At 37.8% G+C, this 215,571-nt stretch carries 201 protein-coding genes, 1 other RNA gene, 3 pseudogenes and 1 riboswitch (1 of these 206 cut by a window edge); of the genes and pseudogenes, 103 read left to right on the top strand and 102 right to left on the bottom strand.

Annotated features, from left to right (window positions below; genetic code table 11):
- A protein-coding gene (gene cydC, locus HMPREF2813_RS03545) for a heme ABC transporter ATP-binding protein/permease CydC (protein ID WP_014550924.1) crosses the window boundary here: on the top strand, positions 1-147 show its end. It extends 1,584 nt beyond the left edge of the window; 147 of the gene's 1,731 nt are visible here — the last part of the coding sequence; its start codon lies off the left edge, out of view; it ends in the stop codon at positions 145-147.
- Between the two features lie 20 nt (positions 148-167).
- Here cydC and ffs read toward each other — a convergent pair.
- Positions 168-266, bottom strand: an RNA gene (gene ffs, locus HMPREF2813_RS03550) — signal recognition particle sRNA small type.
- A gap of 128 nt (positions 267-394) precedes the next feature.
- Between ffs and nrdG the strand changes: the two genes are divergently transcribed.
- The gene (gene nrdG / locus HMPREF2813_RS03555) at positions 395-862 is read left to right on the top strand and encodes an anaerobic ribonucleoside-triphosphate reductase-activating protein (RefSeq protein ID WP_005661333.1); all 468 of its coding nucleotides are present in this window, start codon (positions 395-397) and stop codon (positions 860-862) included.
- Between the two features lie 99 nt (positions 863-961).
- Here nrdG and HMPREF2813_RS03560 read toward each other — a convergent pair whose 3' ends face one another.
- The 4 genes from HMPREF2813_RS03560 to pmbA form a co-directional block, all read right to left on the bottom strand.
- Entirely contained in the window at positions 962-2,284 is a 1,323-nt protein-coding gene (locus HMPREF2813_RS03560) for an L-cystine transporter (RefSeq protein WP_048946876.1), read from the bottom strand.
- Positions 2,285-2,378: 94 nt separating this feature from the next.
- Positions 2,379-2,588: a LysE family translocator gene (locus HMPREF2813_RS03565; protein ID WP_015702086.1), complete on the bottom strand. Its 210-nt coding sequence runs from the start codon at positions 2,586-2,588 to the stop codon at positions 2,379-2,381.
- 1 nt (position 2,589) lies between these two features.
- Positions 2,590-3,129 carry a hypoxanthine phosphoribosyltransferase gene (gene hpt / locus HMPREF2813_RS03570; protein WP_042602022.1) on the bottom strand — a complete coding sequence of 180 codons (540 nt, stop codon included), beginning with the start codon at positions 3,127-3,129 and terminating at the stop codon, positions 2,590-2,592.
- A 210-nt stretch (positions 3,130-3,339) separates the two neighbouring features.
- Positions 3,340-4,695 carry a metalloprotease PmbA gene (pmbA, locus tag HMPREF2813_RS03575; protein WP_005667486.1) on the bottom strand — a complete coding sequence of 452 codons (1,356 nt, stop codon included), beginning with the start codon at positions 4,693-4,695 and terminating at the stop codon, positions 3,340-3,342.
- An 88-nt stretch (positions 4,696-4,783) separates the two neighbouring features.
- Between pmbA and yjgA the strand changes: the two genes are divergently transcribed.
- Genes yjgA through rapZ form a run of 6 tightly spaced genes read left to right on the top strand, consistent with a single transcriptional unit; the run spans position 4,784 to position 8,585 of the window.
- On the top strand, positions 4,784-5,320 hold the full coding sequence (gene yjgA, locus HMPREF2813_RS03580) for a ribosome biogenesis factor YjgA (RefSeq protein ID WP_005651852.1): 537 nt from the start codon (positions 4,784-4,786) through the stop codon (positions 5,318-5,320).
- A 50-nt stretch (positions 5,321-5,370) separates the two neighbouring features.
- On the top strand, positions 5,371-5,985 hold the full coding sequence (gene lptC / locus HMPREF2813_RS03585; RefSeq protein WP_005647563.1) for an LPS export ABC transporter periplasmic protein LptC: 615 nt from the start codon (positions 5,371-5,373) through the stop codon (positions 5,983-5,985).
- On the top strand, positions 5,966-6,484 hold the full coding sequence (gene lptA / locus HMPREF2813_RS03590; RefSeq protein ID WP_005693464.1) for a lipopolysaccharide transport periplasmic protein LptA: 519 nt from the start codon (positions 5,966-5,968) through the stop codon (positions 6,482-6,484). The genes lptC and lptA overlap by 20 nt, the downstream gene beginning before the upstream one ends.
- A 3-nt stretch (positions 6,485-6,487) precedes the next feature.
- Positions 6,488-7,213, top strand: a complete 726-nt coding sequence (gene lptB, locus HMPREF2813_RS03595; protein ID WP_005647567.1) for an LPS export ABC transporter ATP-binding protein — start codon at positions 6,488-6,490, stop codon at positions 7,211-7,213.
- A gap of 2 nt (positions 7,214-7,215) precedes the next feature.
- A complete protein-coding gene (gene ptsN, locus HMPREF2813_RS03600) occupies positions 7,216-7,710 on the top strand; it encodes a PTS IIA-like nitrogen regulatory protein PtsN (RefSeq protein ID WP_005647568.1) in 495 nt (164 codons plus the stop codon).
- Positions 7,711-7,727: 17 nt separating this feature from the next.
- Positions 7,728-8,585: an RNase adapter RapZ gene (gene rapZ / locus HMPREF2813_RS03605; RefSeq protein ID WP_042600811.1), complete on the top strand. Its 858-nt coding sequence runs from the start codon at positions 7,728-7,730 to the stop codon at positions 8,583-8,585.
- Between the two features lie 44 nt (positions 8,586-8,629).
- Here the strand turns inward: rapZ and pheA are convergent, their stop codons facing one another.
- The 18 genes from pheA to HMPREF2813_RS03695 all read right to left on the bottom strand — a co-directional run bounded on the left by pheA (position 8,630) and on the right by HMPREF2813_RS03695 (position 29,881).
- Positions 8,630-9,787, bottom strand: a complete 1,158-nt coding sequence (pheA, locus tag HMPREF2813_RS03610) for a prephenate dehydratase (RefSeq protein ID WP_005647570.1) — start codon at positions 9,785-9,787, stop codon at positions 8,630-8,632.
- Positions 9,788-9,913: 126 nt separating this feature from the next.
- Positions 9,914-10,831 (bottom strand): UDP-3-O-acyl-N-acetylglucosamine deacetylase, encoded by a 918-nt coding sequence (lpxC, locus tag HMPREF2813_RS03615; RefSeq protein ID WP_042602017.1) that lies wholly within the window; start codon positions 10,829-10,831, stop codon positions 9,914-9,916.
- A 38-nt stretch (positions 10,832-10,869) separates the two neighbouring features.
- Positions 10,870-12,135, bottom strand: a complete 1,266-nt coding sequence (gene ftsZ / locus HMPREF2813_RS03620) for a cell division protein FtsZ (RefSeq protein WP_005647572.1) — start codon at positions 12,133-12,135, stop codon at positions 10,870-10,872.
- An 83-nt stretch (positions 12,136-12,218) separates the two neighbouring features.
- Complete coding sequence (gene ftsA / locus HMPREF2813_RS03625) at positions 12,219-13,496, bottom strand: cell division protein FtsA (RefSeq protein WP_042602015.1); 1,278 nt, start codon at positions 13,494-13,496, stop codon at positions 12,219-12,221.
- Between the two features lie 18 nt (positions 13,497-13,514).
- Positions 13,515-14,279: a cell division protein FtsQ/DivIB gene (locus HMPREF2813_RS03630; protein WP_005693455.1), complete on the bottom strand. Its 765-nt coding sequence runs from the start codon at positions 14,277-14,279 to the stop codon at positions 13,515-13,517.
- Positions 14,279-15,199, bottom strand: a complete 921-nt coding sequence (locus HMPREF2813_RS03635; RefSeq protein WP_020910127.1) for a D-alanine--D-alanine ligase — start codon at positions 15,197-15,199, stop codon at positions 14,279-14,281. Before HMPREF2813_RS03635 ends, HMPREF2813_RS03630 begins: the two co-directional genes overlap by 1 nt.
- Positions 15,200-15,270: 71 nt before the next feature.
- Entirely contained in the window at positions 15,271-16,698 is a 1,428-nt protein-coding gene (gene murC, locus HMPREF2813_RS03640; RefSeq protein WP_042602013.1) for a UDP-N-acetylmuramate--L-alanine ligase, read from the bottom strand.
- A 136-nt stretch (positions 16,699-16,834) separates the two neighbouring features.
- Positions 16,835-17,890 (bottom strand): undecaprenyldiphospho-muramoylpentapeptide beta-N-acetylglucosaminyltransferase, encoded by a 1,056-nt coding sequence (gene murG, locus HMPREF2813_RS03645; protein ID WP_038440024.1) that lies wholly within the window; start codon positions 17,888-17,890, stop codon positions 16,835-16,837.
- Between the two features lie 11 nt (positions 17,891-17,901).
- Complete coding sequence (ftsW, locus tag HMPREF2813_RS03650) at positions 17,902-19,086, bottom strand: putative lipid II flippase FtsW (protein WP_005651826.1); 1,185 nt, start codon at positions 19,084-19,086, stop codon at positions 17,902-17,904.
- 21 nt (positions 19,087-19,107) lie between these two features.
- Positions 19,108-20,421 (bottom strand): UDP-N-acetylmuramoyl-L-alanine--D-glutamate ligase, encoded by a 1,314-nt coding sequence (murD, locus tag HMPREF2813_RS03655; protein ID WP_042602010.1) that lies wholly within the window; start codon positions 20,419-20,421, stop codon positions 19,108-19,110.
- Positions 20,422-20,532: 111 nt separating this feature from the next.
- Complete coding sequence (gene mraY / locus HMPREF2813_RS03660; RefSeq protein WP_005661304.1) at positions 20,533-21,615, bottom strand: phospho-N-acetylmuramoyl-pentapeptide-transferase; 1,083 nt, start codon at positions 21,613-21,615, stop codon at positions 20,533-20,535.
- Complete coding sequence (gene murF / locus HMPREF2813_RS03665; protein WP_042602008.1) at positions 21,609-22,982, bottom strand: UDP-N-acetylmuramoyl-tripeptide--D-alanyl-D-alanine ligase; 1,374 nt, start codon at positions 22,980-22,982, stop codon at positions 21,609-21,611. The genes mraY and murF overlap by 7 nt, the downstream gene beginning before the upstream one ends.
- Before the next feature lie 13 nt (positions 22,983-22,995).
- Positions 22,996-24,462 carry a UDP-N-acetylmuramoyl-L-alanyl-D-glutamate--2,6-diaminopimelate ligase gene (gene murE, locus HMPREF2813_RS03670; RefSeq protein WP_048946875.1) on the bottom strand — a complete coding sequence of 489 codons (1,467 nt, stop codon included), beginning with the start codon at positions 24,460-24,462 and terminating at the stop codon, positions 22,996-22,998.
- Positions 24,463-24,471: 9 nt separating this feature from the next.
- Positions 24,472-26,304 carry a penicillin-binding transpeptidase domain-containing protein gene (locus HMPREF2813_RS03675; protein WP_048946874.1) on the bottom strand — a complete coding sequence of 611 codons (1,833 nt, stop codon included), beginning with the start codon at positions 26,302-26,304 and terminating at the stop codon, positions 24,472-24,474.
- A gap of 11 nt (positions 26,305-26,315) precedes the next feature.
- Positions 26,316-26,639, bottom strand: coding sequence for a cell division protein FtsL (ftsL, locus tag HMPREF2813_RS03680; RefSeq protein WP_005647600.1), 324 nt, complete (start codon positions 26,637-26,639; stop codon positions 26,316-26,318).
- 2 nt (positions 26,640-26,641) lie between these two features.
- On the bottom strand, positions 26,642-27,607 hold the full coding sequence (gene rsmH, locus HMPREF2813_RS03685) for a 16S rRNA (cytosine(1402)-N(4))-methyltransferase RsmH (protein ID WP_048946873.1): 966 nt from the start codon (positions 27,605-27,607) through the stop codon (positions 26,642-26,644).
- Between the two features lie 30 nt (positions 27,608-27,637).
- Positions 27,638-28,093: a division/cell wall cluster transcriptional repressor MraZ gene (gene mraZ, locus HMPREF2813_RS03690; RefSeq protein ID WP_014550931.1), complete on the bottom strand. Its 456-nt coding sequence runs from the start codon at positions 28,091-28,093 to the stop codon at positions 27,638-27,640.
- A 201-nt stretch (positions 28,094-28,294) separates the two neighbouring features.
- Complete coding sequence (locus tag HMPREF2813_RS03695) at positions 28,295-29,881, bottom strand: carbon starvation CstA family protein (protein ID WP_048946872.1); 1,587 nt, start codon at positions 29,879-29,881, stop codon at positions 28,295-28,297.
- A gap of 196 nt (positions 29,882-30,077) precedes the next feature.
- On the opposite strand from HMPREF2813_RS03695, the gene HMPREF2813_RS09535 reads away from it, so the two are divergent.
- A complete protein-coding gene (locus HMPREF2813_RS09535; RefSeq protein WP_005663910.1) occupies positions 30,078-30,308 on the top strand; it encodes a zinc ribbon domain-containing protein in 231 nt (76 codons plus the stop codon).
- Positions 30,309-30,956: 648 nt separating this feature from the next.
- Here the strand turns inward: HMPREF2813_RS09535 and tal are convergent.
- A complete protein-coding gene (gene tal, locus HMPREF2813_RS03700) occupies positions 30,957-31,910 on the bottom strand; it encodes a transaldolase (protein ID WP_005690695.1) in 954 nt (317 codons plus the stop codon).
- A gap of 294 nt (positions 31,911-32,204) precedes the next feature.
- Between tal and HMPREF2813_RS03705 the strand changes: the two genes are divergently transcribed.
- The 5 genes from HMPREF2813_RS03705 to oppF all read left to right on the top strand — a co-directional run bounded on the left by HMPREF2813_RS03705 (position 32,205) and on the right by oppF (position 37,752).
- A complete protein-coding gene (locus tag HMPREF2813_RS03705) occupies positions 32,205-33,830 on the top strand; it encodes an ABC transporter substrate-binding protein (RefSeq protein ID WP_042602000.1) in 1,626 nt (541 codons plus the stop codon).
- 80 nt (positions 33,831-33,910) lie between these two features.
- Complete coding sequence (oppB, locus tag HMPREF2813_RS03710) at positions 33,911-34,831, top strand: oligopeptide ABC transporter permease OppB (RefSeq protein ID WP_048946871.1); 921 nt, start codon at positions 33,911-33,913, stop codon at positions 34,829-34,831.
- 9 nt (positions 34,832-34,840) lie between these two features.
- Complete coding sequence (gene oppC / locus HMPREF2813_RS03715; RefSeq protein WP_048946870.1) at positions 34,841-35,776, top strand: oligopeptide ABC transporter permease OppC; 936 nt, start codon at positions 34,841-34,843, stop codon at positions 35,774-35,776.
- A 9-nt stretch (positions 35,777-35,785) separates the two neighbouring features.
- Positions 35,786-36,757 (top strand): ABC transporter ATP-binding protein, encoded by a 972-nt coding sequence (locus HMPREF2813_RS03720; protein ID WP_005647625.1) that lies wholly within the window; start codon positions 35,786-35,788, stop codon positions 36,755-36,757.
- Entirely contained in the window at positions 36,754-37,752 is a 999-nt protein-coding gene (oppF, locus tag HMPREF2813_RS03725; protein ID WP_005657282.1) for a murein tripeptide/oligopeptide ABC transporter ATP binding protein OppF, read from the top strand. The genes HMPREF2813_RS03720 and oppF overlap by 4 nt, the downstream gene beginning before the upstream one ends.
- Positions 37,753-37,791: 39 nt before the next feature.
- On the opposite strand, the gene HMPREF2813_RS03730 is transcribed toward oppF, so the two are convergent.
- Entirely contained in the window at positions 37,792-38,658 is an 867-nt protein-coding gene (locus HMPREF2813_RS03730) for a VirK/YbjX family protein (RefSeq protein WP_005667527.1), read from the bottom strand.
- 104 nt (positions 38,659-38,762) lie between these two features.
- On the opposite strand from HMPREF2813_RS03730, the gene yihA reads away from it, so the two are divergent.
- Both yihA and HMPREF2813_RS03740 read left to right on the top strand, forming a co-directional pair.
- Complete coding sequence (gene yihA, locus HMPREF2813_RS03735; RefSeq protein ID WP_005667528.1) at positions 38,763-39,380, top strand: ribosome biogenesis GTP-binding protein YihA/YsxC; 618 nt, start codon at positions 38,763-38,765, stop codon at positions 39,378-39,380.
- Positions 39,381-39,494: 114 nt separating this feature from the next.
- Positions 39,495-41,024, top strand: a complete 1,530-nt coding sequence (locus HMPREF2813_RS03740) for a YifB family Mg chelatase-like AAA ATPase (RefSeq protein ID WP_005647634.1) — start codon at positions 39,495-39,497, stop codon at positions 41,022-41,024.
- 33 nt (positions 41,025-41,057) lie between these two features.
- Here HMPREF2813_RS03740 and deoC read toward each other — a convergent pair whose 3' ends face one another.
- A complete protein-coding gene (gene deoC, locus HMPREF2813_RS03745) occupies positions 41,058-41,729 on the bottom strand; it encodes a deoxyribose-phosphate aldolase (protein WP_005690707.1) in 672 nt (223 codons plus the stop codon).
- 110 nt (positions 41,730-41,839) lie between these two features.
- Here deoC and HMPREF2813_RS03750 point away from each other — a divergent pair, with 110 nt between their 5' ends.
- Together HMPREF2813_RS03750 and rfaD are read left to right on the top strand one after the other, a co-directional pair.
- A complete protein-coding gene (locus HMPREF2813_RS03750) occupies positions 41,840-42,343 on the top strand; it encodes a protein disulfide oxidoreductase (protein WP_005686413.1) in 504 nt (167 codons plus the stop codon).
- A 52-nt stretch (positions 42,344-42,395) separates the two neighbouring features.
- Entirely contained in the window at positions 42,396-43,322 is a 927-nt protein-coding gene (rfaD, locus tag HMPREF2813_RS03755; protein ID WP_005690709.1) for an ADP-glyceromanno-heptose 6-epimerase, read from the top strand.
- Positions 43,323-43,372: 50 nt separating this feature from the next.
- Here rfaD and xylB read toward each other — a convergent pair whose 3' ends face one another.
- Positions 43,373-44,854: a xylulokinase gene (gene xylB, locus HMPREF2813_RS03760; protein WP_032826718.1), complete on the bottom strand. Its 1,482-nt coding sequence runs from the start codon at positions 44,852-44,854 to the stop codon at positions 43,373-43,375.
- 56 nt (positions 44,855-44,910) lie between these two features.
- Complete coding sequence (gene xylA / locus HMPREF2813_RS03765; protein WP_005690713.1) at positions 44,911-46,230, bottom strand: xylose isomerase; 1,320 nt, start codon at positions 46,228-46,230, stop codon at positions 44,911-44,913.
- 212 nt (positions 46,231-46,442) lie between these two features.
- Between xylA and HMPREF2813_RS03770 the strand changes: the two genes are divergently transcribed.
- The 4 genes from HMPREF2813_RS03770 to waaF all read left to right on the top strand — a co-directional run bounded on the left by HMPREF2813_RS03770 (position 46,443) and on the right by waaF (position 51,414).
- Positions 46,443-47,615, top strand: a complete 1,173-nt coding sequence (locus HMPREF2813_RS03770) for a MalY/PatB family protein (RefSeq protein WP_011272389.1) — start codon at positions 46,443-46,445, stop codon at positions 47,613-47,615.
- A 1-nt stretch (position 47,616) separates the two neighbouring features.
- Positions 47,617-49,023, top strand: coding sequence for a Na+/H+ antiporter NhaC (gene nhaC / locus HMPREF2813_RS03775; protein WP_048946869.1), 1,407 nt, complete (start codon positions 47,617-47,619; stop codon positions 49,021-49,023).
- A gap of 111 nt (positions 49,024-49,134) precedes the next feature.
- Positions 49,135-50,298 carry a XylR family transcriptional regulator gene (locus HMPREF2813_RS03780; RefSeq protein ID WP_011272388.1) on the top strand — a complete coding sequence of 388 codons (1,164 nt, stop codon included), beginning with the start codon at positions 49,135-49,137 and terminating at the stop codon, positions 50,296-50,298.
- A 75-nt stretch (positions 50,299-50,373) separates the two neighbouring features.
- Positions 50,374-51,414, top strand: coding sequence for a lipopolysaccharide heptosyltransferase II (gene waaF / locus HMPREF2813_RS03785; protein ID WP_011272387.1), 1,041 nt, complete (start codon positions 50,374-50,376; stop codon positions 51,412-51,414).
- 108 nt (positions 51,415-51,522) lie between these two features.
- On the opposite strand, the gene HMPREF2813_RS03790 is transcribed toward waaF, so the two are convergent.
- From HMPREF2813_RS03790 to cysZ, 3 genes are all read right to left on the bottom strand, one after another.
- Positions 51,523-52,746, bottom strand: coding sequence for an MFS transporter (locus tag HMPREF2813_RS03790; RefSeq protein WP_005632805.1), 1,224 nt, complete (start codon positions 52,744-52,746; stop codon positions 51,523-51,525).
- A 247-nt stretch (positions 52,747-52,993) separates the two neighbouring features.
- Entirely contained in the window at positions 52,994-53,944 is a 951-nt protein-coding gene (cysK, locus tag HMPREF2813_RS03795; RefSeq protein ID WP_005690723.1) for a cysteine synthase A, read from the bottom strand.
- Positions 53,945-54,042: 98 nt separating this feature from the next.
- Positions 54,043-54,861: a sulfate transporter CysZ gene (gene cysZ / locus HMPREF2813_RS03800; protein ID WP_005690724.1), complete on the bottom strand. Its 819-nt coding sequence runs from the start codon at positions 54,859-54,861 to the stop codon at positions 54,043-54,045.
- A 152-nt stretch (positions 54,862-55,013) separates the two neighbouring features.
- Here cysZ and zipA point away from each other — a divergent pair, with 152 nt between their 5' ends.
- Entirely contained in the window at positions 55,014-56,000 is a 987-nt protein-coding gene (gene zipA / locus HMPREF2813_RS03805; protein ID WP_005690727.1) for a cell division protein ZipA, read from the top strand.
- A 111-nt stretch (positions 56,001-56,111) separates the two neighbouring features.
- Positions 56,112-58,124, top strand: a complete 2,013-nt coding sequence (gene ligA, locus HMPREF2813_RS03810; RefSeq protein ID WP_011272385.1) for an NAD-dependent DNA ligase LigA — start codon at positions 56,112-56,114, stop codon at positions 58,122-58,124.
- Between the two features lie 4 nt (positions 58,125-58,128).
- Here ligA and HMPREF2813_RS03815 read toward each other — a convergent pair whose 3' ends face one another.
- The 11 genes from HMPREF2813_RS03815 to ccmA all read right to left on the bottom strand — a co-directional run bounded on the left by HMPREF2813_RS03815 (position 58,129) and on the right by ccmA (position 65,928).
- Complete coding sequence (locus HMPREF2813_RS03815; protein ID WP_005647674.1) at positions 58,129-58,428, bottom strand: hypothetical protein; 300 nt, start codon at positions 58,426-58,428, stop codon at positions 58,129-58,131.
- 10 nt (positions 58,429-58,438) lie between these two features.
- Positions 58,439-58,930, bottom strand: a complete 492-nt coding sequence (locus HMPREF2813_RS03820; RefSeq protein ID WP_011272384.1) for a DUF8095 domain-containing protein — start codon at positions 58,928-58,930, stop codon at positions 58,439-58,441.
- A 120-nt stretch (positions 58,931-59,050) separates the two neighbouring features.
- Positions 59,051-59,968: a c-type cytochrome biogenesis protein CcmI gene (gene ccmI, locus HMPREF2813_RS03825; protein ID WP_005665888.1), complete on the bottom strand. Its 918-nt coding sequence runs from the start codon at positions 59,966-59,968 to the stop codon at positions 59,051-59,053.
- Positions 59,969-60,430 (bottom strand): cytochrome c-type biogenesis protein, encoded by a 462-nt coding sequence (locus HMPREF2813_RS03830; RefSeq protein WP_005647681.1) that lies wholly within the window; start codon positions 60,428-60,430, stop codon positions 59,969-59,971.
- Positions 60,430-60,975, bottom strand: coding sequence for a DsbE family thiol:disulfide interchange protein (locus HMPREF2813_RS03835; protein ID WP_005657352.1), 546 nt, complete (start codon positions 60,973-60,975; stop codon positions 60,430-60,432). The genes HMPREF2813_RS03830 and HMPREF2813_RS03835 overlap by 1 nt, the downstream gene beginning before the upstream one ends.
- A gap of 140 nt (positions 60,976-61,115) precedes the next feature.
- A complete protein-coding gene (locus tag HMPREF2813_RS03840; protein WP_005647685.1) occupies positions 61,116-63,062 on the bottom strand; it encodes a heme lyase CcmF/NrfE family subunit in 1,947 nt (648 codons plus the stop codon).
- On the bottom strand, positions 63,059-63,580 hold the full coding sequence (gene ccmE, locus HMPREF2813_RS03845; RefSeq protein ID WP_005656094.1) for a cytochrome c maturation protein CcmE: 522 nt from the start codon (positions 63,578-63,580) through the stop codon (positions 63,059-63,061). Before ccmE ends, HMPREF2813_RS03840 begins: the two co-directional genes overlap by 4 nt.
- Positions 63,577-63,780 (bottom strand): heme exporter protein CcmD, encoded by a 204-nt coding sequence (ccmD, locus tag HMPREF2813_RS03850; protein WP_005634314.1) that lies wholly within the window; start codon positions 63,778-63,780, stop codon positions 63,577-63,579. Before ccmD ends, ccmE begins: the two co-directional genes overlap by 4 nt.
- Positions 63,781-63,821: 41 nt before the next feature.
- Entirely contained in the window at positions 63,822-64,562 is a 741-nt protein-coding gene (locus HMPREF2813_RS03855) for a heme ABC transporter permease (protein ID WP_005665892.1), read from the bottom strand.
- Positions 64,563-64,619: 57 nt separating this feature from the next.
- On the bottom strand, positions 64,620-65,285 hold the full coding sequence (gene ccmB, locus HMPREF2813_RS03860; RefSeq protein WP_005665894.1) for a heme exporter protein CcmB: 666 nt from the start codon (positions 65,283-65,285) through the stop codon (positions 64,620-64,622).
- A 4-nt stretch (positions 65,286-65,289) separates the two neighbouring features.
- Positions 65,290-65,928 (bottom strand): cytochrome c biogenesis heme-transporting ATPase CcmA, encoded by a 639-nt coding sequence (gene ccmA, locus HMPREF2813_RS03865; RefSeq protein WP_005665896.1) that lies wholly within the window; start codon positions 65,926-65,928, stop codon positions 65,290-65,292.
- A gap of 248 nt (positions 65,929-66,176) precedes the next feature.
- Between ccmA and sodA the strand changes: the two genes are divergently transcribed.
- From sodA to pnuC, 12 genes are all read left to right on the top strand, one after another.
- Positions 66,177-66,812, top strand: a complete 636-nt coding sequence (gene sodA / locus HMPREF2813_RS03870; protein WP_005647694.1) for a superoxide dismutase [Mn] — start codon at positions 66,177-66,179, stop codon at positions 66,810-66,812.
- 418 nt (positions 66,813-67,230) lie between these two features.
- Complete coding sequence (mlaF, locus tag HMPREF2813_RS03875; protein WP_005651729.1) at positions 67,231-68,025, top strand: phospholipid ABC transporter ATP-binding protein MlaF; 795 nt, start codon at positions 67,231-67,233, stop codon at positions 68,023-68,025.
- On the top strand, positions 68,022-68,807 hold the full coding sequence (gene mlaE, locus HMPREF2813_RS03880; RefSeq protein ID WP_011272380.1) for a lipid asymmetry maintenance ABC transporter permease subunit MlaE: 786 nt from the start codon (positions 68,022-68,024) through the stop codon (positions 68,805-68,807). The genes mlaF and mlaE overlap by 4 nt, the downstream gene beginning before the upstream one ends.
- Positions 68,808-68,816: 9 nt before the next feature.
- On the top strand, positions 68,817-69,317 hold the full coding sequence (mlaD, locus tag HMPREF2813_RS03885; RefSeq protein WP_005647699.1) for an outer membrane lipid asymmetry maintenance protein MlaD: 501 nt from the start codon (positions 68,817-68,819) through the stop codon (positions 69,315-69,317).
- 32 nt (positions 69,318-69,349) lie between these two features.
- Complete coding sequence (gene mlaC, locus HMPREF2813_RS03890) at positions 69,350-69,994, top strand: phospholipid-binding protein MlaC (RefSeq protein WP_011272379.1); 645 nt, start codon at positions 69,350-69,352, stop codon at positions 69,992-69,994.
- A 10-nt stretch (positions 69,995-70,004) separates the two neighbouring features.
- The gene (locus HMPREF2813_RS03895) at positions 70,005-70,322 is read left to right on the top strand and encodes an STAS domain-containing protein (RefSeq protein ID WP_005651726.1); all 318 of its coding nucleotides are present in this window, start codon (positions 70,005-70,007) and stop codon (positions 70,320-70,322) included.
- A gap of 20 nt (positions 70,323-70,342) precedes the next feature.
- Positions 70,343-70,600: a BolA family protein gene (locus tag HMPREF2813_RS03900; RefSeq protein WP_005647705.1), complete on the top strand. Its 258-nt coding sequence runs from the start codon at positions 70,343-70,345 to the stop codon at positions 70,598-70,600.
- 10 nt (positions 70,601-70,610) lie between these two features.
- Positions 70,611-71,885: a UDP-N-acetylglucosamine 1-carboxyvinyltransferase gene (gene murA, locus HMPREF2813_RS03905; protein WP_014550937.1), complete on the top strand. Its 1,275-nt coding sequence runs from the start codon at positions 70,611-70,613 to the stop codon at positions 71,883-71,885.
- A 300-nt stretch (positions 71,886-72,185) separates the two neighbouring features.
- Positions 72,186-72,959, top strand: coding sequence for an amino acid ABC transporter substrate-binding protein (locus HMPREF2813_RS03910; RefSeq protein WP_005651725.1), 774 nt, complete (start codon positions 72,186-72,188; stop codon positions 72,957-72,959).
- Positions 72,943-73,659, top strand: a complete 717-nt coding sequence (locus tag HMPREF2813_RS03915; protein WP_005633396.1) for an amino acid ABC transporter permease — start codon at positions 72,943-72,945, stop codon at positions 73,657-73,659. The genes HMPREF2813_RS03910 and HMPREF2813_RS03915 overlap by 17 nt, the downstream gene beginning before the upstream one ends.
- Positions 73,660-73,668: 9 nt before the next feature.
- Positions 73,669-74,436 carry an amino acid ABC transporter ATP-binding protein gene (locus HMPREF2813_RS03920; RefSeq protein ID WP_032826723.1) on the top strand — a complete coding sequence of 256 codons (768 nt, stop codon included), beginning with the start codon at positions 73,669-73,671 and terminating at the stop codon, positions 74,434-74,436.
- Between the two features lie 175 nt (positions 74,437-74,611).
- Positions 74,612-75,292: a nicotinamide riboside transporter PnuC gene (gene pnuC / locus HMPREF2813_RS03925; RefSeq protein WP_005662815.1), complete on the top strand. Its 681-nt coding sequence runs from the start codon at positions 74,612-74,614 to the stop codon at positions 75,290-75,292.
- Positions 75,293-75,383: 91 nt separating this feature from the next.
- On the opposite strand, the gene pyrG is transcribed toward pnuC, so the two are convergent.
- Positions 75,384-77,021: a glutamine hydrolyzing CTP synthase gene (gene pyrG / locus HMPREF2813_RS03930; protein WP_005662817.1), complete on the bottom strand. Its 1,638-nt coding sequence runs from the start codon at positions 77,019-77,021 to the stop codon at positions 75,384-75,386.
- Positions 77,022-77,672: 651 nt separating this feature from the next.
- Between pyrG and HMPREF2813_RS03935 the strand changes: the two genes are divergently transcribed.
- From HMPREF2813_RS03935 to nrfD, 9 genes are all read left to right on the top strand, one after another.
- A complete protein-coding gene (locus HMPREF2813_RS03935; RefSeq protein ID WP_005665906.1) occupies positions 77,673-79,238 on the top strand; it encodes a cytochrome ubiquinol oxidase subunit I in 1,566 nt (521 codons plus the stop codon).
- 14 nt (positions 79,239-79,252) lie between these two features.
- Positions 79,253-80,389, top strand: a complete 1,137-nt coding sequence (cydB, locus tag HMPREF2813_RS03940; protein ID WP_014550938.1) for a cytochrome d ubiquinol oxidase subunit II — start codon at positions 79,253-79,255, stop codon at positions 80,387-80,389.
- Between the two features lie 265 nt (positions 80,390-80,654).
- Positions 80,655-81,107 carry a DUF441 domain-containing protein gene (locus HMPREF2813_RS03945; RefSeq protein WP_005665908.1) on the top strand — a complete coding sequence of 151 codons (453 nt, stop codon included), beginning with the start codon at positions 80,655-80,657 and terminating at the stop codon, positions 81,105-81,107.
- Positions 81,108-81,482 carry a DUF423 domain-containing protein gene (locus HMPREF2813_RS03950; protein WP_005647722.1) on the top strand — a complete coding sequence of 125 codons (375 nt, stop codon included), beginning with the start codon at positions 81,108-81,110 and terminating at the stop codon, positions 81,480-81,482.
- Entirely contained in the window at positions 81,479-85,390 is a 3,912-nt protein-coding gene (gene hrpA, locus HMPREF2813_RS03955) for an ATP-dependent RNA helicase HrpA (RefSeq protein ID WP_042593756.1), read from the top strand. Before HMPREF2813_RS03950 ends, hrpA begins: the two co-directional genes overlap by 4 nt.
- A gap of 251 nt (positions 85,391-85,641) precedes the next feature.
- A complete protein-coding gene (gene nrfA, locus HMPREF2813_RS03960) occupies positions 85,642-87,168 on the top strand; it encodes an ammonia-forming nitrite reductase cytochrome c552 subunit (RefSeq protein ID WP_038441381.1) in 1,527 nt (508 codons plus the stop codon).
- A 75-nt stretch (positions 87,169-87,243) separates the two neighbouring features.
- Positions 87,244-87,894 (top strand): cytochrome c nitrite reductase pentaheme subunit, encoded by a 651-nt coding sequence (gene nrfB, locus HMPREF2813_RS03965; protein ID WP_038441383.1) that lies wholly within the window; start codon positions 87,244-87,246, stop codon positions 87,892-87,894.
- Positions 87,891-88,568 (top strand): cytochrome c nitrite reductase Fe-S protein, encoded by a 678-nt coding sequence (gene nrfC, locus HMPREF2813_RS03970; protein ID WP_038441385.1) that lies wholly within the window; start codon positions 87,891-87,893, stop codon positions 88,566-88,568. Before nrfB ends, nrfC begins: the two co-directional genes overlap by 4 nt.
- Complete coding sequence (nrfD, locus tag HMPREF2813_RS03975) at positions 88,565-89,530, top strand: cytochrome c nitrite reductase subunit NrfD (RefSeq protein ID WP_005669842.1); 966 nt, start codon at positions 88,565-88,567, stop codon at positions 89,528-89,530. Before nrfC ends, nrfD begins: the two co-directional genes overlap by 4 nt.
- 238 nt (positions 89,531-89,768) lie before the next feature.
- Here the strand turns inward: nrfD and pyrH are convergent, their stop codons facing one another.
- On the bottom strand, positions 89,769-90,482 hold the full coding sequence (pyrH, locus tag HMPREF2813_RS03980) for a UMP kinase (RefSeq protein ID WP_005662848.1): 714 nt from the start codon (positions 90,480-90,482) through the stop codon (positions 89,769-89,771).
- Between the two features lie 131 nt (positions 90,483-90,613).
- Here pyrH and HMPREF2813_RS03985 point away from each other — a divergent pair, with 131 nt between their 5' ends.
- The 8 genes from HMPREF2813_RS03985 to HMPREF2813_RS04020 all read left to right on the top strand — a co-directional run bounded on the left by HMPREF2813_RS03985 (position 90,614) and on the right by HMPREF2813_RS04020 (position 100,426).
- Positions 90,614-92,182 carry a phosphoethanolamine transferase gene (locus HMPREF2813_RS03985; protein WP_038441387.1) on the top strand — a complete coding sequence of 523 codons (1,569 nt, stop codon included), beginning with the start codon at positions 90,614-90,616 and terminating at the stop codon, positions 92,180-92,182.
- Between the two features lie 117 nt (positions 92,183-92,299).
- A complete protein-coding gene (fabZ, locus tag HMPREF2813_RS03990; RefSeq protein WP_042599657.1) occupies positions 92,300-92,704 on the top strand; it encodes a 3-hydroxyacyl-ACP dehydratase FabZ in 405 nt (134 codons plus the stop codon).
- 13 nt (positions 92,705-92,717) lie between these two features.
- Positions 92,718-93,506 (top strand): acyl-ACP--UDP-N-acetylglucosamine O-acyltransferase, encoded by a 789-nt coding sequence (gene lpxA, locus HMPREF2813_RS03995; RefSeq protein WP_011272366.1) that lies wholly within the window; start codon positions 92,718-92,720, stop codon positions 93,504-93,506.
- Positions 93,507-93,572: 66 nt separating this feature from the next.
- Positions 93,573-94,745 carry a lipid-A-disaccharide synthase gene (gene lpxB, locus HMPREF2813_RS04000; protein WP_011272365.1) on the top strand — a complete coding sequence of 391 codons (1,173 nt, stop codon included), beginning with the start codon at positions 93,573-93,575 and terminating at the stop codon, positions 94,743-94,745.
- Positions 94,738-95,331, top strand: a complete 594-nt coding sequence (rnhB, locus tag HMPREF2813_RS04005) for a ribonuclease HII (RefSeq protein ID WP_011272364.1) — start codon at positions 94,738-94,740, stop codon at positions 95,329-95,331. The genes lpxB and rnhB overlap by 8 nt, the downstream gene beginning before the upstream one ends.
- A gap of 215 nt (positions 95,332-95,546) precedes the next feature.
- Positions 95,547-96,002, top strand: a complete 456-nt coding sequence (locus HMPREF2813_RS04010) for a site-specific DNA-methyltransferase (RefSeq protein WP_070646979.1) — start codon at positions 95,547-95,549, stop codon at positions 96,000-96,002.
- Positions 95,905-97,668 carry a site-specific DNA-methyltransferase gene (locus HMPREF2813_RS04015; RefSeq protein ID WP_070646981.1) on the top strand — a complete coding sequence of 588 codons (1,764 nt, stop codon included), beginning with the start codon at positions 95,905-95,907 and terminating at the stop codon, positions 97,666-97,668. The genes HMPREF2813_RS04010 and HMPREF2813_RS04015 overlap by 98 nt, the downstream gene beginning before the upstream one ends.
- On the top strand, positions 97,658-100,426 hold the full coding sequence (locus HMPREF2813_RS04020) for a DEAD/DEAH box helicase family protein (protein ID WP_038441394.1): 2,769 nt from the start codon (positions 97,658-97,660) through the stop codon (positions 100,424-100,426). The genes HMPREF2813_RS04015 and HMPREF2813_RS04020 overlap by 11 nt, the downstream gene beginning before the upstream one ends.
- 110 nt (positions 100,427-100,536) lie before the next feature.
- Here the strand turns inward: HMPREF2813_RS04020 and HMPREF2813_RS04025 are convergent, their stop codons facing one another.
- On the bottom strand, positions 100,537-100,878 hold the full coding sequence (locus tag HMPREF2813_RS04025; RefSeq protein WP_011272361.1) for a carboxymuconolactone decarboxylase family protein: 342 nt from the start codon (positions 100,876-100,878) through the stop codon (positions 100,537-100,539).
- A gap of 111 nt (positions 100,879-100,989) precedes the next feature.
- Here HMPREF2813_RS04025 and HMPREF2813_RS04030 point away from each other — a divergent pair, with 111 nt between their 5' ends.
- Complete coding sequence (locus tag HMPREF2813_RS04030) at positions 100,990-101,886, top strand: cupin domain-containing protein (protein WP_011272360.1); 897 nt, start codon at positions 100,990-100,992, stop codon at positions 101,884-101,886.
- 78 nt (positions 101,887-101,964) lie between these two features.
- A complete protein-coding gene (locus HMPREF2813_RS04035; protein ID WP_011272359.1) occupies positions 101,965-103,809 on the top strand; it encodes an ABC transporter ATP-binding protein in 1,845 nt (614 codons plus the stop codon).
- A 124-nt stretch (positions 103,810-103,933) separates the two neighbouring features.
- Here HMPREF2813_RS04035 and HMPREF2813_RS04040 read toward each other — a convergent pair whose 3' ends face one another.
- Genes HMPREF2813_RS04040 through HMPREF2813_RS04050 form a run of 3 tightly spaced genes read right to left on the bottom strand, consistent with a single transcriptional unit; the run spans position 103,934 to position 105,667 of the window.
- Positions 103,934-104,212 carry a heavy-metal-associated domain-containing protein gene (locus HMPREF2813_RS04040; RefSeq protein ID WP_005651690.1) on the bottom strand — a complete coding sequence of 93 codons (279 nt, stop codon included), beginning with the start codon at positions 104,210-104,212 and terminating at the stop codon, positions 103,934-103,936.
- 8 nt (positions 104,213-104,220) lie between these two features.
- Positions 104,221-104,583, bottom strand: a complete 363-nt coding sequence (locus tag HMPREF2813_RS04045) for a mercuric transporter MerT family protein (RefSeq protein ID WP_005656013.1) — start codon at positions 104,581-104,583, stop codon at positions 104,221-104,223.
- Positions 104,558-105,667 (bottom strand): transglutaminase-like domain-containing protein, encoded by a 1,110-nt coding sequence (locus HMPREF2813_RS04050; protein ID WP_011272358.1) that lies wholly within the window; start codon positions 105,665-105,667, stop codon positions 104,558-104,560. The genes HMPREF2813_RS04045 and HMPREF2813_RS04050 overlap by 26 nt, the downstream gene beginning before the upstream one ends.
- 253 nt (positions 105,668-105,920) lie before the next feature.
- Between HMPREF2813_RS04050 and HMPREF2813_RS04055 the strand changes: the two genes are divergently transcribed.
- The 6 genes and pseudogenes from HMPREF2813_RS04055 to HMPREF2813_RS04080 all read left to right on the top strand — a co-directional run.
- Positions 105,921-108,341, top strand: coding sequence for a DMSO/selenate family reductase complex A subunit (locus tag HMPREF2813_RS04055; protein ID WP_014550951.1), 2,421 nt, complete (start codon positions 105,921-105,923; stop codon positions 108,339-108,341).
- Between the two features lie 7 nt (positions 108,342-108,348).
- Positions 108,349-108,969: a DMSO/selenate family reductase complex B subunit gene (locus tag HMPREF2813_RS04060; RefSeq protein WP_228839978.1), complete on the top strand. Its 621-nt coding sequence runs from the start codon at positions 108,349-108,351 to the stop codon at positions 108,967-108,969.
- 1 nt (position 108,970) lies between these two features.
- A complete protein-coding gene (locus HMPREF2813_RS04065) occupies positions 108,971-109,810 on the top strand; it encodes a dimethyl sulfoxide reductase anchor subunit family protein (RefSeq protein ID WP_014550952.1) in 840 nt (279 codons plus the stop codon).
- Between the two features lie 111 nt (positions 109,811-109,921).
- Positions 109,922-110,533: a Tat proofreading chaperone DmsD gene (dmsD, locus tag HMPREF2813_RS04070; protein WP_014550953.1), complete on the top strand. Its 612-nt coding sequence runs from the start codon at positions 109,922-109,924 to the stop codon at positions 110,531-110,533.
- A complete protein-coding gene (napF, locus tag HMPREF2813_RS04075; RefSeq protein ID WP_014550954.1) occupies positions 110,533-111,033 on the top strand; it encodes a ferredoxin-type protein NapF in 501 nt (166 codons plus the stop codon). The genes dmsD and napF overlap by 1 nt, the downstream gene beginning before the upstream one ends.
- A 214-nt stretch (positions 111,034-111,247) precedes the next feature.
- Positions 111,248-112,666 (top strand): annotated as a pseudogene (locus tag HMPREF2813_RS04080) (vitamin B12 dependent-methionine synthase activation domain-containing protein); the annotation flags it as partial.
- 45 nt (positions 112,667-112,711) lie between these two features.
- Here the strand turns inward: HMPREF2813_RS04080 and HMPREF2813_RS04085 are convergent.
- The 4 genes from HMPREF2813_RS04085 to HMPREF2813_RS04100 all read right to left on the bottom strand — a co-directional run bounded on the left by HMPREF2813_RS04085 (position 112,712) and on the right by HMPREF2813_RS04100 (position 116,113).
- Positions 112,712-113,017, bottom strand: coding sequence for a hypothetical protein (locus HMPREF2813_RS04085; protein ID WP_042601955.1), 306 nt, complete (start codon positions 113,015-113,017; stop codon positions 112,712-112,714).
- The gene (locus tag HMPREF2813_RS04090) at positions 113,010-113,621 is read right to left on the bottom strand and encodes a nucleotidyltransferase domain-containing protein (RefSeq protein WP_014550955.1); all 612 of its coding nucleotides are present in this window, start codon (positions 113,619-113,621) and stop codon (positions 113,010-113,012) included. Before HMPREF2813_RS04090 ends, HMPREF2813_RS04085 begins: the two co-directional genes overlap by 8 nt.
- Positions 113,622-113,625: 4 nt before the next feature.
- Positions 113,626-114,492, bottom strand: a complete 867-nt coding sequence (locus HMPREF2813_RS04095; RefSeq protein WP_041174637.1) for a pentapeptide repeat-containing protein — start codon at positions 114,490-114,492, stop codon at positions 113,626-113,628.
- A 418-nt stretch (positions 114,493-114,910) separates the two neighbouring features.
- Positions 114,911-116,113 carry an ATP-binding protein gene (locus HMPREF2813_RS04100; protein ID WP_070646983.1) on the bottom strand — a complete coding sequence of 401 codons (1,203 nt, stop codon included), beginning with the start codon at positions 116,111-116,113 and terminating at the stop codon, positions 114,911-114,913.
- A gap of 67 nt (positions 116,114-116,180) precedes the next feature.
- Between HMPREF2813_RS04100 and HMPREF2813_RS10100 the strand changes: the two are divergent.
- Both HMPREF2813_RS10100 and HMPREF2813_RS04105 read left to right on the top strand, forming a co-directional pair.
- Positions 116,181-116,414: pseudogene (locus tag HMPREF2813_RS10100) on the top strand (hypothetical protein); the annotation flags it as partial.
- Between the two features lie 123 nt (positions 116,415-116,537).
- Positions 116,538-117,374 carry a class II glutamine amidotransferase gene (locus tag HMPREF2813_RS04105; protein WP_014550958.1) on the top strand — a complete coding sequence of 279 codons (837 nt, stop codon included), beginning with the start codon at positions 116,538-116,540 and terminating at the stop codon, positions 117,372-117,374.
- A 179-nt stretch (positions 117,375-117,553) separates the two neighbouring features.
- Here HMPREF2813_RS04105 and HMPREF2813_RS04110 read toward each other — a convergent pair whose 3' ends face one another.
- The 4 genes from HMPREF2813_RS04110 to serB all read right to left on the bottom strand — a co-directional run bounded on the left by HMPREF2813_RS04110 (position 117,554) and on the right by serB (position 120,795).
- Positions 117,554-118,099, bottom strand: a complete 546-nt coding sequence (locus HMPREF2813_RS04110; RefSeq protein ID WP_014550959.1) for a YggT family protein — start codon at positions 118,097-118,099, stop codon at positions 117,554-117,556.
- The gene (gene corA / locus HMPREF2813_RS04115) at positions 118,099-119,046 is read right to left on the bottom strand and encodes a magnesium/cobalt transporter CorA (RefSeq protein WP_005655990.1); all 948 of its coding nucleotides are present in this window, start codon (positions 119,044-119,046) and stop codon (positions 118,099-118,101) included. The genes HMPREF2813_RS04110 and corA overlap by 1 nt, the downstream gene beginning before the upstream one ends.
- 295 nt (positions 119,047-119,341) lie before the next feature.
- Entirely contained in the window at positions 119,342-119,833 is a 492-nt protein-coding gene (locus tag HMPREF2813_RS04120) for a YajQ family cyclic di-GMP-binding protein (RefSeq protein ID WP_014550960.1), read from the bottom strand.
- A 17-nt stretch (positions 119,834-119,850) separates the two neighbouring features.
- The gene (serB, locus tag HMPREF2813_RS04125) at positions 119,851-120,795 is read right to left on the bottom strand and encodes a phosphoserine phosphatase (protein ID WP_005655988.1); all 945 of its coding nucleotides are present in this window, start codon (positions 120,793-120,795) and stop codon (positions 119,851-119,853) included.
- 380 nt (positions 120,796-121,175) lie between these two features.
- On the opposite strand from serB, the gene tkt reads away from it, so the two are divergent.
- Positions 121,176-123,173, top strand: a complete 1,998-nt coding sequence (gene tkt / locus HMPREF2813_RS04130) for a transketolase (RefSeq protein ID WP_014550961.1) — start codon at positions 121,176-121,178, stop codon at positions 123,171-123,173.
- A 123-nt stretch (positions 123,174-123,296) separates the two neighbouring features.
- On the opposite strand, the gene bioB is transcribed toward tkt, so the two are convergent.
- The 15 genes from bioB to HMPREF2813_RS04205 form a co-directional block, all read right to left on the bottom strand.
- Positions 123,297-124,298 carry a biotin synthase BioB gene (gene bioB / locus HMPREF2813_RS04135; protein ID WP_014550962.1) on the bottom strand — a complete coding sequence of 334 codons (1,002 nt, stop codon included), beginning with the start codon at positions 124,296-124,298 and terminating at the stop codon, positions 123,297-123,299.
- Positions 124,299-124,410: 112 nt separating this feature from the next.
- Positions 124,411-125,058: a thiamine ABC transporter ATP-binding protein gene (thiQ, locus tag HMPREF2813_RS04140; RefSeq protein ID WP_014550963.1), complete on the bottom strand. Its 648-nt coding sequence runs from the start codon at positions 125,056-125,058 to the stop codon at positions 124,411-124,413.
- Positions 125,042-126,658, bottom strand: coding sequence for a thiamine/thiamine pyrophosphate ABC transporter permease (thiP, locus tag HMPREF2813_RS04145; protein WP_014550964.1), 1,617 nt, complete (start codon positions 126,656-126,658; stop codon positions 125,042-125,044). The genes thiQ and thiP overlap by 17 nt, the downstream gene beginning before the upstream one ends.
- Positions 126,659-126,662: 4 nt before the next feature.
- Positions 126,663-127,661 (bottom strand): thiamine ABC transporter substrate binding subunit, encoded by a 999-nt coding sequence (thiB, locus tag HMPREF2813_RS04150; RefSeq protein ID WP_014550965.1) that lies wholly within the window; start codon positions 127,659-127,661, stop codon positions 126,663-126,665.
- Between the two features lie 52 nt (positions 127,662-127,713).
- A riboswitch (TPP riboswitch) is annotated at positions 127,714-127,801 on the bottom strand.
- Between the two features lie 106 nt (positions 127,802-127,907).
- Positions 127,908-128,255 carry a helix-hairpin-helix domain-containing protein gene (locus HMPREF2813_RS04155; RefSeq protein ID WP_041174638.1) on the bottom strand — a complete coding sequence of 116 codons (348 nt, stop codon included), beginning with the start codon at positions 128,253-128,255 and terminating at the stop codon, positions 127,908-127,910.
- 168 nt (positions 128,256-128,423) lie between these two features.
- Positions 128,424-129,368, bottom strand: a complete 945-nt coding sequence (gene ispH, locus HMPREF2813_RS04160) for a 4-hydroxy-3-methylbut-2-enyl diphosphate reductase (protein WP_014550967.1) — start codon at positions 129,366-129,368, stop codon at positions 128,424-128,426.
- Complete coding sequence (lspA, locus tag HMPREF2813_RS04165; RefSeq protein WP_014550968.1) at positions 129,365-129,880, bottom strand: signal peptidase II; 516 nt, start codon at positions 129,878-129,880, stop codon at positions 129,365-129,367. Before lspA ends, ispH begins: the two co-directional genes overlap by 4 nt.
- Before the next feature lie 69 nt (positions 129,881-129,949).
- Positions 129,950-131,509 (bottom strand): phosphoethanolamine transferase, encoded by a 1,560-nt coding sequence (locus tag HMPREF2813_RS04170; protein ID WP_014550969.1) that lies wholly within the window; start codon positions 131,507-131,509, stop codon positions 129,950-129,952.
- A gap of 87 nt (positions 131,510-131,596) precedes the next feature.
- The gene (locus HMPREF2813_RS04175) at positions 131,597-133,465 is read right to left on the bottom strand and encodes a SurA N-terminal domain-containing protein (RefSeq protein ID WP_014550970.1); all 1,869 of its coding nucleotides are present in this window, start codon (positions 133,463-133,465) and stop codon (positions 131,597-131,599) included.
- Between the two features lie 188 nt (positions 133,466-133,653).
- Positions 133,654-135,012 carry a tRNA uridine-5-carboxymethylaminomethyl(34) synthesis GTPase MnmE gene (gene mnmE, locus HMPREF2813_RS04180; RefSeq protein WP_041174639.1) on the bottom strand — a complete coding sequence of 453 codons (1,359 nt, stop codon included), beginning with the start codon at positions 135,010-135,012 and terminating at the stop codon, positions 133,654-133,656.
- A gap of 158 nt (positions 135,013-135,170) precedes the next feature.
- Positions 135,171-136,796: a membrane protein insertase YidC gene (gene yidC / locus HMPREF2813_RS04185; protein ID WP_014550972.1), complete on the bottom strand. Its 1,626-nt coding sequence runs from the start codon at positions 136,794-136,796 to the stop codon at positions 135,171-135,173.
- Positions 136,796-137,056 (bottom strand): membrane protein insertion efficiency factor YidD, encoded by a 261-nt coding sequence (gene yidD, locus HMPREF2813_RS04190; protein WP_005647910.1) that lies wholly within the window; start codon positions 137,054-137,056, stop codon positions 136,796-136,798. The genes yidC and yidD overlap by 1 nt, the downstream gene beginning before the upstream one ends.
- Positions 137,020-137,379, bottom strand: a complete 360-nt coding sequence (gene rnpA, locus HMPREF2813_RS04195; protein WP_005647913.1) for a ribonuclease P protein component — start codon at positions 137,377-137,379, stop codon at positions 137,020-137,022. Before rnpA ends, yidD begins: the two co-directional genes overlap by 37 nt.
- A 12-nt stretch (positions 137,380-137,391) precedes the next feature.
- The gene (gene rpmH / locus HMPREF2813_RS04200; protein ID WP_005539760.1) at positions 137,392-137,526 is read right to left on the bottom strand and encodes a 50S ribosomal protein L34; all 135 of its coding nucleotides are present in this window, start codon (positions 137,524-137,526) and stop codon (positions 137,392-137,394) included.
- Between the two features lie 175 nt (positions 137,527-137,701).
- Complete coding sequence (locus HMPREF2813_RS04205) at positions 137,702-139,147, bottom strand: surface lipoprotein assembly modifier (RefSeq protein WP_014550973.1); 1,446 nt, start codon at positions 139,145-139,147, stop codon at positions 137,702-137,704.
- 98 nt (positions 139,148-139,245) lie between these two features.
- Here HMPREF2813_RS04205 and HMPREF2813_RS04210 point away from each other — a divergent pair, with 98 nt between their 5' ends.
- The 6 genes from HMPREF2813_RS04210 to HMPREF2813_RS04235 all read left to right on the top strand — a co-directional run bounded on the left by HMPREF2813_RS04210 (position 139,246) and on the right by HMPREF2813_RS04235 (position 153,346).
- Positions 139,246-141,198 (top strand): transferrin-binding protein-like solute binding protein, encoded by a 1,953-nt coding sequence (locus tag HMPREF2813_RS04210; protein WP_048946791.1) that lies wholly within the window; start codon positions 139,246-139,248, stop codon positions 141,196-141,198.
- A 13-nt stretch (positions 141,199-141,211) separates the two neighbouring features.
- A complete protein-coding gene (locus HMPREF2813_RS04215; RefSeq protein WP_014550975.1) occupies positions 141,212-143,947 on the top strand; it encodes a lactoferrin/transferrin family TonB-dependent receptor in 2,736 nt (911 codons plus the stop codon).
- A gap of 191 nt (positions 143,948-144,138) precedes the next feature.
- Positions 144,139-145,503, top strand: a complete 1,365-nt coding sequence (gene dnaA / locus HMPREF2813_RS04220; RefSeq protein ID WP_014550976.1) for a chromosomal replication initiator protein DnaA — start codon at positions 144,139-144,141, stop codon at positions 145,501-145,503.
- A gap of 12 nt (positions 145,504-145,515) precedes the next feature.
- A complete protein-coding gene (gene dnaN, locus HMPREF2813_RS04225) occupies positions 145,516-146,616 on the top strand; it encodes a DNA polymerase III subunit beta (RefSeq protein ID WP_014550977.1) in 1,101 nt (366 codons plus the stop codon).
- 1 nt (position 146,617) lies between these two features.
- Positions 146,618-147,697: a DNA replication/repair protein RecF gene (gene recF / locus HMPREF2813_RS04230; RefSeq protein ID WP_014550978.1), complete on the top strand. Its 1,080-nt coding sequence runs from the start codon at positions 146,618-146,620 to the stop codon at positions 147,695-147,697.
- 225 nt (positions 147,698-147,922) lie between these two features.
- Complete coding sequence (locus HMPREF2813_RS04235; protein WP_070646985.1) at positions 147,923-153,346, top strand: S6 family peptidase; 5,424 nt, start codon at positions 147,923-147,925, stop codon at positions 153,344-153,346.
- A 113-nt stretch (positions 153,347-153,459) separates the two neighbouring features.
- Here the strand turns inward: HMPREF2813_RS04235 and leuD are convergent, their stop codons facing one another.
- The 4 genes from leuD to leuA form a co-directional block, all read right to left on the bottom strand.
- Positions 153,460-154,062: a 3-isopropylmalate dehydratase small subunit gene (leuD, locus tag HMPREF2813_RS04240; RefSeq protein WP_005669693.1), complete on the bottom strand. Its 603-nt coding sequence runs from the start codon at positions 154,060-154,062 to the stop codon at positions 153,460-153,462.
- A 24-nt stretch (positions 154,063-154,086) separates the two neighbouring features.
- The gene (leuC, locus tag HMPREF2813_RS04245; protein ID WP_014550980.1) at positions 154,087-155,496 is read right to left on the bottom strand and encodes a 3-isopropylmalate dehydratase large subunit; all 1,410 of its coding nucleotides are present in this window, start codon (positions 155,494-155,496) and stop codon (positions 154,087-154,089) included.
- Positions 155,497-155,671: 175 nt separating this feature from the next.
- Positions 155,672-156,748 (bottom strand): 3-isopropylmalate dehydrogenase, encoded by a 1,077-nt coding sequence (leuB, locus tag HMPREF2813_RS04250; protein ID WP_014550981.1) that lies wholly within the window; start codon positions 156,746-156,748, stop codon positions 155,672-155,674.
- Between the two features lie 85 nt (positions 156,749-156,833).
- Positions 156,834-158,381 (bottom strand): 2-isopropylmalate synthase, encoded by a 1,548-nt coding sequence (leuA, locus tag HMPREF2813_RS04255; RefSeq protein WP_070646987.1) that lies wholly within the window; start codon positions 158,379-158,381, stop codon positions 156,834-156,836.
- Positions 158,382-158,924: 543 nt separating this feature from the next.
- On the opposite strand from leuA, the gene dprA reads away from it, so the two are divergent.
- The 5 genes from dprA (at position 158,925) to smpB (ending at position 163,239) form a co-directional block, all read left to right on the top strand.
- The gene (dprA, locus tag HMPREF2813_RS04260; protein WP_014550983.1) at positions 158,925-160,046 is read left to right on the top strand and encodes a DNA-processing protein DprA; all 1,122 of its coding nucleotides are present in this window, start codon (positions 158,925-158,927) and stop codon (positions 160,044-160,046) included.
- Positions 160,047-160,098: 52 nt separating this feature from the next.
- The gene (yaaA, locus tag HMPREF2813_RS04265; protein ID WP_005651588.1) at positions 160,099-160,875 is read left to right on the top strand and encodes a peroxide stress protein YaaA; all 777 of its coding nucleotides are present in this window, start codon (positions 160,099-160,101) and stop codon (positions 160,873-160,875) included.
- On the top strand, positions 160,868-161,449 hold the full coding sequence (locus tag HMPREF2813_RS04270; protein ID WP_005686250.1) for a hypothetical protein: 582 nt from the start codon (positions 160,868-160,870) through the stop codon (positions 161,447-161,449). Before yaaA ends, HMPREF2813_RS04270 begins: the two co-directional genes overlap by 8 nt.
- A gap of 95 nt (positions 161,450-161,544) precedes the next feature.
- Positions 161,545-162,510, top strand: coding sequence for a 6-phosphofructokinase (pfkA, locus tag HMPREF2813_RS04275; RefSeq protein WP_014550984.1), 966 nt, complete (start codon positions 161,545-161,547; stop codon positions 162,508-162,510).
- 243 nt (positions 162,511-162,753) lie between these two features.
- Positions 162,754-163,239, top strand: coding sequence for an SsrA-binding protein SmpB (gene smpB, locus HMPREF2813_RS04280; protein ID WP_005647965.1), 486 nt, complete (start codon positions 162,754-162,756; stop codon positions 163,237-163,239).
- 94 nt (positions 163,240-163,333) lie between these two features.
- Here the strand turns inward: smpB and fis are convergent, their stop codons facing one another.
- The 12 genes from fis to menB form a co-directional block, all read right to left on the bottom strand.
- Positions 163,334-163,633 (bottom strand): DNA-binding transcriptional regulator Fis, encoded by a 300-nt coding sequence (fis, locus tag HMPREF2813_RS04285; protein WP_005651583.1) that lies wholly within the window; start codon positions 163,631-163,633, stop codon positions 163,334-163,336.
- Complete coding sequence (gene dusB, locus HMPREF2813_RS04290) at positions 163,627-164,607, bottom strand: tRNA dihydrouridine synthase DusB (protein ID WP_014550985.1); 981 nt, start codon at positions 164,605-164,607, stop codon at positions 163,627-163,629. Before dusB ends, fis begins: the two co-directional genes overlap by 7 nt.
- A 146-nt stretch (positions 164,608-164,753) precedes the next feature.
- Complete coding sequence (gene prmA, locus HMPREF2813_RS04295; protein ID WP_005647969.1) at positions 164,754-165,641, bottom strand: 50S ribosomal protein L11 methyltransferase; 888 nt, start codon at positions 165,639-165,641, stop codon at positions 164,754-164,756.
- 41 nt (positions 165,642-165,682) lie between these two features.
- Positions 165,683-166,228: a protein adenylyltransferase Fic gene (gene fic / locus HMPREF2813_RS04300; RefSeq protein WP_014550986.1), complete on the bottom strand. Its 546-nt coding sequence runs from the start codon at positions 166,226-166,228 to the stop codon at positions 165,683-165,685.
- A 32-nt stretch (positions 166,229-166,260) separates the two neighbouring features.
- On the bottom strand, positions 166,261-167,133 hold the full coding sequence (locus tag HMPREF2813_RS04305; protein WP_014550987.1) for a DMT family transporter: 873 nt from the start codon (positions 167,131-167,133) through the stop codon (positions 166,261-166,263).
- Between the two features lie 119 nt (positions 167,134-167,252).
- A complete protein-coding gene (gene panF / locus HMPREF2813_RS04310) occupies positions 167,253-168,707 on the bottom strand; it encodes a sodium/pantothenate symporter (protein ID WP_014550988.1) in 1,455 nt (484 codons plus the stop codon).
- The gene (locus HMPREF2813_RS04315; RefSeq protein WP_005659242.1) at positions 168,704-168,961 is read right to left on the bottom strand and encodes a YhdT family protein; all 258 of its coding nucleotides are present in this window, start codon (positions 168,959-168,961) and stop codon (positions 168,704-168,706) included. Before HMPREF2813_RS04315 ends, panF begins: the two co-directional genes overlap by 4 nt.
- 204 nt (positions 168,962-169,165) lie before the next feature.
- Entirely contained in the window at positions 169,166-170,512 is a 1,347-nt protein-coding gene (gene accC, locus HMPREF2813_RS04320) for an acetyl-CoA carboxylase biotin carboxylase subunit (protein ID WP_014550989.1), read from the bottom strand.
- A 176-nt stretch (positions 170,513-170,688) separates the two neighbouring features.
- Positions 170,689-171,156: an acetyl-CoA carboxylase biotin carboxyl carrier protein gene (gene accB / locus HMPREF2813_RS04325; protein WP_005669668.1), complete on the bottom strand. Its 468-nt coding sequence runs from the start codon at positions 171,154-171,156 to the stop codon at positions 170,689-170,691.
- Positions 171,157-171,307: 151 nt separating this feature from the next.
- Positions 171,308-171,757: a type II 3-dehydroquinate dehydratase gene (aroQ, locus tag HMPREF2813_RS04330; RefSeq protein WP_005664194.1), complete on the bottom strand. Its 450-nt coding sequence runs from the start codon at positions 171,755-171,757 to the stop codon at positions 171,308-171,310.
- A gap of 57 nt (positions 171,758-171,814) precedes the next feature.
- Positions 171,815-172,804: an o-succinylbenzoate synthase gene (menC, locus tag HMPREF2813_RS04335; RefSeq protein WP_014550990.1), complete on the bottom strand. Its 990-nt coding sequence runs from the start codon at positions 172,802-172,804 to the stop codon at positions 171,815-171,817.
- 68 nt (positions 172,805-172,872) lie between these two features.
- Positions 172,873-173,730, bottom strand: a complete 858-nt coding sequence (menB, locus tag HMPREF2813_RS04340) for a 1,4-dihydroxy-2-naphthoyl-CoA synthase (RefSeq protein ID WP_005630980.1) — start codon at positions 173,728-173,730, stop codon at positions 172,873-172,875.
- 145 nt (positions 173,731-173,875) lie between these two features.
- On the opposite strand from menB, the gene HMPREF2813_RS04350 reads away from it, so the two are divergent.
- Positions 173,876-174,442, top strand: coding sequence for a DUF5358 domain-containing protein (locus tag HMPREF2813_RS04350; protein WP_005659229.1), 567 nt, complete (start codon positions 173,876-173,878; stop codon positions 174,440-174,442).
- A 72-nt stretch (positions 174,443-174,514) separates the two neighbouring features.
- Here the strand turns inward: HMPREF2813_RS04350 and rpsT are convergent, their stop codons facing one another.
- Complete coding sequence (gene rpsT / locus HMPREF2813_RS04355) at positions 174,515-174,778, bottom strand: 30S ribosomal protein S20 (protein WP_005651580.1); 264 nt, start codon at positions 174,776-174,778, stop codon at positions 174,515-174,517.
- Between the two features lie 266 nt (positions 174,779-175,044).
- On the opposite strand from rpsT, the gene murJ reads away from it, so the two are divergent.
- From murJ to rlmC, 7 genes and pseudogenes are all read left to right on the top strand, one after another.
- Positions 175,045-176,619, top strand: coding sequence for a murein biosynthesis integral membrane protein MurJ (gene murJ / locus HMPREF2813_RS04360; RefSeq protein ID WP_048946788.1), 1,575 nt, complete (start codon positions 175,045-175,047; stop codon positions 176,617-176,619).
- Between the two features lie 46 nt (positions 176,620-176,665).
- Entirely contained in the window at positions 176,666-177,592 is a 927-nt protein-coding gene (gene ribF / locus HMPREF2813_RS04365; RefSeq protein ID WP_005659222.1) for a bifunctional riboflavin kinase/FAD synthetase, read from the top strand.
- A gap of 28 nt (positions 177,593-177,620) precedes the next feature.
- On the top strand, positions 177,621-180,446 hold the full coding sequence (gene ileS / locus HMPREF2813_RS04370) for an isoleucine--tRNA ligase (RefSeq protein WP_014550993.1): 2,826 nt from the start codon (positions 177,621-177,623) through the stop codon (positions 180,444-180,446).
- Between the two features lie 117 nt (positions 180,447-180,563).
- Entirely contained in the window at positions 180,564-180,914 is a 351-nt protein-coding gene (gene hinT, locus HMPREF2813_RS04375; RefSeq protein WP_005627389.1) for a purine nucleoside phosphoramidase, read from the top strand.
- Positions 180,914-181,264: a YcfL family putative periplasmic lipoprotein gene (locus tag HMPREF2813_RS04380; protein ID WP_014550994.1), complete on the top strand. Its 351-nt coding sequence runs from the start codon at positions 180,914-180,916 to the stop codon at positions 181,262-181,264. Before hinT ends, HMPREF2813_RS04380 begins: the two co-directional genes overlap by 1 nt.
- A 3-nt stretch (positions 181,265-181,267) precedes the next feature.
- Positions 181,268-182,322, top strand: a pseudogene (nagZ, locus tag HMPREF2813_RS04385) (beta-N-acetylhexosaminidase).
- On the top strand, positions 182,315-183,490 hold the full coding sequence (gene rlmC, locus HMPREF2813_RS04390) for a 23S rRNA (uracil(747)-C(5))-methyltransferase RlmC (RefSeq protein WP_014550995.1): 1,176 nt from the start codon (positions 182,315-182,317) through the stop codon (positions 183,488-183,490). The pseudogene nagZ and the gene rlmC overlap by 8 nt, the downstream one beginning before the upstream one ends.
- 364 nt (positions 183,491-183,854) lie before the next feature.
- On the opposite strand, the gene crp is transcribed toward rlmC, so the two are convergent.
- From crp to coaBC, 5 genes are read right to left on the bottom strand one after another with little or no spacing between them, the layout of a single operon-like run.
- The gene (crp, locus tag HMPREF2813_RS04395; protein ID WP_005647998.1) at positions 183,855-184,529 is read right to left on the bottom strand and encodes a cAMP-activated global transcriptional regulator CRP; all 675 of its coding nucleotides are present in this window, start codon (positions 184,527-184,529) and stop codon (positions 183,855-183,857) included.
- A complete protein-coding gene (locus HMPREF2813_RS04400; protein ID WP_005647999.1) occupies positions 184,514-184,765 on the bottom strand; it encodes a YheU family protein in 252 nt (83 codons plus the stop codon). Before HMPREF2813_RS04400 ends, crp begins: the two co-directional genes overlap by 16 nt.
- Positions 184,766-184,786: 21 nt before the next feature.
- Positions 184,787-185,446, bottom strand: a complete 660-nt coding sequence (slmA, locus tag HMPREF2813_RS04405; protein WP_014550996.1) for a nucleoid occlusion factor SlmA — start codon at positions 185,444-185,446, stop codon at positions 184,787-184,789.
- 3 nt (positions 185,447-185,449) lie between these two features.
- Positions 185,450-185,905: a dUTP diphosphatase gene (gene dut, locus HMPREF2813_RS04410; RefSeq protein ID WP_014550997.1), complete on the bottom strand. Its 456-nt coding sequence runs from the start codon at positions 185,903-185,905 to the stop codon at positions 185,450-185,452.
- Between the two features lie 47 nt (positions 185,906-185,952).
- Positions 185,953-187,155, bottom strand: a complete 1,203-nt coding sequence (gene coaBC, locus HMPREF2813_RS04415; protein WP_014550998.1) for a bifunctional phosphopantothenoylcysteine decarboxylase/phosphopantothenate--cysteine ligase CoaBC — start codon at positions 187,153-187,155, stop codon at positions 185,953-185,955.
- 162 nt (positions 187,156-187,317) lie between these two features.
- Here coaBC and radC point away from each other — a divergent pair, with 162 nt between their 5' ends.
- The 8 genes from radC to mutM all read left to right on the top strand — a co-directional run bounded on the left by radC (position 187,318) and on the right by mutM (position 193,706).
- The gene (gene radC, locus HMPREF2813_RS04420) at positions 187,318-187,983 is read left to right on the top strand and encodes a RadC family protein (protein ID WP_013527272.1); all 666 of its coding nucleotides are present in this window, start codon (positions 187,318-187,320) and stop codon (positions 187,981-187,983) included.
- A gap of 213 nt (positions 187,984-188,196) precedes the next feature.
- Positions 188,197-188,433, top strand: coding sequence for a 50S ribosomal protein L28 (gene rpmB, locus HMPREF2813_RS04425; protein WP_005542826.1), 237 nt, complete (start codon positions 188,197-188,199; stop codon positions 188,431-188,433).
- Positions 188,434-188,444: 11 nt separating this feature from the next.
- Positions 188,445-188,615, top strand: a complete 171-nt coding sequence (gene rpmG, locus HMPREF2813_RS04430; RefSeq protein ID WP_005613503.1) for a 50S ribosomal protein L33 — start codon at positions 188,445-188,447, stop codon at positions 188,613-188,615.
- Positions 188,616-188,962: 347 nt separating this feature from the next.
- Positions 188,963-190,327: a diaminobutyrate--2-oxoglutarate transaminase gene (locus HMPREF2813_RS04435; RefSeq protein WP_014550999.1), complete on the top strand. Its 1,365-nt coding sequence runs from the start codon at positions 188,963-188,965 to the stop codon at positions 190,325-190,327.
- Between the two features lie 146 nt (positions 190,328-190,473).
- Entirely contained in the window at positions 190,474-190,707 is a 234-nt protein-coding gene (gene vapB2 / locus HMPREF2813_RS04440; RefSeq protein ID WP_005648011.1) for a type II toxin-antitoxin system antitoxin VapB2, read from the top strand.
- Positions 190,707-191,105 carry a type II toxin-antitoxin system tRNA(fMet)-specific endonuclease VapC gene (gene vapC, locus HMPREF2813_RS04445; RefSeq protein ID WP_005651560.1) on the top strand — a complete coding sequence of 133 codons (399 nt, stop codon included), beginning with the start codon at positions 190,707-190,709 and terminating at the stop codon, positions 191,103-191,105. Before vapB2 ends, vapC begins: the two co-directional genes overlap by 1 nt.
- A gap of 19 nt (positions 191,106-191,124) precedes the next feature.
- Positions 191,125-192,660: an L-2,4-diaminobutyrate decarboxylase gene (gene ddc / locus HMPREF2813_RS04450; protein WP_014551000.1), complete on the top strand. Its 1,536-nt coding sequence runs from the start codon at positions 191,125-191,127 to the stop codon at positions 192,658-192,660.
- A gap of 230 nt (positions 192,661-192,890) precedes the next feature.
- Positions 192,891-193,706: a DNA-formamidopyrimidine glycosylase gene (gene mutM, locus HMPREF2813_RS04455; RefSeq protein ID WP_012054544.1), complete on the top strand. Its 816-nt coding sequence runs from the start codon at positions 192,891-192,893 to the stop codon at positions 193,704-193,706.
- Positions 193,707-193,779: 73 nt separating this feature from the next.
- Here mutM and degS read toward each other — a convergent pair whose 3' ends face one another.
- The 8 genes from degS to HMPREF2813_RS04495 are packed head-to-tail and all read right to left on the bottom strand — an operon-like array spanning position 193,780 to position 202,045.
- On the bottom strand, positions 193,780-194,802 hold the full coding sequence (gene degS, locus HMPREF2813_RS04460; RefSeq protein WP_005651554.1) for an outer membrane-stress sensor serine endopeptidase DegS: 1,023 nt from the start codon (positions 194,800-194,802) through the stop codon (positions 193,780-193,782).
- On the bottom strand, positions 194,803-195,921 hold the full coding sequence (ribD, locus tag HMPREF2813_RS04465; protein ID WP_005686201.1) for a bifunctional diaminohydroxyphosphoribosylaminopyrimidine deaminase/5-amino-6-(5-phosphoribosylamino)uracil reductase RibD: 1,119 nt from the start codon (positions 195,919-195,921) through the stop codon (positions 194,803-194,805).
- Positions 195,922-195,923: 2 nt separating this feature from the next.
- Positions 195,924-196,373 (bottom strand): transcriptional regulator NrdR, encoded by a 450-nt coding sequence (gene nrdR, locus HMPREF2813_RS04470; RefSeq protein ID WP_005651549.1) that lies wholly within the window; start codon positions 196,371-196,373, stop codon positions 195,924-195,926.
- Between the two features lie 54 nt (positions 196,374-196,427).
- Entirely contained in the window at positions 196,428-199,793 is a 3,366-nt protein-coding gene (gene recC / locus HMPREF2813_RS04475; RefSeq protein WP_014551001.1) for an exodeoxyribonuclease V subunit gamma, read from the bottom strand.
- Positions 199,794-199,838: 45 nt separating this feature from the next.
- On the bottom strand, positions 199,839-200,126 hold the full coding sequence (locus HMPREF2813_RS04480; RefSeq protein ID WP_005655928.1) for a DUF5374 domain-containing protein: 288 nt from the start codon (positions 200,124-200,126) through the stop codon (positions 199,839-199,841).
- Positions 200,119-200,802 carry a DUF2572 family protein gene (locus HMPREF2813_RS04485; RefSeq protein ID WP_005659188.1) on the bottom strand — a complete coding sequence of 228 codons (684 nt, stop codon included), beginning with the start codon at positions 200,800-200,802 and terminating at the stop codon, positions 200,119-200,121. The genes HMPREF2813_RS04480 and HMPREF2813_RS04485 overlap by 8 nt, the downstream gene beginning before the upstream one ends.
- Positions 200,803-200,816: 14 nt before the next feature.
- Entirely contained in the window at positions 200,817-201,533 is a 717-nt protein-coding gene (locus HMPREF2813_RS04490) for a PulJ/GspJ family protein (protein WP_014551003.1), read from the bottom strand.
- Positions 201,533-202,045 (bottom strand): type II secretion system protein, encoded by a 513-nt coding sequence (locus HMPREF2813_RS04495; RefSeq protein ID WP_014551004.1) that lies wholly within the window; start codon positions 202,043-202,045, stop codon positions 201,533-201,535. Before HMPREF2813_RS04495 ends, HMPREF2813_RS04490 begins: the two co-directional genes overlap by 1 nt.
- Before the next feature lie 199 nt (positions 202,046-202,244).
- On the opposite strand from HMPREF2813_RS04495, the gene suhB reads away from it, so the two are divergent.
- The 9 genes from suhB (at position 202,245) to HMPREF2813_RS04540 (ending at position 211,658) form a co-directional block, all read left to right on the top strand.
- Positions 202,245-203,048: an inositol-1-monophosphatase gene (gene suhB, locus HMPREF2813_RS04500; protein WP_014551005.1), complete on the top strand. Its 804-nt coding sequence runs from the start codon at positions 202,245-202,247 to the stop codon at positions 203,046-203,048.
- Positions 203,049-203,157: 109 nt separating this feature from the next.
- The gene (gene nrfE, locus HMPREF2813_RS04505) at positions 203,158-205,065 is read left to right on the top strand and encodes a heme lyase NrfEFG subunit NrfE (RefSeq protein WP_014551006.1); all 1,908 of its coding nucleotides are present in this window, start codon (positions 203,158-203,160) and stop codon (positions 205,063-205,065) included.
- A complete protein-coding gene (locus HMPREF2813_RS04510; protein WP_014551007.1) occupies positions 205,065-205,595 on the top strand; it encodes a DsbE family thiol:disulfide interchange protein in 531 nt (176 codons plus the stop codon). The genes nrfE and HMPREF2813_RS04510 overlap by 1 nt, the downstream gene beginning before the upstream one ends.
- Positions 205,592-206,746 (top strand): heme lyase NrfEFG subunit NrfF, encoded by a 1,155-nt coding sequence (gene nrfF / locus HMPREF2813_RS04515; RefSeq protein ID WP_005686194.1) that lies wholly within the window; start codon positions 205,592-205,594, stop codon positions 206,744-206,746. Before HMPREF2813_RS04510 ends, nrfF begins: the two co-directional genes overlap by 4 nt.
- Positions 206,743-207,945 (top strand): BaiN/RdsA family NAD(P)/FAD-dependent oxidoreductase, encoded by a 1,203-nt coding sequence (locus HMPREF2813_RS04520; protein WP_014551008.1) that lies wholly within the window; start codon positions 206,743-206,745, stop codon positions 207,943-207,945. Before nrfF ends, HMPREF2813_RS04520 begins: the two co-directional genes overlap by 4 nt.
- Before the next feature lie 123 nt (positions 207,946-208,068).
- Entirely contained in the window at positions 208,069-209,379 is a 1,311-nt protein-coding gene (eno, locus tag HMPREF2813_RS04525; protein ID WP_014551009.1) for a phosphopyruvate hydratase, read from the top strand.
- Positions 209,380-209,462: 83 nt separating this feature from the next.
- A complete protein-coding gene (locus HMPREF2813_RS04530) occupies positions 209,463-209,882 on the top strand; it encodes a DUF2251 domain-containing protein (RefSeq protein WP_005636440.1) in 420 nt (139 codons plus the stop codon).
- 12 nt (positions 209,883-209,894) lie between these two features.
- Complete coding sequence (locus tag HMPREF2813_RS04535; protein WP_014551010.1) at positions 209,895-210,476, top strand: DUF1190 domain-containing protein; 582 nt, start codon at positions 209,895-209,897, stop codon at positions 210,474-210,476.
- Positions 210,477-211,658, top strand: a complete 1,182-nt coding sequence (locus HMPREF2813_RS04540) for a glutathionylspermidine synthase family protein (protein ID WP_005648054.1) — start codon at positions 210,477-210,479, stop codon at positions 211,656-211,658.
- A 229-nt stretch (positions 211,659-211,887) separates the two neighbouring features.
- Here HMPREF2813_RS04540 and HMPREF2813_RS04545 read toward each other — a convergent pair whose 3' ends face one another.
- A complete protein-coding gene (locus HMPREF2813_RS04545; protein ID WP_014551011.1) occupies positions 211,888-213,414 on the bottom strand; it encodes a catalase in 1,527 nt (508 codons plus the stop codon).
- 266 nt (positions 213,415-213,680) lie between these two features.
- Between HMPREF2813_RS04545 and glyQ the strand changes: the two genes are divergently transcribed.
- Genes glyQ through HMPREF2813_RS04560 form a run of 3 tightly spaced genes read left to right on the top strand, consistent with a single transcriptional unit; the run spans position 213,681 to position 215,303 of the window.
- Positions 213,681-214,589 carry a glycine--tRNA ligase subunit alpha gene (gene glyQ / locus HMPREF2813_RS04550; protein WP_014551012.1) on the top strand — a complete coding sequence of 303 codons (909 nt, stop codon included), beginning with the start codon at positions 213,681-213,683 and terminating at the stop codon, positions 214,587-214,589.
- 58 nt (positions 214,590-214,647) lie between these two features.
- Positions 214,648-214,908, top strand: coding sequence for a hypothetical protein (locus HMPREF2813_RS04555; RefSeq protein ID WP_005663579.1), 261 nt, complete (start codon positions 214,648-214,650; stop codon positions 214,906-214,908).
- A gap of 29 nt (positions 214,909-214,937) precedes the next feature.
- Positions 214,938-215,303 carry an endonuclease domain-containing protein gene (locus tag HMPREF2813_RS04560; protein WP_005686191.1) on the top strand — a complete coding sequence of 122 codons (366 nt, stop codon included), beginning with the start codon at positions 214,938-214,940 and terminating at the stop codon, positions 215,301-215,303.
- Positions 215,304-215,571 lie beyond the last annotated feature (268 nt).

Genomic DNA, 215,571 nt, shown 5'->3' on the forward strand with positions numbered 1-215,571 from the left:
ATTATAGTCACTCACCGTCTCAGTTCAATTGAACAATTCGATAAAATTTGTGTAATTGATAACGGAAGATTAATCGAAGAAGGCGATTACAATAGTTTAATCACCAAAGAAAATGGTTTCTTTAAAAGATTGATTGAGCGAGTATGAGAAAAGGAAGTTGGGCGGAAACCTTCCCAGCTTCTTCTCGGCACACAGTAATTCCGACTTTGGCTGCTTCCTTCCAGACCTGACCGAGTAAACCAGACACCGTTGCGAGAGACCGAGAAGGTTTCCATTGATATCGCAATGCGATTGCGTGCTATTATGCAAAAATTACCGCCGTATTGCAAAGATTAATTCAAAAGTGCGGTGAATTTGGCGAGAATTTAAGCCACATTTTCAGGATTTTTATGAAATGAACTACCTCCAATACTACCCGACCGATGTGATTAATGGCGAAGGAACAAGATGCACACTTTTCGTCAGTGGCTGTACGCATGCTTGCAAAGGTTGCTACAACCAAAAAAGTTGGTCATTTTCAGCAGGTGTATTATTTGATGACGTAATGGAACAACAAATCATCAATGATTTAAAAGACACACGCATTAAACGCCAAGGTCTGACGCTTTCAGGTGGCGATCCACTTCATCCGCGCAACGTAGAAACATTACTGCCCTTTGTGCAACGCGTAAAACGAGAATGTCCCGATAAAGACATCTGGGTTTGGACGGGTTATAAGCTAGATGAATTAGACGAACAACAACGTGCTATGTTGCCTTATATTGATGTGTTAATTGATGGGAAGTTTATTCAAGAACAGGCTGACCCAAGTTTAGTTTGGCGAGGTTCCGCAAATCAAATTATTCATCGATTTAAGTTATAAAACACTGAAAAAAACCACCGCACTTTTTAGTCAAAAGTATTGAGCGATAAAAAATCTGCAACTGAATTCTCAATTGCAGATTTTTTTATTGATTTCCAGTTACTTATTTAGCAAGCGATCCGTAATCGTGCCTGCCACCATGGCACCGTTTACGTTAAGTGCGGTACGTCCCATATCGATGAGCGGTTCGATGGAAATGAGTAAACCGATTAATTCCAGTGGTAAACCTAACGTAGATAGCACGACGATAGCGGCGAATGTGGCTCCGCCACCTACGCCTGCGATGCCGAATGAAGAAATGGCGACCACGAAAATTAAGGTTAGAATGTAGCTGAAGCTAAAAGGGTCAATGCCGACCATTGGGGCGACCATTACAGCAAGCATCGCTGGATAAATGCCGCCACAGCCGTTTTGTCCGATAGTGGCACCGAATGTGGCAGCAAAGTTGGCGATGACATTGCTGTTACCTAATTTTGCGGTTTGCGTTTCAATATTTAACGGAATTGTCGCCGCACTTGAGCGAGATGTAAACGCAAAACTTAAGGTTGGCAACACTTTTTTGTAGTAATCCACAGGATTGACTTTGACGAAGAACAATAAAATGCCGTGAACCACAAACATTAAGGCAATAGCAGCGTAAGAAGCCACAATAAAATTGCCCAAATTGACAATATCCGCCCATTTTGAGGTGGCAGCCATTTTAATCATCAACGCAAACACGCCGTAAGGGGTTAAGTGAATCACAAAACGCACCAAACGCATCACTAATTTGTTTAAAGTTTCTACACCTTGTGCAATTCGTTCGCCAAGTGCTTGATCTTCTTTGCCTAAACTCAAAGCCGCCACGCCAAGTAATGCTGAGAAAATTACGACACTAATAATGGACGTTGGGTTGGCACCCGTGAGATCAGCAAAAGGATTTTTCGGAATAAAGGACACCAACATCGCAGGCACAGTTAAATTGGACACTTGCCCTGCTTTATCTAACACTTTGCCTTGAGCCGCTAATTCACGATCGCCCACGATTAATCCTGCCGCCGACACATCAAATAAATGCACCATCGCAATCCCAATTGCAGCGGAAACGGCGGTGGTAATCAGCAAGGTGGATAACACGCCAACGCTGACTTTGCCCAATGATTTGGTTTGATTGATACGAGCGATAGCAGATAAAATCGACACGAACACCAACGGCATCACGATCATCTGCAATAAACGAACATAACCGTTACTGACCACATTGATCCAATCTAAAGTTTTGTCTAACAAAGGTTTTTCAAAAGCGGATTGCAATACCGCACCAAAAAGCAAACCGAGCAATAAACCGATAAATACCGTTTGCCCTAATTTTTCGGTTTTGCGATATAGCTGTGCTAACAGCAATAAAAAAGCAATAAATATCGCCAAATTGACTAATAACATAAAAAATCTCCAAAACTGATTAAAGTGTTTGGAGACTATCAACTTCAGTAAAAATAACAAGTTTTCTTTCGTTATATTTTATACTTTTTGGTAATTAAAATGCGGCTGCAGTGGCTAGCACGCCTGAATAAACTAAATAGCCGCCGAAAAATAAGAAAATTGCCCCAGCAAGATTATCAATATAACGGCTGTATTTGCTGTAAAAAGATTTAGCAAGTGATCGAGAAAATAGCAATGAAATAATACAAAAAAGTGCGGCTAAAAATTCATTTAAAATTTCAACCGCACTTTTCAATAAAATCAAATTATTCTTCTAAAACAACTTTACCGATATAGCCTAAATTACGATGGCGTTGCGCGTAATCGATACCATACCCCACCACAAATTCATCAGGAATTTCAAAACCAATCCATTCAACAGGCACTTCCACTTCCCGACGAGAAGGTTTATCAAGTAACGTACAAATTGCAAGGCTCGCAGGATCACGCAAATTCAAAATATCACGCACTTTTTCCAAAGTATAGCCCGTATCAATAATATCTTCCACAATTAAAACGTGTTTACCTTTTATATCGCCGTCCAAATCTTTGGTAATACGAACGTCGTGATTCGTGGTCATACCAGTGCCATAACTTGAAGTAGTCATAAATTCAATTTCCACAGGTAAATTTATCTGACGAACAATATCCGCCATAAACATAAAGGAACCACGTAAAAGCCCCACTACAACAAGGCTATCGATCTGTTTTTCTTGATAAAATTTTGTAATTTGAGCACCTAATTCAACAATACGCGCATGAACATCGTTCTCTGAAATTAAAACGTCAACGTGGTGTTTTTTCATTGTGTTTCCTTATGAAATGACAGGGGATAAAATCGTTTGCTATTTTACAAAAAAAAGGCTGAAGTTTAAACCTTCAGCCTTTTTGAACCCTAACGAATTTACTTTCTACTCTACCTGTTGGAGCAACCTGCAATCGCTTAACAGATGTGCGTATAGTAACAGATATTCATTCATTGTCAATAAGAATTATTCTCAATTTCAAAAATATTCTTAATTTCCTGAAATTTTCATTTTATCTAACAAAATAGAACCCGTTTGGATGTTAGAACGATGCTCTATATCATCCGCTACAGCAAGCATATTCTTCAACATATCTTGCAATTGTCCCGCAATAGTAATTTCGGCGACGGGATATTGAATTTCCCCATTTTCCACCCAAAAACCTGATGCGCCACGGGAATAATCGCCAGTAACAATATTGACACCTTGCCCCATAACATCTGTTACGAGTAAGCCTGTTCCCATTTGACGTAAAAGTGCGGTCAATCCACCCGTTAAATTTGGCTTAACAAGCCAGTTGTGAATGCCTCCAGCATGACCAGTGATCGGCATACCAAGTTTTTTACCACTGTAACTTGTCACTAAATAAGTTTGTAATATGCCGTTTTCGACAATTTCACGATCTTGCGTGCGAACACCCTCACTATCAAAAGGCGTAGAAGCTAAACGGCGTAATAAATGTGGTCTCTCACTGATATTGAACCAATCTGGTAAGACCTGTTTACCTAAATGATCGAGTAAGAAACTTGATTTTCTATATAAGCTGCCACCACTTATTGCAGCGGCAAAATGAGAAATAAGACCAGTTGCCACATCATTTAAGAAAATAACTGGCACTTCTCGTGTACTCAATTTTTGAGGATTTAAACGAGAAACGACTTTCTTTGCACAATTTTCGCCAACCCAAATTGGCGATTGGAGTTTGTCAAATTCACGAGAGATCGTGTATTCGTAATCATTTTCTAAGGCATCTTCTACGCCACCAATAACCGAACAAGATAAGGAATAACGGCTTGATAAATAACTTTGCAACATACCATGGCTATTTCCATAAACTTTCACGCCTGTATGTGAATTAAAACTTGCTCCGTTGCTATTTACGATGCGTTTATCCGCTTGCAAAGCGGCTTGTTCTGCTTGAAGTGCCAATTCCGTCGCTTTATCAACATCCACATCAGCAGCATGATAAAGTTCTAAATCAGGCGCATTAAAAGCCATTAAATCCTTATCCGCAAGGCCTGTGCAATCATCGGGTGAAGTGTATTTTGCAATTGCAAGTGCGGCTTCTACCGCATTTTTAATTGCACTTTCGCTTAGATCGGAAGTAGAAGCATTGCCTTTTTGTTGTCCCATATAAACAGAAATCCCCAATGCGCCATCATTAGTAAATTCTACGTTTTCAATTTCTTGCAAACGAGCAGATACGGATAAACCGCTCACTTTTGTGACCGCGACTTCTGCACTTGCGCCAGCTTTCGTTGCTAACTCCACTGCAAAACTGACGGCTTGACGTAATTCTTGTTCTTGTGCTTTTAAAAGTGCGGTTGAATTTTCAGCTGTTTTCATTATTTTTTCCTATTAAAAATTTTCAACATTTTATCTTATTTTCAAAGTTTATGGTAAAATGTGCACCAATTTTTATAAAGGATAAAAAATGGCAAAACGTAAGAAAAAAGAAGTTTTCGATTGGGAAGATGAAGATCAAGAAGAAATTATTTGGGTGAGTAAAAGCGAAATCAAACGCGATGCGGAAGATTTAAAACAACTTGGCGAAAAGATTGTCAATTTAACCAAAGCTAATCTTGCCAAAATCCCACTTGATGAATCCTTACTTGATGCCATTGAACTTGCACAGCGTTTACAAAAAGAAGCTCGTCGCCGTCAATTACAATATATCGGCAAATTATTTCGAGGCATTGATGTTGAGCCTATTCGTGAAGCCTTAGATAAAATTGAAAATAAGCATAACCAACAACAAGCTATGCTACATAAAATCGAAAAAGTGCGCGATGAATTGGTGGAAAAAGGCGATGTGGCTTTAACAGATTTATTAAATGATTATCCTAATGGCGATCGTCAGCAACTACGCAATCTGATTCGTTCTGCACAAAAAGAACTGGAGCAAAATAAACCATCGAAAGCCTATCGAGAAATTTATCAAATGCTCAAGGTATTAATGTTGGAAGATTAAAAACATTGAAATTTTCATCCGCACTTTGTGGATAAGTGATTGAAATAAAAATGAATATTCGTTGGAATGTAATTTTGGGCGTTATCGCACTTTGTGCTTTGGCGTGGTTTTATTCCTTAAATCAGGAAACCGCAGATTTATCTGAACTGGTGAAAAAGCCAGATAGTCCTGATTATGTGGGTTATAAAATGGAAACTACGGTTTTTTTCCCTGATGGTAAAAAACAATATTTGGCTTTATCCGATAAAATTGAGCATTATACAGTCAATGAACAAACCCTTTTTACCGCGCCTTTAGTTTATTTATATCCCACAACATCAAATGAAAAGGAAGAGGAAAAAAATGCCAATCAAAATGTAGATTTTTTTAGCACACAAAGCTGGAAATTAAGTGCAAATCAAGCAAGATTGACAAAAGATCAAATATTGTATTTAGAGGGTAATGTCGTTGCGCAAAATTTAACATCAGATTCACGTTTGCAACGCATTGAAACAGAATCAGCGGTCGTCAATTTGAAAACACAGGATATGACTTCCGAAACACAGGTTAAAATTAAGGGTAAAAATTTTAGTTCTACAGGATTAAAATTAGTCGGAAATTTACGCCAACAAGTGGCGACATTAAAGGAACAGGTAAAAACATATTATGAAGTTAGTAAGCAATAAAATTCTTTTTCTTGCAACGATGGTATTAGCATCAAGTTCAGCTTTTGCATTGAAAGATGATGTTAATCAGCCGATAAATATTGTTTCGGATAATCAATCCTTAGATATGGAAAAAAGTGTAGTGACATTCACAGATAATGTAGTCATTACACAGGGGTCTATTGTTATCAAGGCAAATAAAGTTGTCATCACTCGTCCTGCTGAAAAATCAGGGAAAAAAGAAACTGTAGAAGCATTCGGCACGCCAGTCACATTCCATCAACAGTTAGATAATGGTAAGCCAGTGGATGGAAAAGCAAATAAAGTTCATTATGATCTTGGTAACGAATTTTTAACATTAACTAACAATGCCGAATTAAAGCAGCTTGATAGTAAAATTAATGGCAGTGTTATTACCTATGATGTGAAAAAACAACAACTTAAAGCTAATGGTAATGGAAAATCACGGGTAACAACAGTTCTTATTCCATCTCAATTACAACAAGCTAAAGGGAAGTAATCTATGTCAATTTTGACTGCAGAGAATTTAGCTAAAAGCTACAAAAGTCGTAAAGTTGTTTCGGATGTTAGTTTAACCGTAAACTCTAATGAAATTGTTGGTTTACTCGGGCCAAACGGTGCAGGTAAAACAACAACTTTCTATATGGTCGTTGGGCTTGTTCGCCAAGATCAAGGTAAAATTGTTATTGATGGCGAAGATATTAGTTTGCTCCCAATGCATAACCGCGCGCAACGTGGCATTGGTTATTTACCGCAAGAAGCCTCGATTTTTCGCCGTTTGACTGTCTATGAAAATTTGATGGCGGTATTGGAAATTCGTAAAGATTTAACCCCACAACAACGTCGCGAAAAAGCAGATGAATTAATTGAAGAATTTAACATTAGTCATATTCGAGATAATTTAGGGCAAGCCTTATCAGGCGGAGAACGTCGCCGTGTAGAAATCGCACGTGCCTTAGCAGCAAATCCAAAATTTATTCTATTAGACGAACCTTTTGCTGGTGTAGATCCTATTTCTGTGAGCGATATTAAGAAAATTATTACTGATTTGCGCAATCGTGGATTAGGCGTTTTGATTACTGATCATAATGTACGTGAAACCCTTGATGTTTGCGAACGTGCTTATATTGTTGGCGCAGGTAAAATTATCGCAACAGGCACACCAGAACAAGTGATGAACGATGAACAGGTTAAACGCGTTTATCTTGGCGAACAATTCAAATTATAAAAATGAAAATAACTGAACTATTAAGCCCTGAGAATATTCGTCAGGGCGTTAGTTTTTCTAGCAAAAAACGATTATTTGAGTCTATTGCGCATTTTGTAGAAGAACAAATCCTTGCAGAACAAGGCGAACAAGCCTGTTTTGAATGCCTTTTTGAACGTGAAAAACTGGGGAATTCTGGTTTAGGAAATGGGATTGCAATGCCAAAAGCGAAAATCCCCGTAACAGTATCAGATAAAGCAATCGCAGTGTTTATGCAACTCGATAATCCGATTGATTACGATGCTTTTGATGGTAAACCAGTGGATTTAATCTTTGCCTTGCTGATTCCAGAAAATCAATGTGAAACCTACATTCCAGTTTTAGCATCATTAATAGAAAAACTGACTGATAAAAATGTGTTGAAACAATTACGATCAGCCAAAAGTGCGGATGAAATTTGGCAAGTTTTTGAAATTACCGATCAATCAGAAACGACACTTGAAGAAGTGAAAGAATAATTACAGTGGGGAAACTTATGGAAATTATCATTATTAGTGGACGTTCTGGCGCAGGAAAATCTGTAGCCTTACGAGCATTAGAAGATACAGGATATTACTGTGTTGATAATATTCCTTTAGATTTGCTTCCTCAATTGACTGATATTCTGTCTCAATCCCAATCATCTGTCGCCATCAGTCTTGATATTCGTAATATTCCAAACTCCGCTAATTCTCTTGAGCAAACCATTTCAACATTACAAAAGCATCATCAGATTAAAATCATTTTCTTAGAGGCTGATCGTGCCACCCTAATTCGCCGATATAGCGATTCACGCCGTTTGCACCCGCTTTCATTAAAAGATTTATCTCTTGAAGCCGCAATTGATGAAGAATATTGCTATCTTGAACCATTGATTCAACACGCAAATCTTATTCTTGATACCACCCATCTTTCTACGCATAGTCTTGCAGAGCGATTACACGAATTTTTACGCGGTAATAGTGAAAAAGAATTAAAAATTATTGTTGAATCTTTTGGTTTTAAATATGGGCTTCCTTTAGATGCGGATTATGTTTTCGATGTACGATTTTTACCTAACCCCCATTGGGATCCAACATTACGTCCAATGACTGGATTAGAAGCCCCTGTCGCAGAATTTCTAAATAGTCATACAGAAGTCAATGAATTTATTTATCTCACTCGTCATTACATTGATACTTGGTTGCCGATGTTAGAAAAAAATAACCGTAGCTATTTAACCATTGCCATCGGATGTACTGGGGGAAAACATCGCTCCGTTTATATTGCCCAGCAATTAGGCGAATATTTTCAAGCCAAAGGAAAAACGGTAAAAATTCAACATAAATCTTTAGAACGGAACAAAAAAATATAAAAAGTGCGGTCATAAAAACATTATTTTTATTGACCGCACTTTTTTTACACGCTCACAGGCTTTACAATCTCACTAGGATAACAGCCTAAAATCTTTAAGTAATTACTATAATTTTTTAGTTCTTCCAAAGCCTGTTTCGTATCTGGATGATGAATATTTGCTTCAATTTCTAGATAAAACATTTCTTCCCAAGGCTTACCATAAATCGGTCGAGATTCCAGTTTTGTCATATTGATTTGATGCTTTTTAAACACCAATAAAGCATCCACTAACGCACCAGCTTGCTGTGAAGTTGTCATTAATAATAAGGTCTTTGTGGGAATCTGTGATGAAACTTCGCGAGGCTCTTTAGCCACCACAATAAAACGCGTAATATTGTTCTCTTGATTAGCAATATTAGTTTTTAATACACTAAGTCCATACAATTTTCCACCGTCTTCATTGCCCAATGCTGCAATATTAGGTTTATTCAAACTTGCGACTAATTGCATTGCGTGTGAACTACTTTCGCAATATTCAATATGCACGCGATCAAGGCTATGAATAAATTGACTACATTGTTGAATCACTTGAGGATGACTATACAACGTATCAATTTGGTTCAAATCTGTCTTATCATTGACAAGTACGCAATGTTTGATTGGATATGCCAACTCTCCCACTAATGATAAATCAGTATGCTGAAGTAAATCATAAACTTCATTAATTGCACCCGATGTTGTATTTTCTAAAGGTAACACACCAAAGTCAGCTTCTCCAGTCTGAACTTTTTCAAATACTTGCTCAAAAGACTGACATCCTAGTTCTACAAATTGTTTTTGATAACGAGCAGCATAATTACGTGCAGCTAAATTAGAATAAGAACCACGTTTACCTAAAAAAGCGATATGTAAATTTTGATTACGTTGTTCATTAAGTTTATTTTGCAAATAGACTTGCTGGGTCAATACCGAGTCTTCAATGATTTTTTGGAAAATTGAAGTGATATATTGTGCTTCAAGCTGATAATTTTCATTTTCTGCAAATTGCACTAGTTCTTGTAAAAGTTGCTGTTCTCGCTCTACATCACGTAAAGATTTTTGCGAGATCTCTTTACTTCTCACTACATCGAAAGCTAAACGATGACGCTCAGAAAGTAATTTTAATAAACTACGATCTATTTGCGTAATTTGTTGGCGAATGTCAGATAATTCTAATGCCATAATGCTTCCTTATAAAAAATCCCACGAAATTGACCGCACTTTTAGTACATTCGCTATTTAAGCACGAGATGAAATAAAAAAGCTATACTTCCCACCAGAAATATAGCTTTTTCAACAATAAAACAATTAAATAAGCACTTGCGCTGGAGCTACATACCCTTGTGGCACTTGCTCTTTATCTTCAAAGGTTACAAATTCCCACGCTTCTTGATTTGCTAAAACAGCACGAAGTAACTTGTTATTTAAACCGTGACCTGATTTATAGGCTTTAAAATCACCGATAATGTTATAACCAGCCATATAAAGATCACCAATTGCGTCTAACATTTTATGACGAACAAGTTCATCTTTAAAACGTAAACCATCTTCATTTAAAATTCTATAATCATCAAGAACAATCGCATTATCAAGGCTACCACCTAATGCTAAACCTTGAGATTGAAGATATTCAATATCTTTCATAAAGCCAAAAGTTCTTGCTCGGCTAATTTGATGAACAAATGCTTGGGCAGAAAAATTCATTTCATAGTTACGTACATCTTTGCCAATAGCAGGATGGTCAAAATCAATAGTAAAATCTAAACGAAAACCATTGTAAGGCTTAAATTCAGCCCATTTATCGCCATCTTCAACTCGAACATATTCCTTAATACGAATAAATTTTTTCGCTGCATTTTGTTCTTCAATTCCTGCATCTAACAACAAATAGATAAACGGACTAGCACTACCATCCATAATTGGAATTTCAGGGGCATCAACTTCAATAATAATATTATCAATACCAAGCCCTGCCAAAGCTGCATTTAAATGCTCGACGGTAGAAATACGCACACCTTGTTCATTAATTAGTGCGGTACAAAGCATTGTATCACGCACTGAATTAGGATCAGTGGGGAATGCCACCTCAGGGTTTAAATCTGTACGATAATAAACAACACCAGTGTTTGGCATAGCTGGGCGCAAGGTTAATGTCACTTTTTCACCGCTATGCAAGCCAACGCCTGTAACTTTAATACTTTGTTTTAATGTTCTTTGTTTAATCATTCTACTACCTTCATTTACTAGGTATTTTCTGAAACTTATTAATTTTCTTCACGCTGTGCAGGATTAAAGAAATTATTTTTCTTAAATGCTTCCAAGCGATCTGTAATCGGTTTATCTAACGGCCGTTGATATTCTTCTGATGCAGTTCTTGACACCTCAACAGATTCACGACGATGAAGTTCAGGAACAATGTTTACACGTCCTTCACCTTCAATATTCTGCGTAGAAAGCCCTTGACGAACAACCTGAATTGGTTCATTTCCTGCAATTTCACCGAGACCAGTTGCCACAATAGTTACACGAATTTCATCGCTCATCTCAGGCACTAAACTCGTACCAACAACAACTGTCGCTTCTTCAGAAGCAAAACTACCTATTGTCTCACCTATAATGTTAAACTCTTCAAAAACTAAATCCATTCCAGCAGTAATATTAACTAAAATTCCTTGAGCGTTAGAAAGATCGATTTTTTCTAGAAGATCATTGCGTACTGCAAGACGAGCTGCCTCTTCTGCTCTACCTGCACCGGGTTCTCCCACAGCTGAACCAAAACCAATCATAGCTTGCCCTTGAACTGACATTACCGTTCTTACATCAGCGAAGTCCACGTTAATTAAACCAGGAGAGGTAATCATATCTGAAATTCCCATTACAGAATTACGCAATACGTCGTTTGCAGCAGCAAAAGCATCAATTAATTTAGCATTTTTAGGGAGAACTTTTTGGATTTGTTGATTCGGAATAATAATCATTGAATCAACATATTGGGATAAATCTTTAATACCAAGCTCTGCAAATTGCATACGTTTTTTACCTTCAAAGGCAAAAGGTTTAGTCACTACAGCAACAGTCAAAATACCGAGTTCTTTAGCAATTTTAGCAACAACAGGTGCCGCACCCGTACCTGTGCCGCCGCCCATACCTGCTGCAATAAAGACCATATCGGCACCTTCAAGCATTTTGCGGATTTCATCCTGATCATCTTCAGCTGCCTTACGACCAATATTCGGATTTGCCCCAGCACCTAAACCTTTGGTTGTTTCTCCACCAATTTGTACGGTCTGTTGAACTTGACTTTTACGCAATGCTTGAGCATCAGTATTGACGGCATAAAATACTATGCGACCGTGTTCCTCTGATGTTAATGAACTTTCGCCAACAAAGGTTCCGCCCATTTCTTGTTTTACCATATTCATTACCATATGGTTTACGGCATTGCCACCGCCACCGCCTACACCTACGACTTTGATCAGTGCGCCGGATTCGTTAAAATTATCGTACTCAGGGTACTCTGGGTATAGCATTGATGTTCTCCGTTACTGCCAGATAAGCTGACTAAATATATAAAATATAAATTCCCTTTATTGTAGATGAAAAATTAAAATAATCAAAATTCTGACCGCACTTTATTGACAATTTTTTTTACTCCTTGCCAAATAGATTCAAAGAAAGTTCCTTCAGAATCATCACTTCCTGAAATTAAATCATCATCACTATTACTGTAATTATATTGCAATAGTCCCACCACCGTTGAATATTGTGGACGATTCACGTAATCAGTCAAACCAGTAATATTTAATGGACTCGCAATATGCACCTGACAATGGAAAACATTTGAAGCGCATTCTTTAAGATCTTCAATCTGCGCTCCACCACCAGTTATTACCACACCTGCAATTAATTCAAATTTAATATGTTTTGCTTCTAATTCAGCTTTTAACTTATCTAATTCATCTTTTACCACGCCTAAAAGCTCCGTATAACGAGCTGATGTAATTAAAGATAAATCACTTTTTGTTAATGAACGAGGTGCACGACCGCCAATACTTGCCACCTCAATTTTTTTATCTCCGTGCAAGCGAGCTGGGTAAAATGCACTAGCATAGTTCACTTTGATCCGTTCTGCTTCTGCTCGCGAAATTGTACAAGCGTGTGCAATATCATTTGTCACAATATTTCCTGCGTAAGGAATTACCTTGCTAAAACGTAATGCGCCATTCGTATAAACCATCACGTTCATTGTGCCAGCACCAAAATCAATTAAACACACGCCGTGATCTTTGTCACCCTCAGTTAGCACAGAATGTGTTGCTGCAAAACCAGAGAAAACCACTTTATCCACTTGCAATCCACAACGTTCAACGGCTTTTTTTAAGTTATTTTGCCAATCTTGATGACAAGCGATCAAATGTACTTGTGCTTTTAAACGCACGCCTTCTAATCCTAATGGATTTTTAATGTTCATCTGACCATCAACAGCGTATTCTTGTGGAATAACATGCAATAAAGATAATCCTTCTGGCAATTTTATTGAGCTTGCTGTATGAAGTGCGGAATCGATTTCCTCTTGTGTTACTTCACTTTCTGCTATCGGCACAAAACCACTTTCATTGAGGCTTTGAATATGCTCTCCAGTAATGGCTAAAGTCACACTCATAATCTGACAATCAGCCATAGATTCTGCCGCTTCAATAGCACGTTGAATCGAACCCACCACGGCACCAAAATCAGTGATGCTGCCACGATCAATCCCTTTTGAAGGACAACTGCCTACACCAAGCACATTCACTACACCATCAGGAAATACTTCGCCAACTACAGCGACCACTTTTGACGTGCCAACCTCTAAACCTACTATTGTTTTTGTTTCCACACCTTTAACCATTTTCGCACCCAGTTATTTTTATCTATCAACCATACCTACAGCTGCACCTGCCGTATATCTTAAATCTATATAATCTATTTTTTTGTTTTCTGGCACATCAATTTGCGGATAAATTGTGACAAATCGCTCAAGTTTTGATTTCCAATCGCCACGACCTAATTTTAGCACAATATCATTATCAAGCTGGACCTGCCACGCACCGCGATCATCAATATTAATTCCCTTTGCCATTATATTATTTGATTTTAAATTAATATAAATTTGGTTCCACGTCTCAATTACTTTCAAACTCTGATAATCGGGCCCGCCCAAATAGGGCAAATTTTTTGCAGTTAAACGTACAGAAGGAAGCTGAAAAACGATACCATCAAGGGTAACAAATTGATTTTGATTCCAAAACGCAACGGGTTGATATTCTGATACCCAAATACTTAAACGATTTGGCCACATTTTTCTTACTATTGCACCTTTAACCCAAGGTAAAGCCTCAATTTGCTCTTGAATCGGTGCCACATCTTGCCCCCAAAATCCTTTTAATTCGCCCATTTTTAATAGGCTTTCTTTAATATCATCAGCAGTAGTAAAGGTATTTTGTCCAACAAGTGCAAATGCGCTAATCGGCTTATCATCCATTTTTTCTAAAATGCTTTGCCAATTAAAATAAACACCAAGTAAAAAAAAGACACCAAGCAATACCGCAAAAGCCCGAATATGAAAATAATATTTAGGCTTTTGTTCTCCAAAACGAATATTCTGTGGCGTTTTTCTTTTCAGAATGTTCATTACAGGCTCAACTCCAAAATTTTCACGACGAGTTGCTCAAAAGAAATACCTACTGTCGCTGCAGATTTTGGGAATAAACTATGGCTCGTCATTCCAGGGTTAGTATTAACCTCAACCAAACGGAAATTACCTTTTGCATCACACATTACATCAATACGACTCCAACCACGACATCCCACTGCATCATAAGCGCGTTTTACTAGTATCGCTAACTCTTGCTCGCGTTCAGGCGTTAAACCTGCTGGGCAGAAATATTGCGTATTATCAGAAATATACTTCGCTTCATAATCATAAAATTCGCCCTCTGGAACAATACGAATTGCGGGTAATACTTGATTGTCAAGCACAGGCACAGTTAATTCATCGCCAGCTAACCACTCTTCAATTAGAATGGTATTATCAAATTTAAGCGCATATTCCACCGCACTTTTTAACTCTTCTACCGCTTTTACTTTCGTTAAGCCAACGCTAGAGCCTTCTAAAGAGGGTTTAACCATTAATGGTAAGCCTAATTTTGCCACAACAGCCTGAGGATCCAATTCAGAAAAAGTTTCTCGGGTAACCACTTTCATATCTGCAACAGGTAAACCAAAAGCTTTCCACAACATTTTTGTACGCATTTTGTCCATCGTTAATGCAGAAGCCATCACGCCACACCCCGTATAAGGCAAACCAATTTGCTCTAATAAACCTTGCATTGTGCCATCTTCTCCACCACGACCGTGCAAAATATTAAATGCTCGATTAAAGCCATCCTTTTTAAGATTTGCAACATTGTATTCTTTAGGATCAATAGGATGTGCATTATAACCTTGCTTTAATAATGCTTCTAATACCGCTTTGCCTGAATTGAAAGAAACTTCACGTTCAGCAGATGTGCCGCCTAATAACACCGCGATTTTTTCTTGTTTTAAGTTCATTTTCTATCCTGTTTTTCTTCTTACTGATGATACTTTTCTAATACTAAGATTTTCAATCAATCCATCTGGCATTAATTCTTCCAAGATTCAGCCAAGCCACGAGAAATTTTACTTACGCTACCAGCACCTTGTGCCAAAATCAAATCGCCGTCTTGAATAATTTGATCGAGAACATCGCCTAGTTGCGAAATATCTGATACCAAAATAGGATCAACTTTACCAAGATTACGAATGGAACGGCAAAGAGATTTACTATCAGCTCCAACAATAGGGGCTTCTCCCGCTGCGTACACATCAAGCATAATCAAAGCGTCTACTTGCGAAAGCACTTGTACAAAATCATCAAACAAATCACGAGTGCGTGAATAACGATGCGGTTGGAAAATCATTACAATACGTTTATCTCCCCAGCCTTCTCGCGCTGCTTTAATGGTTACGCCCACTTCTGTTGGGTGATGACCATAGTCATCAACTAAACGTACTTTACCATTTGGACGAATAAACTCACCTAACTGATCAAAGCGACGACCTGCACCTTGGAAATCAGCAAGGGCTTCTAAAATAGCCTCATTGCCAATACCTTCTTCTTTTGCTATAGCAAGTGCAGCCGTTGCATTTAACGCATTATGTTTTCCTGGCACATTTAACAGTACATTAATACGTTCATTATTTGGGCAAATCACTGTGTAATGACCTTGAAATCCTGTTTGTTCATAATCTTCAATGCGATAATCTGCCTGTTCACTAAAACCATATGTAATCACTTGGCGACCAACTTTTGGCACAAGTTCCATTAAAACAGGATCATCAGCGCACATCACGGCTAAACCATAGAATGGTAAATTATGCAGGAATTTCACATAAGTGGCTTTCATTTTTTCAAAATCGCCTTCGTAAGTATCCATATGGTCTGGCTCCATATTAGTTACAACAGATACCATTGGCTGTAAATGCAAAAACGACGCATCACTTTCATCGGCTTCGGCAATTAAATAACGACTTGCCCCTAAATGTGCATTCTTACCCGCCGATTTCACTAAACCGCCGTTTACAAAAGTCGGATCAAGTTTAGCCTGGGTGTAAATCATTGAAATCATTGCTGTTGTTGTCGTTTTCCCGTGTGTTCCTGCAACAGCAATACCGTGACGAAAACGCATAATCTCCGCCAACATTTGTGCGCGTTGAATCACTGGAATGCGTTTTTGTTTCGATGCAACTAATTCAGGGTTATCATCTTTTATCGCACTAGACACAACAACAACACTGGCACCTTCAATATGTTCTTCTGCATGACCAATGTAGATTTTTGCCCCAGCTTGAGCTAAACGTTGAGTGACTACGCCATCGGCAATATCTGAACCTGAAATTTGATAACCTTCATTTAATAAAATTTCTGCAATGCCGCTCATTCCCGCACCACCAATGCCAATGAAATGAATTTGCTGTACACGGCGCATTTCAGGGATAATTTTTCTAATTTCTTCGTGGGAATGTTTCATTTATTTTTCCTTTTCTCCCAATGACAAAACTCAACTAAAAGTGCGGTTAAAATTCGCAACGTTTTTATTTCTAATATTAGCGCTTTTGGATATAAAAATACTTATGACTGAGGCTATTTATAAAACGCCACAACCCCTAGTTTGAATATTGTTTAATTACTTCAGCTACACGTTGTGCCGCATTAGGCATCGACATTGTTTTCGCTTTCAATGCCATCTGCAATAAATTTTCACGAGTGAAATTTTTTAAAGAATTCACTAGAATTTCAGGCGTTAAATCTGCCTGTTCTATAATTTTCGCCGCGCCAACATCTGATAAATATTTCGCATTTAAATATTGTTGGCGATCTTTATGTTGGAAGGGTACAAAAATTGCTGCGGCTCCCACTGCTGCAATTTCACATACGGTTAATGCGCCAGAACGGCAAATCACCACATCAGCCCAAGCATAAGCCTCTGCCATATTATCAATAAATTCTGTTATTTTAACTTGTTCTAAATTCTCGCCATAAAGTTGGCTGACTTCTTCTACCGCACCTTTACCTACTTGATGACGAAGCTCTAATTTATCTGCAAGCTGGGCTACTACTTTAGGTAAAGTATGATTAAGCACTCTCGCTCCTTGACTACCACCAACCACTAAGACACGTAATTTTTCCTCACGATCCGAGAAACGAATATCAGGATTTGGCACCTCAAATAAATCTTCTCGAACTGGGTTTCCTACTACTTCAGCATGAGGAAAAGCAGTTGGAAATGCCTGCAATACACAGGTTGCAATTTTACCTAATAATTTATTCGTTAAACCCGCTATCGCATTTTGTTCATGTAAAATGATTGGTACACCACAAAGTTTTGCCGCAACGCCAGCGGGGCCAGAAACATAGCCTCCCATACCAAGTACAGCGTCAGGCTTTTCTTCTTGAATAATTTTTTTTGCCTGCAACACGGCACGAAAAATGGCAAAAGGCGCATTTAACAAAGCTTTTATACCTTTACCACGCAAGCCAGAAATTTGAATAAATCGAATAGGAATACCATATTTTGGTACAAGTTGAGCCTCCATTCTATCTTTCGTACCTAACCAGCAAATATCCCATTCTTGTTTTTGTAAAGTTTGAGCAACTGCAATGGCAGGAAAAACATGACCGCCAGTGCCACCCGCCATCACTAATAATTTTTTATTTTTCATCTTTTCTATCTCTAATCATCACGCAAGCGTGCTTGACCTATACGAAATAAACGATTTTCGTGATCAATTCGCAATAAAATACCAATAGTGGCGGACATAATGATAATACTCGAACCACCATAACTCACGAGTGGAAAGGTTAAACCTTTAGTTGGTAGTATTCCAAGAGCCATACCTAAATTCACAAAGCCTTGAAAGAAAATCCAAAAACCAATACCTAATGCAAAAAAACCTCGAAAACGTTGTTCTAACATTAAGGATTCTCGTCCAATTTTCATTGCACGAAAAATTAATAAACCTAATAAAAGAATAACAATCAATATACCGATAAATCCAAATTCTTCGCCGATAATCGCCATAATGAAATCGGTATGTGCTTCAGGCAGATAATCTAATTTTTGAATTGAATTACCTAATCCTTCGCCAGTAATTTCTCCCCGCCCAAATGCTATAAGAGAGTTTGTTAATTGGAAACCAGTGCCATAAGGATCTTTAAAGGGTTCTAAAAAACCTATAAATCGCTTTAACCGATAAGAGGCGGTCAATACTAGCCAAACGAATAAGATTCCACCTAATGCTATCAATCCTACAAACTGTAAAATTTTCGCCCCTACGATAAAAAGCATCCCAGACATAATAATAAATAGCACGACTGTACTACCTAAATCAGGTTGCAATAAAAGAAAACAACCCAATACAAGCATAACAATAAATGGTTTAAAAATACTAACATGTCGCGACCGCACTTCATCATAACGACGAGTGAAATAACTTGCTAAAAAACAAGTCAAAGCCAATTTTGCAAATTCTGCAGGTTGAAAGTTTAAGATCCCCAATGAAATCCAACGTTTTGCGCCATTAACCGATGTACCGATAAAAGGGACAAGCAATAATAATATGACAGAAAATAAAAAAATTTTAGCGTGCCATTTTTCCCATTGCGAAGAAGAAATTTGTAATGAAATATAACAAGTGAGCAAAGAAAGTAGCACATAAATAGCGTCGCGTTTTGCAAAGTAAAAAGGATCATTAAATAAACGAGAGCTATAAGGAATAGAAGCAGATGTTACTGCCACTAAACCAATTAAAAGCAAAATAACAAATAACCAAAATAGTGCACGATCATACAACAAACCTTGCGGTGTGATGCGTGTCCATTCATCGTAATTTTTTTTGATATTTTGTAAAAATTCCATCTTATTTCGTGAGTTACTAAATTAGGCTAAACATTGAGCTAAACGCGTAAATTCTTCGCCGCGTTTTTCAAAAGAAGCAAACTGATCGAGACTTGCGCAAGCAGGCGACAATAATACCATATCTCCGCTTTGCAATGTTGGGCGTAAAAATTCTATCGCTTGTTCCATTGTTTCAAACAAATAGCTTTGTGATGAAAATTTTGCAAGCAGCGCACCATCTCGACCAAAACAATAACAAATAATGTGTGGTTGATTAATTAATTCAGCTAATTCTGAAAAATCAGCCCCTTTTCCGTCTCCGCCTAGCAACAAATGCAATTTACCCTCAATATAAAGCCCAGCCAATGCAGCAACTGTACTCCCCACATTTGTTGCTTTAGAGTCATTAATCCAACGAATGCCATTAGCTTGATGCGCTAATTGAAAACGATGATCTAACCCTTTGAAATGGCGAAGTGCGGCACGAATTGAATCTAAATTAATACCTATAGCTTGTGCCAATGCTGTTGCTGCCAAAATGTTCATATAATTATGGCGACCAACCAATGTAGCTTCTTCACAAGGTAAAATCACTTCATCTTTTACCATTAAATATTGCTTGCCATTTTCAGTTTTTAGCCAATAATCCGCACTATTTTCCGCAAAAGAAACGATTTGTTTCGCTTGATTTTCGTTTTCCCCAAAAGTCAGCCTATCTTCATTGTTCAACACACCTACTTTAGCATTATGATAAATGCGTAATTTTGCTTGGCGATAATCTTCTAAATCCATATAGCGATCCATATGATCTTCAGTCACGTTCAAGACAGTCGCAGCCGCAGCTTTTAAGCTATAAGTTGTCTCAAGCTGAAAACTAGAAAGCTCTAATACATAAAGTTCACAATCTTCATTCAACAATGACAAAGCAGGAATCCCAATATTTCCACCCATACCAACTTTCACGCCAGCAGCTTTCGCCATTTCATAAACTAAAGTAGTTACGGTACTTTTTCCATTTGAACCGGTAATTCCCACAATTGGCTTTGTCGCTGCGCGGCAGAATAATTCAATATCACCGATTACTTCTACGCCAGCTTTAAGTGCGGTTTGAATTTCTGGTGTTTTTACCGCAAGCCCTGGGCTAATAACAATCATATCGCTTTCAAGTAACCATTCCTGATTTAAACTACCAGTATGAAGAGGGATATTTTGAGGAAGTTTATCAATACCAGTAGGCTTTTTTCGAGTATCAATCACACGAATATTAGCCTGTTGGGATAAGAGATAATCCACACAAGAAAGACCTGTTTTGCCAAGCCCAATGATCGTAATATTTTTGTTTTGATAGGCATTCATTTTATTTCTTCTTAATTACTATAAGTTTTAAATTTTGCTGATGGGAATATCAATTTATAACGTAAAAGCTCGCTCTTTCAAAAACTGAAAGAGCGAACCTCACAACATTTATTAACGCAACTTCAAGGTGACTAATCCCATCAACACTAACATTAAGGAAATAATCCAAAACCGAATAATCACTCTTGGTTCTGGCCATCCTTTCAATTCAAAATGATGATGAATCGGTGCCATTCTAAAAATGCGTTGTTTGCGTAACTTATAAGACCCTACTTGTAAAATAACAGAGAGCGCTTCAACAACAAATACGCCACCCATTATCACAAGCAAAAATTCCTGACGAACAAGAATTGCTACGACACCCAGCGCTCCACCTAATGCTAGAGAACCCACGTCCCCCATAAATACTTGAGCTGGATAAGTATTAAACCATAAAAATCCTAAACTTGCGCCAACAATAGCTGTACAGAACACCACTACTTCAGAACTGTATTTAATATACGGAATGTGCAAATATTCTGCGAAATTCACGTTACCTGTAGCCCAAGCAATTAAAGCAAACGCACCTGCAACAAGCGCAGTAGGCATAATCGCTAATCCATCTAAACCGTCGGTTAAATTCACTGCATTACCCGTGCCAACAATCACAAAGTAAGATAACACAATATAGAACAAACCTAATTGAGGCATAATGTCTTTAAAGAATGGAATCACTAAACGGGTGGCATCAGTGTCGTGACCAAGCCAATAAAGCCAAAGGATTGCCACTAATGCCACCACAGACATCCAGAAATATTTCCAACGAGCAATCAATCCATCAGTATTTTTACGGGTAATTTTGCGGAAATCATCCACAAAACCAATTGTGCCGTATCCAAATAAAACAAATAAACAAACCCAAATATACGGATTAGCAAGATTTGCCCATAATAACGTACTTACGCCAATAGAGAATAAAATCATCACACCTCCCATAGTGGGTGTGCCTTTTTTTGCAAAGTGACTTTCAGGGCCATCATTTCGCACTTCTTGGCCAAATTTTAAGATCTGCAAGCGTTTGATCACTTTAGGACCAATCCAAAGTGAGATAAAAAGTGCGGTTAATAATGCAAGAATTGCACGGACGGTAATATAAGAAATCGCATTAAAGGCGGTTTCGTAACGAACAAGATATTCAGCAAGCCAGACTAACATTTAATTTTATCCTTTAATGAATAGATCACATCTTCCATTTTCATTGAGCGTGAGCCTTTTCCTAGCACCACAACTTTTTTATTTTGTTGTAATTGGTTTTCAATAAGTGGAACTAAGAAATCCACCATTTCAGTTTTATCCGTAAAATGCTTGCCCAAAACAGCCTCAGAAATAACCGCACTTTCATTGCCATAAGAACACACTAAATCTAAATTTACCAAATTAATATATTGTCCAACTTCACGATGAATAGCGAGAGAATTTTCGCCCAATTCTTTCATATCTGCGACACATAGAATAAGGAAAGCATCATAACTTTTTAGGACATCAATAGCCGCACAGAGAGAATCTTTATTTGCGTTATAAGTATCATCTAATAACAATAAATTAGGCGTTACTTGAATAGGAAATAAACGCCCTTTCACTTGTGAACGTTGTTCTAATCCAGCTTTGACATCGGCAAGCGTAGCACCAACATTCATCGCTAGTGCGGTAGCAGCTAAAGCATTTTTTACATTATGTTCACCAAGGTAAGGTAAGTTAATCTCAATTTCACCTTGTGGGGAAATAAGTGTAAAAGTGGAACCTTGATCAGTATGATGGATATTTTTTGCAGAATAATCTTTACCGTTAAAATATTGAATCTCATGTTCACTGATTTCTTTTTGCCAACAATCTAAATGGTTATGTTCTGCGTTAATAATCGCCACGCCATTCAATGTTAAACCACGATAAATCTCACCTTTAGCTTGTGCTACGCCCTCTAAAGAACCAAACCCCTCTAAATGTGCAGGCGCAATATTATTAATCAATGCGGCATTAGGTTGAACTAATTTTGTGGTGTAATTGATTTCATTTTGATGATTTGCACCAAGTTCAATCACAGCAAAACGATGTTTTTCTGTTAAGCGAAGTAGAGTTAAAGGCACACCTATATCGTTATTGAAGTTACCATTGGTAAAAAGTACCGCTTCTGAATCTGCTGCGGTATGTTGCAAAATACTTGCCGTCATTTCTTTTACCGTGGTTTTACCAGAAGAGCCGGTCATCGCCACAGTACGTGGATTAATTTTCTCACGTAACCATTTTGCAAGTTCACCCAAGGCAATACGGGTATCCTTAACCACCAATTGTGGAACAGAAATGGATGAATTTTCTTGCTGAACAACAAGCGCAAGCGCACCCTGTGACACCGCTTGATCAAGATATTGATGAGCATCAAATTTTTCGCCTTTTAAAGCAAAAAATAAGCTATTTGATACGCTTTTTCGAGTATCTGTATTAATTTCTTCAACTTGCACATTTTCATCGCCAATTAATTTAGCTTGAAGAATCTGTGCAAGTTGTACAGTAGAGAGTTTAATCATAATTGAGTGATTATTATTTTAAGAAATCAAGTGCAATTTCTTGGTCGGAAAAATGCACAACTTCCGAACCAATAATTTGATAATGCTCGTGACCCTTTCCAGCAATTAAAATCACATCATTTTCAACCGCACTTTCAATCGCAAACTGGATTGCCTGTGCGCGATCAGGAATAATCCCCACTTTTTCCATATTTTTAAAGCCAGCGACAATATCTGCTTCAATTTGGCTTTGTGGTTCTGTTCGTGGATTATCTTTTGTCACAATAATCTTTTCAGCAAACTGCTCTGCAACCTGTGCCATTAACGGACGTTTGCCTCTATCACGGTCTCCGCCACAACCAAAGATGCACCATAATTCGCCTTGGCAATGTTCACGCGCAGCAATCAACGCTTTTTCCAACGCATCTGGTGTATGCGCATAATCTACAATAACGATTGGTTTATTTGGATATTGAATCATTTCCATTCTTCCACATACTCCTTTTAAAGATTTCGCCGTAGCGAGTAAATTTTCCAATGGGTAACCAAACGATAACAACGTGGTCATTACTAATAATAAATTACTTACATTAAAAGCACCAATTAATGGGCTATGCAAAACACCATTACCCCAGCTAGATTCAAAAGTAATATCTGCACCTTTAAAATGATAATGGATATTTATTGCTTTCATCCATTGGTGTGAACCTACTTTAAAATCCGCATTCATACTTACGGCAATAGCATCAGGTAGTTCAGTTAGCCATTGGTATCCAATTTCATCATCAGCATTAATCACTTTAATTTGGGTATCTAATTCAGTGAACAAGCGTTTCTTCGCCGCAGCATAATTTTCCATAGATTGATGATAATCTAGATGATCACGGGTTAAATTCGTGAAAATTGCCGCTTTAAAATGCAAGGCTTCTACACGATGCTGCGCCAAACCGTGTGATGAAACTTCAATAGAGGTAAAATCTGCACCTGCGTGTTTGAAAGTTGAAAGAGATGACTGAATTTCTACTGCTGAACCTGTCGTATTTTTAGCTTCTACAATTTGCCCCAAAAGCCCATTACCAATGGTTCCCATCACTGCCGAACGATGACCTAACAATTCCACCCATTGCGCTAATAATTGAGAAATAGTGGTTTTGCCATTTGTTCCTGTAACGCCAACAAGGGTTAAATTTTTAGAGGGCGAATCATAAAAAACATCAGCTAATGACGAAAGATGACGCGCAAGTTGATAATATTTCACTACGGGAACATTCCCAATAAATGCGACAGTTAAATGTTCACTAGATAATTCTGTCTCAGAAACCACTGCACTCGCACCAGAATGAATAGCAGAATCAATAAATTGATTTCCATCCACCTGATGACCTTTTATCGCTACAAAAAGATCGCCAGCTTTAACTTTACGGCTATCCAACACCATACTATGGAGTTCTACATCATCCTTTAATTCAGGCAAATTAAAAAGTGCGGTAAGTTTTTTCATAATTTTTCCTTAATTCACTTTTTGATTCTTGTGATCGCCAATATAAACAATACGTTTTGTAGTTTTCGTTGTTGTGTTTTCAGCTGATTCAGCATCTTGCGGAATAGCATTTGCACGTAACGCATAACCCATAATGCTAGAGAATACAGGGGCAGAAACCGCACCACCATAATATTCGCCTGCTTTTGGATCATTGATCAAAATCACTAAAGCATAACGAGGGTCACTAATTGGTGCAATACCCGCAGTAAATGCCACATATTTCTTTACATAATGTCCATTTTCAATCTTACGTGCCGTACCCGTTTTCACGCCGACGCGGTAGCCTTCCACCATTGCGCGTTTATTTTTAATTGCGACTTTCTCTAAAATTCCCACAATATCTTTAGTTATTTTTTCAGAGAAAACCCGTTTCCCAATAACTGGCGGATCAACTTTAGTGATAGAAAGCGGGCGATAAACACCGAAACTACCAAGGGTTGCATAGGCACGAGCAACTTGTAAAGGTGTCGCAGTAATACCGTAACCATAAGCGACTGTTGCACGTTCAATATCTGCCCAGCGTTTACGGTTTGCGTTCAAAATCCCAACTTGTTCACCGATCAAGCCTAAATCTGTCGGTTTACTTAAACCTGCATTCTGATAAGTTTCCATTAATGCACTAGGTGGCATACGTAATGCAAGACGACTTACACCACGGTTACTAGAGTTCATTAAAATCTCGTCTAAAGTTTGCTGAGCACGTGGTGCAACGTCCACAATTTCTTTACCGCTTAATTTAAAGGACGTAGTATCAATAATTTCATCTCGTTTAACTACACCTCGTTGAAGTGCGGTTAAAACAACGAAAGGTTTTACCGTAGAACCTGGCTCAAAAGTATCGGTAATTGCACGGTTACGCATTAACTCTGATTTCACGCCGACACGGTTGTTTGGATTATAAGAGGGCGCAGTCGCCATAGCTAACACTTCCCCAGTACGAACATCAACTAACACCGCAGTACCAGATTCTGCATTATTCTCAGACACCGCCTTTTTAATCTCACGATACACCATAGATTGCAATTTTTCATCGATACTTAAGGTAACATCTTGTGCATCATATTTTTTCTCATCGGAGATATGTTCAACAATATTTCCTCGTTTATCTTTACGAACAGTACGTGAACCGTCTTTACCAACAAGCAGGGAATTAAAACTTTTCTCAATGCCTTCAATACCATTTCCATCAATATCCGTATAACCCACCACGTGTGCAGCTTCTTCTACACGAGGATAAAAACGGCGATGCTCTGTTTCTAAAATAATACCCTTAATTTTTAATTTACGAATATAGTTAGCTTTACTTAATTCAACTTGACGTGCTAAATACAAATAACCAGATTTAGAATTTTTCTCAATTTTTTTCACTAAATCATTTTTAGTCATACCTAATTCTTCGGCTAAAGCTGCAATTCGTTCTTTATCCGCAAGCGAATTTTCCTTCAACATCGTTTTTGGATCTGCCACAATCGCGCTCATCGGCACGCTTACAGATAAAAGCTGACCATTACGATCTAAAATAGAACCACGCACCGATAATACTTCATCTTTACGCAAAGAACGCTTATCCGCTTCATTTGATAACGTATCGGCATTAATAGATTGAACATAAGCTGCTCGTGCGACTAAAGCACACAGACCGAGTAAAATAAGAACCGTAGAAAGCATATAACGTCCACGCATAAAGCATTTTTCAAACACCTTTTGAGACTTGTTTTGCTTTACAGTTTCAGGTGCGGTCAATTTTCTAATTGTTTTTTTTGACTTACCTGATTTACGCGAGGAATTAAATTTCACCATTTTTTTACCTATTATTCTCTAATTTCAACTTCTTGCTCTGAAGAAACAACTTTCATTTTTAATGTACTAATCGCAATAGATTCTACACGCGTGCTATCCCCTTCCGTAGCTTCCTGCACTTGTAAATTACGGTATTCATTCTCAAGTGCTTGACGCTGTAAAATTAACATTCCATTTTCAGAAATTAATTGGCGAGTTTTATGGGTTATCCAAATCGTTCCCATTGCAGAAACTAAAATCCCTATTAACAGCAACACCACTAACTTATTTGAAGAAAATAAATCTTCGACTAAAATCTGCTGTAACGGATAACGAGGCTTATTATTTTCAGACATCGCTAAATTCTCTCTGCCACACGTAATATGGCACTTCTTGAACGAGGATTTGCTTGAATTTCTGCATCACTTGGCTGAATGGCTTTACCAATAATTCTTAATTTTTGATTACGCTGAATTTGATCTTCTCGCAATGGTAAACCTTTGGGAATATCCTCGCCCTTACTTTGTTTTTTCATAAAATGTTTCACCATTCTATCTTCTAAAGAATGGAAACTAATAATTGATAAACGACCTTCTAGTGCTAACATATCTAACGCAGAATTAAGCAGACTTTCTAATTCATCTAATTCCGAATTAATAAAAATACGAATAGCTTGGAAACTACGCGTCGCAGGATGTTTATGTTTATCTTTAAAAGGAACTGCCTGTGAAATAAGTTCCGCCAATTGACTGGTACGCGATAAAAATTCTGTGCTATTTTTTACCGCACTTTTATTGAAATCAACAATAGCAGTGGCAATACGTTTAGCGAAACGCTCTTCGCCAAAAGTTTTCAACACCCAAGTTAAATCCTCAATGGACACTTGTTTTAACCATTCTTCAGCAGATAAACCTTGAGTTGTATCCATACGCATATCAAGCGGGCCATCTTTCATAAAACTAAAACCACGTTCTGCTTCATCAAGCTGAGGGGAAGACACACCAAGATCAAGCAAAATACCGTCAATTTTGCCCACTAAATTTAATTTGTCACAAATTTCAGGAATATGCGAAAAGCTGTTATGTTCAATCTGAAAACGCGAGTCTTGGATTTTGTGTGCTTCTGCAATAGCACGAGGATCGCGATCTACAGCTATCAAACGACCATTAGAAGAAAGTTGAGAAAGGATAAACCGAGAATGCCCCCCACGCCCAAAAGTACCATCAATATAAATGCCATTCTCCTTCAATGCCAAGCCATTCACGGCTTCGTGAAGTAAAACTGTAATATGTTCAGATGAAGAAAAGGAATTTTCGCTATTCATAAATTTAAGATAAAAGTACTACATTATTTTCTATAATGAGAAATCATTTAACGCATCAGCAGCAAAATCTGTGCTGGAGCCAATTTCTATATCCTCTGCAATTTGAGTATGCCATTCTACATCGCTCCAAATTTCAAATTTATTAAGTTGCCCTACCAACATTAAACCTTTTTCTAATTTTGCGTGTTGGCGTAATGGCCCACTAAGCAAAATACGACCCTGAGCATCCATCTCACATTCAGTGGCATGGCCAAGCATTACTCGCTGCAAACGGCGTTGGGTAGGATCAAAGTTAGAAAGTGCGAGAAGTTTTTGTTCGATTTTTTCCCATTCATCAAGGGGATAAAGTAAAAGACAGGGTTGGCGAATATCTACAGTACAAACCATTTTCCCTTGGTTCTTTTCAAGAATTTCAGCGCGATAGCGAGTTGGAATCGCTACACGTCCCTTAGAATCTAAATTAACCGCCGTTGCACCACGAAACATATTACGCCTTAAAAATTGAACTTATTTTTAGAAAATCTCTAAAAATCTCCACAAAACACCACTTTTCTCCACTTCTGGCAAGTTTATAATTTGTTCGCTCAACTTGCAAGTAATTCCACATTAAAGCAACTGATTTTTATCAAAATAAAAAAGCCGTTTGAATAAACAATTCAAACGGCTTTTTTCATCAAATTTTATTGACTAATTATTTATATAAGCTTCTTCATCTCGCGTACCTAATGGTTTAAGCATTGTGAAGAACAATACGATACAAACGATGGTTGTTGCTAAACCAAGATACACAGAAAGCTGATAATCTAAGCCGAAACCAATTTTGTTGTAGAACAAATAAGTTGCACATACTGTTGTGATAAACCACGCAGGAATTGAAGCAACCCAGTGGAATTTATGATAACGATATAAATATGCCGCTGCAGTCCATAACATTACCATTGCTGTCATTTGGTTTGCCCAAGTGAAATAACGCCATAATACGCTGAAATCAATGGTTGAAATAAAATAACCTAATACAAACAACGGCACAGCAATTAATAAACGTTTAGGTAATGAACGTTGATCAACATTAAAAATTTCGGCTAACTGTAAACGTGCAGCACGGAATGCAGTATCGCCAGAAGTAATAGGAAGAACAACCACGCCTAATACGGCAAAAATACCACCAATAAAACCTAAGAAGTGTAACGAACTATCATACACAACTTTAGATGGAGAACCTGCTGAAATTGCATCTTGTAACGCTTGTGGGTTTTCATAGAATGCAAGACCAACCATACACCACACTAATGCAATCACACCCTCTGCAATCATTGCACCGTAGAAAATGAAGCGACCTTCACTTTCATTTTCTGCACAACGCGCCATTAATGGAGTTTGCGTTGCGTGGAAACCTGATAATGCACCACAAGAGATAGTTAAGAATAAAAGTGGCCAAATTGGAACATCACCTTTCACTTGGAAGTTTTGTGTAAATTTCGCCCAAGTTAAACCCTCGCCATCAGCATTGATTGTACGGAAAAACTCAATTGGATCTGTTGCACTAAAATGTGAGGCTACTAATCCATATACCATACCAACTGACATAAAGAGTAATAACGCGCCAAAGAGCGGATAAATTCGACCAATAATCTTATCAACTGGAAGTAAGGTCGCAAGAATATAATAAGCAAAAATAATCGCTGTCCACACAGCAACCACTGTTGCTTTATCCATTCCCCATACTTTAATCCCGCCAGCTTCAACAGAATGATGAACTGCCTCTGCATCACCAAGCACTAACGCACCTTGCGAAGCACCAAATACATCCATTGTAATGGTACCCATCAATTGAGCTGGGCTTGCCACAAACACAACACCGACAAGTAAAAGCAACACAAGTGCTAATGTATTGATAAAGACTTTAACGGGACGACCTAAAAACTTACCCGCCAAATATGGCATTGTTGCGCCACCGTGACGAATACTTAACATACCACAGAAATAATCGTGTACTGCGCCCGCAAAAATACAACCAATAACAATCCAAAGCATTGCAACAGGTCCATATAATGCACCAAGAATAGGGCCAAAAATAGGGCCTGTTCCCGCAATATTTAACAATTGAATTAGCCAAATTTTCGTTTTAGACATTGGCATATAGTCCACACCATCATTTACTTGGTAAGCAGGTGTTTGACGTTTTGGATTAATCACAAAAATTTTTTCGATAATTTTTCCATAAATAAAGTAACCGATAATCAACACGGCTACACAAAAGAAAAACCATAACATAGGAAGGCTCCTCAAAAAATAAAGTAAAAGTATTTATATGCCCTAAACAAGCGGCTGTATTCTATTTCAAATTACGTCAAATCAAAATTGAATTTAAAGATTTTTATAAGATTTGTGACTTGTATCACATTTGTAAAATCTAAAACATCCATTAAAATGCTAATAAATAAGTAATTGAATAGGTATAAAAGCAAATATGTCCTTAACAAGATGCCCTGAATGCAGAAAAAAGATTAGTGAAAATGCAGAAAATTGCCCTAATTGCGGCTTCTCTTTCAAACAAAAAGATCTAGAGATGTACAAACAAAGATTAGAAGCTCGACGCTTACATAATGAAGAAGTCAATCGTAAAAGCACAAAACTCCACATAATTTGGTTTTGCATCTTTGCTATTTTTATCGCAGTCACAAGCTGGATGGTAAATTAATCTATCAATGATAAATTTATTAAGGAGTTACTATTAACTCAAAAAGCTGATAAAAATTATAATTCTATTTATAACTTACAATGGCTTGATGAAAATACATCGAAAAAAAGATGCTTCTCTTGAAGAATGGTAGATAAAAATGCAAAATCTAATATAACCTCTTTTTTCGACAACCATCTTTATACCTGATGTGAACTTATCTATTGGTAATTTTGATCAATTCTTTGAGGAAAGAAAAATTATCTTAATTAAGAAATTAAGTGATTTATTAAGCTAATTTATAATCATATATCAAATGGTAGTCATTCTGGAATGTATAAAATCTTAAGAGAACTACCACTTTTATCTGATTATCGCAAGTTAAAATTCTAACTACTAATTTAGTATAAATTAAAAATATAATTTATCTTTATTAAAATATTTTTATAATAAATTTCATCTATTTTGTTATGAAAATGTATTACTTAATAATATTTCTGTAACCATTATCTATTGCCGCTAGGAGTAAATAAACAAAAATACACCGAATTTTTACCGCACTTTTATATCTTAATAAATAAAAAATCTGCACTCAAATTAGTTAAATATTTTCTTTAACTAATTCAAGAGCAGATTGAAGTGCGGTTATTTTTTATATTGAATTATAGATTAAAGTTTTGCTGAAAGCATGGTTTCCAATTTTTCTTGGTCAATAGCAAATTTACGAATACCCTCTGCTAATTTTTCAACAGCCATAGCATCGCTGTTATGTTGCCAGTAGAACTCAGCTTCTGTTAATGGTTGTGGTTTCGCTTTTACTTCGCCTTTGTATTCTAGTTTGCGTATAAGTGCGGTTGAATTTTCTTGTAATTCTTTCAGTAACGCCGGTGCAATAGTTAAGCGATCGCAACCTGCAAGTTCAGTAATTTCGCCTACATTACGGAAACTTGCGCCCATCACAACGGTGTTGTAGCCATATTCTTTGTAGTAATTATAGATTTTGGTAACAGAAATAACGCCTGGGTCTTCTGCTGGCGCATATTCTTTTTTGTCGGAGTTTGCTTTGTACCAGTCTAAAATACGACCTACAAATGGCGAAATTAAGTAAACGCCCGCTTCTGCACAAGCACGAGCTTGCGCTTCAGAGAATAATAAAGTTAAGTTACAGTTAATGCCTTCTTTTTCAAGGATTTCTGCAGCTCGGATACCTTGCCATGTGGAAGCGATTTTAATCAAAATACGATCATTTGAGATGCCAGCTGCATTATAAAGTGCGATTAATTTACGTGCTTTTTCAACCGTTGCTTGGGTATCGTAAGAAAGGCGAGCATCCACTTCAGTAGAAATACGTCCCGGAACGATTTTTAAAATTTCTAAACCAATATTTACCGCTAATTTATCTTCTGCATCAATAAGTTGCTGTGCTTTATTCGCACTTTGAGCTTTTGCATAAGCAATCGCTTCATCAATTAATGGTGCATATTGTGGTAATGCTGAAGCACTTAAAATTAAAGATGGGTTTGTTGTTGCATCTTGTGGTTGGTATTTTTTGATTGCATCAATATCGCCAGTATCAGCTACGACGACGGTCATATTACGAAGTGAATCTAACTGTGTTGTCATTGTATTCTCCTTGAATGGACTTGTTTAAATCTAATCGGGTTACGATAGCACAATTAGCATTAAAAGGGTAATTTATGTAGGAAAATATTTACAATAGGAAAAATCAATACATCCTAGATTCCCCCCTCTCATATCATCACTTTTAGCAATTTTTTTAGCGATTTATTAGACACAACTCACAAAACTCAATTTTTCTTCAAATAATTTCCTGACAAATCTTTACAAAAATGAATTTTTGAGCTAATAAGTAGAAGACTTTTTATAAAAATATCGCCTAATGACAAGGAGGCTCAAATGCAACACAAACTACTCTTCTCTGCAATCGCTCTTGCTCTTTCCTATTCTGCGCAAGCAGTTATAGTACCTGAAGGAACACAATTAGATGAAAAACAGCATATCGTGTTCAATAATGGGGCTGAACCACAAAGTTTTGACCCACACAAAACCGAAGGTGTGCCAGAATCTAACGTTGCTTATCAATTACTTGAAGGCTTAGTCACCTCAGACTCTGAAGGTAAACTTCAACCGGGTGTGGCTGAAAGCTGGGAAAATACACCTGACTTCAAAACCTGGACATTCCATTTACGTAAAGATGCTAAATGGTCAAACGGAGATCCTGTTACTGCACATGATTTCGTGTTTGCGTGGCGTCGTTTAGTGGATCCTGCAACTGCTGCACCTTACGCGAGTTACTTAAGTTATTTACAAGTTGAAAATGCACAAGACATTATTGACGGTAAGAAAAAACCGGCTGAATTAGGCGTGGAAGCAAAAGATGATTACACCTTTGTGGTTCATGCAATCAATCCTGTGCCTTATGCAGTCAGTTTAACGACTCACCAATCCTTATTGCCATTACCACAAAAAGTAGTCGAAAAATTGGGTGATGCATGGGTGAAAAAAGAAAACTACGTGGGTAACGGTGCGTATAAGCTGGCTAACCACATCATTAACGAAAAAATCGAATTTGAACGTAACCCACTTTATTGGAACGATAAAGAAACCGTAATCAATAGCGCGACATTCCTCGCCATTGAAAACCCAAGTACCGATGTAGCGCGTTATCGTGCGGGCGATTTAGACATGACCAGTTATGGTTTACCGCCAGAACAATTCGCTAAATTACAAAAAGAATTGCCAGGCGAAGTATACGTTACTCGTACCCTAGGAACTTATTCTTATGAATTAAACAATAAGAAAGCACCTTTTGATAACGTGAATATTCGTAAAGCCTTGAACTTATCCCTTGATCGTCATGTGATCACCGATAAAGTATTGGGCCAAGGTCAAACACCAACCTATGTGTTTACCCCAACTTACATCGAAGAAGGTCATCTCATTCAACAACCTGCTTATTCAAAAGAACCGATGGCACAACGTAATGAAGAAGCCATTAAACTCTTAGAAGAAGCTGGTTACAGTAAAGCGAATCCGTTGAAATTCAGCATTCTTTACAATACCAATGAAAACCACAAAAAAGTGGCTATTGCTGCAGCATCTATGTGGAAAGCGAACACCAAAGGTTTGATTGACGTGAAATTAGAAAACCAAGAGTGGAAAACTTACATTGATAGCCGTCGTGCAGGTCGTTACGATGCGGCACGTGCAGGATGGAGTGCGGATTACAACCAAGCAACAACATTCGGCAACTATTTCTTATCTAATTCTAGTAACAATACCGCGAAATACGCGAACCCAGAATATGATAAAGCGATGGCAGAATCTTACGCAGCAACTGATGCAGAAGGTCGTGCAAAAGCTTATGCGAAAGCCGAAGAAATTCTTGCAAAAGATTACGGTATCGTACCAATCTTTAACTATGTAAATCCACGCTTAGTGAAACCTTACGTAAAAGGTTATTCAGGCAAAGATCCACAAGATCATATTTACTTACGCAATCTTTATATTATTAAACATTAATTCGTTGCTCGTATTTAAGTGCGGTTAAAAATCGTCGTATTTTTTGACCGCACTTTTCGCCCATTTTGGTTGGAGTTGTTATGCTCAAGTTTATTTTTAAACGGCTGTTGGAAGCCTTGCCGACGCTGTTTATTTTAATTACTTTTTCTTTCTTTTTGATGCGTCTTGCCCCTGGCAGCCCGTTCACTTCTGAACGCGCTTATCCGCCAGAAGTCATGGCTAATATCGAAGCGAAGTATCATTTAAATGAACCATTATATAAACAATATTTCCTTTATTTAGAAAATCTTTCCAAAGGAGATTTTGGTCCCTCTTTTAAATATAAAGACCAATCAGTCAATGATTTAATCGCGTCAGCTTTCCCTGTTTCCATAAAATTGGGCATGGTGGCCTTCGCCTTTGCAGTCGTGCTAGGAGTAACAGCAGGTACGCTCGCCGCTCTGAATCAAAATAGCCGTTGGGATTATATTTTGATGAGTTTCTCGATGCTTGGGGTCATTATGCCAAGCTTCGTATTTGCACCTATTTTAGTGCTAATTTTCGCCATTTATCTAGGATGGCTGCCAGCTGGCGGTTGGAACGGCGGTACCGCCATATACATGATCTTACCTGTAGCCTCCTTAACTATCGCTTATGTTGCAGGGATTGCGCGTATCATGCGTGGTTCGATGATTGAAGTGTTACATTCCAACTTTATTCGAACCGCCAAAGCTAAAGGACTTTCCATGTCGAGAATCATTTTAAAACATGCTTTGCGTCCCGCACTTTTACCCGTGATAACCTATTTAGGACCTGCTTTCGTAGGGATTATTACTGGCTCAATGGTCATCGAAAGCGTATTTGGTTTACCTGGCATGGGGTTATTATTTGTAAACGGCGCATTGAACCGCGATTACTCTTTAGTTTTGAGCCTCACCATTTTAGTGGGGGCATTAACCATTTTATTTAATGCGATTGTGGATATTTTATACGCCATCATCGATCCAAAAATTCGTTATTAAGGATAAGTTATGACAGATTATCGTACTCAGTCGATTAATCAGAAAAATGCGGATTTTGTGGAACAAGTGGCTGACCGTATTGAAGAAATGCAACTGGAAGGCCGCAGCCTATGGCAAGATGCGAAACGCCGTTTTTTCCGCAACAAAGCGGCCGTTGTCAGTCTGATTATTTTGGCGTTTATTATTATATTTATCACCGTAGTGCCTTGGTTCTTCCCATTTACCTATGAAGATACCGATTGGAATATGATGAGCGCCGCACCAACAATGGAAGGCTATCACTTCTTCGGTACCGATGCCTCAGGTCGAGACTTGTTGGTACGTACTGCTATCGGTGGACGTATTTCATTATTGGTCGGTATTGCTGGTGCTTTCATTTCCGTGACTATCGGCACAATTTATGGGGCTATTTCCGGTTATGTAGGCGGTAAAACAGATATGCTGATGATGCGCTTTTTGGAAATTCTTAGCTCATTTCCATTTATGTTTTTCGTGATTTTGTTGGTGACCCTTTTTGGCCAAAACATTTTCTTAATTTTTATCGCTATCGGGGCCATTGCCTGGCTTGGTCTTGCACGTATTGTACGCGGACAAACCCTCAGCCTAAAAAATAAAGAATTCGTCGAAGCCGCCATCGTTTGTGGCGTACCTCGTCGCCAAATCATTTTGAAACACATTATTCCGAATGTATTAGGCTTAGTGGCAGTTTATGCCTCGCTTGAAGTGCCTGGGCTCATTCTATTTGAATCATTCTTAAGCTTCTTAGGATTAGGTACACAAGAGCCGATGAGTAGTTGGGGCGCACTCTTAAGTGATGGTGCTGCACAAATGGAAGTGTCGCCTTGGTTATTAATTTTCCCGGCATTTTTCCTTTGCCTTACCCTATTTTGTTTTAACTTTATCGGTGACGGGTTGCGTGATGCGCTCGATCCGAAAGATAGATAGGAGCGAATAATGAATCCTTTATTAGATGTAAAAAATCTCTACGTTCGCTTCAAAACACCAGATGGCGTCGTTACAGCAGTGAATGACTTAAACTTCACGCTGAATGCAGGAAGCACGCTGGGCATTGTAGGCGAAAGTGGATCAGGCAAGTCACAAACAGCCTTTGCTTTAATGGGTTTATTGGCAGCCAACGGTGAAGTGGAAGGCTCTGCCATTTTTGAAGGGAAAGAATTAGTTAATTTACCGAATGCTGAATTGAATAAAATCCGCGCCGAGCAAATTTCCATGATTTTCCAAGATCCAATGACGTCACTCAACCCATACATGAAAATCGGTGAACAACTCATGGAAGTGCTGCAATTGCACAAGGGCTATGATAAACAAACTGCCTTTGCCGAATCCGTGAAAATGTTAGACGCAGTTAAAATGCCAGAAGCTAAAAAACGCATGGGCATGTATCCGCACGAGTTTTCTGGCGGTATGCGTCAACGGGTGATGATTGCGATGGCCCTATTATGCCGTCCCAAACTACTCATTGCAGATGAACCAACAACCGCTTTGGATGTGACCGTTCAAGCACAAATCATGACCTTGTTAAATGAGTTAAAACACGAATTTAATACTGCGATTATTATGATTACCCATGATCTTGGGGTAGTGGCTGGTATCTGCGATCAAGTCATGGTGATGTATGCTGGACGAACCATGGAATACGGCACAGCGGAACAAATTTTCTATCATCCAACCCATCCCTATTCCATAGGCTTAATGGATGCGATTCCTCGCTTAGACGGCAATGAAGAACACTTGGTCACCATTCCTGGCAATCCACCGAATTTATTGCATTTGCCAAAAGGTTGTCCATTCTCACCTCGTTGCCAATTTGCTACCGAACAATGCCAAATTGCGCCAAAACTGACTACATTTAATCACGGTCAATTACGTAATTGTTGGTTATCAGCGGAGAAATTTAACCTATGACAGTCTCAAACAACAAAGAATTACTCCTTGAAGTCAATCACTTAGGCGTCAGTTTTAAAATTAAAAATGATAAATCCCTTTTCTTCGCCAAACCGCAAACCTTAAAAGCGGTGAAGGATGTGTCTTTTAAACTTTACGCAGGTGAAACTCTCGGCGTAGTAGGTGAATCTGGTTGTGGTAAATCCACACTTGCACGCGCTATTATCGGTTTAGTCGAAGCGAGTGAAGGGGAAATCTTGTGGCTTGGTAAACATTTACGAAAACAATCAGCGAAACAATGGAAAGAAACGCGTAAAGATATTCAAATGATTTTCCAAGATCCGCTCGCCTCTCTCAATCCGCGAATGAATATTGGCGAAATCATTGCTGAGCCATTAAAGATCTACCAACCGCACTTAAGTGCCGCCGAAGTGAAAGAAAAAGTGCAAGCTATGATGTTGAAAGTTGGGCTTTTACCGAACTTGATTAACCGCTACCCACATGAATTTTCTGGTGGTCAATGTCAGCGTATCGGTATTGCTCGTGCGTTAATCATTGAGCCCAAAATGATCATTTGTGATGAGCCCGTTTCAGCGTTAGATGTGTCGATTCAGGCTCAAGTGGTGAATTTATTGAAATCCCTGCAAAAAGAAATGGGGCTTTCCTTAATTTTTATCGCCCATGATTTAGCGGTGGTAAAACATATTTCTGACCGCGTATTAGTGATGTATTTAGGCAATGCAATGGAATTAGGCAGCGATGTGGAAGTATATAACGATACCAAACATCCTTATACCAAAGCCTTAATGTCTGCTGTTCCGATCCCCGATCCAAAATTGGAACGCAATAAATCCATCGAATTACTTGAAGGTGATTTGCCTTCGCCAATTAATCCACCGTCTGGTTGCGTATTTCGTACTCGCTGTCTAAAGGCTGATGAGAATTGTGCGAAACAAAAACCACCTTTCACCAGCCAAAACAACAGCCATTTTGTGGCTTGCTTGAAAGTCTTATAAAACAAAAAGTGCGGTTAAAATTCACCGCACTTTTTACTTTTACAATCCTAACTTTTCTTCAATTACCTTAGCCAAATCATCTAGCATCGCATAACGTTTACGATACATGGAACGTTTTTTACTTGGAATATCATCCAGATTTCTATCCATTTCTAAAGGCAATTCCCAGTAATCTTTTAATTCTCCGCCTGATTCGCCAAAAATTGCATCATAGTCCACTGTGTATTGTTTGCTTTGGATGAAGCGAGATTTATTTTGGTATTTTTGTGGAATGCCCAGTAATTTATTGTAGCCTAGTATTTTTGTGAGTGATTTCATGGTTTCAACCATTAAATAGGCAGGGCGTAAACCGTGGCATAATTTGGTTAGTTGTTTCACCATTTCCTTTGAGCCTTCAAAATTTGGCCCTTGTACAACAGCAATAAGCAACGCATCGCCTAATTTGGCAAAGGTAAGCAAATAAACTAATTCATTTCTTGGTTTATGCCATAGCTCCAATACCCAATATCCTTCCATTGGTTGATGGGTTGTCATGCTTAATGTCATTTCAAAATCAGGAATGACTTCGCCAAAACTTAGAGGTTTTTCCCATAACGGCGTAGAAAGTGCGGTAAGTTTTTCGGGTAAAAATAAAAGATTCTCACAAACGGCATGAAAACGTTGTGATGCGTTAAAACGCTTATCTAAAAAACGACAAGCAACAGGATAACTATAATCCAAGTGCGTATTAAAAATATCGACGAGAAAAGGATGTTGATTGATAAATTGTTCAAAGCGACGAATTGAACCACGATTTAAAAAGCTACGTAAGTTATAACGCCAATGTTTTGGTGCATCAAAACGCCCTGGTCGATATGGATAAATATCCTTAGATTGAGGCCATTGGTAAGTTGTTTTTGTTGTCATCTGGATTGCCATTAATTGATTATAATTTCAGAGAGAATTTTGACATAATTTCAGGAAATTTTCCATTTATGCTATTCTAAACACAATTTTTAAAAGGAATACTTATGTCTGAAATTAAACTTAATTACCACAAAACCCACTTTTTAACGAGCGCGCCGAATATTCGTTCCATTCCTGAAGATACGGGCATTGAAATTGCGTTTGCGGGTCGTTCAAATGCAGGAAAATCGACCGCACTTAATGCACTAACCAATCAAAAAAATTTAGCGCGCACCTCAAAAACACCGGGGCGCACGCAATTGATTAACTTATTTGAAGTAGAACCTAATTGTAAATTGGTGGATTTACCAGGCTATGGCTATGCCGCAGTGCCAGAGCAAATGAAAATCCAATGGCAAAAATCCTTGGGCAAATATTTGCAAAAACGAGAATGTTTGGCGGGATTGGTTGTGTTGATGGATATTCGCCATCCGCTTAAGGATCTTGACCAACAAATGATTGAATGGGCGGTTTCAGCAAATTTACCGATACTTTTATTGCTGACTAAAGCCGATAAATTGAGCCAAAGCGCACGTAGTAAACAAGTAAAAATGGTGCGTGAAGCAATTCTTCCATTTCAAGGCGATATACAAGTTGAGGCTTTTTCTGCACAAAATAAAATTGGTATTGATAAATTGGCGGCGAAATTAGATTTTTGGTTTTCGCCACTTTTTGCGGAATAACATATGAATTTTGCGATCTAGATCGCAAAAAAAGCACGGAATGAATGATTTCATTACGTGCTTTTTTTATAGTGCAAAAACTATCTTCATTTTTACCGCACTTTAAGGATTATCATGTCCCTTGCTATTGTTTACAGCCGTGCTTCTATGGGTGTGCAAGCACCGCTAGTCACCATTGAGGTGCATTTAAGCAACGGAAAACCAGGATTTACACTTGTTGGTTTGCCAGAAAAAACCGTGAAAGAGGCACAAGATCGGGTGCGTAGTGCGTTGATGAATGCACAATTTAAATACCCAGCCAAGCGTATCACAGTGAATCTCGCCCCTGCGGATTTACCGAAAGAAGGCGGAAGATTTGATTTGCCTATTGCTATCGGGATTTTAGCTGCATCGGATCAGCTTGATGCGAGCCGCTTAAAGCAATTTGAATTTGTGGCTGAACTTGCGCTGACGGGACAATTGCGTGGCGTACATGGTGTGATTCCCGCTATTCTTGCAGCGCAAAAGTCAAAGCGAGAGTTAATTATCGCGAAACAAAATGCTAATGAAGCCTCGCTCGTGTCTGATCAAAATACTTATTTTGCTCAAACGCTTTTAGATGTAGTGCAATTTCTCAATGGTCAGGAAAAATTACCACTCGCCACTGAAATTGTGAAAGAAAGTGCGGTAAATTTTTCAGGTAAAAATACGTTAGATTTAACGGATATTATCGGACAACAGCATGCTAAACGAGCATTGACCATTGCCGCAGCGGGGCAGCATAATTTGCTCTTTCTTGGCCCACCGGGTACAGGAAAAACCATGTTAGCCAGCCGCTTGACAGGGCTTTTACCTGAAATGACAGATTTAGAAGCGATAGAAACGGCATCTGTAACGAGTTTAGTTCAAAACGAGTTAAATTTTCATAATTGGAAACAACGTCCTTTTCGCGCACCACATCATAGTGCATCAATGCCAGCTTTAGTTGGTGGCGGAACGATCCCTAAACCTGGCGAAATATCCTTAGCAACAAATGGGGTACTTTTTCTTGATGAACTTCCAGAATTTGAGCGAAAAGTGTTAGATGCACTACGTCAGCCTTTGGAAAGTGGTGAGATTATTATTTCTCGTGCTAATGCCAAAATTCAATTTCCAGCTCGTTTTCAATTAGTGGCAGCAATGAATCCAAGTCCGACAGGCCATTATACAGGAACACATAACCGCACTTCACCGCAACAAATTATGCGTTATTTGAATCGACTTTCAGGGCCATTTTTAGATCGTTTTGATTTATCTATTGAAGTGCCTTTACTGCCACAAGGTAGCTTGCAAAATACGGGCGATCGTGGCGAAACCAGCGTGCAAGTTCGTGAAAAAGTGTTAAAAGTACGTGAGATTCAAATGGAAAGAGCGGGGAAAATCAACGCTTATTTGAACAGTAAAGAGATTGAGCGTGATTGCAAGTTAAATGATAAAGATGCCTTTTTCCTTGAAAAAGCACTGAATAAACTTGGGCTTTCTGTACGGGCTTATCATCGTATTTTGAAAGTTTCTCGAACCATTGCCGATCTACAAGGAGAACAACAAATTTCTCAACCGCACTTGGCGGAGGCCTTGGGCTATCGAGCAATGGATCGTTTGCTGCAGAAATTGTCGAATATGTAAAAACGCGTGGAAAGAATACCACGCGTGAAAGGATTAGTAAGTGCTTTGAGTGTCTTGCGTACCGCTAATAATTGCAATGCCAGCGCTTGCACCAATGCGAGTCGCACCCGCCTTAATCATTGCAAGTGCAGTTTCAGTATCACGCACACCACCTGATGCTTTAACACCAATATTGCCGACCGTTTGTTTCATCAATGCAACATCTTCTACAGTTGCGCCGCCTTTATTGAAACCCGTTGATGTTTTAACAAAAGCTACACCGATTTCTTTACAAATTTCGCAGGCTTTCACTATTTCATCTTTAGTGAGCAAACAAGTTTCTAAAATTACTTTTAATGGCGTGCCATTACAAGCATTAAATACAGCTTGAATATCTTGTTTTACTGCATCCCATTTTTGCGATTTTATCCAACCTACATTAATTACCATATCAATCTCATTTGCACCCGCTTTAATAGCTTCTTGCGTTTCAAATGCTTTGACAGAGGTTAAATTCGCCCCCAAAGGGAAGCCAACTACGGTACAAATTTTTACATTTGAGCCAGCAAGTTTTTCTTTAGCGAGTGGAATATAACCAGAATTGATACATACAGAATAAAATCCATGTTCAATCGCTTCATTACAGAGTGTCGAAATATCTTGTTCATTTTTTTCTGCGGTAAGTGCGGTGTGGTCGATATATTGAGCAAGTTGATTTGATGTCATTATTTTCCTCCTTTTATTTATGTTTTACCTATTGTAGCAAAAATTCTTTATTTTTGACTATGGTTGTACGCTCAATTACAATCATCTCAACAAGATAAGGAATAAATAAAATGAAGATTAAAAAATTACTCAAGAATGGATTATCCCTCTTTTTAACTTTTATTGTGATAACTAGCATACTGGATTTTGTTCGTCGCCCTGTAGTGCCAAAGGAAATAAATAAAATCACGTTACAAGATCTTCAAGGGAGTACGTTCTCTCTTGATAGTCTTGATCAAAACAAACCCACATTACTTTATTTTTGGGGAACTTGGTGTGGTTATTGTCGTTATACTTCGCCAGCAATTAATTCTTTAGCAAACGAAGGCTATCAAGTTGTATCGGTGGCATTACGCTCAGGCAATGAGGCGGACGTAAATGATTATTTAAGTAAGCATGACTACCACTTCACTACGGTTAATGATCCTAAAGGGGAATTTGCAGAACGATGGCAAATTAATGTGACACCCACAATTGTGTTGTTGAGTAAAGGCAAAATGGATCTTGTTACGACAGGCCTTACGAGTTATTGGGGATTAAAAGTGCGGTTGTTTTTCGCAGAGTTTTTTGGCTAAGCGGTAGAAAATCTATTACAATACGCAAACTTATTTTAAAGAGGACAGAATTATGATTATTGTAACAGGCGGCGCTGGTTTTATTGGCAGTAATATTGTCAAAGCATTGAATGATTTAGGGCGCAAAGATATTTTAGTGGTGGATAACTTAAAAGATGGCACGAAATTTGCAAATTTAGTTGATTTAGACATCGCAGATTATTGCGATAAAGAAGATTTCATTGCTTCTATTATTGCGGGCGATGAATTTGGCGATATTGATGCGGTATTCCACGAGGGGGCATGTTCTGCGACTACGGAATGGGATGGTAAATACATTATGCACAACAACTACGAATATTCTAAAGAGTTGTTGCATTATTGCCTTGACCGTGAAATTCCTTTTTTCTATGCCTCAAGCGCAGCAACTTATGGAGACACCAAAGTATTCCGTGAAGAACGTGAATTTGAAGGCCCATTAAATGTGTATGGCTATTCTAAATTCTTGTTCGATCAATATGTGCGTAACATTTTGCCAGAAGCAAAATCGCCAGTATGTGGTTTCCGTTATTTCAATGTTTACGGGCCGCGTGAAAATCATAAAGGTTCAATGGCGAGTGTGGCATTCCACTTGAATAACCAAATCTTAAAAGGCGAAAATCCAAAATTATTTGCAGGCAGCGAAGGATTCCGCCGTGATTTTGTTTATGTAGGCGATGTGGCTGCAGTGAATATTTGGTGTTGGCAAAATGGTATTTCGGGTATTTACAACCTTGGTACAGGAAATGCAGAAAGTTTCCGTGCGGTGGCTGATGCGGTAGTGAAATTCCACGGAAAAGGCGAGATTGAAACCATTCCATTCCCAGAGCATTTGAAATCTCGTTATCAAGAATATACTCAAGCAGATTTAACTAAACTTCGCTCAACAGGCTACGATAAACCATTCAAAACAGTCGCGGAAGGCGTGACTGAATATATGGCGTGGTTGAATAGAAAATAAATTATTAATGTAGTAAATCCCCTATAGCTTATCGGCATAGGGGATTTTATTTAATATAATTGTGATAAATGTATTAAATAACGCTCATAAGCACTTTGATAATTTTTCACCTGTGATAAGTTGGGATAAGCTTTTGAGTTTTCATCTAAGTGAATGAAGGTTTCGCATAAAAATTCCAGTTCTCCTTCTCCATTTGCCCACATAGCTTGAATTGCTCCTCCTAATGCAGCAGCTTCTTCTTCCTGCAAACATACCACTTCAGAATTCATCACATCAGCAATCATTTGCCGCCAAAATGAGCTTTTCGCGCCACCTCCAATTAGGCGAATTTGTGAGGTTTCGAGGCCAGCTTGACGAAATAAATCTAAGCCATAGCGAAGCGTAAAAGTAGCACTTTCCATCATTGCTCGACAAAGATTTTCTCGTGTGAAATTACTTGAATCTAATCCTAAAATGCTCGCTTTTGCATTGGGTAAAGGTGGAACTCTTTCACCATTAAAGAATGGCAAAATAGTGATGCCATTCGCGCCAATAGGTGCTTGTTGAGCAAGTTGATTTAATTCTTCAATATCAATATTGAGCAAATTCATTAGCTGTTTATTTGAGGAGGTTATATTCATTACACAAACCAGTGGTAACCAGCCATTATTACTTGAACAAAAATTTGCGATCATTGGTGGTAAATTAAGCAATGGCTTTTGCGTATAAGCATACAAGGTACCAGAAGTACCGAGACTCATCGTAGCAATCCCTTCTCGAATATTTCCTGTACCAATTGCTCCCATCATATTATCGCCTCCACCTGTGGAGACGATGACATTCTCATTAAAACCAAATAAAGTCGCAATTTCAGGTTTAATCACACCGATTTTTTGTTCAGCAGAAAGTAATTTTGGTAACACTTCATCCATATTTAATTCTGGTGCAAGATATTTGAAGACTTCTCTTTTCCATTCTCTTTTCACAACATCGAAATAACCACTACCAGAAGCATCACCAAATTCAGTGCAGAATTTTCCTGTTAGCCAATAATTTAGATAATCGTGTGGCAGCATGATTTTGCGAATATTGGCAAATTTGTCAGGATAATTTTGACGAAACCAACTTAGTTTTGAAGCTGTGTAACCAGTTTGGCAAATGATGCCTAATTTTTCAAATACGGCTGTTTGTCCGCCTAATTTTTCGATCAGTATATCATTTTCCGTAGCGGTTTCTGTATCACACCAAAGCTTAGCCTTATATAGAGGACGATCGTTTTTATCTAACATTACCAGTCCATGTTGTTGTCCTGAAATGCCTATTCCCTTCACTAAATTAGGTGAAAAGTGCGGTGAATTTTTTGCTTGTTTCAATGCAATTTGTAATGCTTGTTGTAATGCCTCAATCCACCAATTTGGTTGTTGTTCACGTCTTCCATTGGATTGTGTAATTAATTCATGTTTTGCGTAACCAACTCCAATCACTTTTTTTTGGACAGAATCAAGCACTATTGCCTTTGTTCCTTGTGTGCCACAATCAATTCCTATATACATAATGTCTCCTAAAATAAAAAAGTGCGGTGAAATACAACCGCACTTTTGCTTCATTTTTAGCTATAAATAACTTGGTTTACCAAATTTTCCAAATATTCTTGCTGACCTGAAACTGGTTTTGGTGCTAAATCTTTTTGTTGGACAAGTTGCGCAAGTGTTTCAAGTGAAGTTTTACCTTGCAAAATATGCTGACCAAGTTCACTATTCCAACCTGCATAGCGTGCATTAACAATTTTTTGTAAGGTTTTCTCTTGTAACATTTTTGCTGCACGTTTTAAGGATAATGCCAATACATCAATTGCACCGATATGAGCGTAAAATAAATCATAAGGATCAATACTTTGTCGGCGAATTTTCGCATCAAAATTAAAGCCTCCAGTAGTAAAACCGCCATGTTTTAAAATTTCATACATAACTAACGTATTTTCTTCAACACTATTTGGGAATTGGTCGGTATCCCAGCCTAATTGTGGATCGCCACGATTAGCATCAATTGAGCCAAAAATATCTAATGCACAAGCTGTTGCAATTTCATGTTGAAAGGTATGGCCAGCAAGCGTCGCGTGGTTAGCTTCAATATTAACTTTAATTTCTTTTTCTAAACCAAATTGTTTTAGGAAACCATACACTGTTGCCACATCATAATCATATTGATGTTTAGTTGGTTCTTGCGGTTTTGGCTCAATTAATAATGTACCTTTAAACCCAATTTTATGCTTATGTTCTACCACCATTTGCATAAAACGACCAATTTGTTCACGTTCACGTTTCAAATCGGTATTCAATAAAGTTTCATACCCCTCACGTCCACCCCATAATACGTAATTTTCTCCACCTAAACGTTGAGTGGCATTCATCGCATTAAACACTTGTGTTGCAGCCCAAGCAAAAACCTCAGGATTAGGATTGGTTGCTGCACCAGACATATAACGAGGATTAGTAAAACAATTTGCAGTTCCCCATAAGAGTTTTACACCCGTTTCTACTTGTTTGCGTTCTAAAATATCAACAATATGATGAAAATTTTGTACATATTCCCGCACTGAATTACCTTCAGGTGCAATATCAACATCATGAAAACAATAATAAGGCACGCCTAACTTATTCAAAAACTCAAAAGCAATATCGGCTTTTTGTTCTGCGCCAGCAAGCACATTTGGATTTTTCTGCCAACTTCGCTCCAAAGAACCTAGCCCAAACATATCATTCCCATTCCAGCAAAAGGTATGCCAATAACACACCGCCAAGCGTAAATGTTCAGCCATAGTTTTACCTAAAATTACTTGATTAGCATCATAATGTTTGAAAGCAAAAGGATTTGTGGATTTTTCTCCCTCAAAGGAGATTTTTTCAATTTTATCGAAATAGGTTGTCATAACATTTTCCTCTCTAGGTGATGAAATTTTTCGCATTTTTGTGAAAAACTAACTTTTCATCAATTATGTTATTTAATTTTTCTATGTTGATTATTTGCAACTGTGGCGTGGATCACAGTTGTGAAAAAACGTAATAGATAAAGTAGTTTTAGTAATTTTAATTCTTTTCTTCTTTGACTAAAGTAAATTTGCCTTATACATCAGGAGGAATAATGAATAATTTTTATAATTTTGATGTGATTATTGATCGTCTAAATACATTTAGTGCTAAATGGAATGTAGATAATGATATTATTCCAATGTCTGTTGCGGATATGGATATTCCAGCCCCTCAGATAATGATAGATGAATTAGAAAAATTTAATCGTTTAGGAATTTATGGTTATACTGAATTACCAGCCGACTATTACAAGATAATCAGTGATTATATTTTCGAACAATATCATTATTCTGTTCTCTCTGAAAAAATTGTATTTTGCCCAAGAATAATCCAAGCCGTATCTATTTATATACGAGCATTTACAAAAGAAAATGATGGAATATGTATTCTATCACCTTCATATAGTCCAATATTAAACACGATAAAATTAAATGACAGAAAATTATATCAATGTCCTTTGGTTTATGAAAATAGAAAGTATCATATTGATTTTCATTTATTAGAGGAATGTTTTAAACATTCTAAAGTATTTGTTTTAATTTCTCCTCATAATCCAACTGGAACGATTTGGAATAAAGAAGTCCTTATTAAAATTATAAACTTAGCTAAAAAACATAATGTATTTATCATTTCCGATGATGTCCACGCAGACTTTACACTAACAAATGACTCCCACTATTTAATATCATCATTAGATGAATGGGTAGCAAATCACTCAATGATCTGTTTATCCCCAGCAAAAACTTTTAATATTCCTGGATTGGAAATAGCTAACCTAATTATTGAGAATAAAGAAATTCGAGAAAAATTTATAAAAGAAATGATGGCATTAGGTATACATAATCCAAATTATTTCTCTATACCAGCTATTATTTCGTTATATAAATATTGTACTGATTGGGTAATCTATCTAAAAGAATACATAAAGAATAATAAGAAGATAGTAAAAGAATTTTTCAATGAGTATATTCCATTATTAGATATTACTGAAAGTGATGGAACTTATTTACTTTGGATAAACTATAAAAAGCTAAGTATAAATGAAAATGAATTAGCTTATTGGATTAATAATTTATCAAGAGTAAAAGTATCTTTGGGGAGTGAATTTGGCAAAGAGGGAGATGGTTTCTTTCGTATGAATGTCGCTATGCCTAGAAAAAAATTATTAGAAGCATTGAATCGAATCAAAAATGGGTTTTGTTTATTAAACAATAGGGAGATTTAATATGAAAACCACTCATCGCACAAGAATGCCAACAACATTAGAAGCTTTTTCACCAATCATTGTGATGCTATTACTGTTAGGGCTTGGGTATGCTTTATTTGATTTGCCAGCAGAGCCATTAATGATTATTTCAACGGTATTTGCTGGTTTTTTAGTTATTAAATTAGGTCATTGCTATTTAGATATTTTAGACGCCATTTCAGAAAAAATAGCTAAAACAATGCCTGCGCTATTAATTTTAATTACTGTAGGATTATTAATTGGAACTTGGATTAGTGGAGGAACAATTCCTATGATGATCTACTACGGACTAAAAGCAATATCACCAGAATATCTTTATGTGACAGCCTTATTCCTTACTGCTATTGTTTCCATTTGTACTGGAACCTCTTGGGGGTCAGCAGGGACTGTCGGTGTGGCATTTATGGGAGTTGCGATTGGATTAGACGCCAATTTGGCTGCTACGGCAGGTGCTGTGGTCGCTGGTGCGTATTTTGGAGATAAATTATCGCCATTATCTGATACAACCAATATTGCATCCGCAGCTGCTGGCGTAGATTTATATGAGCATATAGTTCACTTACTTTATACAACATTACCATCTTTTATTCTTTCGGCTACTGTCTATGTGGTATATGGTTTAAACTACGATTTTTCTAATGTAGCGACTCCAGAAAAAGTAAATACAATGATTCATGAGTTAGAGCAAGTTTATCATTTTAACTTTCTATTACTTATTCCAGTCGCTATTGTATTATGGGGATCTATTACTAAGAAACCGACTATTCCAGTGATGTTATTATCAGCATTTATCGCAATTATTAATGCTATCTTAATTCAAAAATTCTCTCTATCTGATGTGATTAATAGCGCAGTTAATGGATTTGATACCTCAATGATTCACCATACTTCAGTTAGCTCTGATTTAAGTCGTTTGTTGAATCGTGGTGGAATGAACTCAATGATGGGAACACTATTAATTTGTTTCTGTGCATTATCATTTGCAGGTGTATTACAATTGAGCGGTGCATTAACCGTGATTATTCAAAAATTACTCACCTTTGTTCATTCAACTCTTTCTTTGATTATTACAACGATTCTTTGCGGTCTAACAATGATTGGGGTTACTTGTAATGGGCAAATTTCTATTCTAATTCCAGGAGAAATGCTTAAAAATGCGTATGTAGAAAAAGGATTACATCCAAAAAATCTAAGTCGAACAGCAGAAGACTCCGCAACAATTATTGAACCTATTTTGCCATGGACTGCCGCAGGTGCATATATGGCAGGAACTTTAGGGGTAGCTACATTATCTTATTTACCTTGGGCAGTGTTGTGTTGGAGTGGTATTATCTTTGCTATTATTTATGGTGCAAGTGGAATAGGTATTGCGAAGCTAAAAAAATAAATGTGGTATTGGATATAAAAATGGCCAGTTATTCTGGCTATTTTTATCTTGAAGCTAAATATCTTTTCTATTATAACTTAAATAGCAATTTCCCATAGATAAGGATATAAAATGACGGAACAATACTACAAAATTGCCCTCTTATTTAATGCAAACAAAGTATATGATCGGCAGGTGGTGGAGGGTATTGGACAATATATTCAGGCATCGCAATGTATGTGGGATATTTTTGTAGAAGATGAATTTATCTATCATACTGATACTATTAATCAACTTTCTATTGATGGCATTATTGCAGACTTTGATGATCCAAAAACTGTTGAATTATTGCAACACACTCTTATTCCTACTATAGCAGTTGGTGGATCTTATAAACAAGCTGATTTTTATCCGCACTTTCCTTATGTAGCAACAGATAATATGGCATTGGTTGAAATGGCTTTATCTCATTTACAGGAGAAAGGACTGTCACAGTTTGCATTTTATGGTTTGCAAGTAAATACTCATAAGCATTGGTCTATAGAACGAAGAGATGCTTTTGTAGAGTTGATGGAGAAAAATCATTACCCTATTTACCTATATGAGGGTGTGCAGGTTCATGCTCAAAATTGGTTGGAAGAGCAACAAAAGCTAATTGTCTGGTTAAAATCTCTTCCTTCTCATACTGGTATTATTGCTGTTACGGATGCGCGTGCTCGTCATTTATTGCAGGCTTGTGAATACAGTAAAATTGCTGTACCTGAAGAGCTTTGTGTGGTTGGTATTGATAATGAAGAATTGATCCAATATTTATCGCGTATGTCCCTTTCCTCCGTAGAACAAGGCACGAGAGAGATTGGTTATCAAGCTGCGAAATTATTACACAAATTACTCAATGGTCAAAAAGTTTCACATACCCCTATTTTAATTCCACCGATTACCGTTCACTCTCGAAATTCTACAGATTATCGATCATTAACAGATCCGCTTGTCATTCAAGCAATGCATTATATTCGTCATCGTGCCTGTCATCGAATTAAAGTAGAACAAGTTTTAGATCATCTTGAAACCTCACGTTCTAATCTTGAACAACGTTTTAAGAATGAAATGAATAAAACAATTCACCAAGTCATCCACGAAGAAAAAATTTCCCGAGCAAAGAATTTATTACAACAAACAGATATTTCTATTCAAGAAATTGCTGAGATTTGCGGCTATCCATCAATTCAATATTTTTACTCTGTTTTTAAGAAAGAATTTGAAATGACTCCTAAAGAGTTTCGACTAAATTGTTAAAGGAGCATATTTTTATTCAACTCTGTGCCATAATAACAAGTATTTTTGACCGCACTTTTATCTGAAAGACAGAAAATGAATATTCTAATTATTGGCCCATCTTGGGTTGGCGATATGATGATGTCGCACAGTTTGTACCAGCAACTGAAAATTCAATATCCAAACTGCAATATTGATGTGATGGCACCGAATTGGTGTAAGCCTTTGCTTGCGCGTATGCCAGAAGTGCGTAAGGCGATTGAAATGCCATTAGGGCACGGAGCCTTTGAATTGGGAACGCGTTATCGTTTAGGTAAGGCATTGCGCAATCAATATGATATGGCGATCGTATTACCAAACTCCTTGAAGTCAGCTTTTATTCCCGCTTTTGCAAAAATTGCGGTGCGTCGTGGCTGGAAAGGGGAAAGCCGTTATTTCTTGCTTAACGATTTACGCAATAATAAACGTGATTATCCTATGATGGTGCAACGTTATGTCGCGTTAGCTTTTGAGCAAAATGCGGTACCGAAAGCGGCTGATATTCCTGTTCTAAAACCTTATTTAACCGTTGATCCCACTCAACAAGCTGAAACCTTAAAAAACTTTAAAAAACAAACCGCACTTTTAGGCGAGCGTCCAATTATTGGTTTTTGTCCTGGTGCGGAATTTGGCCCGGCAAAACGTTGGCCACATTATCATTATGCAAAATTAGCAGAAATGTTAATTACCCAAGGCTATGCTGTGGCGCTATTTGGTTCAGCTAAAGATGAACCAGTGGGAGAAGAAATTCGTCAAGCACTGCCAGAAGCGTTGCGTGAGTTTTGTGTCAATTTAGCAGGAAAAACCAACTTAAATGAAGCAGTGGATTTAATTGCAAATTGTACGGCGGTCGTGACCAATGACAGTGGTTTAATGCATATTGCGGCAGCAGTAAATCGTCCATTGATTGCACTTTATGGACCAACTAGCCCACAATATACGCCGCCGCTTTCAGATAAAGCAACGATTATTCGTTTAATTGAAGGTGGATTGATTAAAGTCCGTAAAGGCGACAAAGAGGGGGGGTATCATCAAAGTTTGATTGATATTACGCCAGAAATGGCATTAGAAAAATTGAACGAACTGTTGGCAAAATAATGAAAGTTTGCTTAGTGAAAAGAAAACTTATAAAGATATTACTTATAAGATGACTTGTTTCATAAAAAATGCTCGCACTTGGCGAGCATTTTTATCTTTTATATTTTCTTAGTCTAAGGCTTTACCTTTTAATTCAGGGATTAAGAAAATTGTCGCTAACATATCAATTACGTAGATAATCGCAAGTAGAGCGATGGCCGTTTGGAAAGAGTAAGCAAGTACAACTGCGCCCACAACTACAGGTCCAAATCCCCCTACGGCACGACCAATATTGAAAAGTACGTTTTGTGCCGTTGCTCGAGCTTCTGTTGGGTAGGCTTCCGCCATCAATGCACCGTAACCGCCCAGCATTCCGTTCACAAACATACCTAAAAATGCCCCAGCAAGAAGCATGATGTCAGGATCGGTAAGTTGTGAGTAAACCACGATACTTATCACTGCGCCTAATTGGAAAAGTAAGAAACTTGGTTTGCGTCCGATTCGGTCGGCGAGTTGTCCGAAAATCCAAATGCCAGCCATCATGCCGCAGACGGTAACGGCGGTCCAAAGCCCAGATTTAGTTAAACTGAATCCAAGTTGTTTTGATAAGAAATTAGGTAACCAAATCATAATGCCGTAATAACCGAAGTTTTGTACAGAAGTGAGTACGACGATACCAAGACTAATTTTGCTCGTGGCTTTGTCTTTAATCAGAAGCTGGAATGAACGTAATTTATCAGTAAAGCTGGATTGCGTTGAAAGTGCGGTTTGTTTTTGAGTGAAAATTTCAGGTTCGTGCAGATGAGAACGTAAGAACCAAGCGACAAATGCAGGGAAGATACCCACTAAGAACATTCCACGCCAGCCAATATGCGGGAGCAATAATGGTGTAAGCAACGCAGCACCTAACACACCAACTTGCCAACCCAATGCAACATAAGATGCTGCTTTCGCTCGGTGGCGTGCAGGCCATGCTTCTGCTGCTAGAGCCATCCCAATTCCAAATTCACCGCCTAAGCCAATACCAGCAATTGTGCGATAAATCAGTAAATCCCAATAACCTTGTGCAATCGCACATAAACCAGTAAACACCGCAAAAAGAAGAATAGTCCAAGTCAGTACGCGTACACGACCGTATTTATCGCTTAATGCACCAAATAAAATGCCGCCAAATACGGCACCAATCAGAGTCCAAGTTACGAGAGATCCACCTTGGGCGGGTGTTAGATTTAAGTCTGCGGAAATTGCACTAAGCATGAAACCTAAAATGAGAAGATCGAAACCGTCCATTGCATAGCCGACGGCAGAGCCAATTAAGGCTTTCCAGCCATAACTGTTTACTTTGTTTGTCATGATGTGTCCTTTTGTTACTCGCGGGTAACATTTAAAGTGAAAAGAAAGATGATTAAAAATCGGTGGCTAGTTTACTGCATTAATAAAAAAATTCAATGAACAGAATATGAAAAGAAGAAAAAATTGATTTTGAATAAGAAGGAAAGGATAAAATAAGGGGATTAAACAATCTGATGTCATTCAGATTGAACTACTCTAGTCTTAATAAAAGTGCGGTAAAAATTCACCGCACTTTATTCTTTTTTGTTTATCCCTCAATCCCTTCAAACAGTGCTGTGCTTAAGTAGCGTTCAGAAGCTGAAGGCAAAATAACAACAATGAGTTTATCGGCAAATTCTGGTAATTTAGCTAAGCGATCTGCAGCCGCGACAGCTGCACCAGATGAAATACCTGCAAGAATGCCTTCTTCCGCCATTAAGCGACGAGCTGTGGCAAGTGCGGTATCACTATCAACAGTTTCTACGCGATCAATAATAGATAAATCTAAATTTTTGGGAATGAAACCCGCACCGATACCTTGAATTTTGTGTGGACCTGGTTTTACTTCTTCACCCGCTAAAGTTTGACTAATGACCGGAGATTCCACTGGCTCAACGGCAACAGAAGTGATTTGTTTACCAAAATCTAATTTAATCGCGCGAGAAATACCCGTAATCGAACCACCTGTTCCTACGCCAGCAACAACAACATCGACTTTGCCATCCGTATCTTTCCAAATTTCAGGCCCTGTTGTTTCTCGATGAATTTGTGGGTTGGCTGGATTTTCAAATTGTTTAAGCATGACATAGCGGCTTGGATCAGAAGCAACAATTTCTTCTGCTTTCGCAATAGCACCTTTCATTCCTTTTGCACCTTCGGTAAGCACTAAATTTACACCCAATCCGCACAATAAGCGTTTTCTTTCAAGACTCATTGTTTCTGGCATAGTGAGCGTGATTTTATAACCTCTAGCCGCCGCAACATAAGCCAAAGCAATGCCCGTGTTACCACTCGTTGCATCTACAATCTCTTTCCCTTTTGTGAGCGTGCCATCTTTTTCTGCTTGCCACACCATATTCGCCCCAATACGGCATTTTACGCTGTAGCTTGGGTTACGACCTTCAATTTTTACCACCACATTGCCGTTATGGCCAAAGTGTTTTAAACGCACAAGCGGCGTATTTCCGATAGAATAAGAATTGTCTGCATAAATTGTCATAATATTTCCCTTTCGTTGGACTTCGTTAATGTTGGTTTATTTATAGTACCGCACTTTTGATTAAAAAAATAGTTATTTGATCTATTTATAACTGTAGGCTATTTAACAATCCCTGTATTTTCTGAACGAACATCAAGCCCCGTTTGAGAGGAAAAAGATCTATTCATATTAAAACCTAAGTCATTACGATAATTTTCCACCCACATCAGCGTCGCACCACATACTGCAACAGGCATAATTAATAAATTAATCACTGGCACAAATGTGCAACAAGTAACCAATCCACCAAAAGTTAAACTTTGAGTTCGTTGATTGCCAAGTGCATTTTTCATGATATCAAAAGAGACTTTGTGATTATCAAAAGGATAATCACAATATTGAATTGCCATCATCCAACAAGTGAACAAGAAAGTAAGTACTGGCACGATGGTTTGCCCAACCAGAGGAATAAAACTCAGTAAAAATAAGGCGATAATTTTGGGTAGGCTATAACGTAATTTTTGCCACTCTCGAGCAAGCATACGAGGCACATCCCTCATTATATCCACGAGACTATCATCATTAATATTTTCCTCCGTCAGCATTTTTTCTACTTTTTCCGCCAACAAACCATTAAAGGGGGCTGCGATAAAGCCAGAAAACGTGGTAAAAGTAAAATAAAAGAGCAATAAAATCGTTAAAATCGAAAGTGTCAGTAAAATGACACTGAGAAAACTAAGCCAATCTGGAATAAAATTCATCACCCAATCAATAGCACTGCTGATTTGGCTAATAAAAAGCCAAAATAAACCACAAAGCAAAATGGTATTGAGCAAAATTGGAATAATAACAAACCGACGCAAACCTTTTTGTGTGATGAAATGCCAGCCCATCACAAAATAGTGGAAACCAGATTTTAATTCATTAAGATTTAACATTTTTCTTTCCTTTCAATAAAAATATGCTTAAAACAGACCGCACTTTTCCTTTAAAATTCCACACTTTGAAGTATTTTTTCACCTACTGAAATATGGTAGCATTAGCACCATTTATAGCACTCTCGCCGAACTATCGCGCGTAAGGAATAAAAATGGATTTAAATACAATTTTGATTATTGTGGGTATCGTAGCACTTGTCGCCTTAATCGTACACGGATTATGGTCAAATCGTCGTGAGAAATCAAAATATTTTGATAAAGCCAATAAATTTGACCGCACTTCTCCAACATCTAGATCCCATACGCAAGAAGAAATGGTACAGCCAAACAATATTTCGCCGAATACCTATGTGGAAAATGGGCATACACCAATTTCTCAACCGACCACAGAAAAATTACCATCAGAAGCTGAATTGATCGATTATCGCCAAAGCGATAAAAGTGTGGATGACATCAAAATTTCTATTCCTAACACGCAACCTATTTATGATATGGGGAATCATCGTTCCGAGCCAATACAACCAACGCAACCTCAATACGATATGCCAACCGCAAATAATGTCGCAAGTATGACCTTAGAACAACTTGAAGCACAAAGTCAAAATGTTGGTTTTAATGGCATTAATTCATCATCGCCAGAATTAAGAGTGCAGCTTGCAGAATTATCTCACGAAGAACATCAAGTAGACTACAACCTCTCGTTCAATGAACCAAAAGCAGAAACGACAGCTCAGCCAAAACAAACAACTGGCTATATTCAACTTTATCTTATTCCAAAATCTAGCGAAGAATTTAATGGTGCTAAATTGGTGCAGGCTCTTGAAAACTTGGGTTTTATCTTGGGTAAAGATGAAATGTATCATCGTCACTTAGATTTAAGTGTGGCAAGTCCCGTGCTTTTTAGTGTGGCAAATTTAGAACAACCCGGCACATTCAATGCTTATAACTTAGCGGAATTTAACACCATAGGAATTGTATTATTTATGCAATTGCCCTCTCCAGGTAATAATCTTGCTAATTTACGTATGATGATGCGTGCTGCCCATACATTAGCCGAAGATTTACAAGGTGTTATACTGACTGAAGAACAAGAAATTTTTGATGCAAATGCAGAGCAAGCCTATCTTGCTCGAGTGTAAATTCATACCTTAAATTTACCGCACTTTTATATTCATTTAGACAGGCTTTGTACCTGTCTATTTTCACGCTAAATACATAGAAAAGTGCGGTCATTTTTCTCCGAGAATTTTATGACAAATATTCAAACTCAACTAGACAATCTACGCAAAACCTTGCGCCAATATGAATACGAATACCACGTTTTAGATAATCCGAGCGTGCCTGATAGCGAATACGATCGTTTATTTCATCAGCTCAAAGCCCTAGAATTAGAGCATCCTGAATTTCTGACGTCAGATTCGCCCACTCAACGTGTTGGTGCAAAACCACTTTCTGGGTTTAGCCAAATTCGTCACGAAATTCCTATGCTCTCTTTGGATAATGCTTTTTCCGATGCAGAATTTAATGCTTTTGTAAAACGCATTGAAGATCGTTTAATCCTATTACCGAAACCACTTACTTTCTGTTGCGAACCTAAACTTGATGGCTTGGCTGTGAGTATTTTGTATGTTAATGGTGAACTTACACAAGCCGCCACTCGTGGTGATGGCACCACAGGCGAAGATATTACAGCCAATATCCGCACGATTCGTAATGTTCCATTACAACTTTTAACAGATAATCCTCCAGCACGTTTAGAAGTGCGGGGCGAAGTTTTTATGCCGCACGCAGGCTTTGAGCGTTTAAATAAATATGCGTTAGAACATAATGAAAAAACCTTTGCTAATCCTCGCAATGCAGCGGCAGGCTCTTTACGCCAGCTTGATCCTAATATTACCAGCAAACGTCCGCTGGTATTAAATGCTTATGGTATTGGAATTGCTGAGGGGATTGATCTGCCGACTACGCATTATGATCGTTTGCAATGGCTAAAATCTATCGGGATTCCAGTAAATCCTGAAATTCGTTTATGCAATGGTGCAGATGAAGTTTTAGGTTTTTATCGAGATATTCAAAACAAACGTAGCTCGTTAGGTTATGATATTGACGGAACGGTATTAAAAATCAATGATATAGCCTTACAAAATGAACTAGGATTTATTTCTAAAGCACCTCGCTGGGCGATTGCTTATAAATTCCCCGCCCAAGAAGAATTAACCCTGTTGAATGATGTTGAATTCCAAGTGGGTCGAACTGGCGCAATCACACCAGTTGCCAAATTAGAGCCAGTGTTTGTTGCAGGCGTTACAGTAAGTAATGCCACCTTACATAATGGCGATGAAATTGAACGTTTAAATATCGCTATTGGCGATACTGTTGTTATTCGTCGAGCAGGCGATGTAATTCCACAAATTATTGGCGTATTACACGAACGTCGCCCTGATAATGCTAAACCAATCATTTTCCCAACAAATTGCCCTGTGTGCGATTCTCAAATTATTCGTATTGAAGGCGAAGCAGTAGCACGTTGCACGGGAGGATTATTCTGTGCGGCACAGCGTAAAGAGGCGTTAAAACATTTCGTCTCTCGTAAAGCAATGGATATTGATGGTGTAGGCGGAAAATTAATAGAGCAATTAGTCGATCGAGAGCTAATTCATACACCTGCGGACTTATTTAAACTTGATTTAACCACGCTCACACGCTTAGAAAGAATGGGTGCAAAATCTGCAGAAAACGCACTCAATAGTCTTGAAAATGCAAAAAGCACGACGCTTGATCGCTTTATTTTTGCTTTAGGCATTCGTGAAGTGGGCGAAGCCACTGCATTAAATCTTGCTAATCATTTCAAAACTTTAGATGCGCTTAAAGACGCAAATCTTGAAGAACTTCAACAAGTGCCTGATGTAGGGGAAGTTGTAGCGAACCGAATTTTTATATTTTGGCGTGAAGCGCATAATGTTGCAGTCGTGGAGGATTTAATCGCACAAGGTGTGCATTGGGAAACTGTAGAAGTGAAAGAAGCGAGTGAAAACTTGTTCAAAGATAAAACTGTAGTACTGACAGGCACTCTTACACAAATGGGGCGTAATGAAGCAAAAGCCTTATTACAACAGCTTGGTGCAAAAGTAAGTGGTTCGGTATCCAGTAAAACAGATTTCGTTATCGCAGGTGATGGGGCAGGCTCTAAACTTGCAAAAGCTCAAGAACTAAATATTACAGTATTAACAGAAGAAGAATTTTTAGCACAGATAACAAGATAATTTTTTATCTAAAATAGTGATAATTATAATGATACCCGACGCTTGGTGTAACTGGAAGAACAGGCAATACACGTCTTGTTCTCGTTTTAACTTTATTGTCACTTTGGTTTAATTTTAAACTTGTATCAATTTGTTGCGTTATTTTATCCTTTTGAGTTTGTGTAACAGTATTACCACTAATAACTCGAGCATTATATTCTTGCACAGTTTTCATATCGTAAACACCGCCACCAATTTGTTCTGGTTGAGATGAACATGCTGCTAAACCTAAAATTACACAACTAACAAAAACTATTTTTCTCATTAAATACATCCTATTTACAAATTACGTCAGTTAATACAGCCCTACCTTCTGATACATAATTCGCTGCTTTTTCCTTTAATTTTTTATTTTCTTGTGCCTGAATACACTTAGACAAATCTTTGTCTGTAATTGAATAAACAGGCACATAACTTAAATTTTGAGGATCTTTTTGGTTATAAATAGTTGCACCAACCACACTGCCATAGAATTCTCCTCTATTGTCTGGATAAAGATAATGGTAAGTCGAATTTGTGTAATCTACACCTCTTGTAATCTTAAATCCCTGACAAATTCCAGCTGGAGATTCATAAATACTTTCTGATGAAGTGGTTTCATCTATTTTATAAACTTTAAATTCAATACTTTGAGCTAGTTTTTGAGCATCATTATTTGAAACATCGGAATTAAATGCTTTTTTATCTTCAGAATCAACTGCACTAGAATCATTTTCTGCAATCGAAAATTGTGAAGTAAATAAACTTCCAATAATGACGCAGAACAAAGAAAAAAGTGCAATTTTTATTATTCATTTCTCGTTCCTTTAGTACTTTATTAAATGCTAATCTGTTCGACTACGAATAATTTTTTCGCACTATATCAAAAAGTCTTATAACGTACTAGGTTATTTTTCGGGAGTGATACTTTTTGATTTTTCTTCATTTTGCGCTTCTAAAGCATCACGCGCGGTACGAATACTTTTTTCAATTAATGGAACTCGCTCATCATCTTTCGGCATTAAGCGTAGCATCATCGCCCAAGTCACTGCCGCCATTTTATAATCTTCTGTTTCAAAATAACGGAATGCGAGTAAACTCAATGCTTCAATGTTAGTGTGTTCTTGACGAATCACTTCACGCAATAAATTGCCACCTTTAAGTTTATCAGTCGCATCTTCAGAAAACATCAATATACGAGCATAGCCTAATTTATATTGCACATTATCTGGTTCAAGTTTATTAGCCTTTTGATAGCTATCGAATGCCAAACGTGCATCACCTAAATTCATCCCAATTTGACCGAGCATCCACCATTTTTTAGCATCAGTTGGATTTTTTTGCAAATCGATTCGAAGTGCGGTAGAAAATTGCTGCATTTCTGTATCAGAAAATGGATTTTTATCTTCATCTTTCATTCGGTCAAAGAAATAGGGTAATTTCGCATAAGTTTGTTCTAACATTGATTCGGCTTGCCAAGATCCCACCATAAAATAAGAAGGACCTGCGATAATTCCTAACGCTAATACACCAGAGATAAACCAAATTTTTCCATAAGATTTGCCAGAATAATCCACATTCTCTTGAACCTTGCTCGGCACATCATCAAGCAAAGTTTTCTGTAATTCTTGTTTAAGTTGCTCAACATTTTCAACTAAACCTTGGGAATTATCTTGCTCAATTTCTTCCAAGCGCGAGAAATATAACGCCTTATTTAAATCATCACGTTTTTGCCCATGTTTCGCTTTGAATTGACATAATAAAGGATAAAAACAAATTAACGCCACAACTAAAGTGGTTAAGATAAAAATTAATGTAAAATTCATCTATTTATCCTTGTTTAATAATTCTGCCAAACGCGCATTATCTTCATCCGTTAAAACCTCTTGGGATTTCACCGCACTTTGGGTTTTAGGTTTGCGTCTTAATAAAAACACCACGCCTAACAACACAAGCAATAATGGCGCAATCCATAGCACTAATGTACTCGCTGTTATAGGAGGATCATAGGTTACAAAATTGCCATAGCGAGCCACCATATAATCCACTACGTCATTTTTCGATTTGCCTTCTTGTAAAAGCTCAAATACTTTGCCACGCATATCCACTGCGATAGTCGCATTGGAATCCGCAATATTGTTATTTTGACATTGAGGGCAACGCAAAGATTGTGTTAATTGATGGTAATCACTCTCTTGCTGTGGAGAACTAAAATTTAATGCGTCAATAGCTGAAAACGCCACTGAGCTAAACAAAAGTGCGGTCAAAAATAGCCATGTTTTTTTCATTATTGTTGCTCCGAAAGTTTGTCATAAATTGGTTTTAAAGTCTGAGTCCAAACTTTTTCGTTTACATCTCCAGCATAACGATAATGAATCACACCTTTTCCATCTACAATGAACGTTTCTGGCGCACCATATACCCCTAAATCCAAACCGAAAGAACCTTTTTCATCTTTTAAAACAACTTGATAAGGATTGCCAAGATCTTTTAACCACTTCATTGCTTTAGGTGATTCATCTTTATAATCTAAACCGATAATTCTCACACCCTCTTTAGCAAGTTTGTTTAAATATTGATGTTCGGCATAACAAGTTGGACACCAAGTCGCCCATACGTTAAGCAAAACTGGCTCACCTTGTTGAAACAATTCATTCGTGTAAGTTTTATTTTCAAACAACTCCGTCAAATTTTTTGCTGGCACAGGCTTTCCAACCAAAGCAGACTCTAATGCTTTAATATCTTCACCTTGCGCATTGCGTTTTAATTGCACCAAAAATGCTATTGTTATCGATAAAAAGAGAATAAGAGGAACGAGTAATTTTTTTTTCATTTTTTACCGCACTTTTTCATTAACTTTGCTCCACCCATTTATGGGGGAAGCTGTCGCAAAGTGACTGAGGGGGGATATCGTAATCCCCCTTCCGCCCTTCGGGCACCTTCCCCCGCAAGCAGGGGAAGGCAAGAATAAAATTATTTCTTCAACAACACATTAAACCGATAGCGTCGATCGAACATGCACAACAATCCACCTAACGCCATAAATAAGCCACCAATCCAAATCCAGCGAATAAATGGCTTGTAATATAAGCGTAACGCCCAAGAATTGTCCTCAAGTTTTTCACCGAGAGCCACATAGAGGTCACGAGTTAAACCACCAGCAATTGCGGCTTCTGTCATAGACATCCGACTTACTGTGTAAAAACGTTTTTCTGCGAATAAACTTGCCTCTGGTTGCCCATCTTTCGAAATATCAATTTGAGCTTTTCCACCAATATAGTTTGGACCATTTTCATCCGTCACACCAGCGAATTTAAAATCGTAACGACCAATTTGTGCGTTCTCGCCAACTTTCATTCTCACATCACGTTCTACGCTAAAGTTTTGGCTAAATGCGATCCCCCAAACAGTCATAGCTACGCCTAAGTGAGCTAACATCATTCCCCAATGAGAACGAGATAGTTTGCGTACGCCAACAAAGAATGATTCACGATGCGTCGCACGTTGTTGCAATTCATAAAGCACAAGTAACACAATAATCACAGTCATCATTGAACCAAGCACTGAACTCACGGTAATTTTATCTTGCAAGAAATAAGGTAACGCAAAACCTGCAATCAGCATAACAAATACGCAGATAACAACAGGCGTACGAATTGCAGAAAATTGGTCTCTACGCCATTTCACTAAAGGTCCAATACCAAGCAATAATGCAAATGGTGTCATAATAATTAAGAACATTTGATCAAAGAACGGCGCACCAATAGAAATAGAGCCTAAACCAAGTTGTTTGTGAACGAGTGGTAACAACGTTCCTAAGAATACAACGCAAAGTGCGGTCATTAATAAGATATTATTTAATAACAACATACTTTCACGTGAATAGCGTTCTGCATTATCACGAGAACGAATTTGACTGCCTTTATACGCATAGAGCGCAAGCGAACCGCCAATTACCACAACGAGGTAAGCCAAAATATACAAACCACGAGTTGGATCCGATGCAAATGCGTGAACTGAAACTAAGATACCAGAACGAACTAAGAACGTGCCGAGTAAACAAAGTGAAAAGGCTAAAATCGCAAGTAATACCGTCCAAGCTTTAAAAGAACCACGTTTTTCTGTCACAGAAAGAGAGTGAATCAATGCAGTACCAGCAAGCCACGGCATAAACGATGAGTTTTCTACTGGATCCCAGAACCACCAGCCCCCCCAGCCAAGCTCATAATAAGCCCACCAAGAACCGAGTACGATACCTAAAGTTAAAAACACCCAAGCAGCAAGCGTCCAAGGACGTGACCAACGTGCCCAAGCTGAATCTAATTTTCCAGTCATTAAGGATGCTATCGCAAACGCAAATGCCACAGAAAAACCCACATAGCCCATATAAAGTAATGGAGGGTGGAAAATTAAGCCCACATCTTGCAACATTGGGTTAAGTTCTTTTCCATCCACTGGGAAATCAGGGAAAGTACGCGTGAAAGGATTTGAGGTAAACAAGACGAACAATACAAAACCGACGCTAATAATCCCCATAATACCAAGCACGCGAGCAACCGCTTCTTGGGGTAAATGTTTACTCAATAAAGCAACGGCAAATGACCAAACCGCCAGTAACCAAATCCACAGTAACAAAGAGCCTTCATGGGAACCCCATACCGCAGATAAACGATAATAAATGGGTAAAGTAGTATTAGAATTATTTACAATATATTGCACGCTAAAATCATTGACTGCGAATAAATAAAATAGCGCAGCAAAAGCAATGCTTAGACTTGCAAATAAACCATAAGTCATTGGGCGAGCTAATGCCATTAATTGTGCATTGCCCTTTTCCGCCCCCCACAAAGGGAAAATCGCCAACATAAGCGATACAGCTAAACTTAAAGCCAGCGCATAATTTCCTAATTCAGCAATCATTTTGCGCCTTCTTTTTCTTGACGATCACGCGCACTTTCGCCTTTTAAATCTGCTGCCTTAATCCCCATTGGTTTATGTACTTTTTGCATTTTTTCGCCTAATTCTGGCGGCACATAATTTTCATCGTGTTTAGCCAATACTTCTGTCGCGCTTAAAACCGCTGACTGAGTTAATACGCCTTGAGCCACAATCCCCTGCCCTTCACGGAAAAGATCTGGCAAAATGCCTTCATATTCAACAGTAATCGCAGGACCAATATCATTTAAATCAAACCGCACTTTTAAGCTTTTTGGATCACGCACTACCGTGCCTTCAACCACCATACCGCCAACACGAATACGCTGCCCCACTTCAGGTTTTTGATTCGGATTATTATCCTTACCTTGAATCACTTCAGATGGCGTATAAAACAAGTCGATATTTTGACGTAATGCATACAGCATCAATCCACTTGCAATAGCAATGCCGAGCACAACAAAAATGACTAATTTAAATCTGGATTTACGTCTTGGATTCATAGTGTGTTCCCCTTATTTGCTTGTTGTAAACGTTCTTCGCGTTGTTGCTCACGCAATACATTTTGTAACACTGTCTTGCGTTGTTTTACACTTTGAACAATTAAGGCAATAACTGCCACTAAACTTACTGCATAGGATAACCATACGTAAAAACCGTAGCCACCCATATTAAAAAAATCACTCCAAGTTTGGAAAAACATAAAATATTCCTTATAAAAAATCGCTAAAAACTAACCGCACTTTATTTCAGTGTTTGAGCTAATGCTTTAACCCAGGGACGTTTTGCATCTTCTTTCAATAATTCCATGCGATAACGAACTAAAGTAAGCCAAATATACAAGGTTAAAAAACCGAAGATACACAAAATTAATGGAACCAACATTGGAATTGCAATGGATGGTTTTTCCAGTTTAGTGATACTCGCACCTTGATGTAACGTGTTCCACCATTCCACCGAAAAATGAATAATCGGTAAAATCACGACCGTTGTAATACATAAAATCCCTGCCGCTTTTGCCCCTATGTTACGATCTGAAAAAGCAGAATAAAGGGCTAAGATACCAAGATAAAGAAAGAATAAAATCAATTCTGCAGTTAAGCGAGCATCCCACACCCACCAAGTACCCCACATTGGTTTCCCCCAAATTGCCCCCGTAACAAGCGATAAGAAAGTAAACAATGCACCAATTGGTGCCATTGCAATCATTGCGAGATGAGCTTGCTTAATTTGCCACACTAGGGCAACCACAGCGGCAATCGCCATTGAACCGTACACACCCATTGACCAAATCGCTGTCGGCACATGTACATACATAATTCGGAAACTATTACCTTGTTGGTAATCTGCTGGGGCGAATGCTAAACCCCATACAATGCCAACACCGAGTAAGATAAGCGTTAAAAATGCAAATAGCGGACTCAATTTACCGCAAATACGATATTGAGTTTCGGGTTTTGCATAAGGATGTAGCCACTTCCACATAAAAAATCCTTAAAAATTAAAGAGAAAAACCACCGCACTTTTATACGATGAATAAAATTAATTATCTAAACTAATTCGCAACGCTGCCGCGATGGCAAAAGGCGAAAGCGTTACAGCGCCAACCATCATGGCACCTAAAATCGCCAGTTGCCCCCCATAAGGCACATTTAATCCTGCTGCCTCCAATACCGATGAAGCAAAAATTAAAACAGGAATAAACAACGGAACAACAAGCAGACTCAACAACACGCCACCTTTTCGCAACCCCACCGTTAAAGCCACACCAATAGCACCGATACAGCTCAATACAGGGGTGCCCAGTAACAATGTCAAGACTAATGCCCACCAAATATTCACTTCAAGAGAAAGTAACAAAGCCGCAATAGGCGATAATAAAATAAGCGGTAAACCTGTGAGCAACCAATGTGCAACCACTTTAGCTAAAGCTATCATTGGCAAAGGCTGTGCAGTTAGCATTAATTGTTCAAGAGAACCATCAATAAAATCATCACGAAACAAACGTTCAAAAGAAAGCAATGCTGAAAGTAATGCGGCTACCCATGCGATACCCGGTGCGATACGGGAAAGTAATTTAGGCTCTGGCCCAATAACAAGCGGAAACAAAGTAATCACAAGCAAAAAGAACCATAGCGGATTTAAAATTTCCGCATTTTTACGCATCGCAATTTGAAGTTCGCGTTTAATTATTTCTAAAAAAATCATTAAGTTATTCCGCTTTATAAGCCGCTAAATTCAATTTTTGCAGATGAGAACTTGGCACTTCTTGGTGGCTGGTTAACAACACAATACCACCTCGTTGAGCATGCTCATCAAAAAGTGCGGTTAAAATTTCCACGCCTTTTTTATCAATCGCAGTAAAGGGCTCATCTAAAATCCATAAGGGCGTTTGAGACAGCCATAAGCGACCTAACGCGATACGTTTTTGTTGCCCAGCAGAAAGTTGTGCGGCAGGCAAATCTTCACGACCTAGCAATCCCACTTTCTCAAGCAAATCCCACAACATATCGGTGTTTTGTTCAGCTTGACTAATTCGTTGATAAAACTGCAAATTTTCCCACGCGGTTAATTCTGGTTTAACACCAGAAAGATGACCTAAATAAAGCAAATTCTGATGATATTGTTCACGTTGTTTGGAAATCGCTTCAGAATCCCACCGCACTTCGCCTTCCAAAGGTTGCGCTAAACCCGCAAGAATACGTAACAAACTTGTTTTACCTATGCCGTTATGCCCTTCAATTTGTACAAAATCACCGCTATTAAAATCGCAAGTCAAAGCACGAAAAAGTACGCACTCACCACGTTGGCAGGATAAATTTTGCAGAGATAACTTGTGTTGCTCAAACATAATTACAGAGGGAAAATAGAAAGTGGCAGTATTCTAATATTTGATGAAATTTTCGCAACTCAAACGCATAACTCTTTAGAAGTAGATCGATAGGTTTATTGATTTAAAACAAAATTTAATAAATTCACTTTTTAAAAAAGGAAAAACATTTAATGATCTAAATCAATTTTTTTGCTATTATTTGCTCAATTTTGGTTATAGACCAAAACCTCAACGAAATCTGTTTTTAACAATAGAAGGAATACATTATGTCTTACACTCTCCCTGAATTAGGCTATGCCTACAATGCGTTAGAACCACATTTTGATGCGCAAACAATGGAAATCCATCATAGTAAACACCACCAAGCTTACGTAAACAATGCAAATGCTGCATTAGAAGGTTTACCTGCTGAATTAGTAGAAATGTATCCAGGTCATTTAATTTCTAACCTTGATAAAATTCCTGCAGAAAAACGTGGAGCATTACGTAATAATGCTGGAGGCCACACAAACCACAGTTTATTTTGGAAAAGCTTGAAAAAAGGCACTACTTTACAAGGCGCATTAAAAGATGCGATTGAACGCGATTTCGGTTCTGTAGATGCATTTAAAGCAGAGTTTGAAAAAGCAGCCGCAACTCGTTTCGGTTCAGGATGGGCATGGTTAGTATTAACCGCTGAAGGTAAATTAGCCGTTGTATCAACAGCAAACCAAGATAACCCATTAATGGGTAAAGAAGTGGCAGGTTGTGAGGGTTTCCCACTTTTAGGTTTAGACGTTTGGGAACACGCTTACTACTTAAAATTCCAAAACCGCCGTCCAGACTACATTAAAGAATTCTGGAATGTGGTAAACTGGGATTTCGTTGCAGAACGTTTTGAACAAAAAAACAGCACACTGTAACTGTGCAAAATAATAAACATAGGAAAACCTAGCAAAAGTTAGGTTTTTCTGCTTTCCTCTCTATAACTTTTCTTTTGCAATCTTTTTTATCAAATCTGTATCTTTTACAGGCTTATTATTTATAGGCATTTATCAATGTTTATTTTCCATAAACAAAGTATTATTAAAATTCAATAAATAATGAAGAAATGTAAAGCTTCTTTAGTGAGGCCAAAAAGAATGTTACTATGGCAAAATTTTAAGTTATTAAAAATAGAATTTATCACTATTTTTTATAGCTATTTTTATGACCACATTAAAGTTAAGCCAAAGAAATGTGTTGCTATAAATAACAAAACTTAATCTTTAAATTAAACAAATCTAACTTTTTAAGGTCATATAAAACTGATTGAACTTTTTATTTATAAACGAGATTTTAATGAATCAAAATCTAATTGAAGTTAAGAATCTCACCTTTAAACGCGGTGATCGCGTGATTTACGATAACCTGAATTTGCAAGTAAAAAAGGGAAAAATCACTGCGATCATGGGGCCGTCGGGGATTGGTAAAACCACCTTACTTAAATTGATAGGTGGGCAACTAATGCCAGAGCAAGGTGAAATTTTGTTTGATGGACAAGATATTTGTCGTCTATCTAATCGTGAACTGTACGAAGTACGCAAGCGGATGGGGATGTTATTCCAATCAGGTGCGCTTTTTACGGATATTTCTACTTTTGATAATGTCGCCTTTCCAATTCGTGAACATACGCATTTGCCTGAAAGTTTAATTCGTCAAATCGTGTTGATGAAATTGGAGGCGGTTGGGTTGCGAGGTGCTGCCGCATTGATGCCTTCAGAACTTTCCGGTGGTATGGCTCGTCGAGCTGCATTAGCGCGCGCTATTGCGCTTGACCCTGATTTAATTATGTTTGATGAGCCATTTACGGGGCAAGATCCGATTAGTATGGGCGTAATTTTAAGCCTGATTAAACGATTAAATGAAGCGTTAAATTTGACTTCTATCGTAGTGTCACACGATGTGGAGGAAGTATTGAGTATTGCAGATTATGCCTATATTATTGCAGACCAAAAAGTCATCGCAGAAGGAACATCTGAGCAGCTTTTACAAAGCCAAGATCCGCGCGTGGTGCAATTCTTAAAAGGTGAATCTGATGGTCCTGTGCGCTTTAAGTACCCAGCGCAAGATTATATGAAGGAATTGTTTGAATGATCGTCAATTTTATTTCTGCTTTAGGAAAACAGGTGATCGACTTTTTCCGTGCATTGGGGCGAGCAGGCTTTATGTTATTTGGTGCATTGATCGGCAAGCCACAAATTCGTAAGCATTTTCCTTTGCTTGTGAAGCAAATGCATGTTTTAGGTGTCCAATCGTTACTCATTATTTTGTTGTCCGGTTTATTTATTGGAATGGTATTAGGACTACAAGGTTATGTCGTATTAGTTGATTTTTCTGCTGAAACAAGTTTAGGTCAGTTGGTGGCACTTTCTCTTTTGCGAGAATTAGGGCCTGTTGTTACCGCACTTTTATTTGCTGGTCGAGCAGGTTCTGCATTGACGGCTGAAATAGGCTTAATGAAAGCCACTGAACAACTTTCTAGTCTTGAAATGATGGCTGTTGATCCTTTACGTCGAGTGATTGCACCTCGTTTTTGGGCAGGGGTTATTTCCATGCCAATTTTGTCAATCTTGTTTATCGCGATTGGTATTTGGGGCAGTTCCTTAGTAGGTGTGGATTGGAAAGGTGTTGATTCAGGCAGCTTTTGGTCTGTTATGCAAAATTCCGTGAGTTGGAGCTATGATATTTTAAATGGCTTTATTAAAGCGGTTTTCTTTGCTGTAGCCGTAACTTGGATTGCACTTTTTAATGGTTATGATTGTATGCCAACATCAGAAGGTATCAGCCAAGCTACAACACGAACAGTTGTGCACGCTTCACTTGTTGTTCTAGGATTAGATTTTATTTTGACTGCTATTATGTTTGGCGCAAGTTAAGGATTTTTTATGAGACAAACAATTAAATATGAATTTTGGGTCGGGTTATTTTTATTACTTGGTATTGGTGCCTTAGTTTTTTTAGGTTTACGCGTAGCTAATGTACAAGGTTTTGCTGAGACGAAATCTTATACCGTGACGGCAATTTTTAATAATATTGGCGGACTTAAAGTGCGCGCACCACTAAAAATTGGAGGCGTAGTAATTGGGCGTGTGAGTGCTATTACGCTTGATGAAAAAAGCTATTTACCAAAAGTAAGTATTGCGATTAATCAAGAATATAATGAAATCCCAGAAAACAGTTCTTTATCAATTAAAACATCAGGTTTATTAGGTGAGCAATATATTGCCTTGACAATAGGTTTTGATGATGGAGATACAGCAATGCTTAAAAATGGTAGTCAAATTCAAGACACTACATCAGCTATAGTATTGGAAGATTTAATTGGGCAATTCTTATACGGAAGTAAAAAATCAGACGGCAATGAAAAATCAGAATCCGCAGAATAATAGGTTAAATTTTATAAATTAGGAGATTGACAATGTACCTTACTCAACTAAAAAAATGGTTTACTATTTTAACTTTCGTATTAACCGCACTTTTGGTTACACGAACAGCTATTGCAGAAACAAGTCCTTATGTTTTAATGCAGCAAGCGTCAGATAAACTATTTTCTGATATACAAGCTAATCAAAGTAAAATTAAACAAGATCCAAATTATTTACGTACTATTGTTCGTAATGATTTATTGCCTTACGTAAACTTAGAATATGCAGGTTCTAAAGTATTAGGTTCATACTACAAATCAACCTCTACAGAACAACGAGAAAAATTTTTCAAGACTTTTGGTGAGTTGATTGAGCAAAAGTACGCACAAACATTAACAAATTATTCTAATCAAAAAATTCAAATTGAATCAGAAAAAGAATTAGGCGATAACAATTTTGTAAATATTCGCGTAAGTATTATTCAAACTAATGGCGTTGCTCCGATCCTATTAGATTTTAAATGGCGTAAAGGCAATAAAAGTGGGGAATGGAAAGCCTACGATATGGCAGCAGCAGGCGTAAGTATGCTGGAAGATACGATAAAAAATTGGGTTGGTATTTTAAACAAACAAGGTATTGATACATTAATCACAAAGATGCAGCAATCTGCCTCACAACCTATAATTTTCAATCAATAAATGAATAACTATGCTAAATTGGGATTTGCAAAAAAATAATGATAAAATAACGCTCTTTTTGTTTGGGGAACTATCTCGCAGCACCTTGTTACCAATGTGGCAGCAACGTGGCGTTTTTTTGTCAGAAAGTACACTTGATAAAACTATTGTTGAATGGAATTTATCTGGTCTTCAGCATATTGATTCAGCTGGTTTTACAGCTCTTTGTGATTTTTTACGAGAGTGTCAAAAGATTAACAAAACAGTACGATTAGTTTATCCACCAAAACAATTATTAACCCTAGCAGATCTTGTTGGTTTATCTGATTGGATCGCAAATTTTACATAGCTTACTTAAACGGAAATCCAATGGAACTTCAAAAAATTGAACAAATTTTAAAAGACACGCTAAATATCGTAGAAGTCTATGCACAAGGTGAAAATGCACATTTTGGTGTAATTGTAGTGAGTGATGAAATTGCTGCACTATCTCGTGTAAAACAACAACAAACGATTTATGCCCCTTTAATGCCTTATTTTAGCACTGGTGAAATTCACGCTCTAACCATCAAAACTTATACCGTAGAAAAATGGAAACGCGATCGTGCATTAAACCAGTTTAATTAAGGATTTAAAAATGGATAAATTTCGTGTTTATGGGCAATCTCGTTTAAGTGGAAGTGTGAATATTTCAGGCGCAAAAAACGCCGCACTTCCAATTCTTTTTGCGGCTATTTTAGCTACAGAACCTGTTAAATTGACAAATGTTCCCGAACTTAAAGATATTGAAACAACTTTAAATATTTTGCGTCAATTAGGCGTAATTGCAAATCGTGATGAAACTGGTGCAGTTTTATTAGATGCCTCTAATATCAATCATTTCACTGCACCTTATGAATTGGTTAAAACTATGCGTGCTTCAATTTGGGCATTGGCACCTTTAGTCGCTCGTTTCCATCAAGCTCAAGTCTCATTACCTGGAGGTTGTTCTATCGGAGCTAGACCTGTTGATCTCCACATTAGCGGTTTAGAAAAATTAGGTGCGGACATCGTTCTTGAAGAAGGATATGTAAAAGCACAAGTATCAGATCGTCTTGTTGGAACTCGAATTGTAATAGAAAAAGTAAGTGTAGGCGCAACTTTATCTATTATGATGGCAGCAACCCTTGCGAAAGGTACGACTGTTATTGAAAACGCCGCTCGTGAACCTGAAATTGTAGATACTGCAGATTTCCTTAATAAAATGGGTGCGAAAATAACAGGTGCAGGTTCTGATCACATTACGATTGAAGGTGTTGAACGTTTAACTGGTTGTGAGCACAGTATTGTGCCAGATCGCATTGAAACGGGTACATTCTTAATTGCTGCAGCAATTTCGGGCGGTCGTGTTGTTTGTCAAAATACTAAAGCGGATACTTTAGATGCCGTAATTGATAAACTCCGTGAAGCTGGTGCGCAAGTTGATGTAACTGAAAATAGCATTACTTTAGATATGCTTGGTAATCGCCCTAAAGCAGTGAATATTCGTACTGCACCACATCCAGGGTTCCCAACTGATATGCAGGCTCAATTTACTTTATTAAATATGGTGGCAGAAGGTACAAGCATTATCACTGAAACGATTTTTGAAAATCGTTTTATGCATATTCCTGAATTAATTCGTATGGGTGGTAAAGCTGAAATTGAAGGGAATACAGCGGTATGTCACGGGGTTGAACAATTGTCTGGCACAGAGGTAATAGCGACAGATTTACGCGCTTCAATCAGTTTAGTGCTTGCAGGTTGTATCGCAACGGGTGAAACCATTGTAGATCGTATTTATCATATCGATCGTGGTTATGAACATATCGAAGATAAATTACGTGCTCTAGGTGCGAAAATTGAACGTTTTTCTAGAAGTGATGAAGCGTAATTAGGTACGCGACTTTTCTATAATAAATTACAAGTTTATTTATAATCTTAAATTTCTATTAATGCCTTTCTTTAGAAAGGCATTTTTTTACTGAAATTTTATAAGAGTAGATTGATTGCATTGTTTAGAAACGTATTTTTCTACAAGAAAGTGCGGTAGATTATTTTCTTATTTTGATAGTAATCACTTATATCAATTTTTTATAACTAAAATTTATAAACCATAAATAAATAATCTTTTTTTTTCATAAGTTTGGTTTTTATAATCACGCTTAGACAAACACAACACAAGGAAGAAAAAATGAAAAAATTACTTTTTACGACCGCACTTTTAACTGGAGCTATTGCTTTCTCAACGTTTTCTCACGCAGGCGAAATTGCCGATCGTGTTGAAAAAACGAAAACTTTATTAGTTGGAACAGAAGGGACTTATGCACCATTTACTTTCCATGATAAAAGTGGAAAATTAACAGGCTTTGATGTAGAGGTTATTCGTAAAGTTGCTGAAAAGCTCGGTTTGAAAGTGGAATTTAAAGAAACACAATGGGATGCAATGTATGCGGGGTTAAATGCAAAACGTTTTGATGTGATTGCAAACCAAACTAACCCAAGCCCAGAGCGTTTAAAAAAATACAGTTTCACAACGCCTTATAATTATTCTGGTGGGGTGATTGTAACAAAATCATCGGATAACAGTATTAAATCATTTGAAGATTTGAAAGGTCGTAAATCTGCGCAATCTGCAACAAGTAACTGGGGTAAAGATGCAAAAGCTGCAGGTGCGCAGATTCTTGTAGTGGATGGTTTAGCACAGAGCTTAGAGCTTATTAAACAAGGCCGTGCAGAAGCAACAATTAATGATAAATTGGCTGTATTAGATTATTTTAAAAAACACCCAAATTCTGGTTTAAAAATTGCTTATGATCGTGGGGATAAAACTCCGACTGCCTTTGCTTTTTTACAAGGTGAAGATGCATTGATTACAAAATTTAATCAAGTACTTGAAGCACTTCGCCAAGATGGTACATTAAAACAGATTTCAATTGAATGGTTTGGTTATGATATTACTCAATAATTGGTTGGCGAGTCTTCCATTTATGAGTGCAGAACGAGCTGATTATGTAATCAGCTCGTTTTGGCCTATGTTGGAAGCAGCAATTTTATACACATTGCCATTGGCAGTCATTTCCTTCTTCTGTGGTTTGCTTATTGCAGTGATTGTTGCAGTTATTCGTACTTTGCCTAGCCCTAATTTACCCTTAAAATTGTTACAGGCTTTATGTCGAGTGTATATCTCTATAATTAGAGGTACACCGATGTTAGTACAAATTTTTATTATTTTTTATGGGTTACCTGAAGTCGGTATTACTTTAGAGCCTTTTCCGACAGCGATTATTGCATTTTCTATTAATATAGGTGCTTATGCAGCAGAAACTGTTCGTGCTTCAATTATTGCTATACCTAAAGGGCAGTGGGAAGCCTCTTATGCGATAGGTATGAATTATCGACAAGCATTTATTCGTACAATTATGCCACAGGCTTTACGTATTTCAGTACCATCGCTTTCTAATACTTTTATTAGTACAGTGAAAGACACTTCATTGGCTTCTCTTGTTTTAGTGACAGAATTATTCCGTGTCGCACAGAATATTACGGCAGCAAACTATGAATTTATTTTAATTTATAGTGAGGCAGCTTTGATTTATTGGATTTTCTGTTTTGTTTTATCTTTCTTACAAGATCGTCTTGAAATTCGCTTATCTCGCCATTTATAAGGAATGTCTATGTTAAAAGTAAGTAATATTCAGAAAAACTTTAATGGCAATCATGTGTTAAAAGGCATTGATTTTGAAATTAATAAAGGTGAAGTGGTCGCAATTTTAGGCCCTTCTGGTTCTGGAAAAACCACCTTTTTACGTTGTTTAAACTTGCTTGAACGACCAGAGCAAGGCATTTTGGAATTTACTGATGGCAGTCTAAAAATTGATTTTAGCCAGAAAATTAGTAAAGCAGATGAATTGAAGTTACGCCGACGTTCATCAATGGTCTTTCAGCAATACAATTTATTCCCTCATCGTTCTGCCCTTGAAAATGTTATGGAGGGAATGGTTGTTGTGCAAAAACAAGATAAAGCTCAAGCTCGTGAAAAAGCACTTAGTTTGCTAGAAAAAGTAGGGCTTAAAAATAAAGCGGATTTATTTCCATCCCAACTTTCTGGCGGTCAGCAACAGCGAGTGGGGATTGCTCGAGCCCTTGCGGTAAAACCTGATATTATTTTATTAGATGAACCTACATCGGCATTAGATCCTGAATTGGTGGGCGAAGTGTTACAAACACTAAAAATGCTCGCCCAAGAAGGCTGGACAATGATTATTGTTACTCACGAAATGCAGTTTGCGCAAGATGTCGCGGATCGTGTGATTTTAATGGCGGATGGATATATTGTAGAACAAAATACAGCAGATAAATTCTTCACTTGCCCACAACACGAGCGCACTAAACAGTTCTTGTTACAAGCAAAAATACCACTTGAGCTTGATTATTATATTTAAAGTGCGGTCAATTTTTAGAGCGTTTTTTGAAACAAACTCAATAATGGATAATGTAGGCTTTAATTAAAACGTGATGGATTTCACAACTTTAGAATTAAATGCTTCTACACCTTTACATTACCAATTCACTATGCAAGAATGCTCACGTTAAAATTTAAGTCAATAGGAGTAAATAATGACTTTGGCAGCACGTTTAAAACAAGAATTTGTTTCTGGTTGGAAACCTTTTGAGGTGGTTTGGCTTGTGCTTTTTATCATTGCGCAAATTTGGGCTTATGTACAAACACCTGATTCTTGGTTAGCAATGATTTCTGGTATTTCGGGTATTTTGTGTGTGGTATTGGTAAGTAAAGGTAAAATTAGTAATTATTTCTTTGGATTGATTTTTGCCTATACTTATTTTTATGTTGCTTGGGGATCGAATTTCTTAGGCGAAATGAACACCGTACTTTACGTATATTTGCCCTCTCAATTTATTGGTTACTTTATGTGGAAAGCCAATATGCAAAATAGCGATGGTGGAGAAAGCGTGATTGCCAAAGCGTTAACTGTTAAAGGATGGATAACATTAATTGTTATGACTACGGTTGGTACTTTGCTTTTTGTTCAAGCATTACAAGCTGCTGGTGGTAGTTCAACAGGTTTAGATGGTCTAACTACAATTATTACGGTTGCGGCACAGATTTTAATGATTTTGCGTTATCGTGAACAATGGTTGTTATGGATTGGATTAAATATTCTTTCTATTTTCCTTTGGGCAGAGACACCTGCAATATACTTAATGTATTCAGCCTACTTACTTAACTCATTGTATGGTTATTATAACTGGACGAAATTAGTTAAGCGTACTAACTAAATATAAAAACAGTAAATAGTTTATAAAAAATCCCCGTTAAATGATAAATTTAACGGGGATTTTTTTACCGCACTTATTGCAGAACCAAGAATTACTTCACAGATTTTTTGTGATTTTCATAGGCTGCTTTTACAAAGCCTGCAAACAACGGATGACCATCACGAGGCGTAGAAGTAAATTCTGGATGGAATTGGCAAGCGACAAACCAAGGATGATTTGGCACTTCGATAATTTCTACCAATTTTTTATCTGCAGATAATCCAGTTACTTTCAATCCTGCTTTTTCAATTTGTGGAAGCAAGGTATTGTTCACTTCATAGCGATGACGATGACGCTCTTCAATGGTTTCTTTGCCATAAAGCTCGCGAGCACGGCTACCTGATACCAAATGACATTGTTGTGCACCTAAACGCATTGTTCCGCCAAGATCTGATTCATCGGTACGCACTTCAGTATTACCCTCCGCATCTTGCCATTCTGTGATTAATGCCACCACAGGTTGTTCACAATCTTTATCAAATTCAGATGAATTGGCTTTAGTTAAACCCGCTACATTACGTGCATATTCAATCAACGCTATCTGCATACCTAAGCAAATACCCAAGTAAGGAATTTTGTTTTCTCGTGCATATTGTGCGGTACGAATTTTACCCTCTACACCACGATAACCAAATCCCCCTGGAACAAGAATGCCATCAACGCCCTTTAATACTTCAACACCTTTGGTTTCAACATCTTGGGAATCAATATATTTAATGTTTACACTTAAACGGTTCGTTAAACCTGCGTGTTTTAAGGCTTCATTTACTGATTTATAGGCATCGGGTAACTCAGTGTATTTACCTACCATACCGATGGTTACTTCTCCCACTGGATTGGCTTGCTTGTAAAGCACTTGCTCCCATTCAGTAAGATCTGCTTCAGGGCAAGTTAAACGGAAACGATCACAGACGAAATCATCTAAACCTTGAGATTTTAACAATGCGGGGATTTGATAAATTGAATTCACATCTTTTAATGAAATGACTGCTCGTTCTGCAACATTACAAAATAAAGCAATTTTTGCGCGTTCATTTGGTGGAATCATACGATCTGAACGGCAAATCAACACATCAGGTTGAATACCAATAGAAAGCAATTCTTTTACCGAATGTTGGGTTGGTTTAGTTTTTACTTCGCCCGCCGTTGGAATGTAAGGCACCAAGGTTAAATGCATAAATAACGTATGTTCACGACCAACTTGAACGGCTAATTGACGTAATGCTTCTAAGAATGGAAGTGATTCAATATCCCCAACAGTGCCGCCCACTTCAACAATCACAACGTCGTGACCTTGAGCACCAGCAATGACGCGATCTTTAATTTCATTAGTGATATGTGGAATCACTTGAATTGTTGCACCAAGATAATCGCCACGACGCTCTTTACGTAATACTTCAGAATAAATTTTACCTGTAGTGAAGTTATTACGTTTGGTCATTTTCGTGCGGATGAAACGCTCATAATGACCTAAATCTAAATCTGTTTCTGCGCCATCTTGAGTAACGAAAACTTCCCCGTGTTGGGTTGGGCTCATCGTACCAGGATCCACATTAATATATGGATCTAACTTCATAATGGTTACGTTTAAACCACGTGCTTCTAAAATTGCCGCCAATGATGCTGCCGCAATGCCTTTACCTAACGATGAAACCACACCGCCAGTGACGAAAATATAATTTGTAGCCATAGGGAACCTAATCTGTATTGGGATATAAATGATTATAGCTAATCATCCTACAGACAAAATCAACCAAAAGTGCGGTCAAAAATCGAAGATAATTAGCTATCAAAGACGGGACGGTAGTTTACCTGATTTGTGCAATGAACTCAATGCTAGTTTTGTCTTAATCCTTTTTATCCTTGGAAAGGATCAACAATTACATTACAAATGTTGAATGATAAATTAAGTATTAAATGCCACTACATACTTATTCAAGCAGTTAAAAACATCAAGAGATGTGTTGGTTGAGACAAATATTAAAATATGCTCTTACACAATGAAATTAATCATCTTTAAAACAAAAATTATTGCAAAAATTTCAATTTGATCTAAGTCAATTAAATGAAATATAACAAATAAGCCCTATTTTTGTATTTATATCAAAAATGTGATCTATATAGCATCTTTTACTATTTTTTATCCTTATGTTTAGTAGTAGAATAGCCGCCAATTTGGATTATCTCTATAATAACTGGTGTTTTTTTAACCTTTAAAAATAATTATGTAGATAAGTCAATTTAAACTTAGCTGATTGGAGTTGAGTAATTAGGGATTATTTAAGGCATCGCCTTGTTAATCATTGTTGGAACTAATGTTGTTTATACAAAGGAGTTGAGAATGTTAGACGTTGTTGATCTTTCTCGCTTGCAGTTTGCTTTAACTGCGTTGTATCACTTCATTTTCGTGCCGCTAACATTGGGTTTATCCTTTATTCTTGTAATTATGGAAACTATTTATGTGGCGACAGGTAAAGAAGTTTATAAAGATATGACAAAATTTTGGGGAAAGTTATTTGGTATTAACTTTGCCCTTGGGGTGACCACCGGTATTATTATGGAATTCCAATTTGGTACTAACTGGTCTTATTATTCTCATTACGTAGGGGATATTTTTGGTGCGCCACTTGCTATTGAAGCGTTACTTGCCTTCTTCTTAGAATCCACTTTTGTGGGGTTATTTTTCTTCGGTTGGGATCGTTTATCAAAAGGAAAACACTTATTAGCAACTTATTGTGTGGCTTTCGGTTCTAATTTATCTGCTATGTGGATTTTGGTTGCAAATGGCTGGATGCAAGCACCAACAGGTTCAGAATTTAATTTTGAAACTGTACGTATGGAAATGACTAACTTCTTAGATCTTTGGTTAAACCCTGTTGCACAAAGTAAATTCTTACATACTCTTTCTGCAGGTTATGTGACAGGCGCATTTTTTGTTTTAGCCATTAGCTCATACTTTTTACTAAAAGGTCGTGATTTTGAATTTGCAAAACGTTCTTTCTCCGTAGCTGCTACTTTTGGATTTATCGCCTCTATTTCAGTGCTAATTCTTGGTGATGAATCTGGTTATGATATTGGTAAAGCACAACCAGTAAAATTAGCCGCAATGGAAGCTGAATTTGAAACTCACGCAGCACCTGCTCCATTCCTTCCAGTAGCAATTCCAAATACGGCTGAAATGAAAAATGATTTTGCGATTGAAATTCCTTATCTTGGCGGTGTAATAGCAACTCGTTCAATTGATAAAGAAATTATAGGTCTAAAAGATCTTCAAGCATTAAATGAAACTCGTGTACGTAGTGGTATCCGTGCTTATGAATTATTTACTCAACTACGCGCTGAGAAAAAAGCAAATGGTCAAGTAAATGAAGAAACCAAAGCACAATTTAATGAAGTTAAAAAAGATCTTGGTTTCGGTTTATTATTAAAACGCTATACAAACAATGTTGTTGATGCAACAGAAGAACAAATTAAACAAGCCGCTCGTGATACTATTCCAAATGTAGGCCCTAATTTTTGGGCATTTCGTGCAATGATTGCAGCTGGTGGTTTAATTGCTTTACTTACATTCGGCGCATTTGTTCAAAATTTACGTAATAAAGTCACTCAAATTCCATTATTGTTAAAAGTTCTTTTATGGGGATTGCCATTACCTTGGATTGCCATTGAGTGCGGTTGGTTCTTAGCAGAATATGGTCGTCAGCCTTGGGCTATTTACGAGATCTTACCTGTTGGCGTATCCGCTTCTAATTTAAGTACAGGCGATTTATGGTTCTCTATTGGTTTAATTTGTGCGCTTTATCTTGCGTTCATTATTGTTGAGATGTATTTGATGTTTAAATATGCGCGTTTGGGTCCAAGTGCGTTAAAAACCGGCAAATACTACTTTGAACAATCAGCTAAATAAGTAGGAGATAAATTATGATTGATTATGAATTTCTACGTTTTATTTGGTGGGTGTTAGTTATTGTATTATTGATTGGCTTCTCTGTAACTGATGGATTTGATATGGGCGTGACCGCACTTTTACCTGTAACAGGTAAAAAAGAAGTGGAACGCCGTATTATGATCAACACTATTGCTCCCCATTGGGATGGTAACCAAGTTTGGTTATTAACTGCAGGTGGTGCAATATTTGCAGCTTGGCCAATTGTATATGCAGTATCTTTCTCAGGTTTTTACATTGCATTAGTATTAGTCTTGGCAGCGTTATTCTTACGTCCATTGGGTTTTGAATATCGTGCAAAAATTGATAATCCAACTTGGCGTTCTGTTTGGGACTGGGGATTATTCGCAGGTGGTTTTGTACCAGCATTAGTATTTGGCGTGGCTTTTGGTAATTTATTACAAGGCGTTCCATTCCATTTTAACGAATTAACTCAAGTGACTTATACAGGTTCATTTTTTGAGCTATTAAATCCATTCGCATTATTATGTGGTGTTATTAGCTTATCAATGCTTGTCACTCACGGCGCAAACTGGTTACAAATGAAAACCACTGAAGTCTTACGTGATCGTGCTCGTTCAGTAAGTCAAATTGGTTCTATTGTGACTTTAATTACATTCGTATTAGCTGGCGTATGGTTATATTCTAAAGATGGTTATGTAGTTACTAGCACTATCGATCATTTCGCTCCATCGTCTCCAATGAATAAAGAAGTTGCTGTAGAAACTGGCGCGTGGTTTAGAAATTTCAATGAAATGCCAATTCTTTGGATTTTCCCTGCTTTAGCTGTAGTTGCTGCATTATTAAATGCTGCATTTTCTAAAGCGAATCGTTGTGGTTTTGCATTTTTCTTCTCTGCATTAACAATGGCTGGTGTGATTATTACTGCAGCAGTATCAATGTTCCCATTTGTGATGCCTTCAAGTTCACATCCTGAACAAAGTTTATTAATGTGGGATTCGACTTCAAGTGAATTAACATTAACATTAATGCTGATTTTTGCAGTTGTTTTTGTGGTCATTGCTTTAGCTTATACTATTTGGTCTTACTCAAAAATGTTTGGTCGTTTAGATGCTAATTTCATTGATAAAAATAAACACTCATTATACTAAGGAGAAATAGAATGTTATATGCGATTTGGGTAGTGGGTGTATTGTTTGCAATTTGGGCTAGTGCAAAATGCACCATCAATAAAGAAAAAAAAGGTAAATTTGAAGAATAAATGATTTAAGAATTTTACCGACTAAATAAAAGGGTTCATAATGAACCCTTTTTAACTTTTCTCATTTATCTTTTTCTCAACAACAATGGAAAATAATTTTACGAATTTCTATGCTAGAATATTTACCAAAATTTCCATTTTTTTAACCGCACTTTATGACATTACAACTCAATACCATTGCTCTATTACTAGTGATACTTCTTATTCTTGGCGTATTAAGCAACAACAGCGCAATTACCATTTCTGCTGCCGTATTACTTATCATGCAGCAAACTTTTTTATCTTCTCATATTCCTTTGCTCGAAAAATATGGCGTTAAAATTGGTATCATTATTTTAACCATTGGGGTTTTAAGCCCCTTAGTTTCAGGAAAAATTCAGTTGCCTGATTTATCAGGTTTTCTTAGTTGGAAAATGGCTCTTTCTATTGCAGTTGGAGTGCTTGTGGCATGGCTTGCAGGTAAAGGTGTGCCTTTAATGGGCGAACAACCGATTTTAGTCACTGGCTTGCTTATCGGCACAATTATTGGTGTAGCATTTTTAGGTGGAATTCCCGTTGGCCCACTTATTGCTGCAGGTATATTAGCTTTACTTTTAGGGAAAATTTAAATGAAAAACAAATACCTTACTATTGCCACTTTAAGCGGATTCTTCTGTGTCGCACTAGGCGCATTTGCAGCTCATGGCCTAAGCCATATATTAGAAGCCAAAGCATTATCATGGATTGATACGGGGTTAGAATATCAAATGTTCCATACCATTGCAGTACTTGCCGTTGCATTATCTGCTTTACGTGACAATAAATTCGCCCGATTATCTATGTCTTCTTGGTTAATTGGAATCTTATTATTTAGTGGAAGTTTATACGCACTTGCTTTCGAAGCAAGCAATGTAATTGTATGGATTACGCCTATTGGCGGCACTTTATTTTTAATCGGATGGATTAGCTTAGCTTACGGAAGTTTCAAAAGTAAATCGCTATGAAAAACAGCTCGGTAAAACACACATTAACTCCCTTACAACAATCTCTTTTTTCTCAATTAAATGACATCATGCGGGTGGATCAACGTCGCTTATCCGCCCGCATTCATGGTATTGGAAAAATTAAAAGCCAAGAGGCTCAACAAGCCGTTGCCGCTGAAATCCAACAGCAAATTGAACAAGCTAGATTACGTGTAGAACAACGGAAAAGTGCGGTACAAAATCCGATTGTTTTTCCAGAGAGTTTGCCCGTTAGCCAACGCAAAGTCGAAATTCAAAAACTGATTTCTGAACATCAGGTCATCGTGGTGGCAGGGGAAACTGGTTCAGGTAAAACCACCCAATTGCCGAAAATGTGTTTGGAATTAGGTTTCGGCAATTTAGGCATGATTGGTCATACTCAACCACGCCGTATTGCTGCTCGTTCGGTGGCGGCGCGTATTGCGGAAGAACTGGAAACGGAGCTTGGCGGTTTAGTTGGTTATAAGGTTCGTTTTAACGATCAAATCAGCGATAACACCCAAATCAAATTGATGACTGACGGGATTCTGCTAGCAGAAATTCAAAACGATCGTTTTCTCAATCAATATTCTTGTTTGATTATCGATGAAGCCCACGAACGTAGCCTAAATAACGATTTTATTCTCGGTTATCTGAAACAGTTGTTGCCACGTCGTCGTGATTTAAAACTTATTATCACTTCTGCAACCATTGATGTGGAACGCTTTTCTAAACATTTTAATAATGCACCGATCATTGAAGTCTCAGGCAGAACCTATCCTGTTGAAGTGCGTTATCGTCCCGTAGTGGAGGAAGACGATCAAGATCAGCTACAAGGTATTCTTAATGCGGTGGATGAATTGCAAGCAGAAAGTCGAGGCGATATCTTGATCTTTATGAATGGAGAGCGTGAAATTCGTGATACTGCCGAAGCCTTGCAAAAGCAAAATCTAAAACACACGGAAATTCTACCGCTCTTTGCACGCTTGTCTGCGCAAGAACAAAATAAAATTTTCCATCCAAGTGGCTTAAATCGCATTGTATTAGCGACCAACGTCGCAGAAACCTCATTGACCGTGCCGGGCATTAAATATGTGATTGACCCAGGTACTGCGCGCATTTCCCGTTATAGCTATCGCACCAAAGTACAACGTTTACCGATTGAACCTATTTCACAGGCATCTGCAAATCAGCGTAAAGGTCGATGTGGTCGTGTAAGTGAAGGGATTTGTATTCGTTTATATTCGGAAGAGGATTTTAATTCTCGTCCAGAGTTTACCGATCCTGAAATTCTACGCACCAATTTAGCCTCCGTTATTTTGCAAATGACGGCATTGGGTTTGGATGATATTGAAGCGTTCCCATTTGTTGATGCGCCAGATAAACGCCATATTCAAGATGGGATAAAACTGTTGGAAGAATTGGGCGCGTTTGAAATGGTTCGCACCAAAGCGGGTGAAAAACGCCTATTAACTAGAGTTGGTCGCCAACTCGCTCAACTTCCAGTCGATCCGCGCCTTGCCAAAATGATCCTAAGTGCGGTCAATTTTGGCTGCGTTTATGAAATGATGATCATCGTCTCTGCGTTATCCATTCAAGATCCGCGCGAACGACCACAAGAAAAACAGCAAGCTTCTGATGAAAAACATCGTCGTTTTGCCGATAAAAAATCAGATTTCTTGGCTTTCCTCAATCTTTGGTATTATCTACAAGAACAACAAAAAGCATTGAGTAAAAACCAATTCCGTCGTCAGTGCCAAAAGGATTTCTTAAATTATTTACGCATTCGTGAATGGCAGGATATTTATCATCAAATTCGTTTAACCGTGCGTGAAATGGGCTTACCGATTAATTCCGAAAAAGCAGAATATCAGCAAATTCATACCGCACTTTTAAGCGGTTTGCTTTCTCATATCGGTTTAAAAGAAGCGGAGAAACAACAATATCTTGGCGCACGTAATGCCCATTTTGCAATTTTCCCCAATTCTGTGCTTTTCAAAAAACAACCGAAATGGGTGATGGCGGCAGAGTTAGTGGAAACCTCCAAACTTTGGGGGCGCATGGTGGCAGAAATCGAGCCAGAATGGATTGAGCCACTTGCCGAGCATCTCATTAAAAAATCCTATTCAGAACCGCGTTGGTCGAAATCCCGTGGCGCTGTGATTGCAGATGAGAAAGTCACGCTTTACGGTGTGCCGATTGTGGCTGCGAGACCAGTGAATTACGGAGCTATTGATCCAACGGTAAGCCGTGAGATTTTTATTCAATCTGCCTTGGTGGAAGGGGGTTGGAATACCAAGCATAAATTCTTCAAAGAAAATCAAAGGCTCGTTCAAGAAGTAGAAGAATTGGAACACAAAAGCCGCCGCCGCGATATTTTGGTGGATGATCGCACATTGTTTGAATTTTACGATCAGCGTATTGGCACAGAAGTTGTCTCTCAAAAACATTTTGATACCTGGTGGAAAAAGGCACAGCAAAAAGATCCTGAATTGCTTAATTTTGAACGTTCATTTTTGATCAATGATGATGCGGAACAAGTGAGCAAGCTGGATTTCCCGAATTTCTGGCATCAAGGTAATTTAAAACTCAAATTGACTTATCAATTTGAACCAGGTACCGATGCGGACGGCGTGACAGTACATATTCCATTGCCATTGCTCAACCAAGTGGAAATGACAGGCTTTGACTGGCAGATTCCAGGCTTGCGTGAAGAATTGGTGATTGCGCTGATTAAATCTCTGCCGAAATCTTATCGCCGTAACTTCGTGCCTGCACCTAATTATGCTCAAGCTTTTTTAAGTCGTGCGGTGCCGTTGGAAAAGCCATTATTAGATACGCTGATTTATGAATTGCGTCGTATGACTGGCGTCACCGTAGAAGCGGAACATTGGAATTGGGAACAAATTCCAAGCCATCTGAAAATGACGTTCCGTGTGGTGGATGAAAACGGTAAGAAAATCGCAGAATCCATGAATTTGGATGAGCTGAAATTCAACTTAAAAGATCGTGTGCAGGAAAGTATTTCTGCTGTGGCAGATGATGGCATTGAGCAAAGCAGGCTGCATATTTGGAGCTTTGCAGATTTACCACAATGTTATGAACAAAAACAACGTGGTTTCAGCGTCAAAGCGTTCCCAGCTATTGTAGATGAAAAAGATGCGGTGGGTATCAAACTGTTTGAAACAGAGTTTGAGCAATCGGTGGCGATGCAACAAGGTTTACGTCGTTTGTTATTGCTCAATGTGCCATCACCAATTAAATATCTTCATGAAAAATTGCCGAATAAGGCTAAATTGGGTCTGTATTTTACTCCGTTCGGTCGCGTATTGGATTTGATCGATGACTGTATTGCTTGTGCCGTAGATAAGCTAATTGCCGATTTTGGCGGTTTTGTGTGGGATGAAGCAGGCTTTGAAAAATTGCGTGATTTCGTTCGAGAAAATCTTAACGAAGTGACCGTGGATATTGCGCAGAAAGTGGAGCAGATTCTTACTCTCACTTACCAACTTAACCAACGCCTTAAAGGCAAAATGGATTTCACGATGGCATTTGCATTATCCGACATCAAATCGCAACTTGCAAGTTTGGTGTATCAAGGTTTTGTGCAAAAGAGCGGTTATGATCGCCTACCAGATTTACAACGTTATCTGCAAGCCATTGATAAACGTATTGATAAGTTGGCTCAAGATGTAAACCGTGATCGTGCCGCGATGCTACGCGTGGAACAAGTGCAACAGGCTTACCAACAATTGCTCGCTAAACTGCCAAAATCTAAACCGATTTCGGATGAGGTGGCGGAGATTCGATATATGATCGAGGAATTGCGTGTGAGTTTGTTTGCCCAGCAGTTGGGGACGAAATATCAAATATCAGATAAAAGAATAGCAAATATTATTAGTCAATACTAATGATAATAATACTCAAAATTAAGGCGGTTTTATACCGCCTTAATTTATTTAAAACAACAATATACCTCTTTTTGAGTATTTTAAAAGATAAGCTTGATCAAGCTCAAACTTTAGCATTCTGCGAGTAGAAAAACTTTTTTCTTTTGGTATCTTACGCTTGAATGAAAATATATCTACGTTTTGTATGGATATTAATAATAATTCTCAACTTTCTACTTAACCTTTTTATTACAACAAATGGAGTAATTATCGTGAACGCATTCAAAAAAAGCCTTATTGTGGCAGCGTCTTTCGCGAGTTTAAGCTTATTTAACTCAGCTACTGCTGAGCTTGTATATAAGCCATTAGAACAACCTGTTGAACCCGCAAAACCTGATTTGAAAATTGAATCTGTAAATGAAAAATTTGCAGAAAAATATCCAAATCAATATAACAGCTGGCGTTCTACAGCAAACGGCGATGGCGAAAACATTATTTATGCTGATGAAGAAAATCCGCGCCTAATCGTACTTTGGGGTGGTTATGCATTTGCAAAAGAATATAACGCACCACGCGGTCACTTTTATGCGGTAACAGATGTGCGTAATATTTTACGTACAGGTGCGCCAAAAACTGCAAATGATGGCCCTCAAGCTATGGCATGTTGGACATGTAAAGGTCCTGATGTTCCACGTTTAATCGCGGAATGGGGTGAGAAAGATTATTTCAATGCGAAATGGGCAAAGGGAGGGCCTGAAATCGTGAACTCAATTGGCTGTGCTGACTGTCACGACACAACCTCTAAAGATTTTGCAGAAGGCAAACCTGCATTACGTATTGCTCGTCCACACGTATTACGCGCCCTTGATGCTTTAGAAAAAGCCACTGCTGAAAAAGATAAAGCAGAAGGTCGCCCACACAACAATTTAAGCTTCAACACGGCAGCGCGTACTGAAAAACGTGCAGAAATTTGCGCAAACTGCCACGTTGAATACTATTTTGCAGGGGACATCAAGCAAGTAACTTTCCCTTGGGATAATGGTCAAACCGTAGATGATATTGAAAAATATTATGATGATATTGGTTTCACTGACTGGACTCACTCACTTTCTAAAGCACCAATGTTAAAAGCACAACACCCTGACTTTGAAATTTGGTCTTTAGGTATGCACGGTAAAAATGGGGTAACTTGTGTAGATTGCCATATGCCAAAAGTACAAGGCGCAGACGGTAAAGTTTATACTGACCACCAAATCCAAAATCCATTCGATGCATTTGACCACACTTGTGCAAATTGTCACGATCAAAGCAAAGAAAAATTACGCGATATTGTTACTTCACGTAAAAAAGAAGTGAAAGATGTAATGGGTCGTTTAGAAGACCAAGTTGTTAAAGCTCACTTTGAAGCAAAAGCGGCTTGGGACGCAGGTGCAACTAAAGAAGAAATGGAAGCAGCATTAATGGATATTCGTCATGCTCAATGGCGTTGGGATTACACTGCTGCAAGCCATGGTGGTCATATGCATGCGCCTGAAGTAGTACTTCGTGTATTAGCTTCTGGCTTAGATAAAGTAGCAGACGCGCGCACTAAACTTGCTGTAATCTTAACTAAACACGGTGTGAAAACTCCAGTTCAAATCCCAGATATTTCAACAGCTGATAAAGCGTGGAAAGTAATGGGTATTGATATTGAAAAAGAACGTAAAGCGAAAGAAGAATTCTTAAAAACTGTGGTACCGCAATGGGAGCAACAAGCTAGAGAAAAAGGCTTATTAGTTGATCCACCAACACAAAAATAAATGAAAAATCTACCGCACTTTTAACTGCAACTAGAAAGTGCGGTAATTTTCAAGGTCAAATTTGAGGTAACCCAAATGAATTTAACTTCTTTAATCAACAAATCTGCAAAAGCGTTAGCGTTAAGTGTGGCATTTGTCGCATTGCCGTTTTTGGCTTATGCCGATGATGCACAAAAACCTGCGGATCATTTTACTTATGAACCGCAATTAGATAACCAACGCGATCCAAATCAATATTGTGCTAAATGCCATAAATTCGACAAGGTAGATAAGAACCAAACGCTAGAACAGTCTGGTGGCGAACTCCACTTTGGTAAATTTCACGGCGCACATTTAGATAAGAAAAATCCAAATAACGGTAAAGCAATTACTTGTGTAAGCTGTCACGGTAACATTTCTGAAAATCACCGTCGTGGTGCTAAAGATGTTATGCGTTTTGAAGGGGATATTTTCGGTAATAAAAAACCGATGTATTCAGTTCAAGAACAAAACCAAGTTTGCTTTGCTTGTCACCAACCTGACAAACTTCGTGAAAAACTATGGGCGCATGATGTTCACGCAATGAAATTGCCTTGTGCAAGTTGCCATACTCTTCATCCTAAAGAAGACGCAATGAAAGGTATTCAACCAAAACAACGCGTTAAACTTTGCGTAGATTGCCATGGTAAACAACAAAAACGTAAAGCTGAACAAGATAAACTAACCAAACAAAAGGATAAACAATGACAGTCTGCTCACGCCGAAACTTTGTTTCTGGCATGGGGGCAGTGATCCTTATGACGGGAACATCTTTACCTTCTTTTGCAAAAGAAGACAAGGCGGATAAACCTAAACGTTACGCAATGATACATGATGAAAATGCGTGTATCGGTTGTACAGCCTGTATGGACTCATGTCGTGATGTAAACCAAGTGCCAGAAGGCGTTTCTCGCTTAGAGATTCTACGTAGTGAACCTTATGGGGAATTTCCAAATCAAGAATACGAGTTCTTTCGTCAATCTTGCCAACATTGTACAAATGCACCTTGTGTAGCAGTTTGTCCAACTGGTGCATCTTTTATTGATAAAGAGACTGGCATTGTAGATGTACATAAAGATTTATGCGTAGGCTGCCAATACTGTATAGCAGTTTGCCCATATCGTGTACGTTTTATTCATCCAGTACATCGTACCGCAGATAAATGTAACTTCTGCCGCGATACAAATTTAGCCAATGGTAAACAACCTGCTTGCGTAGAGGCTTGCCCAACCAAAGCATTAACCTTTGGGGATATGAATGATCCAACAAGTGCAGTTTCACGTAAAGTGAAAGAAAAATCAGTTTATCGCACTAAAGTGGAATTAGGTACACAACCAAACTTATATCACATTCCATTCCAACATGGGGAGCCTAGAAGATGACGTTAGATTATCCAGTTCCATTTCATACGCCTAATCTAGTGTGGGATTATACCATTGCGATCTACTTGTTTTTATTGGGGATCTCATCTGGTGCAGTACAGTTAGCAATTGCCTATAAACGCAGTAATAAACTAGAAAATCTAAGCCAAAACTGGATTATTCGATCTGGGGTAATTTTAGGATCTGTGCCAACATTAATTGGTTTAACGCTATTAATTTTCCACTTGACTCGACCTTGGACATTCTGGAAATTGATGTTTAACTATCAATTCAACTCCGTAATGTCGATGGGGGTCATGCTATTCCAAATCTATATGTTATTTTTAGTAATTTGGGGTGTAGTGATTTTTAAAAAAGAAATCGAAGCATTAATTAATCGCTTTATACCAAAACTGCAATTTGTGATGAAACTCATCGGTATTGCAGAACGTATTGCAAGTCCAGTCGAAGTTATTCTTTTCATATTGGCTGCAGTGCTTGGTGCATACACAGGGTTCTTACTTTCTGCATTGATTAGCTATCCAATGTTGAATAACCCAGTATTACCCGCATTATTCTTAGCCTCTGGCACATCATCTGGTATTGCTGCAACCTTCTTAATTATCTTAATTGCAGGAAAACTAAAAGGTGATTCTCACGAATCGCACTTTATCCACAAATTTGAAGTGCCAATTATGGTGACAGAACTTGGTTTGCTTGTGTGTTTCTTCGTTGGCTTACATTTTGGTGGCGGACAAAAAACAGTTGCCTTACATAATGCCTTATCTGGTTTTTGGGGAGCGATATTCTGGGTTGGAGTATTGATTATCGGTATCTTGATCCCATTAATCGCCAATATGTTTGTTAATGACCGTTTAAAATACAATCGTAACTTTATTATCTTGGTGTCAATTTTTGACTTAATTGGGGTATTCTGTTTACGTTTCTTTGTTTTATATGCGGGACAACTCACTGTAGCCTAAACTGACTTTTTATAAAAAATTAATCTGCATTCTAAAAGTTTGATTAACTTTCTCACTTATTAGCGTGCAGATTTTTATATCTAAATAATCCAACTATGAAGACTAAACAGAATTTACGAAAACTTTCATTCCTGCCGTAATGCTTTATTTAAATTAAAAAGACTAAACTCAATGAATTAAAAGTTTAGTCCTTAATTTAATTATGTATTTTCTTTAATATTATTCTTTTCAACATTCACTAACAAATAGTGGTGCCTTCTTCAGTACCAGTCACTACTTGACGTAATGCCCCAGGTTTACCCATATTGAACACTCTAATCGGCATGCCATGATCGCGAGCTAAAGTAAACGCCGATAAGTCCATCACTTTTAATTCTTTATCGATCACTTCTGCATAAGTTAAATTTTTATAAAGTTTTGCATCAGGATTTTTCGCTGGATCACAATCATACACACCATCAACTTTAGTCGCTTTCAACACAACATCAGCTTCAATTTCAATACCACGCAAACAAGCGGTAGAATCAGTGGTAAAGAATGGATTTCCCGTTCCCGCAGAGAAAATGACTATGCGTTTTTCGCGTAACATTTTGATTGCTTCAGACCAGTTATAAGTATCGCAAATACCATTTAATTGGAAAGCGGACATTAATTTTGCGTTCACATCAGCACGGAATAAAGAATCACGCATTGCCAAACCATTCATCACCGTAGCAAGCATTCCCATATGATCGCCCACCACGCGATTCATCCCCGCTTTTGCTAGTTTTGCACCACGGAATAAGTTGCCGCCACCAAGAACGACGCCAACTTCCACACCCATCTCCACTAATTCTTTAATTTCAACAGCCATACGATCGAGAATCGCAGGATCGATACCAAAACCATCTTCTCCTTGTAATGCTTCACCGCTTAATTTCAATAAAATACGTTTATAAATTGGTTGGCTCATTGTTTTTTCCTTCTGGCTTAAAAAAATTGGCTTATTCTATAAAATAACCGCTCAAGAGTGAAGAAGTTAAATATGGAAATTCTGAGTGAAAGGTGGATAATAGCGATATTTTCTTTTCAGGGAAGACAATGATGAACACGAAAAAAACAAGCCAAATTTTGCCCGCACTTTTTGCGGTGATTTGTGCCGCATTCGCGGGTTATTTTATTTTAATCGGTTCTGGGATGTTTACAGAACCAACTGTAGATCTTATTCTGCTTGCGACAATAACTATTCTCTTATTAAGCAGCAGTAAAAAATCCTTCTATTTTATTTTGCTACCTCTTACGTTACTGCATGCTTTTTATACACCTACGGGGCTAAATTTTGGCCCTCCAAGCTATCAATATATCGCCTCGCTTTTCGCAACAGATATATTGGAAACGAAGGAATTTCTATTGCAAATTCCAGTGAGTAGTTACTTAATTGCTTTCGCCATTCCTATTTTGATTTTTCTTCAGTACAAAAGTGCGGTGAAATTTGGCATAAAATTTTATCGTAATAAAACATTTATTGCCTTGGCGACATTGCTTTTTGCTTACAACATGCCGCTTGCTGAACCGATTAAAGAAACGGTAAGTTCCACATTAAAAATTGTAGATGAAGTACAAAAACTAAAACAAATCTCTCAATCTGATAACTGGGGAAAATCAACATTAGAAAATTCACGCTATGATGATTATGTAATTGTACTCGGAGAAAGTGCGCGGAAAGATTACCACCATGCCTACGGTTATCCAATAGAAAACACCCCCTTTATGTCTAACGCTAAAGGCACGTTGATTGATGGTTTTCGTTCAGCAGGAACAAATACCGTCGCCTCACTTCGTCTAATGCTAACCCTTCCTAACAAAGAAAAATGGGAACCAAATTACAGCTTGAGTTTAGTGGATCTAATCAAATCTGCAGGCGTGAAAACTTATTGGCTTTCTAATCAAGGTATGCTCGGTAAATTCGATACGCCCGTTTCATCCCTCGCTTCAAAATCTGATGAAACCTTTTTCTTGAAAAAAGGCGGAAGCTTTAATTCGACTAACTTTAGTGACTTTGATTTATTACCCAAATTCGCCCAAGTATTAGAAAATTCTGTTCAAGGAAAACGTTTTATTGTGTTGCATATTTATGGTTCACACCCAATGGCTTGCGATCGTATCGAAGATTATCCAAAAATTTTTGATGATAAAGATCTTAATCCGAAATATGGTTATTTAAATTGCTATGTGTCGTCTATTAAGAAAACCGATGAATTTTTAAAACGTGTATATGATCAGCTTGAAGAAAATGCGAAGAAAAATCACCGCACTTTCTCAATGATTTATTTCTCAGATCACGGTTTGTGCCACCAACAAGATGAAAAAAACAATATACTTTTGTTCAATCAAAACTGTTTCAGCCGAGAGCACCATAATATTCCGCTATTCAAAATTTCATCAGATGATATGGAACGCAAAGAATATAAGGTGTTTAAATCAGGTTTAAATTTCTTAGAAGGGATTGCAAATTGGATAGGAATTCAAAATCCTCAATTAACGCAAACAGAAGATTTATTTTCTAACGAATCGGATAAAAATGACTTTGGATTGCAAAAACGAATTGATGAAAAATATCGTAAAGATGACGATCCAGCCATTGATATTCGTCCTAAACACGGAGCATATTGAGTACGTTTTATTTTTAGCTATAAATATCGTATAATCCGACAGATTTTATTTGTTTATTTTTTGTAAGGTATCAACGTGTCAGAACAACAACCAAGAGTGATCGAATCAAAAGAAATTATGACTTTATTGCCACATCGCTACCCATTTTTGTTAGTGGATCGCGTATTGGATTTTAAAGAAGGCGAATGGTTAAAAGCGATTAAAAATATCAGCGTGAATGAGCCTTGTTTCACAGGTCACTTCCCAGGCGAACCCATTTTACCGGGCGTTTTAATTTTAGAAGCTTTGGCACAAGCAATGGGCATTTTAGCCTTTAAAACTCTCGAATTAAAAGGCGGCGAACTATTCTACTTTGCAGGTATTGATGAAGCGCGCTTTAAACGCCCGGTGTTACCTGGAGATCAAATGGAATTAAACGTTCAAGTGATTAAAGAACGCCGTGGTATCACTTCATTTACTGGCGTTGCTACCGTAAATGGCGAAATCGCTTGTGAAGCAAAACTAATGTGTGCTCGTCGTTAATTAAGGGGTAAATATGATCCACCCAAGTGCAAAAATTCATCCAACTGCCCTCGTTGAAGAAGGGGCGGTAATTGGCGAAGACGTTTTTATTGGGCCTTTCTGTATTATTGAGGGCAGTGTTGAAATCAAAGCTCGCACTGTATTGAAATCTCACGTTGTGGTACGTGGCGATACCGTGATTGGCGAAGATAACGAAATCTATCAATTTGCGAGCATTGGCGAAGTAAACCAAGATTTGAAATATAAAGGCGAAGCTACAAAAACCATTATTGGTAATAGCAACCGAATTCGTGAACACGTGACAATTCATCGTGGCACGATTCAAGGCTGTGGCGTAACCTCTATTGGCAATAACAATTTATTAATGGTGAATGTTCACGTTGCACACGATTGCCAAATTAAAAATAACTGTATTCTGGCAAACAATGCAACGCTTGCAGGTCACGTAGAATTAGATGATTTCGTGATTGTTGGCGGTATGTCAGCGATTCATCAATTTGTGATTGTTGGTGCACACGTTATGTTAGGCGGTGGTTCTATGGTAAGCCAAGATGTACCACCTTATGTTATGGCGCAAGGCAACCACGCCCGTCCATTTGGCGTAAACTTAGAGGGTTTGAAACGTCGTGGTTTTGATAAACCAACCATGCACACAATCCGTAACATTTATAAAATGCTCTATCGTGGCGGTAAAACACTTGAAGAAGTGTTACCAGAAATTGAGCAAATTGCGGAAACCGATTCAGCGATCAGTTTTTTTGTTGAATTTTTCAAACGTTCAACTCGCGGAATTATTCGTTAATAAAACTTCTTCATTTTCAACCGCACTTTGCACACCAAAGTGCGGTTATTTTTTAGGATAAATTTGATGAACAAAACAAATCCAACCATTGCTCTTGTTGCAGGAGAAGTATCTGGTGATATTCTCGGTGCTGGTTTAATTCGCCAGCTCAAAGCACATTATCCTAATGCGCGCTTTATTGGTATTGCAGGCACAAGAATGTTGGCTGAAGGCTGTAAAACGCTCGTCGATATGGAAGAGCTTTCTGTTATGGGTTTGGCTGAAATCTTGAAACATCTTCCTCGTTTGCTGAAAATTCGTAAAAATGTCATTCAAACTATGTTGCAAGAAAAACCTGATGTTTACATCGGCATTGATGCGCCTGATTTTAATTTGGATGTAGAACTCAAGCTCAAAGCTAACGGAATTAAAACCATTCATTACGTGAGCCCCTCTGTATGGGCATGGCGTCAAAATCGTATCCATAAAATTGCCAAAGCGACCCATCAAGTTCTTGCCTTTTTGCCTTTTGAGAAAGCCTTTTACGATAAATTTAATGTCCCTTGCCGTTTTATTGGACACACAATGGCAGATGCTATTCCGCTCAAACCAAACCGTGCCGAAGCATGCCAAATGCTACAGATTGATCCCGCACAACGCTATTTAGCTATCCTAGTTGGAAGCCGTGGTTCAGAGGTGGAATTTCTGGCTGAGCCTTTCTTAAAAACAGCTTTATTGTTAAAAGAACAATTTCCTGATTTACAATTCCTTGTTCCTTTGGTGAACGAAAAACGACGAATTCAATTTGAAGCCATTAAAGCTAAAATTGCGCCAAATCTAGACCTGCATTTAATTGACGGCAATGCACGACAAGCAATGATTGCAGCTGATGCAACACTTCTTGCTTCAGGAACAGCAGCACTTGAAGCAATGCTTTGTAAATCCCCAATGGTGGTAGGCTATCGAATGAAACCACTGACCTATTTCTTAGCAAAACGTTTAGTGAAAACCGATTATATTTCTTTACCAAATTTGCTTGCGAATGAAATGCTCGTGCCTGAAATGATTCAAGAAGAATGCACGCCAGAATTGCTCGCTGAAAAATTATCTGCTTATCTTTCTGATGATGAAAGTGCGGTAAAAAATCGCCATATTTTAATTCAGCACTTCACGGATTTACACCAAAAGATTCAATGCAATGCCGATAAGCAAGCGGCTCAAGCAGTCATTGATTTATTAGAAGGAACAGAAAATGTTTGAATATCCACAAGGCTATGAATTGATCGCTGGTGTTGATGAAGTTGGGCGAGGCCCTTTAGTTGGGGCTGTTGTCACGGCTGCCGTTATTTTGGATCCGAATAATCCAATTGAAGGACTCGCTGATTCTAAAAAACTTTCTGAGAAAAAACGTTTAGCCCTTGCTGAAGAAATCAAAGAAAAAGCCCTTGCTTGGGCATTAGGTCGAGCTGAAGCTAACGAAATTGACGAGATAAATATCCTGCAAGCCTCCTTGCTGGCAATGACTCGAGCAGTAAAATCTTTAAAAATTCAACCGCACTTTGTGTTGGTTGATGGCAATAAGATCCCAAAAGATTTAGCTATTCCAGCGCAAGCCGTCGTCAAAGGCGATAACCTTGTGGCAGAAATCAGTGCAGCCTCTATTTTGGCGAAAGTGGCACGAGACCAAGAAATGGAAGAATTAGACAAGCAATATCCAGAATACGCTTTTGCCCAGCATAAAGGCTATCCGACCAAATTACATTTGGAAAAATTAGCTGAACTTGGTGCGTTACCGCAACATCGTCGTAGCTTTGCCCCAGTGAAAAAAGCACTAGAACAGTTTTAGAATGCTAATTTGGTTTAACAAAGGCTGTGTTTTAATACTGTGTTAATGCTTTCACTAAAATTTGATGCACATAAACAAAATTTTTTGACTTCTGTGAGTCAAAGAAAACAGGTTAAGAGAGTAATTAAACCTGTACGGTCGATAAATATACCTAAACACTCTGCTATTCCTTTGTAATAGCACATTAAAATAATGACTTATGAGGATTTATAACGATGAAGACAGACATTCAAACCGAATTAACCCAAGCCCTACTATCACACGAAAAAGTATGGGCGAACGAAGAAAAAACCATTTTAGCCAAAAACATTCTGTTGGATTTGGTAGAAAAAACCGACCCGACTATTATCGGGTTGTTATTGGGGAATGATGAGTTAAAACGCCATTTTTTTGTGGAAGTGAATGGTGTTTTGGTGTTTAAATTGCAGGATTTTCGTTTTTTCTTGGACAAACACAGAATCAATAATTCCTACACAAAATACGCCAATCGCATTGGCTTGACGGACGGCAACCGCTTTTTGAAAGACAGTTCGGATATTGTGTTGGATTTTCCGTTTAAAGATTGTGTGCTAAATGGCGGACAAAGCACCGAAGAAGGCGAAGAAATTTATTTTAAACGCAATAACAGCCAGCCAGCCAGCCAGCCAGCCAGCCAGCCAATTATACACTAAATTAACCCGAAAAAGACAAGAAATCTTTTTTAATCAAACCCTTGCTTTTGATGAAATTGACCGACTTTTTGACGCAAAAGCATTCTCAAAATTCTCTCGCTATACCGCAGATGGCAAGCAACCCGTTGGCGAAATCAAACGCCATTTTGACGGCACGCCAGCCGAAAATCTCATTATCAAAGGCAATAATCTGATAGCCCTGCATTCGCTTGCCAAGCAGTTTAAAGGCAAAATCAAGCTGATTTATATTGATCCGCCATATAACACGGGCAATGACGGTTTCAAATACAACGACAAATTTAATCATTCCACTTGGCTCACTTTTATGAAAAATCGGCTGGAAATTGCGAAAACATTGTTGGCTGATGATGGCGTGATTTTTGTTCAATGTGATGACAATGAACAAGCCTATTTGAAAATTTTAATGGACGAAGTTTTTGGTCGTGAAAATTTTGTTACAACCATTCATTGCCAAATGTCCACAACGCAAGGAATGAAAGTTAAAGCGGCACAAGATGGAAATATTGTTAAAAATGCTGAATATATTATAGTTTTTTCAAAAAATGGACATAAAAATATTGCAATAAATCCCTTGTATGATTTGCGTTCAGAATATGATGAACACTATTCGCTATATTTAAAAAACGATGGGGCTATTGGGCAACTTAAAGAATTATATGATTATAGATTTCCAAAAGATTTAAAAAATACAACCGCACTTTCTTTAAAAGAAGCATTTAAGAAAAGTAATGAATTTGCCGAGATTGTGAAAACACATCTTTCCAAGATTGTAAGAAGCGATAAAGTTACTGGATTTGATTTATCCGTTGAATTAGAAAATAGCAAATGGAAAGAAGTTGAGAGAAATGGAAGAAAATATATTCTTACATTAGATAAAAATGGCAAAGTTTGCCAATTATTAAGACTACAAGATTCTTGGGGAAAAACTGATAATTACAATAATGATGAGGGACTTCGTAAAATTCGTGGTAATTGGTGGGAAGGTTTTTACCTTGATATGGGAAATGTTGGAAAAGAAGGGAGCGTAGATTTTAAAAATGGCAAAAAAGGAGAGCGTTTAATTTCACAAATTATTAAAACAGCAACCAACGAAAACGACATCGTCCTAGACTACCATTTAGGCAGTGGCACAACCGCCGCCGTCGCTCATAAAATGAACCGCCAATACATCGGTATTGAACAAATGGATTATATTGAAACGCTTGCCGTTGAACGCTTGAAAAAAGTGATTGAAGGCGAGCAAGGCGGTATTTCCAAAGCCGTGAATTGGCAAGGCGGTGGCGAGTTTGTTTATGCCGAACTTGCTCCATTTAACGAAACAGCAAAACAACAAATTTTGGCGTGCGAAAATTCAAACGACATCAAAACGCTGTTTAATGAATTATGCGAACGCTATTTCTTGAAATACAATGTAAGCGTGAATGAATTTAGTCAAATCATTGAAGAACCTGAATTTCAAACCTTACCACTTGACGAACAAAAACAAATGATGCTTGAAATGTTGGATTTAAATCAAATGTATGTTTCATTATCCGAAATGGACGATGAACAATTTGCAGGTTGCTTAAACGATGACGATAAAGCGTTAAGCCGTGCGTTCTATCAATCAGTAAAAAATCAAGCGGAGAAAAAAGATGGCGAATAATAAAACGTTGTTTGATTGGGTGGAAGACCGCAAATCAATGCTGGAAGAAATGGAACAGACAGATTTTTTCGCACTGCCTGAATTTGTTTCAAATAATTTGAAATATCCGTTTTTTGAATGGCAGAAATCGGCTTTAGAAAACTTTGTAATTTTTGACCGCACTCCAAAATTAAAGGACTTCCCCGATATCAAAAACCGCCCTACCCATTTGCTATTTAATATGGCAACAGGTGCAGGCAAAACGATGATGATGGCAGCGTTGATTTTGTATTATTTTGAAAAAGGGTATCGGCATTTTCTGTTTTTTGTGAATCAAAACAATATCGTGGATAAAACGGAAAATAATTTTACCGATCCGACGCACGCAAAATTTTTATTTACCGAGAAGATTTTGCAGGGCGATACGGTAATTCCTATTCGCAAAGTGGAGACATTTAGCCCACATTCAGACGGCATTGAAATTAAATTTACCAGCATTCAAAAGCTGTATAACGATATTCGCACCCGGCGGGAAAATCAAACCACATTGGCGGATTTGCACAAATTGAACCTTGTGATGCTGGGTGATGAAGCGCACCATTTAAACGCGCAAACCAAAGGCAAAAAACAAGGCGAATTAGATTTAGAAAAGGAAATGAACGACCGCACCAGCAATGCCGAAATTGAACGTAAAGGCTGGGAGCATATGGTTTTGGAATTGTTACTCAATAAAAATGGCAATCATAGCCAAAATGTGCTGTTGGAATTTACCGCCACGCTGCCTGAAAATGCTGACGTGCAACAAAAGTACGCTGATAAAATCATCACAAAATTTGGCTTAAAAGAATTTTTGCAAAAAGGTTATACCAAAGAAATCAATTTGGTATCCAGTACGCTGGGTAAGAAAGAGCGAGTGTTACACGCTTTATTGTTTGCTTGGTATCGACATCGAATTGCGTTGAAATATGGCATTGCCAATTTCAAGCCTGTGATGTTGTTTAGAAGTAAGACGATTGATGAATCAAAAGCGGATTATCTGGCATTTTTAAATTGGGCAGAAAATGTGCAGGCGGTTGATTTTTCGTTTTTAACTACATTTTCAACAAGCTTGAACGATAGCGATAGCGATAACGCCAACGAACAAGGCAAAACCCGCACTGAACAAGCCCTAAAATTTATGCAGGAAAAAGGCGTTGAGTTTGCACATTTGGCAGATTGGGTAAAACAAAATTATCAAAAACACAATGTGATTATTACCAACTCCGAGAGCAACAAAACCAAAACCGAAAAAACCGACAGCGAAACCGAAAAATTGCTAAATAATTTGGAAGCGGCCGATAATCCGATCCGTGCCATTTTTACGGTGGACAGATTAACCGAAGGTTGGGACGTTCTGAATTTGTTTGATATTGTGCGTTTATATGAAGGGCAAAACGGCGGCGGTTCAAATAAAAAATCAGGCAAAACGGCTGCCGCCACCGTATCGGAAAAGCAGTTGATTGGTCGTGGCGTGCGTTATTTTCCATTTGCGTTTGAAGATAAACAGCCGAATAAACGCAAATTTGACAATGACATGCAACACGAATTGCGTATTTTGGAAGAATTGTTTTATTACACGCACGATGAGCAATCTCGCTATATTTCAGAATTAAAAGCAGAACTTCGCAAAGATGGCTTTATTCCCGAAAACGATAAAGACAAGGTTTTAACCACCTTCAAACTAAAATCTGAATTTGCAGATGATGAAACTTTTAAAAACCTATTGATTTGGGCAAATCAAAAAGTAAAAAATCCCAATGCTAAAGCCAATAATGCAGACAGCCTAAAAGCCAATCCGCAAACGCTTTCATTCCAAATTCACGGCAATCAATTGTTGCAGGAAACGCAATTTACAGCCGATGAAAATGATGAAACCGCCCGACAAATCGGCACACAAAATAATTTTACTCAAACCATAAAAATGAGTGAAATGGAGCGGCACATTTTTAATAAAGCCTTGCATATCAAAGGAAAAAATAGTCAATCTTTATTTCATTTCGATCGCTTGCAAAGCAAACTCAACATTCAAAATCGCAATGAATTGCAAAATAACTTGTTAAAAGATTGGCAAATTGAATTTTTGGGATTAGGGCAAGATAAACAGATTAGCCCAGATGACAAACTTGCAGGCTGCCTAAAAATCTTGGAAATGGTTGAAAAACGTCTCAATGAAAGTGATATGCCATTTATCGGTACAAAAGAATTTACGCCTAAAAAATTGTGGGAAATTTTTGGCACACCAAAACAAAAATGGGTCAAAAAAGATGATGTAAAAACTGCTATTGCCATGCAAAATGATTGGTATGTGATGGATAATTTTGCTGGAACGAGTTTGGAAGAAGCGTTAATTCAATTTATTTCAGAGCGTTTGGGCGATTTGAAATCTAAATATGACGTTCATTTAATCCGCAATGAAGAAGTGTTTAAATTGAATAACTTTGCCGATGGTGAAGGATTTATGCCGGACTTTGTTTTATTGCTGAAAGATAAACAAAAATCTTCTTCCAATGGTGTGAACGACTTTTTGCATTACCAAATTTTCATTGAACCCAAAGGCGAACATTTAGTGGAAACTGATAGGTGGAAAGAAGCTTTTTTAAAATCAATCACAGTGGAATATGGGAAGGATAAGATCCTGCAAAAAGATACACCGCATTATCGTTTGATCGGTTTGCCGTTTTTTACTGATCATCAGAAAAATGGACAATTTACGGAGTTATTCCCTTTAGGAGAGACATAGCTTGAAAAATAGAGTGGTGTATTATTAAAACACAGCCTTAACAAAACAAGGGAGCATTAAAAAATGCTCCCTTTCTCTTAATCAACTTAACTTTATGGAATGACGAGTAATTAACCTTTCTGTACGCTATATGCTTCTAATGCACGTAAAGAATAAGTATAAGCTGCACCTGCATTTAATGCGATAGCTGTTGCTAATGCAGCAGCAACCTCAGCTTCACTTGCACCAGCTTTTACTGCTTCTTCTGCGTGTACGCTAATGCAGCTTTCACAACGAGTTGTTACAGCAACTGCTAATGCGATAAGTTCGCGAGTTTTAGCGTCAAGCACATTGCCCTCTTCCGCGGCTGAGCCTAATGCTTGGTAAGCTTGTAACATTTTAGGGTGTTGTTTACCCAATGCGCCAAATGATTTTTTAACGTGAGATGTGTGTTCTTTCCAATCTGCAAACATAATGTTCTCCTAAATATATTGAATTAATAACCAACTGGTGTGGCAAATTATAGGCGGATTAGATTATGATACTTGCTTATTTATCTCAATTTTTATCGCTAACATCTCATTATGGACTATTTAGATAAACTTACCCATTTAGCACAAGTGCGTGGAGAAATTAATATTCGCTGTGAATTTCAAGGCGAATGGCAAATATCTCATCAAGAAAAGGATGCAGGAAAAGGCATATTCCATCTTATTGAACAAGGCGAGTGCCAGCTTACACTAAATGAAAAACAATTTCATTTAAAAGAGGGAGATATTTTTTTTCTTCCTCAAAATCAACCGCACTTTATGCATTATTCAGTAAATAAAAGGGCAGATATTCCTACAAAAAAAAGTCATCAAGGATTATTTGAGTTACATCAGATTGGACGAGGTACACCAGATTTAAAAATGTTCTGCGGTAATTTTTATTATCAACAAGATGCACTTCTTACGGCATCAATGCCTGAATATTTACATATAAATTTATGCGACACGCCCATTCATCCTTTAGTGCAGCTTTTTTTGCAAGAAGCACAAAAAAATGATGCGGGTACGAAATCGGTCGTTGATGCACTTTCAAATGTACTTTTAATTTATATTTTACGTCACGCCATTCAACAAAATTTAATTGAACAAGGCATCTTATTCGCCTTACAAGATAAGCGATTAAATACTGCACTGATAGCAATATTACAACAACCTCAAAATGATTGGCATATTGAACAATTAGCTGAACTTGCAACAATGTCTCGTGCAAACTTTATTCGTGTTTTTCAACAACAACTTGGTATGTCGCCAGGACGTTTTCTCACGAAAGTGCGGTTACAATCTGCGGCGTTTTTATTAAAACAATCACAACAATCTGTGCTTGCCATTGCTTTAGAAGTGGGGTATCAATCAGAAGCGCATTTTTGTAAAGTTTTTAAAAATTACTACCAACTTTCTCCAAGCCAATACAGAAAATCTGTCAGCCTATAAATTGATTTGTTTTTGTGCTATAATAATATGCACTTCTAAAAGGCAACCCGCGTTGCCTTTTCTTTTTAAGGAAAAGATATGTTTAACAAAATTTTTTCGTGGTTTGAAAATCGTTTGAATCCCTATCCAGAAAGCAATCCAACAACACCTAAAAAAGGTTTGTTCCGTTTTATTTGGTCTAGTATTACAGGAATGAAAGGCTGGATTTTTTTGCTCGCAATTTTAACCGTAGGTACAGGTGTAATGGAAGCTGTATTATTCCAATTTATGGGAACGCTTGTAGATTGGTTAGGCACATTTACACCTGAAAGATTATGGCAAGAAAAAAGTCATTTATTAATTGGAATGGCTGCTCTATTACTTATTAGTATTGTGTGGGGATTTTTAGCTTCGGCCGTGCATTTACAAACCTTACAAGGCGTATTTCCAATGCGATTACGTTGGAATTTCCATCGTTTAATGCTTGGACAAAGTTTAAGTTTTTATCAAGACGAATTTGCAGGTAGAGTATCCGCAAAAGTAATGCAAACCGCCCTTGCAGTACGTGACACAGTACTTACACTTGCAGATATGTTCGTTTATGTATTGGTATATTTTATTACCTCTGGCGTAGTGCTAGTGGCATTAGATTCTTGGTTCTTATTACCATTTATTACTTGGATTATACTCTTCGGTTTGATCCTACGAACCCTAATTCCTAAACTATCAAAAACCGCACAACGACAAGCTGATGCTCGTTCTTTAATGACAGGACGCATTACAGATGCTTATTCTAATATTGCTACAGTAAAATTATTTTCTCACGGCTCACGCGAAGCTACTTATGCCAAGCGTTCTATGCAAGATTTTATGGTAACAGTACACGCCCAAATGCGCTTAGCAACATCACTAGATACACTCACTTACGCTACAAATATTCTACTTACGTTAAGTACTGCAATACTTGGTATTATTTTATGGAAAAATGGTCAAGTTGGCGTGGGTGCAATAGCAACGGCAACGGCCATGGCATTACGCGTAAATGGGCTTTCTCGCTGGATTATGTGGGAATCTGCCCGTTTGTTTGAGAATATCGGAACCGTAAACGACGGAATGAATACTTTAACTAAACCCCACACCATTGTGGACAAACCACAAGCGTCACCGTTACAAGTGAAACAAGGGGAAATTAAGTTTAACGATATTACCTTTGCTTACGATCCGACAAAACCATTACTCAATCATTTCAATCTCACTATCAAACCAGGGGAAAAGGTTGGGTTAATCGGTCGTTCTGGTGCAGGAAAATCTACGATTGTGAACTTATTACTTCGCTTTTATGAAGCACAACAAGGCGAAATTACCATTGATGGACAAAATGTACTCAATGTGCAACAAGAAAGCTTACGTCGCCAAATCGGTTTAGTCACTCAAGACACTTCGTTGCTACATCGCTCTGTACGTGACAATATTATTTATGGTCGCCCGAATGCTACTGATGAAGAAATGGTTTTAGCTGCTGAACGAGCGGAAGCCGCTGATTTCATCCCATTTCTCAGTGATTCTCAAGGTAGAAAAGGCTATGATGCCCATGTGGGAGAACGCGGGGTAAAACTTTCTGGTGGTCAGCGTCAGAGAATTGCCATTGCTCGTGTAATGTTAAAAGACGCACCAATTCTATTGTTAGATGAAGCCACAAGTGCATTGGATTCAGAAGTGGAAGTGGCAATACAAGAAAGTCTAGATAAGATGATGGAAAATAAAACTGTGATTGCCATTGCCCATCGTTTATCCACCATCGCAGCGATGGATCGCCTGATTGTGCTTGATAAAGGACAAATTGTCGAACAAGGTACGCACGCCGAATTACTAGAGCTCAATGGTCTGTACGCTAAACTTTGGAATCATCAAAGTGGCGGATTTTTAAGCGGAAGTGCTGAATAATATTGCGTTTATCATATTTAATTAATTGTACTGTAATCAAGCTAATTAAAAAATTAGTCTAATTTAATAGCTAAAGAAAAGTGCGGTGAATTTTCACCGCACTTTTTTGCTAGATATTTAGCGTTTAATTCACGACTTCAGCAGTATATTTCAGCTTGTGAATTGCATCGAATAATTGTTGGTTTGTGACTTTTGGATCTTCCACAACCGTCACTAAACCATCTTTAATAGATGCTTTTGTTGAAATAACGCCATCAATATTACGCAGTTCTTTATTGACTAAGTAAGCACAAAGCTGGCAATTCATTTCCTTTACTTTTAGCACAATTTGTTTGGTTTCATTCGCATGAGCGAAAGAAATTGCAAACAGCGAAAGCAAAAGTGCGGTACATAATTTCTTCATTTTTATTCCTAATTAGCTAATTCTAAAATCCAAGGTAAAATTGTTGGATAGGTTAAGAAAAAAATCATCACGATAAATACAATCCAATATAAAACGATAAGTTTTTTACGGGAAATATATTTGCTACAAATGATTTTTTTGGAAAACATCAACAGCCAAAATCCATAGGCAAAGGCACATAATGAAATGATAAGCATAGGAATACGCAAATAATCATATTCGCCTAAGCCAATCAACCAAGTGGACGACACACCAAATACTAAATAAATTAATGGTGCGATGCAGCACAAGGTTGATGCCACCGCAGCACTTAGTGCGGCGGCTATGGCAACCCAAAAGGATTTATTAGAGTTTTTTAGATACGTAGTCATATTTAAATTCTTTTGGGTCAAAGGAATTTAACGGATCGCCACCTACTTCTGCATATGGATAGCCGAAGTTATTGATTGGAGCCAGTTCTGGTTGTGGATATAAATCGAAGTCACGGGCATGATTAAATCCCACCCAGTTTGCTTCCCAGTTACCAAACAAATATTTTGCTACGGCTTGTGTATCTTTATCTTCAACAGATTTTTTCTCTGCTAAACGCATTTTGGCAACGTCTGCGGAATCAACTGGTACCCATCCAAATCCTGCAAGGTAGAATTCAGCGCGGCAGTGCTGACCGCCACTTACGTTTACGATGCCTTGTTCATTTGCACTACCGAAGGCACCTTTTGAATATTTGCCCATTTTCTCTGCCGTACCTAAGCGAATACCAAAAATTTCACGAGCAGGGATGCCTGCAGCACGAGCAAGTGCCACAAATACAGAGTTAATATCGGTACATTTACCTTTTAACACGCCAGTGGTAAGAATTTTTTCTACATCGCCGTCACCACAACCTAATACAGAATTATCACGTTCCATATTTTTTACGATCCAGTGGTGAATAAGTTCTGCTTTCTTCAATGGATTAGTTTCTTTACCTAGGATTTTGTCAGCAAATTCTTTCACAATGCCATCAGTTTTAATATGTGGAGTAGCTTTTAAGTATTCTTGTACATCCACGGAATACTGAATATCTTTTGGCGGAGTATAATTCTCTAAAGCACCTTTCACCATCGGTTCACGGTCTTTTGTTTCAATGACCATCGTGACTTTTAAATCACGTTTTTGTGCATCTTTATCCCAAGTGGCAAATAAGGTTTTCGCTCCGTATTTATTGTTTTCTGTTACATAGGCATTCATGTAATTACCTTCAAAGTGAATCGATTTCACTTGTTGGTATTCCCCATTAAATGGTAATGGAACCCATAAATTGGTTTGTCCTTGCGAGCCTTTTGGCACAACTAAATCATAGGTTTGCGTGAATTCGTAAAGATGGGCGTCTGTATTGTAGTTTGGAATAATGGTGTTTGCATGAGCTAACGAGCCACACGCAGAAAACACCGCAACCGCGATAAGTTTCTTCATGAAAAGATCCTCTAGTTAATAATAGTTAAACTTAACATATTAGATAAACTAATACGCCACTATGCTAACGGGTTTTTAAATCCATAGTCAATTTGTTATTCCAAAATTTATTAAAACATCAATCTACTAAAATACCCTATAAATAATATACCTATTAATGATTAATTGATTTGGCTCAAGTAAAACTTCTATACAAAGATTATAATTAACTTGTTTTAGTTATTTTTCAATCTGACTGTGGGGGAACGATATAATGAGTAACTTTAATCAAATAAGTCGCCGAGATTTTGTCAAGGCGTCATCTGCGGGAGCTGCACTGGCAGTTTCAAATCTTACTTTACCTTTCAATGTAATGGCTAAAGAGACACAACGCCTCAATGAAAATAATCAAGAACGTATTGTTTGGAGTGCTTGTACAGTAAACTGTGGTAGCCGTTGTCCATTACGAATGCACGTAAAAGATAACCGAATCACTTATGTGGAAACCGATAATACGGGGACAGAAACATATAATCTTGATCATCAGGTTCGCGCTTGTCTACGTGGACGTTCTATGCGTCGTCGAGTATATAACCCAGACCGTTTAAAATATCCAATGAAACGTATAGGTAAACGCGGAGAAGGCAAATTCAAACGAATCAGTTGGGATGAGGCTTTAACTGAAATTGCAGACGCATTGAAACGCAATATCAAAAAATATGGCAATGAATCAATTTATTTAAACTATGGTACGGGAACACTCGGTGGCACAATGGCTAAATCTTGGCCACCTGCATCCACTATGATCGCTCGTTTTATGAATTGTATTGGTGGATATTTAAACCATTATGGTGATTACAGCACCGCACAAATTGCTGTCGGTTTAGATTATACCTATGGTGGTGGTTGGGCATTGGGAAATGGAATGGCTGACATTGAAAACACCAAATTAATAGTGTTATTCGGTAATAATCCTGCAGAAACTCGTATGAGTGGAGGTGGTTTAACTTATTGTATTGAACAAGCCAAAGCTCGTTCCAATGCCAAAATGATTATTATCGATCCTCGTTATAATGATACTGGTGCAGGGCGTGAAGATGAGTGGATCCCAATTCGTCCAGGCACTGATGCAGCCCTCGTTTCTGCCCTTGCTTATGTAATGATTCAAGAAAATCTCGTGGATCAACCTTTCTTAGATAAATATTGTGTTGGTTATGATGAAAAAACATTACCTGCGGATGCCCCTAAAAATGGTCATTATAAAGCCTATATTTTAGGTTATGGTAATGATGGTATCGCTAAAACCCCAGAATGGGCGGCTAAAATCACGAGTATTCCGGCGGAGAGAATTATTAAACTCGCACGTGAAATTGGTAGTACAAAACCTGCCTTTATTTCCCAAGGTTGGGGGCCTCAACGTCGTAGTAATGGAGAATTAATCTCTCGTGCCATTGCAATGTTACCAATCTTAACGGGTAATGTTGGAATTCACGGCGGTAACACTGGTGCACGTGAAAGTGCGTATAGCATTCCATTTGTGCGGATGCCAACGCTAAAAAATCCTGTAAAGGCAAGCATTCCAATGTTTTTATGGACAGATGCAATTATTCGTGGCACAGAAATGACCGCACTTACAGATGGTATTCGCGGTGTTGATAAATTATCGTCCCCAATTAAAGTAATTTGGAATTACGCAAGTAACTGTTTGATTAATCAACACGCACAAATCAATCGTACTCACGATATTTTACAAGATGATACGCAATGTGAAATGATCATTACTATTGATAATCATATGACATCTACTGCCAAATACAGTGATATTTTATTACCAGATTGTACAACTTCAGAACAAATGGATTTCGCTTTAGATGCCTTTGTATCCAATATGGCATATGTCATTTTTGCAGATCAAGTGATCAAACCATCTTTTGAATGTAGACCTATTTACGATATGTTAAGTGATTTAGCTGAGAAAATGGGCGTAAAGGAAAAATTTACTGAAGGACGAACACAAGAAGAGTGGTTACGCCATATTTATAAGCAATCTCGAGAAAAATTACCTGAATTACCCACTTTTGAAGAATTTAGACAACAAGGTATTTTTAAAAAAGTTGATCCTAATGGCTTTAAAGTTGCATACAAAGATTTCCGTGATAATCCAGAAGCCCATCCACTTAAAACGCCATCTGGCAAAATTGAAATTTATTCTTCTCGTCTAGCTGAAATAGCAAAAACTTGGAAATTAGCAGAAGATGACGTAATTCATCCCTTACCTATTCACGCCCAAAGTTTTGAGCATTACGGTGATCCATTAATGGAAAAATATCCGTTACAACTAAGTGGTTTTCACTATAAAGCGAGAACCCATTCAACTTATGGCAATGTGGATGTATTAAAAGCAGCTAATCCACAAGAAGTTTGGATGAATCCTATTGATGCAGAACCTCGTAATATTAAAAATGGCGATATGATTCGTATCTTTAATGATCGAGGCGAAGTACGTATTAATGTAAAAATTACACCCCGTATTATTCCGGGGGTTGTGGCATTAAGCGAGGGGGCTTGGTATGCGCCAGATAAAGATCGTATCGATCATTCAGGTTGCATTAATGTACTTACGACACAACGCCCATCACCGCTTGCGAAAGGTAATCCGCAACATTCTAATTTAGTTCAAGTGGAACGTTTGTAGGGGGATAATTATGGAACAATATGGTTTTTATTTTGATTCTGAACGTTGCACAGGCTGTAAAACTTGTGAATTAGCCTGTAAGGATTACAAAGATCTTGGCACAGAAGTCAATTTTCGTCGTATTTATGAATATACAGGTGGTCAGTGGAATCAACAAGCAGATGGATGCTGGCATCAAAATATATTTGCTTATTATATGTCTATTTCTTGTAATCATTGTGCAGATCCTGCTTGTACAAAAGTTTGCCCAACTGGTGCAATGCACAAAAATGCAGATGGTTTCGTGATCGTCAATGAAGAAATTTGTATCGGTTGTCGTTATTGTCATATGGCGTGTCCTTATGATGCACCGCAATATGATGCACAAAAAGGTCATATGACAAAATGTGATGGATGTTATTCTCGCGTAAAATCAGGTCAAAAACCGATTTGTGTTGATGCCTGCCCACTACGAGCATTGGATTTCGCTCCTATTGATGAACTTCGAACAAAATATGGCACACAAGCCTCCATCGCACCACTACCACCGGCTGATATCACTCAACCAAATTTAGTGGTAAAACCCAATAAATACGCTCGTTTAAGTGGCGATACAAGTGGGTTCTTAGGAAACCCAAGAGAGGTGTAAGATGAATACAGGATTATATGAACTGCCATTAGTATTTTTTACAGTTTTGGCACAAAGTGCGGTCGGTGCTTGGCTTGTTTTCACATTTGTACTATTAAATGAGAAAAATACAAAAAGTCGCACTTATATTCATAAAGTAATGTTTGTGATTTTGGCTTTGCTAGGTATTGGATTTATTGCTTCTATTATGCATCTTGGCTTACCTATACGTGCATTTAATTCACTTAATCGAGTCGGCTCATCAATGATGAGTAATGAAATTGCCGCTGGTGCAATATTTTTCACATTAGCAGGTTTCTACTGGCTGATTGCAATTTTAGGTAAAATGCCAGTTTCACTTGGAAATGTATGGCGAATTGTGACCGCCCTTATCGGCATACTATTTATGTATGTAATGAATCAGGTTTACCATATTACAAGCATACCAACTTGGAATAATGCATTAACCTCCTGGTCATTCTACCTTACCGTTGTATTAGGTGGATTAACATTGAGCTATGCGTTATTAATCCCTAATAAACAACGTGAATATCAGCTTCAGCATCTGCCAAGTTTATTCGCCATTGGGGTATCATTGGTCGCAATAGTAGCCATATATCAAGGCTTCAATTTACACAATATTCACAGTGCTATTCAAAATGCCGCTGACCTCGTACCAAATTATGCCATAATGACCGTAACTCGCTTATGTTTACTTTCCATTGTAGCTTTCCTCTTATTCCGAGTGAAAAACATAGGACTATTAGGTATTTCCGTTCTATTAACGTTAGTAGCTGAAGGCATCGGTTGCGTATTATTTTATGGATTACATATGACTTACGGTATGGCGATTGGTGGTTAAATTATGTTGAGGCGTATAGCATACGCCTCAATTTTTAGAAACGTTAATTAGTAATATTTAACCACCCCTCATATCCCCATTCACTAATGACAAATTGTTTTCGGAGATACTATGCAAAATACTCTTCAACAAATTTCTATTTATGGGCGTTTACTCGGTGCAGTATTTTACTATGAGCCTAATGATGCACGACTTACTGATATTTTGACATTCTTTCGCCAACCAAATTGGATGCAAGAATGGGAAATTTCATTTGATGTAAAAACACATAAAAAAATCACCGCACTTATTGAAAAAGGGCTGCAACAAAATATCACTGAACAATATCAGTATTTATTTATTGGTCCAAATGAATTACCTACGCCACCTTGGGGATCCGTATATCTTGATCCTGAATGTGTTATTTTTGGTAATTCTCTCTTAGCATTACGCGATTTCTTACAACAACATCAAATCACATTTCAAACACAACAAGATGAACCAGAAGATCATATTGGCTTAATGCTAATGCTTGCTGCATATTTAGCAGAAAATCGACCGCACTTATTAATCGAATTTCTACGTGAACACTTCTTAACTTGGGCGTATCATTTCCTTGAACAACTAAGCAAAATAGAAAATTCTGATTTTTATCAAGCTCTTGCATTACTTACCATAAAAACTTTACAACAATGGCAAGTAGATTTACATATTAATGTACCAACAGTAAGATTTTATCGATAATGAAAAACGAAGCCTATTATCAGGCTTATTTAAGCCACCATCACATTTCTCGTAGAGGACTATTGCGTCATGTATTTCCAGCTACAAAATCAACAATAGAAAAAACGCAGTCTCGTCCTCCCTTTTCAGCACGAGAAGATTTATTTTCCGCCGTCTGCAATGGTTGTGGGGAATGCGCTTCAGTTTGCCCTAATGGTTTAATTCAACTAAAACAGCAACAAGCCACCCTTGAAATTGACTACGCACCTTGTGATTTGTGTGGTAAATGCGCAGAAGTTTGTCCGACAAATGCACTACATCCTAATTTTCCAGCAGATACATTACTTCGTCCACAATTTTCCTCAGCCTGTTTAATCCTACAAAATCAAACCTGTCCAGACTGCCAAACCGCTTGCCCACAACAAGCAATCTCCAGCACTTTAGAGATTGATAATGAACGTTGCAATGGGTGCGGAGAATGTAAAATTACCTGTTTTGTCGCAGCCATTACACTTAAATAAAAAACCTTAATTTTCCACTGCACTTTCCTTCTAACATTTGACACCCCTAGCCCTTACACCTATTATTCCGTAGTTATTTATTTAAGATTTACAGAACAAAATAATTATGGTGAATAAAACCGCTCAACTTAAACAAGCTCTAGAAAATCGCATTCTCATTTTAGACGGTGCGATGGGGACGATGATCCAAAAATATAAACTGACCTAAGCCGATTTTAGAGGCGAGAAGTTTAAGAAAAGTGCGGTCGATTCTGTCGCAGAATGGTGCACTTGGCCAGTGGGAGAACTTTTAAAACACGCCCTTGTGAAAGGGATTACCAAGCCCACTAGATGTGATTGAAGGCCCGTTGATGGCTGGCATGGACGTAGTCGGCGATTTATTCGGCGATGGTAAAATGTTCCTGCCACAAGTGGTGAAATCGGCACGCGTGATGAAACAATCCGTGGCGTATTTAGAGCCGTTTATCAACGCCACCAAATAAAAAGGTTCAAGCAACGGTAAAGTGGTGATTGCCACCGTGAAAGGCGACGTACACGACATCGGCAAAAACATCGTAAGCGTGGTGTTGCAATGTAATAACTTTGAAGTGATTGACTTGGGCGTGATGGTGCCGGCGGACAAAATCATTCAAACTGCTATTGATGAAAAAGCGGATATCATCGCATTAAGTGGTTTTAGTGGTGAATGGGCAGATTACGTGCCACCAACGCCAAAACAAACGGGCATTGTGGAATTTAAAAACGTACCAATTGCCGAGCTGCGTAAATTTATCGACTGGTCGCCATTCTTCCGCATTTGGGGCTTGATGGGCGGCTACCCTGATGCCTTTGATTATCCGGAAGGCAGCGAAGAAGCACGTAAAGTATGGAATGATGCGCAAGTGGTTTTAGATGAATTAGAGCAAAACCACAAACTTAACCCAAGCGGTATTTTAGGCATCTTCCCTGCGGAACGTGTGGGCGATGATGTGGTGCTATTCTCCGATGAAGAACGCACACAAACCATTGGCACGGCTTACGGCTTACGGCTTACGGCTTACGCCAACAAACGGAACGTGGTAAAAACAGCAAGAGCCCATTTAACGTCTGCTTAAGCGACTTTATCGCCGATCGCGAAAGCGGTAAAAAAGACTGGTTCGGCATGTTCGCCGTCTGTGCGGGTGTTGAAGAAATGGATTTAGTAGAAGGCTATAAAGCTGCAGGCGATGACTACAATGCTATCTTACTACAAGCTGTGGGCGACCGCTTAGCTGAAGCAATGGCGGAATACCTACACTTTGAGCTTCGCACCCGCATTTGGGGCTACACGCAAGAGGAATTCGACAACCAAGGGTTAATCAATGAAAACTACGTCGGCATCCGCCCTGCTCCGGGTTATCCAAGCTGCCTGGAACACACGGAAAAAGCCTTGATTTGGGATTTATTAGAAGTCGAACAACGCATCGGCATGAAACTCACCGAAAGCTAAGCCATGTGGTCGGCAGCTTCCGTCTGCGGTTGGTTCTTCACCCACCCTGCAAGCAACTATTTCACTTTAGGTCGCATTGATGAAAACCAAGCTCAAGATTATGCCAAACGTAAAGGTTGGGATGAGAGAAAGATGATGAAGTGGTTGGGTGTGGCGATGAAGTGAATAAAGCTTCTTATGGGATAAAACACTGTTTTATCCCATTCTATTTTAATGCATTATAAAATTATTAACTAATAACTTATTTAACCTATCAATATTCTGTGTGATATCTGAGCTGAGCTCAAAATATTCATCAGTAATTTGCTCTTGACTTCTAACTCCCAAAAAGAACAAACTATTGCTAATTTCTAAAACTATAGTAATAATCTCACTTGAAATATTATTGCTATTCTTCCATCTATTAATAGCTTGCTCACTCAAACCAAATAATTCCTCTTTCCAAGAATACTTATTTATTAGTGCCAATACCTCTCTCTGAGTATCAATTCTATTTCTAAAATTATCATTATTCATTAATATTTCTCTCTATTTTATCAAGCCATTTATCTATTGAATCTATATGTGAAATAACATTTTCTAACTCAAGTTTATTTAAATCATCTCCAACTCCTCTAGTAGATAAAATTCTGCATTTCTCAAGGGTTTCGATAACATACATAGGTATATTTATAGAGGGAGTTATTTTTAACATAGCTCGTCTTGAAAAAACAGCCTTCCCCAAATATAAGGAGTAACAGGTCGATATATTTCTAATAGCCAAAAAAATACATGATAAATTAAAAACGCTATTAGACTTAAGTTCTAATGATTTTAATGAATTGGTATATATATCTTTAAATTTATAGAAATCATTTCGCACATTAGAGTATTTTTTCGGCTCTCCAAGCTCTCTTAAAAAATCATTTTCCTCACTACTAAAAACTAGCTTTGATTCTAGATAAAGATGCCAAGCAAATGGATTTCCATCAAGCCATAACTCCCTAATCTTTTCATAAGAATACACAGAATACTTATTATATTCTGATCCAAATTTCTCATCAGAAATAATTAAAATATCTATATCTGATTTATTATCTAATTCACCTCTACATAGAGAACCAAAAACATATATATGCATAAAACTATCTTCTACTATATTTCTTTATTAAAATAGATATGAAAAGTCCAAAAAATACCGTTCTTACTAAAACCACTAAATTTCTTATATTATCACTTTTAATTATATCTTTAATTTCTGAATTATCTACACTCCCAATAAAATATGAAAAAACAAAAAATACAGATGAACATAATTTTTCTATCGAAAAAAATTCCTCACCTATGAAAGATGAAATAACTCCAAGAAGTAAAATAATTATTGTTGAAGATAAAATCAAGCGGATAAAACTTTCACCATTACCCCAAATACATTTGTTTAATTCAAAGCTAAGCCATTCAAGTAGCTTTTTAAACCTTTCGAATCCTTTATATTTTTTTCTATAATATGTATTTTTGCTAATCCAACTATCATATAAATGATCTTCATTTGCATTAAGTTCATATTGAATGGCAATATCTTCACTAGACTTATCACCTAAATCTCTATAATTCACTCTAAGATTATTAGAAAACTTCATGAGTAAATTGTTTTCTCTTGGAGCGCTATTAAATATATCCGTATTAACTAAAGTATCTTTAAACTTTGAATACCTAAAATCACAATTACTAAAAGAACTTTTAGAAAAGTCACAATTATAAAAATAACAATTTACAAACGAGCAGTTTTCGAAATGGATCTTTCTTAACTTGCAATCAAAAAAATAACTATGATCAAAAATTATATTCTTTATAGTCACTGAGTTTCCTGATTGAGATACTCTAATATAAATAGAATTCTTAAATGGATTTTTACAATGTTCTTCTAAAATAGTATCCCAACTAATGGATTCATTGATCATTTTATCTTTAAAAATTTTTCTGTTAGCATCTTTAAACTCAGATATATCCATAAAATCCCTTAAAGTTAATCTTATCACCATAATATATGGTAAATTATCCAATTGTAGTAAGTAAAATAATTATATCTAATTTTATTATCCCTTGATAGTACAAATGCCCTCGATTGTACCTATCAACTGAAAGCGCGGTCAAAAAATCCAAAAGATTTTGAATATTGGTTCTGCCGACGGTTATGAGTAAAATTCGCAATGATTTTATTAAACAGCACCAGCGTGGACGCTGGCGCTATCTTTCTTTATTTGCACATTTCTGTTGGTGCACGCTTCCTAACGTGAGCCTAATTTCAATAAAAAAACACCTGAAAAACTCACCGCACTTTATTTACTTTCTAGGGCAGCGTTAGGAAACGCGTGCCAGCATAAACATTAATCACTAAAAGTGCGGTGAAAATTTTCAGTGTTTTTATATTTACTGCAACAACCAATCCACCACATAAATCACTTCAATCCCATCAATCTCCGTTTGTTCGTAATATTTCCCAGTAATTAAGATCTTTTTATAGTTATCCTTAATATGCAAAAAATTATCTGTTTCGTGGGTATTTTCAGGGATTTCAAAGGCGACTTGTACATATAAAATTTCATCAGCTTTTCGGGCGATAAAATCAATTTCTTTGCTGTCGAGTTTACCCACATCAACGGTATAACCTCGTCTAAGCAATTCAATAAAGACAATATTTTCTAGGCGATTGGCATAATTCGCGCCTTTTTTGCCGATAGCATGTCGTCTTAAACCGTTATCCACAATAAAATATTTCGCATTGGTTTTTAAATAGCCTTTTCCGCGAATATCGTATTGTTTTGCTTTATAAAAAAGAAAGGCATTTTCTAACAAATCAAGATATTTGCTTATGGTGTGATTTGAAGTGGGAACACGTTCGGACGTGAGCGTGTTGCTAATTTTGCTTGGATTCACCAACTGCCCTACATTATCCGCTAAAAAGAGAATTACACTTTTAAGAATATGCGTGTCTTTCACTCCAGCTCGGTGGGCAATATCATTTAGCACGATGGAATCAAAAATACCCGATAAAATCGTTTCTTTTAAAGGCTCATCAGCCATCACAACGCTGGGGAAACCGCCATATTTTTCATATTCCGAATAGAGTTTATCGACCAATCTTGACTGGCTATCCACATTTTTGGAACGTAAAAATTCTTTAAAAGAAAGTGGGTAAATTTTAATTTCCACATATCGACCGCTTAAAAGCGTCGCAAGTTCACCGGAAAGCAAGTTAGCATTAGAACCTGTAATCACAATGTCGGTGTTAAAACTCATGCGAAGCGCATTGACGATTTTTTGCCAACCTTCCACAAACTGAATTTCATCAATCAGAAAATAGATTTTCTCTTGAGAAGACGGCATTTTTTCTTGAATCAGCTGTTGAAAATCTTGAGCGTCTTTCACCCATTGATATTCAAAAGATTCAAAATTGAGATAAAGAATATTTTCGGAAACAATGCCTTGTTGTTGAAGGTAATCACGGTATTGCATGAGTAGCACCGATTTACCGGAACGACGAACACCCGAGATGACTTTGATAAAATCAGTATCTTTAAATTGAATCAGTTGCTGTAAATAATTTTCACGAGAGATCATAGTTTTACTCATTGGAAGTTAATTTCATATTTGTAAAAAGTGTACAAAAATTGGAAGTTAATTTCCATATTTTATTTTTTTGTGTGTGTTTGGAATTACATTTCCAGTTTTTATTGCATTTTTTAGTCTCATTCCAATCCCTTGCACAGTCCCCAATTTTCGCTATCATACGCGCTTTCTTATTTCTCGGAATTTTGTATTTATGAATAAATTAAAGATGGCATTGCTTGTTGTTTTCCTTGTGAGTTTATTTGCTTGTACCACAATACATCAGCCGAAAGAGACTGTTAAATCTCGATTTTTAAAGAATAATAGATTAAATAAGATTTCTATCATTAATATCTATACAACATAAAAATTCATTAAATCTCTCTTGATATTCTCCCTATAATGGTGTTAAATCACTCACATATTGTGAGGTTATATCTAATTAATTATGTGTCAATTACTCGGAATGAATTGTAATACGCCGACGGATATTGTTTTTTCTTTTGAAGGTTTCCGTCGTCGTGCAGGTTTAACAGATTGCCATTCAGATGGCTTTGGGGTCGCTTTTTTTGAAGGACGAGGTGTACGTATTTTTCGTGATAATCAAACAGCCAGTCTTTCCCCCATCGCAGATTGTGTAAAACAATATAATATTAAATCTCTTAATGTCATTGCGCATATTCGTAAAGCAACACAAGGCGAAGTCAATATTGAAAACACCCATCCGTTCATTCGTGAAATTTGGGGACAAAACTGGGTTTTTGCACATAATGGTAATTTAAAAAATTTACCAGATATGACAGATCATTTTTTACAGCCAATAGGTTCTACAGATTCTGAAGCTGCTTTCTGTTATATGGCTGAGTATCTTAAAAATACTTTCCGCAAAAAACCAAGTGAAATGGAAATTTTTGAAGCAATTCAAAAAGTAACACAAGAACTTGCTCAACACGGTACGTTTAATTTCATTCTTTCTAATGGCGAGTGGATGATTGCACATTGCTCAACAAACTTACATTATGTTATGCGAAAAGCACCTTTTGGCAAAGCTCACCGTATTGATGATGATGGAGTAATTGATTTTAGCAATTATGCAAAAGCAGGAGATAAGGTCAATATCATCACAACATTTCCTTTAACCAAAGATGAATCTTGGACAAAAATGGAAAATGGTGGATTTGTGTTTTTTAAAAATGGAGAGAAAATCGCCGAAGTTATTGGGACGCCAAAAGAAGCGATTGATGATGGTACTTTAGGTAATAGGACAATAAATTCTGCTATTTAAATATCAATGTAAATAAACTCCCCTTATTTTTATAAAAGAATTTCATATCTTTTATAAGAATTATAAAAATCAAAAACCTCTAAAAACGAAATAAAAAGGTAAGAATAGAAAATACTATTCTTACCAACTAAATCTTCAATATTTTTATAAAGCAATATTCAAATAAGGAATATGAATATCTAACCAGCGATAATCCAAAGTCCACCTAGAAGATCAAGCATAAAATTATTTAAAAATAATAAGATAAATACAACGACCATCGGAGAAAAATCAATCATTCCTAATGTAGGTAAGAATCGACGGATTGGTTTTAAAAGTGGTTCAGAAAGTTGATAAAAGGCATAACTTATAGAATTATTACCTCGATTAAACCAACTTAAAACAGCCCCAATAAAAAGCACATAGAAAATAGCTAAACCAATGCTTTTCAATACAGTTAATACGCCCAATACTAAGAGTACATTTACTGATAAGCCAAAATAAATAATACCTTTTAACATACCAATAATAAATACAAGCAGTAATGCGGAAGTATCAATATTTTTTACCGTTGGCATAACTTTACGCAGAGGTTTTAATACTGGATCAGTCATTTTGACTGCAAATGTTGAAACAGGACTGTAATAATCCACACGAGCAAACTGCAACCAAGCTCGTAAGATTAATACAAGTGCGTAAAGATTAATAATTGATCCGATAAATAATGCGGTTTGGGATAATTCCATCATAACCATCCTTTTCTTCTAAAATAAATATATGGTGTCAGTGCGGCTGCGATCATTAATCCAATTGCCATTGGATAGCCATATTTAAAATGTAACTCAGGCATAAAATCAAAGTTCATACCATAAGTAGACGCGACTAATGTTGCAGGAAGGAACATCACAGAAACAACCGAGAAGAATTTCATAATTTTGTTCTGTTCAATATTGATGTAACCCATTGCAGCTTGCATTAAAAAGTTTACTTTTTGGAATAATGATTCATTATGCGGTTGCAAAGATTCAATATCTCGTAAGATTTCTCGTGCTTGTTCTAACTGATTAGTTGGTAAGCGAGTTTTGCGAACCAAGAAACCTAATGCACGTTGAGTATCCATCAAGCACAAACGAACTTTTGAGCTCGTATCTTCTTGTTCCGTGAGTGTATTTAATGCTTCATCAAAGGCTTCATCTTGTTTTCCGTTTAAAATAACGCGACTTAACTCTTCCAAATCTGCATAAATATTTTCAATCACGTCCGCTAATTGCTCAATTTTCGTTTCAAATAAATCTAGCAAAACTTCATAAGAATTACATTCTAATAAACGCTGGCTACGTGAACGCATACGATATAAACGGAATGCTGGTAGCTCGCGATCTCGCAACGTAAATAAACGACCATCACGAATAGTAAAAGCGACGCTCGCTAAATCAGCATAATTGTCTTCATCTTCGCAATAAAAAAATGAGTGAAGGTGTAAACCATCTTCGTCTTCAAAGAAACGGGCGGAAGCTTCGATATCTTCCAGTTCTAGAAAAGATGCTAGGCTCTGACCTAAGCCTTCTTGTAGTATTTCACGTTCTTCGCCTGTTGGCTCAAGTAAATCAAGCCAAATGGCAGTATTGAGATCAGTTTGGTCTTCGTCAATACGAACCAAGCGGGAATCATTGATAGCAAACGCGTTGATCATTTCATACTCCTTATAGGATTATGAACAGCTAACAGTGAACAAATTAAAGAAGAAACGAAAGTGCGGTGAAAAATCGCAAAGTTTTCGTTAAGAGATGCCGAAACAACGGTAAATTTACCGGCGAACGCACGCCGATAATAAAAGGCGGGCGTTTAGAGCGATATTCGGTATCGACTATGACTGTCCAAAGTGTGTGTCCTTCTCGTTAAAAAATCGGGCGAATGTTACGCTTGAAAGCGGTGTTCGTCAAGTTTTATCAAAAAACTATGGCAACATTTCGCCCTTATTTGAAAAACTAATCTCTAAAATTATTAAATTGGAATGGCTGACCTAATTCAGCACTTTTTACAAGTTGAATCACTGCTTGTAAGTCATTGCGTGACTTACCTGTCACACGCACTTGTTCGCCCTGAATTTGAGTTTGAACTTTGATTTTAGAATCTTTTACTAATTTAGTAATTTTCTTCGCCATCTCTGTTTCAATACCCTGTTTAAGCTTGATTTCTTTACTGTAAAGTTTACCGTGGTGTTCGCTTTCTGCTGGAATATCTAAAGAACTGTGCTCAATACCACGTTTAATGCAAGATCCAATTAAAATCTCAATTAATTGTTCAAGTTGGAAATCAGATTCTGTGGTGATTTTAATCGTTTCATTTTTTTCATTTAATTCAATTACCGCTTCGACACCACGAAAATCATAACGCGTGCTAAGCACACGGTTTGCATTTTCCACTGCATTACGAACTTCGTGTAAAGTAATTTCAGAAACAATATCAAAAGATGGCATAGTCTTCTCCCATTTTATTAAATTCGATCATTGGCACTTAGAAGGCATAAAAGTGCGGTTAAGTCGGCGAAGTTTACCACAATTTGCGCTTGTTGTTGCACTTTAGGTTTAGCATGGAACGCAACACCTAGTCCCGCCACATTCATCATTGCCAAGTCATTTGCACCGTCGCCGATAGCAATAGAATGTTGGGAATAAATACCGTATTCCTCTAACAAATGTTGCAATGTTTTAGCTTTATATTGGGCATCAACCACATCGCCTTTAACTAAGCCTGTGAGTTTTCCATCTTCAATATCAAATTGATTTGATGCAGCAAAATCAAGTTGCAATAAGGCTTTCAAATAATCCGCAAAATAAGTAAATCCGCCTGAAGCAATTGCAGTTTTCCAGCCATATTTTTGTAAGGTTTGGATCGTTTCAACTAATCCAGACATTAGCGGTAAATTCTCTCTAACTTGCTGCAAAATGCTTTCTGGCGCACCTTTTAATGTACCCACTCGACAACGCAAACTTTGCTCGAAATCTAATTCCCCCCTCATTGCACTTTCCGTAATCGCAGAAACAAGTTCGCCAACACCCGCTAGTTTCGCAATTTCATCAATACACTCAATTTGAATAGCGGTAGAATCCATATCCATCACCAACAACCCTGCTTGAGACAATTTAGGGCTGAAATCTAATTTAGCAATATCCACTTCAACATCGTGAGCAAATTTAATGAAATCAGAAAACCATTGACCTTTCAATAAGACGATAATATTTTTCGCTACCATCCAAACATCAAAAATCTGAAAATTTTGACCGCACTTTTGTTGAAATTTTTCTAGCTTAGTTATGTCCAACTTTGTGCCGTATAAGATAAAAGGCTCTCCGTTCTGTATAGGCTCCTCATTAGCCAAAAGTGCGGTAGGAAATTGTGGATATTTTTGTGTAATACTTTCGAAACATTGAATTTGCATAAAAATCCTGTAAGTTGTGGCGACTAAAAAGATTTTAACCGATGTGAATTGAAAAAGTGAAAATAATTAAAGAAAAACTACTCAATGATACTTGCAACGATTATTTCGCTAAGCCTAGCGATATTTGGCGTTATCTTATTTGGTGTAAAACAAGTATTTTTTAAGTCATTATCGCTGTTCTTATCATAAACTCAAAGAGAAAAAAGTGCGGTAAATTTGACAATAAAATCTAGTAGTATGCGTTTTCATCAATGTCGTCGTAGAATTTGATTATTGTCACAAACTATTAAATTGAGTGCGGATTTTTGCTAAATTTCCTTCAGAAATAAGGTAGAATGCGCAAGATTATTTTTCAAAACGAATTATCACAGGAGAACAAAATGGCAACTCGTAAACAATTAGCCAATGCAATTCGTGTCTTAGCAATGGATTCTGTACAAAAAGCGAAATCAGGTCACCCTGGAGCCCCAATGGGGATGGCGGATATTGCAGAAGTGTTATGGCGCGACTTTTTAAAACACAATCCAACTAATCCTAAATGGGCTGACCGAGATCGTTTTGTACTTTCTAACGGCCATGGTTCTATGTTGATTTATAGTCTTTTACATTTAACTGGCTATGATCTTTCTATCGAAGATTTAAAACAATTCCGTCAATTACATTCTAAAACCCCTGGCCACCCAGAATATGGTTATGCGCCCGGTGTTGAAACCACGACTGGCCCTCTTGGTCAAGGTATTACCAATGCTGTTGGTATGGCAATTGCAGAAAAAACACTTGCAGGTCAATTTAACCGTGAAGGCCATGAAATTGTCGATCACCACACTTATGTGTTCTTAGGCGATGGCTGTTTAATGGAAGGGATCTCTCACGAGGCTTGCTCTTTAGCGGGAACATTAGGTCTTGGCAAATTAATTGCATTCTACGATGACAATAATATTTCCATTGATGGTCATGTTGATGGCTGGTTCAGCGATGATACTGCAGCACGTTTTGAAGCTTATGGCTGGCAAGTAATTCGTAATGTAGATGGTCACGATGCAGAGCAAATTCGTGCTGCTACCATTCTTGCTCAAGCAGAAAAAGAAAAACCAACGTTAATAATTTGTAAAACCATCATTGGTTTTGGTTCTCCAAATAAATCAGGCTCTCACGATAGCCACGGTGCGCCATTAGGCGATGAAGAAATCGCTTTAACTCGCAAAGCACTTGGTTGGGAATATGCGCCATTTGAAATTCCAGCTGAATACTATGCTGAATGGTCTGCAAAAGAGAAAGGCTCAGCAGCAGAAAAATCTTGGGAAGAAAAATTTGCCGCCTATGCAAAAGCCTATCCTGAATTAGCAGCAGAATTTAAACGTCGTGTTTCTGGCGAATTACCAGCAAATTGGGCGGCAGAATCCAAAGCGTTCATTGAAAAATTACAAGCAAATCCAGCGAGCATCGCAAGCCGTAAAGCATCACAAAATGCAATCGAGGCGTACGCTCACGTATTACCTGAATTCTTAGGTGGTTCTGCAGACTTAGCAAGCTCTAACTTAACCTTATGGAGTGGTTCTAAACCGATTCGTGCGCATGAAAACGTAGGTGGTAACTACATCAACTACGGCGTTCGTGAATTTGGTATGTCTGCCATTATGAACGGTATTGCTTTACACGGAGGTTTCATTCCTTATGGTGCAACTTTCTTAATGTTCTACGAATATGCACACAATGCGGTACGTATGGCGGCATTAATGAAACAACGCGCTTTATTCGTTTACACTCACGATTCTATCGGTTTAGGCGAAGATGGCCCAACACACCAACCTGTAGAACAAACGGCTTCACTACGCTTAATTCCAAACCTTGAAACATGGCGTCCATGTGACCAAGTGGAATCTGCTATTGCATGGCAACAAGCGGTTGAACGTCAAGATGGCCCAAGTGCGTTGATCTTTACCCGTCAAAATCTTGCTCAAATGAACCGCACTTCTGCACAATTAGATGCAGTTAAACGTGGTGCTTATGTGTTAAAAGATTGTGATGGCACACCTGAGTTAATCTTCATTGCGACAGGTTCTGAAGTGGAATTAGCAGTAAAAGCTGCAGATGTATTGAGTGCTGAAGGTAAAAAAGTGCGTGTTGTTTCTATGCCAAGCACTAATCGTTTTGATAAACAAGATGCAGCATACCGTGAAAGCGTATTGCCTGCAGCTGTAACAAAACGTGTTGCAATTGAAGCGGGTATTGCTGACTTCTGGTATAAATACGTTGGATTCAACGGTCGTGTTGTCGGTATGAATAGCTTCGGCGAATCCGCACCAGCAGATCAATTATTTAAACTCTTTGGTTTCACTGTTGAAAACGTGGTAGCGAAAGCAAAAGAAATTCTTTAAGATTCATATAATTAGCTCCTTGATATTCAAGGAGCTATTTTATTGGCTATTAAAAATTATTGTGAGATATGAAATAAAGAAAGGAATAGATGTATACTTAATTTCTCAGCTATCTAACGAAAACTACAACTTTTTATTTTCTGCAGTTTCTGGCTCTAAATCTAATTTTGCCATTAATAACTGATCGCCATCTTCTTCTGGATTATCTGTAACAAGTAATTTATCGCCATAGAAAATCGAATTTGCCCCCGCCATAAAACACATCGCTTGCATTTCTTCAGTCATACCACTGCGACCTGCAGAAAGACGAACATAACTTTTTGGCATAGTAATACGTGCAACAGCAATCGTTCGCACAAACTCCGTCCAATCTAATTCTTCCGCATCGGCTAAGGGTGTACCTTCAACCTTAACGAGTTGATTAATCGGCACTGACTCAGGTTGCGGATCAAGATTTGCAAGGCTCGCGATTAATCCTGCTCGTTCTTTACGAGTTTCATTCATCCCCACAATGCCGCCACAACACACTTTTAACCCAGCTTTGCGTACTTTTCCTAAAGTGCTAAGACGATCATCAAAACGGCGTGTACCAATCACTTCCGCATAATGTTCTGGCGCGGTATCAAGATTATGATTGTAATAATCTAATCCAGCTTCTTTTAAATCTTCTGCCATACCGTCTTGCAATAAACCAAAGGTACCGCAAGTTTCTAAACCAAGGGATTTCACTGCTTTAATAATTTCTGTGACTTTCTCAATATCTTTTGGCTTAGGGCCTCGCCAAGCTGCGCCCATACAAAAACGCCCTGCACCACGCGCTTTCGCAATTTTTGCTTTCGCAATAATTTCATTAACATCTAATAACTGTTGATTTTGTACGCCAGTATGATAACGGGCTGATTGAGGGCAATAACCACAGTCTTCTGGGCATCCACCCGTTTTGATAGACATTAACGTGGATAACTGAATCGTGCGAGGATTAAAATGCTTACGATGAATTTGCGCTGCTCGGTAAACTAATTCCAAAAATGGCGTTTCAAATAACGCCTCTACTTTGCAAACAGACCAATATTCTACACTTGGATGAGGTGTAATAGAGTTAATTTGTAATTTTTCCGCTAACATATTTTTCCTTTGAAAGTGCGGTTAAAAACACCACGCTTTTTATACTTTCTTAATTGATGAACTAGTGTATATGGTAGAAACAATCAATTCAACGTTATGAATAAAACTAATTTTACACCCCTTTTTGTAATTGACTTATCTGACCATTTTCCACCACTAACACCTGATCTATCGAGCCGATTAATTCCGATGGTTGGTGGGTAACAAGTAGCAATGTTAAATCTTTCTCGTCACAAAGTTTAGCAATTAAAGCCAGCATTTCTACCCGAAGTTTCTGATCTAACGCCGAAAACGGTTCATCTAATAACAAAATTGGCTTATCTCTCAATAAACAACGCGCCAATGCCACTCGTTGTTTTTGCCCCCCCGAAAGAGAATTCGGTAAACGTTCTAAATAATCGCCCAATCCTACAGAACAAGCGACCTGTTCAATTTTTTCCTGCTCAAGTGCAGTTAATTTTAAAGAGGGTTTTATTCCTAAGGCAAGATTTTGTTGTATAGTCAAATGGGGAAATAAGTTATTTTCTTGAAATAGCATGGAAACAGGACGCTCGTAAGGCGCACTACGCGTATGATTTTTATCGTTTAACCAAATTTCTCCTTGAGCAGGAAATTCAAACCCAGCAATTAAATTCAATAAGGTACTTTTCCCTGCGCCACTTTCGCCAATAATTGCAACACGCTCGCCAGCATTTACGCTCAAATTAAAGCACATCGGTAAGGTTTTATCGTTCAAAATCACATTATTTAGATAAATCATCAGCATCCCTATATGTATGAATAAAGGCAAACAATATGCCACAAAGCAATAATAAAATCCCTGCGGTTACAGCTGCATCTTGATTACGATAATTACCTAACTGCTGATATAACAAATGCGGTAGAGAAGTAAACTCTTGATTGCCAAATAACGCAATCGCCGTAAAATCGCCGAGAGATAACGCTAAACCTAAAGCAAAAGCATAACGCAACGGTGCGCGCAAGGTTTTCCACTCAATCAGATAAAAACGTTGCCAACCCACAATTCCCAAACTGTTACACAGATTTTCGTAATAACGCATATTATTATGAAAAGGTGCGCTTAAAATACGTAAAACAAAAGGCATTGCACTTAAAGCATTACAAAATACAACGATGATAAACAAATCAATATTGGAAAAATCACGCTCTTGTAATAATAAAAATAACCCCATCGCAAGCACTAAAATCGGGATGGCTAAAATTACCATTCCTGCATTAATAATAAATTGCGAGATTTTTTGATAATGTAACCATTCTAAACGACGTGATAAAAGCAATAAGGCAATCGCCATCGTTAATGCAAGTAATGCAGACAAGGGTGCGATAGAAAGTGAATAACCTAACGCACGCCAAAGTTGAGAATTATGCCAAACCTTGAGTAAACTTGATGAACTCAATGCGCTAATAAGAATATTCAAAACTGGCGAAAAAAGGAAAAATACAAAAACAAGTAAGACCAAAACATGGAAAATTTTGACCGCACTTTTAGGTTCCACAAACCAAGGATTACTATTGCTCAAGCCATTTTGATTAGAGGGAGAAAAACGCGACGTTAAGCTAAATAAAAGCAAGCAAAATACAAATTGCAACATAGCAAAGAGTGCCGCTTTCGGCAGATCAAACTCAAATAAAATCGCTTGGTAGATTGCTGTTTCTAATGTTGTATATTGAGGCCCACCACCTAGCGTAAGAACAACGGTAAAACTGGTAAAGCACAGCATAAAAATCAAGCTAAATGTGGGCAAACATTGCTGACGAAAAACCGGCCATTCCACCAATTTAACGAATTGCCAACCTTGTAAATTAAGCTGGGCTGCAAGCTGACGTTGCTGATAAGGGATACTTTGCAAACTTTGTAAGAAAAGTTGCGCTGCCAGTGGGATATTGAAAAAAAGATGGGCAATTAAAATACCCGACAGTCCGTAAATATGCCCCTGCCACGACATTCCAAAAAGATTAGCAAACCAAGCTAACCAACCGCTTGAACCATAAATACCGATCAAACCAAAAATTGCCACTAAAGCAGGTAAGACAAAAGTTAGCGACATTAATTTTAACAACCACTTTTTTCCAAAAAATGGCTTATAAAATAATGCCCGAGCGAGAAGTAAACCAAAGAAAATAGATAAAACGGTAGAAAGTAAGGATTGCCCAAAACTGAAAAGAATCAGATGCTGTAGATAATCATCAGTAAACCAAGCTCGCCATTGTAATTCATCGCCCAATGTAAAGATTGAACTTAACGCACTTCCATAAAAAAGCGTAATCACGCCGATGACAACAACGCCGCCCACATAATGACGCAGGCGGAATTGTGGATGATGAAATAACGACAGCATCAAATTATTTTGTTAATGTAGTTTGCCAAGTGCTGATCCAATTTTTTAACTGCTCAGGATTCACTGTTGGATTAATTGGTGTTTGCGTTTTTTGTTGAACTTTAAGCGCATCAAAATGCGGTTCAATTTCGCCTTGAATAACTGGCAACATAATATTGGCTGTCACAATATGTTTTTGTGCTGTAGGCGAAATTAAAAATGCCATAAAATCATCCGCACATTGATTTGGATGGTTGGCAACTCTTGCCGCTAATTCTACTTGAGTAATATGCCCTTCCGCAAAATCTGTCGCCGCATAATTATCTTTTTTCTCAAAAAGTTGATGATAAAGTGGCGATGTGCTGTAACTTAATACTAAATCCGCTTCGCCTTTTAAGAATGCACCGTAAGTATCTGACCAGCCTTTACCCACTGTTACCGTATGCTTATCTAAATTTTTCCAAGCAGATTGAATTTTATCTTCAGGATAAATTACATTCATCCAAACCAATAAACCACGTCCCACACTGCTGGTGCGAGGATCTTGATAAATCACACGAAGATCTTGACGTTCAACTAATTCTTTCAAACTTTTCGGCGGATTTTGTAATTTGGTTTTATCGTACACAAAAGCATAATTACCGAAATCGAAAGGTAAGAAAGTTTTATTTGTCCATTTTGTTGGTAAATCAAGCTGAGTTAAATCCACGTTATTTGGCGCAAAAATACCTGTTTTTTCAGCTTGTTCCAAAAAAAAGTTATCTAAACCTAGCACAATATCCGCTTTTGTTTTCTTTCCTTCCAAACGAACACGGTTGAGCAACACTCCAACGCTTTCAAAAGGCGTAAAATTAATAGTGCATTGTGGGTGTGCTTTTTCAAAATCTTGTTTTACTTTTGGCCCCGCACCCCATTCAGAAGTGAAAGAATCGTAGCTATATACGTTCACACTTTGCTGTGATTGTGCTAATGCTGCAGTGGAAAAAAGTGCGGTAGAAATTAAGGTTAATTTAAGAAGGTTCATTATTACATCCTTATTTATGATTAAAAGGCAGCAATAATGACGAAAAGGAGATAAGGCTATATTCCTAGTTTCCTACGTCAGTATTAACTGTTTCAGGTTCACGGGTATGATCTCAGCGTATTGCACCCCGACTAGGCTTGCTAGTGTATTAAAATTTACTCAAGTTGCCAACGGCTTTTTAATGTATTCTGTGTGTAAAGAATAAAAAAGCCCTGTAAAACAGGGCATTCATTGGAGGTTAGAAAATTAAAAGATTATACGATCACGATTTTTCTCTAGTGTTGCTTTGCCAATTCCTTGTACTTCTAAAAGCTGTTCTACATTAGTAAAATTACCGTGTTTTTCACGATATTGCACAATAGCTTCCGCTTTTTTCGCACCAATGCCAGTTAGGGATTTTTGAATTTCACTGGCAGTTGCTATGTTAATATTCAATTTATCTCCCATCATAGCTGCTGCTACTTGTGAATCCGTTTGAGTGGTCACAACAGCTTGAGTTGTTTGCTCAACCACCTTGTCTTCAGCAAAAGTGGAACCAGCTGCAAGTGACCCACACAATACAAACGAAGTGAATAATGTTTTCATTAATTTCATAGAGGTTTCCTTATAATATGAACCGTTGATCAACAATCAACACACACATTTTTTCCTGCCTTGCAAAAAACCTCAAGAAACTGACCGCACTTTTGCGATCTCGATCTCAAAAATTCTTAATTTGAATGAAAAAACAAAGGACTTATCATTGACGATAAGCCCTTAGTATTAATTAACTTCTTTTATTCTCAACTCTTTTGGCACTTCAAAGAACATATTTTCTTCTAAACCTTGCAGTTCTTCTATAGTATCCGCACCAAACTCTTTTAAGCGAGAAATAATCGATTGGACTAATTCTTCGGGTGCAGACGCGCCAGCTGTAATCCCAATGGTTTTTACATCATTAAACCAATCATCTTGAATATCGGAAGGATCATCAAGAAGCTGTGATTTAATCCCCATTCGAGACGCCAATTCAGCTAAACGATTTGAATTTGATGAGTTTTTAGACCCCACAACCAACACTAAATCTGATAATTTAGCCAATTCTCGCACCGCTTCTTGACGATTGGTTGTCGCATAACAAATATCGTTTTTATGTGGCCCTTGAATAGCGGGATATTTTTCTTTTAATGCAGCAATAGTTTCTGCTGTATCATCTAGCGATAAAGTGGTTTGCGTCATAAAGGTTAAATTATCATTTTCTTGCATTGGCAAACGCGCAATATCTTCTACTTTTTCAATCAGGAAAATACCGCCATCTTCATTGCTATACTGCCCCATTGTGCCTTCAACTTCAGGATGCCCTTTATGTCCAATCAAAATTGCTTTTGTTCCCTTTCGACTTGCACGAGCAACTTGCATATGCACTTTGGTCACCAAAGGACAGGTTGCATCAAATACTTTGAGATTGCGGTCTTTCGCTTCTTGTCGAACGGCTTGAGATACGCCGTGTGCAGAAAAAATCACGATCGCACCATCAGGTACCTCGCTTAATTCTTCCACGAAGATCGCACCACGATCACGCAATCCGTTCACAACAAATCGGTTATGCACCACTTCATGACGAACATAAATCGGTGCACCGTGAATTTCTAAGGCAAGTTCAACAATACTAATAGCACGGTCTACACCGGCACAGAATCCTCGTGGATTGGCTAAAATTATCTTCATTTCTGACCGCACTTTTCTACTTGTTTATCTTGTACTTTTTTCTTTTCGCTCTTAAACGCATCTAATGCTAATAACCCTGCGCCAATACAAATGGCAATATCGGCGATATTAAACACTGGATAATGGTAAATATCCCAATAGAAATCAAAGAAATCCACGACAAAACCGTTATAAGCACGATCTACCATATTCGCTAATGCACCACCAATAATCAGTGCATAAGCAGAATTTTGGATTTTTTGTTCAGCATTATTTTTTACTAAAAAATAAACCAACATGCCTGAAATAGCCAACGCTAACAAAATAAAGAAATATTGTTGCCAGCCACTATGATCCGCTAAGAAACTAAATGCCGCACCATAATTGCGAACATAGGTAAGATTGAAAACAGGCAGCACATTAACACTTTCATACAAATCAAATTTTTGTACCACAATGTATTTAGTGAGCAAATCAACCACGAAAGCGACCGCACTTAACCATAAAAACGAAAGCCCTGATTTTTTGGACATACTATTTCCCTTTTAAAAAAATTCCGCTCATTCTAGCACAAGCCGATAAATGATAAAGCACGATCTCATTTACTGAACGGTTTCTGGTAATTTTGCTGGATCATCAGCCAACTCTTTAACATTTACAACGTTATTCCAATCAAATACCTTAATTTCCTGTTTTTCAGGATGGAAAAAATCCACGCCTTGTAAATGTTTTTCCTTAATTCCCATCCAATCAGCAAAACCATAAACAAAATTAAATGCCGATTGTGGCGTTTTTATTTTTTCTACCTTTTGACTATCACTCGAAAACATTATGAAAGGAATTTCATAATCTTGTTTATAAAGATTATTTGGATGCAATGATAGGCCGTTAGAATCCTCATAATGAGCAAGCCCATGATCAGAAAAGTAAATCACCGAATAGGGTTCATTTTGTGCCACCAATTGTGAATTTAATTTTTCTAAAAACTGATCCGTATATTTAATCGATTCTAAATAACAAGACATCGATTGATTAATAAAATAATTTTTAACCTCGTATGGAAGACGCTCACAAAAAGCAGGATGTGAGCCTATTAAATGAATCACAATTAATTTTGAATTGCTAATATTTTCTTTTAAGGCTTTATCTAATACAGGCAACATTTCATCGTCATAAACTTTTTTAGAGTTATAACCTAACGGCTTCATAAAAATCGTTTCATCTGCACTTTGACCAATACGAGATGCTATCGTATCAAATTCCCCAATTTTGCCTTGATTAGAAATCCAATAGGTTTTCACACCCGCTTTTTTGGCTAAAGAAATAATATTATCCGTATAAACCGTTTCCCCTTTATCTGCTCGATATAGGGTGAGTTGTAAAGACGGTTGCGTATTCGGTGCCGCAGAATAATAATTTTCAAAAACAGTGCCTTTCACACGCTCTAAAAATGGTGTGGTTTTCAATGGAAAGCCATATAACGACATATAATCTTTTCGCATGCTTTCACCGATAATCAAAATATAATTTTTATATTTTGGCATAAAAGATTGAATATCCCATTGAGAAGGCGCATTAGCGGATTGATTTAGAAAATCACGTTGTTCTAAATACAGATCATTCATTCGATCAAATTCAGAATAAAAAAGAACGGGATAAAAACGGAATTTATACGCATAGTTCCAATCAGAAAATTGATTGTAAGAAAAAACTAATAATAGGCTGATAACAGCCGTATTTAGCCATTTAAATGCTTGCCGTTTAAAATAAAAACTTAATTTCATTAAAGCAACAAACAGGATGAAATAACTAGCTTGAAATAAAAATATCCAAAAAGGAATGGTTGTGTAGTATTCCAAGGTTTCATTAATATTCGTTTCATAAACAGAAGCGATAATACCCAAAGATGGAATACCATAGAAAAAACCAGCAGAGCAATAAAATAACGCGCTGAGGAATAATACAGTAATTAATACTCGCCCAACCCAAGGGGTAAAATAAAAAGAAATCGCCGTGATAACAAATAAAATTGCGTAATCTGAAACAGGAATATTCTCACTTAATACATTGCCTAATCCCATATTGGTAAATATGGAAAAGAGAAACAATAAAAAATAAAACCATATTGTTTTAGAATGAATTATTTTTTTCCCGAACATCATTAACTTCCTTTCGCACAAAAGTAAAAAAGTGCGGTGAAATTTACCGCACTTTTGAGCAGAATTTATCTCAAATTATAATTTAACCTACTATTGTTGTGCTTCATCATCTTGATTGATGAAAGAATCATTTACCTCAATTTTCGCTCTCTCACGTAATCCTTGTATTAACTGAACTTGTAATTCAGATTGATGACTACGCAATAATTGCATACCAAATTGCGACAATTCTTTTTCACTTAAACTGCCTTGTTCAACCTTATTCAAAGCGACAACAACGACATCGCCATTTGAATTATGCACCACTTGATAAAGAGCTTTACTTGATTCAGGTTTAGCAATTGAAAATATACCATTTGTTAAAATAGGATCTTTATTTTCACTTAAAGTAAAAGTCTGCTCACTTGAGAAATTAATGCCATCTACTTTTGATTCAGGGTTTTCACTTAATTTTTTCACTGCTTGTTGTGCTTTTTCATTAAGCGCATTCTCAGCTTTCTGACGTTTTAAGAAAGTTTCAATATCTATTTTAGCCTCTTCTAAACTTTTTACGCCCTCTGCTTTGCGATCCAACACACGTACAATAATTGTGTGATAATCGCCTACATTAATTGGTTCAGAATTCATACCAACATTCGTAGTATCTGATTCAAATATTGTGTAAATAACATTAGGGAAATTTAATCCAGCTGGCACATTTTGACGAGAAAAATAATCGCTCTCTTGAACCTTAACACCTGCTGCTTGTGCTGCAGTATGAAGTGACTTACTGTCTTCAAAAGCCTTATCACTCGCTTGTTTTTCTAAAGAAAAATAACGACTCTCCATCAAAGATTTACGAACTAAATCTGCAATTTGAGCTTTCACATTCTCCAAACTTTGCGCTTTACGTTCTTGCACTAACACAATATGGTAATTGCCATCCACATTGATTGGTTGGCTATATTGCCCTACCTGCAATGCAGCTGCGGCATCTTCAAAGGCTTTTGGTAATTCATTCTCATTTACCCAGCCTAAATCCCCGCCATTCTCACCAGAAATTTTATCCAAAGATTTCGCTTTAGCGACATCAGCGAAATTTGCCCCTTTCTGTAATTCCTCGTAAGCCACTTTCGCATCTTGTTCATTTGCAAATTGAATATGTGCTAAATGTTGAGTCATAAATTGTGCTTTATTATCTTGATAATATTGTGCAATTTCTACATCTGTAACTTGAAGATTTCTACTGATGTTATCTGCAGAAAGATCAATATACTGAACTTTAACCTGCTCTGGCTGAACAAAAGACTTTTGATTAGCTTCATAATACGTTTTGATTTCATCATCAGAGACTGATTGTTTTGCCATTTCATCTGCAAGAGATAAAGTTGCTAAACGAGCTAAACGCTTTTGAAAGAAAACTTCTGCGCTATTTTTTACTTGAGCAGGAACAATAAATTCACTGTTAGCAACGCCATTTTGTATTTGTTCAAGAGGTAACGAAGCACGTAAAATTGAAGCGTAACCATCTGAAGTTAAATGATTTTGTTGTAATATTCGTTGATAAACAGCATTATCAAATTTACCCTTTACTTGAAAATTAGGATCGGTCACGATTGCACGTTTAATCATTTCATCACTCACGCCTAATTTTAATTCTTTAACATATTGGCGAAGTAATTCTTGATCAATCATTAGATTAACGATGTTTTGACGAAGTGCGGTAACAAATTCAGGAGAATCAGACTGAGCCACAAACGCCTCTCCCTCACGTTGTGCGCGTATTTCAAATTCTTGATTATAGCGATTTAAAAAATCTTGTTGAGAAATCACTTCGCCGTTCACTTTTGCCGCATAAGTATCATTTGAGCTAAAAAGATAGCCAGACATTCCACCAACTAAAAACGATACAGTAATCAAACCTAAGATAAATTTAGAAACCTTTGAGTTTGTTAAATTGTGCATTTTTTCAATTAACATTCTATAACCCTTGTTATAAATATAAAATTTTCCTGATTATAATCTAAACGTAAAAAATTAGCATCTTAAAAAGTAAAAACACCGTACTCATAAAGCAAGCTAATGCCAATTCCAATCAGCACTATGCCACCAAAAATCTCCGCTTTTGATTTAAATTTTTGCCAAAAAATGACCGCACTTTACGCTTCCTATTTTCCAATGCAGAAAGAACTAAAAATATTACCAAGTAAATCATCGGATGTGAATTGACCCGTAATTTCACTTAAATAGCTTTGAACTAAGCGTAATTCTTCCGCTAAAAGTTCTCCTGCGTGAAATTCTGTAAGTTGAACCAAACCGATTTGTAAATGCTCTGCGGCTTTATCCAACGCATCTAAATGACGACGACGAGCTAAAAATCCCCCTTCCATGCCAGCTTGGAAACCCATTGCTTGTTTCAAATGTTCACGTAAAAGTTTTACGCCATCATGCGTTTGAGCGGAAAGACTAATCATTTGATAACCACCCTGTTCGCTTTCACTTGCTTGTTCGCCATTTAAATCAATTTTGTTTCTAACAATAGTAACTGGCAAGGTTGAGGGTAATTTTGCTAAAAATTCTGACCGCACTTTGCTTAAATCTGCACTTTCAGGATCGCTACTATCTAACATCAAAATAATACGATCGGCTTGTTCAATCTCTGTCCAAGCACGAGAAATCCCAATACGCTCTACTTCATCGGTTGCATCTCGAAGACCTGCGGTATCAATAATATGCAATGGCATACCGTCAATATGAATATGCTCACGCAATACATCACGGGTTGTACCTGCAATATCCGTGACGATAGCCGCTTCGCGACCAGCAAGCGCATTAAGCAAGCTCGATTTACCCGCATTCGGACGACCAGCAATCACGACTTTCATTCCCTCACGTAAAATAGAACCTTGTTTGGCTTCAGAGCGAACATCTTCCAACTGATTTATAATACCACGTAAATTTGCTTCAATTTTTCCATCCGCCAAGAAATCAATTTCTTCATCAGGAAAGTCAATGCTTGCTTCTACATAAGTACGTAAGTAAATCACAGAATCAACTAATGTATTTACTTTTTTAGAAAACTCTCCTTGTAAGGATTTTAATGCGGAACGTGCGGCTTGTTCTGATGTTGCATCAATTAAATCCGCAATGGCCTCAGCTTGAGCAAGATCCAATTTATCATTCAAAAAAGCTTGTTCAGAAAACTCGCCTGGTCTCGCCAAACGGATTCCATCAATTTGTAAAATACGTTTGAGTAATAAATCTAATACAACCTGTCCACCGTGACCTTGCAATTCCAACACATCTTCACCAGTAAATGAATTTGGCGATTTGAAATAAAGCGCAATCCCTTGGTCTAAAATAGTGCCATCAGCATCTTTAAAAGGAAGATAATCTGCCATTCTTGGCTTCGGGCATTTACCTAATATAGCTTGAGCAACTTTTGTTGCTAAAGGCCCAGAGACCCTTAAAATCCCAATGCCACCACGACCTGGTGCAGTAGCTTGAGCAACGATTGTTTCTTTCATAAAAAACTCTTTAAAATCTAGCCGCACTTTTAATTTAGAGGGATAACGCTTATCCCTGTTTCTACTAAAAAAACTCTATCTCTACAAAATGCAGAATATATTAAGATCAAATAATAAAGAAAGGCACATTCCGTGCCTTTCTTTTTGCCTGTTCGTGACTATTTTTTACGAGAATGCAACCCTTTTTTCTCTAAACCACGATAAATTAATTGCTGTTGGGCGATAGTGATCAAGTTAGATACTAACCAGTATAATACCAAGCCTGATGGGAACCACAAGAAAAAGAACATAAAAACTAATGGCATAAAATTCATTACTTTTTGTTGTGTTGGGTCAGTTACTGGTGTTGGAGACATTTTTTGCAACAAGAACATTGAGATACCCATTAAAATAGGGAGAATGTAATAAGGATCTTGTGCCGATAAGTCTTGGATCCAACCAAAGAATGGTGCATGACGTAATTCAACGGCTTCTAAGAACGTCCAGTATAATGCGATAAAAATTGGCATTTGAAGAAGAATTGGCAAACAACCACCAAGTGGATTTACTTTTTCCTCTTTATAAAGCTTCATCATTTCTTGGCTCATACGTTGGCGATCATCTCCAAAACGTTCACGCATTTCTTGCATTTTCGGTTGCAAAATACGCATTTTAGCCATTGAAGTATATTGTGCTTTTGTAAGAGGATACAAAATTGCTTTCACTACAATTGTTACACAGATAATCGCTAAACCCCAGTTAGACACAATCCCTTGAATAAAGGTTAATAACCAGAATAACGGTTTAGCAATAAACCAAGCCCAGCCATAATCAACGGTTAAATCTAAATTATTTGCGACAGTTGCCATTTGATTTTGAAGTTTAGGACCAGTCCACAATGAACTTGTAATCGTCTCTTGGCTACCACTAGGAATAGTGACAACAGGACCACGATAACCAATTGATGCAACATTATTTTTACTATCTGTAATTGTGTAAAGTTGATTATTTACATCTTGATTTGGGATCCACGCAGAAACGAAATAATGTTGTAACACCGCAACCCAACCAGCTTTAGTATCAATAGAAAGATTATTATCTTGCATATCAGCAAAACTATATTTTTTATAGTTAGTGTCTGAAGAAGAATATGCACCGCCAGTATAAGTAGGCATTGCAACATTACCAGAGCTTTCAACAATAGAATGCTTCAATTGACCATAAGGCTCAACTTCAATGGCTTGACCACTTTGGTTATCAATCTTGTAATCTACGCCTAAATCATAGCTACCACGTTTTAATACGAAGATTTTTTGATAAGTTACGCCATCTTTTTCAAAAAGAAGCGGTACAGAAAGAGATTCTTGCCCCTCTGCTAATTTAAAATTATCGCCTTCAATTTGATATTGCGCACGACCAGAACGAGTATCAATACCGTTTTTACCAATTAAACCACTTTGCGCAATATAAATATGCTCTTTAGTATCTTTTAATAATTCAAACGGTGTTTTTGAATCCAATTCTGCATCATATTTTAATAATTCAGAGCTAATTACATCGCCACCCAATGTATCAATTTTCAAACGGAACACATCGTTTTCAAGAGTAATAATACGACCACGAGTTTGAGAATCAGCTATGGCTTGTGAATTAGAAGGGGAACTTGCCGGAACGTCAGAAGTGGCAGTTATTGAAGTTGTTTGTTCAGTTTGCACAGGTGGATTTTTATCCAACTGCCATTGCTGATAAACAAGGAAAGAAATAAAAATCAGTGCAAGCACTAATAGGCTACGTCTTGAGTCCATTATTTTTTCTCATCATTATTATTGGTTTTTGGTGGAACAGGATCGAATCCACCTGCGTTTAAAGGATGGCATTTTAATACACGTTTCAGCGTAAGCCAACCACCTTTTAATAATCCGTGTGTTTTTAATGCTTCAATACCATAGCAAGAACAAGTAGGCACAAACCGACAACGAGCCCCAATAAACGGACTAATCATAATTTGATAAAGACGGATAATCTTAATTAAGATTTTTGTGCCAAGCGAATGTGTCTCTGCCATAATTTTTCGAGTATTTGTGCAAATGTATTATTGTCGAGTTTTCCAATACCATTTTTAGCTACAAAAACAAAATCATAAGCAGGCAAACGATGCTGTGATAAACGAAAACTTTCTCGTACTAAGCGTTTAATTCGATTACGCTCGTGGGCGCGTTTTAAATGTTTTTTAGCAACGGTCAAACCTAAACGCGGATGTTCAAGATTATTTTTTCTAGCAAGGATTGTAATTTCGGGAGTACTAGCTCTGAATGGCTGTTCGAAAACATTTTTGAATTGAATGGGAGTTAATAAACGTAACTCCCTTGAAAAGTTCAGCTTAACCACTAAGAATTGTGATTATGCAGATAAACTTTTACGACCTTTAGCACGGCGACGCGCTAAAACTTGACGGCCATTTTTAGTTGCCATACGAGCGCGGAAACCGTGAGTACGACTACGTTTTAATACAGAAGGTTGAAATGTACGTTTCATTTTAATTTACCTAAATACAATTAAGAGTGAATAAAATAGGGTGCAATTCTAGTCATAAAATGCGCGTTCGTCAAATAAGAAACAGAAATTTTTTAAAAAATCTCAAACTAATATTAAAAATATAGTGTATGCACTTTGACAATGTTAGAGATAACTCAACAGTTAGTTTACAACCTTAAAATATTTTTCCAATTTCGAGATAAATTCTATTTTTATCATAACGATAAAAAGCATGATTACTAGTGGATTTTTGATAATCCCACGATAATTTAGGTGTTAATCCCATAAAATGTATATTTCGATGCCATAAAGTAATTGTGGTTGTGTATTCACGATTTTTTTGCTGTATCCCAATCAAATCTTTCTCTCTATACACTCGATTGGCATAACTAAAAGTAAGACGTGATGAAATACCATGAGACCAATCCTGCCCCCAACCAAGTCTCAATGTCTTTTGTTGATAAGCATTATCTAATGCTTGTGTATTTTCTCGATGAAAATCCATTCCAACAAACCAAAATTGAGTACTTTTAGGCAAATAAAATAATGTTGATGAAATGAAATAATAATTACCATCTAAATGTTTTCGGATTTTATAACGAGATTCTCCATACTCAAGTGCGGTAGAAATTTGCCAAGTTTTACTTAGCCAATCTACGTTTTCTAAACGAATACCCAATTTATCCGCATATTGCTTCATTGTATTCGTTCCAGAGCTACCGCCTGCATACCAACGCTTTTCTTGAAAAGGAAACAACGAGACTTCAACTGAGGCAGTTTGATAGCCTAAACCACCACCTATACGCACAGTAGCCTCATTGTATTTTTTATTATCCCAATAATATTTTCCATTCCCATTAAACATAGTTTTACTAAAAAAATGATCTGCCCACGGCCATTTTTTTTCTACTGATAAAGAATACCCTACCCCCTGCCCACTTTCTTTTTCCCAAGCGGTCCAACTACCAATTTTTGTGCCACTTTTTGGAGCGTTATTCAAATTATCATCATTTAAAAAATTTAATCCTACTTGCCATATCCATTGATTCCGCTGATTTAGTGTTAAAAGATACTGATCAATAACACCTAAAAATTTTTCATCATCTACCTCTGTACGTAATTTTTCAAATTGAATTTTGGCAGCTTCATTTTCATAGTTAAAAAATAGAGCTTGAGCTAATTGATAACGCAAAGGTAGTAAAGATGCGTTTCGAGCGAATAATTCACGATAATAAGCAATAGATTGAGTTAAATCACCTTGTTCACGAGCTTCAATAGCCTTTGCCCAAGTTAGCAAGAAATTATCTTGCTGAGGAAATTGTTTATATAGTGGTAATAACAGTTGAACTGCCTGAGTGTTATTTTGATATAAAGCAGGAATTAACCCACGCAAAACAAGTCTTGGATGGTGCGCTAATTGGCTTTTGGAAAGAGAAATAATATGCCTATTTGGTATTTCTTTCTTAGGCATAGAAGAAAAAGAGGAGGTTTTTAATTCCGCACTTTGAATCGTATTTGTCAATGTATCATTTTTAGGACGTGCAACTTCTGCCCAAGCTACATTCGTTAATGATAAGCCTATTAATGATAAGAGAGAAAGTTGTTTTACGCCATTTTTCATATTTTATCCATGAACTTAAAAAATTATAAGTTGACATTATTACAAAAAAAAAAATGATAATGCGAACAATTATCAATTTTGTATAAGAATATAATTCTATGAAATCTGTACCTCTTATCACTGGTGGACTTTCCTTTTTATTAAGTGCTTGTAGCGGGGGAGGTGGTTCTTTTGATGTAGATGACGTCTCTAATCCCTCCTCTTCTAAACCACGTTATCAAGACGATACTTCAAGTTCAAGAACAAAATCTAAATTGGAAAATTTGTCCATTCCTTCTTTAGGGGGAGGGATGAAGTTAGTGGCTCAGAATCTTCGTGATAGGACAAAACCTAGTCTCTTAAATGAAGATGACTATATGATATTTTCCTCACTTTCAACGATTAAAGCTGATGTTGAAAAAGAAAATAAACACTATACAAGTCCAGTTGGCTCAATAGACGAGCCTAGTACAACAAATCCAAAAGAAAATGATCATGGACAAAGATATGTATATTCAGGACTTTATTATATTCCATCGTGGAATTTAAACGATCTTAAAAATAACAAGTATTATTATTCTGGTTACTATGGATATGCGTATTACTTTGGCAAGCAAACAGCCACTACATTACCTGTAAATGGCAAAGTAACGTATAAAGGAACTTGGAGCTTCATCACCGCAGCTGAAAATGGCAAAAGGTATCCTTTGTTAAGTAATGGCAGTCAAGCTTATTTTCGACGTAGTGCAATTCCAGAAGATATTGATTTAGAAGTTAAAAATGATGAGAATAGAGAAAAAGGGCTAGTGAGTGAATTTAGTGCAGATTTTGGGACTAAAAAACTGACAGGAGGACTGTTTTACACCAAAAGACAAACTCATATTCAAAACCATGAAAAGAAAAAACTCTATGATATAGATGCCCATATTTATAGTAATAGATTCAGAGGTAAAGTAAATCCTACCCAAAAAGATTCTAAAGAACATCCCTTTACCAGCGAGGGAACATTAGAAGGTGGTTTTTACGGGCCTGAAGGTCAAGAATTAGGAGGAAAGTTTTTAGCTGGCGACAAAAAAGTTTTTGGGGTATTTAGTGCCAAAGGAACGGAAGAAAACAAAAAATTACCCAAAGAAACCTTAATTGATGGCAAGCTAACTACTTTCTCTACTAAAACAACCGATGCAAAAACCAATGCAACAGCCAATGCAACAACCAGTACCGCAGCCAATACAACAACCGATACAACAGCCAATACAATAACCGATGCAGAAAACTTTAAGACGAAAGATATATCAAGTTTTGGTGAAGCTGATTACCTTTTAATTGATAATTACCCTGTTCCTCTTTTACCTGAGAGTGGTGATTTCATAAGTAGTAAGCACCATACTGTAGGAAAGAAAACCTATCAAGTAAAAGCATGTTGCAGTAATCTAAGCTATGTGAAATTTGGTATGTATTATGAAGTCCCACCTAAAGAAGAAGAAAAAGACAAAGAAAAAAAAGAAAAAGAAAAAGAAAAAGAAAAACAAGCGACAAATCTATCGAACACTTATTATCAATTCTTATTAGGTCTCCGTACTCCCAGTTCTGAAATTCCTAAAGGAGGAAGTGCAAAATATCTCGGTAGTTGGTTTGGTTATCTGAGCGATGGTTCAACATCTTACTCCCCCAGTGGTGATAAGAAACGCGAGAACAATGCTCTCGCCGAGTTTAATGTAAATTTTGCCGATAAAACATTAAAAGGCCAATTAAAACGACACGATAATCAAAATACCGTATTTACAATTGATGCAACCTTTAAAAGTGGTAAGAATAACTTCACTGGTACAGCAACCGCAAACAATGTAGCGATTGATCCCCAAAGTACACAAGGCACATCTAACGTCAATTTCACGGCAACAGTAAATGGGGCATTTTATGGGCCGAACGCTACAGAATTAGGCGGTTATTTCACCTATAACGGAAATCCTACAGATAAAAGTTCCTCAACCGTACCTTCATCATCCAATTCAAAAAATGCAAGAGCTGCAGTTGTCTTTGGTGCGAGACAACAAGTAGAAACAACCAAATAATGGAATACTAAAAATGACTAAAAAACCCTATTTTCGCCTAAGTATTATTTCTTGTCTTTTAATTTCATGCTATGTAAAAGCAGAAACTCAAAGTATAAAAGATACAAAAGAAGCTATATCATCTGAAGTGGACACTCAAAGTACAGAAGATTCAGAATTAGAAACTATCTCAGTCACTGCAGAAAAAGTAAGAGATCGTAAAGATAATGAAGTAACTGGACTTGGCAAAATTATAAAAACGAGTGAAAGTATCAGCCGAGAACAAGTATTAAATATTCGTGATCTAACACGCTATGATCCAGGGATTTCAGTTGTAGAACAAGGTCGCGGTGCAAGTTCTGGATATTCTATTCGTGGTATGGACAGAAATAGAGTTGCTTTATTGGTAGATGGTTTACCTCAAACGCAATCTTATGTAGTGCAAAGCCCTTTAGTTGCTCGTTCAGGATATTCTGGCACTGGTGCAATTAATGAAATTGAATATGAAAATGTAAAGGCCGTCGAAATAAGCAAGGGGGGCAGTTCTTCTGAGTATGGAAATGGAGCACTAGCTGGTTCTGTAACATTTCAAAGCAAATCAGCAGCCGATATCTTAGAAGGAGACAAATCATGGGGAATTCAAACTAAAAATGCTTATTCAAGCAAAAATAAAGGCTTTACCCATTCTTTAGCTGTAGCAGGAAAACAAGGGGGATTTGAAGGGCTAGCCATTTACACTCAACGAAATTCAATTGAAACCCAAGTCCATAAAGATGCATTAAAAGGCGTGCAAAGTTATGATCGCTTAATCGCCACAACAGATGGATCTGCAGGATACTTTGTGATGCAAGATGAGTGTCCAAAGGGTGATGACACGTGTGTAGCCAAGCCACCTGCGAAGTTATCCTCCCAAAGCGAAACCGTAAGCGTTTCAGATTATACGGGGGCTAACCGTATCAAACCTAATCCAATGAAATATGAAAGCCAGTCTTGGTTTTTAAGAGGAGGGTATCATTTTTCTGAACAACATTATATTGGTGGTATTTTTGAATTCACACAACAAAAATTTGATATCCGTGATATGACATTTCCCGCTTATTTAAGCCCAACAGAAAGACGGGATGATAGCAGTCGTTCTTTTTATCCAATGCAAGATCATGGTGCATATCAACATATTGAGGATGGCCGAGGCGTTAAATATGCAAGTGGGCTTTATTTCGATGAACACCATAGAAAACAGCGTGTAGGTATTGAATATATTTACGAAAATAAGAACAAAGCGGGAATCATTGACAAAGCAGTGTTAAGTGCTAATCAACAAAACATCATACTTGACAGTTATATGCGACATACGCATTGCAGTCTTTATCCTAATCCAAGTAAGAATTGCCGCCCAACACTTGATAAACCTTATTCATACTATCGTTCTGATAGAAATGTTTATAAAGAAAAACATAATATGTTGCAATTGAATTTAGAGAAAAAAATTCAACAAAATTGGCTTACTCATCAAATTGCCTTCAATCTTGGTTTTGATGACTTTACTTCAGCGCTTCAGCATAAAGATTATTTAACTCGACGTGTTATCGCTACGGCAAATAGTATTTCAGGGACAGTTGCTGGTAAACGAAGAAATGGTTACGAAAAACAACCTTACTTATACTCAACACCAAAAGTAGATTTTGTAGGACAAGATCATTGTAATTATAAAGGTAGCTCCTCTAATTACAGCGACTGTAAAGTGCGGTTAATTAAAGGGAAAAATTATTATTTCGCAGCACGCAATAATATGGCATTAGGGAAATACATTGATTTAGGTTTAGGTATTCGGTATGACGTATCTCGTACAAAAGCTAATGAATCAACTATTAGTGTTGGTAAATTTAAAAATTTCTCTTGGAATACTGGTATTGTCATAAAACCAACGGAATGGCTTGATCTTTCTTATCGCCTTTCTACTGGATTTAGAAATCCTAGTTTTGCTGAAATGTATGGTTGGCGGTATGGTGGCAAGGATACCGATGTTTATATAGGTAAATTTAAACCTGAAACATCTCGTAACCAAGAGTTTGGTCTCGCTCTAAAAGGGGATTTTGGTAATATTGAGATCAGTCATTTTAGTAATGCTTATCGAAATCTTATCGCCTTTGCTGAAGAACTTAGTAAAAATGGAACTACTGGAAAGGGCAATTATGGATATCATAATGCACAAAATGCAAAATTAGTTGGCGTAAATATAACTGCACAATTAGATTTTAATGGTTTATGGAAACGTATTCCCTACGGTTGGTATGCAACATTTGCTTATAACCGAGTAAAAGTTAAAGATCAAAAAATCAATGCTGGTTTGGCCTCCGTAAGCAGTTATTTATTTGATGCCATTCAGCCCAGCCGTTATATCATTGGTTTAGGCTATGATCATCCAAGTAATACTTGGGGAATTAATACAATGTTTACTCAATCAAAAGCAAAATCTCAAAATGAATTGCTAGGAAAACGTGCATTGGGTAACAATTCAAGGAATGTAAAATCAACAAGAAAACTTACTCGGGCATGGCATATCTTAGATGTATCGGGTTATTACATGGTGAATAGAAGTATTTTGTTCCGATTAGGAGTATATAATTTATTAAACTATCGCTATGTTACTTGGGAAGCGGTGCGTCAAACAGCACAAGGTGCGGTCAATCAACATCAAAATATTGGTAACTATACTCGCTACGCAGCATCAGGACGAAACTATACCTTAACATTAGAAATGAAATTCTAAATTAAAATGCGCCAGATGGACTAGATATGCTATATCTATACCTTACTGGCGCATCTTTTTCTGTTCTATAATCTGCTTAAGTGAAAAACCAAACTTGGATTTTTTACAAGATCTTTTCACGCATTTATTGTAAAATCTCCGACAATTTTTACCGCACTTTTCTCTATTACAAAAACAATAAGGATCCTTTTGTGACTCTCTCAAATCTTTGGCAAAGTTGCCTGTTACAACTTCAAGATCAAGTTTCAGCCAGCGATCTTAGCACTTGGCTTCGTCCTTTACAGGCTGATGTAGTATCAAATAACCACATTGTTTTATATGCTTCTAATATGTTTGTGAAAGGTTGGGTGGAAACCCATTATCTCGCACAAATCCAGCAAATTTGTCAGACACTTGCACAAAATCCTGAACTGCGTATTTCTTTAAAAGAAGGGGTTAAACCTGCACCCAAGATAGTGGAAAGTACACCAAATACAACACTTAGATCAGAAAGTGCGGTAGATTTTCAAACAGAATCTAGTACTTCAGTAAAATTTGAATCTCATCTCAATACTAAACACTTATTTGATAACTTTGTTGAAGGTAAGTCGAACCAACTGGCACGCGCAGTCGGTCAAAAACTTGCTCAAGCACCGGGCGAACCATCAGCCAATCCTTTCTTTTTATATGGCGGCACTGGTTTAGGGAAAACTCACTTGTTACACGCCATTGGCAACGGCATTTTAGCCAATAAACCGAATGCACGTGTGCTTTATATTCACGCCAACAACTTTATGCAACATATGGTAAAAGCAGTGCGTGATAATAAAATGGATCAGTTCAAAAAATTCTATCGTTCTCTCGATGCGCTTTTAGTGGATGACATTCAATTTTTCGCTGAAAAAGAAAAAACTCAAGAAGAATTCTTCCATATTTTCAATAGCTTGTTTGAAACAGGTCGCCAAATTATCTTAACTTCGGATCGTTATCCTAAAGAAATTGAAAAAATTGAAGAACGTTTAAAATCACGTTTTGGCTGGGGCTTAACTACAGCCATTGAGCCGCCCGATCTTGAAACTCGCGTAGCGATTTTATTGAAAAAGGCGGAAGAACATAATATGAACTTGCCAGAAGAAGTTGCTTTCTTCATTGCTCAACGCTTGCGTACCAACGTGCGTGAACTTGAGGGTGCATTAAATCGAGTAAAAGCAATGCAAGACTTCAAAGGCGGTGACATTGATATTGATTTCGTGCGTGATACCTTAAAAGATATTTTGGCTCTGCAAGAACGCTTGGTTACTATTGAAAATATTCAAAAAGTGGTAGCTGAATATTATCGAATTAAGGTTTCAGATTTAAAATCAAAAAGTCGCGCACGTTCAGTCACTCGCCCTCGCCAAATTGCAATGGCATTAGCAAAAGAATTAACAAACCGCAGTTTGCCTGAAATCGGTCGTGCATTTGATCGTGATCACACGACCGTATTAAACGCTTGCCGCGAAGTACCTAAATTTCGCGAGCAAGACAATAGCATTCAAGAAGATTGGGCGAATTTAATCCGCACTTTGTCCGCATAAAAGGAGAACGCAATGCAATTTAGCATTTCAAGAGAAAATTTATTAAAACCGTTGCAACAAGTATGTGGCGTATTGAGTAATCGCCCAAATATTCCTGTATTAAACAACGTATTGTTGCAAATTGAAGACAATCGTCTGACTATCACTGGTACAGATTTAGAAGTCGAATTATCGAGTCAAACTCAGCTTTCATCGTCTTCTGAAAATGGCACTTTTACCATTCCAGCAAAAAAATTCTTAGATATTTGCCGCACTTTATCTGATGATTCAGAAATCACGGTGACTTTTGAACAAGATCGTGCTTTAGTGCAGTCTGGGCGTAGCCGTTTTACGCTGACAACCCAACCTGCCGAAGAATATCCAAACCTCACAGATTGGCAGTCTGAAGTGGATTTTCAACTACCGCAAAATACCTTACGCCGTTTAATTGAATCCACTCAATTTTCTATGGCAAACCAAGATGCACGCTATTTCTTAAATGGTATGAAATTTGAAACAGAGGGCAATTTATTGCGAACGGTGGCAACAGACGGTCATAGACTTGCGGTGTGTACTATCTCACTTGAACAAGAATTACAAAATCATTCTGTGATTTTACCGCGTAAAGGCGTGTTAGAACTTGTTCGTTTATTAGAAACAAACGATGAACCAGCACGTTTACAAATTGGCACGAACAATTTACGTGTCCATTTAAAAAACACGGTATTTACATCAAAATTAATTGATGGTCGCTTTCCTGACTATCGCCGAGTATTGCCTCGTAATGCCACAAAAATTGTCGAAGGCAGTTGGGAAATGCTGAAACAGGCTTTTGTTCGTGCGTCCATTTTATCTAATGAACGAGCGCGCAGCGTGCGTTTAAGCTTAAAGGAAAACCAGCTTAAAATTACTGCCTCAAACACAGAACACGAAGAAGCAGAAGAAATTGTCGATGTCAATTACAATGGCGAAGAATTAGAAGTGGGCTTTAATGTCACCTATATTCTTGATGTGCTGAATGCACTTAAATGTAATCAAGTACGAATGCGCTTAACTGATGCGTTCTCCAGCTGCTTAATTGAAAACTGTGAAGACAGCAGCAGCGAATATGTCATTATGCCAATGCGTTTATAATATGGCGATTTCTCGTTTACTGGTCGAAAAGTTTCGTAACTTAACAGCAGTGGATCTTGATTTTGATCCCTGCTTTAACTTTTTAATCGGCAACAACGGCAGCGGAAAAACCAGCTTATTAGAAGCCATTTTTTATCTTGGTCACGGACGTTCATTTAAAAGTGCGGTCACAAATCGCATCATTTCTTACGACGAACCGCACTTTACCCTATTTGGACAAATCCAAGAAAGCCAACATCAATGGTCTGTCGGCTTACAAAAACTGCGTCAAGGCAACACCTTAGTAAAAATTAACGGCGAAGATGGCAATAAAATTTCCGATCTTGCCCATCTTCTGCCAATGCAATTAATCACGCCAGAGGGCTTAACCTTACTCAACGGCGGGCCAAGTTATCGCCGAGCGTTTTTAGATTGGGGATTATTCCACCACCAAACAAGTTTCTATTCCGCTTGGAGCAATCTCAACCGATTACTTAAACAACGAAATGCCGCACTCGCACAAAATCAGCCTTACTCTGCCATAAAAATTTGGGACGTTGAACTTGCCAAACTTGCCCACCAAGTAAGTCAATGGCGTGCCGAATATGCAGAAGCTCTCCGCCCTGAAATTGAACAAACTTGCCAACTTTTTCTGCCTGAATTAGAAATTAATGTCAGCTTTCATCAAGGGTGGGAAAAAAATGCTGATTATTATGAAATTCTTCAACAAAATTTTGAACGGGATCGTGCCTTAAATTACACCTTTTCTGGCCCCCAAAAAGCGGATTTTCGTTTCAAAGCACAAGGATTGCCAGTGGAAGATGTGCTTTCTCGTGGACAGCTTAAACTTTTAATGTGTGTATTAAGACTAGCGCAGGGCGAGCATTTAATGAAAGAAAAGCAACGCCATTGTATTTTTTTAATCGATGATTTTGCCTCGGAATTAGATCAATACAAACGTGCCTTGTTGGCAGAACGATTACAACAAAGCGGTTCGCAAGTATTTGTTACCGCCATCACTCAAAGACAACTAAAAGAAATACAAGTGGAAAACAAAAAAATGTTTTCTGTCCATAATGGCATCATTAACGCCTTAAATTAACCAAAAGTGCGGTAAAAAATACGCCAATTTTTTAAAAAATATCAAAAATCATTATCATTACCTAATAAATGTAATTCAAGTTTTGAGCGATTTATGCTATAAAACCCACTCATTATAAAAATGAAGACAACTTGCAAACTATCAACGCACACAGCCAAGATTTGAATCAACTTGTAGCTGTATATCAAATCTACTTTTTAAACTTAATTAATAAGGGCAGCTTCTATGCTAAATAAAAAATTCAAACTCAATTTTATTGCGCTTACTGTCGCCTACGCATTAACCCCTTATACAGAAGCCGCGTTAGTGAGAGACGATGTGGATTATCAAATATTTCGTGATTTTGCAGAGAATAAAGGGAAGTTTTCTGTTGGTGCAACAAATGTGGAAGTGAGAAAAAAAGATAACCAATCTTTAGGCAATGCTTTACCTGATGGCATTCCGATGATTGATTTTAGTGTGGTGGATGTAGATAAGAGAATTGCCACGTTGGTAAATCCACAATATGTAGTAGGTGTAAAACACGTTGGTAACGGCGTGAGTGAACTACATTTCGGGAACTTAAATGGCAATATGAATAATGGCAATGCCAAGGTACACCGAGATGTATCCTCTGAAGAAAACCGATATAACACCGTTGAAAAAAATGATTTTCCTACCGAGAATGCAAAGCCTTTCACAACAAAAGAAGAACAAGATGCTCAAAAACGTCGTGAAGATTATTATATGCCTCGCCTTGATAAATTTGTTACCGAAGTTGCACCAATAGAGGCTTCAACTGATAGTAGTAAAGCGGGTACATATAACAATAAAGAGAAATATCCTGCCTTTGTAAGACTTGGTAGTGGTACTCAATTTATTTATGAAAAAAATGGCTCTTATGATGACCGATGGGTAATATCTGGTAGAGAGCAACGTGTTCACTATTCTAATCTTAAATTAGTCGGTAAAGCCTACACCTATGGTATTGCAGGTACGCCTTATACAGTTAACCACGTAAATGATGGGTTAGTTGGCTTTGGCGACTCAAATCAAAAACATATTGATCCTAAAGAAATATTATCTCAAGATCCACTTACCAATTACGCTGTTTTAGGTGACAGTGGTTCCCCATTGTTTGTATATGATAAAGAAAAAAGTAAATGGCTTTTTCTTGGTGCTTATGATTACTGGGGAGGGTATTACAAAAAATCTTGGCAAGAATGGAATATTTATAAACCTGACTTTGCTAAAACTGTTTATAGCAGAGATACTGCAGGTTCATTGACCAATCTTAATACAGAATATAATTGGAAACTTATAAATAAAAAATCAAGTGTCATTTCTAATAGTTCTGAAACGTTGGATGTTGATTTATCTGATGGAAAAAATACTAATCATGGCAAAAATGTTACGTTTAATGGAAGTGGAACAATTACCTTAAACAATGATATTGATCAAGGTGCTGGCGGATTATTTTTTGAAGGTGATTATGAAGTTAAAGGCATTTCAGATAATACTACTTGGAAAGGAGCTGGTGTATCTGTCGAAAAAGGAAATACCGTTGTATGGAAAGTGCATAATCCTCAATATGATCGATTAGCTAAAATTGGTGAAGGTACTTTAGTTGTACAAGGAAAAGGAGAAAACAAAGGGCAACTTAAAGTAGGGGATGGAAAAGTTATCCTAAAACAAGAGGCTGATTCATCGGGAAAAGTTAAAGCTTTCTCTATGCTTGGAATTGTAAGCGGTCGCCCAACTGTTGTTCTCACAGATGAAAAACAAGTAGCTCCTAGCTCTATTTACTTTGGATTTAGAGGTGGTCGATTAGACTTAAACGGTAATTCTCTAACCTTTGATCACATCAGAAATATTGATGATGGGGCAAGAATAGTAAATCACAATACCAGCAAAACCTCTACGGTAACAATTACTGGGGATAATTTGATTACGGATCCAAACCAAATTAATCTAATACATACAATAGAAGCACAAGATGAAGACGACCCATTACGAATTCGTCGTATACCATATGGTAAACAACTCTATTTAAATTCGGATAACTATACTTATTATACTTTAAGAAAAGGTGCTAGTACTAGTTCAGAATTTCCTCGAAACAGAGGAGAAAGCAATGATAGTTGGCTATATATGGGAATGTCTAAAGCAGACGCTCAAAAAAATGTAATGAACCATATCAACAACGAGCGTATGAATGGCTTTAACGGTTATTTTGGCGAGGAAGAAAATAAGAATAAAAACGGTAAATTAAATGTTACTTTTAATGGCAAAACCGAGCAAAATCGCTTTTTATTAACAGGCGGAACAAACCTTAATGGCGATTTAAATGTTGAAAAAGGCACATTATTCCTTTCCGGTAGACCAACACCACACGCAAGAGATATTGCAGGTATTTCTTCGACAAATAAAGATCCTCACTTTACTGAAAATAATGAAGTTGTGGTAGAAGATGACTGGATTAGCCGCACTTTTAAAGCAACCACAATGAAAGTGAGTGGCACCGCCACCCTTTATTCAGGACGCAATGTTGCAAATATTACTTCTAATATCACCGCCTCTAATAAAGCACAAGTTCATATCGGCTATAAAGCAGGCGACACAGTTTGTGTACGTTCTGACTATACGGGCTATGTGACTTGCACTAACGATCCTTTATCCGAAAAAGCCCTTAATAGTTTTAAACCTACTAATCTACGCGGCAATGTAAATTTATCAGATAATGCAAACTTTACCTTAGGCAAAGCCAATTTGCATGGCTCAATTCAGGCAGGTGGAAACAGCCAAGTACGTTTAACCGAAAATAGCCATTGGTATTTAACAGAAAATAGTGATGTTCATCAATTAGATCTAGCAAATGGGCATATTCATTTAAATGCACAAAACGATGCAAATAAAGTAACTACATATAACACACTGACTGTGAATAGCTTATCAGGTAACGGTTCTTTCTATTATTTAACTGATCTTGCCAATAAACAAGGCGACAAAGTTGTTGTAACCAAATCCGCCACAGGTAACTTTACATTACAAGTAGCAGATAAAACAGGCGAACCTACAAAAAATGAACTCACGCTTTTTGATGCTTCAACAGTTGCTGAAAGAAGTAATTTAAAAGTGACATTAGCAAATGGCAGTGTTGATATTGGTGCTTGGAAATATACGTTGAAAGAAACTGATGGACGTTACGATTTGTATAATCCAAAGGTAGAAAGAAGAAATCAAATTGTCGATACGCCAAGTATTACAATGCCTAATAATATGCAAGCTGATGCACCTAGCGTATCAAATTACAGTGAAGAAATAGCTCGTGTTGATGAAGCACCAGCTCTACCACCAGCACCACCTGCACCTGCTACTGGATCAGCAATGGCAAACGAGCAACCAGAAACTCGTCCTGCAGAAACCACTCAACCAGCGATGGAAGAGGCAAATACTGCTAACTCAACGGAAACTGCTCCAAAATCTGATACCGCAACACAATCTGATACTTCCAATTCAGAAAGTGTTCCATCAGAGACAACTGAAAAAGTGGCTGAAAATAATCCGCAAGAAAATGAAACAGTAGCGAGAAACGAGCAAGAAGCAGCCGAAACAACACCTCAAAATGGAGAAGTTGGAGAAGTTGCAAAAGAAGCTAAACCAACCGTAGAAACTAACACTCAAACGACTGAAACTGCTCGCCAGCCTGAAATAAATTCTACTGAAGAAACAGCAGTGAAAAATGATCTGACACGCAGTGAACCAAAGAGCAGACCTAGAAGAAGTATTAGCTCGTCTTCTAATAATATAAATCCAGCAGGAACAGAAGAAACGGCTAAAGTAGAAACAGAGGAAACTCAAAAAGCACCTCAAATGGCTTCTCAAGTGTCTCCGAAACAAGCAGAGCCTGTTCCTGAAAAAGTTCCAACTGATACAAATGCAAAAGAAGCTCAACCGCAAACACAACCGACAACTGTTGCTGCGGCAGAGGCAACTTTGCCAAACAGTAAACCAGCGGAAGAAACTCAACCAAATGAAAAAACTAACGATGAACCTGTAACATCTGTATCACAAAATCAACCAGAAAAAACTGTTTCTCAATCAACAAAAGATAAGGTTGTTGTAGAAAGAGAGGAAAAAGCTACAGTAGAAAAAGAGAAAACTCAAGAAGCACCTCAAATGGCTTCTCAAGCGTCTCCGAAACAGGAACAGTCTGAAACTGTTCAACCGCAAGCAGAGCTTGAAAGTGAAAAGGTTCCGACTGTTGAGAATGCAGAAGAAGTTCAAGCTCAACTGCAAACACAACCAAGTGCAACAGTAAGCACTGAACAACCTGCGAAAGAGACTAGCTCAAATGTTGAACAACCTGCACCAGAGAATTCAATAAATACTGGCTCTGCAACCGCAATGACAGAAACTGCTGAAAAATCCGATAAACCACAAATGGAAACTGTGACCGAAAATGATCGTCAGCCTGAAGCTAATACTGTTGCGGATAATTCTGTAGCAAATAATTCAGAAAGCAGTGAGTCAAAGAGTAGACGTAGAAGAAGTGTTAGCCAGCCTAAAGAGACTTCTACTGAAGAAACAACAGTAACTTCTACTGACAAAACAACAGTAGCTGATAATTCAAAAAGCAGTAAGCCAAATCGTAGACATAGAAGAAGTGTTAGCCAGCCTCAAGAGACTTCTACTGAAAAAACAACAGTAGCTGATAATTCAAAACGCAGTAAACCGAAGCGTAGATCTAGAAGGGATGTTAGCTCGGCTCCACATAATGTCGAACCATTACGCAATCTCACAAGTACAAACACCAATGCGGTACTTTCTAATGCAATGGCAAAAGCACAATTTGTTGCATTAAATGTAGGGAAAGCCGTTTCTCAACATATTAGCCAGTTAGAAATGAATAACGAGGGGCAATATAACGTTTGGGTATCTAATACTTCAATGAACAAAAATTATTCCTCAAGTCAATATCGTCGTTTTAGTTCTAAAAGTGCGCAAACTCAACTTGGTTGGGATCAAACAATCTCAAGCAATGTTCAGTTAGGTGGTGTGTTTACTTATGTTCGCAATAGTAACAACTTTGATAAGGCAAGCAGTAAAAATACCTTAGCACAAGCAAATCTCTATTCTAAATATTATATGGATAATCATTGGTATTTAGCGGTGGATTTAGGCTATGGTAATTTCCAAAGCAACTTACAAACTAATCATAATGCGAAATTTGCTCGCCATACTGCACAATTTGGTTTAACCGCAGGCAAAGCATTTAATCTTGGCAATTTTGCTGTTAAACCAACTGTAGGGGTTCGTTATAGTTACTTATCAAACGCTAATTTTGCATTAGATCAAGCTCGCATTAAAGTAAATCCAATATCTGTCAAAACAGCCTTTGCTCAAGTTGATTTAAGTTATACTTATCACTTAGGCGAGTTTGCCATTACGCCAATTTTGTCTGCTCGATATGATGCAAATCAAGGCAATGGCAAAATTAATGTAAATGGATATGATTTTGCTTACAACGTGGAAAACCAACAGCAATATAACGCAGGGCTTAAATTGAAATATCATAATGTGAAATTAAGTCTAATCGGTGGATTAACAAAAGCAAAACAAGCGGAAAAACAAAAAACAGCGGAAGTGAAACTAAGTTTTAGTTTTTAATAAGCCTGTTTGAATTAGCGTTATAGACGACAAAGCCCTGTGTATTACAGGGCTTTATTTTTGAATGAAATTCAGTGATTAAGTGCGGTGAAAAATCAGCTCATTTTTTATTTTTAACGTAAAAACGCTGGAATATTTTTTTCGTATGCTGAGATTTTGTCTTCGTGCTGCAAGGTTAAGCCGATATTGTCCAATCCGTTTAACAAACAATGACGGCGGAATTCATCCAGTTCAAAGTGATAAACTTTATCCCCTACAGTGACCGTCATCGCTTCTAAATCTACGTGGATTTGTTTGCCATCATTTGCCCATACCCATTGGAAGATTTCTTCTACTTCTTCTTCGCTTAAACGAATCGGTAACATGTGGTTGTTTAAGCTGTTGTTATAGAAAATATCTGCAAAACTTGGGGCGATCATTACTTTAAAGCCGTAGTCTGCTAATGCCCAAGGGGCGTGTTCACGAGAAGAACCACAGCCAAGATTTTTACGCGCCAACAAAATTGTTGCACCTTGATATTGCGGATAATTTAAGACAAATTCTGGATTTGGCTTGGTGCCGTCCACATCAAGATAACGCCATTCGTGGAATAAGTGTTTGCCGAAACCTACGCGGGTAATGGCTTGTAAAAATTGTTTTGGAATAATTGCATCGGTATCTACATTTGCCGCATCCAATGGTACGACTAAGCCTGAAAGTTGTTTAAATCCTGCCATTTTTCTTTTTCCTCTTATTGAGCCTTAATTTAATGCCACTTCACGAATATCAACAAATTTACCGAACATTCCTGCCGCCGCTGCCATTGCAGGACTTACTAAATGGGTACGTCCATTACGACCTTGACGCCCCTCAAAGTTACGGTTTGACGTTGAAGCGCAGCGTTCCCATTCGCCTAAACGGTCGTCGTTCATTCCTAAGCACATTGAACAACCTGGATTACGCCATTCTGCACCTGCGGCAATAAAGATTTTATCCAAGCCCTCTTTTTCCGCTTGTTCTTTCACTAAGCCAGAACCTGGTACCACTAAAATACGTTTTACGTTATCCGCTTTTTTACGACCTTTCATCACTGCCGCTGCTGCGCGTAAATCTTCAATACGTGAGTTGGTGCAAGATCCAATAAACACTTGATCAACTTTAACCTCTTTTAAATTAGTGCCAGCTTCCAAGCCAATATAATGTAAGGCTTTTTCTGCCGAAGCACGTTGTACAGGATCTGCCATTTCTTGCGGATTTGGTATAGTTTCATTCACAGAAATTACCTGCCCTGGGTTTGTCCCCCAAGTGACTTGTGGTGCGATGTCTTTTGCTTCTAGCGTTACCACAGTGTCAAATTGTGCATCATCGTCAGATTTTAAGGTTTTCCAATAAGCTACGGCATCATCCCAATCTTTGCCTTTCGGCGCGTGTGGACGATCTTTCAAATATGCAAATGTGGTTTCATCTGGCGCAATCAAGCCTGCTTTTGCACCCATTTCAATTGCCATATTACAGACGGTCATACGCCCCTCCATAGAAAGGTCTTGGATCGCTTCGCCACAAAATTCCACAACGTGTCCTGTACCGCCTGCCATCGTAGTTTTGCCGATAATGGCAAGAATAATATCTTTTGCCGTAATACCTGATGCGACTTTACCACGCACTTCAATTTTCATACTTTTTGCGCGAGCCTGTTTTAAAGTTTGAGTGGCTAATACGTGCTCTACTTCAGAAGTACCAATACCAAAAGCCAAGGCACCAAATGCACCGTGCGTTGCGGTGTGTGAATCGCCACAAACAATTGTCATACCCGGTAAGGTTAAACCTTGTTCTGGCCCCATAACGTGTACAATACCTTGCTCTTTGGTTGTTATATCAAATAATTTAATGCCTGTTGCTTTGGTATTTTTATCCAGTTCTAACACTTGAATTTTAGCCTGACCTTCAAGTTTATTGACATCTCGTACTTGAGTAGAAATGCTGTGATCCATTGTGCCAAAAGTTTTGTTTACTTGGCGTACTTGGCGATTTGCGACGCGTAACCCATCAAAAGCCTGCGGACTAGTTACTTCGTGAATCAAATGACGGTTAATATACAAAATTGGCGTTTCGCCCTCTGCTTCATACACAATGTGTGAATCAAATAATTTTTCGTAAAGTGTTTTTACCATAATATTTTTCTCTATTCGTTAAGGGAAGTGCGGTTAAAATTCGACGTGTTTTTCAACCGCACTTTAAATACTTTGTCCCCCTGTTTATTGGGGATATTTCTAAATAACTAAGGGTGGGAGATTGCCCCCTTCCGCCCTTCGGGCACCTTCCCCCGTAAACGGAGGAAGGCAAGTCTTAAATTGCTTGTGCAATCAATGTACCCATTTCTGAAGTAGAAACTGGTGTGGAATCATCGGCTAAATCGGCGGTGCGATGTCCATTTGCCAAGACTTTTTGAACCGCACTTTCAATAGCATCTGCTGCTTCATTTAAGTTGAAGCTGTAACGCAACATCATCGCGGCAGAAAGAATTTGTGCGATTGGGTTGGCAATGCCTTTGCCTGCAATATCAGGGGCAGAACCACCAGCAGGCTCGTATAAACCAAAACCTTCTTCGTTGAGGCTTGCAGATGGCAACATTCCCATAGAACCTGTGATCATAGCCGCTTCGTCAGAAATAATATCGCCGAAAATGTTAGAGCAAAGTAAAACATCAAAAGATTCTGGTGCCTTGATTAATTGCATTGTGGCGTTATCGATATAGATATGCTCTAAAGTCACTTCAGGATAGTCTTTTGCTATTTCTGTCACAGTTTCACGCCATAAAATAGAAGACTGTAATACGTTCGCTTTATCTACAGAAGTGACTTTTTTATTGCGTTTCATTGCTGCCTCAAAAGCCGCACGTGCAATGCGTTCGATTTCATATTTGTAATACACTTCCGTATCAAATGCTTTGGTTTGTGAGCTTTCGCCTTCACGCCCTTTAGGCTGACCGAAATAAATTCCGCCCGTTAATTCACGCACCACCACCATATCAAAACCTTTTGCGGCAATATCTGCACGTAATGGACAGAATTTTTCCAAGCCTTTATAAAGAGTTGCAAGACGAAGATTACAGAATAATTTGAAATGTTTACGCAAAGGCAATAATGCACCGCGTTCTGGCTGTTGATCTGGTGGTAAATTTGTCCATTTAGGGCCGCCCACAGAGCCAAACAAAATGGCATCCGCTTCATCACAGCCTTTTAAGGTTTCTGCTGGTAATGGATAACCGCAATGATCAATGGCAGCACCGCCGACAAAAAACTCGTTAAAGTTAAGTTTAAAACCAAATTTTTCTTGAACTTTGTTTAATACTTTAATGGCTTCAGCCATTACTTCGGGGCCGATACCATCGCCTGCTAATACTGCTATATTGTATGATTGCATATTATTTTTCCTATTTTTTACTGCAAAAGTGCGGTTAGTTTTTTCGTATTTTTCCCCTCTTTGCGAAAAAGGGGAACTCGATAGATTAATGCTGTTTATGATTCTTAATATCTGCCACTTTATGCGCTCGATAAATGGCATTGATGGCGTGGACTAAAGCAAGTGCGGAAGATTCAACAATATCTGTTGCTAAACCAACACCATGGAATTTACGCCCTTTGTGTTCCACCACAATATCCACTTGCCCTAATGCTTCTGCACCCTCGCCTTTAGCGGTTAAGTTATAGTGAGACATTTTAATTTCTAAACCCGTTAAATTTAAGATGGCGTTATAAACCGCATCTACTGGGCCATTGCCACCAATTGACGAAGTGCTTAATTTTTCGCCATCTAATTTCAATTGAACAAAGGCTGTGGCTGGATATTCTTTCGTTGAATGCGCAGAAAGTTTATCTAATACCAAACGATCTTCATCCCCTTGTTGCATATCGATAAACGCCAATGCTTCCAAATCATAATCAAACACTTGACCTTTTTTATCCGCCAATTTTAAGAACGTGTCATACAATTTATCCAAATCATAATCTTGTTCGTTATAGCCCATATCCGTCATATGACCTTTCACAGCCGCGCGACCAGAACGGGCAGTTAAATTCAATTTTTCTTTTTTTAAGCCAATAGTTTCTGGAGACATAATTTCGTAGGTATTTTTGTTTTTCAACATACCATCTTGATGGATACCAGAAGAATGGGCAAAAGCATTTGAACCCACAATGGCTTTATTCGGTTGAATCGGCATATTGCAAAGTTGGCTAACCATTTGGCTGACACGATGAATTTCTTGGGTATTGATACGAGTATCCACGCCCATAAAATCCTGACGAACTTTCATTGCCATGACTACTTCTTCAAGGGAAGTATTGCCCGCACGTTCCCCAATTCCATTAATGGTACATTCAATTTGACGCGCACCATTTTGTACAGCCGTTAAAGAATTAGCCGTTGCCATACCTAAGTCATTATGACAATGCACAGAAATCACAGCTTTGTCGATATTCGGCACGCGATTACGCACTTGAGCAATAATATTGCCGTATTCATTTGGTAAGCAAAAACCAACGGTATCTGGAATGTTTACTGTAGTTGCACCTGCATTGATTGCGGCTTCAACAATACGACAGATATTATCAATGCCTGTACGCCCCGCATCTTCGCAAGAAAACTCAACATCATCCGTATAATTACGTGCGCGTTTCACTGCTGCAACAGCCATTCCTACCACATCATCAAAAGAACGTTTTAATTTCGCTTCAACATGTAATGCCGAGCTTGCAATAAAAGTATGAATACGAAATGCTTCAGCGACTTTCAATGCTTGGTATGCGGCATCAATGTCTCTATCTACGGCTCGAGATAACGCGGCAACACGAGCGTTTTTGATATGGCGCGCAATGGTTTGTACCGATTCAAAATCCCCTTGAGAAGAAACGGGAAACCCCACTTCCATTACATCCACGCCTAAGCGTTCAAGTGCTAAAGCGATCTGTAATTTTTCTTTTACCGTCAAACTTGCTTTTAACGCCTGTTCCCCATCACGCAAAGTCGTATCAAAAATAATAACGCGATCTGTCATAACAATTTCCTTACTAAAAATTCCTCTAAAATCACTCCAAAAGTGCGGTGCGTTTTTCATGTATTTTTTAGACAAAAAACCCGCAACTTATAAAGTGCGGGTTTAAAATTGGGTATTTACATCTGACTGTTTTTTATCCACAACTTAGCCGCACGCAAAATGTGAGAGCAGCAGGTTGAGAGATAAAGAAACAATACGAGACATAAATAAAAATCCTTCTGTGTAAAACGTTTTCCATATTACGAATAAAAAACTGGCTGTCAAACTATTTTTTGGCATTTTATATTAAAAATAAACCTACTTACACTTCATAAAATATACATTTAACTAATAAATTTAATAAAATTAGCATATTTAACCAATACCATCTTAATCAACAAATTTTTCTTATTGGATTTTTTATATTTTCAAAATAAGAAAAATTTTGCAATTTTTTATTCATTAAAAAGAATTTTTGCGATCTGCATCGCAAAATGCTTTTAAATTAATCGTTTCTCTCCCTCGTTTTTTCCATACTAGATTTTCAAATAAAAAGGAAAAAATATGAATGACATTACCTACACATTACTCCGTTTAATGCAAGTGCCTAAACTTGGCGGCATTGGCATTGATAAAATTTTGTCCAATATTACCTTAAATGAATTACTTAATTATGATGATGTTGCTTTCCGACAAATGGGATGGGGAGCCATTCAAATTCGCCGTTGGTTCAAACCTGAAGCAAAATTTATTGAGCCAGCACTTGTGTGGTCACAAAAAGAGGGAAATCATTTAGTAAATTATTTTTCCCCTTTTTATCCCTTTTTATTGAAACAAACCGCAAACTTTCCGCCACTATTATTTGTAAAAGGAAATTTAACCGCACTTTCACAACGCCAAATGGCAATGGTTGGGAGCCGTTATTGCACGACTTATGGAGAATATTGGGCAAAACATTTTGCAACAGAACTTTCATTAGCGGGTTTTACCATAACAAGCGGTTTAGCATTAGGAATTGATGGTCATTGTCATCAGGCTGTCGTCAATATTCAAGGGCAAACTATTGCGGTCTTAGGCAGTGGATTAGAACAAATCTATCCCTCTAAACATCAAAGATTATCAGCACAAATCATCGAAAATAATGGGGCATTAGTCTCTGAATTTTTACCTAACCAAGCACCTATTGCTGCTAATTTTCCACGCCGTAATCGGATTATTAGTGGGCTTTCAGTCGGCACGCTTGTTGTTGAAGCCACCGAAAAAAGTGGATCACTTATTACTGCACGGTATGCGTTGGAACAAAACCGAGAGGTTTTTGCTGTGCCAGGCAATATTCAAAATGAATCAAGTCAAGGTTGTCATCGCCTGATTAAACAAGGCGCAATGTTGGTAGAAAATGCAAAGGACATTTTGGAAACGCTCTACCAACATTCTATCCATAGCCAAACTGAAATCGATTTTGACCAGATCGCCGTGCCTAATTACACGCCACCACCTGATCCTCGCCGATTAGTAGAAGCACCAAGCCACCCGAAACTTTATTCGCGTATTGGTTACACGCCAGTGAGCATTGATGATTTAGCGGAAGAATTTAATTTAAGCGTCGATGTTTTGCTTGTTCAGTTGCTCGATCTTGAGTTGCAAGATCTCATCATGAGTGAAAATGGGTTATATAAACGCGTTTAGTGTAAATTTTTATGCTAAGATACGCCCATTCTTTTTTCATAAAAGGACGATTATGTTAGCGATTATCTCCCCTGCCAAAACTCTTGATTTTGAAAGTGCGGTAAAAAATTTTCCTGTTTCTCAACCGCACTTTACCGATTACAGCGAACAACTTATTGAAGTTTGTCGTAAACTTTCTCCACAAGATCTTTCATCGCTTATGTCTATCAGCGATAAGTTGGCTGGTTTAAATGCTGCACGCTTTGCAGAATGGACAAAAATTCACAATGAAAACAATTCCCGCCCTGCACTCTTTGCATTTAAAGGCGATGTTTATACGGGTTTAGATGCTGATTCCCTTTCGGAAGATGATGTCATTTTTGCGCAATCCCATTTACGTATGCTGTCTGGGCTTTATGGGCTTTTAAAACCACTTGATTTAATGCAACCTTACCGATTAGAAATGGGGACAAAATTAGCCAATCCGAAAGGAAAAGATCTGTATGCCTTTTGGGGAAATGTGATCACCCAAGCAGTTCAACAAGCTATTGATGCACAAGGCGATAATGTGTTAGTCAATCTAGCCTCTGACGAATATTATAAATCTGTTAAAGAAAGCCAAATTAACGCTAAAATTATTAAGCCAGTTTTCTTAGATAATAAAAATGGCAAATACAAAGTAATCAGCTTTTATGCTAAAAAAGCGCGAGGCTTAATGTGTCGCTATATTATTCAACATCATTTAACTGAAATTGAACAGTTAAAAGAATTTGATTTAGGTGGTTATTGGTTTGATTCAGCATCCTCCACTGAAACTGAATTTGTCTTTAAGCGAGATATTAATGAATAAAATTTTTGTTATTTTGACCGCACTTATACTTTCAGGCTGTGCAACTAAGCTGACGCAATTAAATGTACCTACGCAGTTAGAACATAATGGAAAACATTATGTACTTACTAGCAGCCAAGATTTAGGAACCATTGCACGCTATGTGTATATTGCTAAACCAGATACGCTGGAAAATTGGCAATCTGAAATTGAAATTCTCTTTGATCGCAATCAATCCGAACGTTCTATTAAAGAACGTATTGCATTAAGAGAACGCATTTATCGCAATACAGGCGTAAAAGATTTCCATTTCGATGCTATTCTAGAAAATTCGACCAATCCAAATGAATTAAATGGATATGTTATCTATTCTCCAACAAAAGAAAATCCATCTTGGCAAGTCAATGTGATGAAAGGACGACAATTGTCCCAATGTGGCTTTGTGCAATTTCAATATTCGCAGAAAATACAGCAACCAACGCATTCTAAACATTTATCTGTCAATAAAGTACAACGACATTTGCAAAAATACATTGTGGATATAGAAAGAAAGCATTTACAAAATTTGAAATGGCAACTATTTTGTGAAAAATAATGTAGATCAAAATCTCGTCAAATTTTGCTAGAGCAGATTCTTTGAATGATGTAATCTTATGCCCATTTTCAATTATGGTTAAAAGTAGGTAAATTATGATTAAAAAAATTGCAGTTTTAACAAGTGGTGGCGATGCGCCTGGTATGAATGCCGCAATTCGTGGCGTAGTACGTTCTGCACTTGCAGAAGGCTTAGAAGTATTTGGTATCTATGACGGTTATCAAGGTTTATACAATAATAAAATCAAACAATTAAATCGCTATAGCGTATCTGATGTGATTAATCGTGGCGGTACTTTTTTAGGCTCTGCACGTTTTCCTGAATTTAAAGATCCTAATATTCGGGCAAAATGTGCGGAAATTTTACGTTCTCACGGCATTGATGCACTTGTGGTTATCGGTGGTGACGGTTCTTATATGGGGGCAAAATTATTAACCGAAGAACACAGTTTCCCTTGTGTTGGCTTACCCGGTACTATTGATAATGATGTGGCAGGTACTGACTATACCATCGGTTATCAAACCGCATTACAAACTGCAGTGGATGCAATCGACCGTTTACGTGATACATCAAGCTCACACCAACGTATTTCTATCGTTGAAATTATGGGTCGCCACTGTAGTGACTTAACCATTTCTGCGGGCATTGCTGGCGGTTGTGAATATATCGTCGCATCAGAAATTGAATTTAATCGCGAAGAATTAATTCAACAAATTGAACGTAGCATTATTCGCAGTAAACGCCATGCAATTATTGCAATCACTGAACTTTTAACCGATGTTCATTCTCTGGCAAAAGAAATTGAAGCTCGCGTAGGCCACGAAACTCGCGCAACCGTTTTAGGGCATATTCAACGTGGTGGTTCTCCTTGTGCTTTTGACCGTATTCTTGCCTCACGTATGGGCGCATACGCAGTAGATTTATTGCTACAAGGCAAGGGCGGCTATTGCGTAGGTATCCAAAATGAACAACTCGTTCATCACGATATTATTGATGCCATTAATAATATGCAGCGTGTATTTAAGGCTGATTGGCTTAAAGTGGCAAAACGTTTGGAATAATCCTTTATTCACTATATAAATCGCTAAAACTTAATTCATCTTTTATCTTTCTCAAACAGACACAACAATGTGTCTGTTTTTTCTTAAAAAGTGCGGTCAGTTTTTCTCTTATTTTCTACAAATCATTTATTTTTAAAGATTGAAAATAAATGCGACTGCCAGTTCTAGTTCTATCTAGATGATCTTTTTGCTATCAAAATAGAGATCCGATAAAATGCCTCAGGCAAAATAAGGGATAAAATTATGACAAAGAAAAAAGTAAAACCCAATTCAAATACTATCGCACTGAATAAACGTGCAAGACACGATTATTTTATTGAAGATGAAATTGAAGCAGGTCTTGAATTACAAGGCTGGGAAGTTAAATCTATGCGCGCAGGCAAGGCAAATATTAGTGATAGTTATGTTATTTTTAAAAATGGCGAAGCCTTTTTATTCGGTGCAAGCATTCAGCCATTAAATGTTGCATCAACGCATATTGTTTGTGATCCAACTCGCACTCGTAAGTTATTGTTAAATAAACGCGAATTAGCATCCCTATTTGGCAAAGCAAACCGAGACGGTTTTACCATAGTTGCACTTTCTCTTTACTGGAAAAGTGCGTGGGCAAAAGTCAAAATTGGTTTAGCCAAAGGTAAAAAACAACAGGATAAACGTGATGATATTAAAGAACGTGAATGGAAAGTAACAAAAGATCGCATTATGAAAAATGCACATCGAAGATCTTAAATTGTAATAATAAATTAGCCCCAAATTACTTGGGGCTAATTTTTAAAATAGAATGAAAAACATTCAATCTTTTTGTTAATAAAAGAATATCGTCTTATCCCATACCGTATTTTTTTAATTTTTTACGTAATGTACCACGGTTGATACCAAGCATATTTGCTGCACGGGTTTGATTACCACGAGTATATTGCATAATCATATCTAACATAGGGTGTTCAACTTCCGCTAATACTAGCTCGTAAAGATCATTCACATCTTGACCATCTAATTGTGCTAAATAATTACGCAACGCTTGTTTGACTGAATCGCGTAATGGTTTGCTGGTCACTTGTGATTGCGCATTTAATACTGATACCGTTAAGGCATCGGCAGAATTACGTTGTTGTTCTAACATTTTTCTTTATCCAAAATTAAATTGAAAAAATCTTCCAATACAATCAGCTGCTCTTTAGGATCACTAATTGCATTAAAAGTCTGTTTAAAAACGGAATCAGGTTGAATTCCCTGTAAATACCAAGCTACGTGTTTACGCGCAATGCGATAGCCTTTTTGTTCGCCATAGAATTGATGTAATTCTTGAATATGACGCAAAATCTGACCACACTTTTCTTTTAAACTTGGCATTTGACTTATCGAGTTATGCTCAATTAGGTTTTCTACCGCTTGAAATAACCAAGGGTTACCTAAGGCAGCACGACCGATCATAATGGCATCCGCTCCAGTATAATCAAGAACGAATTTTGCTTTCCGAGCAGAATCAATATCGCCATTAGCTATAACTGGTATAGCAATCGCTTGTTTAACGGCTTTAATGTTATCGTACTCCGCTTCACCTTCAAAAAGACAAGCTCTTGTACGACCATGCACCGTTAATGCTTGTATGCCACATTGTTCTGCAATTTTGCCGATTTGAACGCAGTTTCGATTAGATTTATCCCAGCCTGTACGAATTTTTAAGGTCACTGGCACATTGACGGCGGACACTACTTCTCGCAAGATTTTTTCCACCAAATCTGGAAATTGCAACAACGCAGAGCCTGCGAGTTTGCGATTTACTTTTTTGGCAGGGCATCCCATATTAATGTCAATGATTTGAGCGCCATATTCCACGTTAATAGCAGCGGCTTGCGCCATCTCGAGTGGATCACTACCTGCAATTTGCACCGCATTGAGACCTAAATCTTCGCTATGTGCCAAACGCAATTTGGATTTTTCGGTATGCCAAACTTGCGGATTTGTGGACATCATTTCTGAAAATGTAAGCCCCGCACCATAATATGCACAAAGACGGCGGAAAGGCTGGTCGGTAATACCTGCCATTGGTGCAAGTAAAACACGATTTTTTAATTGGCATGAACCGATTCGCATTTTACGTTCCTTTCCTAGCAAGCCTAAATCTAATTTATATCGAACTGCTCGACAACCGACAAGGCTGGCTATAATACGCATTTTGCCTTGCTTTGCAAAGTGAAATTTGTTTAAAAAATACACTTTTTTTGATTGACAAAAAGAAATTAAAGCGTTTTTAGCTTACCCGTAATTCGGCACCATTCTTCTCTCGCCGCGACGGGTTCTAACGCAAATGTTTGCGTATAGGCATCGCATACCGATTGAGCTTGAGTTTCTAAAATGCCCGATAAACCAAGATCGCCATTCGGTTTAACAAGTTGGCTAATGATTGGGTAAAGTTCTTTGAGAGGGCCAGCAAGAATATTTGCCACCACCACGTCAGCTTTTAAATCAGAGGGTTTTTCATCAGATAAGAACAGCTGGAGGCGATCTGCCACGCCATTTTGCTCAGCATTATTGCGACTGGCCAGAATGGCTTGTGGATCGATGTCAATTCCCACCGCACTTTTCGCACCAAGTTTTAATGCTGCAATGGCTAAAATGCCTGAACCACAACCAAAATCGATGACGCTTTTATCTTTTAAATCAAGGCCATCTAGCCATTCTAAACATAGTGCGGTTGTAGGATGCGTGCCTGTACCAAATGCTAAACCTGGGTCAAGCATAACATTGACGGCATTTTCATCAGGCACATCACGCCAACTTGGACAAATCCATAAACGCTTACCAAATTGCATTGGGTGGAAGTTATCCATCCACTCACGCTCCCAGTCTTTATCTTCTATTTGTTCAATTTTGTATGCCGTATTGCTATCTAAGTGTTTTGCTTCTTTTAATAAGCGAACAATTTCTGCCATATCTGTTTCTGCATCAAATAGCGCAATAACATCGGTATTACCCCATAAACGCGTTTCGCCTGGCAAAGGCTCAAAAATCGGTGTATCTTGACTATCCATAAAAGTCACAGAAACGGAGCCGATTTCTTCTAAAAAATCGCTCATTTGTTCTGCTTTTTCATTGGTGCTGTTCAGGCGAATTTGAATCCAAGCCATTTGTTTTTTCCTTTCAAAATTTTGCGTATTTTTACCGCACTTTATTCTTTCTCGTAACCTTCGTAATAATAAGATTGCTCAATACCTTTAAAAATAATTTCTCGGTTATTTACATCATCCGTTAAATTCGCTTGTAATAAAAAACGAATTTCTAAATCGTTAATTGGGCTACGCTCCATTGCTTGTAAGTATTGAGTTTTATCCACATTTTGCCAATTGACAACTTTGCCTAAATTTTTCTTTAAAACTAAATCTAACCAAATGCGAGTTGAGCGACCATTACCTTCTAAAAAAGGATGCGCAATATTCATTTCTACATATTTATTAATAATATTTTCAAAAGTATCTTCTGGCATTTGCTCTATTTTTCCTAATGCTTCTTTTAAATAAAGTGCATTAGCAAAACGAAAATGACCTTTTGAAATATTTTGTTCACGAATTTTACCAGCAAATTCATAAAGACCATTAAATAGGTAATGATGAATTTGTTGCAGGCTTTTTGTTGAACCAATTTCAATTTGATGAATATCACCGCTTTCAAATAAACGGTAGGCATTTTCTAAACTTTGTTGATCAATTTTTTTCACAATAATGATAAATCCAAAATTTGGGGGGCATATTATACCGATTTTTTTAAAAGTTTCGGTAGTAAAGTCGAGCCAAGTGTGGCTAACATAATAATTGTTATGCCAAGTACGGCTGAAAATGATAACGTTTCGCCAAGTAATGATATGGCAAATAAGATGCCGAATAGTGGCTCAAGTGCGACTAAAATACCAGAGATATTGGCATCTACACTATTAAGGCCTTTATTCCATAACCAATAGGCAAGCCAGCTACAACCAATGGCAAGATATAATAAACCAGCAATACCTGTGGAATTTAATGATATTTGCCAGTTTTCTGTGAGTAATAGCGTAAATGGCAACGTTGTGATGGTGCCAAGTACAATGCTGACGGAGGTATAGGCTTGCGTTGAGACTTTGGCTACAACTCGCTGTGTCCAACGTAATACGGCAGCGAAGATGATCCCTGCGCTTAGCACTAATAAACAGCCGAATAAACTGATGTTATCAATGCCTTCATTATTTTTTCCGCCATTAATTAAAATTGCCACGCCAATAAATGCCATTGCACCGAATAGCCAGTGAAACCATTTTGCTTTGTCTTTAAAGAAGAAATGCCCGACAAATACAACGAGTAGCGGTTCTAGTCCAATCATGGTGACTGCACTGGAGGCGGATGTATATTTTAGTCCGATGAATTGCAATAAAAATACGGCGGTATAGTTAAAGAATGCCAACCACCAAAGCTGTTTACGCATTGGTTTATCAATTTTTTTCCAACGACGTAAAAAGAGTGGCATGACAATAATCATTGCAATAATTAACCGCACTTGCACAACAAGCACAGGATCCATCATCGAATAAGTGAGCTTACCGACGATTAATGAACTGCTCCAAATAAGTAGCGCAAGAATTTGATAGAGCATTGATGTATCCCTGTGAATTGTTCCAATTCTATGTTTTAGCGTAGAAATTGCTGAAAGTGAGAAAATTAAATATCACCTTCCTCTCATTTAGAAGAAGGTGACAGCATATTGATTAATACTTAAAGTGCGGTAACTTTTAATTGAGTTTTTTCAATACGACGTTCGCCCAATTTATTACCCACTAAAAAGGCAATTAATCCAAATGCTAATGATGGCACGATTTGATGGAAGTTAAATAATTTTATGCCAAGTTGAGTGAGCAAGATATAACTCCCCAAGCCGATAATCATTGAGCTTAACGCACCATAAGCATTTGCTTTATCCCAATAAATACCCAGTACAATTACCCATAAAAATGCGGCTTCCAGTCCGCCAAAGGCAAATAGGTTTAACCAAATAATCATATCTGGTGGATTGAGGGCGGCAAAGATTAAAAGTGCGGTCAAAATCAGCGTAATAATTGATGAAAAATAGCTCACTTTTTTCTCATTTTTTGCGGCCTCTGGTTTCGCAGAAAGGTATAAATCTTTTACAAAAATAGAAGAAGATTGAATAAGTTGTGCATCAATTGTGGACATAATTGCGGACATCGGTGCAGCTAAGAAAATCCCCGCAACAATAGGCGGCAATACTTTTATCATTAATGTTGGAATTACTTGATCTGATACCGTTAAATTTGGAATAACCGCTCTGCCAAGCGCACCAGCTAAGTGCATACCCAACATAATAATTGAAAGTACAATGGTTCCAATCAGCATACCGCGATGTAAGGCTTTACTGTCTTTAAATGCCATACATCGAACTGCGGTATGTGGAAGACCAACCACCCCGAAACAGACAAGTATCCAGAAAGAAGCCATAAATTGGAAATCTAACATTCCATTTGGCCCGTAAGGCGTGACTAAGTCAGGATCAATTTCAGTTAATTTATTAACCGCACTTTCTACACCACCGAGGGCATAAATCGTGCCAATAAGGAGGATTATAGTCCCAAAAATCATTACGGTACCTTGAATGGTATCCGTCAGTACGACGGCACGGAAGCCCCCGATAAAAGTATAGATACCTACCGTTAAAGCAAATAAGAGTAATGCTTGAGTATAAGAAATGCCGATGGTTGTTTCTAATAAACGCGCACCACCAATAAATTGCACGGTCATAGCCGCAAAAAATGCGAGAAGAAGAGCAAGGCTTGATAGCCAAACTAAATATTTGTTTTTATAGCGATAAAAGAAAAGATCATTAATAGTTAAAGCATTGGTTTCTCTTGATAATAGCGCGAATTTTTTACCTAATGCACCTAATGCAAGCCATACGACTGGCACTTGAATCATCGCAAGTAATACCCAACCTAATCCGTATTTATAAGCTGCGCCTGGCCCCCCGACAAAAGAACTTGCACTGGCATAAGTTGATGCAGTTGTCATTGCGAGCACAAAACCAGTCATCGAACGATTTCCCACATAATATTCTGTTAAAAAATCGCCTTTTGTACGTTTTACATAGGCAAAAATTGCCGCACCAAAAACAAAAGTGAGATAAATAATTAAAGGAAGAATAATACCTAGATTCATTTCTGACTCTCCTGATCGTTAATTTCAAGAGAAATATCCTGAAAAATAATTTTGATAATCCAATAACCAATCACGATGAATAAAATGGGTAAGTAAATACAGGAGAGTTCAAACCAGAGGGGAAAGCCGATAGGGCCTTGAGTTTCTTTAGGTAAATAAGCACATAAGCACCAACCTATCACATATAAAATAGATAAGCTCAATGCCCAACTGGCTTCTTTACCAGCTTGTTGATAACGTTGTTTTAATGTCATATTTTTTCCTTAAATTTTTATAAGTGAAAGTATATTTTTTGAATGGTATAAGAGGCGCATATATCCTACGCCCCTTATGTTTGCCAATCTTACAACTTTTTTGAATAATTCAAAACGTTTTGCTCGTTTTAGTTTTTATTATCATTAAATAAATATCGGAATATATAAAAAATGGCTAACCTTTGTTAGCCATTTAACGTTTAATTATTCATGCATACCTAATTTTTTCTCCAAATAGTGGATGTTTGTTCCACCTTTTTGGAAATTTTCATCTTCAAGAATTAATTCATGAAGTGGAATATTGGTTTTAATACCATCAATAATTGTTTCAGATAAGGCATTTTGCATACGACGGATTGCCACTTCACGTGTATCGCCGTAAGTGATAAGTTTTGCGATCATGGAGTCGTAATGTGGAGGCACAGTATAGCCGCCATAAACGTGAGAATCCCAACGAACGCCCAAACCGCCAGGCGAATGTAAGTGATTTACTTTGCCCGGAGATGGTAAGAATGTTTTTGGATCTTCTGCGTTAATGCGGCATTCTATTGCATGGCCTTTAACTTTAATGTCCTCTTGTTTAAAGGAAATTGGCAAGCCTGCCGCAATGCGCAATTGCTCTTTCACTAAATCTACACCTGTGATCATTTCTGTTACTGGGTGTTCTACTTGGATACGGGTATTCATTTCAATAAAGTAGAATTCGCCATTTTCATATAAGAATTCAAAGGTTCCCGCTCCGCGATAGCCAATTTCTACACAAGCATTTGCACAGCGAGAGCCGATATCGCGGCGAACTTCTTCTGTGATACCTGGAGCTGGTGCTTCTTCCACAACTTTTTGGTGACGACGCTGCATTGAGCAGTCACGTTCAGCCAAATAAACCGCATTTCCATGGGTATCTGCTAATACTTGAATTTCCACGTGACGTGGATTTTCTAAGTATTTTTCCATATAAACCATATCATTATTGAATGCCGCTTTCGCTTCTGCTTTGGTCATCGCAATAGATTCTTCTAATGCGTCTTCGCTACGAACAACACGCATTCCTCGGCCACCGCCGCCGCCTGACGCTTTGATGATGATTGGATAACCAATACGTTTGGCGATTTCTTTATTTTTAGCAATATCATTACCTACAGGGCCATCCGAACCCGGTACACAAGGCACGCCTGCTTTTTTCATTGCTTTAATAGCTGAAACTTTATCGCCCATTAAACGAATGACATCTGCAGTTGGGCCGATGAAAGTGAAACCTGAACGTTCAACTTGTTCAGCAAAGTCAGCGTTTTCAGATAAGAAACCGTATCCTGGATGAATTGCATCCGCACCTGTTACTTCGGCGGCAGCAATGATAGCTGGAATATTTAAATAACTTTTTGCGGAAGGTGCTGGGCCGATACAAACGGTTTCATCAGCGAGTAAAACGTGTTTTAAATCACGATCGGCAGTGGAGTGAACTGCCACAGTTTTAATACCTAATTCTTTACAAGCACGTAAAATGCGTAGTGCAATTTCACCGCGGTTAGCAATCACAACTTTTTCTAACATAAAAGAGTCCGTTTAGTCAGATAGACGTGAATTTTTATGTAGGCTCTTGAAATATTGTTCTCCCTATAAAATTTGGCGTGAACAGATTTCAATTTATATCGCCTACGATAAATTCGCTCTAATTGTTTGTATATGAAATAGGCGGACTAAAGTCCGCCCGACAAAAATATTGGAAATTATTCAATAACGATTAATGGTTCGTCAAATTCAACGGCGTTACCGTCGTTGATAAGAATTGCTTTTACTACGCCAGCTTTGTCCGCTTCAATGCGGTTCATCATTTTCATTGCTTCAACGATACAAAGCGCATCGCCAACTTTCACTGATTGCCCCACTTCAACGAATGCTTTTGCTTCTGGGCTTGGGCTGCGATAGAAGGTTCCCACCATTGGAGAACGTACAAGATGGCCTGATAATTCATCCGATGCGGCTGGTGCGGATGTCGCAGCTGCTGGAACTTGAGCTGGTGCAGCGGCAGGAGTCGGTGCTACTACTGGTGCTGCAGCATATTGAACGGCTGCTGGAGCAATTACTGGCGCAGCACGGCTAATACGTACTGTACCCTCTTCTTCTTGCACTTCTAATTCAGTAATGCCCGATTCTTCTACTAATTCGATTAATTTTTTGATTTTACGAATGTCCATACGTTCTTCCTAAAAAGATTGAAATTTTAACCGCACTTTTAAAGGAAAAAGTGCGGTTATGAATAAACTTACTTTTGTGTTGCAAAGATTACCTTAATTTTTTCAAATTTGCGATAAAATTCTGTGAATTTCGCCAAAAATGCTCGATTTTCTATTTTTTAGCAAGGTAATCCATAGCAAATAAAAAGGCAAACTCGTAACCTTTCGCACCCAAACCGCAAATAACGCCTTCAGCCACATCGCTAAAATAAGAATGATGACGAAATGGTTCACGTTTATGCACGTTAGATAAATGAATCTCTACAAAAGGAATTGAAACAGCTAAAAGTGCATCGCGCAATGCTACACTGGTATGGGTGTAAGCCGCAGGATTAATTAAAATAAAATCGACTTGTTGAAAACTTTCGTGGATCTTATTAATTAATTTTTCTTCACTATTGGCTTGAAAACATTCCACTTTTACATTGTGTTGAGTGGCTAATGTTTGTATTTTCGCTTCAATAGATACAAGCGAAATACTGCCATAATGTTTTGGCTCGCGAGCCCCTAACATATTTAAGTTCGGGCCATTTAACAGCAAAATTCTGTGTGTTTGCGACATTTTTAATCCTTTTTGTGTGGTGCATTATACTGGTTTTTTCGATTTTTGGTGGTCGAATCAGATAATTTTAGTGATAAATTCAGATTCTAAATCAACAATAGGTAAATCAGAACTAGGCCAAGCGCGTAGCACTTGATATTCCATCAAATCTAAAGTATCTAAGCCTGGAGTCACATTCGGGGTGTATTGTTGTGCAATTCTCGCGAGCTGAGAGAGCCCTAAACTGCTTTCGATACTTGAACTTATAACCGCTTTTAGGCCTAACGAATGGGCTTGGTTAATGAGCTCAGCACAACGTTGAATTGAACCAATTAAAGTGGGTTTGATGACGACAGCCGATAAGTGCGGTTCTTTTTCTAGACAAAAATTAGGCTCTCGCACGGATTCATCCCATGCAATTACAATATCGGTTTGAGCTGCAAATTCACGGCTGAGTTCTTGTGTTTTACAAGGTTCTTCTAAAAATTGAATACGTTTTCTATGTTGCAGTTTGACTTGAGCGGCAAACTGTAACGCTTTTTCTAACGACCAATGGCGGTTTGCATCAAGCCGTAATTGTAAATCAGGAATGGCTTCTAAAAACATATCGGCAATTAATCCATCGCGATTGGCTTCGTATATGCCCACTTTCATCTTTGCTACTTTTTCGCCTTTCATGCTCGCAAGTTTGGCGTACAGCTCATCTGGATCGCCATAACAAAGTGGTGCTGTATGATAATTGCCTTCAGCTTGTAAATAACCTTTCATTTCATCCATTGCGCAACTGATACCAAAAGCAACGGAGGGATAGGTGCCATCTAATGGTACGCGAGGTGCATCACAGCTTGCATTGCACCATGTCGTTAGCCATTCAATTGCTTGTTCTTGAGCTTGGTCTAAGGTTTCTTCGCTAAAACCAGGTAGCGGAGCGATTTCTCCCCAGCCATCTCGGGTGCAACTCACTCTTACGATTAAGCCTTCACGGCGTTTTAAAAAACGATCACGCAGAATAAGTTGGCTATCAACGGGGATAGAATAACGGTAAAGATTAAATGATTTTTCAGCCATGCTTGCTCTCAATACAAAAGTGCGGTCAAAATTCACGAAGATTTTTAACCGCACTTTAGAACGATAAATTAAGGGTTACGTCTGAATTTGCTGAAGTCTGGGGCGCGTTTTTCGTTAAACGCATTGCGGCCTTCTTGACCTTCTTCAGTCATGTAGAACAACATTGTTGCGTTACCCGCTAATTCTTGAAGACCTGCTTGGCCATCACAATCCGCATTTAATGCCGCTTTCAAACAACGGATTGCGATTGGGCTATTGCGTAACATTTCACGACACCAACGCACGGTTTCTTTTTCAAGATCAGCGTAAGGCACAACAGTATTGACTAAGCCCATATCTAATGCTTCTTGTGCATTATATTGACGGCATAAGAACCAAATTTCACGTGCTTTTTTCTGACCCACTAAACGAGCCATATAGCTTGCACCCCAACCGCCATCGAATGAACCAACTTTTGGCCCAGTTTGACCGAAAATGGCATTTTCAGCAGCAATCGTTAAGTCGCAAAGCATATGTAATACATGGCCGCCACCAATTGCATAACCAGCCACCATTGCTACAACTGGTTTTGGACAAGAACGAATATCGCGTTGGAAATCTAATACATTTAAGTGATGTACGCCGCTGTCATCTTTGTAACCGCCGTAATCGCCACGCACTTTTTGGTCACCACCAGAACAGAATGCTTTTTCGCCTTCGCCAGTTAATACAATGACACCAATGTTTTCATCAAAACGTGCATCAGAAAATGCAGTGATCATTTCTTTCACTGTTTGTGGGCGGAACGCATTACGAACTTCTGGGCGGTTAATGGTAATTTTTGCAATGCCATCAGTGGATTTATGATAGCGAATATCGCTATAGCCTTCACTGTGATCGACCCATTCAACAGGCGCATATAACACATCATCTTTTGGATTTTGCATAAGAATTCCTTTTAATTAACGTAAAAAAGTGCGGTCATTATAGCGGAAGTTTTTCAGATCAGGAAAACTAAATTCATTTGCTGCTTTATCTGTTGTGAAGATATTGCTAGAATTTTGTGCATTCTCACTTTTATAAGGATCAAATGTGAAATTAATTGCAACCTTAGGTATGGCAGCATTGCTGTCTAGCTGTTCAATGTTTGATAGTCAACAATCCGCAATTCCAGCGGAATTTGCTGGGGCTGATTACCAACTTTCCGATCAACATGCAAAACAATGGGCGATTGCAAGTAAGCAAGTAGAACAATGCGTTTACCCAAATTTAACTCGAATTTTGCAACAGCATTTTTCAAAAGAAGATAGCTATATTCACTCACAATATGTCTTTTTCTATCCGTTGGAAAAAATTATTGGCGAACAATATGTGAAGATTATCCAAGCCGATGAAAAATCAATGAATTATGCAAGCTATCAGTTTAAAAAATTCCGTACCAAAGTGAGCAATGTTGAATCTTTAACTAAACAGTCTTGTTTGAAGTTGCGTAACGAAGCGCGCGATGATTTGGCTGTCGTGAAAGGTCAATATAAAAATGGTATGGTGGAAGTGCAAAAAAATGAAGATGGCACACCAAAAAATTCTGATGGCATTGCAACCAATCAAAATAAATTCTTCTTTGATATTATCAAATGGGGATCGATGTTGTTACTTTAGTCTAACATTCGATGCAATAAAAAACCGCACTTTAAAGTGCGGTTTTATTTTTTCATTCTTTCTAGCTAAAAATTACGCTAATTTTTTGATTTGTGCAGCTAATTTAGATTTGTGGTTTGCTGCTTTGTTAGCGTGGATTAAGCCTTTAGAAGCCATACGGTCTACAACTTTTTGCATTTCAACGAATGCTGCTTCAGCTGCTGATTTTTCGCCTGCTGCTACTTGAGCATATACTTTTTTGATATAAGTACGCATCATAGAGCGTTGGCTTGCGTTGTGTTGGCGACGTTTTTCAGATTGAACCGCGCGTTTTTTTGCTGACTTGATATTAGCCAAGGTCAAACTCCTAAAATTTCTGTTGATTGATAGACAAAATAAAGGGCGTCAATATGCCGATTTTTTATACTTTTGTCAATGGAAAATTTGTGTTGATTTCGGTGAGACACAACCGAAAGTAAGTATCGTTATTTTTACAAGCTCTTTCAACATGGGCTCACACAAACGATGTGCGGCGGATTTTATCAGTTTTTTTTCACGGAATATAGCGTAAAAACAAAATTTCTATACAATTAGGCAAAAATTTTAGGCTTGAGAAGAATATTTTGAGTAAACGACTTTTAAAATCTAGCATTGTTGTTAGTTCTATGACGTTATTATCAAGAGTGTTAGGTCTTGTACGCGATGTAGTTATCGCTCATCTCATTGGGGCTGGCGCTGCGGCGGATGTTTTTTTATTTGCTAATCGTATCCCAAATTTTCTTCGTCGTTTATTTGCTGAGGGGGCTTTTTCACAGGCTTTTGTCCCTGTTCTCGCAGAATATCAAAAATCTGGCGATATGAATAAAACCCGTGAATTTATTGGAAAAGTTTCTGGTACCCTTGGGGGATTGGTGAGTATTGTTACGATCCTTGCGATGATTGGTTCACCTGTCGTTGCCGCTTTATTTGGGATGGGCTGGTTTACCGATTGGATGAATGATGGCCCTGACGCACATAAATTTGAACAAGCCTCTCTTCTTCTTAAAATAACTTTTCCTTATTTATGGTTTGTTACTTTTGTGGCATTTTCTGGCGCTGTGCTTAACACGATTGGAAAATTCGGCGTGATGTCCTTTTCACCCGTGTTATTAAATATAGCGATGATTGCCACCGCACTTTTCCTTGCACCACAAATGGATAACCCAGATCTTGCACTGGCTATCGGGATTTTTCTTGGCGGATTATTACAGTTCTTATTCCAAATTCCATTTATGAAACAAGCCGGTTTACTGGTGAAACCCAAATGGGCTTGGCGGGATGAAGGCGTAACCAAAATTCGTAAATTAATGATCCCTGCGTTATTTGGTGTATCGGTAAGTCAAATTAATCTTTTGCTGGATACAGTGATTGCGAGCTTCTTAATGACGGGCTCTATTAGCTGGTTGTATTATTCCGACCGCTTACTGGAATTTCCTCTCGGTTTATTTGGCATTGCGATTTCTACCGTAATTTTACCAACGCTTGCTCGCCACCACGTTAATCGTGAAGGCGATTCAGCAAAAAGTGCGGTTGATTTTCATAATACAATGGATTGGGGCGTGCGAATGATTTTATTACTTGGCGTTCCAGCCGCCATTGGTATTGCTGTATTGGCTCAACCGATGTTACTTACGCTCTTTATGCGTGGAAATTTCATGCTAAATGATGTTTATGCCGCCTCTTATTCTTTATGGGCGTTTAATGCGGGTTTGCTTAGCTTTATGTTGATTAAAATCCTCGCCAATGGCTATTACGCTCGCCAAGATACCAAAACCCCAGTAAAAATCGGCATTATTGCCATGGTGAGTAATATGGGCTTTAACCTATTGGCAATTCCTTTCAGTTATGTGGGTTTAGCCATTGCTTCAGCGATGTCCGCAACTCTTAATGCCTATTTGCTCTATCGCGGCTTAGCCAAAGCGGATGTCTACCATTTTTCACGTAAAAGTGCGGTCTTTTTTGTCAAAGTTTTATTGGCAGCAATTGCAATGGGTGCGGCAGTTTGGTATTACGTGCCTAAAATCAACCAATGGGCAAAAATGGATTTCTTTATGCGTGTTTATTGGCTTGTTTGGTTGATTGTCTTAGCCGCAATAGTTTATGGTGCAACGTTGATTTTATTAGGCGTTCGCAAGCACCATTTGCTGACAAAAAACTAACTTCTCGCTATAATGCCGAAATTCTCTTATTTTCATGGATAAGGACATGCAATTAATTCGTGGGCTTCATAATGCAAATCGTGTTTTACAAGGTTGTGCGCTAACGATCGGCAACTTTGATGGTGTGCATTTAGGGCATCAAGCAGTCCTCCGCCATTTACGCCAAAAAGCTGACGAATTAAATTTACCCATGGCGGTATTGTTATTTGAATCTCAGCCGCGTGAATATTTTATGGGGGAAAATGCACCTGCACGTTTAATGCGTTTGCGTGACAAAATTTATTATCTCGAAAAGGCTAAGGTCGATGTCGTAATTGTGGCGAAATTTGACCGCACTTTTGCCGAGCAACCAGCCGATGTTTTTATTGAACAAACGCTTGTTAATCATCTACATGTGAAATTTTTAAGTATTGGCGATGATTTCAAATTCGGCTCAAAACGCCAAGGCAATTTTGCCATGTTGCAAGCAGCTAGTAAGCGTTTTGGTTTTATTGTTGAAGATAACCGTAGCTTTTGTCTAGATGAACAGAGAATTAGTAGCACGGCAATTCGCGAAGCGTTAGCGAATGATGACTTACAACTTGCAGAAAATTTACTCGGTAAACCTTATCGTATTTTCGGGCGTGTGATTCATGGGAATAAATTAGGCAGAACAATAGGATTTCCAACGGCAAATATTCGTTTGCATAGACAAGTAAATCCAATCAAAGGCGTTTATGCCGTAAAAGTGCGGTTAAAATCGGGGGAGATTTTTAACGGCGTGGCAAACATGGGAAAACGTCCAACTATAAATGGATTAATGCAATTATTAGAAGTCCATTTATTTGATTTTTCTCAGAATATTTATGGCCAAATGGTGGAAGTGGAATTCTGCCACAAGATTAGAAACGAGATTAAATTCCCGTCTTTTGATGATTTGAAAGTGCAAATTGAGAAAGATGTAGAAACTGCGAAAGCGTTTTTTAACAGTTAATTTTAAAATGTAAAAATTGGAAAATAAAATGACAGTCGATTACAAAAACACTCTTAACCTACCGGAAACCAGCTTTCCAATGCGCGGTGATTTAGCTAAGCGCGAACCTGATATGTTGAAAAATTGGTACGAGAAAAATCTTTACCAAAAAATTCGTAAAGCGAGTAAGGGCAAAAAATCTTTTATTCTGCACGATGGCCCTCCGTATGCGAATGGTAACATTCATATTGGTCACGCTGTAAACAAGATTCTGAAAGATATTATTATTAAATCCAAAACGGCGTTAGGTTTTGATTCGCCTTATATCCCGGGTTGGGACTGCCACGGCTTGCCAATTGAATTAAAAGTAGAAGGTTTAGTGGGCAAACCAAACGAGAAAATTTCTGCGGCTGAATTTCGTCAAAAATGTCGTGAATATGCCTCGGAACAAGTAGAAGGTCAGAAAAAAGACTTTATCCGTTTAGGTGTGTTGGGCGATTGGGATAATCCATATCTCACGATGAATTTCGATACCGAAGCGAATATTATCCGCACTTTAGGTAAAGTGATTGAAAATGGTCATTTGTATAAAGGCTCAAAACCAGTTCACTGGTGTTTGGATTGCGGTTCTTCTTTAGCAGAAGCAGAAGTGGAATATGAAGACAAAGTTTCTCCGTCAATTTACGTTCGTTTCCCTGTGGAAAGTGCGGATGAAATTGAAGCTAAATTTTCTGCACAAGGTAGAGGACAAGGTAAATTATCAGCCATCATTTGGACTACCACACCTTGGACGATGCCGTCTAACCGTGCGATTGCAGTGAATGCAGACTTAGAATACAACTTAGTCCAACTTGGCGATGAGCGTGTAATTTTAGCCGCTGAATTAGTTGAGTCCGTAGCGAAAGCCGTGGGCGTAGAACAAGTTAAAATTTTAGGTTCAGTAAAAGGTGCTGATCTTGAATTAAGCCGTTTCCATCATCCATTCTATGATTTTACTGTACCAGTGATTTTAGGCGATCACGTAACCACTGATGGCGGTACGGGTTTAGTACATACCGCACCTGATCACGGTTTAGACGACTTTATCGTGGGTAAACAATATGATTTACCAATGGCGGGTCTTGTATCGAATGATGGTAAATTTATTTCAACGACCGAATTCTTTGCAGGCAAAGGCGTATTTGAAGCAAATCCACTTGTGATAGAAAAATTACAAGAAGTAGGTAACTTATTAAAAGTTGAAAAAATCAAACACAGCTATCCACACTGCTGGCGTCACAAAACGCCAATTATTTTCCGTGCAACACCGCAATGGTTTATCGGCATGGAAACGCAAGGTTTACGCCAACAAGCATTAGGCGAAATCAAACAAGTTCGCTGGATTCCAGATTGGGGTCAAGCACGTATCGAGAAAATGGTTGAAAACCGCCCAGACTGGTGTATTTCACGCCAACGTACTTGGGGTGTGCCGATGACCTTGTTCGTGCATAAAGAAACCGAAGAACTTCATCTGCGTACCTTAGAGCTACTTGAAGAAGTGGCGAAACGTGTAGAAAGAGCGGGTATTCAAGCGTGGTGGGATTTAGACGAAAAAGAATTATTAGGTGCGGATGCAGAAACCTATCGCAAAGTGCCAGATACCCTTGATGTATGGTTTGACTCAGGATCGACTTATTCTTCTGTGGTAGCAAATCGCCCAGAATTTAATGGTCAAAATATTGATATGTATTTGGAAGGTTCCGACCAACACCGTGGTTGGTTTATGTCTTCTTTAATGCTTTCTACGGCAACAGATAGCAAAGCACCATACAAGCAAGTATTAACTCACGGTTTCACTGTGGATGGACAAGGTCGTAAGATGTCAAAATCTATCGGTAACATCGTGACACCACAAGAAGTCATGGATAAATTCGGTGGCGACATTTTACGTTTATGGGTTGCTTCAACAGACTATACGGGTGAGATGACCGTTTCTGATGAGATTTTAAAACGTGCAGCGGATAGCTATCGTCGTATTCGTAACACCGCACGTTTCTTATTAGCAAACTTAAATGGTTTTGATCCAAAGCGTGATTTAGTCAAACCAGAAGAAATGATTAGCCTAGATCGTTGGGCGGTAGCTTGTGCATTAGATGCACAAAATGAAATTAAAGATGCATACGATAACTATCAATTCCACACTGTGGTACAACGTTTAATGCGTTTCTGCTCGGTAGAAATGGGGTCATTCTATTTAGATATTATCAAAGACCGTCAATATACAACCAAAGCAGATAGCCTTGCGCGTCGTAGTTGCCAAACTGCGTTATGGCATATTGCTGAAGCATTAGTTCGTTGGATGGCACCGATCTTATCTTTCACTGCCGATGAAATTTGGCAACACTTGCCACAAACTGAAAGTGCTCGTGCGGAATTCGTATTTACTGAAGAATTCTATCAAGGCTTATTTGGTTTAGGCGAGGATGAAAAATTAGATGATGCTTACTGGCAACAACTGATTAAAGTTCGTTCAGAAGTAAACCGTGTATTAGAAATTTCTCGTAACAATAAAGAAATAGGCGGCGGTTTAGAAGCAGAAGTGACCGTTTATGCTAATGACGAATATCGTGCATTGTTAGCACAATTAGGTAATGAATTACGTTTCGTATTAATTACCTCAAAAGTATATGTGAAATCTTTAGCGGAAAAACCTGCTGATTTAGCGGACAGCGAATTAGAGGGTATTGCAGTAAGCGTAACACGTTCTAACGCAGAAAAATGCCCTCGTTGCTGGCATTATTCTGACAAAATTGGGGTAAGCCCAGAACATCCAACACTTTGTGCACGTTGTGTAGAAAATGTAGTGGGCAATGGAGAAGTTCGACACTTTGCATAATTAAATTCATTGTAAAACAAAAAGTGCGATTGATTTGCTCTGTCCTTAAAAGTTAGACTAAATAAGCAACAATTATGGAGAGATTAATTCGCCGCACTTTTTTGTAGGGAGCAAACAATGGCAGAAGAAACAATTTTTAGTAAAATTATCCGTAAAGAAATTCCTGCAAATATCGTCTATCAAGATGAATTAGTCACAGCGTTTCGTGATATTTCACCACAAGCTAAAACACATATTTTGATCATTCCAAATAAAGTAATCCCAACAGTGAATGATGTGACGGAGCAAGATGAAGTAGCGCTAGGTCGATTATTTAGCGTAGCGGCTAAGCTCGCTAAAGAAGAAGGTGTTGCGGAAGATGGTTACCGCCTAATTGTGAATTGTAATAAACATGGTGGGCAAGAAGTATTCCATTTACATATGCATTTAGTTGGTGGAGAACCTTTAGGTAGAATGTTAGCGAAATAATGAAAAAATATTTTCTAATTTTAGCGAGCCTTGTGCTCGCTGCTTGTTCAAGTTCAGAACAAAACTTAACTTATTCAACAAAGCCGATTTTGAATATTACGTCGTCTCTTTCGCCTTTGATTCAAGTTGAAACGACTCAAAAATCAGCGATTATAAAAAATAAAAGTCAGCAACTTTTGAATATAAGTTACCATTTGTATTGGTACGATCATTTAGGGGTAACCCAAATTTGGGAAAATCAGCAAGAAAGCTATTCCGCTCAATTTTTGCTAAAACCACAAGAGCAAAAATCAATTGATTTAACTAAACCTACTGTAGAAAGTAAAAATTATCGCCTTTATTTAAAATAATTTATGAGCTCGTTGTTAATTGATTTAAACGGAAAAGAGTTGGAACAAGAGGAAGTTGAGTTACTTTCTCACCCTCTTGTTGCAGGATTAATTTTATTTACTCGAAATTTTGAAAACAGAGAACAAATTCAAGAATTAATTCGTTCTGTTCGCCAACGAGTGAAAAAGCCTTTATTAATTACGGTGGATCAAGAAGGTGGACGAGTTCAACGTTTCCGTGATGGATTTACAATGTTGCCTTCAATGCAGGCTTTTCAAGAAACACTGTCAGCAACTGAACAAGTGAGTTTTGCTAAAGAAGCAGGTTGGCAAATGGCAGCAGAAATGATTGCCTTGGATATTGACTTGAGTTTTGCTCCTGTGTTGGATTTGGGGCATGAATGTCGAGCGATTGGTGATCGCAGTTTTTCATCTGATGTAAAAAGTGCGGTAAATTTAGCCACCGCTTTTATTGATGGTATGCATCAAGCAGGTATGGCATCTACAGGTAAACATTTTCCTGGTCATGGTCATGTATTAGCCGATTCTCATTTAGAAACGCCTTATGATGATCGTGCAAAAGACGAAATTTTTAGTTTCGATCTCCAACCTTTCCAACAGTTAATTTCACAAAATAAACTCGATGCGATTATGCCTGCTCACGTGATTTATTCGCAATGTGATAGTCAGCCTGCAAGTGGTTCAAAATATTGGTTGAAAGAAATTTTACGCAAGAAATTAAATTTCCAAGGTACAATTTTTCCGATGATCTAGGAATGAAAGGCGCGGGAGTAATGGGGAATTTTGTAGAGCGTAGTAAAAAAGCACTCAATGCAGGTTGCGATCTTTTATTACTGTGTAATGAACGTGAAGGTGTCATTCAAGTATTAGATAATCTAAAACTTACTGAAAATGAACCGCACTTTATGGCTCGTCAAGCTCGCTTAAAAAATTTATTTAAGCGTAGCGTAATCGAATGGAATGACTTGGTTTTAGATCAACGTTGGAAACTGAATCATCGAAATCTCGCAGATATTCAAAGCCGTTGGCTAGATATTCAGGCCGCAAAAAATGATTGATTGTCGATACTATCAACAAAATGAATGTCGTTCTTGTCAATGGCTTGAAATACCTTATAGTCAGCAGCTAACTGAAAAACAATATCATTTAAAGCAGCAACTGATTTCTATTAATTACGATGAAGCTCAATGGGTAGCTCCTTTTCAATCTAATGAACAAGGATTTCGTAATAAAGCTAAAATGGTTGTTAGTGGTAGTGTTGAACGCCCAATACTTGGCATTTTAAAAAATAATGATCCACAAAGTGCGATTGATTTGTGTGATTGTCCTCTTTATCCTACACATTTTTCAGCAATTTTTTCAATTCTCAAAGATTTTATTGGTCGCGCAGGTTTAGTACCTTATAACATTGCTAAACAAAAAGGCGAGCTTAAATATATTTTGCTGACAGAAAGTATCGCGACGGAAAAATTGATGTTGCGTTTTGTGTTACGTACAGAAAATAAATTGCCATTAATTCGTCGAGAATTGCCAAAATTATTGGAAAAATTACCGCACTTAGAAGTGATTAGTATTAATTTACAACCACAGCACGCGGCTATTTTAGAGGGCGAACAAGAAATTTTTCTGACAGAACAACAATTTTTGCCTGAAAATTTTAACGGTATTCCACTCTTTATTCGTCCACAAGGCTTCTTTCAAACTAACCCTAAAGTGGCTGCAGGTTTATATGCAACCGCTCAACAATGGGTGGCTGAATTCCCTATTTATAACCTGTGGGATTTATTTTGTGGCGTAGGGGGATTTGGCTTACATTGTGCTAAAGCGTTGCAGGAAAAATGGGGAAAACCCATTAAATTAACAGGAATTGAAATTTCTTCCTCTGCTATTTTGGCAGCCAGTAATTCTGCGAAAATATTAGATTTAGAACATGTAAATTTCCAATCTCTAGATGCAGCAAGCGTGATTGAAAATAAAAATGAAAATAAGCCAGATCTTGTGATTGTAAATCCGCCGCGTCGTGGAATTGGAAAGGAATTAAGTGAATTTCTCAACCAAATTCAACCGCACTTTATCTTGTATTCCAGCTGTAATGCCATGACAATGGGTAAAGATTTACAGCATCTAACTTGTTATAAACCATTGAAAATTCAACTTTTTGATATGTTTCCGCAAACATCTCACTATGAAGTATTAGTTTTACTAGAAAGAAAAAAGATTAATTAAGGTAAGCTAGAAAAGGCTAGAGAATTTGAAAGAAGGGTGGTGGAACTAAGCAGAATTGGTCTTAACAGCAAGTGGCTTACTGCACGCATCCCTGCGGGATTTCTACCCAGCCCACCATAGATTAAAAAATGCATCTCGGTGTTCTAGCTTTTGCAGCATAAAACTATGCAATAAGGTTTAAACCTTTAAAGCCACTATATCAGGAGACCAATCCTGTCTTCCTACAATATCCGCAAGAAGTGGAGCAATGATAAAATCCTTTATATTAATTGTCAATTAATGTTTTGAATATTATTTCCAATTAAACAAAAACCACCCAAATTAATTTCGGATGGTTTTATTTTGAATAAATTATGATGAAAAATTATCTTGCGCCATATACAACGATTGTTTTTCCATGAGCGTGGATAAGATTCTGATCCTCCAACATCTTAATAATGCGCCCCACAGTTTCTCGTGAACAACCCACCATTTGCCCTATTTCTTGGCGTGTAATTTTGATTTGCATACCATCAGGATGCGTCATTGCTTCAGGCTGTTTAGCTAAGTTCATTAAAGTTTGAGCGATGCGACCTGCGACGTCTAAAAATGCCAAATTCGTGACTTGACGTGATGTATTTTGCAAACGTCTTGCCAATTGTGCAGTAAGAAACATTAAGATTTCAGGGTTTGCCTGAATCAACTGGCGATATTTCTTATAGGAAATTTCAGCAATTTCACATGTTGTTTTTGTTTTTACCCAAGCTGATCGTTTTGAACCTTCATCAAATAATCCCGCTTCGCCAAAAAATTGTCCTGCACCTAAGTAAGTGAGGATCATCTCTTTGCCTTCATCATCTTTTGAAGATACCATTACAGAACCTTTAATTACATAATACAGCGTGGTCGCATCTTCCCCAGCATGAATTAAAGTTGATTTTGCAGGATATTTATGCAAATGGCAGTGAGTAAGAAACCAATCTAAAACGGGATCTCGTTGAGTTGCTTCTTCTTGAGAGGAGGTTACAACTTCATCAATTTCGGTTAATTCATTTGACATTCTTGCTCCTTACATTCCTGTTTCAAAAATTCCGTTTTATTTTTGATGTCAATGGATTCATGTAATTCAGACCATACAATCAACGCAATTCCATTGCGAATTTGAGTCAGTAAAAGTTGTTTTTTCTGGTTGAGTGAAAGTTCTTCTATACCGTAATCGGTTCCTTCGCGTAAAATCACGCTTTCTACGATATTATCTAATGTTTCTGCTTCTAATTCTTGCCAAGGAATAATCATATATTTACTCGGTAAAGTCAATTAGGCAAAAAGTGGCTCGATAAAACGCCATTGTTGTTCAAAAGACTGACTTGAATTCAGACGGAAATTTGTACGAACATAGCGCATAAATTGTCCTTCGCAGAGTGTCACTAAATGTGAGGCAATTATACGTTCATCCACGTTGAAAGCACGCCCTTCACGTAATTTACGCATTTGCAAAATATTGACAAACTGCATCTCAAGACGATCGAAAAATTGTGCCACACGTGCTTGTAATTGCGCTTCTTCAAACATTAACGCGTGACCTGTTAGAACACGTGTTAAGCCGGGATTTTTTCGGGCAAAATCCAAAATTGTTTGTAAAATGTCGTGAATGCGATTCATTGTTTGAGTTTCGTTACGCATTGACGCTGTAATTCGGCTCAGCAAAGTACTTTCAATATGTTCAATTAGTGCTTCAAACATTTTTGTTTTGCTTGGAAAGTAACGATATAAAGCAGCTTCCGACACACCAACTTCTTTTGCTAGACGAGCGGTTGTCATTCTTTCCATTCCACGTTCAGAATGAAGCATATGTATCAATACTGTAAGCACTTGCTGACGACGTTCTTTTACCGTTCTTTTTTCAATTTTCGGTGTTTCAATTTTAGGCGCAATTTCTTCTTCTACGCCTGATAAAGATAATTGTTCTTCTACCATAAATTATTGTTTACCTGAATGACCGAAACCGTCTTCTCCACGTTCGGTTTGTTGAAAATCTTCTACAATATTAAATTCAGCTTGTACTACTGGCACAAAAACAAGTTGAGCAATACGATCGCCGACTTCAATTTTGAATGGTTCATTTCCACGGTTCCACATTGATACCATTAATGGCCCTTGATAATCGGAGTCAATTAATCCCACAAGGTTTCCTAACACAATGCCGTGTTTATGGCCAAGACCTGAGCGAGGCAAAATCACGGCAGCTAAATTGGGATCCGCAATATAAATTGATAGCCCTGTCGGAATTAATTTGGTTTCGCCTGGTTGAATTTCAAAGCTTTCATCGATCAACGCACGTAAATCAAGACCAGCTGAACCTTCAGTTGCATAAGTTGGCAAAGGAAATTCATTGCCAATGCGAGAATCTAAAATTTTTACGTCAATTTTTTTCATTTAATACTCCGTTTGAAATTCATTTTTAGGTAAAAGTGCGGTTGGAATTATAAGGTTTTTTGATAGCGTTCGATGATTTCATTGACTAAATCAGCGGCAAGTTCTACTTTTGATTTTAGCGATAATTTTTTATGATCATTTTTCCAAAAAAGCTGCAAGGCATTTTCATCAGCGTTAAAAACTTGTCCGCCAGATACATCGTTGGCACAAATCATATCAAGATTTTTGCGTTCAAGTTTATCTTTTGCATAATCATCAATATTTTGGGTTTCGGCTGCAAATCCAACAGTAAAAGGACGATGTGTTTTTAAATGTCCTACATCTGAGATAATATCGGGATTTTTAATTAATTTGATAGATATTTCATCGCCAGATTTTTTGATTTTTTGCTCTGCAACTTCAGCTACTCTGTAATCAGCGACAGCCGCACAACCAATAAAAATTTGATTTTTCACCGCACTTTCAAGAGAGGCTTGCCACATTTCTTGTGCTGAGATGGCATTAATTCGATTTACATTTTTTGGTGTTGTTAAATTCACGGGGCCTGCAATCAGCGTGACGTGCGCCCCTCGTTTGGCAAATGCTTCAGCAATCGCAAACCCCATTTTCCCAGAACTATGGTTAGAAATATAACGAACGGGATCGATTGCTTCACGCGTTGGGCCTGCTGTAATGGCGACATTTAATCCTTGTAGATCTTGTTTTTGAGAGAAAAAGTCAGAAAGTGCGGTAAAAATTTCCTCTGGTTCTGACATACGCCCTTTCCCCATATCGCCGCAAGCTTGAAAACCACTATTGGGGCCGATAAGCTCAATCCCACGTGTTTGAAGAGTCGTTAAATTTTGTTGAGTAATGGATTGGTGATACATCTGCTGATTCATTGCTGGCGCAAGAAAAATTGGCGCATCAGTTGCAAGACAAATTGTTGAAAGTAAATCATTCGCCATGCCTACAGTAAGACGGGCAATAAAGTCTGCACTAGCTGGCGCAATAATAATGGCATCAGCCCATTTGGCAAGTTCAATATGCCCCATTGCCAGCTCTGCTTGTGGATCAAGTAAAGATTGCGATACAGCATTGCCAGAAATGGCTTGAAGTGTCAAAGGAGTAACAAATTCTGCTGCAGCTGGGGTTAATACTACACGTACTTCAGCTTCTGCTTTGCGTAATAAACGAATCAACTCTATTGTTTTATAGGCTGCAATGCCGCCCGTAATACCGACGACAACACGTTTTCCGTTTAAATTCATTTTCTTCCCTTGTTAGTACTTAACCACAATTTCGTTATTTTACTTTAATTTTATTGAATGCCCAACGCTATTTTTACGATATGCATCGCAGATTTTGAATCACTTGCTCGTCAAACCTAAAAAGTGCGGTCAAAATCTTTCTTATTTTTCTTTTATAAATATATGGAAAACAATGATGAATTAATGCCACGAGAAAAATTGCTGGCATTCGGAGCAAAAGCATTAAGTGATTATGAACTACTTGCGATTTTTTTACGTACTGGTATCAAAGGTTGTCCTGTTATGTCACTTTCTAAAAATGTATTAACGCATTTTGGCTCCTTGCACGCTTTACTTTCCGCAGATAAAAAAGCTTTCTGTTCTGTAAAAGGCTTAGGTATTACGCAATTTATTCAACTGCAAGCGATTACGGAAATGACCAAGCGTTATTTAAAGCAAGATATGTTAAGTACGCCGATTATTAATGATCCTGAAACGGTAAAACTTTTTTTACTCACTGAATTGCAACACGAGGAAAGAGAAGTATTTATGGTTTTATTTTTAGATAATCAACATCGTTTGATTAAAAAAGAGCGGTTATTTTTAGGTACAATTAATGTATCAGCGGTTTATCCGCGAGAAATTATTAAAGAAGCACTCTATTGTAATGCGGCAGCTTTAATTTTGGCACATAATCATCCTTCAGGTATAACGGAGCCGAGTTATTCGGATCAGCTTATTACTAAAAAAATTCAAGATGCGGCTGAACTAATGGAAATTCGCGTGCTTGATCATTTAATTGTAGGGAAAAGCGATTGTTATTCTTTCGCGGAGAATTGTTTATTATAAATTTTTATAATATTGACCATTTTTTTACCGATTACATTCAGGAAAATCGCATTTACACTTGAGAAATGAAAACAAAGTCAGTATAATTTGCGACCTTTAATATAGTAAGCGGGTCGGATTAGCGCGACCTGACGAGGTAGCAAGCTAGGTTTAACCAGCTTTAAACAATCCGAACCGTAAGCTCGAGCTTATATTTAATTATTGGAGATTATTATGTCTAGAGTTTGTCAAGTAACAGGCAAGCGTCCAGCTGTGGGTAATAACCGCTCACACGCAATGAATGCGACACGTCGTCGTTTTCTTCCAAACCTTCACACTCACCGTTTCTGGGTTGAAAGTGAAAACCGTTTCGTAACCTTACGTTTAACTGCGAAAGGTATGCGTATTATTGATAAAAAAGGCATTGATGCAGTATTAGCTGAAATCCGTGCTCGTGGCGAAAAAATCTAAGGAGCTAAAAAATGGCAGCTAAAGGTGCTCGTGAGAAAATCCGTTTAGTTTCTACTGCAGAGACAGGTCACTTCTACACAACTGATAAAAACAAACGTAATATGCCTGAAAAAATGGAAATCAAAAAATTTGATCCAGTAGTGCGTAAACACGTTATCTATAAAGAAGCAAAAATCAAATAATATTGATTTAATTATTTTAAACCCGAGTAAAAACTCGGGTTTTTTATTTGTTCTTATTAGAAACGTTTGCTTTTTATTTAGCCGTTTGACTCGTAAGAAGCTAAATTTGCTTTTCATATTGCAAAAAAAATATACAATTGTCCCCGTTTTGACGTAACCCTACATCAAAACCTGTTTCCAACCTAGCCCGTCCAATGGGCAAACTAGGGTAAAAACAAAAAAGCTGAAACGCTTTTTTTAATAAGTAGCGAGTCAAATGCCCTATGTGTCTGTTTTATAAACAGTAAATTTATCGCAAGGCACCCGACTTATTTTTTTTCACCTCTTTTAGAAGGTTTTAATCAAAAATGACAATGATTACCCCTGTACAAGCAATTCTTGCTTCAAACCAACATTTTTTAGATCGCCAAGATGTAATGGAATCCAACGTACGTAGTTATCCTCGCAAATTACCTTTTGCCTATGCAAAAGCACAAGGCTGTTGGGTTACTGATGTTGAAGGTAATGAATACCTAGACTTTTTAGCAGGCGCAGGAACCCTTGCATTAGGACATAATCATCCTATATTAATGCAAGCCATTAAAGACGTATTAGATAGCGGATTGCCGTTACACACTTTAGATTTAACCACTCCACTTAAAGATGCGTTTAGTGAAGAATTATTGTCATTCTTCCCGAAAGATAAATATATCTTACAATTCACAGGCCCTTCTGGTGCAGATGCAAATGAAGCAGCCATCAAATTAGCCAAAACTTACACAGGGCGTGGCAATATCATTGCTTTCTCTGGCGGTTTTCACGGTATGACCCAAGGGGCATTAGCCTTAACAGGTAATCTTGGTGCAAAAAATGCCGTTGAAAATTTAATGCCTGGCGTACAATTTATGCCATATCCACACGAATACCGCTGCCCATTTGGCATTGGTGGCGAAGCGGGTGCGAAAGCAGTTGAACAATACTTTGAAAACTTCATCGAAGATGTAGAAAGTGGCGTAGTAAAACCAGCTGCAGTAATTTTAGAAGCAATCCAAGGAGAAGGCGGCGTTGTTTCAGCACCAATAAGCTTCTTACAAAAAGTACGTGAAGTAACCCAAAAACACGGCATTTTAATGATCGTCGATGAAGTGCAAGCTGGTTTCTGCCGTTCTGGAAAAATGTTCGCTTTTGAACACGCAGGCATTGAGCCTGATATTATTGTGATGTCAAAAGCAGTTGGTGGCAGCTTACCATTAGCTGTATTAGCTATTCGTAAAGAATTTGATGCTTGGCAACCTGCAGGACATACAGGTACATTTCGTGGCAATCAATTAGCGATGGCGACAGGTTACGCTTCACTTAAAATTATGCGTGATGAAAACCTCGCACAAAATGCCCAAGAGCGTGGTGAATACTTAACCAACGCATTACGCGAATTAAGCAAAGAATATCCGTGCATCGGCAACGTACGTGGTCGTGGCTTAATGATGGGGATCGATATTGTAGACGAACGCCAATCGAAAGATGCGACAGGGGCTTACCCGCGCGATTGTGAATTAGCGGCAGCAATCCAAAAAGCTTGCTTCAAAAACAAACTCTTGCTCGAACGTGGCGGACGCGGTGGCAACGTGGTTCGCGTGCTTTGTGCGGTAAACATCAACCAAAATGAATGCGAAGAATTTATCAAACGCTTCAAACAATCTGTTGTAGACGCATTGAAAGTGGTGCGTAGTTAATTAAAAGCGGTCTGATTTTGCAAATGTTTTGCGAATTTTGACCGCTTGTAAATTCAAAATGGTAGGGAAATCCCACCTTTTTTCTACTCAACTGTATAAAACTGGGATATACTTATGCTATATACAATTAAGCATAAGGAATAACTATGATTGAAGCCTCTGTTTTTATGACTAATCGAAGTCAAGCTGTGCGTTTGCCCGCTGAAGTTCGCTTTTCTGAAGAAATCAAAAAATTATCGGTTCGTGTATCGGGCAGTGATCGGATTTTATCGCCTCTCAACCAATCTTGGGATAGTTTTTTCTTGAATGATCAAGCAGTTAGCGATGATTTTATGAATGAACGAGAAATTGCATTTCAACCAGAGCGTGAGGCTTTATAGTGTTGAAATATATGCTTGATACTAACATTGTGATTTACGTGATTAAGCGTAGGCCATTGGAAATTCTTTCTCGCTTTAATCAAAATGCAGGAAAAATGTGCGTGAGTAGCATTACTGTGGCTGAACTCTATTATGGAGCTGAAAAAAGCGAATATCCCGAAAGAAACATTGCGGTTATTGAAGATTTCTTATCACGCCTCACCATTTTAGATTACCAACCAAAGCATGCAGCTCATTTCGGCAATATTAAAGCTGAACTCTCTAAACAAGGGAAATTGATTGGCGAAAATGATATTCATATAGCGGCTCATGCTCGTAGTGAAGGGTTAATTCTGGTTAGTAACAATTTAAGAGAATTTGAGCGAGTTATAGCATTACGTACAGAAAATTGGGTGTAATTCATATCTAGGAATAATTATGTCAAACCTCAAACAACACAAACAAGCTTTGTTTTGCAACGATAACGAAGCCATTAACGATTATGAAACAGCGATGCATAATGCGGTGCAAGCAGTCTCTGCTTGGCTGAAAAATGAAAAAATGTACACAGGCGGTTCAATCAAACAAATGCGAGCCTTAATAAGCGGTTTTAATCCGACGAAAGAGGGTATGAGTGTACAGAAATCACTCGATCATTTGGTAGAAATTTTCCTTAATCCAAGCCTTAAAGTACATCATCCACACTCACTTGCCCATTTACATTGCCCAACGATGGTAACAAGCCAAATTGCGGAAGTACTGATTAATGCGACCAACCAATCAATGGATTCTTGGGATCAAAGCCCAGCAGGTTCAATTATGGAGGAGCATTTGATCAACTGGCTACGCCAAAAAGCAGGCTATGGCGAAGGCACATCAGGCGTGTTCACTTCTGGTGGTACTCAATCTAACTTAATGGGCGTATTGTTGGCACGCGATTGGGCGATTGCAAACCACTGGAAAAACGAAGACGGCTCTGAATGGTCAGTACAACGTGATGGTATTCCAGCAGAAGCAATGCAAAAAGTGAAAGTAATTTGTTCAGAAAATGCACATTTCTCTGTACAAAAAAATATGGCAATGATGGGAATGGGTTTCCAATCGGTCGTGACCGTGCCATCAAATGCAAATGCACAAATGGATGTGATTGCACTTAAACAAACACTTGCACAGCTTAAAGCTGATGGCAAAATTACTGCCTGTATTGTTGCTACCGCAGGCACAACAGATGCTGGCGCAATTGATGACTTAAAAGCCATCCGCAAACTTGCCGATGAATATCAAGCGTGGTTACACGTTGATGCCGCTTGGGGTGGCGCATTATTGCTTTCCAAAGATTATCGCTATTTCTTAGATGGTATTGAATTAACTGATTCCATCACGCTTGATTTCCACAAACACTTCTTCCAAACGATCTCGTGTGGGGCGTTCTTGTTGAAAGATCCTGCGAACTATCGCTTTATCGATTACAAAGCGGATTATCTCAATTCGGAATATGATGAAGCTCACGGCGTACCAAACTTAGTGGCAAAATCGCTACAAACAACTCGTCGTTTCGACGCATTAAAATTATGGTTTACCCTTGAAGCATTGGGCGAAGATCTTTACGCTTCAATGATCGATCACGGCGTAAAACTGACCAAAGAAGTCGAGCAATACATCAACGATACTCCTGCCTTAGAAATGCTTGTGCCAAGTCAGTTTGCATCGGTGTTATTCCGTGTCATACCAAAAGACTATCCAGCTGAATTTATTGATGCACTAAACCAAAACGTGGCAGATGAACTCTTTGCTCGAGGCGAAGCAAATATTGGCGTGACTAAAGTAGGTGACAAACAATCACTGAAAATGACTACCCTAAGCCCGATTGCAACATTGGAAAATGTTAAAGCGTTATTAACTCAAGTACTAACAGAAGCAAATCGTATTAAAGACGACATCAAAAATGGCACTTACACACCACCCATTGATTAATTAGTTAGTCAATTAACACAAAAAATAACCGCTTGTATCTGAAAACAGGCGGTTATTCTGTAAAATAAAAATCTTTTAACATAGATCAAACGAGATATATAAATTTTATCCATTAGATAACTACCTATATTTTTGAAATATTCATCATTTTAATTTTCAAAGAATATAAAAAATGGTAAAACTAACCGCACTTTATATCATTATTCTATCTACTTACTAAGTTGAAAATTATGCCGGAACTTCCTGAAGTCGAAACTGCACTACGTGGTATTAGCCCTTATCTTAAGAATTTTACGATTGAGAAAGTTGTCGTGCGCCAGCCTAAATTGCGCTGGGCTGTATCAGAAGAATTAATAACCCTTAAAAATGTAAAAATTGTCGATCTCACTCGTCGAGCAAAATATTTGATTATTCACACGGAAAAAGGCTATATCATCGGGCATTTGGGCATGTCCGGTTCGGTGCGAATTGTGCCACAGAATAGCGCAATAGATAAACATGATCATATTGATATTGTAATGAATAATGGCAAGTTATTACGCTATAACGATCCTCGCCGTTTCGGTGCTTGGTTGTGGACGGAGAATCTAGATGACTTTCATCTTTTCTTAAAGTTAGGCCCTGAACCACTTTCTGATGAATTTAATGCCGAATATTTATTCAAAAAATCTCGTCAAAAATCTACCGCACTTAAAACTTTCTTGATGGATAACGCTGTGGTTGTTGGTGTTGGAAATATTTATGCGAATGAAAGTTTGTTTATTTGTGGCATTCATCCCCTTAAACTCGCTAAAAATTTGACTCTCAATCAATGTTTCTCTTTAGTGAACACGATTAAAGATGTTTTGAGAAAAGCCATTATTCAAGGTGGAACAACACTTAAAGATTTTTTACAGCCCGATGGTCGCCCAGGTTATTTTGCACAAGAATTATTGGTATATGGCAATAAAGATAAACCTTGTCCAAAGTGCGGTGGAAAAATTGAAAGTTTAATTATTGGACAGCGTAATAGTTTCTTTTGCCCGAAATGTCAGAAAAGGGGTTAGAACAAATAAATTTTCAAATTGAAAAGAAAGTATTAAATATAATGAAAACAGCGGTCAAAATAGACCGCTATTTTTAATTTACTGGAAATTCTTCAATAACAACTGGAATTTGTAAAATTTTGCCTAATCGGAGAATAGTGACGAGAACTTTTGAATTAGGTTTTGTATTTGCGATAATTTGCATCATTTCTCGGGCTGAAATACCTTCTTGATTATTTAATTTCAAAATCACATCGCCAACTTGAATACCTGATTTCGCAGCTGGGCTGTTCGGGCTTACGTCTGTGATAACTATGCCTTCTTCACTACTTGAACTAATATCACTTTGTACACCAAAATAACCTCGAATCACACGTCCATCACGCATAATTTTACGTAGTACATCATTTGCAATATCTATTGGAATGGCAAAATTTAGTCCTTCTGCGATTTCATTGGCGGTTTTGCCAATACTTAGCGTGCTAATTCCAACCAATTCCCCAGCAGAGTTAATTAAGGCACCGCCTGAGTTTCCGCGATTAATTGAAGCATCAGTTTGAATAAAATTTTGTCTGCCCACCGAATCGCCTACCGCATTACGACCGATTGCGCTAATGATTCCTTGAGATACGCTTTGTCCTAAGTTGTAGGGATTACCGATTGCTAATACCACATCGCCAACGTGAGCTTGACGCGCTGAATTTTGTGGAATAGTTGAAAGATTATTTGCACGAATTTTAAGAACAGCGAGATCAGTGAGATCATCTGAACCAACAAGACTGGCCTCAAAAATATTTCCGTTTTGCAACGCTACTACAATTTGATCTGCATTTTGAATGACGTGTTTATTCGTCAGAATATAGCCATCTTTACTCATAATCACACCAGAACCTAAGTTATTCACTTGTAGCTGATCATTATCATTAATGCTGGCGGAAGAAAAAGAGCGGTTATAAACATTCACTACTGCTGGAGAGGCAATACGCACGGCATTTTTGAACGATACAATATCGTCTGAAGTGAAGATATTGCTGTTATTCAGTCTTGGAACCGCAAACAAAATCACGCCCGCAGCAGCCAAGCCCCAAAGTGCGGAATGGAAAAGTTTTTTAAGCATTTAGACTCCTTTCGGTGTGTAAGTTAATTTTATATCGTCACCGATTTGTTCTAATTCATTGAGTTGCCATAATGGTGCATCGGCAAGTTTAGTTAAATTCGGTAATTGGCATAGACCACGAGCATTGTCTCCAAGTAATTTTGGCGCAATGTAAATAATCAATTCATCCACTAATTTCGCATCAATTAAACTGCCCGCTAAATTTGCTCCAGCTTCTACCCAAAGGGTATTGATTTGTCGTTTTCCCAATTCTCGCATTAATTCTTTTAGTAAATTTTCTTTCGGAAGAATAATTTGTTCACAAAAATCAGGAAAGCCTGTTAAATCTCGTGTTTCACTAGAGACTAACCAAACGGGAGAATGGGTTAAAAAAAGTTTATGAGTCGGCTGAATGCGATGTTGTGAATCTAAAATAACTCGGACAGGCTGGCGAAGATCTTCTTTTTTATATTCTGTTTTAAGATTTTCAGGAAATTCATCCCAGCGTACGTTCAGGCTTGGATCATCTGCAATGACTGTTGTGGAAGTAGATAAAAGTGCGGATGATTTTGCTCGCATTTTTTGTACGTCCGAACGAGCATCTGGGCCCGTAATCCATTTACTTTCTCCACTTGCCATTGCAGTTCGTCCATCTAAACTCATGGCGAGTTTGAGTTGAACAAAAGGCATACCTTGACGCATTCGTTTTAAAAAGCCTTTATTTATTTTTTCCGCTTGATCGTTTAATAAATTCACCGCACTTTCGATACCAGCATCAGACAACATTTTCAAACCTTTTCCTGCGACTTGAGGATTCGGATCTTGCATAGCCGCAATGACTTTCACTACGCCCGCCTCAATTAATCCTAATGCACAAGGCGGTGTTCTCCCATAGTGAGAACAAGGCTCAAGCGTAACATAAGCTGTCGCACCTTTTGAATTTTCTCCTGCTTGAGCTAAGGCAACACGTTCAGCATGAGGTTGTCCTGCCTTAAAATGAAAGCCTTCCCCCACAATTTCACCATTTTTAACCAATACGCATCCCACTGATGGGTTCGGTGTGGTGGTATATTGACCTTTGGCGGCTAAATCTAAGGCACGTTGCATAAATACGCAATCTTGTGAGGAAAATTCAAGCATAATTAATCCTTTAATTTTTCAATTTCGATAGTGAATTGATCAATATCATCAAAACTTAAATAGACTGATGCAAAACGAATATAAGCCACTTTATCGAGTTTTTTTAATTCATTCATCGCAAGTTTACCCACTAACTTACTTGGCACTTCACGTTCTCCAGTTGCACGCAGTTGAAGAATTATGTGATTAATTGCTTTTTCTACATCATCTGCACTTACAGGACGTTTTTCTAAGGCGTGTTGAATACCGCTGCGCAATTTATCTTCATTGAATGGCTCACGTGTACCATCAGTTTTGATAATTTTCGGTATGATTAATTCTGCCATTTCAAAAGTAGTAAAACGTTCATGACAATGACCGCACTCACGGCGGCGGCGAACTTGATAACCATCAGATACTAAACGGCTATCAATGACTTTAGTTTCTTCTGTATCACAAAATGGACAGCGCATAGATAATTCTCCATAAAAGGGCGTTATTATACTAAAAAATAGGTTATTTGACGATTAGCTTTGTGCCTTTCTTGTCTTCTTTTGTGCGAATAATAAGCCAAACCAAGCTTTTGTTTGTTTTAATAATTTTGCAAGATTTTCAGGTTGTTTAAATCTTGAGGTCTGCGCTAATACTCGTGACCAATATGGATCGGCTTTTGGCCCGAAACCATTACTTTCAGTTAATTCCCGAAGTTTTTCAGAAACGGAATTTTCATCACCTACAATAAAATCACTTATATTTCTTACTGTTGGCACCAATTGGATTTCAATTTGACTTTGTAAATAATCTTTTACGTAAATTTGTAATTGAGCAAGCGCAACTTCACGCTCAATAGGCGGTAATTCGATAACTTGATCTTGCGTAATTAATTTTGCTGGTATCGCATTTTCTTGTGTGACACATTGAATCAAATAATAAATCCAAGGACGAATACAATAACGATCTTTGTATTTCGCAAAATGCCAGTGAATGACTTGTGAATCATCGCCAAATAAAGCGTCCATATAACCAAATAAACGGATTTTTTGATTTTCGTTTTGCCAATCTACGGCAATATTAAAATCTATAGAAGCCTGTTTAGGCTCGCCAAGATCGGCTATTTTCTCTTTAAATTCTAAAACATTGTCACGAATATTTTCAGCATAAACCTTTCCAAACTCTGCGCGCGGTAACACGCCTTTTACTTCTGCTTGTCTAAAATAATCAGCAAAATTTTGTTCATCAAGGTAAATTAAGTCATTATTGAGAGAATAATTATCTAACCCACTTAAAGTGAAGTTTTCACTGTCAGCAATGCGTTCATCTTTATCGCGGAAATAAACACCAAGTTGTTTTTCAAAGAAAAATTTCACTGGATTTTCCACAAAGCTGACTAAAGAATCCAGTTCAACTTCTTCGATTTTTTCAGGGTTTTCTGTCATAGTGACGGCAAATTCTGAATTGCTAGCAGCCGTGTCAAATTGTGCTATTGGCAACCATTTTGTCGCAAAAGAGCGGGTAAATTTCTCGTTATATTTGAAATTATCTGGGCTAAATGCGGTCATTGGATGTTCAATGACAGTAAGGACATTTTCCTTTTGCCCTTGATTAATATAATCCAACAGTTGGCTTACCAATACGGATGGTTCTTTCGGTTGATTATCTGTAATGGAACGGCCAACATAGCTGATATAGCAATAATCACGTGCTGCCAATAAGGCTTCTAAGAACAAATAGCGATCATCATCACGGCGAACACGATCGCCTTTTTGATAATGATATTGCATTAAATCAAAACTGTTTGGTGTTTGTGTTCTTGGGTAATCCGCATCATTCATTCCAAGTAAACAAACCACTTTGAATGGCACTGAACGCATTGGTAATAAGGTGCAGAAATTTACTTTTCCTGCAAGGAATTTGAGGCTATTTGGCGCATCTTCCAATTTCATTGTGATGACATCGGCGATCACTTCTGCTTGTAATTTTTCAGTAAAATGGAGCGTTTTTAGATGCTCAGCTAATTCATTAATTTTCTCTTGAATATAGAAAATCATGTCGCTTGTGTCTTCATTTCGCACGAAGAAATCCGATAAAAGTGCGGTTAAAATTTCTTGCCATTTTTCGATGGAATGTGCTTGTTGCAGCGTTTCATGCAGCGCGGAAAGTGCGGTGAAAAAATGAGATAAATTTCCAGCAAGCTCGCCCTTTAAGCCATAGCTGCTGTTTAACCCCAGACTATCTTGCCAAATGCCCTGTTCTTCACGCATCGCATAGCCTAAAATCATTCGTTCTAATCCAGCCTGCCAAGAATTGAAATTGATGCCATCTTGATTTTTTTGCAAACCGACACGAATCCCTGAATCCGCCACCCATTCTCGCACTAATGGTAAATCAGCAAGAGAAATATTAAATCGTTCTCGCATCGCAGGAATATCCAACAATGCTAAGACATCCTCTGCACTAAAATTGCTTTCTTTTAAGCCTAATAAAGTTAAGTAACTTGATACTAACACATCATTTTCTGAAAGTTTATTATCCGAAAGTGAAAATGGAATTTGTGGTGCACCCCCATTTTTTTGCCCGAAAACGGCTTGAATATAAGGCGTGTATTGGTTAATATCTGCCACCATAACAACTACATCTTTTGGCGTAAGGTTAGGATCTTGATTGAATAAATCCAGTAAATAATCGTGCAATACTTCCACTTCTCGCATAGCACTGTGGCAAGAATGTAGGGTTAAAGTGCGGTCATTTTTTGCGATATTTAACGGTTTATTTTCTAAATGCAGAATTTGAGACTGTAATTGCCCAAGCAAACTGTTTGATTTAATTTCTTGATAGGCATTGACGGGATAAGTTGGAATATGTTCTTCATCTCTCACCAATGTATAGAGAAAATCTCGTCCCATTTTTCCCCAAGCCGCCAGTAATGGATTGCCTAGTTGAAGGTTTTCTTTTTGATAAGTGACGTCAAACTGAGCGTTTTCTAGTTGAGAAAGTTGATCCTCGGAAAAGAGCGGTTGATTTTCATCTTGTTTATTGAATTGATAACGCTGACGAGAACGCAAATAATCAAGGCGTAGATCACTAATATCCCCCCAATATTCTTGGCAAGGATTATTAAAAAATAAATGAATATCCACTTCAGAGGATATCGCTTGCAAAATATTAAGATAAGCAGTTGGAAGCGCAGGAATACCAAAAATAAATATGCGTGAAGGTAATTTTTTCGGTGCTTTTTTATCGGCAAGCAAGGCTAAGAATTGATTATGCAAAGCCGCTCGATGGGTGGCTTCATTAACATCTGATTTAACATCGACGACCAATGCACGCCATAACTCACCTTGCCATTTTGTGTTGCCTTGAATTTGCGCAAACAAAGTATTGTTTAGGTTAGGTTGCTGTTTTTGTATTTGATCAGTGATTTGTTCATCTTCGCCTTTTTCCCAAGCAAAAATCCATTCAGGTCGATAAACTAAATATTGGTCAAATAAGTCGGCTATTTTACTGCTAAGTTGATAAAGTTTATATTGTTCAGAATGTGGCGAAGATGATAAATAATTGCGTAGAGGCGAAAAATTTTCTTTCTCAAGAAAAATTGGGATTAAGCGCATTAAACGCCACATCATTGAATCTTTATCAAAAGGGTTCTCTAATGCCGTTGCAGGTAAATTTTGTGCATAAAGTTGCCAAATAAAACTGGCTGGCATAGGAAATTTTAGGTTTGCTGAAATACCTGTTTCTTTGGCAAGTTCAATTTGTAGCCATTGCAGCATATTAGGGCTTTGTACCAAGATAATATCTTGTTGAAAAGGATCTTCAGGCGGTAAAGATTTGAATAATGAAGAAAGAATTTCTTTTTGTTTTTCAAGCTGATTGGAATAATAAACAATGAACACAATGGCGACCTTTTGATGATTTAACCTAGAAAAAACAACGCCATTTTACTGAGTTTTTATCAAAATTTCACTCGTAGGATAACGCACAATAATACGTTCATTTTCACATTGAATACGAAAAGTTAAGCCATTTTGTTGTATCAATTGTTCACAAGCTAACCCTAAAAATTGGCGTTGAGCTTGATTCTCCGCAATCTGTATTGCCTGAAAATCTTGATAAGTTTTCACCGCACTTTTTCTTTGGCTTGCCGTCCATTGATTAAAAACAAGAAATAAAACGCTAAATAAAGTTAAAGAAAATAACAATGTAATAAAAGATATTCCTTTATTCATCCTGAACATTAAAATCACTCCAACTTTTTTCTGCTAACTGCCACTGACTATATTGTTGCACTAAAGCAACCACCGTCTTTTTCCCATAAGCTAAAGTTACGCCATCTAAAGTTAAATTCCCACTGGTAATCACTGCGCCACTAATCCTCCCTTTGCCAGTCAATTTTAAATCGCCCTCTGCAATTAATATGGCAGATACGGTGCCATTAATTTCAACTTCTGCTTGTGAATCTGAAAACCAATAAAGTTTAGGCATTTTATTCGCGTTTAAAATTCTGGGTGGGGAAGAAAAGTGCGGTCGAAAATAGGCAAGTTTTTCGCCAGTCACAAAATCTTTCAATGCACCTTGATTATCTCCCTTTTTAGGCGATTTTTTAAATAGACTCATTCTTTCACACCAAAGAAAATATTGAATTGCATCGGCGGCACCCTCAAGGGCGATGCTGATTTGCTTCACACTTTCATCATTATTTAAGGGTAAATCAAGGCAGGCAGTTTGTTTTTTCTCCTCTGTCATTTTTTGCAGTTGTAATGTTCTTTCCACATAGTGTTTTCGTTGATTTTGTTGCGCCCGAAAAAAACTTAAATGGTTGTCATCCAACAATAAAAACGCAGTTAATAAACCTGAAATAAAAATCAGAATAGTCAGCGTGATAATGCCTTTTTGTGTTGTCATTATTTTTGATTCCGTTATTTTTGATTCCATAGTGCAACAACAAGGGATGTTTCATAACTGATATTTGGGGTTTGTTTTAAATTTCCTTTTAGCTTGATTTCTAATCCTTTGCCTTCAATTAACCAATTAAATTGTAACCTAGTGATTTCATATTCGTTGTTATCTAATAAATCTGCCCATCCACCACCAGCGTTACAAGCGGTTTGTTGAAAAGCACGTTTACAAGTTTCTGCCGTGCAATTAGTAGGAATAACACTTTGATAAGTCAGTTTGGTTTTTATCATTTTGTTACTCACTTTATAGCCGAATAATTCTTCAGTACTACTTTTAGATGTATTTTTACCTTTTTTCATACAGGTTTTCGGCGAACCTTTACCAATACAGCCATTTTTATTTAAATCATAAAAGAACAACACGCAGCTATTAGGTGGTGCATTATCTTCTTGGCTAATAAAAATGGCTGTGCCTTGTTCATCTAATTCAAATAAAGATAAATTGCTTTCCGTCAGTTTTGCATTTAATGCTCGAAATCCTAATCGGCGAAGATCTTTACCTATTAACTGTAATGTTCGTTGTAATTCAGCTTGTAATTTTAAATGTAATAACATTTGTTGGTTTTGTGTTTGTATTTGCACATAAAAATGCGAAATGCTTAGCAGCAATAAAGAAGACAAAGTCAGTGAAATCATCAGTGCTAATAGGGTTTGCCCTTTTAATAATGTTTTCATCATTAATTACAAGCACTATCAAATTGATTGGTTTTTAAACGAATACTGCCAACATTGAAAAATAAAAATAACGTACGTTCATTTTCAGCTTGCAAAATAAAGCAACGAGTAACGATAGTATTACGAATGCCATCAAATCTCGTGATTTCTTTTGGATAAATATGATGGCTTTGAATTATCGTTTTATTAGGAAAATAAGGATAGTAAAAATGCACATAAACCTCTTTCGGGCAATTTATCGGATTTAAACAATCACAAGTTTGGTTATTTTTTACTTGTGCCGTTAAGCACCATTGTTGTGTCGCAAGGTTCCGATTGATAAGTAAAAACCACACTTCCGATGAATTTTCTGCCCGAGCCTGAATTTGACGTAGAAATAAATACAGGCGATGTTGCTCTTTAGCTAAAATCGTTTTAGGTGAATCGGTTTGCCATAATGGCACGACAAAACTCAGCACAATGCTGATAATGGCTAACCCAATTAATAATTCCACTAATGTCATACCTTTTTGCATAAAACGCTCCAATTTTCTACCGCACTTTAACCATAAATAATGGGTAGAAAAATCACTTGATATGATTTTTGCGATCTATATCGCAAAGTTTTTCTGAAAATCTATAAAAACCATTGTTTTATGATTTTCAACTGGTTATTTTGGCAAATCTCGCTATAATGACGCAGAATTTTTCTGTTCTTTAAAATCTGGTGGAAATATGAATCCAATGTTAAATATCGCTATTCGTGCGGCACGAAAAGCGGGCAATGCGATTGCTAAAAATTATGAACGCCGTGATGCAATCGAAAGCACACAAAAAGGTATTAATGATTATGTGACAAACGTTGATAAAGCGGCAGAAGCAGAAATCATTGAAATTATTCGTAAATCTTATCCTGATCACACAATTATTACGGAAGAAACAGGCGCAATTGAAGGCAAAGATAGCGATGTACAATGGATTATTGATCCGCTAGATGGTACTCGTAATTTTATGACAGGGCTTCCCCACTTTTCTGTGTCTATCGCAGTTCGTGTAAAAAATCGCACTGAAGTCGGGGTTGTTTACGATCCAATCCGCAATGAATTATTTACCGCTGTGCGTGGCGAAGGTGCAAAATTAAATGAAGTACGTTTACGTGTAGATAGTAAACGTGAAATTCAAGGTTCAATTTTAGCCACTGGTTTTCCATTCAAACAACCAAAATTAATGCCAACTCAATTTGCAATGATGAATGCCTTAATTGAAGATGCTGCGGATTTCCGTCGCACGGGTTCCGCTGCATTAGATTTATGCTATGTGGCGTCAAACCGTATTGATGGTTATTTTGAAATGGGCTTAAAAGCATGGGATTGCGCAGCGGGCGATTTAATCGTGCGTGAAGCAGGTGGTTTAGTCTGTGATTTTGATGCAGATAACGGCTACTTACGCAGTGGCAATATCATCGCAGCCCCATCACGCGTAATAAAAGAAATGTTAAATAAAATCCGCCCTTGTTTAGGTGCTGAATTTAATCATTAATTTTTATAAGTACAATAGCACCTATCAAGGTGCTATTTTTAATTTTATTAATGAAACATACTTGATTAGCGACTTTATCTGCGCATCAACGAAAAAAAACGACGACATTATGCTTCCAGAACTTGGCTTTTTCCTTCTTTTACTCGCAACAGCTAGTGCGTTTTTTCTTGCATTAGTGACCCAATTTGGGTTATTCAAAAAAAATTCGACTTTAATTAATGCCGCTTGGCCGCTTAGTTATATTTTTACCCTTGCGACGACGTTCTCAATTGGTTTGCTTGCTTATTCTTTTGCGGCAGATGACTTTACCCTTGAATATGTAGCGGCACATTCTAATTCCCAATTACCTACATTTTTTAAAGTGGCTGCCACTTGGGGCGGACATGAAGGTTCAATGTTGTTTTGGTTATTTTCATTGAGTTTATGGCTTGCTGCTTTTGCTTTTTTTAATCGAAAAAATAACCGCACTTTTTCCGCTCAATCTTTATCTTTATTGGGATTGATTTGCTTTGGTTTTTCGGTGTTTATCTTATTTTATTCTAATCCGTTTGGACGCATTTTTCCTGCGCCGGCAGAAGGTCGCGATCTCAATCCAATGTTGCAAGATGTGGGATTAATTTTCCATCCGCCGTTGTTATATGTTGGCTATGTGGGCTTTGCGGTGAATTTTGTAATGAGTTTGAGTGCGTTGATTTATAACCAATCTGCACGACAAATTGCCCGCTCAATGCGTGGCTGGGTGTTGGTTTCTTGGTTATTTTTAACCATTGGCATTGTGCTTGGTGCGTGGTGGGCATATTACGAACTTGGCTGGGGCGGTTGGTGGTTCTGGGATCCCGTAGAAAATGCGTCTTTAATGCCTTGGTTGCTTGGGTTAGCGTTATTACACAGTTTAATGGCGACGGAAAAACAAGGCGTATTTAATTATTGGACAACGCTTTTTTCTCTGCTTGCTTTTGCCTTTAGCGTATTAGGCACGTTTATTGTTCGTTCTGGTGCGCTCACTTCTGTGCACGCCTTTGCATTGGATAACACGCGCGGTTATGTGTTGTTATTAATTTTCTTTGTTTTGACAGCGTTAGCCTTTGGTTTATTCGCTTTACGAGCGGGAAGTTCATCAGAAAGTGCGGTGAAATTTCAATTCGTTTCTAAATCGGGTGGCATTTTATTACTGAATATTTTGCTGACCATTGCGACGGTTTCTACCTTTTTAGGCACCTTTTATCCCATGTTATTCCAAGCGATGAATTGGGGCTCAATTTCGGTGGGAAGTCCTTATTTTAATAGTATTTTCTTCCCCATTATTACGACGATTTTAATCTTAATGGTAATTGTGCTTAGCATACGTAAGGGGCAATTTGATCGCACATTATTGATACGTTGTGGGTGGTTGCTTATTCCGTCTTTGATTCTTGCAGGCCTAATGATTTGGCAACAGCTACGCCATAATTCTGCGTTGAATTTTCACGCTTTCGCCTTTGTGTTATTAACTCTTGCGATTTGGCTTTTATTCGTCACGTTATGGCAAAATTGGCGACAAATTCGTTTGTCTCAATTTGGGATGATTTTAGCACACTGTGGCGTGGCGATTGTGACTATTGGTGCGGTGATGAGTGGGTATTTTGGCAGTGAAATTGGTGTGCGTTTAGCGCCGCAACAAAGTCAAACGCTGGGGCAATATGAATTTCATTATCGCCAATTTTCTAATGAAATTGGGCCAAATTTTACGGCAGAAATCGCCTTTTTTGACGTAACTAAAAATGGTAAACCTTATGCAGAAATTATCCCAGAACGCCGTTATTACGATGTACGAACAATGACAATGAGTGAAGTGGGGCTTGATGGCGGTTTTTGGGGCGATTTATATATTGTGATGGGAGATTCTCTCGGCAAAGGGGAATTTACTTTCCGCTTACATTATAAACCGCTGATTCGTTGGCTTTGGGCGGGCGGTATTTTAATGGCGTTTGGCGCACTTTTTAGCGTCTTCGGATTACGCAGAAAACAGGAAAAATAATGAACAAAAAACTTCTCTTTTTTGCACCGCTCTTTGTGCTTTTAGGCGTGTGTATATTATTAATTGCAGGGTTAAATCAAGATCCGAAAAAAATTGCGTCGGCTTTAATTGATAAACCTGTTCCAGAGTTTTATCAGGCTAATTTACTCGAATCTTCACAAATAGTAAGCCCGAAAGATTTTCCTAAACAGCCATTTTTATTAAATGTGTGGGGCAGTTGGTGTGGTTATTGTAAAGAAGAACATCCGTTGTTAATTGAGATTGCAAAAACATTGCCTATTGTGGGCGTGGATTATCGCGACAATCCGCAAAATGGTATTGAAATGCTTAAGCGAATGGGCAATCCGTTCGTCTTAACCATTAATGATAGTCATGGGAAATTGGGATTAAAATTGGGCGTGGATGGCGCGCCAGAAACTTACCTTGTGGATGAAAATGGTGTGATTCGTTACCGCCATTCTGGTTTACTGGATAAAGAAACTTGGCAAACAGTATTTTTGCCGAAAATTAAAGCATTGAAGAACAAATGAAAAGCATATTAGATATTTTTACTCGCGGTTTTATTCAGGTTCAAAAAACAGTCTTTTTTGCAACCGCACTTTTATTCGCATTTTCCTTATTCGCCCAAGCGGAAATGGTGGATACCTATCAATTTCAAAATCAAGATGATCGTACTCGCGCCGTAGAGTTGGCAAAATCTTTACGCTGTCCACAATGTCAGAACCAAAATTTGGTGGAATCTAATTCTCCAATTGCTTATGACTTGCGTCTTGAAGTGTACAAAATGGTGGATGAGGGCAAAAGTAATCAGCAAATTATCGATCAAATGACGGCTAGATTTGGTGATTTTGTGAATTACAAACCGCCATTCAAATGGAATACGGCGTTGTTATGGTTATTGCCAGTCGCCCTTTTAATTCTAGCTGCAGTATTGCTTTATTTCTCAAATAGGAAAAAACAGTTTTCAGAAAAAGTGGTTGCACAACAACTAGAGAATGATGAAATAATTTCCCTCCCCTCAACCTTTGGCAGCTCCCCCCGCAAGCAAGGGGAGCCAAGTAAACTTTCTAAGAGAAAAGTGAATAGCAAAATTTATTTTGTGCTTTTTACTTTACTCATCGCTATTCCAACTGCTTATTATTTTTCTCTTGATCGTTTTAGTCGTGTTCAACAAGGCGAGCAATCGATGATTGAGCAACATAATCAAAATGTTGAAATGAATGATGAACACAAAAATCAAAATGTGATTGAGAAGATCCAAAATAAACTGCGTATCGATCCAAATAATGCGGAAACTTGGCTTCAACTTGGGGAAGCCTATGTGCAAAATAATGAATTTAATAGTGCGCTTGTGGCTTATTCTAATGCGGAAAAATTGTCAGGCAGTAAACCTAATATTTTAGGTTTGGCAGCCACCGCACTTTATTATCAAGCAGGCCAGCAAATGACCCCAAAAGTCGAACAACTTTTGAATGAAGCTTTGGCAAAAGATAAAAATGAAGTATCTAGTCTTTCTTTGTTGGCGACAATTGCCTTAGAAAATCGCCAATATCAACAAGCTGGTATGTATTTACAGCAGTTATTAGATTCAGGTAATGCGGCAGTGGATCGTCGTTCAGTTATTCAACGAATGAAGATGTTGGATTTTTTACAACGTGGTGAAAAAGGACAAAATCCGTGAGCCAATATTCTGAAAACATTATTATTGGTGCGGGTGCGGCAGGATTATTTTGTGCCGCACAATTGGCTAAGCTAGGCAAGTCGGTGACAGTTTTCGACAACGGCAAAAAAATCGGACGTAAGATTTTGATGTCGGGCGGTGGGTTTTGTAATTTCACCAATTTAGAGGTTACGCCTGCTCATTACCTTTCGCAAAATCCTCATTTCGTCAAATCGGCACTTGCTCGTTATACCAACTGGGATTTTATTTCTTTAGTGGCGGAGCAAGGGATTGCTTATCACGAAAAGGAATTGGGGCAATTATTTTGCGATGAGGGTGCAGAACAAATCGTTGAAATGCTGAAATCTGAATGTGATAAATATGGTGCTAAGATTTTATTGCGTAGCGAAGTTTCTCAAGTTGAACGCATTCAAAATGATGAAAAAGTGCGGTTTGTTTTACAGGTAAATTCAACCCAATGGCAATGTAAAAATTTGATTGTTGCGACAGGTGGGCTTTCTATGCCTGGGCTTGGCGCAACGCCATTTGGCTATCAAATTGCGGAACAATTTGGCATTCCTGTTATTCCGCCTCGCGCAAGTTTGGTACCTTTTACTTATCGAGAAACAGATAAATTTTTAACCGCACTTTCAGGCGTTAGCTTGCCAATCATGATCACATCGCAATGCGGAAAATCTTTTTACAACCAGCTTTTGTTTACTCATCGTGGTATTTCAGGCCCTGCGGTGTTGCAAATTTCTAATTATTGGCAGCCCACTGAGTCAGTGGAAATCGATTTATTACCGAACCACAATGTGGAAGAGGAAATTAATCAAGCAAAACAATCTTCTCCAAAACAAATGTTGAAAACCATCTTGGTTCGATTACTTCCGAAAAAATTGGTTGAGCTTTGGATTGAACAAGGCCTTGTGCAAGATGAAGTTATCGCTAACATCAGCAAAGTGCGGGTAAAAAATCTGGTGGATTTTATTCATCACTGGGAATTTACTCCAAATGGCACAGAGGGCTATCGTACGGCTGAAGTCACAATGGGCGGAGTGGATACTAAAGTAATTTCTTCTAAAACAATGGAAAGCAACCAAGTCAGCGGTTTATATTTTATTGGTGAAGTATTGGATGTGACTGGCTGGCTCGGTGGTTATAACTTCCAATGGGCGTGGAGCTCGGCTTATGCTTGTGCTCTAAGTATCTCAAGATAATAAATAGATAAAGATCAAAGCATACGCATTTTTTACAAGACAAAATCTCAAAATAGCTTTATCATATCGCCAGTTTTAGGCTCGCCTAACCCGTTTTAATTAACTTAATTGAGGAAAATAAAAATGGCAAAAATCGTTAAAGTGATTGGTCGCGAAATCATCGACTCACGCGGTAATCCAACTGTTGAAGCTGAAGTTCATCTTGAAGGTGGTTTTGTTGGTTTAGCAGCAGCTCCATCTGGCGCATCAACTGGTTCTCGTGAAGCATTAGAATTACGTGACGGCGAAAAATCTCGTTTCTTAGGTAAAGGCGTATTAAAAGCTGTGGCTGCAGTGAACAACGAAATTGCACAAGCTATCGTTGGTAAAGATGCAACAAACCAAGCTGAAATCGACCAAATCATGATCGATTTAGACGGAACCGAAAACAAATCTAACTTTGGTGCAAATGCAATCTTGGCGGTATCTTTAGCAAACGCAAAAGCAGCTGCAGCATCTAAAGGTTTACCACTTTACGCTTACATTGCAGAATTAAATGGCACTGCTGGTATTTATTCTATGCCATTACCAATGATGAACATCATTAACGGTGGCGAACATGCAGATAACAACGTTGATATCCAAGAATTCATGATTCAACCAGTGGGTGCGAAAACATTACGTGAAGCACTTCGTATCGGTGCTGAAGTATTCCACAACCTTGCAAAAGTATTAAAATCTAAAGGCATGAGCACTGCAGTTGGTGACGAAGGTGGTTTCGCACCAAACTTAGCCTCTAACGCAGACGCTTTAGCATGTATCAAAGAAGCAGTAGAAAAAGCAGGTTACGTATTAGGTAAAGACGTTACTTTAGCGATGGACTGCGCATCTTCTGAGTTCTATAACAAAGAAAATGGTATGTACGAAATGAAAGGTGAAGGTAAATCATTCACTTCTCAAGAGTTCACACACTATCTTGAAGAATTAACTAAACAATACCCAATCGTGTCTATCGAAGATGGTCAAGATGAATCTGACTGGGAAGGTTTTGCATACCAAACTAAAGTGTTAGGCGACCGCGTTCAATTAGTGGGCGATGATTTATTCGTCACTAACACCAAAATCTTAAAAGAAGGTATCGAAAAAGGTATCGCAAACTCTATCTTAATCAAATTCAACCAAATCGGTTCTTTAACTGAAACTTTAGCAGCAATTAAAATGGCGAAAGATGCAGGTTACACAGCGGTTATCTCTCACCGTTCAGGCGAAACCGAAGATGCAACTATCGCTGATTTAGCAGTGGGTACAGCAGCAGGTCAAATCAAAACTGGTTCTATGAGCCGTTCTGACCGTATTGCGAAATACAACCAATTAATCCGTATCGAAGAAGCATTAGAACGCGCTGGTACTCCAGCTGCATTCCCAGGCTTAAAAGCGGTTAAAGGTCAAGCGTAATTCACGCTGAATTTACTGTAAAATCTCACCGCACTTTGTATAAAAGTGCGGTGTTTTTATATCTAATATTTAAAGGAAAGGGAATGTTACATTTAACTTTAGAGGACGAACTCTTTTTAGGAACGCCAAAGCAAGTGGGAACACATTCGACAGTATTTGAGCATTTTGCTGTAATGTTTGAAGATGACGGCGAAACAGGCTATTTTTATGCACTTGATATGCGTCAAAATGCTCAACCGATAGTTGATATGTTGCACGTGTATAATGTTGATTCAACCTCTAATCATCATGAAGCACGCAAACTTGAAATTTGTTGGGATGAGAGTGGTTATTTAGCCTTGTTGCTTATTAATGGCTATCCTCATGCTGTATTTGATTTTGCCCGTTTAGTCGGCTATAACAGTAATAAATATCCACAACCAGATTTAATGAGTATGTGGACTCGTGAAGAAATTACTAATAAACAGGCCGAGCAATGGCTAGGCGTGAAAACCATTCGATAAAAATTGAGAACAATGAAAAAGAAAAATCAGATTTTAGTTAGTTTATCTATTGTGGCCTTATTAGGAGGCTGTTCAGAAGAGCAAGTACAACGTGATGTGTATCAGTCTTTAGACGATTGTTTAGCGGATTGGAAAAAAATTGAGCTTTGTGAGGCAGATAAAAATACCGAGAGTACTCAGAAAACTGAAACTACACCACAGCAAGGGCTTGGTTTAAATATTCGTGATAATGGTAATGCAGAAAGTGCGGTAAAAAATCCAGCTGAAAATAATGTACAAGCTAATCAAAGCGAGAACAATGCGGAATCAACTACAAAAGCTGAAAGTACCGATCCTTCTTTAGGAGCCGCAATTGCTGGTGGCGTTATGGGGTATCTGGCAGCTCGTGCAATTAGTAGTTTCCTTGGTCCAAGCTATCATCCTGGAAATCGAGCTGTCACCACACCAACAGGGCAAGTTGTGCAACCTCAAACGAATCGTTCTGTTGGAAAACCAATGCTCGTGAAAGGAAATGCAGGAAGCATGAATAGCAAGCCTGTATCTCGCGGTGGTTTTAGTAGCCCAAATAATACTCATCGTAGCAGTGGGGGCTAAATGAAACGTGTAACTGGGTTTCCTACTCGACCAGATATGGTGCAACAGCTACTTAATGTTGGATTTGATTACTATAATTTGCCTTCCAGTGATGGATCTCATTATTGGTCTGATAATGTCGCCTATGAATTTACCTTAGCGGAAATTGATCGCATTGAGGATACAACTAATGAATTGCATTCAATGTGTTTAGATTTTGCGGCGGATGAAATTAAAAAAGGCGATTATGAAAATTATCGTTTTACGGAGTTGCAAAAACAGCTTATTGAAACCTCTTGGCGTAATCAAGATCCTTATTTATATGGACGCTTTGATTTTGGCTATGATGGCGACAACCTAAAAATGTTTGAATATAACGCCGATACGCCAACATCCTTGTTGGAGGCTGCGGTTGTTCAATGGCAGTGGTTGGAGCAAATTGAGGGCTTGAAACATCGTGATCAATTTAACTGGATTCATGAAGAATTAATAAAACATTTCCAATTTTTGAAACAACAAAGTGGCAAAACAGATTTCCATTTGAGTGCCATGCAGGATGCTGGCCGTGAAGATTGGGGTAATGTGGATTATTTAGCTGATGTGGCTTATAACGCGGGTTGGAATATTCATCAATTAGCGGTGGAAGATATTGGCTATAACAGCGAAACAAAAAAATTTGTAGATTTAAATGATCAACCTATTGAAATGTTATTTAAATTGTATCCGCTAGAATGGCTAAGCCACGCTGAGTTTGCTCGCCATATTACAACCGCTGAAACACGATTTATTGAACCAGCGTGGAAAATGTTGTTAAGTAATAAAGCATTATTGGCAAAACTTTGGGCGCGTTATCCTAATCATCCGAATTTATTGCCTGCTTATTTTACGCCTTTTGAATTACCAAAAGATTTATCGATGTGGGTGAAAAAACCATTGTTAGGTCGAGAAGGTGCCAATGTCTTCTATTATGAGAAAAATAATGGTGTAGAATTTGCAGCGAAAGGAAGCGAACACTCTACGTTTTATGGTAATTCAGGTTATGTTTATCAACAAAAATTTGAATTGCCAAGTTTTGATGGAATGTATCCAATTATCGGCTCTTGGGTTGTGGGGGATGTGGCTTGCGGTATGGGATTACGCGAAGATTTTACTGCAGTGACGGGTAATGATAGCCATTTTATACCTCATTATTTTGTGCCATGATATATATTTAGCATTACTCAAATACAATATTTATCATAAAAAATGGAAGCTATTATAGGTTATTTTTACATTCAAATTTTTGAACGATTACAAAATCGTTCAAGTATTATGTAATGAATTCGTAATATTTCATTGAAAAAAAATCTGCACCCTAATCAGTTAAACCTTAGCCTAACTTTTGGGTGCAGATTCCTTACTATTATTTATTTAAAATAATAAACTCGAAAGATTATAACAATCCACCTTGACCTAATGCAGGATCAGTATCACGAGCTTTTAATGCATCTTCAACGGTTAAACCTAATGCTTTCGCAACGCCTTCACCGTATGCGGCATCACACCAGTGGCAGTTACGAATATGACGATATTTGATGAAATCAGGTGCATCGCCCATTGCTGCTGCCGTGTTGTTGAATAATGATTGTTTTTGCTCTGCATTCATTAAGTTAAATAATGCACGAGGTTGGCTGAAGTAATCGTTATCATCGTTACGATAATCCCAGTGTGCTGCATCTCCGTTGATACGAAGTGGTGGTTCAGCAAAGTCTGGTTGTTGTTGCCATTGGCTGAAGCTGTTTGGCTCGTAGTGTGGCAAGCTACCGTAGTTGCCATCTACACGACCTTGACCATCACGTTGGTTGCTATGAACTGGGCAACGTGGACGGTTTACTGGAATTTGACGGTAGTTCACACCTAAACGGTAACGTTGTGCATCCGCATAGTTAAATAAACGGGCTTGTAACATTCTGTCAGGGCTTGCGCCAATACCCGGAACCAAGTTACTTGGTGCAAATGCAGATTGTTCTACATCAGCGAAGAAGTTTTCTGGGTTACGGTTTAATTCAAACTCGCCGACTTCAATTAATGGATAGTCTTTTTTCGGCCATACTTTAGTTAAGTCGAATGGGTGATAAGGCACTTTTTCCGCATCTGCTTCCGGCATAATTTGTACAAATAATGTCCATTTAGGGAAATCACCACGTTCAATCGCTTCATATAAATCACGTTGATGGCTTTCACGGTCATTTGCAATAATTTCTGCTGCTTCAGCATTTGTTAAATTTTTAATGCCTTGTTGAGTACGGAAGTGGAATTTTACCCAAAAACGTTCGCCTGCTTCATTCCAGAAACTATAAGTGTGAGAACCGAAACCGTGCATATGACGATAACTTGCTGGAATACCACGATCACTCATTACAACAGTTACTTGGTGTAATGCTTCTGGTAATAATGTCCAGAAATCCCAGTTATTAGTTGCTGAACGCATATTAGTACGCGGATCACGTTTTACCGCTTTGTTTAAGTCAGGGAATTTACGTGGATCACGTAAGAAGAATACTGGCGTATTGTTACCTACTAAATCCCAGTTACCTTCTTCAGTATAGAATTTTAATGCAAAACCACGAATATCACGCTCAGCATCTGCTGCACCACGTTCGCCTGCCACGGTGGTAAAACGTGCGAACATTTCCGTTTTTTTACCCACTTCACTAAAAATTTTTGCACGAGTATATTTAGTAATATCGTGTGTCACAGTAAAGGTACCAAATGCACCAGAACCTTTAGCGTGCATACGACGCTCTGGGATCACTTCACGTACGAAATCAGCTAATTTTTCGTTAAGCCATAAATCTTGTGAAAGTAATGGACCACGCGGACCAGCTGTTAAGCTGTTTTGGTTATCAGCAACGGGTGCACCGTTACCCATTGTTAAGTTTGTCGCAGCTAAGTGCGAGAAAGGGCATTGAGAACTCATTGTAGACTCCTTGTAAAGTTAATAAATTTAGTTAGGTTGAAATGAATTTCTTGCGTATCATATAGAAAGGTTTAAACAATCGAAATCTATTAAATTAATCAAAAAAAACTATTACTAAAATAAGACTTAAAATCTACCTAAATATTCAAAATCACTTACTTGATATATCTTTATAAAGCCTGATTTTCAACCGTATTTTTCGCCTTTATCCCTTTTACGGATTCAAGTATAATACCAACATTTTTAATCACATTAGATCAACGATTATGAGTACAAAATTTAACGTAAAAACATTCCAAGGTATGATTTTAGCCCTACAAGAATATTGGACAAACCAAGGCTGCACCATTGTGCAACCTTTTGATATGGAAGTGGGTGCAGGTACTTCTCACCCAATGACCGCATTGCGTGCATTAGGCCCAGAGCCAATGGCATTTGCTTATGTTCAACCTTCACGTCGTCCGACCGATGGTCGCTACGGCGAAAACCCAAACCGTTTACAGCATTACTACCAATTCCAAGTGGTAATCAAACCTTCTCCAGATAATATTCAAGAACTTTATTTAGGCTCGCTTGAAATGCTCGGTTTCGATCCAACACAAAACGACATCCGTTTCGTGGAAGATAACTGGGAAAACCCAACCTTAGGTGCTTGGGGCTTGGGTTGGGAAGTATGGTTAAACGGGATGGAAGTAACCCAGTTTACCTATTTCCAACAAGTGGGCGGCTTAGAATGTAAACCTGTAACGGGCGAAGTGACCTACGGTTTAGAGCGTTTAGCCATGTACATTCAAGGCGTAGATTCTGTATATGACTTAGTTTGGTCTGACGGTCCATTAGGCAAAACCACTTATGGCGATGTTTTCCATCAAAATGAAGTTGAGCAATCAACCTATAACTTTGAACACGCAAACACAGATTTCTTATTCTACTGCTTCGATCAATATGAAAAGGAAGCACAAGAGTTATTAGCCTTAGAAAAACCGTTACCATTGCCAGCTTATGAACGTATTTTGAAAGCAGCACACAGCTTTAACTTATTAGATGCGCGTAAAGCAATTTCGGTCACCGAACGCCAACGCTATATTTTACGCATTCGTGCCTTAACCAAAGGCGTGGCGGAAGCCTATTATGCAAGCCGTGAAGCCTTAGGTTTCCCAGGTTGTAAAAAATAACATTTAAAGGTAATTCAAAAAAGTGCGGTGAAATTTGACCGCACTTTAGGAGAGCAAAATGAGCAAACCCATTCTTTTTTATGCAGAAACATGCCCAGATACCGCGCCATTTGTCGCGGAGTTGGATCGCTTAGGTGTGGATTACGATGAAGTAGAAATTATGACTTCATTACCTAATCTCAAACAATTTATTCGTTTACGCGATAGCAATGCAGAATTTGACAACTCGAAAGCAAATGGCTATTTAGGTATTCCTGCATTGTTATTACCAAATGGCGATGTTGTTTTAGACCTATCAAAGTTAAAAGTAATTTTTTAAGTTTTGGGAAAGATAGAACAGCAGTTTTCATGCAACCCTATGAAAAATACTTAAAGCTGAATTCGCAGAAACTGCGAGCGGATCAAACGGATACAGAAAGAAAGCTATGGCAACGCATCAATCGAGATCAATTATTAGGATTTCGTTTTAATCGACAAAAGCCACTTTTAAGTTATTTTGTTGATTTTTATTGTGCAAAAGCAAAGCTGATTATCGAATTAGACGGTAGTCAGCACTATGAACCTGATTATCAGGAAAAGGACGTATTGCGAGATGTAGAATTAAATTCACTTGGTTTTACGGTGGTGCGGTTTAGCAATGATGAAGTCATGCGTGAAATTGAAGCGGTAATAGAGCAGATTTATTTGTTTTTAGAGAATGTAAGGGCTGATTGAGTATGAGGTTGGATTAACCTCTGCCACAAACGCTTGCGTTTGAACGTTGCTTTAGCAACGGCACGAAGTGCGAGCGAAGCGAGTAAATCTCCCCTACCCCTCTTTGCTAAAGAGGGGAATTCTTGAGTAAATTGATAGTAACTGGCTCATTTACATTTTAATTTCAATAGAGATTAAATTATCTGCTTTAAAAAAACGTTAAAGTAGGACATAAATATTTAACTCTCCAAAGATCCAATCCCCTCTTTAGCAAAGAGGGGTAGGGGAG

This window comes from Haemophilus sp. HMSC066A11 (assembly GCF_001811665.1).
GTDB lineage: Bacteria > Pseudomonadota > Gammaproteobacteria > Enterobacterales > Pasteurellaceae > Haemophilus > Haemophilus influenzae.

Coding starts and splice junctions, on each gene's coding strand:
- nrdG (WP_005661333.1), top strand. CDS start 395: ATGAACTACCTCCAATACTACCCGACCGATGTGATTAATGGCGAAGGA.
- HMPREF2813_RS03560 (WP_048946876.1), bottom strand. CDS start 2,284: ATGTTATTAGTCAATTTGGCGATATTTATTGCTTTTTTATTGCTGTTA.
- hpt (WP_042602022.1), bottom strand. CDS start 3,129: ATGAAAAAACACCACGTTGACGTTTTAATTTCAGAGAACGATGTTCAT.
- pmbA (WP_005667486.1), bottom strand. CDS start 4,695: ATGAAAACAGCTGAAAATTCAACCGCACTTTTAAAAGCACAAGAACAA.
- yjgA (WP_005651852.1), top strand. CDS start 4,784: ATGGCAAAACGTAAGAAAAAAGAAGTTTTCGATTGGGAAGATGAAGAT.
- lptC (WP_005647563.1), top strand. CDS start 5,371: ATGAATATTCGTTGGAATGTAATTTTGGGCGTTATCGCACTTTGTGCT.
- lptA (WP_005693464.1), top strand. CDS start 5,966: ATGAAGTTAGTAAGCAATAAAATTCTTTTTCTTGCAACGATGGTATTA.
- lptB (WP_005647567.1), top strand. CDS start 6,488: ATGTCAATTTTGACTGCAGAGAATTTAGCTAAAAGCTACAAAAGTCGT.
- ptsN (WP_005647568.1), top strand. CDS start 7,216: ATGAAAATAACTGAACTATTAAGCCCTGAGAATATTCGTCAGGGCGTT.
- rapZ (WP_042600811.1), top strand. CDS start 7,728: ATGGAAATTATCATTATTAGTGGACGTTCTGGCGCAGGAAAATCTGTA.
- pheA (WP_005647570.1), bottom strand. CDS start 9,787: ATGGCATTAGAATTATCTGACATTCGCCAACAAATTACGCAAATAGAT.
- lpxC (WP_042602017.1), bottom strand. CDS start 10,831: ATGATTAAACAAAGAACATTAAAACAAAGTATTAAAGTTACAGGCGTT.
- ftsZ (WP_005647572.1), bottom strand. CDS start 12,135: ATGCTATACCCAGAGTACCCTGAGTACGATAATTTTAACGAATCCGGC.
- ftsA (WP_042602015.1), bottom strand. CDS start 13,496: ATGGTTAAAGGTGTGGAAACAAAAACAATAGTAGGTTTAGAGGTTGGC.
- HMPREF2813_RS03630 (WP_005693455.1), bottom strand. CDS start 14,279: ATGAACATTCTGAAAAGAAAAACGCCACAGAATATTCGTTTTGGAGAA.
- HMPREF2813_RS03635 (WP_020910127.1), bottom strand. CDS start 15,199: ATGAACTTAAAACAAGAAAAAATCGCGGTGTTATTAGGCGGCACATCT.
- murC (WP_042602013.1), bottom strand. CDS start 16,698: ATGAAACATTCCCACGAAGAAATTAGAAAAATTATCCCTGAAATGCGC.
- murG (WP_038440024.1), bottom strand. CDS start 17,890: ATGAAAAATAAAAAATTATTAGTGATGGCGGGTGGCACTGGCGGTCAT.
- ftsW (WP_005651826.1), bottom strand. CDS start 19,086: ATGGAATTTTTACAAAATATCAAAAAAAATTACGATGAATGGACACGC.
- murD (WP_042602010.1), bottom strand. CDS start 20,421: ATGAATGCCTATCAAAACAAAAATATTACGATCATTGGGCTTGGCAAA.
- mraY (WP_005661304.1), bottom strand. CDS start 21,615: ATGTTAGTCTGGCTTGCTGAATATCTTGTTCGTTACGAAACCGCCTTT.
- murF (WP_042602008.1), bottom strand. CDS start 22,982: ATGATTAAACTCTCTACTGTACAACTTGCACAGATTCTTCAAGCTAAA.
- murE (WP_048946875.1), bottom strand. CDS start 24,462: ATGAAAAAACTTACCGCACTTTTTAATTTGCCTGAATTAAAGGATGAT.
- HMPREF2813_RS03675 (WP_048946874.1), bottom strand. CDS start 26,304: ATGGTGAAATTTAATTCCTCGCGTAAATCAGGTAAGTCAAAAAAAACA.
- ftsL (WP_005647600.1), bottom strand. CDS start 26,639: ATGTCTGAAAATAATAAGCCTCGTTATCCGTTACAGCAGATTTTAGTC.
- rsmH (WP_048946873.1), bottom strand. CDS start 27,607: ATGAATAGCGAAAATTCCTTTTCTTCATCTGAACATATTACAGTTTTA.
- mraZ (WP_014550931.1), bottom strand. CDS start 28,093: ATGTTTCGTGGTGCAACGGCGGTTAATTTAGATTCTAAGGGACGTGTA.
- HMPREF2813_RS03695 (WP_048946872.1), bottom strand. CDS start 29,881: ATGTTATGGTTTTTCTTTTGTGTAGCCGTGTTGATTATCGGTTACTTT.
- HMPREF2813_RS09535 (WP_005663910.1), top strand. CDS start 30,078: ATGTCCTTAACAAGATGCCCTGAATGCAGAAAAAAGATTAGTGAAAAT.
- tal (WP_005690695.1), bottom strand. CDS start 31,910: ATGACAACACAGTTAGATTCACTTCGTAATATGACCGTCGTCGTAGCT.
- HMPREF2813_RS03705 (WP_042602000.1), top strand. CDS start 32,205: ATGCAACACAAACTACTCTTCTCTGCAATCGCTCTTGCTCTTTCCTAT.
- oppB (WP_048946871.1), top strand. CDS start 33,911: ATGCTCAAGTTTATTTTTAAACGGCTGTTGGAAGCCTTGCCGACGCTG.
- oppC (WP_048946870.1), top strand. CDS start 34,841: ATGACAGATTATCGTACTCAGTCGATTAATCAGAAAAATGCGGATTTT.
- HMPREF2813_RS03720 (WP_005647625.1), top strand. CDS start 35,786: ATGAATCCTTTATTAGATGTAAAAAATCTCTACGTTCGCTTCAAAACA.
- oppF (WP_005657282.1), top strand. CDS start 36,754: ATGACAGTCTCAAACAACAAAGAATTACTCCTTGAAGTCAATCACTTA.
- HMPREF2813_RS03730 (WP_005667527.1), bottom strand. CDS start 38,658: ATGACAACAAAAACAACTTACCAATGGCCTCAATCTAAGGATATTTAT.
- yihA (WP_005667528.1), top strand. CDS start 38,763: ATGTCTGAAATTAAACTTAATTACCACAAAACCCACTTTTTAACGAGC.
- HMPREF2813_RS03740 (WP_005647634.1), top strand. CDS start 39,495: ATGTCCCTTGCTATTGTTTACAGCCGTGCTTCTATGGGTGTGCAAGCA.
- deoC (WP_005690707.1), bottom strand. CDS start 41,729: ATGACATCAAATCAACTTGCTCAATATATCGACCACACCGCACTTACC.
- HMPREF2813_RS03750 (WP_005686413.1), top strand. CDS start 41,840: ATGAAGATTAAAAAATTACTCAAGAATGGATTATCCCTCTTTTTAACT.
- rfaD (WP_005690709.1), top strand. CDS start 42,396: ATGATTATTGTAACAGGCGGCGCTGGTTTTATTGGCAGTAATATTGTC.
- xylB (WP_032826718.1), bottom strand. CDS start 44,854: ATGTATATAGGAATTGATTGTGGCACACAAGGAACAAAGGCAATAGTG.
- xylA (WP_005690713.1), bottom strand. CDS start 46,230: ATGACAACCTATTTCGATAAAATTGAAAAAATCTCCTTTGAGGGAGAA.
- HMPREF2813_RS03770 (WP_011272389.1), top strand. CDS start 46,443: ATGAATAATTTTTATAATTTTGATGTGATTATTGATCGTCTAAATACA.
- nhaC (WP_048946869.1), top strand. CDS start 47,617: ATGAAAACCACTCATCGCACAAGAATGCCAACAACATTAGAAGCTTTT.
- HMPREF2813_RS03780 (WP_011272388.1), top strand. CDS start 49,135: ATGACGGAACAATACTACAAAATTGCCCTCTTATTTAATGCAAACAAA.
- waaF (WP_011272387.1), top strand. CDS start 50,374: ATGAATATTCTAATTATTGGCCCATCTTGGGTTGGCGATATGATGATG.
- HMPREF2813_RS03790 (WP_005632805.1), bottom strand. CDS start 52,746: ATGACAAACAAAGTAAACAGTTATGGCTGGAAAGCCTTAATTGGCTCT.
- cysK (WP_005690723.1), bottom strand. CDS start 53,944: ATGACAATTTATGCAGACAATTCTTATTCTATCGGAAATACGCCGCTT.
- cysZ (WP_005690724.1), bottom strand. CDS start 54,861: ATGTTAAATCTTAATGAATTAAAATCTGGTTTCCACTATTTTGTGATG.
- zipA (WP_005690727.1), top strand. CDS start 55,014: ATGGATTTAAATACAATTTTGATTATTGTGGGTATCGTAGCACTTGTC.
- ligA (WP_011272385.1), top strand. CDS start 56,112: ATGACAAATATTCAAACTCAACTAGACAATCTACGCAAAACCTTGCGC.
- HMPREF2813_RS03815 (WP_005647674.1), bottom strand. CDS start 58,428: ATGAGAAAAATAGTTTTTGTTAGTTGTGTAATTTTAGGTTTAGCAGCA.
- ccmI (WP_005665888.1), bottom strand. CDS start 59,968: ATGAATTTTACATTAATTTTTATCTTAACCACTTTAGTTGTGGCGTTA.
- HMPREF2813_RS03830 (WP_005647681.1), bottom strand. CDS start 60,430: ATGAAAAAAACATGGCTATTTTTGACCGCACTTTTGTTTAGCTCAGTG.
- HMPREF2813_RS03835 (WP_005657352.1), bottom strand. CDS start 60,975: ATGAAAAAAAAATTACTCGTTCCTCTTATTCTCTTTTTATCGATAACA.
- HMPREF2813_RS03840 (WP_005647685.1), bottom strand. CDS start 63,062: ATGATTGCTGAATTAGGAAATTATGCGCTGGCTTTAAGTTTAGCTGTA.
- ccmE (WP_005656094.1), bottom strand. CDS start 63,580: ATGAATCCAAGACGTAAATCCAGATTTAAATTAGTCATTTTTGTTGTG.
- ccmD (WP_005634314.1), bottom strand. CDS start 63,780: ATGTTTTTCCAAACTTGGAGTGATTTTTTTAATATGGGTGGCTACGGT.
- HMPREF2813_RS03855 (WP_005665892.1), bottom strand. CDS start 64,562: ATGTGGAAGTGGCTACATCCTTATGCAAAACCCGAAACTCAATATCGT.
- ccmB (WP_005665894.1), bottom strand. CDS start 65,285: ATGATTTTTTTAGAAATAATTAAACGCGAACTTCAAATTGCGATGCGT.
- ccmA (WP_005665896.1), bottom strand. CDS start 65,928: ATGTTTGAGCAACACAAGTTATCTCTGCAAAATTTATCCTGCCAACGT.
- sodA (WP_005647694.1), top strand. CDS start 66,177: ATGTCTTACACTCTCCCTGAATTAGGCTATGCCTACAATGCGTTAGAA.
- mlaF (WP_005651729.1), top strand. CDS start 67,231: ATGAATCAAAATCTAATTGAAGTTAAGAATCTCACCTTTAAACGCGGT.
- mlaE (WP_011272380.1), top strand. CDS start 68,022: ATGATCGTCAATTTTATTTCTGCTTTAGGAAAACAGGTGATCGACTTT.
- mlaD (WP_005647699.1), top strand. CDS start 68,817: ATGAGACAAACAATTAAATATGAATTTTGGGTCGGGTTATTTTTATTA.
- mlaC (WP_011272379.1), top strand. CDS start 69,350: ATGTACCTTACTCAACTAAAAAAATGGTTTACTATTTTAACTTTCGTA.
- HMPREF2813_RS03895 (WP_005651726.1), top strand. CDS start 70,005: ATGCTAAATTGGGATTTGCAAAAAAATAATGATAAAATAACGCTCTTT.
- HMPREF2813_RS03900 (WP_005647705.1), top strand. CDS start 70,343: ATGGAACTTCAAAAAATTGAACAAATTTTAAAAGACACGCTAAATATC.
- murA (WP_014550937.1), top strand. CDS start 70,611: ATGGATAAATTTCGTGTTTATGGGCAATCTCGTTTAAGTGGAAGTGTG.
- HMPREF2813_RS03910 (WP_005651725.1), top strand. CDS start 72,186: ATGAAAAAATTACTTTTTACGACCGCACTTTTAACTGGAGCTATTGCT.
- HMPREF2813_RS03915 (WP_005633396.1), top strand. CDS start 72,943: ATGATATTACTCAATAATTGGTTGGCGAGTCTTCCATTTATGAGTGCA.
- HMPREF2813_RS03920 (WP_032826723.1), top strand. CDS start 73,669: ATGTTAAAAGTAAGTAATATTCAGAAAAACTTTAATGGCAATCATGTG.
- pnuC (WP_005662815.1), top strand. CDS start 74,612: ATGACTTTGGCAGCACGTTTAAAACAAGAATTTGTTTCTGGTTGGAAA.
- pyrG (WP_005662817.1), bottom strand. CDS start 77,021: ATGGCTACAAATTATATTTTCGTCACTGGCGGTGTGGTTTCATCGTTA.
- HMPREF2813_RS03935 (WP_005665906.1), top strand. CDS start 77,673: ATGTTAGACGTTGTTGATCTTTCTCGCTTGCAGTTTGCTTTAACTGCG.
- cydB (WP_014550938.1), top strand. CDS start 79,253: ATGATTGATTATGAATTTCTACGTTTTATTTGGTGGGTGTTAGTTATT.
- HMPREF2813_RS03945 (WP_005665908.1), top strand. CDS start 80,655: ATGACATTACAACTCAATACCATTGCTCTATTACTAGTGATACTTCTT.
- HMPREF2813_RS03950 (WP_005647722.1), top strand. CDS start 81,108: ATGAAAAACAAATACCTTACTATTGCCACTTTAAGCGGATTCTTCTGT.
- hrpA (WP_042593756.1), top strand. CDS start 81,479: ATGAAAAACAGCTCGGTAAAACACACATTAACTCCCTTACAACAATCT.
- nrfB (WP_038441383.1), top strand. CDS start 87,244: ATGAATTTAACTTCTTTAATCAACAAATCTGCAAAAGCGTTAGCGTTA.
- nrfC (WP_038441385.1), top strand. CDS start 87,891: ATGACAGTCTGCTCACGCCGAAACTTTGTTTCTGGCATGGGGGCAGTG.
- nrfD (WP_005669842.1), top strand. CDS start 88,565: ATGACGTTAGATTATCCAGTTCCATTTCATACGCCTAATCTAGTGTGG.
- pyrH (WP_005662848.1), bottom strand. CDS start 90,482: ATGAGCCAACCAATTTATAAACGTATTTTATTGAAATTAAGCGGTGAA.
- HMPREF2813_RS03985 (WP_038441387.1), top strand. CDS start 90,614: ATGAACACGAAAAAAACAAGCCAAATTTTGCCCGCACTTTTTGCGGTG.
- fabZ (WP_042599657.1), top strand. CDS start 92,300: ATGACTTTATTGCCACATCGCTACCCATTTTTGTTAGTGGATCGCGTA.
- lpxA (WP_011272366.1), top strand. CDS start 92,718: ATGATCCACCCAAGTGCAAAAATTCATCCAACTGCCCTCGTTGAAGAA.
- lpxB (WP_011272365.1), top strand. CDS start 93,573: ATGAACAAAACAAATCCAACCATTGCTCTTGTTGCAGGAGAAGTATCT.
- rnhB (WP_011272364.1), top strand. CDS start 94,738: ATGTTTGAATATCCACAAGGCTATGAATTGATCGCTGGTGTTGATGAA.
- HMPREF2813_RS04010 (WP_070646979.1), top strand. CDS start 95,547: ATGAAGACAGACATTCAAACCGAATTAACCCAAGCCCTACTATCACAC.
- HMPREF2813_RS04015 (WP_070646981.1), top strand. CDS start 95,905: ATGGCGGACAAAGCACCGAAGAAGGCGAAGAAATTTATTTTAAACGCA.
- HMPREF2813_RS04020 (WP_038441394.1), top strand. CDS start 97,658: ATGGCGAATAATAAAACGTTGTTTGATTGGGTGGAAGACCGCAAATCA.
- HMPREF2813_RS04025 (WP_011272361.1), bottom strand. CDS start 100,878: ATGTTTGCAGATTGGAAAGAACACACATCTCACGTTAAAAAATCATTT.
- HMPREF2813_RS04030 (WP_011272360.1), top strand. CDS start 100,990: ATGGACTATTTAGATAAACTTACCCATTTAGCACAAGTGCGTGGAGAA.
- HMPREF2813_RS04035 (WP_011272359.1), top strand. CDS start 101,965: ATGTTTAACAAAATTTTTTCGTGGTTTGAAAATCGTTTGAATCCCTAT.
- HMPREF2813_RS04040 (WP_005651690.1), bottom strand. CDS start 104,212: ATGAAGAAATTATGTACCGCACTTTTGCTTTCGCTGTTTGCAATTTCT.
- HMPREF2813_RS04045 (WP_005656013.1), bottom strand. CDS start 104,583: ATGACTACGTATCTAAAAAACTCTAATAAATCCTTTTGGGTTGCCATA.
- HMPREF2813_RS04050 (WP_011272358.1), bottom strand. CDS start 105,667: ATGAAGAAACTTATCGCGGTTGCGGTGTTTTCTGCGTGTGGCTCGTTA.
- HMPREF2813_RS04055 (WP_014550951.1), top strand. CDS start 105,921: ATGAGTAACTTTAATCAAATAAGTCGCCGAGATTTTGTCAAGGCGTCA.
- HMPREF2813_RS04065 (WP_014550952.1), top strand. CDS start 108,971: ATGAATACAGGATTATATGAACTGCCATTAGTATTTTTTACAGTTTTG.
- dmsD (WP_014550953.1), top strand. CDS start 109,922: ATGCAAAATACTCTTCAACAAATTTCTATTTATGGGCGTTTACTCGGT.
- napF (WP_014550954.1), top strand. CDS start 110,533: ATGAAAAACGAAGCCTATTATCAGGCTTATTTAAGCCACCATCACATT.
- HMPREF2813_RS04085 (WP_042601955.1), bottom strand. CDS start 113,017: ATGAATAATGATAATTTTAGAAATAGAATTGATACTCAGAGAGAGGTA.
- HMPREF2813_RS04090 (WP_014550955.1), bottom strand. CDS start 113,621: ATGCATATATATGTTTTTGGTTCTCTATGTAGAGGTGAATTAGATAAT.
- HMPREF2813_RS04095 (WP_041174637.1), bottom strand. CDS start 114,492: ATGGATATATCTGAGTTTAAAGATGCTAACAGAAAAATTTTTAAAGAT.
- HMPREF2813_RS04100 (WP_070646983.1), bottom strand. CDS start 116,113: ATGAGTAAAACTATGATCTCTCGTGAAAATTATTTACAGCAACTGATT.
- HMPREF2813_RS04105 (WP_014550958.1), top strand. CDS start 116,538: ATGTGTCAATTACTCGGAATGAATTGTAATACGCCGACGGATATTGTT.
- HMPREF2813_RS04110 (WP_014550959.1), bottom strand. CDS start 118,099: ATGGAATTATCCCAAACCGCATTATTTATCGGATCAATTATTAATCTT.
- corA (WP_005655990.1), bottom strand. CDS start 119,046: ATGATCAACGCGTTTGCTATCAATGATTCCCGCTTGGTTCGTATTGAC.
- HMPREF2813_RS04120 (WP_014550960.1), bottom strand. CDS start 119,833: ATGCCATCTTTTGATATTGTTTCTGAAATTACTTTACACGAAGTTCGT.
- serB (WP_005655988.1), bottom strand. CDS start 120,795: ATGCAAATTCAATGTTTCGAAAGTATTACACAAAAATATCCACAATTT.
- tkt (WP_014550961.1), top strand. CDS start 121,176: ATGGCAACTCGTAAACAATTAGCCAATGCAATTCGTGTCTTAGCAATG.
- bioB (WP_014550962.1), bottom strand. CDS start 124,298: ATGTTAGCGGAAAAATTACAAATTAACTCTATTACACCTCATCCAAGT.
- thiQ (WP_014550963.1), bottom strand. CDS start 125,058: ATGATTTATCTAAATAATGTGATTTTGAACGATAAAACCTTACCGATG.
- thiP (WP_014550964.1), bottom strand. CDS start 126,658: ATGCTGTCGTTATTTCATCATCCACAATTCCGCCTGCGTCATTATGTG.
- thiB (WP_014550965.1), bottom strand. CDS start 127,661: ATGAACCTTCTTAAATTAACCTTAATTTCTACCGCACTTTTTTCCACT.
- HMPREF2813_RS04155 (WP_041174638.1), bottom strand. CDS start 128,255: ATGAAATTAATGAAAACATTATTCACTTCGTTTGTATTGTGTGGGTCA.
- ispH (WP_014550967.1), bottom strand. CDS start 129,368: ATGAAGATAATTTTAGCCAATCCACGAGGATTCTGTGCCGGTGTAGAC.
- lspA (WP_014550968.1), bottom strand. CDS start 129,880: ATGTCCAAAAAATCAGGGCTTTCGTTTTTATGGTTAAGTGCGGTCGCT.
- HMPREF2813_RS04170 (WP_014550969.1), bottom strand. CDS start 131,509: ATGATGTTCGGGAAAAAAATAATTCATTCTAAAACAATATGGTTTTAT.
- HMPREF2813_RS04175 (WP_014550970.1), bottom strand. CDS start 133,465: ATGTTAATTGAAAAAATGCACAATTTAACAAACTCAAAGGTTTCTAAA.
- mnmE (WP_041174639.1), bottom strand. CDS start 135,012: ATGAAAGAAACAATCGTTGCTCAAGCTACTGCACCAGGTCGTGGTGGC.
- yidC (WP_014550972.1), bottom strand. CDS start 136,796: ATGGACTCAAGACGTAGCCTATTAGTGCTTGCACTGATTTTTATTTCT.
- yidD (WP_005647910.1), bottom strand. CDS start 137,056: ATGGCAGAGACACATTCGCTTGGCACAAAAATCTTAATTAAGATTATC.
- rpmH (WP_005539760.1), bottom strand. CDS start 137,526: ATGAAACGTACATTTCAACCTTCTGTATTAAAACGTAGTCGTACTCAC.
- HMPREF2813_RS04205 (WP_014550973.1), bottom strand. CDS start 139,147: ATGAAAAATGGCGTAAAACAACTTTCTCTCTTATCATTAATAGGCTTA.
- HMPREF2813_RS04210 (WP_048946791.1), top strand. CDS start 139,246: ATGAAATCTGTACCTCTTATCACTGGTGGACTTTCCTTTTTATTAAGT.
- HMPREF2813_RS04215 (WP_014550975.1), top strand. CDS start 141,212: ATGACTAAAAAACCCTATTTTCGCCTAAGTATTATTTCTTGTCTTTTA.
- dnaN (WP_014550977.1), top strand. CDS start 145,516: ATGCAATTTAGCATTTCAAGAGAAAATTTATTAAAACCGTTGCAACAA.
- recF (WP_014550978.1), top strand. CDS start 146,618: ATGGCGATTTCTCGTTTACTGGTCGAAAAGTTTCGTAACTTAACAGCA.
- HMPREF2813_RS04235 (WP_070646985.1), top strand. CDS start 147,923: ATGCTAAATAAAAAATTCAAACTCAATTTTATTGCGCTTACTGTCGCC.
- leuD (WP_005669693.1), bottom strand. CDS start 154,062: ATGGCAGGATTTAAACAACTTTCAGGCTTAGTCGTACCATTGGATGCG.
- leuC (WP_014550980.1), bottom strand. CDS start 155,496: ATGGTAAAAACACTTTACGAAAAATTATTTGATTCACACATTGTGTAT.
- leuB (WP_014550981.1), bottom strand. CDS start 156,748: ATGCAATCATACAATATAGCAGTATTAGCAGGCGATGGTATCGGCCCC.
- leuA (WP_070646987.1), bottom strand. CDS start 158,381: ATGACAGATCGCGTTATTATTTTTGATACGACTTTGCGTGATGGGGAA.
- dprA (WP_014550983.1), top strand. CDS start 158,925: ATGAATGACATTACCTACACATTACTCCGTTTAATGCAAGTGCCTAAA.
- yaaA (WP_005651588.1), top strand. CDS start 160,099: ATGTTAGCGATTATCTCCCCTGCCAAAACTCTTGATTTTGAAAGTGCG.
- HMPREF2813_RS04270 (WP_005686250.1), top strand. CDS start 160,868: ATGAATAAAATTTTTGTTATTTTGACCGCACTTATACTTTCAGGCTGT.
- pfkA (WP_014550984.1), top strand. CDS start 161,545: ATGATTAAAAAAATTGCAGTTTTAACAAGTGGTGGCGATGCGCCTGGT.
- smpB (WP_005647965.1), top strand. CDS start 162,754: ATGACAAAGAAAAAAGTAAAACCCAATTCAAATACTATCGCACTGAAT.
- fis (WP_005651583.1), bottom strand. CDS start 163,633: ATGTTAGAACAACAACGTAATTCTGCCGATGCCTTAACGGTATCAGTA.
- dusB (WP_014550985.1), bottom strand. CDS start 164,607: ATGCGAATCGGTTCATGCCAATTAAAAAATCGTGTTTTACTTGCACCA.
- prmA (WP_005647969.1), bottom strand. CDS start 165,641: ATGGCTTGGATTCAAATTCGCCTGAACAGCACCAATGAAAAAGCAGAA.
- HMPREF2813_RS04305 (WP_014550987.1), bottom strand. CDS start 167,133: ATGCTCTATCAAATTCTTGCGCTACTTATTTGGAGCAGTTCATTAATC.
- panF (WP_014550988.1), bottom strand. CDS start 168,707: ATGAATCTAGGTATTATTCTTCCTTTAATTATTTATCTCACTTTTGTT.
- HMPREF2813_RS04315 (WP_005659242.1), bottom strand. CDS start 168,961: ATGACATTAAAACAACGTTATCAACAAGCTGGTAAAGAAGCCAGTTGG.
- accC (WP_014550989.1), bottom strand. CDS start 170,512: ATGTTAGAAAAAGTTGTGATTGCTAACCGCGGTGAAATTGCACTACGC.
- accB (WP_005669668.1), bottom strand. CDS start 171,156: ATGGACATTCGTAAAATCAAAAAATTAATCGAATTAGTAGAAGAATCG.
- aroQ (WP_005664194.1), bottom strand. CDS start 171,757: ATGTCGCAAACACACAGAATTTTGCTGTTAAATGGCCCGAACTTAAAT.
- menC (WP_014550990.1), bottom strand. CDS start 172,804: ATGGCTGAAAAATCATTTAATCTTTACCGTTATTCTATCCCCGTTGAT.
- menB (WP_005630980.1), bottom strand. CDS start 173,730: ATGCAAAATCCAAAAGATGATGTGTTATATGCGCCTGTTGAATGGGTC.
- ribF (WP_005659222.1), top strand. CDS start 176,666: ATGCAATTAATTCGTGGGCTTCATAATGCAAATCGTGTTTTACAAGGT.
- ileS (WP_014550993.1), top strand. CDS start 177,621: ATGACAGTCGATTACAAAAACACTCTTAACCTACCGGAAACCAGCTTT.
- hinT (WP_005627389.1), top strand. CDS start 180,564: ATGGCAGAAGAAACAATTTTTAGTAAAATTATCCGTAAAGAAATTCCT.
- HMPREF2813_RS04380 (WP_014550994.1), top strand. CDS start 180,914: ATGAAAAAATATTTTCTAATTTTAGCGAGCCTTGTGCTCGCTGCTTGT.
- rlmC (WP_014550995.1), top strand. CDS start 182,315: ATGATTGATTGTCGATACTATCAACAAAATGAATGTCGTTCTTGTCAA.
- crp (WP_005647998.1), bottom strand. CDS start 184,529: ATGTCAAATGAATTAACCGAAATTGATGAAGTTGTAACCTCCTCTCAA.
- HMPREF2813_RS04400 (WP_005647999.1), bottom strand. CDS start 184,765: ATGATTATTCCTTGGCAAGAATTAGAAGCAGAAACATTAGATAATATC.
- slmA (WP_014550996.1), bottom strand. CDS start 185,446: ATGGTAGAAGAACAATTATCTTTATCAGGCGTAGAAGAAGAAATTGCG.
- dut (WP_014550997.1), bottom strand. CDS start 185,905: ATGAAAAAAATTGACGTAAAAATTTTAGATTCTCGCATTGGCAATGAA.
- coaBC (WP_014550998.1), bottom strand. CDS start 187,155: ATGAATTTAAACGGAAAACGTGTTGTCGTCGGTATTACGGGCGGCATT.
- radC (WP_013527272.1), top strand. CDS start 187,318: ATGGAAAACAATGATGAATTAATGCCACGAGAAAAATTGCTGGCATTC.
- rpmB (WP_005542826.1), top strand. CDS start 188,197: ATGTCTAGAGTTTGTCAAGTAACAGGCAAGCGTCCAGCTGTGGGTAAT.
- rpmG (WP_005613503.1), top strand. CDS start 188,445: ATGGCAGCTAAAGGTGCTCGTGAGAAAATCCGTTTAGTTTCTACTGCA.
- HMPREF2813_RS04435 (WP_014550999.1), top strand. CDS start 188,963: ATGACAATGATTACCCCTGTACAAGCAATTCTTGCTTCAAACCAACAT.
- vapB2 (WP_005648011.1), top strand. CDS start 190,474: ATGATTGAAGCCTCTGTTTTTATGACTAATCGAAGTCAAGCTGTGCGT.
- ddc (WP_014551000.1), top strand. CDS start 191,125: ATGTCAAACCTCAAACAACACAAACAAGCTTTGTTTTGCAACGATAAC.
- mutM (WP_012054544.1), top strand. CDS start 192,891: ATGCCGGAACTTCCTGAAGTCGAAACTGCACTACGTGGTATTAGCCCT.
- degS (WP_005651554.1), bottom strand. CDS start 194,802: ATGCTTAAAAAACTTTTCCATTCCGCACTTTGGGGCTTGGCTGCTGCG.
- ribD (WP_005686201.1), bottom strand. CDS start 195,921: ATGCTTGAATTTTCCTCACAAGATTGCGTATTTATGCAACGTGCCTTA.
- nrdR (WP_005651549.1), bottom strand. CDS start 196,373: ATGCGCTGTCCATTTTGTGATACAGAAGAAACTAAAGTCATTGATAGC.
- HMPREF2813_RS04480 (WP_005655928.1), bottom strand. CDS start 200,126: ATGAATAAAGGAATATCTTTTATTACATTGTTATTTTCTTTAACTTTA.
- HMPREF2813_RS04485 (WP_005659188.1), bottom strand. CDS start 200,802: ATGACAACACAAAAAGGCATTATCACGCTGACTATTCTGATTTTTATT.
- HMPREF2813_RS04490 (WP_014551003.1), bottom strand. CDS start 201,533: ATGATGAAAACATTATTAAAAGGGCAAACCCTATTAGCACTGATGATT.
- HMPREF2813_RS04495 (WP_014551004.1), bottom strand. CDS start 202,045: ATGCAAAAAGGTATGACATTAGTGGAATTATTAATTGGGTTAGCCATT.
- suhB (WP_014551005.1), top strand. CDS start 202,245: ATGAATCCAATGTTAAATATCGCTATTCGTGCGGCACGAAAAGCGGGC.
- nrfE (WP_014551006.1), top strand. CDS start 203,158: ATGCTTCCAGAACTTGGCTTTTTCCTTCTTTTACTCGCAACAGCTAGT.
- HMPREF2813_RS04510 (WP_014551007.1), top strand. CDS start 205,065: ATGAACAAAAAACTTCTCTTTTTTGCACCGCTCTTTGTGCTTTTAGGC.
- nrfF (WP_005686194.1), top strand. CDS start 205,592: ATGAAAAGCATATTAGATATTTTTACTCGCGGTTTTATTCAGGTTCAA.
- eno (WP_014551009.1), top strand. CDS start 208,069: ATGGCAAAAATCGTTAAAGTGATTGGTCGCGAAATCATCGACTCACGC.
- HMPREF2813_RS04530 (WP_005636440.1), top strand. CDS start 209,463: ATGTTACATTTAACTTTAGAGGACGAACTCTTTTTAGGAACGCCAAAG.
- HMPREF2813_RS04535 (WP_014551010.1), top strand. CDS start 209,895: ATGAAAAAGAAAAATCAGATTTTAGTTAGTTTATCTATTGTGGCCTTA.
- HMPREF2813_RS04540 (WP_005648054.1), top strand. CDS start 210,477: ATGAAACGTGTAACTGGGTTTCCTACTCGACCAGATATGGTGCAACAG.
- HMPREF2813_RS04545 (WP_014551011.1), bottom strand. CDS start 213,414: ATGAGTTCTCAATGCCCTTTCTCGCACTTAGCTGCGACAAACTTAACA.
- glyQ (WP_014551012.1), top strand. CDS start 213,681: ATGAGTACAAAATTTAACGTAAAAACATTCCAAGGTATGATTTTAGCC.
- HMPREF2813_RS04555 (WP_005663579.1), top strand. CDS start 214,648: ATGAGCAAACCCATTCTTTTTTATGCAGAAACATGCCCAGATACCGCG.
- HMPREF2813_RS04560 (WP_005686191.1), top strand. CDS start 214,938: ATGCAACCCTATGAAAAATACTTAAAGCTGAATTCGCAGAAACTGCGA.